This is a genomic window from Bradyrhizobium sp. USDA3516 (genome assembly GCF_057651995.1).
Genome location: NZ_JBYGYN010000010.1, coordinates 1 through 230,686, shown reverse-complemented (window position 1 = coordinate 230,686; position 230,686 = coordinate 1). Strand labels below are relative to the sequence as shown.

Genomic DNA, 230,686 nt, shown 5'->3' with positions numbered 1-230,686 from the left:
ATAGCCCTCCGCCCCCTGGGGGGCGCCCGCCGGCGGGCGGAAGAGGTCGGGATGGGCTGCGATGAGCTCTAGCCTCCAGTCCTGCACGCTGCTCGACATCACGACGCCACACCTCAACATGAGAACAAAACAAGAACATATTGATCAGGAAGGCCAGCTCGAGTCAAGCGGTTAGCGCGCCGTCTTATATAAGAAGTGTCGAGCTTCTTATATAAGATGAGCCGTCGTATCTGGCGCCCGGACCGCCCCGGCCTTATGGTTAACGGAGGCTTAATGCGCAGCGGGCGGATGGATGGTTGGAAAGAAGAGGGCGCCGAAAAGGGGCAAGAGGACGCCGATCGGCGATCGGGTTCAGTTTTTGATGATGATGCATCCCGATGTGATCGCGGACATCAAACAGGCCGCCATCGAGGAGCACTGTGCGGCGTGGGCCGTGATGGAGCAGGCGGCCAAGGAATACCTTAAGCGAAGGAAGGCCAAGAGAACGCCCTGAAAACCCTTCCTTTTTCCTTGCGGTTGCGTAGTCGCCGCGGTTCAATTCGCCGCCTGGGGACCGATGGATGAAGCTGTTTGGTTACCTTCCGGAGACTCTGTTCAAGCCGCTGTCGGGGCCGAAGAAGCACGTCTATGCGCGACTGCTGATGCGCCTCTACGAGAGGGTCTATTCGGCTCGCATCCTTGAGACGCCGCTCAAGGAAGAGGTGGTGAGACAGATCGAGATCGGGCTGTCGGAGTTCGGCATCGGCTCGATGGGCGATCTTTCGGAGGGCGATCCGGAAGAAGATCAGACGACGAGCCAGGCCCACTACCTCGCCTACTATCGATTGCGCGACACCGGCTGGCTGACGGAAGAGACCGAGAAGTGGCGCACCTACGTCGACATGAACCCCGACGCCTTCATGGTCCTGGGCGCGGTGGTCGATTTCGGTAGCAGCCGCGTGCGTGTCGCCGGTGCGGTTGTGGACGTGAAGAACAACCTGGAGGCTGCGTTCCGGGAGCCGGAGACCATGGCTCAGGGTCTCGCTAACGCCCACGAGACGGCGGCGCGGTTCGCCCGCAGCATGCGCCGCATCTTGGCCGGTATGCGCGAGATCGAAGACCGCATTCTGGGCAATCCCAACGCGGCGGCCATCCTTCGCACGTTCTTCCAGGACTTCGTCGATGGGCTGCTGATCGCCGACTACAAGCAGCTGAAGACGTCTAATAACCCCTACCGCCATCGTCGGACGATCGCGTCTCTCGCGGGAGACATGCTCGCTGACGCCGAGCGCCTGGGAAAAATCGCGCGCGCCTACATCGAGCAGGGCGTCATGCCCGCCGGCACCACGATTGCCACGGCCGAGGAACGTGTCATCGCGGAACTCGAGAAGATCAAGAGCGTGTTCGAGGACGTCGGTCCCTTCATGGACAAGATCGAGGACTTCAGGGACCGCCTCGAACGCCGCATCCGCACCACCGTCCACTACATGGACGTCATGGGGGAGGGCTCCGCCGAGAGAATCGTTCGGGTGATCGAGCAGCTTTCGAAAATCGACAGCGACGACGTCGATATCCGCTTGAGGTCGCCCGATGTCGGTCTGCCGATCACGGCGCTTGCGCTGTACACTCCGCCGCCGCCGAAGGCTCCGCCCGAGCGGACGCGCTTCAAGGTGCCGAAGCAGGATCCTTATCTGCGCGCCTATGTTCAGGCCACTACCGACTTCGATCGGATGGTGCGGGTTTCCGATCAGAAGCTGCTCGAGTTCGCACGTCAGCAGATGCAGGACCGCGATGTCGTGTCAGCCGCCGAGATCGAGATCCGGAACATTGCGGACCTCTTTGCCTACAGGGCTATCCCGAACCTGGCCTCGGTCGGTCGCACCGTGCGCTTGGGTGAATTCACGATCACGCTTGAGGAAGGACGTAGCGCGAACGACTGGATCGACGTGACCGCCTTCCGAATCGAGAGAACGAGGACCTCGGCTGATGTTGCGTGATCTCTCCAAGCTCATCGACGACGAGGATGGCGAGGGCGGTGACGGCGAGCGGCTGCAGAAGGAACTGCGCCAAGCTGCGCAGTCGCTCTGGCGTGCGCAGTTCATCTATGAGAACGACTGGGGCGCGAAGACCTCCTACGAGGTAATCCGCCGCTACCCAGGGTACTTCGAGAACCTGTTCGATGCGCTCGGATACCGGGTCGTGGGCAGGCCGAACGACGGATATGTCGGCCTCGTCGCCAATGAACTGCCTCCTCGTCAGAGCATGAAGCTGGACGAAAGCCTGCTCCTGCTGGTGCTGCGGCTCCATTACGAGGAGGCCTTTACGCGGTTCGAGGCGAAGGAATTCGGTGAGGTGGAGGTCGAGAGCGAGCAGATTCTGCAGATCTACGAAGATCGCACTCATCGGGAGCGGCCCAACTTCGGACGGGTGAAGGAAATCCTGGCCGGCTTCAGGCAGCGCGGGCTCGTCCGGATCGAGGACCGTGACGACAGGAACTTCACGCTGTTCCTGCGGCCCGCCTTGCCGATCGTGGTCTCCAAGGACACGCTCGGCTCCCTAGAGGAGTTCGTGTCGCGCGCCACCGCGGCGGCGGCAAAGGCCGACACCGCTAGCGAGGTGCGGGCGTGATCGAACTCCGTCGCATCATCCTGGTCGACTGGTATCTGTTCCGGGCTCAGCAGGTCGATATGCGCGGCATGACCGCGATCATCGGACCGAACGGCGCGGGAAAGTCGGCGATCATCGACGCCGTGCAGACCGTGCTCTCCGGTGCGAGCATGGCCAGCATCCGGTTCAATCCGAGCGCTCAAAGCAACGTCCGGAGCAAGCGGACCCTGCGGGACTACTGTCTCGGCGTCGTCTCGCTAGACGAGAAGGGCGAGCGGTCAGAGCCCACGCGCCAGCATGCCTACACCTACGTCATCCTGGTCTTCCAGGACCTGGCCGACGGCTCGGCCGTGAGCCTGGGCGTGGCCTTCTCGGCCTCGGCGACGAGAAGCGACGAGGCCTGCGAAGCGCGCTTCATCGCAAAAGCTGCGATGACGAAGGACGACATCCTGGCTCCGGTGGGCGACGACGAGGTCGAGACGCTGCAGTGGCATGCAGTCCGCAACGCCCTGCGCGCTCGCAACCTCGAGGTCGACGACGCGTTCTCGAGTGCGACCGACTTCGTGGCGGAAGCGCTCAGGGCGCTGTCGCCGGCGGGCTTCCCTCTCGATCCCCGGCGCTTTCAGAAGGCTTTTCGGAATGCCCTGCTGCTGAAGCCGGTGGACAATCCTACCGACTTCGTCCGGAACTACGTGCTCGACGTCCAGCCTCTCCAGGTTGATCGGCTTCGCCGCGGTATCGAACATTGGCGCACGTTGACCAGCCGCATCGAAGAATTGAAGGCGCAGAGCGCCAGCTTGGCCGGGATCCTCCGGATCGTGGCGCGTGCGGTCGAAAACGAAAGGGTCATTGCGGTAACGGGCTGGCAGATCGCGCGGCTCGAATGGGAGAGGTTTCGGCGGGAGGCTCGGAGGCAGGAAGAGGTCGTCGCGCAGCTCCGGAGTGCTGCGAGCAGAGCCGAGGTCGACGCGGTAGCGGCCGCAGCGAGACATGCCACCCTTGATGCCGAACACAAGACGGTCGAACTCTCGATCAGGACCAGCGACGGCGAGCAGCTTGCCCAGATGTACGAGTCCGACAAGACTGCGACCCTGAGCCAGCGCGCCAACGCGATGGCGCCTGTCAAGGAGATCGACGGTCTCACCGCTTTGATCAGAAAGGCCGTCGATCTAAATCTGTTGGTTCGCCGCGACGACTTCTTGCATGCTCTGCTGAGTGCAGTGGCCGTTGCGAGGGGAAGGGCTCCACTTTCCGAGTGGGACAAGCCGCTTCCGGAGAACTGGAAGGATAGCGCGTCCCACCTGGATGCGGCTCTTGCGGCTGTCGACCAGGATCGGCTCGAGGCGGCTCGAAAGACGTTTTCAGACGCGCATTTTCACGCGCGAGTGGCGACGAAGGCTCTGCAGGACCGCATCGAACTGATCGACAGCAACCTCAAGCGGATGGATCAAGGGTTGAGCCCGATCGAAGGCGGCACTCGGGACCTCATCAAGCAGCTGGACTCGCACGGTATCGAGGCGACACCGCTGTGCGAGTTGGTCGAGATTCGCGACGACAAATGGCGGATGGCGGCTGAGGCTTTTCTCGGTCGGTCCCGGGAAGCATTGATCGTCGAGCCCACGAGGGCGGTGCGTGCATTGGAGATATTCCGGCAAGGTGGAGAGCATTCCTTCAGGGATGCGGAAGTCATCAACACGACCAAGACCGAAAATACCAGGCCGGCTGAAAAGGGCTCTCTCGCGCAGATCATCAGTACGGACAACCCTCACGCCAGAGCTTTCCTCAACTATCGGATTGGCCGGCTGATGATGGTCGAGACCATGGATAGGATGGCCGCCGCCGAGAACGCCATCACGCCGGATCTCATGGTGCAGGGAGGTCGGACGGTCCGGCGATTGCAGAAGCCTCAGTACCTCAAGCTCGGGCGCGCCACGCAGGAGCAGATGCGCCAACAGCTTCAGGCCGAACGGCAGCAATTGCTCCAGCAACTTGCTGGATCGGCGGGAGATGTCCGACGCGCGGAGGATGAGGCACGGCTGTTCGAAGCCATGTTCGCGCAATTCCAGGCCATCCGCGGCTCTGGCCTGACCTGCTTTGGATGCGGCGAGGAATTGGCTGCTTTCGATCGCAAGCTGGCGGAAATCGGGAAAAACATCGAAGACGCCAAGCGGAATCGCGATCCCAAGCTCGTCGCCGATCTGGAGCGCCTCGCCGCCGAGGTCAAGACGGCAAACCGGCTCAAGACCGAGACACAGGATGCGTCGACCCGGGCCCACAGCGCGAAAGACCGGGCCGAGGGCGCATATGAAGACTACATGAAGAACAATCGTGAAGTCCTGGCGGGGGCACGTCGCGCCCGCGCGCGCCAGCTGCTGGACGGATTCCCGCAATCGAGGGAGATGAGCGACTACCGGTCGAAGGTGGCCGAAATGGCGACTGAGTCCTTGTCGGACCGCATCGCCGGGTTGACGGCGGACCGGGAGAACCGATCTACCAACCGGCGCTCCACCCTGATGAGGGAAATGACGGGCGCCGTGAACAAGCACGGACAGGACTTCCATCTCGTGCCACCGTTCACCGCCGAGGAGGCGACGCCGTCGGCCGTCGAGCAGTGGGCGACCGCCGAAAAGGACCGTTTGGATGGGCATGAATTGGTCCAGTACGCGGAGCAGTGTCGGAACGCTGAGACGGAGATGACCTCGGCGTTCCGGGACGACCTTCTCCATCGGCTCGACGATGCCTTCACCGGCATCAAGTCCACCCTGAACGAGCTCAACCGCCACCTGAAGGATCGCCAGTTCCACGGGCGCGACTACTACTACTTCAAGGCGCTCGAGGCCCCGACCCACGTCGACATGATCGAGCTTGTGGAGGAATCCAGAAAGCCCGAGTTCAATCTGCCGCTTTTCGGAGACCGTAGCGAGGATGCGAGCTCTCCGATGATGCGCGCCGTGCGTCAGATCGAGGAGATCCTGTCGAAGCCGGAGGCGCGGACCGAGGAGATCGAGGATCCGCGGAAGTATTTCAACTTCGAGCTCTTCATCCAGGATGCCGAGGGCAAGATCCGCTCGTCGCTGACGAGCCGCGCCGGTACGGGATCCGGCGGCGAAGGGCAGTTGCCGTTCTATATCGCGATCGGCGCCTCGTTGGCCGCGACGTACCAGAACCGGCGCACCGGCGAAAGCGGGCTGTCGCTCGCCATCTTTGACGAGGCCTTCAATCGCCTGGATACCAAGGCAATCGGCCAGTGCTCGGAATTCATGCGCGACCTGGGTCTGCAGGTCATGCTGGCTACCCCTGATGAAAAGCGGCACGTGTTCATGGAGGTCGTCGACACGGTCGTCAACGTGAATCGGCTGGGCAACCAGGTCATGATCGACACCGAATTTCCGACCGAGATGGCTCGCCAGGCGATCGTCGCAGCCGACCCGTATCGCAAGGGCTTTGACGTCTTCAAAGCCGAGTTGATTGCTGCCGAGAAGGCCGGCGCCGTCCCACAGGACCAGGCCGCGGAATGACCGACGTACGGACGACGGATGCCGGGGTCGAATTCCTCGAACGGCTGTTGGAGCGGAGCGAGCGCAATCCGGATCGTTCCCGGCCTGCGTCCGCGGCTCCGGACTACGACAGCCTCTCGACGGCGCAGCAGGTGAGCCGTTTTCACGAACAGATGGCGGCGGCGGAGCGGTTCGGTGCCGTCGAGGTGCAGCGGGGCAAGAGAGACCGGGGGCATCTGATCGAAAGGGTTCGCGTTCGTGACCCGGAACTTCTCGCTAGACATCTTGGTAGGTCGACTGCGCGGGCGACCGCGCAACGCGTCAGGGACGAGATACTTCCGATCGCAGGCACTGGAGAGTCCTGGGTTGCCGACCTGCTGCTGGAGATGACGGCGAGGTGGGGGCGCGGCGAGGCGGCCTACCGCCTGACCGCCGGCCAGGCCTACTCCGCCAAGGAGTTCTTCACGTTGCTGGCGTCCATCTCCCGGCAGGAAGCGCGCGGGCTGGACGCGCGGACATTTTCCCAAAAGGCGACGAACGATACGAAGGCCTTCGATCGGCATGCCTCGCGGCTCGCCGCCGTGCTCGGCGCGCGGATCGGACAGCCCGGTGCTGCAGCCGACGTGGTCTGGGCTCACATCGGGTTGGAGCGTTTCAGCCACCCTGTCCATCTGAAGGGGCCGGTGGCCGTGGAAGGGGCAAGGGGGCGCCTTGTCGACGGTAGCGCAAAGCCGTTCGCTTCGATCCACCCCGAGATGCTCTCGCAATTGGCTATTTTGGAGCCGCCCACGGCCATCCTGACCATCGAGAACTACGCGAGCTTCAATCGACAGGTTCGCGAGATCGAGGATGGCAGCCTGGTCGTGTACACCGGCGGCTTTCCTACGGCGGGCATTATCGAACTTCTGGCCAAGGTCCTGGCGATCGTGCCGGCCGACGTCCCGTTCCTCCACTGGGGTGACGTGGATGCGGGCGGGGTACGCATCTTCAGGTATCTGGAAGAGAGCCTGCCCAGGGGGCCACGACCGCACCTCATGACAAAGGAGCTCGCCGAGAAAGCGGGGTCGCCAGCGGAGGCGGATCCCAGCCTGGCTTCGATTGCGAGATCCGACAGCTTGATCGGCGACCTGGCGGAGTGGTTGGCGTTCGGGTCGGACGTGCGCCACCTCGAGCAGGAGGCGTTGGATCCGCAGCGGCCGTCGGTCGCAATCAGCGTCTCATGAATCGCTCGTATGTGTCTTCGAGCGGCTTCCCTTCGTTCCAGACTTTCGGCTCGGCATCTCTCAGGTGCAAGAGGGTGTATGCCGTGTCGTAATGCTCGCTTCTGAACGAATGCTCCCTAACGGCCTCGTTGAACCAAACGCCCGCGGCGTGATCGACGCCGCTGCGAACTTCTGGCGTGAATTGCTCCTGTCCAACGGCGGATCCGGCAGGAAGCTCGACGGGGCCGCGGCTGGTGCGGAAGAAGATCCCGCTCTTGAAAGCAACGTCACTCGACCAGGCCCACTTCATGTATCCATCGACGGAGGTCACGAACACGGCCCGTCTCTCGGTGTACCTGAGCCACCGTAATACCGCCGCGACCAACGACACCTCATACCGGTTGGCGCAGTTGCCGATGGTGTCGAAATCCGGCTTGTCCTTTGGCGAAATCTGCTTTCGGAAATCGTCCAGCGGCATAAGGAGCCACGCGGCGAACTCATTCGCTTCCCGCTCAACCTCGATCTTGGTTCGGCCGTCGACGTCGGCCTCGCTCGAGTGAATGCCGTTTGGATACTTTTTGCGGTGGAGGAGGTAATGGCCAAATTCGTGTGCCGTCGTAAATCGGCGGCGCCCAGGCGATTGCCCGCCGCCATATACGATGCCCCACTTAGTCCGGGAATCAGCTGGGACCAGCGCACCGGCGAAGCCTTCAAGGTCCTCTTCTTCGACCTTCGTGATCGGATCGCCCGGAAACATTTGGGCGCTCGTCTCCATGGCGAGGCGGCCGACGTCGAAGCGGTATCGATCAGGCGGGTTTGCGAGATTCAGCATCTGGTTGAAGTGGTTGGCCCACCTCTGAAGTCCCCACCCCTCGAAATTCATGTCAGTCGTCCAGAGCTTTAGCCAGCCGTCTCAACCGCGCCTTGGCCTCTGGCGTCATGGACTGGTACTCACGGAAGAAGGCCTTGTCTTCCGCCGAGCCCAGGTTCTCGACCGAATCGCCGCCAAGAAGGTAGTCGACAGTCACGTTGAATGCCCGTGCCAGCCCGGCAAGTTTCTCCGCAGATGGGCGGGGGAGATCCCGGTTTTCGAGCTCCCATAAGTAAGACTTGCTCAATCCCGCCTGCTCCGCCGCTTGGTCCAGAGTCAAGTTTGCCTTTTTCCTCAGTGTCTTAATACGATCTCGGATGGTTTCTGCCACGCGCTGCGTCCTCTTCGCGTCTTGTTCGGAGTAGCAGCATAAACCGTCATTGACCGGCGGCATAGAGTTTTGTATGTTCGGAATAGACATACTTAACATGACGCAAAAGAAGATGGTTGCATTTTACCATCATTTGCTCGCGAAAGTGGAAGACGAGATATGCCGTTTCCTGCCGATGTCGAGAACCAGCTCGACGTCTTTCTTCAGCGGTTCTGTCCCGACCCGAGGGTGATCCGGGACGCACTTGAGCGCACGGGCCTCGGCACAGTGCATGACGTGCTTCCCGGCGAGTTGATCTGCAGGCGCGGCGAGCGCGTTCAGGGTTGCTGGCTCGTCGTCAGCGGTCAGGTCGAGGTACGCGCCGACGACCAGATCGTCGTGTTCCGCGTCCCCGGCGAACTCTTCGGTGAGCAAGGGCTCGTCCATGTCCTATCCGGCAAGGACGGCAGCCGGACGGCCGACGTCAAGGCGGTCGGACCGGTCAAGTTGCTGTGCATTGATGCCTCTTTCCAAGAGCGGCTGCAGGATCAGGAGAAGGTCATCTGGACCCTGACGCTGGCGAGCGTCATTAACCACAAGCTCGAGCAGGCCACCGACATGCGCTCTGAATTGCGCGGTCTAGCTGCGCAGCACGAACTGCTGCTCCGCCGTTTTTCGGACGGGGATGCTCTCGGCCTCGTCAAGATGGCGACCCGCGGCGAGCGGCCTGCCATCCAGAACCGACGCGCGATCATCTTGTTTAGCGACATCGCCGGCTTCAGCGTCTGGTCGGCCTCCATGCCTTCGAGAGAGGTCGCCACCCATCTAAGCGAACTCGCCACCATCCAGATCAACGCGGTACGTGCCGCCGGTGGCCAGATCGACAAACTGATGGGCGACGGCGCGATGGCGTACTGGTTCGTCGACTCCTGCGACCGTGAGAAGTGCGAGCCGGCCGCCGTGCTCGCCTGCGTGCTCAAGGTGGCCTCCGACTGTAGGGCTTACTTCGAGAAGCACGGCCTGCCGCTGGGCGTGCGCATCGGCTTGCACGCCGGCGACGTCGCGTTCGGCGACTTCGGAGCCGAAAACAGGATCGCCGTCACGCTGCTCGGGGCGGCCGTCAATACGGCAGCCAGGTACGAACAGGCCAAATCGCTCGAACTCGGCGAAATCAGAATCAGCCCGACCTTGCGCGACCTGATGGTCGGGTCCGGCGCAGACCCCGACACCTTCCGGGGCCCGACGAAGGTGGAAGTGAAGCACGGCGTCGAACTCGACGTCTATTCCATCTGAGGAGAAGGTGATGTCCTGGAGTCAAGATCGCGCGAAATCGAGGATCCGCGAACATCTTAAGACAGTGCCGGCAGTCGATCGCCATGTGACGCTCGACAGCGCCATCGTGACCAAGCGCGGGCTCTTGAGCCGAATGCCGCTCCGCGAGGCCTTCGTGGTCGAAGGTGCCCATGTCTATGGACAGCTCTTGGATTTCGACGATTTGGTTGCCGATCGTGGCCACGAGACCGAAGCGGCACACCGACGGCTTCTGGGCTTCTTGCACATGCACTATCGGGTGTGGGACTCGATCGTCGACGGAGACGATGGCGATCGTGTCGACTACCACGGCGCGCGTCTGCATGCGGTGATCGCATCGCCGGTTGGCGATCCGGCCGCCCAAATCGAGCGGGCCGTGGCGCTTGCCCGCAAGCTCACGGAGGCCGCTCACCGGGTCGGTCAGGCGCACGGGTTCCCCTCGCGCATTCGCTTCGGTATCGATCATGGAAAGTGCCTTGCCATGACGACTGGCCGCGGAGCGCACGAGAAGGACACGCTCTTCCTGGGGCGGCCGGCGAACCACGCGGCAAAGCTGGTGGCCGCCGGTGCCGAGCAGGGTATCTTCTTGACTGAAACAGCCCAGAAGCGTGTGGCGGCAGGGGCCGTGCGCAAGTCCGCCGGCATCATGACGCTCGACGAGGCATATGTCCAAGGGGCAGTGAAGAAATACGGTTTCGATAGTCTCGACCGGACGGCTTCGGAAGTCGCTCTCGATGCCTCCCAGCCGGACTTCCGCTTCAAGCGCCCTACGCTGCCGCTGTCCACGGTCAAGTTCAGCGAGCTCTCGCCGGCCAACTCGATCCGCATGGGCATGGCTTCGATCTTCGCCGATATCGACGGTTTCACCAGCTTCGTCGACCAGGCGATCCATGGCGGGTCCGATGAGATCCGCGAGGCTGTGAAGATTGTGCACGTTATCCGCGAAGAGCTCAACGCGGTGCTGAAGGAAGACTTCGAAGGCAAGCGCGTGCGCTTCATCGGCGACTGCATCCACGGCTGCGTGGCCGAAGGCGAGCGCGATGACGATGCGACGAAGAGCGTGCGGCAGGCGGTCTTGTGCGCGACTGCGATGCGGTCGTCCTTTGACCTCTGCTTGGAAACGATCGGATCAAAAGCCGCCATCGATCTGGCGGTTGGCATCGAGTACGGCCAAACGCCCATGACGCGCTTGGGACAGCGCGGTGAAGACAGCATTCGCTGCGCGGCGAGCAAGGCGACGATCGAGGCGGAGCGGACACAGCAGGCCATCGAGCACGGCGGCATCCGGCTCGGTACGGTCGCTGCCGGTATCGCGGACCCCGCGGTCCGCAAGCACTTCTCGTCGGGCCGGCTGATGTCGTTCGATTCGGCCTCCGATCTGCTCTGGACCCCGCAAGCACCCGCAGTGCAGATTTTGCGGCATGAGCCGGCCGCGCGCCCGCATGCATCTCCGAAGAAGCCGTTTCGGAGCTAAGGGGCGCAAAACATGTCCGTTGCCGTGCTCGCGAGATGCTGTCCGACATGGGTGGATTTCCGCCCAGTCCATGCGTTTGAAGCGCGGGTTGACGCGGTCGCTAGGCGTAGTAGCGGTGCGCTCACAAGGGTGTTTGAGCTGAGAGTCGTTGAGGATGCAGGGCGGGTCTCGGTATTTGAGCGGCCGGTAGGTCGCACGCTGCCGGCCTGCTGCCCGGAGCGTCACATCAACCCAGACGGCTCCTTCTGCATCGGCCTGCGTGCGGGAGAGGGCATTACCGAGAAGAACGCACCAGCGTGGTGGGAAAAGCTCCATGTGTTCATCTTGTGTCAGGAAACAGCTGCGGAAACGGGATGCTGGCCTGGCGAGGCGCAGCTATCACATGGCGAAGCTGGAGAAATAGAGCTCGCCGCCGAGCGTGCTGCAGAACAGCTTGGGCTGCGGTCCGACTACCGTGAAGCAGTCGTATTCGGCACCGGCCGAATCGCGTCGGGTCTGGCGAAGGTCAACGAGAAGACTGGACTACTGCGTAACGGACGGAGCGCCTGTATTTGCGGACGTACCGATCGGCATCGGCGAGTTCTTCTTCGAAGAGAGTGTCACCGCAGTGGTTCTGGCTGTCCGGTCGTGCTCGAGCACCGGCGGCGCATAAAGGTCGAGGAATTTTGGCGTGGTCTCCGCGACCAGGCGTGTTGTGGCTCGATGCGAGAATGCCCGCTCAAGGCAGGCCCGCGGTAACGACAACGCAATCGCTTTGGCTGGGCATTCAGTTCTTTGAGAAGCACCGTGGGGTGGGAGTATCGAGATGAAGATTCTGCGGTTAATTGAGCGGCTTGCGCATTGGCTTGCCCTCTTCCTGGGCATCGTGACGATCGTCGCGATCGGGGTGATCATCGGCCGTCCGTCGGAAAAAAGCGGGAACCAACCCAACTTTGCGGGCTTCGAGCAGCAGAAGAAACGTCTCGCCCTTTTTCTGGACGGAACTTGGAACAGCGTCGACAGCAACACGAACGTCTGGCGCATGCGAGCTTTGTGTGCGGCCAAAGGCGCTGACGGCGTACCTCAGATTGTCTACTACTCGGTGGGGGTCAACGGATTTCTGGGCGGAGTTTTCGGACATGGTCTGGATGAGAACATTCGCTTGGCTTACGAGTGGCTCATCGAGAACTACAACGATGGCGACGAAATCTACATCTTTGGCTTCAGCCGCGGCGCCTATACGGCGAGATCTCTGGCCGGACTGATCGCCATCGACGGCATCCTGAAGGCAGGGTCGCCGATTGGTGTTGCCGAACTGTTCAAGCGCTACAAGAAGGGAGACGAGGAGACCATTTGGAAGCTGAAGGACATGGAAGCTTCAGGAGGTATCGGCAAGCTGACGGAGCAGGAGAGGTGGCTACTCAAATACTCGCGGCCCACGAACGTAAAGGTAATCGGCGTATGGGACACGGTCGGATCCGTTGGGTTGGCGGCCGGCGACATTCCGGGCATCAGCCGTTCTTCGTTTGATTACCTACAGACGGGATTGCGCATCCATATCCTCAACGGCTATCACGCGCTCGCAATCGATGAACACCGCAATGACTTCGCGCCAACGCTCTGGGACGTCCGCCATCCAAAGGATCCCCGGGCGGTCATTGCCCAGCCGCGGCCGCTTTCGGGTGTCGAACAGCGCTGGTTCGTAGGTGCTCATGCCAACGTCGGTGGCGGCTACGAGACAGATCTGCTGGCTCAGGCGCCTCTGCGCTGGATGATGAAGAAGGCAGAATCCCAAAGACTTTCATTCCGCTCGGAGGTCGAGCTGGATGGAGATGTCGTGACCGCGCCGATCGCCGACTCCTACGGATCATTCGGTTTCGGGTTATATCATATTGTTTCTCGCCCTCTCTTTCGCATCATCGGCCGAGAACCGGAGGTCCGCGATGACGGAAGCCACATCAATGTCAACGAAACGATCGACGCGAGCGTCTTCGCGCGATGGCGGCTCGACCCAAAGTACCGCCCTGCCAATCTCGTTGAATGGGCGAAACGTAAGAACGTTGATCCAGCCCAACTGCAAACATCAGTCAAGGCTGACGACCCTCATGCGCAGGTACCAGACCAATAAGGCCGTCGGCGGACCTTCAGGCTCATTGAGCTCGAATAGATCCCTTCATATTGAACAGCCGGGACCACTGTTTCTACGGTTAATAGCCGACGAGTTGATTGCTCACCGCCTGCTCACTATGAAACGTGCGAGGCTGATCGAGCCCCGAGCAGTCGGGTAGGTGACGGATTGTTATGCGATTAGAGCTTATTGAAATTTGGCCAGGCGAGAATGATGTTCCCATGGCAGGGCGTCCGTCGGCATGAAGAAATGCATCTTCTGCAACCACGCCATCGGGGCGAGAGACGGAGCTCGGCCGCGAGCCCGCGAGCACATCTTCGCTTCGTGGGTGCTGCGCGAATTTGGAATTCAGAAGGACGAGATCAGTTATTCCCGCTTCGAGTCGGAGGCGGGAGCGACCACCACCCTGCAGCTCACTGAGCAGACAAGGTTTCGCAGCCACTCCTTCGATAGCTTTCTTTTGGGAAGTGTTTGCAACGTCTGCAACAACGAACGCCTGAACGCGCTGGAGGGCGAAGTCGCGCCAGCACTGAAGGGCCTGATCCCGGGTGAGTCCGCGAGTATTCCCAGCAGCAAATCAACTGCGTTCGCGCTCTGGGGGCTCAAGACTGCCTTCGCTCTTACCTCGTTCTTGGACCCGCCGGTTGGGAAGGTGCCGCTGCGCCATGGGCGGCATGTAATTGGGCGGCAAGCGCAACTCCCTCGGGGCGTGGCGGTCTTCCACCGGCAGTCGGCGCATTGGCGGATGTTCTTTTCAGTCTCAAGCTCGTGGGTCATTGCAGCGCCCGAGCATGCGCGGCCGGATATCCGCCACTATCAGAGCGCGTACAAGTGCGTCTATCAGATTGGCCATGCTCAGTTCATGATCCAATTTTACCCCGCCGAAGATGCGTTGGTCCGCTACGATGCGGACTACTGCGAACTCGTCGGCGCAAATGTTGCGGTCGAGGCTGGTTTTCCGCCCGTTCCTGAAGAAATCATCGATAATGACCTGTTCCTGTTCGCTTTATCGAACGAGATCGCTTTGAGCAGCAAAGTGCCGCAGAAGGTTGGGCCCAATTCGCTGTGCCCTTGCGGTTCGAGTATCAAGTACAAGCGGTGTCACGGAGCACCAATAGGCAGGCGTCTGGTGCATGAACCGCAGGGGTGGCTGAACGAAAATACGACTACATTTTCGCCGGTCCCCAGAGCAAAGGAGTTGTGAGCGGTCCGGACGAGACAGTGCGGCGCGCCGCCGGCAGCTCGGATCTGGCTCGCACATCGCTCAGGCAGGGGCGATCAGCCCCAGAGCGTGTACGAACGATCCTTCGTTATTAAAAATTGAAACATGGCTATCAGACCTGCACGAAGCCCGTACGAATGCGATGCCAGCAGCGGCGGGAAAGCAAACGTGCCGAGTCTGCTGTGCGGATGAAACGTCTTGATGCGATCTTCATAGTAATCTTCGAAAAACTTTCTCCCAGGTAAGTGGTTCGGGAATGTCAAATACAGGAAGTCTCCAGCGTCAAGAGCCGTAGCGTCAGCCGTGCCCGAGTCCTTGAGGTGTCTCAACGTAAGCTGAAACGCCGCCTCCATTGCGATGTAGAGAATAGTATTTGCCTCTTCTGCGAACTCGGGATGGACCTGCAACATGTCGGCCTTCAAAACCGCGGATAGCCCCCGCATCATGAGATGATCGCGAATGGAAATGGAGGCGACGAGCTTTTTATACAGTTTAATGTCGATCCTCTGTTCCGACACCGAGTAAGTCCTACCTCCTGTGAGAGGGACTGCTCCGGCTGGGCGGAGGTCCCTCGCGAGATTCAACGCGAGCTGGTGCAGGTCTGCTTCATTTGAGACCACTTCGGTCAGATGTGCACCGCCGGGGTAGAGACGTAGGACGCCGTAATCAGGTCTCATGGATAGAAGAAGCGCAGAGAGAAATCGTATTTCTTCGAATGCGAATAGCGTGAGGTCTGACCAATATGCGTGAGCTCGCTGTTCGTCGGTCCGAACCGCAATAAACGCCAATTCATCATCCAGGTGATAGATGCCTTTGGCGCTTCTTATTGTGCCCTGTGGGTAGAGGCCAAGGCTCGAGAGAAGCCGGATGCGGAGCAACGCGCCCCGCGCTCGCCGGCGCTCAGGCTCGACGTCGCTACTGACAATCTGTCCAACCGCCACGGCCGCTCTCCACCTGCCTACCTAGGGCGCGCCTTAGCTGGCCCTGCCGCGAAAGACCCCCCTCGGTTTTTCTGCGGTCAAAAATCGGCGGAAAAATCTGGCGGAAATTCGCGAGGTGTTTCAGTCACATCTAAAATCGAGTCGTTCTTAAAACGAAATCGAGTCGCTCTAAAAGCCCAAATCGAGTCGTTCTAAAAGTGGCCTCATATTTAATCTCATTGGTGGGCCCGGCAGGACTCGAACCTGCAACCAGACCGTTATGAGCGGCCGGCTCTTACCATTGAGCTACGGGCCCCGCCGCGGGCGACCGCTGAAAGACGGCCCGAACGGTGCGCGGGCTCCTTTATATGGTGGCAGGCATTCTGGCAACGCCAAAGAAAGGGCTGATAGAGGCACGCGAACAGGCTGACTGACCCGGTGAGCTTCTCGTCGTCCTCGGGCACAAGCGCCGGCACCGCCTCACCATGCCATGCCGATCCGATATCCCATCCGTCCGGTATCGAACCTGACAAAAACACCGCGGTCGCTGTGCCGGCCTTCATCGCCGCTCGCTAGCCTTGCACGCCCGCACCACGATCTAGTTTTGCAGGCCAAAACTCGCGAGCTGCTGCCGATCTACAATCATGATCTCGCGTTGAGTATTGCCGATGAAATCGAGCACGCCGGCACTACGCAATTGCGCCACTGCACGTGAAACTGCTTCAATAGTCAGGCCAAAGGTAATCAGCGATGGCGGCAGTCTGATGATTTGCATGCGATACCTTGCTAACATACGCCTGCGGTAGCCGTGCCGAATCGAGGCGCTGTTCGTAGCCCCATCGCGCTTGTTTGCAAAATCACAGGCTCTGAACACAAAAGGATAGGAAGAGACGAGGAACAGGTGTAACTCCGGTCGATGAAAACATTTCGGGCGGTAGTCCTCACAGTCGAGGGCGAAATCATTCTGACGATTGGTTTAGTGTGTGCCACCGAGGACGAGGCCAAGGCACGTGCTGAGGACCTGCTCGAGGACGATCCTGTAGAGCTCTGGGATGGACCGCGCAGAATTGCGCGCTTCGAGCCCGAGTACTAGCCAGCCTCGCACGGGCGCGGCGTCTCTCATCGTCTCTTCGAACAAGATGCACGATCGGCGAAACCTGAAAACTCAGCTCAAATATGCTATCTGGTGTTTTTGGTCGCGCGCCGAAGGCATGGTCTGTAAGGCGCGCGGAACGTGGCATGCTTGAGATGGACTTCACGCGGGCCGAGCTCAGGGGATGCAGCGAGAGTTCCCCGCCGCAGCTGAAGTGCTAAAATCATCCAATGCGCAGACTCTTCTGCGGGCATCTGGTTGTCCTGAGCTCGAAGCCGATCCGGGTCCCCTCCGCACGAGCGGCGTAGCCGGCCTTCTCAACCGCCCTGGTGTGCACGAACAGGTCGACTCTACCATCATCAGGCTTGATGATAGCGTAGCCCTTCGCGTTAAAACCACTTTACCATGCATCAGCCACGTCAGTATCACCAGTTAAATGACCGCGATCTGGCCGTTGTTTGCGCAACGATCCATTTACCTGGTGGGTGCACGTGACAATCGCACTCCGCTTTGCAGGCTATGGCGACTGGCATTCGCGCCCGGACGGCCGATTGCGGCGGCGATGTCTTCGACTGGCATTGTGGCGTCCCGACGTTAGAGGAGACGCGGGAGTTACTTGCGAGAGGCGTCTCAATCGTGTCTTCGAGCGCTCGCTCCTGAGTGATCGTCACCGCCGCAGGTTCCAGTGAAGCAAGAAAGGCGCGTCCCCCTTCTGTTATGATCCAGTGCCCGGAGTCTCGCTCAACCAATTTCTGCCCGAATATATTGAGACCTGGTGCCCGCTCGGCCAGTCGCTTCATGCGAGCCGTCCACTCCGGGCCGCTGGTGTAGAACACTGTCAGGTAATTCTTCAGGACGGCGAGACTGGCGCGGCCCTCCGGTTGGCCGGCGAGAATCTTAAGTATCGAGAGCTGAAAACTCACATCCGTCAACCAAACGCCGCAACACGAACGCCGTATATATTAGCGGCACCCCTGCTGAGCCCCGCGCTCCGTTTCAAAACAAGAACATGAAGAGTAATGCTAACGCGCGGAACGTCGCACAGTGTGGGCGCAAGCTTAAACTGCCGTTTCGAATGCGGGAAGGGGCCTTTTGATGCTATTCATCGGCTACGCCGGAATATTGGGCTGCCAGGCATCCAAGCTGAGTGACGCTGGACAGCCCAGAGCTTTACGAAAGGCAAGCCTCAACGTCTCCCAGCGACCAGCCAAATTCGCGGGAGCGCCAATCGAAGGTCGCGACGTTGCAAGAACAGTGAGACTACCATACGCGCGTGAATGTATCCGCGCCCTTCAACTTGCTGGGCTTGCCGTTCTGGTCAACGTAAAACAGCGTCCATGACGTTGGCATTTTGGAGCCATTAAGTTTGCCAACCCAGCGGGTAAAGGAATTACACTGGGCAAAAGTAACAACAAAATACAACCCCCTGGGACTAACGGCTCCGGATGCGGGATAGGGGATGCCTTGGCACGCAAAACCGGGAGCGTGGTTTGTGAAAGTTCCTTGTATTGCCCCGCTGGTGGCGGAGAAAACGAACAGTTCTGAACCCCGTTCATTCTTCCAGGATGAAGGAGCGGGAAGACCCTGCGCGGTGGCCTCGCTCGATACCCCGAAGCATTGGGCAAGCAGCAAAAGTCCTAGAAGTCTCTTCATATTCAAACCTCGAAAGAAGTAAGTCGCGTAAGGGCAGCAACATAGATCGTGTAATTTGGTACAACTTGAGGTGACGTTCGCTGCCTTTATCTTGCATTCGGTAGTGGAATGCGGCGCATATACCCGAAGTCACGCCGGATCCCGGCGCCCTACGGCCTGAATCTCCCGAAGAGTGGTCGCGGCGTCCGCGCGGTAAGCCGATGCTCGGCTACTTTGATGTGAGGCGAGCGCTCCCGGTCGCCGAAATGGTCGGCGCGGTGCGAGAACCAGAGGACGAGAGCGACATCGGTTCTCGCGATCTTCGCCAATTGCGCATCGATTTGCTGGAAAGCAAGTTTGAAGGCCTCCCGGCGTCTCGCAAGCAACCGGCTGACTTCGACGACCTCGCATCAGTCCTCGCTGGGTGCTTAAGCCCCCGTATCCATCCGTTTTCGCCGCTGGATCGGCAAAGCCATAAGAAGGTCTGCGTTTACAATGGAGCACTCCTCGGGGAGAGATCGTGGGAGGTCCGAGGAAAATCATCCGTCATCTGGTGCGTCAGTGCTCACTCAACCCCGCCAATTCTTGGAGTTTCAACGGCAAGGAAGTGGCCGTAACAGCAGCAAGGTAGCGCTGGCTCGCGGAGCACGTCGTGAACTGAGCTTGAGCACTGGCAATATTGGGCAAAGAGGTGCTGTCGCCGACAGTACCACTTGACGGTTGGCCGGTATGGCGTCAACGAGAAAAGCCAATAGGAAGTGGACATGGATGTGATTGATCAAGCGAACGCCTCGGATTTGCCGCCCGACTTGCATAGGCCTTCAAGGCGCTTTTCTTGGATCCTCGTGCTTTTGGCCGTCTCCATTGGCCTGTGCGCTGGGGGTGCCTATTATTGGACTAGCGCCGAGACGCTTTCCGGGACGTCATCGGCGCGTGAAGCTGCTCAGATGACAGGCTTGTCACACGAAGAAAAGGAAGCTCTCTGGGAGATCCGATTGGGACAACAGAAGGCAAGTGATGAAATTGAGAAGGCAAGTGATGGAATTGCAGAGCTCAATCGTAACATGGGTGCGCAGCAAGCCGATTTGAAGCGGATGGCCGACCAGATCGAGGCATTGACGGCCAAGATCGAGTCTTTGCAGAATTCACCGGTCCCTACATCTGTGCCCGAGGCTCCTTCTCCACCAGCAGCGCGTCCTGTATCGAGGCCGGTGAAGAGAATGGTCCAGCCCTCTAAGTCAGAAGGCCCAATCTCGGTCGGGGGTGCGCCGCTAATTGCTGATCCCGGCTCCGACCAGCGTTGATACTACTCCATAGTGTTGTCGCGGGCGCTTCAGCCTTCCGGCCGGTCGGCCGAGCCTCAGTCGTTTCTGCGTCTCTTGAGTTCGAGAGATCAAATGGTCGAGGGCTGCTTCAACCAGCAGTCCGACGAACGGCGTTGCCGTCGGTACCGGCTGGATCATGTTTTCCTCAACGCGTCTGAAGCACCGACAGCGGACTCTGTGACCCTGCTCAACCGAGCTCAACACGCGTGTTGGACGCATCTATAAGCGACTGCGTGTCTCCACGGCCTCGTTAGAGCATTCCTTGCGGCTCGTATAGACCGAGAGCGACCTGCATCAATAATGGACTTCTGTCAGGGAGCCCGCTTTGATCAGGAAGTGATCCGCGATGGCGACAATTCTGCCGGCAAGCTTTCCGGCCGCCGAAGTGGATACCTTTGGCGGAAAGGTGATCGCGATTTCCGGGGGCACGCTGGCGCGACCTATGGCTGTCGTTCCCCCAATTGGTACGACACCGTTGCCTATGAGCACTCCAGAGAGAGCGCGAACGTGGGGTCGCATCAGCGCTCCCGGTGTGATCGACGGGCCGATCAAGGGCGAAGCGTCCTCGCCTATGTCGAATAGGTGTTGGTGCCATCCCCTCCTGCTCGGCGACACTGTCGTCGTCAAGAATCTCGGCAGCCACAAAGGAAAGATCGCGCGGCGCGCCATCCGACCGGAAGGCGCAAAGCTGTTCTTCCTGTCGCCCCACAGCCCGAGCTCATTCCAATCGAGCAAATCTCCGCCAAGCTCAAGACCCGGCTCCGAAAGGCCGTCGAACCGTAAACGCGGCGTAGACGCGCGCGGGTGTCTTGCTGGACTGTTTCACGCCTCCCGGGATGCGCCAACTACCTCGTCGACGCCGGATACGCCTCAACATGAGGCACTCACGCTCAAATCATCAGAATGGCAAAAGCGGGTAACGGTAAAAGAACGAGACCAACCTTTGTCGGGTTTGTTGGGTTCGTGACCTAGGTGTTGCAACGTGTTCGCAGAGCCGAACCGACGGAAACCCAATAACGAGGGCTTGGCTCAATCAGCGAAGTGGCACGAGTTTTGATGCTTTCCTCGCGGTTCGGCAGGCGTTGCCGGCTGGAATGATGTTCGGTTACCCTCTTGGGTCAACGGACGAGGGAAAGCGGCATGACGGGCCTCGGTCAAATCGCATGCTTCAAATTGCATGCTATTGGATGCCAGGGATGGCATAGCTCGCGACCTCGACGCTATGGGCCAGTCGACTTCGGGAAGAAGATTTTGAAGGCTGGCTCCAGCCGCTTTTTATCGACGGCGAGTGCTAGCCTAGCAGGCTCGAGAGTTTGTGCGGTGTCTTGGTTCCCTGACGTCAACAATGCAATCCGCATCGGCTTTTCCCTCAAGCCTTACAGGAGGTGCTTGCATGAGCTTGGATATTGAATGCGATGGTGCGCCGCATGTCAGCCCCGTCGCAGGTCAAGTGTTCCGCGAACTTGGCATTGAGCCGATCATTAACTGCACCGGCGTGCGTACTTCCTACGGCGGATGCAATCCAACCCGACCTGTAGTCGCCGCAATGGAAGCGTCGGGGCAGGGCTTTGTCGTTCTGGATGAACTAGCGGAAGCGATCGGACGGAAATTGGCTGCGCTCACCGGCGCCGAATGGGGGCTCGTGACCGCTGGAAGTGCCGCAGCAGTCACCCAGGCGGTCGCTGCTTGCGTAGCTGGTAATAACCCAGAAAAGATGCTGAAGCTCCCGTTACGAGGCGAGAAGATGGTGGTTGTCGCTGCTGATCAGCGAATGGCTTACGAACACGCAATTCGAGCAGTCGGTTGCATGGTGCTTCCGATCGGCCGTGCCTCAGACCTCGAACAGCTTCAAATTGAGAAGATCGCAGCAATATGCGTTGTTGCCTCGGATATTGCGAAGTCGGCGTTATCGTTCGAACAAATCGCTCTGCGCTCCAAAAAACTGGGAATTCCACTGATCGTAGACGCGGCCGGACAGGCGCCCAAATTTCCGAACGTTTGGCTTCAAAACGGTGCCGATCTGCTGATTCATTCAGGCGGGAAGTACATCAGCGGACCGCAATCCACCGGCTTCCTAATCGGCTCGGAAAGATTGTGCAGAGCGGCGTATCTAAATGGGCCTCCCGGCCAGTCGTTTGGTCGGTCAATGAAGGTTGGTAAAGACGAGATCATTGGCGCTTACGTCGCGTTGGAGCAATGGGTAAAGGGAGGGGCTGCTCGTGCGATGGAGAGATGGCGCGAGTGTATTTCGATCATGAAGCGGCAATTTTTGAGCGTGCCTGGCCTTTATGTCCAAGAAATGGAACCGGACTCTGCGTTCTGCAATCCACGACTAGCAGTTTCTTGGGACGTTAGGACGTTCTCAGTGAACGCCAACCTGATCGCCAAAAAGCTGGCCAGCGCTCGGCCGCGCATTGTGTTGCACGACTGTTGGCAAGGCCCCCAACGGATCGTAGTCGATCCGACCAATCTGACCAAAGTTGAAGCCGAGATCGTTGGCCGTTCAATCGTTCATGCCATTGCAGAACCGCCGTTAGCGCCAGCGGCGCCGCCAGAGGGTGCTTTCGAGGAGCTAGCGGGAGCATGGCAGGTCTTTATCGACTTTCTTCACGGCAGCGCTGTCCATGCGTTCACGCTACTACAGGATCGACAGAATATTGCGGGCACGCACATTGGCGCCGAGGTTTCGGGTAGCTGCCGAGGCAACATAATTGGATCGAAATTGAAGCTCCTTTCGCAATTGCCGGGAGATCCCTTGGGCTTAGACTACGAGTTCGAAGGAACGCTTCGCGATGGCAGCCTGACGGGCGTTGTTCACTTGGGTGCATCCGCACCCAAGTACAGCGGCATTACCTTTAGGCGGCAGTTCGGACAAGCGACTTGGCGCGCTGAGCGTACCCGAACAAATCACGCGATAGTGTAAGATGTGCAAGTTGGCGCTAGGCAGCGGCCTTTTTAAAGGTAGGTGCGAGCAAACTGCAGAGAATCACGGTGGACAGCAAGTCAGCCATGTCCATTCTCGCTTAGTCTTGACGCGCCTGGCCAAGCTGATTGAGCCGTATTTGGCCCCCTGGAAATGCAAGTGCATGCCGGCTGCTTGATAGGTGTGCTTAGTGTGGACGGTTACATCGAGGCCGGCTGAGGCGTCACAGTTAACCCGACCAAACGCCGTTGAAAGTCGGCTTGCCACACACTTCGTATCATCACCATGGCTGGACGTCGGACGAAAGTAGCTGCAAACAGAGCCTTTTGCTCAGCTGAGCCGCATTTAGGTCAGACACTCGGCATATGCTACAGGAACCGAGAAGATCACGACGCCTCTGGGAGGATGATTGGCTGATTGTTGTGGCATTGGGCGGTGCAGGAATTATCAGCTACGGCACGCTTTATTATTGCGTTGGTGCCATCGCAAAAGAGGCTTCCCGTGACCTCGCCGTCACAGAGGAGTGGATACTCGCTTGCTTCTCCTTAGCGTTGTTTGCCAGTGCGCTGATGTCGCTGATTGCCGGTCGGCTCATGGACCGATACGGGGCAGGCAAAACTATGAGAGTCGCCTCATTCGCTGGAGGTGCTAGTCTGGGAATTGCAGCAATATCTTGGAATGCGGTCGTTTTCGCGATCGCCCTATTCGGCATGCAGCTTGCGTCGGCCTTTCTCTTTTACGAGGCCGCATTCGTGTTTCTGGTTCAGCGAGATGCGGTTCATGCGAAAGGGCAAATTGCTCTATTGACATTGATCGTGGCTTTCTCGTCAACGCTATTTTGGCCGCTGACCTCGCTGTTGCTCGCTTCGATATCCTGGAGGCAAGTCTGTTGGATCTATGGAGGCTGCAATGTTCTTCTCGCCCTCCCTTTAATCCACTTCGTTCTCGGCGGGTCCTCCGTGACACTTGGACATCAGCACAAGGTAGATGGGCCGCAAGCCCGCTCCTTTTCCAAGCTGATCGATCTTGTCTTGGTATCGGTCGGCTTTTCGCTAACGACCTTTGTTTTCTCAGCACTTCTCGGCCGGATGATCCCAATCCTTTCGTCGACCGGTTTAGACATGGAGCGGGCAGCGTTGGTTTCGACGCTCTTCGGCCCGTCCCAGGTCGCGGTACGGCTATTTGCAGCCTCGTTTACCGAGAGGGTATCCCCAATTCAGCTCACCATGCTCTCATGTGTTATGCTCTCGGCTGCTACATTCGTCATTATGTCGGCGTCTCACACTCTCATCGGAATTGTAATCTTCATTGCCTTGTTTGGGTTTAGCTCTGGTCTAAACAGCATCTGTCGTGGAAGCTTGCCGCTCGCAGTCTTCGGGCCGGACGGGTATGGAACACGGGTCGGGTTGATCACGACGTTTCGATTGTCTACGGCGTCGTTTGCGCCATTCTTCTTCAGTTTCATCCAAAGCAACTACGGTGTCGTGCTCGCATTGGCGTCTCTAGCTCTCTGCGCAATAGGAAGCACGCTTTCATTCGCATTTGTGAGCGCTCGATCAAAACGAGAGCCGAGCCGTTGAAGAAGTGTGTTTCCACCTCAGAGTGAGGACGACCCTAGACTTGACCGGAAACAATTGTCGGGGGCATCTACGATGGAGGATCGCAGTTTAGGTCGCCAGGCTGAGGTCGGCGCGTAGCCGGCAGAGTTGTGCTGTGCAAGATCCGCGAGTCGCAATCAACTGCGCGAGCCGACTGGCGCGACGAACGTCGGCACACCGAGGCGCCGCAAGCCGCACTGGACTTGAAGCACAAGGCTGAGGGGGGCACGTTGATTTGGTCATCGCGATTGACGCCACCATCGGTGGGGCATTCTGAGGTGTGTTGCGGCTTTGCCTAGGACGAGTCAGGGAGTGCTCCTCGCGGTGACGGTGCTTTGGAGCCTTTGAATTTCAGCCTGTATAGGAGAAGGGCCAAGCTAGCCGATGCTCGGACTCGTCTCGTCTCAGCTTCGCGCGACGGGAAGAGCGGCCGTCTTAGCTCGAGGAGGCATTAAGCGCAACCTACTAGGACCGGTAGTTTGCGAACCTGGCGGACCTCTCCCAATTTAAGCGTAGTTGCGGTGCGCAAGCGGCCGCAAGGGCGTGATTTCGATCGTCCTCGGCGGAAACAGTAACATCGAGGTTCGATGATCGCATACCTATCTGACCGCGCGAACGCCGTTACTGCCCTGGGGATCCTTTGTTCTGGAGCAGCGATGGGGTTAGTAGTGAGAGGGCACCAGGAGGCAGGAATAGCGCTCGGACTCTGGGCCATTATCGCAGATGATGTGGACGGAGAAATTGCCCGGCGCACCAAGAATCGTACAGCGGCCACCAAAGCCATTGGTAAAGCTCTCGATGCGTTCTCGGACCTCATCTTTGGATCAGTCATCTCGGCAATTGTCATCGCATCTTTCATCGATTTGCCAGCATCCGCGGTATTCACAGCGTTCATGATATTGATCGGAGCTCTTCGCCTGGCATATTTCGACTATTTCGGATTGGACGATCGCGGTTATTCGACCGGTCTACCTCTCTCTTACGCTCTGCCCGTGCTCGCGGCGATCTTGCTAATTGACCACACGATCGCGCCGCTTGAGCTAGGCATCGTTCTTCCTGCTGTCTTTGTACCGCTATCGCTGCTCCACATCGCCCCGTTCAAGATCAAAGCCTCAGGCACTCTTGTGCATGTCATCACCATCTGCGTAGCGGTCACCGGGTCCGCCGGACTGCTGATTGCGAGTAGAACGGGCCCATAATCGGTGTGGCCTAGAACGCGATAAGGCTGAGAAATGTCGAGCTTAATTGATGGCGTGGTATTTGCCGGAACCAGGGGGCTTGCGACCCGCTGTCTTCTGTTTGTCATCGAGACCTGCGGCAAAGACCACATCGCGGGCATTCTCGGCGCTTCCCGGTACGAGAAAACATGGTGGCGGCATGAAATCAGTGAGGAGCTTTGGCAAGTCGCAGATCGCTTCGGCATACCGTTTTTCGAATCGATAGACGATGTTCCTCCTCTCGGAAAATTTCTCGTCAGTGTCATGTGGAACAAGATCTTCCCTGCCCGAATCCTCGCAGGCTTTGATCGAGGAGGCATCAATCTTCACCCAGGCCCGCTCCCTGAATATCGCGGCAGTTTTGCGCGGACGCATGCCATACTCAATGGCGAGAAGAGCTTCGCGGTGACTGTCCACGAGCTCTCGGAGCGAGTGGATAGGGGCGATATCGTTGGCGAGTTGCAGTTCCCCGTGCTGCCTTCAGAGACAGCTCTTTCTTTGGATACCAGAGCCCAACGTTATGGCTACGCGCTCTTCTGCCAGGTGTGGCTGCGTTTGTTGGACGGGTCCTTCATTCGGCGCTCCCAAGACGAGTTGATCACTCAAGATAAGCGCAAGCCCTGCTTCTATCCCATGCGCATGATGACCGCACTTTTGGATTCGTCGGACGTTCCACGCAGCGCCGAAGAACTCGATCGGCTCTACCGCGCGCTATATCTTCCACCACGGATTGAGCCTCCGAAGTGGCTCGTGGAACGAGTCCTGACCAATGAGGTTCGGACGCTCATCCGTGGTGTTTAGCCTCAAAGGGTAAGGTTTGACTTGGCGCGCAGCGCGGCAGGTAATCCGGAATACTTGAGATCGCGCTTTTCGAGGAGGTCAATGAAGGCCAGTTTGTTGCCAGCACACCGCAGCTCCGAAACCTGACCGTGATCTTAGCTCTGGAGGGCGTTTTTTGGAGCATCCAGCCTATCGAGAGGTGCCGGCGAGCCGGCGACCCGACCGCCTGGGCGTCGGCTTAGGACGCATGAGGAGGGCTAGCTGTGTGTGGAATTTGCGGATTCATTGGACGGATTACCGATAAGTCAGTGACCGAACGGAACCTCGCGCGTTGCGTTCAGAGGCTCGCCCACCGCGGGCCCGACGCGAGTGGCAGTTGCGTGACGTCCTCGTTTGCCTTCGCGCATCGGAGGCTCTCTATCATCGATCCGGACCCTCGGTCGAATCAACCGTTCCTCGATGATGAGCTCGGCCTGACAGTCACTTACAATGGGGAGATCTACAATTATCGAGACCTAAGGCGGGACTTGCTCAGGCTCGGATACCGCTTTCGGACAGAGTCGGATACGGAGGTACTTTGCAAGGCATTTGCTTGTTGGGGGATTGATAGCGTCAAACGTCTGCGAGGAATGTTTGCTTTCGCAATATACGACCAAAAGACCGGCACAGCGTTCCTCGTCAGAGATCGGCTCGGAATTAAGCCGTTGTACTACGCTTGCGCAGACAATGGAATTGTCTTTGCCTCACAGCCGTCAGCCATCCTGCATTGGCCGAGAGTCCGCTCAAAGCTCGATCCGGTCGGATTATCAAGCTTCCTCTCCTACCGTGCCGTCTTCGGCGGGAGGTCGCTGTTTGCAGATATTCGAAAGCTTCAACCTGGCACCTGGCTGAAGATCACAGCGCAATCGCACGAGCATACGCGTTGGTGGGATCCTGCGCGCATCGATGATATCGGTGATTGCAGTTCTCTCGAAACGTTGATCGGCAGCGCCGTGAAGGAACATTTGGCGGCCAACACCCCAGTCGCCGCGCTGCTTTCCGGAGGGCTCGATTCCAGTGTCTTGGCCTTCGAGCTTTCAAGGCAATCTTCACAAAAGCCGACATGCTTCACTGGCGTCGTATGCGATGATGAGTACGATGAAAGCCCCTATGCTGTCGAGGTCGCTAACTCCCTCAAGCTCGCCCACGTCTTGGTTCGGCTGCCTGGGGCAACGAGCCTGGATGTCGTTAAGCGCCTTACCGCATTACGTGGTCATCCAGTCGGCATGCATAACGAAGCGGCGATGTATTTGCTCGCGCTGGCGGTCAGCCACTCTCACAAGGTTCTCCTGACCGGGGAGGGTGCCGACGAGATATTCCTTGGATATAGCCGGATCTTCAGATTGTCCTTCGACCTTCGCCGACAGGCAGTGATAGCCGCTTTGCCTGACGCTATTGGCCGCCCGGCGCGACGTCATATTGGCCTTCCCAAGTTCAAGGCGAGCGAATTCGACCTCTTTCTTGCGCGGTACACCTACTTTCCCCAAGCCGAGAAGCTGGAGCTGGGGTCACCGGCATGGAGAAAGGACATTGTTCACGATGCGGACCTGATCGATTGGATGAATAATGCCTACCATTCAGGCGGCGCCACTCCGGTTGAGCGTATCAGGCAATTCTTTGTACGGCATCATCTGCCGGCGCTGCTGGAAATGGTCGACAACACCACAATGGCGGCCGGGGTGGAGTCTCGAGTGCCCTTCACAGACCACCGTATCGTTGCGTTGGCTCTGCGCATGCCGTCTTCCGAACATCTGCGTTGGAAGCATGCCTTCGCCCCGTTTCAGGCGGCCTTGACTTCGATTGAGAAATTTAGCGAGACGCTTGACGTTTCCAAGGCCGCTCTGCGCACTCTTTACAGAGATCGAATACCCGCAAGCGTGATCACGAGAAAGAAGCTCGGGTTTCCATTGCCGTTAGGTAAGTGGGCGACAGACCAGAGCTCGGCGCCGTTTCGAGATTTAATCTTCAAAGACTGTCCCGCGATCGCCGATTATCTCGATGTTGGCGCTCTCCGACGATGGTATGAACGCCACTCTCAAGCGCCCAACGATAGATTCGGAAAACAACTTTGGTTGATCTGCAATCTAGAAGTCTTCCTTCGTGAGCTATCTTCATAGATCTTTGTAGGATCGGATGCGGTGGGGCGAAGGCAATCCGGAACTCGGTAACCATCAGCGGTAAGCCTCGAGCGGATCGGCAAGGAGCGGGAGAATGCCAGAGGGCGAAACGGAGAATGTGTGGACGCGCGATCCTGCGATCCAGTGCGCATGATGCGTTCTGAGGGCAGCTGAAACTGCGGTGAACTAGACCTGATGCATTAAGAGACGAGTGAAGGTAGTCGATCATGATTGCGGCCCTAACCGTTCGTGCCCCCGGAAAACGCACGTCAGACTGACGCACTGTAGGGATGCAGGGCAGGCCATCCTGAGGGCTGGTTGTGTCGGACGCTCCATATACCGGCGCTGGCGACCGATGGCACCGATTGAATCAGCTGATGGTGGCTATGTTGGGCTTTTACCGGCTACCAAAATACATCAGCGTTCGGGACCAGAAGCGCTCGGCGTGTCAGGCCGAAGTTGAGGGCTAGCATGAATCCTGTGCAGCGGAAGCGCAACATTCGCCATTTTTGGAAGTCCAGCAAGAATGACCGCCCTTTCCCGGTCGGGACCGAACTCCGCCATGCTGGCAAAGCTCGCGTGGTCGACGCGCGTGGCAGCATCTCCCTCGGCGGGATCTTTGAGAGGATCATTGAACGATACGTAACCGACGTCGGCCCCGGTCACCACCACCCAATGAGTGATGGTTTTACCTTCGAACTCAATGCTGACCATCACGATGGGATACCACCCCACCGCCATCCATTTCGAGAGGTCGTCGGGGCTGTAAGTGCCAATATGGACAGGGATGCCGCGCTGGCATGCTTCGGCGAGATCTCGCTCCTGGAGAATCTGCATCACCTCCACCTCGCCGCCTTGTGAAGCGCGAGACTGAAGAAAAAGCCCATCATGGCTCACGACTACGAGGGTTGCGAAGCCGCGGCGTTTGAGAGCTAATGCCAGACCAACCGGTCCGCAGCCACCGTGAATGGTGGTTGCCTCGCGCCAGATCTCGAGCTCAGCTGTTTCATTCGGCTGATATCGCTGGTCCAGCGCGGACATGGCCATCATCAGGGAAGATGGTCCACAAGTGAACTTCCTCTTCTGCCGATACAGAGGAACGTTCCTGACCATTTGATTTGTTGAGCTTTCGAAGTCCGGACGCGACATGAGGGCACCTCAGATGGATGTGAAAGAAGCTTAGCGAGGTCTCATCTGGCGCAACGACTCGCTGATTGTCATGAGTGCGATCGCCATCGCTGCAATGACGAGGCCCGGCGCCAGCGCGATCCACCATGCGGTCATCAAATAGTCTCTGCCGAATCCCACCATATTACCCAAGCTGGACATCGGCGGTTGTATCCCCAGTCCCAGAAAGCTCAGGGTGCTTTCCAGGAGAACCGTCTCGGTGAGCCCAAGGGTCATGCCGACCACGATGGTAGGTGCACAGGCAGGCAGAATATGCCTTGCGTAGATATGGACCCGCGAAGCATTGTAGGTCCGCGCCGCCGTCACATGGAGCCGATTGCGGGCCGTCAAAGCCAGTCCTCTCGCGATGCGGGCGTGGCGCTCCCAACCGTGCAAGCCCACAAGGCACACAAAAAGCGCCAGGGAATTGCCAAATATTGTTATGACAAGGAGTGCGGTCATCATGAACGGCACAGCAGCCTGCATATCGACAAGCGCCATGACCCCTTCGTCGACCAGTCCGCCAAGCTCGGCAGCGAGAAAGCCCAATAAAACGCCGAGCAGCGTACTGATGAAGGTCCCGCCAGCCGCAACGAGCATGCTGATCTGGATCGAATATATCAAGCGAGCGAGCACGTCCCGGCCGAGCTCGTCGGTGCCCAACAAATGTTCCAGCGTGCCGCCGAAGAGCAGTGGTGGCGAAAGCCGTGCATCCAACGAGATCTGTGCTGGATGATAGGGGGAGATCACCTGGGCCAGTGCGGCAATCAACAGGCATCCGATAATCCATATGGAGGCACCATAGAGTCCCAGCTTGAGTGGCCTACGCGGATCGCGTCCGGCTTTCGGCGAACGAAAGAGGTGCCAAGTCCAATCATGCGTCCCGACGGTACTCATCTATGTCTCCGAGGAGTTCGACCGCGGATCAACCCAGGTGTAACCGAGATCGACGGCCAGGTTGGTCATGATCATCGCAGTGCCAGCAAGCAGGACAATTGCTTGCACCACTGGAATATCTCTGTTTCCGACGGATGTGACGAAGAGATTTCCGATACCGGGCCATGAGAAGACCGTCTCGACGACCGTCGAACCAGTTACGGCTCCGCCGATGAGCAGGCCAAGTATGGTCAGTATTGGCACCGCCGCATTGGGCAGTACGTGGTGGATCAATATCCGCGAGAACGGAATGCCGCGCGCAAACGCAGCCAACACATACCGGCTATCCAGCGATTCACGAACGGCCACGCGCGTGTAGCGGGCAAGCACGGCCGAGCTTGCGGCCCCCATGGTTACTGCCGGCAAGCCCAAGCTGCGCCAGCTGTCAGCGCCGCCGGTCGGCAACCAATTGAGCTGAATTGAGAACATCAGCATCAGGACGATTGCTAGAAAGAAGCTGGGAACGCACAATCCGACCAGGCTCGCGATCGTGCACGCACGGCCTATGAAGCTCGATGGAAACACCGCGGCAGCTATTCCTCCCGCAATGCCGGTGACCGCCGCGAAGGTAAGAGCAGAGCAGGTGAGCATCAGCGTCAACGGAAGATGGCTGAGAACGACACCGAGTGCATCCTGTCGGTAGACGTAAGAAACGCCTAAGCTGCCTCGGACGACGTTATGGAGATAGGCCAGGTATTGTACCAGGATCGGGCGGTCGAGCCCTAATTCGCCCGAGTATGCGGCGCGCATGTCCGCGGTCGCATCCGGCCCGAGTAAGACGGTTACGGGATCGCCCGCGCAGCGCATAAGAATGAATACGCTTGTTACCATCAAAACAAGCGTGACCAATGCGCGGCCAATTTTGCTCGCAAATACCTTCTGGGCTTTTCGCCTCATGCGGCTCTCACCTCTCCGCCGGCAAGTGCCGACGCCCTATTGGCTGCGAACATGGCTTTGAAGGTAATGCCATTTCAACGCCGAGTTCAGAATTGGGCACCGCCCTCAGTAGGGACTTCATGTAATCCGTCTTCGGGTCGAGCAGTACCTGATCGCGCGAGCCGCTCTCAACGATGGTTCCGCGCTTTAGGACGGCGATCTCTGAGCAGAGATAGGCGACCGATCTGATATCATGGCTGATGAATAAGAGGGAAAGGCCCCGGCTCTCACGCAGATCCGACAGAAGGTTCAGGATCTGAGCTTGAACGGTCATGTCGAGTGCGGAGACGGGCTCGTCACAGATCAGAACCTCGGGATCGAGCATAAGCGCCCGCGCTATATTGACCCGCTGCGCCTGTCCGCCGCTTATCTGATGTGGCAATTTGCCAAGGATCTCGCCCGATAGGCCAACGGCGGAAATTGCTGCAGCGAGCCGAGCCTGACAACCTGAAGACTTCATTTTGAAGTTCACAAGCAGGGGCGCGATAATTTGTTTCCCGATCGGGGTGGCTGGGTTCAGTGCGTCGATAGGGTTCTGAAAGACAGGTTGGACACGCAGGCGGAACGCAGCCAATCGAGCCCGCGTTAGCAGCTCGCCATCGAAAAAGATCTGGCCCGCTTGTGGCGCTGTCAGGCCAAGCAGAAGCTTCGCAATTGTGCTTTTGCCGCTGCCGGACTCCCCGATCAGCCCATGGGCTTTCCCGCGACGGATGCTCATGTTGATCTTGTTCAGCCTTGAGCCGCCTAGGACCTCCGCAGCGGAGCGGCGAGCAGCCGGGTAGCAAAAGTCGACATTGCGCAGCTCGAGAATGGGCTCGGAGGACGCGCGCGGTGTACGAACGCGAGGAGGCCTGATTGGCAACGTCATTCATGCCTCCAAGTTGTGGCATGCCACCACTTGTTGTGGAATGCCCTGCAAGGCGGGCCTTGTGTGCCGGCAAATGTCCATCGTTCCGGAGCACCGAGATGCGAAATTGCAGCCGGCCTGTCGCTGAGTAGGGTCAGGGAGGCTACCTGCAGGGCTGTGCAGACGCCGGGGCTGCGCTGAAAGCGGGGGGACGGCGGAGAATAGCGCGCGCGTATAGGGGTGCAGGGGTGTTCGAGCGACAAGATCGGCGCGCCCGATTTCGACCAACTGGCCAGCGTAGAGAACGCCAATGCGATCCGACCGCTGCAGGGCAACGCCCAGGTCATGGGTCACAAAGAGGATTGCCATGTCTGAGCGGAGCCGTTCAAGCAAGTCAAGGATCTGCTTTTGCGTGGTTACGTCGAGAGCCGAGGTCGGCTCGTCTGCGATGAGAAGCTTCGGCTTCATCGCGAGCGCCATTGCAATCATGACGCGCTGATTCATTCCGCCAGACATCTCGTGCGGATATTTTCTCATCGTCTCTCTGGAGTCATCGATCCCCACATCGCAGAGCAGATCTGCAGCTCTTTCGCTCGCCTCTCGCTTGCTCAAGCCGCCAATCATCTGGACGGTCTCGCGAAGCTGGAATCCAATGCTCCGGACCGGGTTAAGATATAGACTTGGCTGTTGGTAGATCATCGCGCGCAGGCGCCTATCGACATCGGTAAGAGGCCTGCCTTCGATGTGAATGTCGCCGAGACATCTCAGCTCGGAACTTGCTACTCCCATGATGGTCGAACACAGGACGCTTTTTCCGCTGCCGCTTTCGCCGACAAGCGCGAAAAACTCACCTTTCCGCACCTCGAACCGAACGGCATCCAGGAGGCGCGTCTCGGGCCGGTCTGCAAGAACAACAGTCAATCCATCAATGCTCAGGAGCGGCGGGTTCCCAGCCGCAATGGCTGGGCGCCCGGCATTCCCGTGCTCAAAGGTTTGGACATAAGACGCTTCAAGTGCATGCGAAGTGGTTTGGTCCATGATTCCACCTTCCGAGCAGACAATATTCTTCTGCGTCTGGCCCAAGGCGTTCTCGGCTAGACGTTGATTGCGCCTGGCCGAAAATCCATCAAACCCGTCGGGGTCGGTGTCCACTTGATGTTGGCGCGCTTTCCGAAGAACTCGCCAAGCGAATGTAGCACCGTTCCTGGTGGATCAGTCTCATCGAATATGTCGAGCATCTCTTGATAGGCGGCTCGTCTTTCGATCGCGTCCTGAGCCCTCAGCAAGGTCGTCTCCAGCACGTTGAATCTGTCGTTGCGCCAATACCCACCCCTCTGAAAATTGCTTTGAGACCCCCAGCGCGAGACGAACGAGGCGGTGGGGTCGGGATAGTATGTTCCATCGGATGAGTTGTTCACACCGCGGCCCAGACGGTCTTCCACCTGGGACCAGTTCTCTTTCATTTGGATGTCGACGTTCAGGCCGGCAGCCCTCCACATTGCTGCGATGGCTTGCGTTTCGATAAGCTCAGCCGTGTAATAATTGCCGACGGTTTTGAAAGGAATTGCTGCCCCGTTATAACCGGCTTCGGCAAGAAGTCGCTTCGCCTCTGCCGGATTGTACCGGGGGATTGGCCGGTCAGGATTGTAGAGAACGCCGTAAGCAGGATGTTGATGGGAGGGCGGCACACTTATGCGCTTGCGCCAAATGCTATCGACAATGGTCTGCCTATCGATCGCAAGATTCATGGCGCGCCGTATGCGCGGATCCCGCAGCACATCGTTCGTGGCCGAATCATAGACCAACGTGCGGAAGGACATCGTGTCGCCTCCAACCACGTCCAAACGGTTGTCAGCCGCGAGGATATCGAACTGATCCGGCGGTATGGTTGTGACGATATCGAAGTCGCCGGCGCGAAGGCCGGCGACGCGTGCCGCCGGCTCCCGCACCATTCGAAACTCGATCCCCTTCAGCGGCGGTTTTCCACCCCAGTACCCTTCGTGCGCCTCAAGGCGTATGTAGCGGTTTTCGACGGCCTCAACGACCCGGTAGGGCCCCGCCGCTATGGGAGCTCTGGCCCATTGATCAAACGTCGCCGCCTTCAGATAGGCCGATTTCGAGACGATGCCGGCTCCATAGGAGGTCAGGCGTTTGACAAAAACAGGATCGGGCGCCTTGGTGCTAAACTCGACAGTATGTCGACCGGTTGCCCGCACCGCGCTCATCGATGGAAAGCTGATCTGGCCAACGCCAAAACCCGGACTGTCCTTTGCCAGCATACGCTCTGCACCAAAAGTAAATGCGACGTCCTCTGCCGTTAGCTCTTCGCCATCGTGGAATCGAACGTCTTTTCGCAGAGACACGCGATATGTGGTGCTGTCGAGGGCTTCGATGCTTTCAGCCAACATCGGCCGAATCTGCCCGTTCTGCTGATAGTCGATTGCAAAGAGCTTGTCGTAAATACTCTCGAGTACCCGGAAGCTCACGAGCGCCGTAGCACGGGGATGGAGCGGATCGAGCTCGACGCGGAGATCCTGCATTGCAATCCGCAGTGCCGCTCGGCCAGCGCCTTGGGCGAAGACAGAGGTCGATGGAAGCAAGCACAGCCCGCCGACAAATCTGAGAATTTCGCGTCGGTTACAGGTATTCATTGCACATCCTCTTGCTGCATCAACTAAGATTGCGGAGCTTCTGAACCACGTGCTCACGCTTGGGCCAGGCGGACTCGCGCAATGTTTTTCTGCGGGGGCCGTCGAGTACTGCGAGATATAATTCACACCATGTGACACCATCATGACAAACCTAGGTGCCTAGGTAGCTCTGGACAAGCAGGCTGCTACTCCCGTAGGTTGAGGCTCCGGAATCGGAGCTGGAAGGTGGCCGAATGAAATTTGTAATTGTCGTGCTCGATGGCCTTCGTCCTGACCAGCTAGACGAAGCAGTCACGCCGAATCTCGCCGAGCTGTCCAAAACCGGCCTTCGACTTGCCCGCCATACCTCATCGTTTCCCAGTGAGACGCGGGTTTCATCGGCCGCGCTGGCCACGGGCGGACATAGCTCGGCCCATGGAATCATCGGCAACCGTTTTTTGGCAAACGGTCGGTCCATCGACGGATCTTCGCTCTCGGCGCTCCTGACGCTCGGCAGCGAACGCGGTGGCGTCCTCACCGCCACTACGATCGGCGAAGTCTTGGCGGCTCATGGTCGTGCGATGCTGACGATCGGATCTCAGTCGCAGGGCTCTTTTGGACTTTCGAGCTGGGGCAGCTGGCAGACAGGTGCGCCGGCGTTCTGGGTTCATGACCCATCAAAGTTCAGTAGCACTGCGGCCGTTCACCGCACTGCGTCATCGTTTCCACTGCTCCCTCCCGACGAGCGGCCGGCGCGTGCTACCATCGAACGTGTCGTCGATCTATTCTTTTCGTTTCTCAAGAAGGAAGCGCTTCCGGAGGTCAGTCTGCTGTGGCTTTCGGAGCCGGACATTACATATCACATGTTCGGACTTCAGCATCCTACCGCCCGTGAGGTGCTCCACGAGGTCGATCGGCAATTTGGACGCATTTTCGCTTGGTGGAGCGAGAAAGGAGAGCGTGAGGGAGTACAGCTTATTCTTGCATCCGATCACGGACACGCCATCATTGGAGAAAAGGTCTCCGTATTGAACCACCTGCAGCGGTCGGGATTCAAAGTCGGATACGAGCTCACGCCCGACGTAGACGCCGCAATAACCGCTCAAAGGGTTGTCAACATTTGGGTCCGGGACAAAGAAGGCCATCTTCTGACAGAGATGTATCACAGCCTTTCCGAGGAGCCATGGTTTGGCGTGGCTTTCTCACGTAAGGCCGCTGATGGGTCTCCACTTCTCGCCAACACCCTCCCGCTTTCGGCTGTCATGGCCGAACACCAACGAAGCGCGGATCTGTCGTTTGTTCTCGCCGATTGCAGCGCGGCCAATCGGAATGCTCCGCCCGACGCCGTGTACTACGATGGAGCCTATCCGATCGGCGTTGGCATGCACGGCGGGCTTTCGGCGAACGAGCTGTCTTCATTATGCATCCTTGCTGGCAATGGCTTTAAAACCGGAGTTGCTGCTGTCCCAACCAGCATCGTTGACCTGGTACCGACGATCCTTTCCAGCTTGAGACTGCCGCTACCCTCGACAGTGCAGGGCCGTATCATTGATGAAGCTTTGCAAGATCGCGAGGACTCAAGCCAGTATGATGTCGAAGATGCGAGCGTCTCAGTTGCCTCTTCAGCGCGCCGGGCAACTGTCTTCCGGGAGCGTTACGGACAGCGCCTTTATCTGAGGGGAGCGGCCGTAACGCGGCTGGCGCAACCGAAGAACGATAGACCTGACGCTAATCCGACGCAGTTGAACACCTGAACCACGGACTATTTGCCCTATGTATCAAGGAAAGCGCTGGGAATTTGTTCGATCGAACATCGAAGAAGCTATTGCGTCGAGCCGATTTCGGCCAGGCGAAAAGCTTCCGAACGACGTCGAGCTTGCTCTCAAATATGGTGTCAACCGGCACACCGTAAGATACGCCATTCGGAGACTTGAGCAGGAAGGATTGCTTCGTGTCGAGCAGGGGAGAGGCACCTTCGTTGTCGAACATCCAACAACCTATCTTCTCTCCCCTCAAACCCGGCTGACCGATAATCTCATCTCGCAAGGCCGCTTGGCACGTCGTAAGATCCTGTCTGCTGCAACGGTACCGGCAGACGAGCGGTTGGCCGGCTACCTCGACTTGCAGGCCGGTGACGATGTGCTGCGCATCGACACGCTGAGTTACCAAGACGAGATCCCAATCGTCATCGCGCATAGCTACTTTCCGGCGAAACGCACTCCAGGACTGCTGGATAAATTCTCTGGCACCAACTCGATCTCGACAGCTCTCAGGCGCATCGGAATTGACGACTACTCGCAGCAATGGGTGACGATAAGTGCGCGTCTGCCCTTCGCCCATGAGGCGCGCCTGCTTGAAATGTCCACTTCGGCGCCGGTCTTCGTCAAAGAGGGCCTTGATTGCTCCGGCCGTGTTCCGATCAAATTTGGCGAGAATGTACTTTGCGCACCAAGAATCAGCTTCAGATTCGACTTCAAAGAGATTAGTTCCGCGGAGCAGTCGCTTGCAGGAAAGTCTCGATCCGGAAAAGCGCAAGCGAGCAAATTGAAGTCATCTCCCTCCTTCAAGGTCTAGCTGTCGTCCCATTCCTGCGGTCAAAGCGGCCGCGGCTAAAATGACTGTTTCGCTGCCATCATCGCTTGGGATGTGTTTTTACATTGTATGCCGGGACGAGCGCTTGCGTTCTGCTAAGACAATGGGCGGCCGCTTTGATTGCGGCCTCCGTCAAGCTTACGGTTCTTGGCCGTTCTTACCCGCCCGGCCTCAGAGGCAGCCCCGAATGTCGTAGACGCGCAGCGACAAACTTTCCATGTCCGTCTTGAACTTCACCCCTGGGCGATAGGATCAAAAGTGGTCGGCTTCTGCGAAGATGCGCTCGGCGGTACGCAGATCCTCCGCGTCATCGATCTCGTACCACCTCAGGCCATCGCATCTCACCGCAGCAAGCAGCAGGCCTCGTGTTTCCACCAGATAGGAAAGAAGCTCCTCGGTGTAGGCTTGGGTAGCTCCGGCCCTGATCATATCGTCTAGGGCAGGAATGACCTCTGTCCGCAGAGTAGACGCGGACAGCCGTAACAGATTCATCGTCTTGTAGAGAGGGGGGCCACCCGCGATAAGATCTCGCGCTGTTTGCTTTAAGCGAAATTCTGAGATGAAGCCAACATCGGACAACAGGACCGCCGATCCCTGCATCAGCTCATGGAAGGGAGCGACAGCAGCCGCGTTGGGCGCTTCAGTGATGATCAGCTGCCGCAATACATTTTCCTCGAAGAAGACGTCGCCCTCAAGAACAAAGTAATCTCCGGAAAGGAGTGCGTTACGCGCCAGCCAGAGCGAATAGGCGCTCCCAGTACGGTCGTAAACGGAGGATTCGATGTAGTTAATCGTAACACTGCCAAAGCGGCTGCCGCAGGCCTCTTGGATCGCCTCTTTGCGATACCCCACAACGATCGTTACGTGTTCCACGCCAAGACACCCAAGATTATGTAGCGCGTTGTGTAGGATGGGGGTCCCATGGATTTGGACTAGAGGTTTTGGGCTTAGCTCCGTGAGCGGCCGTAGACGAGAGCCGACTCCAGCGGCAAGAATGAGAGCATCCTTGGGAACATTCACAGGCATTTCAATTCGCTTTCTTCATCCCGCCTATCGATCTGCAAGCATCCTGAGCGCCTCTGTTAAGTGTCAGGTGCCGCTGACTTGTGAGACCACCCCAGAGATTAAACGAGGCAGGCATGAATCGTGGTCGGCGTATACACTTGCATCAGCCGCTGTGTGTCCTTCCTTGAGCCGTAGGCAAAGCTGTTTTGCCATGTCGAGAGCCTCTCCAGGAGTTTTACGTCGCTGACAGTTCCGTGACACTGAGCGGGACCGACGAAAGGTGAGGGGACTCATCGGCAGATTTCGAACAAAGGAAGCTTCAGGTGACAAACCCTGCTGCCATGGACTAGCGGGGCTGCAGATATTGCTTTTCGGCCACGGCCAGTTCGTCATACCTCAGGAGCTCGAATATCTCGCTGAGCGGTGCGATCTGAGGCTCAATGCTCGCAACGCTCTCTTGAGCTGCGATACTATCGCAGACGCGCCGCATCGCAGCTGCCGCAGCTCGCATGGAGTGATTGGCCCAGACGACCGTGGAGATGCGCGCATCTCGATAGGCTGAGACTGGCGTTCGATAGTATGTGGTCGGAACGATCACAACAGGTAGCCGGTTCCGCCACTCGGTTACGAACGAAAGTATCTCGTCCGCCGTACTCTTTCGTGAATGAATCAAGATAGCATCGGCTCCCGCGTCGGCATAAGCGTGAGCCCGCAAGATAGCTTCGTTCAATCCGTGCCCGGCAATCAGCGCCTCGATCCTGGCCACGAGAACAAGACTTTCGGCGACTGCATCCTTTACAGCCCGCAGACGACCGGAGAATTCATCGATATTGGCGAGCGGATGCCGCTCACCAATGAGCGAGTTCAGCTTCGGGAAGCAGCTGTCCTCAAGCGAGACGCCTGCCGCGCCAGCCTGACGAAGTTTGCGTGCGAGCAGGCGAGCATTGTTGAAATTGCCGAAGCCGCCATCCCCATCAACGAGCACAGGTAGCTCTGTCGAGTCCACTATGCGCTCGACGCTCTGGACGAGCTGGCTCCATGAAGCTTCATTGGCATCACGAAAGCCCAGCGAGCTGGCAATCGACAGACCAGACGCCCAGAGCCCCTTGAACCCTGACCGCTGTGCGATTGTGGCGGATAGGCCATCATGCGCTTCCATCAGAAACGAGAGCTCATCATTCGAGCAGACCTGGACTCGAAGCACTTCGGCAGGCGACGGCCGCGCGCATTGATGACCTGCGGTGGGCCGAACGGCTTGTGGTTGATAGTGCATGCCTAAATCCTGGAAAACGAGCGATTGGCACCAATGTCACTGCTCATATCGTTTCGGCGTGATGCCGCTCAATGACCAGCATTGGTAGTTTATTGGGACGGCAAAGGCTTGCATGATCGCCATAGGAGGCGCGCAGAACGCAAAGCTTTCGGTATGGGTTGATTGGCCTCGCGCCTAAGGCTGGAAAGAAGGGCTTCGGACGCAAAATGAATGATCTGGGTTCGCGAGTTCGTGCTACGCCCCGAGAGAGAATTCCCACACTCCTTCGGGGGAGGGGTGCTTAGGGAAAGGGTGATATCCGGCTCACATAGATTTAGACGCAAATATCGACAGCCACAGTTGTCGTAATGCCGCCGTCGGATTGACGACAATGTCGAAAGCCCGTCGATAGGGCTACAGCAGGATGGCAGCCTCATGCGAATGCAACGGCAATCGCCGAAGAACTTGTCCTGATTCGCCGATACTTTGCGGGCGCCCCTGAGTGGTATGGCATTTGCTGATGCCATTCCTGTTCTCTCGACTCCAGGAGAAAATCATGGCGGATGTGAAAGAGGTTGTGCTGTCGGAACCGGAAAAACAGTGCTTGCGATGGATCGAGCAGGGGAAGTCATCCTGGGAGATCGCAGTCAGCCTGAACGTGAGCGAGAACACCGTCAACTTTCATGTCAAGAATGCGATGCGAAAGCTGGAAACGTCCAGCCGGACTTAGTGCGTCGTCAAAGCGCGACGTCAGGGTATTATCTAAGGTAAGGGCATCGGTTCCGTTGCCCCTAATGCAGATATGAAGTGTACGGCGCGACTTTGGGTTGCTCCGGCGGAATGCGAAGCAAATTACGCGCCCGCAGCTGTTTATGAAGGGTGTGCTTCTATTTCGTCGCCGATCGTCACGGGGCGCCGTGGACCACCAGGCGAGGTGAGATCGCGGCGCAAAACGCTCTTGAAAGCTCGAGGGTCTGTCGGATCCCTGTGTTAACGTTCTGATCGGTCCGTCCCCGCGCTGCGGACGCGGCGGTATGTCCCAAATTGGGAGGCGATCGTAGCGGTTTAGGTACTAAACTCGTTGTCATCGGAAAGGCGGTGTAGACGGCCTAGGCCGGGCACGAAGACGGCAAGGATAGTCCGTGAACCCATTTTCGAAAGCGTGCTGCTGTTAGACGTTGCCCCATACTCTAGCGCTCTGCGCGCTACCAAGTGCGGGCAATCCTCACGAAGCGCAGCTAGCTCTATGAGCGACCTCTTCGCTGACCTCCAATGCGAATGTTGGGTTCTTCCGGTGATGTAGGGGATTCAGGATAAGCTAAACATGTTCGCGGCGGAAGCCGCGATCCGGATGTTTCTGGAAAGGCAGGCGACTCCGAAGTCAAGCTGACTGAGTTGGACCACGACCAGAGGGCGCCATCAATGATGTGCAAAGTTGCAGTATCCACGGGCCTTGAGGAGGAGGCGAGGCGTGCAACGCGACTACCAATCGTTGCGCAATGTAGAGCTCATATGCATTCTCCGCGAGGTGGGTACGACAGGTGCGGAGCCAAAACGACGCACGCTCCTGCCAGACTGGTCAACCGTATTGTTTGTACCGCGGGCAGAGTATCAAGCCGACCACATCGGAGTATCCTGATCACGGTACAGGGGCATGTAGTCGAAGCGCATCGTGTAACCGCGCAGGGCCACACCTGATAGGGCCAAGGTTGCGGGCCGGGACAGCTTGAAGGAAGAATCTCTTAAGCTTTCTACTTGGTATTCGGATGCGTGAAGATGCGCGACGGACGGACCACGTCAGGAGCTCTATGATGCCCGTCTATATCGTGGGGTCGAGCGAGCAAGATCTTCTGCATCCAAAGGATTGACTACTCCATAGACTCGTCATTCCGCGCTTGCGCCATTTGTGCCGATCAGAACGGTCACCTCGCCACGGCGCCCGAGTCTTTCCAGCTGGAGGCCCATCGCGCGTCGCCGGCTACATGTGATGCCCGTCGACAAGTCTGCCAGGTGAGGCCACCCAGGAGAACCTCGGATGCGGAGGTAAGCCGCATCGCCGCGTCCCAGTCTTGCCACTGAAGATCGAAAAATGCTGGGGCTGTCTCACAGGCTGTCCGCCGACACACTGTGATGTCCGTTTGGCAACCAATGGCGGCAACGGAATATGCTCGTGCAGCCCCGAACGGCTGAAACTTGCGACTCCTTAGCCGGCACGCAGCTTGCAGTGAGCGGCGCATGACATAGCGCAAGCCGCGCTATGTCATGCGCTTGCACGGTTTCCGCCGCGTCTGCTTGACGCGCCAGGGCCGGCCAGCGTGCCCGCCGATCTTATCGGGAAGAAGTCCATGAACACGCCACCACTCTTGTCCGCGGTGTTGCCTTCGATTGCTAGCGCCACGTCCACCGCGCTTTCACAGGAGCAAACGGATGCGGCGGCGACTGACGACCCATTCCTTTGGCTCGAAGAGATGGAAGGACCAGGCGCGTTGGCTTGGGCTCGCGGCGAGAACGAGAAGACGCTCGGGGTGCTTCAGTCAGATCCTCGCTATCGGCGCTTCTACGAACAGGCGCTCTCCATCCTGCAGGCCAAAGATCGGATCGCAGATGTTCCATTCGAAGGGGGCGGTTTGGAGCAGTTCTGGCGAGACGAGAATCAGGTGCGCGGCGTCTGGCGGCGCACCACGCGTGAGAGCGATCGTAGCCAACACCCAAAGTGGGAAACCATCCTTGACGTGGACGCTTTGGCCGCCGCCGAAAACAGAAACTGGGTCTTTCAAGGTCACAGCTGCCTTCCGCCTGAAGACCGCCGTTGCCTGATTAGTCTTTCCGATGGCGGAAAGGATGCCGTGTCCATACGAGAGTTCGATCTCGCCGCCAAGACGTTCGTCGCGGACGGCTTTCATCTCCCCGAGGGCAAGCAGGACGTCAGCTGGGTCGATGGTGACACCATCCTTGTTGCACGGGACTGGGGCGAGGGGACTTTGACGCAAGCCGGCTACGCTTTTGTGGTGAAGGAGCTCAAACGTGCTCAGCCGCTCAGTGAGGCTCGCGAGATCTTTCGGGGCGAGCCCACCGACGTCGGGGCGTCCCCCTTCGTGCTTCGTGACAGCGAGGGTCATATTCATGCGACCGGCGCCGCCCGCGCAATCAGTTCTTTCGAGTCCGAGTATGTGGTCTTCCGCCCCGACGGGCCCATCAAGCTCAATCTGCCGAAGAAGGCCGAGATCGCCACGCTCGCGTGCGGCCGCCTGCTTGTGAAACTTGATGAGGACTGGACACCGTCCGAGGGCATCCGCTTCACGGCCGGCTCGATGATCTCGTATGACCTCGATGAATGGAAACAGGATCCTTTGCGCGCCAGACCATCGCTCGTCTTTCAGCCTGGGCCCCGGCAGGCACTGAGCGAGTTCACTCACACAAGGAACTTTTTGATTCTGACGATCCTTGAGAACGTTCAGAGTAAAGCCTTCCTCTACAAGTACGATCAGGGAGCTTGGTCGGCGACACCGATCCCGCTGCCAGAAGATACAAATGTCAGCCTGTCAGCCACATACGATGAAGCCGACCGGGTCATATTCACCGTCTCGAGCTATCTCAGACCAACCTCAGTTTGGTCTTTTGATGCCGAACGCAAAAGCTTGGAGGAATTGAAGAAGGCACCCTCTGCGTTCGATGCGTCGAACCATGTGGTGGAGCAGCTCGAGGCCATTTCGCGTGATGGCACGTCAGTTCCCTATTTTCTGGTGCGGCCCAAAAACGCAAGGTTTGACGGCACGATCCCGACGCTTCTCCATGGCTATGGCGGTTTCCAGGAGTCGCAACTGCCCTCTGATCTGGGATCGATGGGGCGGCTATGGCTCGAACAGGGCAATGCCTATGTCGTTGCGAACCTGCGCGGGGGCGGTGAGTTTGGTCCACAATGGCACCAAGCGGCCCAGGCGGCAACGAAGCAGACGACATGGGATGACTTCATTGCCGTTGCCGAGGACCTGATCCGTCGGAAGATCACGAGTCCGCGCCAGCTGGGCGCGATTGGCGGCAGCCAGGGCGGCCTGCTCGTTGGCGCCGCGATCACCCAGCGTCCCGAGCTCTTTAACGCGGCGATCATCCAGGTGCCGCTATTCGACATGCTTCGATACACCAAGCTGGGCGCGGGCGCCTCCTGGATCGGCGAGTACGGTGACCCCGCCATTGCCGAGCAGCGTGCGTGGATCGAAGGCTACTCGCCATACCAGAAGCTGGTGGCGGGCAAGACCTATCCCGCTCCCTTAATTATTACCTCAACCAAGGACGACCGCACGCATCCAGCGCACGGCCGCAAAGCTGCCGCGAAGCTCGCCACGCTGGGCCAGCCTTACTTCTATTACGAGAACATCGACGGCGGACATAGCGCCGCGGCCAATCTCATGGAAGATGCGCGTCAACTCGCCCTTGAATACACCTATGCATCGAGGCGGCTTTGTTCTGAGTAAGTTCGGCGGACGGGCTGATCGAAGCCGATAGACTAGAGACCATTGGTTATCTCAACTCCTCACGTTGCTCAGCTGAATTCATGGAACGCAAGGCGAGAGAGCTGATGAGGGTGGGCGGACTCGATGAAGCTCGTCAGATGCGCAAATTACCGGTCTGAACAGCCTCCACCGCTGTCGAGCGGATTTCCTGGCGTCCCAAGCACAACATGACGAGCTGGAAGTAAGTTGCTAGATGGGCTTCCTTGAGGATTGTCAATCCGCGCCATGCCTGCATTGAGCTACGTGACATGCCCTGATCAACCATCTATTTCTCGTACGGCGAAGTCGCTACGCAAGCGGTCACGGATGCGACCAATTGCTTATTCCTCCGCGCAGTCGCCATCAGAGGCCGCGGCGACGCAGGAACGGCAGATCCAATCGACGCACAGCGTGACGCAGCAGTCGCCTTGGCTGCCACCCCGGCTGCGAAGCGCGCGCGGCACTTAACTCAGGTAAAGTGCTATCGTTCTCACGCAGCATGATCCAAATCGACAGCGATTGTTGATGGGTCTGGAATGATTGTCTTTCCGCGGTGAGAAAGCGTTCGCGCAGGGTTACACAATATTGTCTGCCAACTGCACGAGCGGGCGGTATGACCCCGACACATTTATCGCGATCGTCAAAACCTCTATTAGGACGCTACCTCATTCGCCGAACGTGAGGAGGTCGCCACATCGAGTGGACGCCAAGGACCATGTTTCGCTCGACGGGATGAGCGGGGATTCCCTCGGGTCGTCATCGATTTCCAAAGAACCGAGTTGGTATTGGCAGCAGAGTTACCGAGCGGTATCTTTCTGGGTCGCCCCACCCCGGCTTGCGGTTAAAGTTCCCGTTCGGTAACCTTTTGCCCTCCTGTTGGAACTGCGTGAAAATTCCCGCTCGGTAACTTTTTGCTGGACAACCGCCGTTTCAGCTCATAAAGTTCCCGTTCAGTAACTTTACGACGAGAGAGCTATGAACACGCCTCCAAAGGGCACTCCCCCCTCAGGCGGAAACGACGCTCCTGGCGAGACCGGTGTCGCGCGCCAAGCCGCCGAGTTCGCTGCAGCATTCGGTCGCCTCATCCAGGCAGAACGCAAACGCCAGGGCCTCCGGCAGGACGAGCTGGCCATGGTGAGCGGGACAGGAAAGCGCTTCATCGTTGACCTCGAGGCCGGAAAAAGCACCTGTCAGCTCGGGCGCAGCCTGCACGTGGCAAACGTGCTCGGGCTGCGCATCCAGGATGTTCTCAAGGATGCCCAAGCCCGCCGCGCGAACACTTCCGAGACACCGGACATTCCCGACAGCGACGAGGAGGAGCCTCATGGACCGTCTTCCGGTCTACTTTGAGACGCGAGAGGTCGGCTGGATCACGACCGCCGACGAAGCGTCAGGCTTCACCTATGCCGAATCCTGGCGCGGGCTGACCGGCGCCTTCCCTGTATCGCTCACCATGCCGCTCTCGCGGGCGTCGCACGATGCCTCGGCAATTCTGCCATGGGCGGCAAATCTGCTGCCGGAGAACGCAACTCTCGGGATCGTAGGTCATATGCTGGGCAAGTCGCCGGCCGATGTCATCGGTCTTCTTGCCGAGATGGGCCGCGACATCGCCGGCGCGCTCTCCGTCGGACAGCCTGGCACCGGGCTGATCGCCGGAAAATGGCGAGAGATCCCCGACAAGGCCGCGCTCGAGCGCATCATCAATGAGCTACCCCACAAGCCCTTCCTCGTCGGCGAAGATGGCGTGTCGATGTCGCTTGCCGGTGTGCAGACGAAGCTCGCCGTCGCTCTGGATGGCGACACCCTGTACATACCGATCGACGGCGCGCCATCGACCCACATCATCAAGCCCGATGGCGAGCGCTTGCCTGGCGCCGTCCAGAACGAGGCATTCTGCCTGACGCTCGCGCGCATGATCGGAATCCCGACGCCGAAGGTGACGACCGGGACGGCAGGCGAACGTAGCTACCTGCTGGTTGAGCGCTATGACCGCCGTCATGACGGCAAGAGGTGGCGGCGGCTGCATCAGGAGGACTTCTGCCAAGCCCTGGGCCGACCGCCAGCTGCCAAGTACCAGAACAACGATAGAGGCCTAAAAGGACCATCATTGGCCGACATGGTCGGCGTGACCCAGCGCCACATGACAGCACAGGAAACCGCCCGCTTCGTCGACCTTGCCATCTTCAATCCAATGGTGTGGAACACGGATTCCCATGCCAAAAATTACTCGCTGATGCTATCGGCGCGCGGCGCCGTCATGGCGCCAGGCTACGACATCGTCTGTGCGGCGCCATATCCGAAGATCACACCCAACATGGCGCAGAAGATCGGCGGGCAGAAGCAGGCTGATCAGCTTGGACGCAACCACTGGGAGCGCTTCGCCATCGACTGCAAGCTCTCTCCAACACAGACGATCCGTCGCGTCTCCGAGATTGCTCAGGCCGTGACGCACCATGCAATGGTGGCCAAGGCCGAGGTCGAAGCCATGCCTGCCCGCGGCGATCCCGTCCTGGACACGGTCGTCGAGGCGGTGATTTCGCGCGCACGCGGCTACCTAGAACGCCTGAAGCAAACGGAGCCAGCGCCGAAAGGCGCAGCAGCCCTATCGCCCTAGCATTACAGTTTCTATTTTCGGTGAGTTCTGAATCCATGGGTGACGATGATTCGGGATCTGATGATTGGTGGTGCGTCGGTTGAAGATACGCTGACGCTGTGGGCTTCCTCGTTGCGAGACGCCAAGCAACGCCTCCGTCCGCTGTTTACGCAGGAGCGGGTGGCAGCCTCGGCGTGGCGGTTTCTCCACGGACTGTTGGGTAACGAGCCGCGCAAGACGCGTTGGATGCGGGCTGAAGCGGCCGGCGATCCAGGCCCGTGGCGCCAGCAGGCGATCCTGGGTCGGGGGCAGTGGGATGCCGACGCGCTGCGCGACATTGTTGCGTGAGTACGCGCTGGAAACGCTTGCCGATGAGGACGCGGTTCTGGTTATTGATGAGACCGGGTTTTTAAAACAGGGCAAGGCGTCGTGCGGCGTCGCACGCCAGTACACTGGCTCGGCGGGCAAGATCACCAATTGCCAGATCGCAGTGTTTGCCTCCTGTGGTGTCGCGGCATGGCCATGCCTTCATTGATCGCACGCTCTACCGGCCGAAGGAATGGACGGACGCCCCCCGCTCGCCTGAAAGCACCGCATGTACCGAGCGATGTGGGCTTTGCGACCAACCCAAGATCGCGCGTCGAATGATCGCTCGTGCGATCGCCGCAAAGGCGCCGTTCGCGTTCGTGGCGGCGGACAGCATGTATGGCACGGGCGAGATCGAAACCCTGCCTGCGCGAGGCGGGCAAAGGCTATGTTCTGGGTGTTGCTTCCAATCACGTGTTCCGTTCCTGGGGCAAGCCGCAGCCTGTCGCCGGCACCGCTCCGCGATAGCGCAGAACCTTCCCAAGAAGGCCTGGCGCCGCCTGTCGTCCGGCGGAGGGACCAAAGGTCCGCGCTGGCACGACTGGGCCTATCTCGAGTTGGGCCGATCTCGACGTCAGTGAATACAACGACGACCGTGCCGGGGAATGGACGCGGGGTCTTCTGATCCGCCGCAACATCGCCGACGGCAGCTTGGCCTTCTTCTCCAGTTGGTGCCCCAAGGGCACCTCCATGCAGAAGCTGGTGTCGGTAGAAGGCCATCGCTGGCCCATCGAGGACAGCTTCGAAACCGCCAAGAACGAGCTCGGCCTTGATCACAACGAAAGCCGCTCCTGGCATGGCTGGCATCGCCATGTCTCACTCGTCATGCTGGCCTTCGCCATGATGGCCGTCATCCGTCATCGGGCCAATGCTGAGCCAGCGTTCAAAAAAACGCGACGCCGGCGCACCAAACATCGTTCCTGATCCGCTGGTCGATCCAGGAAATCCGTCGCATCGCTATCAAGCTCGCTCAACGGCGCATCTCGATCGACCGTGTTCTCGCATGGTCGCTCTGGCGGCGAGCTCACCAGGCCGACGCTCGCCGCGCTCACCTCAGACGAAAAATGCAACTGTAATGCTAACTTAGATGAGCCCAGAGCCTCTCTTCGCGAAAAGCCTAATCAGTCTCAAATTATCTGACGTCGGACAGGTTGCTAACTGCGTTGTTCAACAAGGACCTACAGAATGCAGGCGTGAGCTTGCCGCGGTGGATCACGACGTTTTCGTGCCCCATCGCGGCTCGCGCGCTCTGCCAGTGCCGATTGTAGCCGCGCTGTTCATTGGATTTCACATGGCAAGCGGCGAAGTCGGCGTCAGCCGCCGTCGCCAACTGCCACGCATGTACCGGCCGCTTCGTATGAATGTGCACCCACATCGGATTCGCCGGCGCACCGTTGCGCAGTGCCTTGGGCCGCAGCTTAATCTCGAACAGCGTCCCCGGATCGCCGCTCAACGCGCGCGGTTGATCCGGAGGCTCCAACTCCGCGGCCGCCCGCAACCGGTCAAGGTATTTCTGCGAGGGAAAGCCGTAGCTCTTCATGCAATCGATCATGATCGCGGCTCTTTGCCTCTTCAATGAGTTTGCCTGTCCCTGCACCTCGGAATACATCGTCTTGAGCCGGACTATCTTGTCGTGCACTTCGGGCACTTGCGCGGGCGTGAGCAAGCCACTTCGACGAGGCTCCTCCAACGCGGCTACACAGGCTTCGATCTCGGCGGCCTGTCTGTGGAGGCGCTCGACGACGATATTTAGGACGTGGTCGGCGTCCTCGGGTTTCATCTGACGCGCTTGCGAGACGGCGCTTTGCTGAGCGGGCAGATCGAACTGCAAAAGCTCGTCCAATCGCTTGAGCAGTCCCGTCAGGGCTTCTCTGGAGGGCGGAGCCTGCCACATCGTCAGGTTTCCGCTCGCCGACAATGACGCCCGCGCGCGGGCCTCCTCCGCGCTCGTGAGTTTCTTTGTACCCAAATCCGAGAGTACGATAACCTTGCGTGTTGAGCCCGTGCCAGCGTCGGACCCGGCGAGCTGCGGCTCAGCGCCCCCAGCTGTCGAACTCCCCTCGCCTGCGGCCGCTGCGCGCCTGCCTTTGCCCTTCCTGCGCGCTGCAGTGCCTTCGGCCACCCCGGCAGTATGTTCCGGCAGCACAGCCCAAGCCGGCGGTTCAATCGTGGCTGGCGTCTTTGGCTGAAGTGCCAGCAGCCGCATGACTTCGTCCGCTGTAAGCCACGCACCTTCCACTATCTGATCCAGCAATTCTAACGGAAGATCGGCTCCCGCTCCGGCGTCCGTCAGGCTGGCAATCATGCCGCTCACTCCTGATGCAAATTCCGAAAGCCGCTCCATGACTCCTTCCAGAACGTCGCGGTGCTCAGCGTCAAGCGGCGCTCCGTTGCGGTTCATCACGGCCTCGGCCGTCGAGGCCAATGCCGGAACAACATCCTCGATGAAGGTCCCGAGCAGACGCACCCGCCCGTCTCCATCGATAAGGGCGTCTTTGACGGCTGGTCCCAACCTGCTCGCTAGGGAGAGCTGCGCGAGAGTGATCTGCGATTCCAGATACTTGTACTTCGTGTTGAGTGCATAGCCGGTATGCAGTCGTAGCGCGGCCTCTTCGGACTTCCGCAACTCGGGCGTGCTGCTTGGTAACTCGGCAGTAGCCGCGCAAACGGACTGCATCCGCTCCGAGCGCAATGCCCTCTTTCTCCACCACTCCATGCAGTGCTCATAGTAGGGCTCCACGCCTGAAAGCACGCGGTTCAGCTGGTCAGGCGAAGCGGTGCGGATGATCCTGCCGAGCAGGGCTGCTGCTTTATGTCTGCTCTTCTCCAGGTCATCGAAAATCGCAGCAGCCACGGCGTTACATTCGTCGGCCGCGCCCAGCGTCTCATCGCGGAGCTGGCGAGCCCGATTGTCGGGCAGAATGCGCCGCGCCAAACCTGGGGGCAGAGCAGCGTAGTAGTCCAGAACTGCTAAGCCTGCTTTAACGACTTGATCGATCAGCTCTTGCCTCTCGGACAAGGTCCGGCCGTGCGTGGCTGCCCTACGACAAGTATTGAGGTCCTCAAGCAGGCTGTCCAACGTTCGCTTTGCTGCCTTAACCTCATCTCGTGTTGGCGCCGCCACATCCGAAGTTGGTTGCCGGTTCACGAGCGGCGCGGTTCTATCTTGAGGCCCGGAGCGCATCCGCTCCACGACGGCCTCGAAAGATTGACTGCGTTCCCCACGGACGAGGCCGAACTCCAGGCTCGAACTGCTCGATACCCCAGTGCTGTCGGCTCCTGCAGCTCCAACGTACGATTTGCCAGCTCGGCCGATGCCCGTCATATTTTATCTCCGATAAAAGAGTCGAGAATGCGCAGCCTTCCTGGCTAAACCGCTTCGCTGACGAGTAGCTGACCAAGAGCGTTTTTCCCGATGCACAAGCCCATGTCGCCTCGGGTCCACTCCCATCGCAGCTGCTGTGCTGCTGAAGACAGTGATGCCGGGATAACCGCCTCAGCTGCGGGATCATCACCTGCGGTACATGACCGTAGCCTGAAGCGCGAAATTTTCGCGAGCGCGCTGGGGGCAGCACACCGCCACTCGACAGCCTTGCGTTGGGAGTTCATTTTCCTCTGGAAATTTGCCCGCGATCGGCGCAGCAATAGGCGCGCGGACGTTTCGGGCGAAAATCCGTACGCGGGACATCGCGCATAATCTAGTGTCCTAAACCAGAAGTTCATGGCCTTTTAGGCCTTCTGACACAGAAGCGTTCGATGGAGCTGAGAATGTCGTCAGCTGATTTGGTCCATCGGAATGGGCAGGGGACGGCGTTGTGCTGTTCGATGAAGGACGTGATCTCAGTACGTGGCTCCGCCACGCTGCGGTACGCGCCTGATTTTGCGCTCGGTGATGAGGGCAACGAAACGTTCGACCTGATTGAGCCAGGATGAGCTGGTTGGCGTCAGATGGACGTGCCAGCGCAGTCTTTTGGCCAGCCAGTTACGGATCAGCGGCGTCTTATGGGTTGCCTAATTGTCCTTGACGAGATGAACGTCCAGATCATCCGGCACGGCGACTTCGATCTCATCAGAAACTTGCGGAATTCTGTGGCCCGTGGTGTCCGTAACACTTGCCGATGACCCGGCCGGTTGCGATGTCGAGAGCGGCAAATAGCGATGTCGTGCCATGGCGCTTGTAGTCGTGACTGTGGCGTTCCACCTGACCAGGTCGCATGCGGAACGAGGGTTGGCTCCGATCCGGCGCCAACATCTGCGGCTTTTCGCCGACACACAGCACGATGGCTCGCTCGGGCGGGACTACGTAGAGGCCGACGACGTCGCGAACTTTGCGACGAAGCTAGGATGGTTTGAAAGCTTGTAGGTCTCCAACCGATGTGGCTGCAGGCCGAAGGTGCGCCATATCCGCTGTACCGTCGAGACCGACAGTCCACTGGCCCTCGCCATGCTGCGCGAGCTCCAGTGAGTGGTGTTGGGCGGTTTCGTCTCAAGGGTGCGGACGATTACTGCCTCGATCCGGGCTTCTTCGATCGTGAGCGGCGTCGCTGGTCGACCCAGGAAACCCGTCGCATCGCTATCAAGCTCGCTCAACGGCGCATCTCAATCGACCGTGTTCTCGCATGGTCGCTCTGGCGGCGAGCTCACCAGGCCGCCGACACACGGCGCGCTCACCTCAAACGAAAAATGCAACTGTAATGCTAGGAACAGACGCATGTCGCGACAAACCCGAGCCGCCTCACCGCCGGAAAACGTGGCTGCACATCTGCGCTCAAGGCTTGCGGGGGCCGTCGCCGATGATGGGCGAGAGGGCCTCGTCGACATGTCGAATTGGCATCACGGCGTTGGCGACGCCGTCGGATTCGCAATTGAAACGCGCGCCAGAAGACCTTCCTTGCCTCCCTTAAGCCCGTACTCCTCTGCCGGCTTGCCGCCGAGTTTGGCCGCTTCGGCGACGCCCTTCGCGAGCGTGTCGAAAGTATCATCCGAAAGATGCAGGGCGCCAACACCAAACCATCGTCGCCATCTGGCTCCGCGTTCCCACCCTTCCATCCACGTAAAGCCTAAGTCGCTACTACGTTTGACGGCATTGAATGTTGAATGAGCGCGCCAGCTTGGTTGATGTCCTTTTTGGCCTTATCCGCAAAGAACACATTCCGTTTGGTCGCGATGATCAGTTTGTGGACGGCATAGCGCTCCGGGGCCGGTACAAGGACCGGAACGCCGGTGTCATGCAAGACAACAGAGCGGATGGGGCTCATGGATCAGGTAGTCTAGGAGCCGCAACACCTGCGCTCCTACGGACGGCCCCAATGGAGGCATCTGCGTCAGTCTGGAGGAGTAGTCCTCGTCGCCACGGTTTTGTGTAAGGAATTCGACCTTGAAGCCGGTGGCATTGGCAAAACCGCTGAATAGCTTGGTTTCATCGGGCGAGAATGAGGGCGCACATGTCGGATCCACCTTTTTCAGGATCTCTTCGATGTCGGGCATGCTTTCATCGATCGAGATCGAGATGCCGTAGAATTTCGCGATGTCCATATCCTCGGTCGTCACGAGCTCGTCGGGCAGCTTGAGGCCGACTACGCCGCTGTATGTCCGATAGGCCATCGAACCGACGAGCGTGGCGCGAAGCCGGAAAAGTCCCGCGCGCGCGAGTTCGTTGACGACGAGACCTTCCATTTGGGGAGGGGCAGGGTAGCCGGCCCGCCTCAACTTCGCTGCCAGCTCGCGTCGCGCGCTATAGCCAATCATGGTGCGCTGGAAGGCAATCTCGGGATCATCGGTCGGACCGACATATTTGAGGGTCGTCTTCGCCGGTCCCTCGCCACCGAGGGCGCGTAGGTCTTCTAGTAATAGTGTTCGCGGTTGGCTCGCTTCTGTTTTGAGAAAGGTCCGTTTTCCGGAGCGGCTCGCGAGCCTCAATAAGGATCTCTCGCAGCGATTCGGCGGCTTGATCGTGCAAATCCGTCTTAACGGAGGCCGTCGAAAAACTGAGGCCCGAGATCATCGACCGCAAGCAGCGCGAAGCCGCAATCGCCGTCCGCGAGGCGCGCAATCAGGCCGACCAGTTCACTAAGAGCCTGCGGGCCATTCTGGCCGATCTGAAGCGCGTCCGACGGACCGTCATGGAGTCGAAAACAGTCGCTACCCGGCTGGAAGCCTTTTTCGAGGAGTTCGTCGACTCCTGCTGAAGGAATTCGAATCCATCCTCACCGGTAACCATCCGTCCCGCTTCCGCAGCGCCATCGTCGATCGCGCGCGGAGGATCTCCTACACCCCGGAAACCATGCAGGTCCTCGCCGAGGAGTACACAGCTTCCAGCATGGCAGCCGACCTCGACGACGGTCGAATGGCCGCTGCCGACGACCTGCTGGCCATCGAAAGCATCTTCGATCAGATCGGGGAGATGTTCGACAGGATCGAGGCCTTCCGCAGGCAGCTCGAAGCCCGGGTCCGCAACACCATTAATTACGCCGACCGGGGCGGGCAGGGACTCGTCGGCCGGGCGGCGGACCTGGTGCGACACCTGGATGCCCTACTGCGGGACGGCAGGTACCACAAGGCGACAATCGAATCGAGCATAACTTCGTTCAATCCGTGCCCGGCAATCAGCGCCGCGATCCTGGCCACGCGACTGCATCCTTTACAGCCTGCAGACGACCCACAGAATTCATCAATATCGGCGAGCGGAGGCCGCTCACCAATGAGCGAGTTCAGCTTCTGGAAGCAGCTGTCCTCAAGCAAGACGCGCGCCGCGCCAGCCTGACGAGGTTTGCGTGCGAGGAGGCGAGCATTGTTGAAATTGCCGAAGCTGCCATCCCCGTCGACGAGCACAGCTAGCTCTGTCGAGTCCACCATGCCTTCGACGCTCTGGACGAGCTGGCTCCATGAAGCTTCATTGGCATCACGATAGCCCAGCGAACTGGCAATCGACAGACCAGACGCCCAGAGCCCCGCAAATCCTGAGCGCTGGGCGATTGTGGCGGAAAGGCCATCATGGGCTTCGATCAAAACGAGAGCTCATCATTCGAGCAGACCTGGGCTTGAAGCATTTCGACAGGCGAGGGCCGCGCGCGTTATTGACCTGCGGTGGACCGAACGGCTCGTGCTTGATGCTGCATGTCTAAATCCTGTAAGCCGACCTAGATTGCCACCAACGTCGCTGCTCATATTTTTTTCGGCGTGATGCCGCTCAATGACCAGCATTGGTAGTTTATTGGGACCGCAAAGGCTTGCATGATCGCCATAGGATTGGCGCCGAACGCAGAGCTTTCGCTATGGGTTGATTGGCCTCGCGCCTAAGGCTGGAAAGAAGGGCTTCGGATGCAAAATGAATGACCTGGGTTCGCGAGCCCGTGCTACGTCCCGAGAGAGAATTCCCACACTCCTTCGGGGGAGGAGTGCTTAGGGAAAGGGTGATATCCGGCTCACATAGATTTAGAGCTCACATAGATTTAGACGCAACTATCGACAGTCACGGTTGTCGTAATGCCGCCGTCGGATTGGCGACAATGTCGAAAGCCCGTCGATAGGGCTACAGCAGGATGGCAGCCTCGTGCGAATGGAACGGCATTCGCCGAAGAACTTGTCCTGATCCGCCGATACTTTGCGGGCGCCACTGAGTGGTATGGCATTTGCTGATGCCATTCCTGTTCTCTCGAATCCAGGAGAAAATCATTGGCGGATGTGCAAGAGGTTGTGCTGTCGGAACGAGAAAAACAGTGCTTGCGATGGATCGAGCAGGGGAAGTCATCCTGGGAGATCGGAGTCATCCTGAACGTGAGCGAGAACACCGTCAACTTTCATGTCAAGAATGCGATGCGAAAGTTGGAAACCACCAGCCGGACGCAGTGCGTCGTCAAGGCGCGGCGTTTGGGTCTTCTTTAAGCCGCGGTTTCGGTGGCGCTGTTGCGAAATACAAGCAGACAGCGATGATAGAGGTGCTGATACTATGAACAGTGCGTGCTTCCATGTCATCGCTGATTGTTGCGGTGAGGCGCAACGCGGACAAGGTAATCAAGCTAACGGCGCACGCGCATCACACCCTTGAAACTGGACGGTCGGTGGGGTCCCAATGTTCGTCCTCCGTTTGCCAGCCTAGCGGCGTATACGTGTCGCAAGCTAAAGTGTGGTGGATCATAGCGGCTGGCGTGCTGAAACTGTGATCACCCAAACGCGGCTCGGACGGCGCGGGCCGGACCTTAAGTCGGCAATGATGGTCGGCAGACGCATTTCCAAAACACGTTGCTGGTAGACGTTGCACGAACTATGACTCTGCGCGCTTAACCAGTTCGGGTGATTCTCACGAAACGTTGCTGGCTTAGTGACCGATACTTCGCGGACCATCAATGCAGACGTCGTGTTTTTCTAATTATTGGGGCGTCTTCGATGCGTGCAACTCTCTTGTGAACCGTTCGCCGCGGCAACTGAAGCGAAGGTCAAATCGCCATCCGGATGCACAGGAATGGAAGCGAAGTGCGGTCGCGTCAGGGGCTTTCTAGCGTTTGCATATTGGGCGACAGCTAGGCGATCCGACAGAAAAATGAGACGAGACCTTCGCATCCATGGCGCGATGTCTTTTGCCGCTGCTCTTGATGGCCGGAAGACTCTTCGCTAGATCACAACGGTTCACTATGGAGGTGCCGACGTGGCAATGGGTATTGTGAAGTGGTTCAATCCGACCAAGGGTTATGGATTCATCAGGCCCGAGGATGGAGGCCCCGATGTCTTCGTGCACGTCAGTGCCGTGGAAAAGGCCGGTTACACCACTCTCGAAGAGGGGGCCCGCGTAAGTTATCAGCCCAAGGCCGGGCGTACGGGCAAGATCTCAGCTGAAGATCTCCGGGTTGGCTGATCCGAACGCCGAATGACGTCTTGGACGAGAGCGGGGTCTCTGTCTCGGGTTGATGAGGATAGTTGTCAGCTAATGGTGAGGTCTTGCTGACGTGACCACTCCCCTTCTCAGCTGAAGCAACATAGCCGAGGCGTGCGCCGTCCAGGCATTGGGATTGCGACACCGGTGAAGCGCTGTCGGCGCAGAGCCGTCGGTCCCGTGACAAATAGTTCTCGGTGCGGGCTGGTAGTGATTGTGGTTCGAGTGCGGTGATTGTTTCATCACGAGAGCCGAGCTAGAAAGGCGCGTCAGCATAGCGCCGCACCGTGCTCTGGCGAAGAGTCTGGCGCGTCTGCTTTGCCTGAACTGCCTGCTGAAGATGGTCCGGAACTTATTGCCTGGCATGCGCCGCTTGAGGCACGAACTCGTCCTGGACCTCCATCAACGGCTCGACGCGGAGGATTGTCCACGCTCTGCTCCTTCTGTCAAGGACAGCACCGCTACACCGGAGACTTTGCGAGAAGCTGACGGGCTTTGCCGCTGGCTACAAAAAAAGACGATGCCCCAGTTGCCGCATTCGGTCTTGCCGATCACGGGCTACCATAATCCTAAACGCAATTGTTCAGGACAACTGCCCGCCAGCTTACCAATGTTTTGTGTGAAGCCACTCCACCAATCCACAGAGCGCCTGTAAACCCTGTTTCGTGCAAGTGGTTTACGCGAATTCGACCCACATATACTTCGGCATGGTTGTCCGCCTCAATCCACGTGAGAGGCGTGCCAGATCGTACCAATTCTTGGACTCACAGATCTCACCGTTCAGTCACTGAAGCCCGGTCTGTATATGGACCGGAAGACGCCGGCCTTTGCCTTGCGTGTCCGCAAGAGTCGAAAGACCTGGGTCGTGGTCAAACAACCGCACCAATATTCGGCTGGGTCACTATCCTGACCTGAAACTTGCTGAAGCACTCCGCGGCGGCTTTGCCGCTCTCGGTACTCCCGTTGGGGAAAATGAAACGTCAATGATTTGGGGCAAAAACATGCTGCTTGATTTGAAGAAGCCGATTGATAACGCAAGCGCCAAGGAGGGCGGACAGACACCGAGAATGATGGGGGCTAAGTCCGTCCCATGAACTCATTTTCGTGCCTCGCGTTACGATTCGGATTTGCGCCTGCAGCATGATCATACGATACTCTAGCTTGCGAGTAATCAGCGGAATTCGGTTTATGCGCGCCGCGAATCGTCGCCCCTCTTGAGGCAGACACCCTGCAACCCTAAGGTCCATTACGGGTAAAAAATTCCACTGCTGAGCAACTGACGCTTTGAATTGGCAGAGCCAAGTAGGATTGCCATCTTTCGTGACGTGGCTTTGTTGTCGATGCACAGCTTATTGTCGGCGCTATTCAGAATAGTAATTCCCATCCCTGCTTGGGATCGGCAGGGTTGTAGACTGCAAGCGTCAGCGGTACCTCCGGAGCGATGCGATCGCCTTCCTGTGCGATTGCGAGCTTACCTGCCCTTGAGTTCAACGTTGATACGCGAATGTCGGGTTGCGAACATTTTGCGTCCTGATGGACATTGAGACAGAACAAAATAGGACAAACTCGACAAATATACACAACCAGGGAGGTGCGCCCTTTGGAAGAAAGGCACGTTGCTTGCTTGGGTGCAGTGAGCGTCACCGGTCTTGCAGGGGCTGGTGATGCTGGGGCGGGCCTGACATGTTTCAAGGCCATCTCGGGTCCGCCTCATTACTCCTCGCGAGGCAACATGGAGCAACGTATTCGAGCGGCTTCAGCGGCTATCGCGTTCGCTCATGCGCTCGGTCGCGAAGTCCTCAGCGTGTACGAACATGAAGGCCGCAGGTACAACAGAATCAGCGTCCGCGTAACCGGGAGCATAACAAACGGTTACGACTTTGAAAGTAAATGCCACATCGCCGGTGCGCTGCCGAGTATATATCACTTCGGTGCTGAGTCGCATTGGTTACTGAGGCCCAAGTGCCCACGACTCTACAGCGGCCTCGATTATTGCACCTCAACCCCCTTCTCCGTGAGAGTGACGGACAATGGTGTCCAGATAGTCGATTGGCGAAGGAATTCCTTCACATACCACGTCTGGTGGGTGGTCCGTGCGATAGAAGGAAGCCGACGAAAGAAACTGCGCTAGCAATTGGCGCTGTACTCGTTTTCACCGCAATCACGGTCGCTTGCCTGTGGGCGCTTGGAGCCTGGCATGGCTGAGTATCTTGGTGAATGAGCCCGATGGAGAAAGCGTTGTTACCATGCCGCTCCTTCTCGTTGAATTGCTGTGCGGTCCGGATTGGGCTGACGGACCCCCAAGCGGTCGTGCTGTTGTGGGTGTTGATTGTGTGCGAATGCCGCCGGAACAAACGGGTGCGGACTGCTCGAACGCTATACGGCTGCGTGGCCTAACTCGCGGCCCGCTCTCAGGGCCGCGCGTTTTGAGCGGATCACTCTGCAAGCTTAAGGTTCAGTTAATTCGGAGAGTAGGGCAGGTCAGCGCTTGGCGTGACAGCACCGAAACGCCCATCTTGAAGGCCATGATCTCACCGGCGCTTCCTCTAGAAAACAAGGCAGTCACCATAGCTCAATACGTGCGCTAGATTGCGTCTATTCAGTGGAAGCGGCGCGCCGCTGACTTGAATACGCCGATGGCTGTCTTCGCGATGCTTTGTGATGCGCGTGATCTGGCGAGGTGCCATCTGGCTGACTCCGGTTAACTTCTAAAATCTACAGTTCGTCAGAAAGACGCGACACTCCCAGCTTAAGTAGGCCATTTCCCAATGGACCGCGAACGCGTGCGTTATTCTCGCTTGCTGATCGTCCCATGGAAGAACGGCAGGCAGCCACGACGGGCGGTCTCGCCCCAGTGATCATCGTGCGATTGCTCTCTCGTCGGTTTTCCTCGGCTGCTGATCCGACCAACTCTCCCGCTCGTTTTGTCCATTCGAGCTAAGCCGCGGATAAAGGATTATGGATTCCGCTACCGGGTTCGCTGTCGGCTACAATTGCCTCCCTCAGTTCTTCGTCAGTGAAGAACTCGGGGACAGAAAATCGCGATCTGTCCTTTGACGGACGGTTGGCGTGCGCGACTTATTCCGCGAGACATGGATCTTCGGACGGCGGTCTCGCTCCCGCAATGAGCAGCTCCACCGTGCTCGCGAGTATCAATTGCGGGAGATTTCGGAGGTCTTGAGCCTCTCATCGGGCAAGCAAGCGAGAACGCGCGATGAAGAGTGAAACCGAAACGCTGTTGACATTCGAACATTGTCCGGGCTCCAGATCGGCTTGAGCTTGGCATATTCGGACGCGAGTGCTTGACTCACTGTAGGCTTGACCGTTCAATCTCCCACGCCATCCAAGATGCCCATGCTGACTGAAGGTGAGACAGTCCGTTCCGAGCGGCGCAGTTGCCTAGCATCGCGACGTAGGATGCAAGCGGGCCACGAACTGATCTTCGACCAGGCTGGGCCAAACGCGGCTTCGGAATTTAAGCGTGAGATCAGAATCGTGAACAGCCGTGGCATCAGATTGCGAGGAGCCTCCAACGCCCTTCTGCATTGCGGATCGACTGCCGATCAGCCGCACAGCACCGTCAGTCTGGCGTTAACGCCCGCCACTGCGGCTCACGCCACAACGTCCTCGCGAAAATGGTGGGAGCACTCTGGCCGACGGTTGCCGTAGCGAGCGCTGCTACAGACTCGTGGTTTCGGCTTTTGCTGTCTTGCTCAAGACATCGGTTGTTTCCTCGCGACAAATAGGGTCGCGGACAGCCAGATGGCGCGAGAAAACCTACATGATTCTGTCTATGAAAATGCTCGAGGGCATTGGCATGTCGGTTGCTTGAATGTGTGACGGCACCAATTTGGTCATGATATTCCTTCAGCACCCGATCCAGGTATTCAAATGAAACGTGCCCACTTCATCAATGGCAGAGGTCTCTTGATGCACTTTTCAAAACGCGTGCCAGCATCGCGAACTCTGCTACCTTCGGATTGCCGTTTGCTTTGCCAGCCAGAATCCGACGGTCCTAAAACGGGCTCGCGACCAATGGCGGTCCTCAACAAGATGGTGCACACCGGGGTTAAGACGTTACGCTTCTGGACGATCGTTTGTGCCACCTTTAACCCGTGGTTCAAGCGCCCGTATCGGCGAGATGCCAAGCCTGGGTTCTTGGAGCTAAGCGCCGGCCTTGCATCGGTGACCACACATGGTCAATGAGCTGTTGCAGGACGATTGGGATCCTGAGAAAATAGTCGGGCAGATGGACGAGCTCAAGGTCAAGCTGCTTCGTGCCCAATCGGTCGTCGCCGAATGTAAGGCAGGATTGGCGGATTTGGAGCTGAGGCTTGAGCGTCGAGCAATCTCATTGCCGATCGATGAACGGCACCGCAATTCTGCGCCAAACAATTCAATACGTGACGCTACCGCGCGAACCGCGAAGCATCGATGATCCTGCTCACCAGGAAGCTGCCGTGGCGTTTTCCAGGCGATCATGAGACCATTGAAAGCTGCCGTAACCCAAGTTAACGGCGAGAGTACCGACCGGCTTGCGAGGCGTCATTTTTACGGACCGGGCGGGCGAACTGGAGGCCTGCCGTTATGCCGAGCGGTTTGGTGGTCGCGGTGCGTTGGGCCGGCGGATGGGGCGCGGAGTAACACCACATGCGGGACGTCTCCCCGCGGTGTTGACTAAAGCCTCCTGTCTGGAGGGCTGCTCATGCACATGTCAGGATTGAACGTCAAGGGCTGTCTCCCTTACTCAGGGCCAGTTCGGTCGTTTTATCCGTCTTCCCGGCCGTAACCTCGTCAGCTTTTCGAAAGCTTCTCCAATACGGATAGACCCATCGATCCTGGACGGGAGGCGGGCGTGCACTCGCACAATTTCGACCTATCTAGTGCTGCCCCTCCACCATCGGTACAGCACGCCTGACTAAACGATCAGCAGCCGAGACTGGCGAAAGAAGATGCCTTTGAGCCGCAACTGAATACAGCGCGCGTGGCAGGCCTTGCCTCGATGCTGCGGTCGCAATCCGCCGTCGAATGTCTCGCGCGCGAATCATGATTACATTCACGAGATGGTGAGCGGTCCAATTACTCGTCGGAAACTCTCACCATCTACGGCTGAGAAGTATCTTCAGATGCTTTAAGGGGGCGGATTTCCCCGGTGAGGGCAGCCAGTCGCTCCAGGTCAGTGATGGCAGTACACTACACCAGCTCGCCAATACGGTGTTCAAGGAGAACAAGCACGCAGGTATGGCTTTCCGGACGCTTCAAGAACAGCGCGGAGGTTCAGCAGCAGCAGTCGGGGTCAGGCGCAGGTGAGTGCCGCGGCTTCGGCGGGTCCTGGGCGTACACCAATTGCTCCCAGTGAGGCTGATGCGCCGCTTATCGAAATCGTTATCAAGAGCAAGCACTGGGCACCGACGACTTTCAGATGCAAAAAAGCCGAATCCGGCGACCCGCTTGATTGGCGCGAGAAGGCCGACCATTGACGAAGCTGTCGGATTTTGAACCATCGCATGACGCTTCGTGTGTTTTGCGCATCTGCAAAGTGCTGCTGCGCAGGTACACGGCCCGGGCCTCTGCTGCGTCTCATAAATGTCATCTTGCGCGTGCCAGTGACGGGCGCGGCGGCTAGATCGAGCCAGCGGCTCCATACGGACCGGGCGTGGATGCCTGACAAAGCACGAGGAGGTCGATGACAAAGCGTTTTCGCAACTTGGCCCTATTGTTCATACACACCTCCATCGTTGTCTTCCCCGCCGCGAAAGCGCAAGACCGCCGGACTATCACCGAGCCTGTTGCACCTCATACTGTGTGCGAGCGCCTCGTGCCGTCTGGCAAGCAAGATACGACCACGTTGCAAAATGCCATCGACCAGTGTCCTTCCGGGGCCGCCGTGTATTTAGGGCGCGGCGAATTCCGGTCGGGCCCACTCGAGATGAAATCGGGTGTGACGTTATGGGTCGGACGCGGGGCGACGCTGATCGCCATCCCCGAACCTGCTGCTTACGACAAGGGCCTCGGACAATGTGGTCGTATTGCGGAAAAGGGCGGCGGATGCCGGCCATTCATCAGCTTTTCCAAAACGAGCGGCGGTGGCATCTACGGAGAAGGCATCATCGATGGTCAGGGGGGCGCAATAATTGGCGGCGGCGCGGAAACCTGGTGGCAGCTAGCGCGCCGCGCTCAAGCCCAGGGCGGCAACCAGAACGCCCCGCGCTTGATCCAGATCGATCATGCGCAGGACGTCACTTTCTCTGGTGTCACCTTGCGCAACGCTCCCAACTTTCATGTCGCGATGAACCGGGTCCAAGGTGCCACGTTTTGGGGCCTCATAATCGATTCACCGGCGGATGCGCGCAACACCGATGGCATCGATGTTGCCGCGAGTCAGGATGTGACCATTACCCGCAGCTTGATCCGTACGGGTGACGACAACGTCGCAATCAAGGCCGGCGACAATGGCTCAAGCAGCCATATCTCGATCATTGATAACTATTTCGGCTGGGGGCATGGCATGTCGATCGGCAGTGAGGTGAATTCCGGGGCCAGAGACATATTGGTGCGTAATCTGACGCTGGATGGTACGACGTCCGGCCTGCGCATCAAGAGCGATGTTAGCCGAGGCGGTCTGGTCGAGAGCGTGACTTATGAGTACGTGTGCCTGAGGGGCAACCGGTGGCCGCTAGCTTTCGATACAAAATATGATCCGCGCGCACAAGGCACGAGAATTCCGGTCTATCGGCGAATCGTTCTCCGTCATGTGCATGGCGACACCGGTGTGTTGCTGATCCGCGGCGTAGACGAGGAGCATGCCCTTGACGTGACACTCGAAGATGTCCGATTTGCCGACTCCGCCACTTGGCAAGTTGAACATGCGAACGTCACCGCAAAACACTCTGACGTATCACCGCCGCTGCCCGGACAAGCTGCAAAACCGCTGCTGCGCGGCTCGGAGGTATGTTCCAGGGCGTTCCGCAACAGCAATCGGTAAGCACTACATCCGGCGCCGAACTCGGGTGGTGAGTTCAGCATCTGGGCCAAGATTACTGGTGCCGACGAAGGTTGGCCTCATGTCCGGACTTGTTTGCAATTATCTGACGGTTTGCAGGGCCGGGAATGCGAAGGTGACGTGGAGGTTCTGATTTGGCGCGAAAAAATGTGTTGCCCCTGCGCTGCGGCTATCCCGCAGAGATAGGCTCTGTCGACTGCGTCGAGGTGCCGCTGACTCAACGAAGTGTAGGATCATGCGTATTTTCGTTCACCCTGCTGCACTTCTGACGGGATGTTTCTGCTTGTCGTCAGCATACGCTCAGCCACTGTTGGTGTCGCATGCCGAGAATGCAGCCTATCACTCCGTGCAGCAAGCTATCGACGCATTGCCGGCGGAAGGCGGAGATGTTCGGATCGCGCCCGGTATCTATCGTGAGAAGGTCAAAATCTCCAAATCCGGTGTTCATCTCTCAGGCACTGGTAGCAAGCCGGAGAATACCGTCATTGTGTATGGCGATGGCGCGATCAATGTAGGAGGAACCGCCCGGTCGGCGACGCTGGATGCCAATGGCGATGACTTCCGGCTCGAGAATTTGACCATCCAGAACGACTACGCTCTCAACCCGGCCAATCCACCCTCCCAGGCGGTTGCACTATCCCTTACCGGCGACAGGGACGTCGTTACGCGCGTCCGCCTGCTCGGCGCCCAGGACACGCTGCTTGCCGGCAAGGGTCCAAACGGCAGAATGTCACGTCAATACTTCTCGAACTGCTACATCGAAGGGCATGTCGATTTCGTATTTGGCAACGCCAAGGCCTGGTTCCGGAAATGTGAGTTGCACGGCATCGCCAATCAAGCGGTCGTCTTTACCGCTCAGAGCAAGGCAGCACCGGACGAGGACAGCGGCTATGTTTTTGATCATTGCACTCTAAGCGCCGACCCTGCCGCGCGCGATATCGCGCTTGGCCGCCCCTGGCGGCCGTATGCCACAGTGGTCTTTCTGTCGACAAAGATAGATGCACAGGTCATTCCGGAGGGCTGGCGCGAATGGGATAGGGGCAAGACCAACAACTTGAGCACGAGCTATTATGCCGAATATAGATCCTTCGGGGTCGGGGCTAACCCCTTAGGCCGCGAATCTTACTCCCATCAACTGACAGATGGGGAAGCCGCGAAATGGTCGCTGACCGCGTTCTTCGCGGGTGCCACAGATTGGCTGCCTGCGGAACCATATCGACGGAAGACAAAACAACGCTGACGGTGAGGGAACAACGGCGATCCTCGGATGAATGACGGAGAGAGCGGACATGATGGAGAGTGGTGTCCAGCAACCAAACTGCCGGGGGTGTGAGAGGGGCAGCGCTTCGGCTGTCACTCCACGCTTAGAGGAGCTCGTTAAGACGCTCCATCGCTCGCGGCGGGATGCGATCATCCGCTTATCCCACGCTTATTGGCAGCCTGTCCAACTACCCGTCGAAGATTGGCGAAATCGAATGCACAAGCGAGCGCAGAAGGTCATTCTTCAGGCTCAGATGCAGGCAAAGTCGGCTTAAATTACCTGTCAGGCGCCGGCGGTCGGCATTCAAGATACCACCGTCAATGGACTCCTTCTCATGTCAAGTGCCGCGCAACATTTCCAAGTGTGCCGATCAAGGAGAGCCCTGATGCAAGAGCATGCGTTAGGGTAGCAGACCTGCATGGCGCCGCCGGGGCGAGCCGCGGGTAACGGCTGCCGACAACAGGTACTCCATGGCGTCCAAAGCGCCACTTTGCGAGGAAAGGCAGCACTTGGATCGGGATGATGGTCGTTTTTCATCGTTCCCGAAGTCAAAACTAAATGGGAGAATGCAAAAGTGCGCGACAGCTCCGAACATTGATCGACGACATGCGCTTCTATGCGTCTGGTTTCAGTAGAGAGCTAGCAGCCAGTCTACTCCAAGCATCGACCTGACCTACATCAAGCGGCAGCATGATAGACAGCAGCAACGCCGGTTTCTCGATCGGCACTCCGCTGCACTCGCTGTGCATTACGCGCCTCTGGGCCACCAACCGGCGCACCAGAGGAACGGCAGCAAAATTAGCAGCCTCCTACGGCAAACGCGGCTTCAGAGCGCGAGGCCGTGCTCATTGAGCACCTTATCTCTTAGAGCGCCCTTGATCTCACGGGCGATCTCTTTGCGAACTGCGGGACCCAACACTCGCTTGGCATCTTCGACGAGGCCAGCTTCAGCTCCGGTCAGCCCTTGATCGGCGAGCTGTTGCTCCATTCGGCTGTCGAACTCCTTTCCCATTGCACCAATGAGCTGGTCCTGCGTCTTGGCATGCTCTTCAGGTGCGATGCGGCGAATCACATCGTCCCACGGCTGCCAATCCATTGCCAAATAGTCGGAAAATTCGGCCGCCTCCCTCTCCCGAACGGATGTCTCTGCCCTGTCAACGTCAGAGTTGTTAACGCCGGCGACCTCAAAGAAGCGCATGTTCGGCGCGACGTGTTGTAGTTCCAGCCGCTCGCGCAGCTTGTTCTGGTAGGCAAGAAAGACTTCAACGGCGTCGATGTCTTCTACGTTGTCAATCGAGGCGAGCGAGTGAGCCTTGTCGCGCGCGATCGCCTCGAGTGCGTCCATGCGGAACATGACGCGCCCCAATTCGACGAGCTTGGCAAGCCGTTCCTTGTTGTCATAGAGGCCGTTCTCGACTTCCGCGATGAGGCGCGCGGTCTGCATGCCGTTCCAGGTTAATGTTCTGCGATCCTCGCAGCTCTGGTTGGCGTCCCATGCCAATTGAAAGTACTGGGCACGCAATTGGGGGTTTTTTGCCGCCTGACGCAGATCATTGGCCACCGATTGCCGAAACCCTTCATTGCCGGAGTTGACGGACTCGAACAGCTTGCCGAGGAAAAGTCCGTATTCCCGAGCGCCCGGCTCTTCTGCAAAGTTCTGCCAAGCGGCAAGCACCTCCCGATCGCCCTCCTGTGGATTGCCCTTCAGCCATTCTGCAACTGTTTCAGCGAGAGCGTCCGCCTGCTCATCGTCTGTCCCGGACGATTCACTTTCGTCGTCGTGCGAAAGGTGGACAGTCGGGCCGACATAACCCTCCGCGCCGAGGATTGTACTCAGGTTCGCCAGCACCTGCTCAGATAGTGGATTTTCAGTGAGAACTAGGGTGCCATCGTCGCCCAAGGCCGTCAGCAGGTCCTCGGGCAGACTGGTCAAATGGTTTTGGCTTACGTCGAGAAACCGGAGCGAAGCTGGGAGAGCCGGCGGCAGATCCGTCAGTTGATTTTGGCTTACGTCGAGAAACTCGAGCATAGCAGGAAGCTCCACCGGTAGACTCGTCAGCTGATTGTGGCTGATGTGGAGAAATTGGAGCGAAGCAGGGAAGGCGTCGGGTAGGTTCAGCAGCCGATTGTAGTTGGCGGAAAGAAATTGGAGCCCGGCAGGTAGGACGGCAGGTAGGCTCTCCAGCCGGTTCGAGTTCACGTCGAGGCCTCTCAGCCCGGCTGGGAGCGGGGGCAGGCTGCTCAGCTGATTGCCGCTAACATCAAGACGCTGGAGCGAAGCCGGAAGTTCGTCAGGCAGATTGGTAAGCCGGTTGAAAGGCACATCGAGCACGATGATTTCGCTTGGAAGTCTGGGCAGGCTGGTAAGGGACAGCGACTGGAGATCCAGCATGGCGTCTTCACCGAGAGCATTGACCCGCCTTGCCGCTTCGTCCCGGTCCTCGAGGGGACCCACGTGCTGTTCAGAAGCCCAATTCTCAAGCGTCTCGTGTGCTTCGGTCGGCGTATGGGTTGAATGCCCGGAGTTTGCTGCGAAACCCGTCACGAATGCATCCCATTGTGCCGCCCCCCGCCCGTCTTCCGCTCCCTCTTGTTGGGAAGATGCAGAAGGAATGCCTCCGTCGGGCTGAATCTGTCCTGTCTCAAAAGGATCCATTTCACCTCCCTTACCACACCGGGCCAACTCAGCCCGTGACGACACCATCTAGGACCTAGGACACTTCTCTTTCGGCAAGCTGACGGCTCTATCGTAGTTACCGCAGCGATAGCATTGAAGCGGCATATTTTCGGTGCAACGATTTGGAACAGTGAATCCATGGCTGGCCCGTTATCTCCGCGCCTACACGTTTCCGCACCGACGCGGCCGCGGCTTAAACATCGAGCCCGCGGGGGGCGGCAACGGTTCGTTACCTTAATAGCAGGCAGGAATCCATTTTCGGCCGAGTCCGTGAAAAACGAAGAGCGGCAGGCGCTCGAACGCTCACCTCCGCGGCCGTCCTTTCACTTGCCAAGGCAATCGGTGCAACGCTGGTCTTTGCGAGTGATTGGGCGTTTTGCAGCGAGACTCGTCAGCTGATCGACAGGTGGCCGTGCTAGCGGCAGAACGCTTTCACGTTAGCGTCCTCCGGGTCTGTCGGCCAACGGAATGGCAGCAAACGTTGCAGCAGCAGCGATCCATTCGCCGCCTCCAAATCGTGTGAAGCTGAACCGCCTTCGACCAGGGCGGGCCGCGCGGGCACGTGCGCTCGCTCGAATGATTATTGCGCCAGCGCGCAAACTCCTGCTCCGCGGCTTTGCGCAGCGGCACGCGGATTTCTTAGTTTATGACGAGGGAGATAAGATAATGGACACAGGACAGGCACAGCGGAGCGCAGGTTCTGCCCCGGATACTTTTGAAGAAGGCGAGCGGGAAAGCTACCTCGGCGGCTTCAACCGTGCCTTGGCCAATTTGGTCGAAAGCTTGATAGGGTATCGGACCCCCAGCTCCGCGCGCGCGCGGATCCTGGACGAGTGGGTTGGCGAAGAGGGGCAGGGCTCAGCGGAAAACCGCGGACAGGGGCGCTCGCGAATCAGGGCTGCGGACAACATGCGCTCGCACTTGGTCGATTTGTCATCCCTGTCCTTAACCGCTTTGCCCGACGCCCTACCGCCGAGACTGCTGAACCTCCGCGCTATGCACAACGAGCTCGGCAGCCTGCCCGCTAGCCTCCCACCTGGTCTCCACGAACTTTTTATTAGCCACAACCGGTTGACCAGTTTGCCGGACGCTCTTCCGACGAGCCTCTATCGCTTAGAGGTCAGCGATAACAGGTTGACGAGTCTCCCAGATAGCCTTCCGGCGGAGCTGGGGATCCTGAACGCAAACAACAATCGACTGAGCAGGTTGCCCGACGCTCTTCCGAGCAGCCTCACCTCGCTCGCGGTCAGTGGCAATCAGCTGACCGAACTCCCCGAGTCCCTCCCATGGGGTCTCGTTGAACTCGATGTCAGCAGCAATCAATTGGCCAATCTCCCCGAAACCCTTCCGAGCTGGCTTGAATCGATCGATGTCAGCGGTAACCGGCTGACCAGCCTGCCTGAGGATCTGCTACCGGGGAGTTTGGGCCGTCCGCTGCAGAACGTCGAGTTCGGTGATAACCCATTCCCGGACGAAGTCCGCGCTCACCTCGCGGCACCTCATCTTGAGCAGCTGCCTCTGGACGAGGCTGCCGCGCACTGGCTCGGGGACGATCCGACGGCGCTAGCCGAGTGGCAGCACTTTGCGGATGAGCCTGGCGCCCAAGACTACGCCCGGTTCCTAGAAAGGCTACGTGGGACCGTCAATTATGGCAATCACGAGTTTCGGCAGGCCATGGCGGATGATCTGCGGCAGGCGGCGACCAATCCGAGATTGCGCGAACAGTTTTTCACACAGGCTTCTGAAGCCAACGCGAGTTGCGAGGATCGTGTCACTCTGCACTGGAACGGTATGCGGACCGCGCGCCTTAATTCTGACGTCGAGGAGGGGGTGTATGATAATAGGCTCGGCCAACTGATCCAGCGCGGCCGCGTTGCGTTCCGCCTGGACGCGCTGGAAGGGATCGCGCGCGACAGGGTCAACTCGCTCCTCACTCTCCACCCGAACTCAGACGACGTCGAAGTCTACTTGGCCTATCAAAATCTTCTTCGCGAGCCGCTGGAGCTGATTCACGTCGCCCCTGACATGCGCTTTCTGACGGTTTCTCACGTGACATCCGATGATGCGGCGCGCGCGCTGCAGTCGGTTCGCGAGCAAGAAGCGAACCAGTTTACTGACTACATGGCAACCCGCTGGCAACCGTGGGAGACGGTGCTGAGGCGAATCGCTCCTGATGAATATGAAGCGATGCAAGACCGGCTCGTCGAAGCCATGGGCGAGGAGTTTCAAACCCGCTTGGATCAGCGACTGGCCGAGCACGGTCTTCTAGGCGATCCGGATGCCGAGCGGGTGCTCGGAGCCCAAGTCCGAAACGAGCTCGCCGGTGAGATCAAACGCGATGTCATGCGCCGTGTGCTGGCCGAGCGTGGCGGCCTCGAACTCTGAGGTTTCATCACGCCGGAGATATATCTATCAATGCTCTATAGCGGGGCCAAAAATCGATTGTCAAAGCCTCGCCAATTGCCGCGAAGGTGCTTTTGCACTTCGGGAAAATGAGGGCCTTTCGGTCTTCCGATCGATGAAGGCGCGCAAGGCGAGGCATATCTTCGTCAGCTCAACAGCTCCTCGGGATCAGAGCTCCACTGGTCGAAAGTTGTTGAGCAGACCAGACAGGGCGCTGCCGCGGCTAACCAGCTGGTTTGACTTTGAGTTAACTGTTCGTCAGATCTAGTTGAGTTCGAGTCCTTCCAGCGAGATCATCTCGGCAAGCAAGTGTTGGAGTACCGTAGCGATGGCCAATCCGTCATGCGGGAGTCGTGCACGCACTTGATCGAGGCGTTCGAGGCTGCACGACAAGCCTTGCGGTTCCGCAGTCAAGGGCTGAGGCAGACTGAAGCGAACGAATGAAGTCTGCCGGATCTTCATTTGCCGAGCTCGCTTGCCAAGCTCATCCTCGAACTGCGCGCTGCCTGTCCGATCCCGAGCGCCGAGAGGCGCTCGGGATAACTACCGAGAACTCAGGACAACCTGCACATCTTTTTGAAAAAGCTGTCTGGGCGATTTCATGTCTGAACGCGCTGTTCCTCTCGTCTAGGCGACTACGCTCCCTCATGGGCAGCCCTATGTGATCCACGTTTTCCCGGAAACGGCGGATGCGCGGTAAGCCCTCAAAAGGGACGTTCTGCATCCGAGCGAATGCGCCGGACCTGGTAAACCGCAGTAGGCCAATTCGGTCCTTCATAAGCGTAGTCGAAACCAACAAATGGAAGCCCAGGTCACCAGAACGCCTCCCGGTCTGCGTCAAGGAGCGGTCGCTGTCCGTCATTGAAGCAGGATAAGCTGAGCGCCAAAGTTGCGTAGAAGATGCTCGTCACGCATGACCTTAGACATTGTTAGCGGCCGAGGAATTCCGGCCTGATGCTTGAATTCCTCGCACGATCGTCAGGACCATCCATTGGCATCATCGGTTTACGAATTCCTCGACTGGAACAGGCTAGGCGAAGAGGTGCGAAAAATTGGAGCGCCTGTCGCCAGGCGGCGGCCGATGCGAGGCCGTCAATCGCGCAGCAATGTCCTAATCTCGTCAGCTTTTCGAAAGGTTGCGGCTACAACAATCCACAATCTGTTTCTTGCTAGACGTACCGATTGCTGTCGGGCCTATACAAACATGAGGAGAGCAGGGTGGATCCGGTTGACCCATTCTTCGATTCAGGAGCCTGGATGCGGGAGTACGCTGCCCTGCAAGAGCGGACCGCGCAGCGAGGAGACAACCAAAGGGAGCACGGCGGTTTCGAACGGCAGCTGGAGGATTTGAGTCTCGATCCGTCAGATGAAAGCAACTCAAATTCGTCCAATCCGGCTCCCGCAGGACGTCGAGCAGTCCGGCGGGAGGATTTCGGCGGTTCGATGCGGGTGCCGCCGGACTCCACTTTTAGGGAGAGTGCGCTGGGCGGCACGCGGCGGAGCGTAGACATTCCCAGCTTCCAGCTTCCCGCTTCGGCGCAAGTGCCGCAGTCCAGCTTGCGAGATGATCTGTTCAGCAGCGCGCGCTACAGCTTTCCGGAGGCAGATTCTGCCGCGTCGGCCAAGAGCGGAAAAAGCGGCGGATTATGGTCACGCTTCAAGTCGGGAATCGGCAAGGCTTTTGGCGGGAGCAGCAGCGAAAAGTACTCGCGCAACGCGGGGCAGGGGGATGCCTTTTCCACGAATCTTCGCATTGACTATGCTCGGCAGCCGGGCCGGACGCGCGCTGTCCCAGAGGAGGACGAGGCGCTAATAAGAGATTTCAGAAACAAGGCGGCGGGTAACCTCACCGACGGCACGATCAAGAATGCCGCAGCCGATTTGCGCCATTTGAGCGCGCGCCTGAGCACCGCTGGCAGGCCCTCAATTGCCGATCGAATTCAACGGGAATCAGAAAACGCGCAGCAGGATAACCCGGAGGTGGAAAACCATCAGCTGGAAGCTGAGCTGGATGAGGATGTCGATACCTACGCACAGGACAGAAGCAGACGCATCAAGGCGGCGTTGAAGAAGCTCCGTGAGGTCAGTGCCGGAAACGCTCTGGCGGCTGATCTCCGCCGACTGGCCCCCCACCGCGCGGACGCAACCCTCATCGACATGTGGTCGGCGGCGGAAAAGGCAGTGCACAGGATCGAGCCGGAGACGATCGACAGGCAAGCTCGCCGCATGTATAGGCTCAGTGAGTGGCTGCAAACGCATGATCGCCCGCCAATGGCTGGCAGACTTTCCACCCCAGCCCTTGAGCAGGATGTCGAGAAGTACAGGCGGGAAACCAAGGACGGCAAGATCAAGGCTGATCTAGTCAAGCTTGGCCAATACCAGCAAATCCGGGAGGCGAACAGGGCGCTTGCATTGCTGCCTCCTGAGGATCCGGGCCAGCGTTCTTGGGAAGCCGCTCGACAGAGGCACTCACTGCAGGCGCCTCCTGCAACGCCAGCTACCCCGAGCGCGGGAGCCTGGGATTGGCTTGGCGAGCAGATCCACGGGCCCACAACATCGATGCGAGCGCCCAGCGATTGGCAGGCCGGTTCGTCGCAACAGCTTCCCGAAACCCCGGCAACGCCGAGCGCGGCAGCCCGGGATTGGCTTGGCGAGCAAATCCACGAACCCGCCTCACCAGTGCCAGCGCCGCACTGGGCCGCGCAAGCTCATTCGCCGCTCGAGCTTCCTGCTACTCCGGCCACCCCCAGCCAGGGAGCCTGGGCCTGGCTTGGGCAGCAAATGCAAGAACCCGCATCGCCGTCATCGGTGAGGCCCCGATCGTCAAACATCTATGGCGGTCTCGACTCCTTCGTTGATCTGGATCCACCCACGCCGCACGACTTGCGTGACGATGCGCGCTCTGCGCCAGCACCTGAATTTGCAGCCACCTCGTGGTTCGCAGGACCGCCGGGGCTGGCTCCGGAGCTGCGGGATATCGGACCGATCGTTGGCGCCGACTGGCGCCACGGCTCCAAGGCGGCTTCAGACGTGTTGATCGACGTATTGAGCAACATCAATCTGCTGCCAAACCAGTTCGGGCCAAGTCAGTTCGCGATCAATGGGGAGCACTATTCCGCGACTGTCGGGCCGGAAGGCCCCATGGATGTTCGCCTGATCCATCACCCGCGCGCTGGCGGGACAAACGAAGCTGGCCCATCGCAGCCCCTCTATCGTCCCCCGCAGATCGTCAGGGCCGCGCGACCCGACCAAGGTACAGTCGATCTTGGGTACTTGATTCGGGGCGGATGGGAGCACCGGGAGCGATTCTTGCCCGATTACCTTGTCCGCGTCCTTGAAGGCCAGCGCATCATGCCCGAAGTCGGGCGCCCGACCTATTTCGAGATCCGTGGAGTGCCTTATAGGGGCGAGTTGGTGGAAAGCGAGGGACGCCGCCGCGTTCGCGTCTATCCCGAACGTGGCTGAAGAACCAAACTTGACTGCTTCCAAATGCTCGTCGGGCAGTTCGCGCGCGGCCTTCGCTCACGTCGCGCTTGATGGGCCATGGATCCAGTCGATGTAGATTTCAGAGGTGAGGCGTGACGTCGGCGATGGTGCTGGCGGTCGGTTTATCGTGCTACAACTCCAGTGCTCCTACTCAGACACGAGGTTGGTTTCGAAGACGACTGTCTCTCGACAACGCCGTGTGTACCCCGATCGATAGGGTCCCCTGCAACACTTACCCGAGGGTTCCTCCCGAGAGCTCTGCTCTGCGTCGAGCTCCCCTCGAGAACTGCTCCTCGTCAACAATAAACCCGGATCAACGAAAAATGAGAGCCAGGGGATTCTCCCATTGCCGTTGAACCTCGTCACGTAAGTCCTTTCGAGCTGCTGAAGCTCCTTTGAAGGGACGCCACATGGCAAGGGTATGGATTGTTGGTCCAGATGATCCAGTAGGCAGCGAAGCTGCTCTTAAGAAGCTGCTCTGGACCGACAAGGACCTGTCCTTCGTGGAGAGCCGACGGTGCGGGCGTATTATCCTGCCCACCCTGATGCTCCTCCAGCCGATTAGCCTCGTGCGGCGCGTGGTCCTGCACAGGGGAGCCATCGATGCGTGTCCGTCGGTATGGCGTCTTCGGGATTGAGTCCGGTTCTGTGGGGGAAGGATTGAGATTAGCGCGAGTGCGCCTTGGACGCACGATGGGCACGACGATCCCCCCGTCGAGCGAAAGGTCCGTAGATACTCTAATGCTTTAACGAGTCTGTTGCTATTGGCGTCCCCGCTGAACTCGCGCACGTCACCGTGGGGTCAGCGACTTCCCGTCTAGCCGAGCAACAATGCTTGGCTAGCGCAGATGCGGCGGATCCTTTCAAAGAGCTCAAGTTCCTCGGGTCACGAGGAGGTCGTAGCAGAATGGCGGTTGCGACGATCAGAAGAATATCAACGTAGATAGCAACAGATTGAGCGCGTCTTTAGTCTGCGGAGTGTGCGTGATGCTTGTCGGGTTATGAATGTATGACAGTCCCACCCCTGCATATATTCCGGGAGCGAGATGGGCGGTATATGTTGCGGTGATTGCTGTTGTGTCGCGATGCGCAAGCTGCCCTTTGGCGAGGGCAGCATCCACCGCAAATTTGCTCCAGCTCGTGTTGCTAGCAACGAGTGCAATCAGATCGCTGGGCCGATTGTTAAATGCTCCCCTCGCGTAAAGACGAAGCTCACAATACCGGCTGATCCTGTTCAGGTCCGGCGGAGCTTCCATAATGGAGAAGCCGCCATAGATGCCGCGAGATGGGGTCCCATCGGGGTCGTTCTGCCAGAACTGCCTGTCCGCAGCGATGTAGTGAAAGCTATTCCCGCTTTCCCTCCGTCGCTTGGGATCCGTCAAACTCGTGTACCGGCTGGTGTTGAAACCAACGCCCGCCCGCAGCCAGGTATCGGGTACGCCGGGAGCTGCCTTGCTCTTGTAGCCGGCTTCATCAATGAGAAGAATGCCTGCATGGGGCGTGCTCCAGTTCAAGCCCGTGGGATTCTCCGTTATCTGGACATAGGGACCATCTGGACTAATTGAGCGCTGGACCGAGGCCTTGTTGTACAAGCCACGATCAAAATTGTACTTCAGGTTGACCGCAGGCGTCGGTGCGGCATTGGTGCTCATACCCCCCTGGAACAAAGCAGACATGTTCGATCCTGTAATCCCTCCGAACAATGTGCCGGTGAATTCATTTTGGTTTCTGAGATAGCCGAGTTTAAGCTCTAGTGTCTTGTCGAAGAAAGTCTGGTAGTAGGCGAGCGTATTGAGCCCCACTCGATCTGGTCCCGGGCGATCCCACGTCCAGTGTTGCTGCTCGGCCCCTAGGACAATTTGTCCGTCGGAAATGCCAAGCCGGCTGAGATCGTAGGTGACGATCATGAAGTTTGCCGACGCGAAGGTCGGATTCTGGCCCATATAGAGCTGGTTTGCGATAGTACTTCTGGCGGCATTCGGCAGCAGGTTGTTTGCAAAGCTGTTGTGTGTCCAGCCGATGTAGCCGATGCCGACATCTGCAAGCGCCGATCTAACGCCGCCCTTGTCCTGATCGATCGTGTCCACAGCGCCAGGTATGTTGAACCACACTCCTTTTTCACGCAGATTGTCGTACCGTGCGAAGGGATCGACCGTCTTTTGCGTTCTAGTCTGAGTAGCTCTGTCCGCACGAGCGCGCTTTTCGAAAGGCGCAGCGGGACTTGGTGCTGGCGCCATGGCACGAGGGCTGATTGCCAGGTCCATCCGGAGCTTGTCGGCCCGATCAGAAGCCTTTCGTCTTTTGCTGGCCTGATCCACAGGGTGGCTACTAGGATCAAGCCCGCTGGCGCTTTGTGCCAGTACGGAATTGTCGACCAGATAAGCTGCTAGCGAAACTGCGATAACAAGCCAACGTTGCTTTCCCCTCGGCTTTAAATGGAAGGAAAGTGCTTTGTCCGCCGGGTATCCCCACGGAAAACTCGTCTCAAGAAAGCAATCACGCACGGCGCACCTTGCTTCCATCTCTGCCGGCCATGAATAGAATGCGGTGCGGCCTGATTGACCAAGAGTAAGCTCTCAGGGTTTCCGCGTTCGAGGGCGAGGGCGGCGAGCGGGATCTCGATTGTTCCGACAAGAACCACCCACGCCTTGTAAGGCTGCTAGCTCGCGACGCGATGATCCGCTTCGCAACCACGGCTATGAACGAGGGCGGTGCGCCGAGAGCCAGCCCCGAGCGTTGGTTCATCAAGATGCTAGTCACGAGCGCGCAGCGCCTCGCTGCAATGGCCACGAAAGCGTTGCGAATGTCCACTTTGCTCACCGTGAGTCAGCCGATTTGGCGGTGAGGTCAGGCTTCATGAAGCGCTTCATTGGCATCGTTGTCACGGAAACACGAGACAATCGCCAAGCTCGCCGAGGCGCCCTTGAATTTGCGCGTCCGGCAATCACACCACAAGGTCTAACCTGATGGCACAGGAGGCCGGAGGAAACAGCCATACAGCGGCTTTGGTGCCTATCTGCGAGCAAGTCGCTGGCGCTGCTACCGCGGTTGTCAGTGCAAAATCTGTGTTGCATCGGAGTCCATGACGTGCGCGGCGTTCGTTGGTCACGCTTGCCATCTATCCGTCATCTCAAGCAACCCGCCGGAATTGGGAGTTGAACAGCTTGCAATGATAGCTAGTCCGATCGGCCATCGCGGCAGGGTCTTTCAGCCGTTGTGCCTATGTGGCGTGTCCCGGATGAAGTTTGTGAGTCGTCAAGGCCCTGAGGCGAGGCTGCTCGATCCAACACAATGCAGGAAGCCGCGGACGATTTGCATTCGTGCGACGCTCGAGAAAATCTGCAAGATTCTGCTGAATGAGGAAAAAAATGCTGCGCCATCGCCATGGCCAAATGACGACAACCATTGCTCGCTGCGGGACTCTACCATGGAGACCGAGCGCAAATTGTCGAGTTGCCGAAGGGGATAGCATCGAAGTAGGAGCAGCCGATCGGGAACGTGGCCGAGATTGCTTATTGTGGAAGCTGGTAGCCCTTAGAAGCGCGTCAGCATCGTAGGCTCTCGCGTCGACAAAGAAACCTGCTGGAAGGATGTTGAGGGAGGAGCAATGGAGTCGATTGCTCAAGCGGCCGGTTCAGACGTGCGGCCGCTCCTGCACAGGCCGCCAAGACGGATTCTCGCGGTTTTGGTGCTGCCGCTTGTCCTCGTCGGCTCGCTTCTGGCGCGTGGCTTTGGGCCATTTTGAACAATTTGTCGAGTCGCCAGAAGTGCAGGACGTCGCTTCAAACCGTCACCAGGGGAGACAGGTTCAGTCCGGGATAAGGGAGGCGCAACAGAAAGCTGACGATGAGATCGCGGAACTCAAGCGCCGGGCCGTTGCCCAGCGTGATGACCTGAAAGGGATCCTGGATCAGATCACGATCCTGACCTCGCGAATCGACTCGCTGCAGAGTTTAACTCCTCTCCCATCTGCTGCTCCCGCGACTGCTTTGTCGGGAGCCCGGGCTGTTCAAGCAGCGCCAGGAAACCCTTCGGCCGGTCCAAACGAGAAGGGCCTGTTTCTCTCGGAGGCGCACCAGTGATCGCAGGACCGAAGAAAGCGGAGCCTTGAGGTTGAGACTGTTGCAGGTCTACTCGAGTCTCCAACTCCGCTGGAGGCGTGGCTTAGCTAATGGGGGTACGGTCGAGATAAGAGTCGAATGCGGCAGCAACCGCACGAACGACGAACCGATGCTCCTGCTTGACCCGAATTAAGCCCTTTGCAATGTCCACTATCCCGTCTTTGGCAAGCATTCCCAGCCGGCCTGCAGACTTGAGAAGTGGAATCGAATCAAATCCGTGAGCAGCGCAGATCGCTGGTATGTCGGCGTGCAAATCGCACATTAGACGCTCGATGATTGCGGCGCGGAGGCGATCTTCGGCCGACAGACAATAGCCTTTTGAGGTTGCCAGGCGGCCGGCTCGAACGTGTTCGTAATAGGAAGTGGTCGCGATCTCGTTCTGCACATAACCCTCACGCAAACGGCCGATGGCGTACGGACCTAAGCCGATTACGGTTTTGGTGGTATCAGCCGAATAACCGAGGGAGTTGCGCCGCAGTCGACCAGCTTTCTGCGCCAGGGCGAGCTCGTCGTTGGGCAGGGCGAAATGGTCGAGCCCGACCTGGCGGTAGCCGGCCGAGACCAGGGTATTTGCAATGGCCGCGGCTTGCTCAGCGCGGGCAATATTGTCCGGCAGCGCCGTCTCATCGAGCTGGCGTTGACGTTTCATATAGGAGGGGACGTGAGCATAGCCGAAAACTGCAAGCCGGTCTGGCCGCATGGCCAGAGCTGTCCGAGCGGTGTCCACGCAGGACCGCACCGTTTGATGCGGTAGTCCGAAGAGAAGGTCGAAATTGATGCGGTTTATCCCATGCTGGCGTAGAGTTTCGACGACAGAAGCCGTCAGCACCTCGCTCTGCACGCGGTTGACCGACCTTTGAACCACCGGATCGAAGCTTTGCACGCCGATGCTCGCGCGGCTGACCCCGGCCGCTTGTAACGTTTCGACCATCTCGGGCGTGACCCCACGCGGATCGATTTCTATGGCGATGGTAGCTGATTTTTTGAACGCAAAGCAGTGGCGCAGGAGTTCCATCAAGGCCAGAAAATCGCGCGGTGCAATGGTCGTCGGCGTCCCGCCGCCGAAATGCACGTCGCTCACCGGCAGAGCGCTCGGCACTTGCTTTGCGACCAAGCCGATCTCCTCTCGCAATGCTGCCAAGTAATTGCGGACCGGTCGCTCGCTGCGAGTGAGGCTTGTAGGGAAGCCGCAATACCAACAGATAGAGCGACAGAACGGAACGTGGATGTAGAGCGATACGGGCTCGTCGGGCGGCAGTCGCCTCAGCCATGTCTCACACGTCTTGGCACCGACCATCGCGGAGAAATCCCGTACGGTTGGATAGATGGTGTACCAAGGCAGGCGAGCATCGCAATACTTGTTCAGAAGGGAGGTCTGCAAGTCCTAACTTTCCAATGCTCAGGCCAGCATAAAGCTGACGGATACCCTCTCTAATGTCTTTGCGATATGTCAAACCCGCGTAGTGGTTTCTGAGATCTGGTCCCGTTTTCGATGTTACTGCGAACGCGACTCAGGGACAGGGCGAGGGAGTGAGAGTCGCTCGTTGGCGGCTATCCTGAACGTTTAGGATATGAATTTCTCATGCGAGCATTGTCGAAGCGACTAGACGTGCCCGACGAGCCTGCGCAACGTTTAATCGCTCATGCGAGCACACGTCGTTTCCGCATTCGCTGAGGGCTAGTGAGTTTTGCGACGAAAACAGGGATTGCAGGTCTCACCAGAAGCGGCTGAGCTTGCCGCAGAGTTTCAAACCGGTTTTTTCAGGCAAAAGCCGATTTGGTTGCTCACAGGGTTCAACGGATGCCTCCCGTCAGAAGCCGGCGTGCCACGGAAGACAAGTTGCTTCCTGGATGAGAGCGAGAGGAGCGCAATAGTACAACGTGACGCGACGTGCGATTCAAGTCCGTCGGCGCAGCCGACGAAAACTCGCTTTGATCTCTAGTAATCGAATGCATAAGCCTCAATTCCGCCACGCTGCTTGTCTCATTGCCAGAAGCATCATCACGGATGTACTGATGATGTTGGGGCGAACCCGGCGCACTTTCAGCCCCCCGGCCGAGTGCGTCGGGACGCCTTGGTTCGGCGGCGTCTCTCACCAACTCACAACGCTTGTGGACGTTCTGCCGATAGCAAGGCGAAGTCTGGCCAGATACATCAGACGTAACGCTATCTGGATGGTCTATTCTGCCTGACCAGCTTGGTTGTTTTCTTTCGAACATAGCCTTTGCAGTTATCGATCGGTGCCAGATCGCGTATATCTACTCCGTTAGCCTTCATTCGCGTCGCGTCGATGTGATGCACCTGCAGCTCTCAGTGTCACATAGCCCGCCTGGTCAGGCGTCGACCATCCAGTCACTATGTTCTCGATGCTGCGAGCTCGAGCCGTCTATGCAGGATCGGGGTGGGAGATCTTGCGCCTTTTCATTGCATGAATGCGTTCCCATCCTGGCTTTCCAGTCCATTCACAAAGGATCGAGGAAGTTTGTGGCTCAGTAGACATTCGAGCCTGCAGATGCTCTTGCGCGAATGCGAGCTGAGCCTACCCAGGCGTCGAGGAGATTGCCGCAACCGCTTGATCAGCCGAAAGCGGGTGCCCCACCCGGCCTCTGTTCTATAATGCGGTGGCATACCAATGAAAGTTATTAGCAACAGAAATGCAGTACCCCTCGCCACGCGTAGAGCAGCGAGATGATCGCGAAGAGCGGAGAAGTCATGCCTCAACGATCTTGGCGAAGATCTTCGCCGTTTTCCACCGAGCCCTTCATAAGTTGTGCATCAGGTGCGGCCTAGTTGTGTTTCCGCAAGGGAGCCTAAGTGGGGATGGCGCGGCCGGAGCTGCAGTCAGGTTAAGGTCCTTAGCGAGTGTCGTGTGTATACCGTCCCATCAACCGCCGAACTTGGTACTTGACTGGGCTGGAATAGAGGTGCGCTTTTCGCCCTGAGAGGGCCGGACCGCCGAGGTAAGCTGCATCTCTTGCTGTAAGTCACCTCGTGTCCCGGCTTCGCAAATGGTGCTGTCGCCTTCCCTACCAATGTCATGATTGCCGTTTTTGTGGGATCAACTCGCGAAAGAACCCCGACCGCAGGCCGGGGTTCCGATTCACGCAACCGCGTGGAGGTCTCTATCTAGCAAAGGGCGAGCCAAACTTGTAATTGAGCCGTGCCGTGATGAGATCGACATCCTGGTGGACGCGATCCGTACCAAGAGCCGCTGGGAAGCTGATGTTGCTGCGCTGCATGAAGAAGTGGTTATACTCGACGCCAGCTGACCAGTTTGGCGTGAGGCTGACTTCGGCACCGGCGCCCAGCACGCCACCCCAACGCACATCGCTGGTTTTGCCAATCTCGGTGCCAGTCGCCACCGAGTTGATCTGATAGGTGTTGCTGGTCACCGCAGCACCACCCTTGCCGTACAGGAGCACGGCATTGAAGGCGTAGCCGATATGGCCCGTGAGTAGACCGAATGCATCCGTTGTGGTGCCAACGGTGTTTGCCGGAAAGGCGGTGCTGATATTGGAGCCGTTGAAGTCGGCCCAGTTGCCCTGACCTTCGATGCCGTAAACCATGTTGAAGATGTGCCAACGATAGCCAATCTGGCCGCCAATGGTCCCGCCGGTCGAATTATGGCAGCCCTCGGAAGTGGCGCCATTAAAATCCCAGCAATTGTGGCTCGTTCCCCAGCCGCCATTTGCACCGATATAGTAGCCGGACCAATCGGTAATCGGGGCCGCGGCCGGCAGCGGTGCCGCTTTTACCTTGACAGGCTGCCCGGCCAAGTCCGTGCCGAAGGAGGGAGTGGCCGCAACGAGTGCGCCGATGCTTGCAGTCAGAATCAGAATGTTTTTCATTCGAGTGTCGTTTCCTTTCGGTGCCCCCCGGCGCCGTGCGTTTATCAATATGAACGCGAATTGCTGTAACTGCCGCACAACATGTCTTGGAAAGAAAGGTGTCCAATCGTACGCGGCGTCAGATTGCTGAGCGCGCAAAATGCCGCTGCTCCACAGTCATCGAGGCGCCGCGGCCCGGCAGTGGCGCCTCGCGGGCGCCTTCTTTGGACACGAGCCGTTCATCATGGCGTGCGATGCGACCGCAAACTTGGGAGGTGCTTGGCTCCTTCTGTTGCAAACGGCAGAACGAGGCCGCGCTTACACACTTCGTGCATGCTGACGGCTCAGACGGATCGGTAATGAAGGCCTTGATTACGGGCGCGCCGGGCAGAGCATGAGTAGAGGAAAGTCTGCTCGACCACGCTCTGACCCGATTTGTCTATCGCGTAGACCCGTTAATTGCGTTTACCCAGCCAGACGCTCCCAGCGGTACGGCTGCAAGCGCTCATTGCTCGGTCGACGGCGCGAGTTCAGCACGCAAGTTGCGTATCGCCTCGTTTGCCAGAGTCAGAGTATTCCGTTCGCCTTTTCTTATCGAACACTCAAGGTAAGTGCGCAATCGTCTATGAAGGACGGCCTTGAGATTATGTGCCAGCAAGGGATCCTTCTCGATGAAGCCCCAAGCCTTGTCAAATGCGACGCTCACGACAGCATCTGGCACCTGCACTTGGTCGGAAGAAAACTGATCCATCTAAAACACTCCTCGACATCCTGACACAAGGGAGTACCCTCCCAAAAGCTAACCGAGATTTCGTGACGTGTAGCAAGCACACATCAGCGTGCAGACCCCCGAGCGAGCTGCTCTCGGTGCTTCAGGGAAGTTTATAGATCGTTGTTGAAGGTCGGATGACCGAATGTCGTATTGCCAGGCGCGGTCGAATAATTCCGAAAGGAGTGAAAGAGCAGGGATTCTAGCGCTCTTCTCTACCGTAGTGGGCAGTTGATTGGCATTCGACAATAAATCGTGGATATTCTTCCTGCAATCGGAAGATCCGCGCCAGACCGGTCACGACTAACCGGACGTGAGCGGCCCAACCCCAATATTGGAATATCGGAAAGCTATGTGAGGTTCTCGGATACGGACAGGTGGTGCGCGCCGCGTCTCAGCGCCACCAGTGCGCGGCGGACAATTCGGGGTGCCTCGCGGAAAGAATTGCTAACCTGCGGAGTGGCTGATCGCCCTGTTCCGAGCATTAGCTTTGAAGGGTGCCACACTCCAACATGTCGTAGCTGCCGTATTTGGTAGATCGTGTTCGAAGGTCGGCGCAGGCAGCGGTCGGAAGCGGCGATAGCGGTCCGGTGTCTCGAACGTATGTGTGAGGCTGCGCTTCCGCGCTATCAGCTCTTTGTGGCCACGGGCGACGAGGGACAGCAAGGTCTTGCCAGATCGAACGTAACTGTGTCGTCCGCGGCGCGAGATAAAGCGAGCCTGCTCTCGAACGTCGTCGCGAGCAGTTGCGATATAGAAAGCCAGCGGACGCGACCCGCTTATGGACGGGGAGCCCATAAGCCGCATACCCTCGATCTGGTGCGGACGACTTTTGGCACGATTGTCGGTCCAGCGATAAACGTTCGGTCAGCGCCGTCGACGTCCAGAAAAAAGCAAAATGAAAGTTCAGTCCGCCGCCGCACGTGAAAAAATCAGCTTGGCGATCGTAAGTCGATTGACGGAAGTTCGTAGCGCTGCCGGTAATGCCGCCACAGTCTGATCGAAGAGGCGTCCCAAAAACTGAAGGTCCTCGGGCTGGTAAACGCCACGGTCTCGCGACAGTCGCATTCGTCCGTCGCCGGTGCTCGTATCACCACGCTGGCCGAGCTCCAGCTCCGCCGTAATCATTTGGCCTATGAGTGCATTGAGCAGTCGGATCGCTTCGAGCTCGTTGCCTTCTTCGCGCATGAGCGCGGCCACGATGTCGAGTTGCAGGTCGATGCGATCCTCGAGGTTCTGTATGCGAGAATTGGAAGGGTCAAGTTCCACGGTATTTCTCCAAAGTGGTGAAATGCAAGATAGGCGGAATAAGCCTAGTCATTTCCCGTTCGCCAGACGGCGGATGCGTGGCCGGACGAATCGCTGCTGCACAGGAGGTGCGCACGGTCCCCAAACAGGGCGGCACACATGTCCCGCGAAAGCATCGCAAAGGGGAAATGAGTGTATATGGAAAAGCCGACAAGCGTTGTAGAGGGTCCGGAAGTCTATTGATACCGTGATCGAGCCGTCCCGCGCGTCGGATAACTGCAGTGACTCCAGTTGGGGTCACACAGGTGGTTGTACTGCCTTGCTTGGAGCCGCGGCGACACGGCTGGATTGTTGGTGCTATCGGCCTGGTCAGAGCGAAAAGTCCGGCCCGCACCGGTGCAAAGGACAGTTCACCTGCCCGAGTTCTATGCTGCGGACGCATTTACCTTCGCCGAACAGTGCGCGTGAAAGCTGTCTTCTTAGAGCCGCCAAGTATCATCGCAAAGGCGAGAGACGACAACGTGATAGGCTGCGCGCCGGCCTGCGATTGCTCATCGCACTGCATTGGTGCCCCACGTGTTTCGTTGTCAAACATTGCGTGATGCAGCCACGAGAGACGCGGCTGCGACCAAGCTGCAAGGTATCGTTGTCACGAGACATTCGTGGACTGTTCTTTCCGTAATCCGGCGTCGATTTATGCGGTGTTTGGCTTGAATTAGTAAAATCGAAAGTGTTGATGGGATGCATCCAGTTCGTTGATAGCGCCCGCGAGCAATCTAACCGCCTTCATCGGAGCCGGCTAATTGCTGTTTCCCGCGGTCTGGGCTCAGAGCCACGTCTAAGGGATGTCGGGCAGGGTCGCTGATCCGTTGATCACCGATCATGATTGACAAAGAAAAAGTCGCAGGGCTGCACGTTTGCGAATAGCTCTGAAATGGCGCCGAAGAAGCTCTGCAGTAGTCCCGAGCCGAAGAGACAGATGAAATCTCGGCGCCGACGATCCACCAGCTGCGGTTACCCGCAATACCCGGCTATAGCCTATGTAATAGGTCCTGATTGCTTCATGCCGTCCGCGCTCTCTCTTCAATGCGTGGACCCGAGCTTGCGCGATACGATCGGTAGGAGAATGCGTCAATGGCGATCCGGCTATCAGTTTGATCGAAGTAGCGAGCGCGGCCCCCATCTGGAGCCATTGCGCGACTGTCCGTTGGCTTCGCGTTGCTCGTCCTGAACCTTCAATCACTTGGCGGCAGAAAGTCATGCCTTCAGACCCGCCAGAACTGTAGTCGACCGCTCAGCCTGTGCTGCCGGACGGATCAGGACAACGGGGCTGCTATTTGTCTATCATCGGACGTAGCGCCTCCGTCAGATCGACGCTGGCTAGCTCTGCGAGCGCCGCAGCCAACGCTAAAAACGCTCCGAAAGCAGCAAGTATAAAAGAGCTGGCGAGTATCGCTGCGACAACGTTCTGGGGAGGTCTCATCATTCGTGATGCATTGCGTTTGCGGGAGCCGGCGGTGCGTGCAAATCAGTACTTCTTGACACGTTCAACACGGCCGTCGCGCCAGCGGTAAACCAAAAATCCAGAAGCCGAGTTGTCTCCCTTTTTGTCGAACCGGACCGGGCCAATCACGGTATCCACCGGCCATGAACGAAGTGCGCTGGCGACCCGCGTAGCATGGAAGGAGCCGCTCCGGTTCACCGCCTCTGCCCAGGCTTGCACAGCCGCATAGGCGTATAGCGTGTAGCCTTCAGCGGACAGGCCGGAAGCTTTGAGTCCGGCGACAGCGCCGGCCGCCTTGGCATTCCCGGCGGGATTGGGCATGAAGGTAAACAATGTGCCATTCCCAGCGCTGCCGGTAATCGCCCAGAATTCAGAGGTCATCAGCGGATCGTTTGCCATGACTATGAAGTCTGCTTTTGCATCTGATGCCTGGCGCACAAACAATCCGATTTCGGTATGATAGCCGCCGATATAGGCGACGCGCACTTGATCCTTTTTCATTCTTGAGACCAGCGCTCTGAAGTCCCGTTCACCTGCAACATAGCTTTGCCGACTGACTTGTCGTCCGAATCGATGAAGCTCGGCTTCGACCACATCTGCAATGCCCTTTCCAGCAGTGCTCTTGTCGTCGATCACCGCGATGTTCTCGTTGGGATGGTTCACGTGAATGTACTCGGCGGCAACGGTTCCCTGCTGGTCATCGCGGCCGCAGATCCGAAAGACAGTCTTAAGGCCGCGCTCTGTTAGCTGAGGAGTTGACGAGCCTGGTGACACCTGAACGATGCCTGCTTCAGCGTAGATGTCGGAGGCCGGGATCGACGAAGAGGAACAGAAATGGCCAACTACCAACAGGACGCGCTCTGTCGCGAGCTTATTCGCAACTGCGACAGCTTGCCTTGGGTCGCAGGCGTCGTCAGCAACCCTCAATATAACTTTGGCATTATCCGGAAGTAGGCCCGAAGCGTTCAATTCCTCAACCGCCGCAGCTGCACCATCGCGCATTTGCGCGCCGAACGCGGCGCTGCTTCCAGTCATTGGACCAGCCACGGCGATCTTTACTTCAGAACCGCGCGCAAGCGGGGCGGCGAGAGCGCAGAAGAGAATCGCCGCACTTGCAACAGAAGCGCGCTGCGTATTTGCAATTGTATAGCCTTCAATGCTCACTGAAGTGATCCCAAGTGGTTGTGATCAGACACCCCTGCAGGTCAAGGCTGCTCCAAGCCAAACGTGCGTTGGCTCGACCAGCTTTCAATTTCCGTAGAGTCTACAATTTGACGTTACGTTCGGATCAAGCGCTTTTGAGGGGCGTGGGTGCGTCAGGGGCGCGCATCGGCGGGCCATGACCGTCTGTCCGCTTGAGCTCATAAAGCTTTCAGCCCGCATCAGAGCGCGGCAGATCAACCTAGCATTGTCAGGTGCCTTCAACCGACGTGTGGAAAGGGCCATGAACGGGTCAGTACGGCTAATCCTCCAACCCGCCAAGGGCGAGATCGAGATATTGCATCAGGCAGGGATCCCAACCAGCCAGAGCGCGGGGGGCGCTCAGTCGTGCAAGTACCTTCAGGATCATCGAAGCGCGTGAATCGGCGCCGGCGATTTCGCTGATCAGCAAGCGTGCTGCAACTGCGACAGCCTTTGCGCGCTCACCGCAAGGGGGCTCGCTCCGATCCATGCAATCGCGAAGGTCGTCACGGATTCGCCGCCACCGGTCCTCGCGCTCTGAAGCTGAATTGCAGATGCATGCGGTCGTTTGACTACGCGTCTCGACTCGCGACATGGCATTCAGAGTGGCAGGCAGCTCATCCACACTTACTTGCGCCTCGCCGTCGATTGTCATGTTGCGCAAACGGTCGCGCAACAGAGTTGCTCGAGCGACTTGAAGTTCTATGCGCTCTAAATGTTTGTGCAGCAGGTCCGTGAGAGAAGTCGTGCCCTCCATGGCTTTACGGATCTCGACAAGTGAGAAGCCAAGCTCACGCAGCGCGCGAATCTGCTGAACCCGCTGCAGGCTTTCGCGGTCATACATCCGGTGGCCGCCGTCAGTACGCTCTGTGGCTGCTAGGAGTCCTGTGTGCTCATAATGGTGCAGCGTGCGTACCGTTACTCCGGTCGCCTCTGCAAGTTCGCCAATGCGCCATCGACGCCTTCTTGGTGTAGGTTTGTTCATGTTGTTCAATTTTGAAGCCTACAACCTGACGTCACGTATGATTCAAGCTGCTTTCTAAGCGTCAGCCTGAATCGTCTTCCATTCTCCAGCGCGAGAGTGGTGACTATCCTTAGAATGGCGGCGGATCAACCCTGAGGGGTAAGGGTGATCAACAACTTCGCCAGGCATGCCAGTTGAGCCTCGCCAGCCGCTGTACGCTCCAGGATGAGCTTGGCGATTGCCGTGCGATTTTCTGGACTCCGCATCGATGGGGGTAGCGCGTCGACGGCGCTGTCATAAAGTCGTCCGAGGGCAGAAAGCTCTTCTGGATCGAACACGCTGCTGCATAGCTTCAACCTTCAGCTCCTTGTTTGAATTGCGTCCAGGGCAGCGCACGTCGTCAAGACGTTTGGCTGCGGTAGGGCCAAAAGAAGTCATACCTGCGGCGCAGAGCGACGGAGGTGCGGTGTACTGTAGAGTGATGCCATAGGGCCACACGCGAGCGCGGATGCTTGCTTCGACAGCGCGGCAGAACCGGGCGATATGTATGATCGACGCCCTCTATGCTCACGATGCATTTTGTTGCGGCTCCAAAAAGGCCGATCGCCTCCATTCATGGGGAGCAACTACTAACTTGGAGAGTTGACGACAGGAGCCCCGTGCCGGCCTTCTCGAAAGACGCGCTTGGCGGCCGCGGTTGCAACGTAAACGCCTGGCCTAAGCGCGAACGTGCTGCTCCGTCCCCGTCTCTAAAGCCAGACACACTGCGGTTGTGATATCGCGCCTAACGCCGACGCGCGAAAGAAATCAAGAGCGTCTCACGAACCGCGCGCCCGGAGGGTCTTTATCCCGCGACAAGGAGAGCAAGCCAGGCAGGTGGAATTGTGTGTGTTGAGACAAGTGTTGGAATGTGAAGTTCGTAGACTTCACGAACGTCGTTACGGCAACGGCGAGACGGGTGCGAAGTTTCAGGCACTGCCCGTTCCTTCCGGAGTGTTGGTTACGGGGTGCTCTTATGCAGTTGCCATGCGCGTGGCCTCCTCGAACAATATTTCCCGCATCCACAGGCTTTCCGGGTCATTGTTGTGAATTGCGGGCCATTGGACCGCTTCGGTGAAGACGGGGAATGGATCCGGAAGCTCGACAATCTGAAGAGGCATGGTCTTCTGGAAATGCCTCACCAGCCCTAATGGCATCGTGCCTATGCGGTTCGTCCCAACAAGGAGGGGCGGGACCATGCTGAAGCTCTGCACGAGAATGTCGATGCGCCGAGTAGGACCGAGATCGATTAAAAATGATTGCTCAATTGGCGTGTGGGGCGCACCTCCGTGCTTAACTGCAACGTGCCCCATCGACATATATCGATCGAATGTAAGTCCGCGATGTAATTCCCTGTTCGTGCAGCAACCTACGCAGACCAGTCTCTCCTCGAATAGGGCCGCCCTGGGGTGCGCGCTGGACAGGAGAGAATCTGGCAGGATAACAAAATCGACTTCGCCGCGGCGGAGGAGCTCGTCGTGCTCAACGGTCGGCGCCGCCAGTTCGAAGCTGACGGTGGGGGCCTCTCGCGTGACGCGCTCCACGACATTTCTTAAGAATACAACTGTTATGAAATCAGAAAGGGCGATCCTGAATCGCCGGCTCGATCGAGCTGGATCGAACACGTCACGCGCCATAATTGAGAGTTCAATGTGCACCAGAGCCTGGCGTACCGGAGCTGCGAGCGCTTCTGCGCGCGAGGTCAAGACAAGCTCGCGCCCCCTCATCCCAAACAGTTCATCGCCAAAATATGAGCGCAACCGGGCAACGGCTGCGCTCATGGCCGGCTGACTGAGATTGATCCTGCGTGCCGCTGAGGTGAGATTGCGCTCAGTTATCAGAGCATCCAGCGCGACGAGAAGATTTAGATCCAGACCTTTGAAACGCATCTCTTCTTATCCGGCGCAAACGTCCTTGCTGCGAAAAAGCGTGCGGTGGCGGCTGCGTCTGGAGCAATCGTCCTGGCTCGCCCGAATGGACATCGGCTCAACCCTGCCATCAAGACAAGAAGCTCGCGAAACGACAACAAGAATGGACAGCAAGCGGTAAGCCGATCGGCGGCGGGGGGAAAGCGTCAGGACCCTCCAAGCTGATTCGTCTCGCCGGTTTCGGCCGACCACGTAGCTGGTCCGTTCAGCTCGCCGATCGCAATCACCCCAGCGTCCGTGAGCGCCCTGAGCACACCAGAGCGCCCCCTCGACGGCTGCGTCGTGCAGCGCTAGTCGCGAGGGTCAACCTACAACCTGACGCAATGTGCGATTCAAGCGATTTTATCCGCCAAGCTAAACATTTGTAATGGAGGCGTGTTTTATCCGCGATAGTGCCAGGGTAGCCCTGAACGCAGCGCAAGCCCATCAAACCACACCTGGGAAGTCACCTCGCTTACAACAGGAAAAGTCTTCGCAACGGATCGCTGCATTGTGAGGTCGTGGCAGTGCCTCCCCAGGAGACGCGGAAGCGAGGAAGCGGACCGAGCACGTCGAAGGGCCTGTAGCGTGCTTGGATTATTCGGAGCGGCAGCTTGCGGTGAGCCTAACAGCGCCTGCGAGTTGGAGGCTTTTGCTCATCAGATGCCATGTTGGATGCCTCCTCAAGCAATATCCTCCGCATCCAGATGCTCGCGGGGTCGGTATTGTGAAACGAGGGCCACTGCACGGCCTCTGTGAATATGGGCAGGGGGAGAGGCGGTTCGATGATCCGCAGTGGCATCCGCTTTTCGAAGTGTCTGGCCAGCCGCAAGGGCATCGTGCCGATACGACTCGTGTCTAACAATATGGGCGGAATCAGGCTAAAGCCTTGCACGACGACCTCAATTCGTCTCCTCAGACCGTGCTCAAGCAAAAACCATTCTTCGAGGTTCGGTCTCAGTGCCCGTCCGAACTTGGCAGTAACGTGCCCCATCGAGGTGTATTTCTCGAACGTAAGCTGTCGGGATAGCTGCTTGTTCGTGCGGCATCCCACGCACACGAGGGTCTCGTCGAACAGCGTCGCTTTAGGGTGCGCACTCGACATGAACAGTTCCGGCAGAATGAGAAAGTCGACCTCGCCCCGACGAAGCAGCTCATCGGGTTCATCGGAAAATGGCAGCAATTCGAACCGCACGGCGGGAGCTTCTTGTGCCATGCGGTCCACAATTCTGCGGAAGTAAACGATCGTCATGAAATCTGAAAGAATGACCCTGAAGCGTCGACTCGACTGAGTCGGGTCGAACGCGTCGCGCGATATGATCGAGAGTTGGATGTGCAGCAGGGCCTCGCGAACTGGACCTGCAAGCGCCTCCGCGCCAGGTGTAGGGACGAGCTCGCGACCTCTCATAGTAAATAGTTCATCGCGAAAATAGGCGCGTAGCCGTGCGACCGCAGCGCTCATAGCGGGCTGGCTCAAATTAATTTTGCGAGCCGCCGCTGTGAGGTTGCGTTCCGTCATCACGGCATCGAGCGCAACGAGAAGATTTAGATCAAGTCCCTTGAACCGCATGTTGTGAGTCTATCCATCGTGTGGATGTGTTCTATCGAAACAATCGATTTTACCAAATTGCGGGATGTTGGATAGCAAACTGAAGTTTGAAAAACGGACCAGGCAGACCACAATGGTTTATGGTCGTTCAAGTGAGCTCAAAGAAAAGCTCCTGGGCGTGCGAGCGCACCGCCGCGTCCGTGTCCTGGGCGTCTACAGGCGTGGCGTGCGAGCCGTGTTGCGTCTTCGTGCGATGTGCGCTCGTTTGAGCGCCGAGCGGGGCCCGATAAACCTTCGTATGGGGCTGTCATCCGTTTCAATACGCGAGGTTTACCCGCGTACACTTGAGAGCGCTTTCAGCATCAATCTAGTGTCAGGGAATGGCGGCAGGCGCAGATTGCGGTTGCCAAACATTTCAGGCGCCATTCCGAACGGCTCGCCTGTCCAGCGTATTTTGGGGTCTGTTGAAGATGTATAGGAGCCAGTGTGATCTGATGCCGCTCAGATGCGTCGTCGACGACGAATCGCGTGTCGGTGGCTTGCCCGCAGCCGTCAATTCTCCTGACGGCGATGCAACGGAGGGCGCGCGCGCTCCCTGGTGCAGATCGGTTCTGGCTAATCCAATTGCCTCGCCGGGGTCTTCCGCATGGGCATGGCACATCAGCAGGATGACGAGCGCGAACCAAGCGTTAGCGCGAGCAGAGGCGAGGGGCGCGGGTGCAGGCCAGCGGTGCGGAGCTCCGACAAAGCACAGCCGCGCATTTCAGTCTTGATCGGCAGCCCTGCAGGTAGAGATCACGTGACCACCTCCCGTTCAATTCAACAGGCGCAAGGACGCTCGCCATGAACATTGCCGTATCCCCGACTGCGGAACGTGCTTCTGCGCGCGCTCAAGTGCAGTGGAGCCTTCGTTGGGAGAGCGAGCTGCGGCTCGCCGATCATGCCGAGCTCGCGGAGTTCTTCCGCAAGAGTTATGGGCCCACGGGTGCGTTCAATGCGCAGCCTTTCGAGGGGAGCCGAAGTTGGGCCGGCGCAAGACCGGAGCTTCGTGCAATTGGTTCCGACGCGCGCGGGGTAGCGGCTCACATTGGGCTGCTACGTCGCTTCATCAAAGTGTGCGAAGTCGATCTCCTTGTGGCGGAACTGGGGTTGTATGCGGTGCGCCCGGATCTCGAAGGGCTCGGAATAAGTCACGCGATGCGCGTGATGTATCCCGTACTGCAGGAGCTTGGTGTTCCATTCGGCTTTGGCACGGTTCGGTCGGCGCTTGAGAAACATATGAAGCGACTGGTCGAAAGGCAGGGACTCGCCACCCTGATGCATGGCATTCGCGTCCGCTCCACGCAGCCGGATGTCTATCCCAATTTATCGCCGACCCGCCTCGAGGACGCGATAGTGGTGGTGTTTCCGCTGGGACGCTCGATAAGCGAATGGCCGGCCGGGACTGTCATCGATCGGAACGGGCCTGAGTTGTGACAGAGCGCTCCACACCATTCACTGTCCGCTGCGACTACGCTGACATGAGCGGACGTCCAGCTGTCTATTTGACCTTTGATGACGGGCCGAACCCATTTTGTACGCCAGAGGTGCTCGATGTGCTGGCGCAACATCGAGTTCCCGCTACATTCTTCGTCATCGGTACGTACGCGATCGAGCATCCGGACCTCATCCGACGAGTGATTGCGGAAGGTCATGAGGTTGCGAACCATACGATGACCCATCCTGATCTATCCAGATGCGGACCTGCAGAGCTACAGGATGAAGTGCTGACCGCGAGCGAGGCGATCCGTCTGGCGTGCCCGAAGGCCTCGCCCAGGCATATGCGAGCGCCTTACGGCATATGGACGCAACAGGTGCTTGCAATGACGGCGAGCGCTGGTCTCACGGCTCTGCACTGGTCGGTCGACCCGAGAGATTGGTCCCGCCCTGGAGTTGATACAATTGTGAATTCGGTGATGGCGAACGTTCGCCCGGGTGCAATTGTGCTCCTGCACGACGGGTATCCTCCCGATGAGGAGAGACTGGGCACCGATGCAACGCTGCGCGATCAGACCACCACGGCGCTCGCATATCTGATTCCGGCACTGCAACGGCGCGGGTTTGCAATCCGTCCACTTCCTCAACTTCACTGAACAAGAACTGACACCCAATGGACCTGCTCGCGACAACCAGTGCTGCCGCTGTTTCAAGTTATGCGGTACTCTCGACTATCTATAAGAGCGTGCAAGCGCTTTATGCCCGACCGGCGATCAACTCATCATTACAGGACAGCCTGGAAAAAGCGGAGGTGGTCCTTCCCACTGTGGACGTCATCGTGCCGTGCTTCAATGAGGATCCAAACACGCTCGCCGAATGTCTGGAGTCGATTTGCAGTCAAGACTACGCCGGCAAGATACAGGTCTATGTGGTCGATGACGGATCTGCAAACCGCGACGTGGTCGCGCCTGTACACCAGATATATGCCAACGATCCGAGAGTCAGCATCATCTTGCTGGCAAACAACGTCGGAAAGCGCAAAGCGCAGATCGCTGCAATACGCAGCTCATCCGGTGATCTGGTGCTCAATGTCGATTCCGACACGGTTCTTGCTGCCGATGTCGTCACGAAGCTTGTATTGAAGATGCGTGACCGGGAAGTCGGTGCGGCGATGGGTCAACTGATAGCAAGTAATCGTAACCAGACCTGGTTGACCAGGCTGATCGACATGGAATATTGGCTCGCGTGCAACGAAGAGCGCGCGGCACAGGCGCGCTTCGGTGCCGTCATGTGTTGTTGCGGCCCTTGTGCCATGTATCGACGTTCCGCGCTGACCTTGCTTCTCGATCAATACGAGGCGCAGTTCTTCCGTGGGAGGCCGAGTGATTTCGGCGAGGACCGCCATCTAACGATACTCATGCTCAAGGCGGGGTTTCGAACCGAATACGTCCCGGACGCGATAGCAGCCACAGTCGTCCCGCACCGTCTTGGGCCATATCTGCGTCAGCAGCTTCGTTGGGCGCGCAGTACCTTTCGAGATACGTTTCTTGCATTGCGCCTGCTCCCAGAGCTCGATGGTTATTTGACGCTAGATGTTATCGGGCAAAATCTCGGCCCATTTCTCCTCGCGATTTCAACACTTGCTGCGCTTGCAGAGCTCGTGTTCGGTGGCTCTATACCCTGGTGGACGGGATTGACGATTGCAGCAATGACTATGGTCCGGTGCAGTGTGGCAGCGGTTCGCGCTCGCGATTTGCGGTTTATCGGCTTCTCGCTCCACACACCGATCAATATCCTTCTTTTGCTACCATTGAAGGCTTATGCGCTTTGTACATTGAGCAATAGCGATTGGCTATCGCGAAAAGTCACCAATGTGCCGGCGGAAGAGGAGAAACAGCGTGTCATCCTGCGTCCCAATGCCGGACGAGGTGCGTCTAGCGTAGGGGTGGGAACGACTCCCATTCATAAGACGGGGTTATCGCACCGTCCGTCGAGCCTGGCGACCACGGAGAGTGTTTCCGGTCGCGATCGCTCGACTGTCTACAAATAAGTGGTCGTCTCATGACTTTGGATCTGAACCATCAGCTATTAGAGCGAGAGTTGGCTGCCGACGATCCATGGCACCTTGATAATAGTTCGTTCGAGCAGGAGCGATACGCGCAAATGCTCCGGATGTCGCGTTGCAACGGAGATGCTGCGTCTGCCCTCGAGGTAGGATGTGCAGCCGGTGCATTCACGGAGTTGCTTGCGCCGTTATGCGAGCGGCTTACCGTGGTGGATGTCATGCCGCAGGCAATCGAGCGAGCGCGACTGCGGACCAGTAAGTGGTCACATATTACTTTTGTGACCTGCGACATTCAGCGGTTCTCGACCACTGAGCAGTTCGATTTAATTGTCGTGGCCGAGGTTCTTTATTACCTCAAAGACGTGGGCGAGATGCATGCGGCTATCCGCAACCTGGTGAGTATGCTTGCGCCAAGTGGCACTCTGATTTTCGGGTCCGCGCGTGATGAAATATGTCAACGCTGGGGGCATGCTGCTGGTGCCGAAACGGTGATCGCTCTCTTTAAGGAGAGCCTATCGGAGGTCGAGCGTCGGCACTGCTCCAGCGGATCGGCAAACGAAGACTGCTTGATCGTCCAGTTTCGAAGGCCGGACGCCACGTCAGAACAATCAAACGTCGGTCATTAGACCAGGAGTACGTATGCGCATCTGCGGAATAAAGTTGACACATGACGGAGCAATTGCTGTCGTCGAGGACGGTCGGCTTCTTTTTTGCGTGGAGCAAGAGAAGCGCGGCAATAGTCCACGCTATCAGTCCGTTGACAATCTCGATGCAGTCGTGCGCGCCTTGGCGGAGCATGGCCTGGAGCCGCGGGATATCGATCAGTTCGTCGTTGACGGATGGGACGGGGAGAATGAATCGCAGTTCCTGCTCCTAAGCGGAGCGGTGCAGGTTGCGCTAAAAGGCGCGCCATATGTCGAGCGTCATGCTGAGGGCCTCCTTGATCCCGTCGACGGCGTCGGCCTCCTCCTCGGCGGCAAGGAGTTTCCATATAAGAGCTACCCGCATGTCACGGGCCATGTCGCGTCAGCATATGGCACCAGTCCCTTTGCAGCCGCGGGAAAGGCTTCGTTCTGTCTGGTGTGGGATGGCTGCATCTTTCCACGTCTTTACTATGTCGAACCGCGCGGGGGTCGGTTCATTGGATCGCTGTTTCCTATGATCGGCCACGCCTATGCTGCCGCGGGCCTTCACTTCGGGCCGTACCGTAAGCCGAACCGCTCCAGTTGGGATCTGGGCATCGCCGGCAAGCTGATGGCTTACATCGCGCTTGGCTCCGTTGATGAAAGCATCGTGGAAGTGTTTCAGGAGCTTTATGAAACACGGCTGGCGGCCGACACGGAGCAGGCTCGCCGCTACCGTGAAGACATTAACAATGCGGAATCGTCTCTTGCAGCTATGCACGCGTTCTTCGAGGAAAGCGCGTTGCGCCTGGCTGCCAAGCGAGCGGAGGACGTCCTCGCCTCCTTCCATGTGTTTCTGGAACGTCTTCTTGTTAAGGAAATCGCGCTGCTTCTGCTAAGATATTCGTCGCTTCCGGGCGCGCGAAATCTATGTGTCGCCGGAGGTTGCGGTCTCAATATCAAATGGAACAGCGCGCTTCGCGCGACGGGATTGTTCGATGATGTCTGGGTGCCGCCGTTTCCGAATGACAGCGGCTCGGCAATCGGCGCGGCGTGCGGTGCTATGGCAGCGCAGAATGGCTTCGGGCCTTTGGAGTGGTCAGTTTACAGTGGTCCTGCCCTGCAGGAGAGCGAGGTTCCACCGGACTGGGAGGCCGCTCCTTGCAGTTTGAGTGAACTTGCGGCGATTCTTGCCGACAACAAGCCCGTCATCTTTCTTTCCGGATGTGCCGAGCTTGGGCCCCGGGCGTTGGGCGGTAGAAGCATTCTTGCAGCCCCAACTAGCCGGGCAATGAAGGATCATCTCAACGACATCAAACGTCGCGAGCACTTCCGACCGGTGGCGCCGATTTGTCTGGAGGATCGGGCACCTGAGATCTTCAGCCCGGGCACGCCAGATCCTTACATGCTGTTCGATCACCAGACCCGGGCGGATTGGCGCGACAAGGTCCCCGCAGTGGTCCATCTTGACGGTTCGGCGCGGCTGCAGACAATTTCCCGCAACTCTCCTCACAAAATTGCCGCGCTTCTCGTCGAATTTGAGCAACTCACGGGTATTCCGCTGCTCTGCAACACGAGCGCCAACCTCCACGGACGGGGATTCTTTCCGGACGCTGCGGCAGCTTGCCAATGGGGCCGTGTCGAGCACGTTTGGTGCGAGGGCAAGCTCTGGAGCAAAACCGTCGTCGAGAAGCCATCGTCCACGGAACGACTTCTGTCAGCCTAAGATGAACATGTCCACTGTGGCGATCGACCTTGCCGGTGTAAAAAAGTCATTTGGCGACAAGCTTATCGTCAACGATCTGTCGTTCTCGGTCGCACGCGGAGAGTGCTTCGGACTGCTTGGGCCGAATGGAGCTGGCAAGAGTACGATTGCGCGCATGCTCCTCGGCATGATCTCGCCCGACGGCGGCAAGATTACAGTCCTCGATGAGCCTGTGCCTTCCCGCGCTCGTGCGGCGCGTGTACGCGTCGGGGTGGTGCCACAGTTCGACAACCTTGAGCTCGAGTTCACAGTGCGAGAGAATCTGCTTGTGTTTGGCCGCTATTTCGGCATGAGCGCTCGCAGGATCGCGGCGGTTGCACCCTCGCTGCTTGAGTTTGCGCGGCTTGAAAGCAAGGCGGACGTGCGTGTCTCTGAGTTATCCGGTGGCATGAAGCGGCGGCTGACGCTGGCGCGTGCCCTGATTAATGATCCACATCTACTCGTGATGGACGAGCCGACCACTGGTTTGGATCCGCATGCACGCCACCTGATTTGGGAACGCCTGCGCGCCCTGCTTGCGCGTGGCAAGACGATCCTCTTGACCACTCACTTCATGGAAGAGGCCGAACGCCTGTGCGATCGGCTATGCGTGCTTGAGAGTGGATGCAAAATCGCCGAAGGCAAGCCAGACGCCTTGATCGACGAGCATATCGGCTGCAACGTGATCGAGATCTATGGTGGTGATCCCAATCATATCCGAGAGCTGATTAGACCTTATGCGCGGCATATTGAAGTGAGTGGAGAGACGGTTTTTTGTTACGCGCGATATCCGGAGCAAGTTCGCGTACACCTGCGCGGGCAAGCGAACCTTCGCGTACTGCAGCGGCCGCCGAATCTCGAAGACGTGTTTTTGCGGTTGACCGGGCGCGAGATGGAGAAATGAGCGATGAATGATGGTTATGCGTCGGTGATGCCGGCCAACGCGTACAACTGGGTCGCGGTATGGCGACGAAACTTCCTTGCATGGAGGAAAGTCGCGCTTGCATCGCTTCTCGGCAATCTCGCAGATCCCATAACCAATCTGTTGGGCCTTGGCTTTGGTCTCGGACTCATCGTGGGACGGGTTGAGGGGACTTCGTACATTGCTTTTTTGGCGGCCGGTATGGTCGCAATCAGTGCGATGACATCCGCGACCTTTGAAACCCTATATGCGGCCTTCGCTAGAATGGGTGTCAAGCGCACCTGGGAGGGAATTCTGTTCACACAGCTCACGCTCGGCGATATTGTTCTAGGTGAGTTGGTGTGGGCGGCCAGTAAGTCCGTTCTAGCGGGGACAGCAATCGGGATTGTCGCTGCAGCGTTGGGTTATGCATCCTGGACGTCCATTCTTTGTGCGATACCAACAGTCGCCCTTACGGGTCTTGTCTTCGCCAGCCTGGCAATGGTCGTCATATCTCTTGCGCCAACTTACGATTACTTCGTGTTTTACCAGTCGCTCGTCCTTACGCCCATGGTGTTTCTCTGTGGCGCGATCTTTCCGACGAGCCAACTGCCTGACTCATTTCAGCACTTTGCCGGCTTGTTGCCGCTCGCACATTCGGTTGACCTTATTCGTCCAACGATGCTTGCGCGCGGAGCGGACAGTGCCGCCCTGCACGTAGGTGCGCTCTGTGCTTACGCGGTCTTGCCCTTTTTCGCGTCGACAGCACTATTTCGGCGCCGCCTGCTGCGCTGACGTGAGTTGAGGGAAACGGAGAAAGTGCAATCGATGCGGTGTCATGATGCGCTCTGCAGTAGCTCGGGAGTGACCTGGTCTGTTGCAGCAGCTTCTGAAATGACCTTGAGAGTCCGTGATCGAACCAGCTCTACCGACCGCCTGTTCGGTCGATCGGTGTCGAATGGCAACACTCCTTAGTTTTTAGTGGCCTGTCGCTAGGCGCCGAGACTGACCTTGCAAGGTCGCGTTGTGCTGTGTCGCCTGCGCAGCGGTGGAGCGTCACTGTATAAAGTGGATCGGTGTGACGGCAGTTGGCCTGCCCGTCATGACGGATTGGAGAACGGGATGTTGTGCCTGGGACTGAGTGGCGGCCTTGACAGAATCTATGAAAGCTCTCCGGAGCTGCCGAATACATTTCTTCACGATGGCGCTGCAGTCCTTGTGCAGGATGGCCGCGTAATTGCTGCTGTCGAAGAGGAGCGCCTCAACCGCGTCAAGCACTCCAACAAGTTCCCCAGCAATTCGATCCGATACTGCCTTTCTACCGCAGGAGTCGAGCTGGACGAGATCGACCGTATCGCGTTCTACGCGACTGAAGCCTACTGCAAGACCATGCTCGAGCGTCTTTCTGTTTCTCAGCCTGTTCCGTTGGAGGCCAAACTGTTGCTGCGGCAGTTGCTTGCACGGGAGTTCGGGACCGAGCTCGATCCGTCCCGGCTTTCCTTCGTGAATCACCACGAAGCGCACGCCGTGAGCGCGTTTGCCATGTCCGGGTTCGAGCAAAGTCTCGTCTTTGCGATCGACGGCGGCGGCGATTTTCTCTCAGGCTTATTGGCGGTAGGATCTGGCACCGGAATTGCGCAGCTTGCAAGTTTCCCGGAACATAATTCCCTGGGGCTGTTCTATCTCGAGACGATTCGATATCTCGGCTACGGGATGTTCGACGAGTACAAAGTGATGGGGCTTGCACCGTATGGTGATCCCGATCGCTATCGCGAGCTCTTCGCGCAGTTCTACGAGTTGTTGGACAGCGGTGACTATCGCGTTCACCTGGATCGAATTGGACCGGCCCTGGTCCGCAACATTCAAGTTCGGCGAAAGGGACAGCCATTCACCCAACAGCATCGAGATGTCAGCGCGTCGCTGCAGGAAGCGCTGGAGCGGATCGTGTTTCACACTCTGCGGCACCATCGCGAAGCGACGGGCCTGACCCGCTTGTGCCTTGCTGGCGGGGTGGCCCATAATTGCACGCTGAACGGAAAGCTGCTTTATTCCGGTCTATTTGAAGACATCTTTGTTCAACCCGCGGCGCACGACGCTGGTTGCGCACTCGGCGCTGCATTGATGGCATCAAGCGAGCTAGGCAGGCCAGCGCCGCGCGAGCGACTGTCGGACGTTTATTGGGGCCCTGATCTCGGGAACGAGCAAGCCATAGAGCATGAGCTCAACGCATGGTCAGGCCACCTCGACATTCAACGAAGTGATGACATTGCATCCAGTGCGGCAGACTGGATAGCAAATGGCGCTGTAATCGGCTGGGTTCAGGGCCGCTCTGAGTTTGGCCCACGTGCGCTTGGTAACCGCAGCATTCTCGCGGACCCGCGGCCTGCGGAAAACAAGGACCGGATCAACGCGATGGTCAAGAAGCGCGAGGGCTATCGTCCCTTTGCGCCATCCGTACTAGAGGAGGATGCGAGCAAGTTCTTTGAGCTCCCGAACGGTACGCGGCAGCTCCCCTTCATGAACTTCGTGGTTCGTGTGCGTGAAGCCAAATGCAACATGCTCGGTGCGATCACGCACGTTGATGGGACCGCTCGGCTGCAGACCGTATCGCGTGAGACAAACCCCATCTACTGGGATGTGATTAATGCATTCAAGAAGCGAACCGGCATTCCGGTTCTTCTGAATACCTCATTTAACAATAACGCCGAGCCGATTGTGCAGTCCGTGTCAGATGCGATCACCGCGTTCTTAACGACTGACCTGGATGGACTTGTTGTCGGGCCGTTCCTCGTGAGGAAGCGGCTAGCATCACTGCAGGATTGGAGTGCACTGGGCGTGTCATTGCCGCCGTATGCATCCCTTCATCGTGTTCGCTCTTACACAGCGCCAGATCGACAGGAAACGCTCTGCGAGATACGCACGGGACATTCTAGTATGCGGATCTCAACTGAGCTTTTCGAGATCTTGATGCGGATCGAAGGCGATATTTCACTCGGGTGGCTTTTCGACGCAGCCATGCTGGACCAGGCCAGGCGTGAAGATCTTGTGAAGGAATTGCGGCTCGTATGGGAGCTGCGGGGCGTTCGCCTTCATCCGCTTCGTCCGGCGTCGGGCCACAATAAAGTGCAAAGCGAAACATAGCCGTAAGTATGACCATGACCAGGCCTATGCCCGCATGTGAGCGGGCCAGTCCATCCGACGCACAGGGGGCGTCGGGCATCGGACTTCGGGCAGGTCGATGCAAGACCGCTGAAGAAAGGACAGAAAGTGTTGAGAGAACGCGGCCATCACGGATAGGCATGCTATGAAGTTCTACCGACGCAGCTCGCCGGCACCGCGATTTCAGACCGTGACGCCGGGCGAGAAGAAACCCGAGATGTCTGTATCGATGTCTTTTGTCCAACCAGGAGCGCGCGAAAAGGCAATCGAGATGGTTAGTGGTGCGATGAATGATAGGTTCGTAGTGTCCCGGCGACGTACGGGTTTTGGTGACTGTCTGTGGTCGCTGGCGGCGGCTTGGCGTTTCGCAAAGCAGACAGGGCGGACGCTAGCCATCGATTGGCGGGGGTCTTGCTATCTTGATGAACCATTCACCAATGCCTTCCCGGTCTTCTTCGAACCGGTTCAAGACATTGCCGGCGTGCCGGTGATTTGCGGCGACGACATCAACAAACGTTCGTTTCCGGGACCATTCTTTCCGGCATGGTGGAACAAGCCGTCTATCGATTGCGTCTATCGGCCGGACGAGCAGATCTTCCGGGAACGCGACCAACTCGATCAACTGTTCCAAAGTCAGAGAGATAGTGACGCTAGCACAGTTGTATGTGATGCCTGCCTGATGTGGCGCTGCGATCAGGAGGCGGAGCGAGAGATCTTTCGGAGGATCAAGCCGCGAGCTGCAATTCAGGCTCGGATTGATGCCATCTACCGCGAGCACTTTGAGCCGTACAGCGTGATCGGCATTCATGTCCGGCATGGAAACGGTGAGGACATTATGGGGCATGCTCCCTACTGGGCGGACGCGGAGCGCGCCTTTCGACAGATCTGTAATGCCGTTGACAAGGCGAGGGCGTTACCACATGCGAAGCCTGTGAGGGCGTTCCTGTGCACGGACAGCGCGCTCATCCTTGAGCAGGTTTCGGCAATATTTCCTGATGTTTTTGCGATTCCAAAACAGTTCCAGGCGCCTCACGCCGGCCCGTTGCACAACGCCGCCATCGGAGCCGAGGGAGGCTTTTCTGCCCTCATTGAGATGTATCTCCTTGCGCGCTGCAACACGGTGATCCGGTTTCCCCCAACGAGTGCCTTCACGCGCTATGCGCGTCTCTTTGCTCCACGCGTGATAGAATTTGAGTTGAACGATCCGAGCAGGTTGATTTTGGTCGAAGACAACTCGCAAGAGCTCGTGGCTTCATGAAAGTTGTAACCCGATTGATCGACCTGATTGCCGCTCTTTACATCCAAGAGTACTGCCAGTTCTTGTACGGCCGACAATCGTCTGCCGAACGTGATGCTGTTGGCAAGAACTTACACCGAAGAACAGAACGAAGCGACGGCCAAGTGCCTTCGCTTGAGCCATGACGGCGATAACAACCGCCCTAAGTGCTGCGCAGCGTTAAGGGAACACGCTGCCGCCATCCGTCAGACACAAATCGGAGCTGATCAGTGCTCGAGCGTGGATGAACATATCAGTTCGCCAGCTCGTGCCTGGAGCCAACCCGTCCAGCGATATCCCAGTTCTGCTCAGAGCAGGGTGCGACAAACAAAATCGATGATTGACGAATCTGACGTGCGGGGCTGGTACGTCAGTTTTGGAGTTAGCGCGGCAAAATGTCCGTGGTCGCTCCCGAGCGATCGTTGACTTCGGCGAGGCGCCGACAAGCAGCAGGCTCATTCGGTTGCGCGATCAAGAAAGCGATCGCGGCTCGTCCCCTGTGATGAAGCAGGCGACTGTGTTAGAGAGCTTACGTACCTGATTTGCCATCGTTGTCACAATGCACACCCACGACTGTCCGAAATCCGCCAAATGTTCGGCCTGCGCGACGTTAGGACGCAAAACGGAAGTGATTTACCTGCACCGCAGTGGCGCAAATCCTGCTACGCGTGCGCCGGCGCAACAGTAAGGAGGCGGCCTTGGGTCTCGATCTGCCGAATGACGATCTGATTAGAGAGCCGCGGGCCGAAACACATTTTGATTGCCTCGTTCACGCTGATAAAGCGCGTGATGATCGTAGAGAACGGAAGACGATGTTGCTCACCGGGGCATCACGCGGAATTGGTCATGCCACTGCCAAGCTCTTCTCGGAGGCGGGCTGGCGCGTCATTTCTTGCGCACGCCAACCTTTCGACAGCGAGCGATGCCCCTGGGAGCCAGGGAATGACGATCATTTCCAGATCGACCTCAGCAATCATCGAATGCTGCCGCGTGCGATCACCGAGGTCAAGAAGCGCTTGGCTGGTGCGCCCTTGCACGCGCTGGTGAATAACGCCGGTGTGTCACCGAAAACGCCCACTGGGAATCGGATGACGTCATTGACCACGTCAACCGAGACCTGGATGGGGGTATTTCATCTTAATCTGGTGGCGCCGATCCTGCTGGCGCAGGGTTTGTTTGACGAGCTAAGAGCCGCGTCAGGATCAATCGTAAATGTGACTTCAATCGCAGGCTCGCGGGTGCATCCGTTCGCCGGTAGCGCGTATGCGACCTCGAAGGCGGCGCTTGCGAGCCTCACACGCGAACTGGCCTATGATTATGCGCCGCATGGCATTCGTGTGAATGCGATCGCGCCGGGCGAAATCAAGACCGACATGCTGTCGCCAGACACGGAAGCCCGTCTCGTGCCTAGTATCCCGCTGCGCCGAGTGGGGACCCCGGATGAAGTGGCCAAGGTCATCTTCTTCCTATGCTCGGATTCGGCGAGTTACGTCACGGGAGCCGAGGTGCCGATCAATGGTGGGCAGCATTTGTAAAGTCGCCGCTCTGGCGATCCAGCTGACTTGCCTTGCAGCGGCGCGTATGTTCTCCGCTGACGACGCGCACACGATCCGCAAAAAGTGAAATGAGGGCACATTGCAAGTGCGGTGTCGTGCCATAATCAGGTGTCACGGTTCTATGTCATCTCGTCAACACTTGAGGCTAGATCGAGAGTGACATGCAGAACGAAGCTCGCCAATCCCAACATGGCTCAAGGGAGGATAATCAAGACAACGGAGATAGGCTCATGCTGCATATCCCACCCTCGGAACGACCTGCCTCGCAACCGGAGCCGGAGTGTAATCCCTCGGGGCAGCCGTCGTATGAGAGTGCGCTGGCCGGCATCTGCGAAATATCGAAAATAGTCAGCGCTCCTGGCCGGCTCGAAGTCACGTTGGCCAAGGTCCTTGGCCTGCTGCAATCGTTTGTGCAGATGCGACACTGCATCGTCTCACTACTGGACGATGACGGCATCCCGGAAATTACAGTTGGCTCCGGTTGGAGTGAAGGCAGCGACGAACGTTACCGCACGTGCCTGCCGCAGAGTGCAATCGCCCAGATCGTGGCAACAGACAGGCCTTTTGTTGTCGAGAGCGTAGCCGACGAGCCGGCCTTCAGCGCTGCGGACCGGGAGCTTCTCGGCGCCTCCGACAGCATGCCCGTATCGTTCATTGGGATTCCTATTCGTATTGATCCGAGGGTGGTCGGTACGCTGACGGTAGACCGTATCAAGGACGATAGTTCCAGTCTGCGGCTCGAGCACGATGCGCGGCTGCTCGTTATGGTCGCCAACTTGGTGGGGCAAACAGTGAAGCTACATCGCTTGTTGGCCTGCGATCGCGAACGATTGCTAGTGGACAAAGACCAACCACAGAAGATCGTTGAGCTTGGGGTGGCCGCTCGCGAGCGCAAGAAGCTTCACGCCCACGGGATCATCGGCGACAGCCCCGCGCTGAGCGGGCTGCTCGAGAAGATTGCGGTTGTAGCCAAATCGAGCAGCACGGTTCTGCTGCGCGGCGAATCCGGCACCGGCAAGGAGCTCGTAGCCAAGGCCATTCACGAGTCCTCGTCCCGTGCTAAACGACCGTTCGTTAAACTGAATTGCGCGGCTCTGCCTGAGACGGTCCTGGAATCGGAATTATTTGGCCATGAGAAAGGTGCCTTCACCGGTGCGGTAAGTTCGCGCAAGGGGCGCTTCGAGCTTGCTGACAAAGGGACGCTATTTCTGGATGAGATCGGAGAGATCTCAGCTCCGTTCCAAGCGAAGTTGCTGCGAGTTCTGCAAGAGCAGGAGTTTGAGCGCGTCGGCAGCAATCACACGCTTAAAGTCGATGTTCGAGTCATAGCTGCGACCAACAAGAACCTTGAAGAGGCCGTCGCAAGGAGCGAGTTCCGCGCGGACCTCTACTATCGTATTAGCGTAGTTCCCTTGTTATTGCCGCCGCTGCGCGAAAGACGCAGTGATATTCCGCTGCTAGCCCGAGAGTTCCTCAGAAAGTTCAATAGCGAGAACGGCCGTACGCTCACCCTGGAGGCCAGTGCGATCGAGGTACTGATGAACTGCGGGTTTCCGGGAAATATTCGCGAACTCGAAAACTGCATCGAGCGAACAGCGACGCTGTGTACCGGGCCGTCGATTGTGAGAAGTGACTTTGCATGCTGCCAAGGCCAGTGCCTTTCCATGATGCTCTGGAAAACCACATCGAACGACAAGACCGACCTGGCGGTACCCATGCAACCTGCGCCTGCAAAGTCCATCACTCCGCTAGCTCAAACGGCGTTGCCGCCGCCGTCTGTCTACGAACCGGCCCCACTGCGACCTGCCGGCACAGCTCTCGTTGGTGGTGCGAGCATGACCGATCGGGAGCGGGTCATTGCGGCCATGGAGAAATCTGGCTGGGTGCAGGCCAAGGCAGCGCGCCTACTTGGACTAACCCCGCGCCAAATTGGCTATGCGCTCCGGAAATACGGAATTGAGATAAAGCGGTTCTGAACGACCACATCCGCCGGAGCCGCTAGTGCCAAACAGATACGTGAAGAATGATCCCGAAGAAGCAATCTACGCAACCGCAAGGGAAACGGCCGGCCTGAGGCAACGACGTGGCGCGCAACCTCGATTTGAGCGCCATGAGTTAAAAGAGCCTCACCTGCTGGACATACAATCGCGAACCATCCGTGGCTCGAACAGGTAACAGCCTATCATCCCTATTCTGCGGACGAGTGAGTGACGATGCTTAACCGTCGACCAGCCCGATGCCGGCAGTGTTTGCGCGGCATTCATCGTGCGAGCACTCCTTGGTCTCTCGGCTGGCGTGCCGAGCGGAACGGGTTGTCGGTGCCCTGACCTGTGTCGGCATTCGTTCGTCAGGAAAGCTGGCTGGAGCGCGTTATCGCCCCGTTTAAGCCTTTGTGACAGCGAGCCGATTCCAGAACGGCGGCGGTGGTACAACACTTGCTGTTCTCTTCGTAGCTATCGCAACTTTAGGAGCATCATCGTGCACAATGTCGTCTGCATCAAACAGGTTCCGGACTCGGCGCAAATTCGTGTTCATCCCGTGACCAATACAATCATGCGTCAGGGAGTGCCGACCATCATCAACCCATATGACCTCTTCGCGCTCGAGGCCGCGCTTGAACTGCGTGATCGGTTCGGCGGCGAAATTACCGTGCTTACCATGGGACCGCCATCGGCAGAAGAGTCCTTGCGAAAGGCGTTGGCTTACGGTGCCGATCGCGCCGTCCTACTCACGGATCGCTGCTTTGCTGGCTCCGACACGCTGGCCACAACGTATGCACTTGCAACCGCCATCCGGAAAATCGGTAAGGACTATGGCTCGACAAATCTCATTTTCACGGGAAAGCAGACCATCGATGGCGATACTGCGCAGGTTGGGCCCGGCGTCGCAAAGCGAATGGGCGTAGTGCAGCTAACTTACGTTGCGAAGATCAGATCCTTGGACCTCGCCGCTCAAACGATTGAAGTGGAACGACGCTGCGAAGGTGGTGTGCAGGTGTTGCAAACCAAATTACCATGCCTCATCACCATGCTTGAGGCGACGAATCGAATCCGGCGCGGCGCGATGGCGGATGCCCTGCGTGCCGCGCGTGCCCAAATCGTGAAATGGAGCGCGCAAGAAGCCGGTGTCGAAGACACCTCCAACTGCGGGCTCAAGGGCTCGCCGACGGTCGTTAAGCGTGTGTTCGCTCCCTCTGCACGGGCCGAGAGGGCGGCGCTGGTTGAGGCCGCCGAGCAACCGGCGCAGGCGTTGATAGACGCAATTTTCTCACTTCAACCGAAGCTCGAAACCGATCTTGCGGCACTTGCTCGTGACGCTCGATCGGGAGAGGCTAGGCCATCATAGTAGATACGCTCCAGGAATGTATCATCGCCGCACCCGTGGGGGTCTGCCTATCTTACCCGTCGAACTCGCGAGCAGCTGGGGCCGCATGCTCGGTAGATCACACGATCGACTCTCGGAGTCGCGCGGGATTGTCGGGGCAGAGGCAAAGGCGCCTGCGCATGTTCCAGGGGCGCCGTTCGGTCGTATTCGACGACTTGGAAGGCCATTGCATCTTCCCGTAACGGTCACGAGCGAACACGGAATAGCCAGCGACCCGGGTCACCGTATTGGCGGTGCCGTCTGCACGCCCAAAGCGCTGTCGCAGGCTGCGGGGCGCAAAGTCAAGGTATACGTCACTGTTGAAGCCAATCTCAGCGGTTGAGCAGACCTGTACGCATGTGAGCGGCCGCCGGTTCTCCGCTGTTTGCTTTCTGACAGCGGCGCGTAACCTCTGACACTCGCAATGAGGAAGCGTCACGGCCGTTGTATCATCTTGGTCAGATCTTACGGAGCGAATTCAAGAGTTGGCATGATGATTGCTGCGAGTCACCAAGAATTTAGAGGTGGTAAGAACAGGCGAGGGTCGCTTTCAAAGGCTTTGTGCCGCCCCGAGCGGTATGACATCAGGGACCAAAGGCCTAAGAGCATCATACGTACAAACTGGAGTCTACAATGCTGTCCCAGGCTGACGGTGGTTCGGCGAAATGGCGCGATCGGCAACCGCCAGGGCTTGATCCGTTCGCTCAAGATCGTGAAAGCTGCACGCGTGCCGAGCGGCAAGGCACGCCGCTCGCGCACGCGACATTAGCTTCAAAATGGCGCAGGGGGCGCAGTATCCGTTTGAGTCTCCGCGTGAATGCTAGTCGTGGCGGGCATTGCGGCGCCGGACTGCTGGTGGACAGGAATCCGACCGGATTCCCGGCGCTCCAATAATGATCGCATTCCTTCGATGCTCATGAGCTGCACTGAGCATGCCGCTGTCTGCGTTCGCGGAGCAAACGACAAATAGTCGCCTAGAAGGCGAACGCGATCATTGGTCCTTCAAAGCCAATGAACCTGGGACGGTTAAAAGTTGGCCGGGGCACGAAGTTGCTTCGTCAAGGACCGTCCGCTTCTCATCTGCAGGGGTCAAATGACATCTCAAACGTCTCGATTTGCCGCGGATCAGCCTCCGAAGCTTTGCTACGAGTACTTGACCGAGCAAGCGCGAGCCTTGTTCGGCACGCATCCGTTCGCCTCGCAGTTGTCCGAAGATCAGGCCGCCAGCCTGCTGCCCGAATACCTGGCGATGTCACAGGCGTTCCCGTATCTGCAGGCGGGCTCACAAAGGGACCTCATATTCGATGCAATGTATCACAATCGGGATATTGCGAGAGACATTGAGGTGACCAGCGTAGTCGCGAACTTTATCTGTTGGGATGAGACCGGTGGCCATGGCCGAATTCTCCAGGGAGGCAATGCCGCGCTACCGGATATTCTGTTGACAGAAAACTTTCACTCCAACCTGTTGAAGAAAGATGCCTCCCGACTACTCGGCCGAGCAATACTGCCCAACTATAGCTCTAGGACTAAGCAGTATATGCATTCTCTCTACGCCGGATTGTCATCGAAAGACTCCCTCGTCCGTTGCGCTTACATGGTAGCTTTTGAGCTACATGCTGCGGACATGATCCAGTCGCTGTGGACCGCCCTGGTCAAAACGTTTAAGGCGAAGTCGGAAGATCTGGAGTATTTTCGCAGCCATGTGGGCGGAGAAGATCCCGCTGAGAAGTACCACGGAGAAATGACAGGTCGGCTGATTGGCGAACTTGTGCAGCCTGACCGTAGTGATCGGTTTTTGAATGAATTCCTCCGGGCCTATGGGCTCAGCGTCCAATGGTGCCGCGATCTCACTTCAACTGCGGCACGCGCGGTGGATGATCACTCTGAGATCGAGCATCATGGCAGTTGCCATTGTGGCTCTGTCAAGTTCTACGTCAGCGCGCCGCGAGAGCTCTCTGGAGTTCGTTGCAATTGCTCGATTTGTCAAATGTCTGGGTTTCTTCACTTGCTAGTAACTGGCGATAAGTTACGCATCGAGCGCGGTGAAGAAGTCCTCACGACATATCAGTTCAACAAGAACATTGCCCGGCACACGTTTTGCCGGGTTTGTGGGGTAAAGCCATTCTATAGGCCGAGGTCGAACCCCTCCGGGTTCAGCGTAAATATTCGATGCCTGGATAGAAGGACGGTCGCACTCGCAAGAATAACCGAGTTCGATGGCGAGCATTGGGAGAAAGCATTCGTCTCAATGCACAAGGACCCGGAGTCCTGCTTCGAAGATCAAAGGAGTGAGTTCGAATGGCGCGCACAATGAGTGATAAATCCCGCCAGCTTTCACAGGAAATGCTGACAAAGTACCGCATAGAGCTGCTAGTAAAGGGGACGGCCGTTATCGCCCCCCAGATACTGTTCACTCAAGCCGACTTGACCAAGATCGATCAGCTGCAGGCTGAGATTCCCGAAGAAGAAGTCCGGGAGGGAGATGCCGGCGACTTGCACAGCGTCTTTGTCAAGCGCATAAGGGTAGATCCACCAGGTCGCGCGCCTAGCAACGTGGATGGTGCAGCTTCAGGGCAGATTATGGAGCTACTTGAAAGTAAAGACCGCAGCTTCGCGCTAAGACAGATCTTCGGAGCATCCTCAGATTACGTGGTTCGCCGGTGCCAAATGCATCGTATGCCGCCTGGGTCCTTTGTGGGCATCCATTTGGATGCGAAGAGTGATCCGGATTTTGAGTACGCGGTGATTGTGCAGCTAGCGCGAGACTTCGAGGGGGGTGAGTTCGTGGTATATCCTACCGGGTACGAACAGCACGTATTCCGACCACCATTTGGTGCAGTGCTTGTCACAACATGTAAGGTACGGCATGAAGTAAAGCCGGTGTCGAGCGGGGAACGCCGATCTCTCGTCTACTTCTGTTCAAAAAGGGGCGGCGCCAACCGCCGGATCGTCGAAAGTTCTACCGCTCGGCTATGAGGTGGCGCGCCTGGTATGATTCGCTGAGAACCGAGTGGCGGGTGAGCTCTCCGGGAAATTTAGACGCTTTCACATCTTGTGGTCAGTGTTTCTCGTAAGGTGCGACAGTTCTGGTAGGAAGCCATGGTTAACATTGGTCCATGTACAGGCCACCACGTGCCATCCGAGCGAAAGTTGCATCTTTGTCGCTGGGTGAAACCAGGGAGGCGCGTCGGCGCTGCGCGATGCTGTATTCCGGGTAGCGCGGGGTTTCGCAGACTGTTGTGGCGAGCCTCTCGGTTCCCAAGATGGGCCGCTTGTTAAGGTGGTAAGGTCGGGCACGCATCAGGCTAGGTCCAAGGAGCGTCGTGCTAAGGATCATGTGGACGCTCTTCTGAGATTGGGATGATGGCTCGACTACAACGAGAAGCTGGGCATAGCCGAGCTTCTTTACGAAACGAGTTAGAATGGCCGGCGAGCGTGGCGTCCTTGCCGGACTCGATCGTCTGCGCGCCCCGCGCGCTACGGGCGGAGTCAGCATCGTTCGCAAAGCCAGGCCAATTCCGTCCGCCGCTGAAGCTGAGGTCTTGAGAGTGTACAGGTCGACTATCATCAAGGAGAACGAGCGGGAGAGCTCAGCTGCCTACAAGTATGCTCTTGCTGTTGGTAGCTTGGATGAGCATCTGCGTAACAACTCTAGCCAGGGATCGCTGCTCAACGTTCCGATCGGTCGCTCGACGAAGATCTTTTCACTATAAGCTCAGCCCTCGTCCTCGCCCGAAGATTGGTGCCGCACTCGTGCAGTTGCGCAAGTCGCCGGTTGCAAACGCAGCCGCTTGGGCATGACTCAAATCTCCGCCGAGAGAATGTCGGGTTGATGGACGCAATGCTCGCTTGGCGATGCCGTTGCGCAGGACTCGCCTGTTGCAGCGATCGATCAGCTGGGTAAGAATATTCCTCGTGCAAGGTCACGATCATGATCCGACGTTTAGCATTAGGGATAAACCTAGCTTCTCTCCCTGTCCGGCGCTGCAGTTACTGCAGTCAGCCGCAGCGCCGAACCTATTTGCTCAAACTGTGCCCTCTTTTATGTTTGGGGCTGGGGAGAACGCTGCTTTTGCGCGGGGCGGTGAATTGAGCGTGTGAAGATGTGTTCGCTAGGACCTCAACAATCGGTATTGCTGATCGTGGGCCGCGGCCCTGTCGGCCGCAATCACAACGCACTCCACGGTACCAGCCTTTTCGTCGGCGGCAAGTGGGATCACGCCTGTCTTACGTGTGCGGTCGAATAGCAATCCCTCTTTGAAGAAGCGATCATGCGCCGCACGAAAAGATGGTGATCGTACATTTCTTACAGATAAAATAACGTTGCGACTGGAATAGTCGGGGCCTAGTAGCCGAATCGCAATGTTGTGTAACACCGAGCCGCCACCCCAGCGGCCGTTTGCTTCATTGAACAGCAACCGTCCGTCTTTGGCGAAAATCGCGTCGATGTTGATCATTCCGCGATAGCCAAGGTCTCTCGCTAGCGCCACAAATCGGTAGGCATGCTCCTGGGCAGTCAACCACTGCTCGTTCTCCAGATCGCTGGGAAGCTCAAGCCCTGTCCAGATGAGAGCCCTTTCGGCCCGATCTGTGCTTTTATGCAGGCGTATGTTTCCACTATTGATGAAAGCGATTGATGCATCATCCTGGATTGCATACTCGAGATAAAACAAAGACCGGGCCAAGTGGTATGATTCGACGACCAGCGTCTTACACGATGCTGTTGTGATCTCGGAGTAAAGCGCGTCAGGATCAAGCGAACGCCAGGAAATCCACCGAGTATCTCTGGCGCCAGGTAGGGGATCGCTTTTGCTGCTCGTTAAGATGACATTTCCAACCCCTCCAGCTCCATTATCCAACTTCACGATGACCCTGCCGGTCTCGGATTTGAGGGAAGTGACTGCTTTTAACAGTCCATTTGGATCTGTCGCGACACATCCGTGAGGCAGCGGAAGTGCTACGCTTGTTGCCAACTGACGGAAGTGACTCTTGCGATTCAGTAAATCAGGCCCGCGCTGCAGGGCGAAGTCGTCGCCAATGTTCGGTATGCTTAGTTTGGCCGCCAGGTGTGCGACGCCTTCAGTAAAGTAGCAGGGGTACAATCGCCAGGTGGATTGTTGACGAATATGTCTTTTAATTCGTGCGACAACAGTCTCGGACAACAACGCGTAATCATCCAGGATGGTCGGTTGGCGGCTCGTTGGTACAAGCAGGCGAAGACTCGATGCATCGAAATCCAGCGTCGCGCCAATGTAGGATAGCAGATCTGCCGGGATCACTACCGGGGAGACGATCAGGTCGCCCTCCTGAGCAAACCACGCTGAACGGAATGCCGAGCTGGCGGCCAGCGAGAGTTGAGCCTTTGTTAGATGGGCGCCCGACATCTGAGGCGTACCGGCATTCATAATTAGAATCCGCGGCATTCGCGAACCTCCGGGCATCTGGACTTGATCAGGATGAATGGCCATGGCAACCACGGTCGAAGGGCTTTGCGGTGGTCCCGATTGCGGCGATGGTCATCGGAGATAGGGAGCATGACCAGCGATCGGTCCGCCGATCTGACCGGCTGAGGCACCCGAAGTCCTTCACACCCATGTAGGTAACACCCCACGAGCCTACGATTTAACGTTACGTCAGGTTCAAGCCCCTTTTTGCGGGCGGCTCATGCCCGAAGAGGGCCCCGGAAGAGCTGGTGTTGCAAGCATCAGCGGTGCCCTGAGGGGCAAGCCTTTGGCTGAGGCCTTTGAGGAGCGATCCCGCGAATGCGCCGGAGGCGTGTCCAACGAATGACCCCAGTCGCCGAGTTTCGACAAAATCTAGAATTGGTCAGGGTGCGTATGCGGGCCATCACCATCGATGGCCAGTCCGACAAGGCGAGATGAAGTGGCCCGGAGAAATCGCCATCCGAGCCACCGCTGAACGAGCGAGCAGCTCGAATCCAGGCTTGGCCGCAAGCATTTTGAAGCCTGGCGTAGAGCGCAACGCCGGCCTGCTAGTGTCTCTCCATGTGTAGACGGCATCCGGACCTAATTTTCTCTCAGGAGAACACGCCGCTTTGCTTCCAAAAGATGCCCATCCAGCGTCTCGTGCAGCGCACGCCGCAGCTCGGGCGGGATCGAGCTATCTGTATCGATCAATTCTCGAAACTTCCGAATGATGTGTTCTATCGTTGCGATGGTTCCAAGTGTTTCAATCCTCTGCCACGGCATTTTCGATTGTCTCCTTTGGCGCGTTGCGCACGCTTCGTCGAGGGTCCTCACCTCACAACCGGGCCTCGAACAGCCTCTGGTGCACCAAACGTTGGCTGTCGGGCTGAGTGTTCAGCGCGAGCTCTTTTGACCAGAACTTGCGCAAGCGGCGCTCCCTGAGAAATCGGCGGAAGTAACGCGCATTCCCGGCTGCAACAATTTTCCAGCGCGTAAGCTGCACTATTGATCGCAAGGATGCGGCACCAACGAGCTCGGCTGTCAGGCGTTCGAAACCATGATCAACCGATTCAGTCGAGCGGCTGCAGCGCCCCGATCAAGTGATTCTTGTCCGAGCGCCACGCCTTCCTCTAGGTTCGAGGCCCGCCCGGCCACCACCAGTGCGGCCGCCGCATTCAGAAGGGCGGCATCACGGAAACGACCTGGCACGCCATCGAGCACGTTTTGTATCGCAAACGCATGAGCCTCGACATCACTGCACTCCAGCGCATCGGCGCGGTAGCGGGGGAGCCCGGCTTCTTCCGGCGTGACTTCGAACGTGCGGACTGTACCCGCCTCAACCGCAGCAACAAAGCTTGTGTCGGTGAGGGATAATTCATCGAGCCCGTCCGAGCCATGAACCACCCATACCGCATCGGCGCCAAGGTTCTTCAAGACTTGCGCCAGAGGCTGGACCCATTCGGGAGTGGACACTCCAAGGATATGCCGCTTGACCCCGGCTGGATTCGATAGAGCCTCGATTAGATTGAACATCGTGTGGGTTCCAAGTACGCCCCGGATCTGCCTGATGCGCTGCATCGGCGGGAAGTCGGGTGACGCAAACACGAAGCCAATGTCGGCTTCGCGCACACAACGTGCAATTGACTCTGGCTTGAGATCGACCTTTACGCCGAGGTGCGCCAACACGGCTGCCGTGCTGGAGCGCAAAGATGCAGCGCGGTTAACATTCTTGGCGACGGGAACGCCGACGCCGGCGACGATGAACGAAACGCACGTCGATACGTTCAGCGAACACATAACGGTATCGCTCGTACCAGCGATATCGATGGGATCACATCGCGTCTCGACCTTTGGCACTATATTTCGCATTGCGGATGCGGCGCCGGTGATTTCCTCGACCGTCTCGCCGCGGACCCTCATCCCAATCAACAAGCCCCCGATTTGCGAGGGAGTTGCGTCGCCGGACATCATGCTGTCGAAGGCTGACGCGGCCTCCTCGCGGGTCAGAGTGGCGCCGGTGGCAACTTTACCGATGATCGATTTAAGCGGTTCCATCGAACTTTACACGTTCCTTCCAAACTAGGGTCCGTCCGTTCAGCCAGCCCTCTTCACAACGCGTGCGCTGCTGCGGCTGCCGGTCTCTCGCTCTGCCGCACGATTCCTTGAGGCGGGACGTCGGATGAACGTGGGGTCTGTGGCCACGCTACAACCTGACGCTACGTGAGGGTCAAGCTCTCTCCACTTCGATGCGGCTCTCGAGTGGACATCGGCGGCTAGTCAGACCACTGAGTTGCTTGATGCGAGGATAATAGCTCTGTCTCGCGCCCGCTTTCTGTCGATGTTCCGGCCGGATCACAAGGCGCCGATTTCCGGTGCCGCCGTGGCGGAACCGCAGAGCGGCTTCCGCACGTGCTATGAATATATTGATGCCAATTGCAGACTGAGCTTAGTTAGCTCTACGAAATGACTCCACACCACTATAATGAACCTGCGCATGACTGCCTCCAGGAAGCGATCGACGCGTCCGTTGACCGGCGCCGCATCAAGTGGTGAGCCGTTCGGCGAACCCACGTGTACGTGTTGTACGTCAAGCTGGGACGACTTCTGGAGAGGAGTCGGAGGGACAGGTCGCAGCATCTTCACTTCGACCCGCCGCTCTTATTGCCGATATCCCGCCCGGAGATCACGTAGCGACATTGCTGACTGAGACGGTCTTGCTTGGACCTGAGGCAGGCAGTAATAGCGGTACGATCTGGTATGTGACTGCTACAAAGTCGGAATACGTCTCCCATGCAGGCCTCTTTCTCGTCTGCGGTCGGTGTTCGATCACTCGCCTTGACCGGCGCAAGCATTACAGTTGCCATTGCTACGCCTAGAGCGATATCGCGGTAGTAGAGTCTGAGGTGCGGAGCCAACTGAATTCGTTGTTTTTGCATCATGACATTCCTTCTGTTCGGCGGAGCTAGTTATTGTTCTTTCTGCCCGGAACGCATCACGTGCAAAACGGGAAACAGGCGGATCTGCTTAGCTGTCTGCAAGCTCGTTGCTCTACTGTTGCCGTTCTCACCGTAGGGGACTCGCCACGATGCCGCTCGAACCGCCCCCTGGCCAGCTCTGCCGAAGCATAGAGATCAGAAAGAGCGGATGTGCTTTGTCGTTGTTGATGATGCGCTCGGCCTTGCAAGAGCGACCATGATGACCGGCTGACACAATGTTTGGTGTCATCGCGCTTCTGTTCCACTTTGTTTGAAGAGGTTGGGCGGGGTTATCTGTGAGTTAGGCTGCGTCTTGCGTCGGGTCAGGGGAGGCTGCGGTGCTCGGACCATGGCCGCGCAGACGTCGTAACCCGCGATTCGTTCAGCAGAAGCAGGAATAGAATTCGAGAAATCGGAGGCAGGCTCGCGCCTGGATGACGTGAGGCTCTCTGTTCGGTCGTTCCGGGCGATTGTAAATACTTGAAGCATTCCAATGATCGTGAACTGTCACGCGACTGATTGTCAGAGCTGATCCCCACTTGTCCAGAACCCTACAATCTAACGCTGCGTGCGATTCAAGTCTTTCGGTGGGAGCAATGGTCTGAAGCCGTCGGTTGCTGTGCATTCTTCGTATGAGCATCGACTGCAATGCGAATTCGGCCGTTTCTGAATGGTTGCTTTGGACTGGGGGCTGACTGCTTCGGCAGCCGGTGCCACGAGCGTCGCTCCTACGTGATGATACGGAGGGTCGCTGTCGCAATTCGTTGATCTACGGATTGCATGCTCTCGGCATGAATCCGAAAAGTAAACTGTACCAGCCCGATCACTGGCGAGGCCGCGCGGAAGCAACGCGAAAGAAAGCGGAAGCGCTCATCGACGGAAAAGCCAAAGACAGGCTGCTTAAAATCGCATTGGAGTACGACAAGTTAGCGCGGCGTGCCCACTTCTGGCAGATGCGCAAGAATGAGGACGATACGTGGCCTGAGCAAGAGCTGTAACGTCGCTACCGTCATCTCTAGCCGACCCAATGGCTAGATATCGATCAGAAAGAAAGTTAACTGCCGCCTGTACGGAGCATTGAGTGAGCCAGAAGGCAAGGCGCCTGACCGTCCTATGCCACACCCGTGAGTGCCCAGCCGGCCGCTTGGCCAACCTTCCTCCAGGTCGCCTGGTTTCGTCAGCTTCTCGAAAGCTAACCGTCACATAAGGTGGATACGGGCACTAGTCCTCCCTTGCAGTCGATCCGTCGCGCCTCACTTGGAAGACCGGATGCCACTCGCCGCGGACGCGTTGAGCTGTTAAAGGTCAATTTCGCGTTTCCTCACGCTGCAGCGGCACATCAGTGTGCCAAATTCCAGACATCTGGGTAACTCGAAATGCCGTTTGCGTCCGCCGGAGCAGCGCACTCAATGTCCAGGTAGCAGCGGAAGCGCCCTGGCACCAGTTTGTTCGCAGCGGTGGCAGCCCAGGATCGCGATTGGCGCCATAAGTCCATCGGGGCGTGGGCCATGCGCGAGAGTGTTTCAGAAGAACGCCGCGATGACTAAGTAGATCCCGGCCCAAAGCAGCGCATTTATGAGGAGTGCGGCCAGAAGCCACAAGTTCCACCTTTTCTTGGGTCGCCGGGAGGGACGATCGGCGCCGACATGCATGATCGCTCGGTGCTTTGTTGCGCGCCAATGTGTCGTTTCATTAGGCTGAGCGCCGGTCAACAGAAAAATGCCAAGCTTTGCATGCCTCCCATCACTCATAAGTTAGCAATCCTCTTTTCATTGGGCATCAGAACCGATGTTCGTTGCGGCGGCCGTCCGGCCGATTCATTGCTCGTGCATTTTCGCTACAGCGAGGTCGCGTTCTGTCAGCACAGCAAGCGACATGCCACGAGGTAGAACTGTCTGCAGCGCTTTTGATGCGGTGGATTGGTGACACGGAGCCATTGCGCGACGTCGGAGTCGCGACATTCATGTCGCAAGCAACACCCGACTTAGCGGTAAAAGGTGAGCGATTCGCGAGCGCCATGCCGTGGACAACGCGTTAGGGACTGCATCTTAGTGGCGCAGGGAAAGCGGCGACATTCGCAGTTGCAGCGATGAGATCGACTAACCATTGTTCCTGACCGTTAGCTTACGACCAAGATCGCAGGCGATCCACCGAAGGGTTCAGTTCAAAGAAAGTGCTGCCTGCGTCCGCGGCTATGTGCGTGCAGATTTGGACGCCATAGAACTGAACATTCTTCACATAAATGGCGCATTGGGACTGTTCAGCCTTGGCGAGGAGGCCGTCGAGTGATGAGTCGTCGCCAACACGGGAGCGTGCCATGAGGAAGACCAATTCATTGAAGACGAGGTGACGCGTCAAGATTCGCCGACGCGAAGATAGTGGTACCGCTCATGCTCAGGCAACCGGCGGTCCTAGGGCGCAATACGTCTTAGAGCAATAATCAGAGGAGAGTGAGTGATGATACACATCTACGGCTTTGGCGGATGGCGCGCTGTAGAGTGGTTTAGGAGCGCTGGGTCGAGGACCGAGCAGGTTAACTTGTCACGAGACAACGTCATCTACCTAGACGTCAGGGCTATCCGAAAGGCAAAGGAGCGGGCGTGCGAGCGCAGATGATAGACAAGCTGGAGGCCGGCCGCGTGCAACACGGCCGGTTCGCTACCGCTCCAGGGTCAGGCCCTCGCGGTCTGTTCCTTGTGCAGGGGCCTTGTGGGTGTGAACTCAAGATAAGTGCATTTGTCCGTCCTGGCTGGGAGCACGTCGCTGTTTCGACCCCGCGGCGCTGTCCGAACTGGGACGAGATGTGCTTTGTGAAAGACCTGTTCTGGGATCAAGAAGAGTGCGTCATGCAACTGCATCCGCCGCATTCGAGGTACGTGAATAACAGCCGATATTGCCTCCACTTGTGGAGGCCCACCTATCGAGACATTCCGATGCCGTCCCCAAGCTTCGTAGGTGTCGTCGGATTAAGTCCCTCAGATGCGGCAACGTTGTTCGCGCGAATGAGCGCGACAGCATGACAGCCTGAGCTGACAGAAGTCGAGCAGAAGGTGAGGTCGAGCAGGTGCACAAGCACCGGCTCGGCTTCCCGAAATGACGTGTCACATGCGGGTGTATGTCGGGTTCGCTCGGCTGTTGCAGTGTTCAGGCGGGCTTAACCTGAAATGCCGCCGTCAAACACGAGCGGCTAACGGCACACTGAGTCGCCGAGAGAAATGTCTACGCCAGTTATTGTAGAGTGAACAAGATCGTAACTTATGTTCAAACCGTGTTTCGGATCTGTGCTGAAGGTAAATCAGCGGCAACAACAGCATCTCACTCGCCGATGGCCGATCCCTGGGACGCGAATTGCGCACTGTTGGAGGCGAAGTTGTGCCGACCGAGCGGCGCAACACGATAAGATCGACCACCAAACCGACGGTCGCGCAGTCCAGCGTCGCCATCATCCTGACTGCATCTGCAATTCCAAGCTCGCCCTCCGTAAGTGTGCAAGAGTAACGAGCCGTTCGGCCACTGCCTCACACCTGCAGCCCCGCTCGTGAGTGGCACTGTCGTTCAACCAATTGGCCGTCGCGGCGGTAGCTTCCCCAGGCTTGTTGGTGGTCAGCTCTTCGTCAGTTTGCTGCGATATCATCCGCAGAAAGATGTAAGCAGCGCGATCTCCCTGGGGACGCGTGCGCCGAAGAAGCAGGTGAACCAGCATGTATAATCGACTCGATGGCCAATACACACGCGCTGATCAAGTTGACGGATCGATCAGGGCCGCAGACAGTAGCGAATTTGCGCAAACACTCACTCAAGTCGCGCGACGAGAGAGCCTGCCGTCCGGCGAATTGATCGACAGGATGGGGCTCTGCTTCAGCAAGCCACATACCTCAGATTCAATCGTTTATAGTCCAAGCAACTCGCGCCACAGCTCCTCTCTGTCCTCCAGCTCGGAGTTATCCTCTGCCGATAGCCCTGTCCGCGCTCTATTCGATTACAGGACTGCTGAATTGCCCGAAGCCAATGTCAACGGAATCTGTGTTGGATTGGTAGCGGAGTGGCTCCTTAACCTCCCAAGCAGCCCGTCATCCCGAATGAGGGCTCTGCTCCCAGACACTGAAAAGCACCGCTCAGCGGCAAGTCGGCAAGAACAGTACGAAGAGCTCAAGGCTCAATTGAAAAACGATGGCGCGGAAGGGTCTCGCAACCTCCAGGCAAAAAGCACAACGTTACGCGACGCTGGCTTAGAGCCGTCTGCTGAAGAGACGCAGTATAGGTTTGATACATCTTCGGGCATTGACCAGATCGTGAAGGAGCTCACCAAGGATGCGTCCATGTACTTGGTCAGCTTGCGTTTCGCCGCAGGTGGCGCCCACATGATTGCGACAGTGACGTCGAATGGAACGACGACCCTCTTTGATCCTAACTATGGGGAATTTTCTGTTTCGTCAGATGAGGTCGGAGAATTATTCAAGAGTCTTGCGGAGCGCTACAGGAGCCCCCCGAACAAAATGCACATATCGACTGTCGTCACACAAAGGGTGACGTGAGGACTTCCTAGGTTGCGACGGACCTTACCCGATGCCCCCGCACGGAACCTCATCGGTCGGTGCCGGACGGCCGCGTCGCCTAGATGATGCACTCGACGCGGTTCTTCGGGTGTTGGATCGGTGCTCTCGACGGAAGCTCTCTGGAAGTAGTGCAGAGACGGGAGAGTGTTCAGGCGATATAGATCGTCAGATCACTCAGGTTCGTGAGCCCGCGCCCTCGCCGCCTCAAGGCCTACGCCAGCGCTTGCACTCGAGCAGGATCGATAGCCGTCAGGCTAACTTGCTCGTGTGGGTTCCGATGCCCGCCCCCCAATCGCGCTCAGGGCTAAGGTCGGTGACTAGGCATCCACAGAGCCGGCACAAGCTGTAGTTCGACTGCTTCGGAATCCTCGCCAGCCCCTTCTGTACTGATTCGCCAACCAAAAAGCTGCAGCTGACGACAACTGCATGCAGTCGCACCGGCGCCGAAAACCGAGTCCTCACTCGCCACGAGCTCCGCAACAATCCGCGCCTTTGTCATCGTCGCTGCACTTCCCCTAACGTCCGGGCTTTGGTGAAAACCTCAGCCATGATCTAGCTCAGTGACAACACTATGCACTGCGTCCTTCCAAGCCTGACGGTCGAAAGTTTCCGCCGAGCTGGACTACAAAGCGTTTGAGAAGTTACTTGCCGAATAATGCGAGGTGAGATCCTTCTCCTCGACGGAGCTAGCGCATGCGGGCATTGAGCTTGATCTGGAAGACGGCCGCCCGGTAGTGTGGATCTGATCCCAGTCTCACGTCGGAAGCAGCCTGGGCGCGACTCGGCGCTGGTCGGACTGGATGTATCAGATGTTCTCTCTGCCACGCCCGCACCACTGGTTGAAGTTAGCAGAAACGTGACTCGGCGCCAAATCCCCACGCATACTCGGGGCAAGCGCTGTCCCTACCACGTGCTGCTAACTTCAACATCGATGTAGACGGGCGAGCTTTCCGAAACCTGACGAACCCGACGCCATACATCAAGCGAAAGCGGCCTGTGCGGGGGAGGCCCTCCCGTCTTGAACCCCGTCACCGGCCTAGCGGAAGTTTGACTTAAAAGCATTGTTGAGTACAGCCGCAGGCTCCTCCTTTAAGAGGTCGTGAAAACTCGGATATGCCATGTGCCAGCGAAAGGTGGCAGCAGGACGCTTAAACCACACGACGCCTATCGATGTTTGCAGCGCGCGGGGAACCGAGGCGGCCCAGCCCTCTCGAGCGCCAGCCCCGATCGGGGAGTGATATCGGGGGCTCTTGAACGGGAAAGCCTTCCGCTGCCGCGGCGTGCCGCCAGGAATAAGGTTAGGCCTTCATAGCAGCGCGTGCCGCATGTAGACGTGGCAGTTTTCACGGGCGTTTCCGCTTGCGGAAGTTGCGCCCCCGCGCGGAACCACCGCGTGGAAGGTCGTCGGACATGCGGGAGACGTCAGACATACTGCGCCAATTTAAGGTAGTCGTCTGAGAGGACAGGTGAGCGAATAGAGCAAACCGCGTCGTGAAGAAAGGTGGCGAGTGTCCGATTAGCCCGACGGCGAGTTAGGACAGATTGTCGTGCCGGCAAAGCATCGCCTTCACTACTTCCGGCCGCAGCACCATCTGTCCAAATAGCTGCTCAATGTAACTGTTCTCGATCATGCGCAGTTTACCAAGCCGACGATGGCTTGCGTAAGAGGCCGCGACCTGGATAGTGCGCTCAAGGGCTCCAAGACCCTAGCAGCCACACCGATGCGGCCGCGGTTCATTACCAGATGCCGCCGCACCCCAGCCGTCTTGAGCGCGAGAGAGCACGTAAGACGGGGCATCTCGACGTCCTGGACCTCCAGGGTTATTCTGAATGATGCCAAGTAGGCCGAGCGTACGATGCTCGTGCGTACATTTAGGCCTGGAGCCTGTCTGTCAACGAGTACACCAACCAGCCGACCTTTCGCATCGGGTCCTGACGCGCGCGCAAAGCAAACGATCCAGCGAGCCCAGTCAGCAAGGCCGATCCAGATTTTGCGGCCAGAGATACGCACTTTTCTTCGTGCAGGAAAGCCGCAGCCTTTATATGTCTCGGGGCAGAACCAGCTCCAGGCTCCGTCAAAAGCGAAAGCGCAGAGAGCGCCGCTTGTTGCACCCCGAATGATATGGGCTTGTGCGGGTATGTGCCGTGCCGCTTCGATGCAGGGCAAAGCTAGGAAGTTACGAATAACGACGGTCGACGCAGCGGAGACATCGAATGATGCGGTGGCGGAGATGAGGTTGATGGCCTCTTGCAAAGAAAGAGCTAATCTGCCGTGCTCTCCTGGTGCGGTGAGCCCGAACAGTCCATGCCTTGCCAAGATGCTGTGGAGGGTCGGAGGGAAGGCTCGGCGGTCATCCGCGTCTGCGAAATTCAGCTGACTGAGCTCAGCGATGAAACTGGAATCGTGCAGTTGCATGCCCTTCAGCTAAGCGTTCCTGCGTCTCCCCGAATTGAGCGTAAACTTGGGTGTACATGGCCATAAGACCACAAAGATCCTGACCGCGTTTCGTGCCAGTTCATCCGAGAGGCTACCTTGGCCAGACATTGGTATAGTGTGGATGCAGGCGCAGTATAGGCACACTGCCGAGGGCCGGAGTGTCTTGCGGCCGCCCCGCCGGCGAGTTCTTTTGCAAAGCACCCACCGTTCCCATCAGATACCCTAGAGATCGGACGCGAAGCAAGCCTTCCGACTTTAGTTTTCGATCGTACTAAAGCATGCCCTGCCCCGAGCTCCGCAGCAGGGGAGTTGAGGGGAGGCCCGTCCGCGAGGACCAAATGAGGCGTAGAATAACCATCGCACTTTCCGCAAAATACCTTGTCATTTTTGAGAATGTTTTCCGGGTTCAAACGAGCCCTTAGGTCACAAGATGTAAGTGCGAAACGTCACGGAGGCATTTCGTCGCTTCCAGCTACGCGACAGGAAAAAGAAAGTGGGCAAGGAGGTCGAAAGCGGGCAGGCGGCGCCGGGTCTAGCGCACCCCCAAGGGTTCGAATATTTGGATGAGCAGAGGCAGCTTCGTCAGTCAAAATAGCCGGGCTCCATGGTCGTAACGGACGCGGTACTGTCGTCGCGAACCACATGAAATTTGAGTCGGGGTCCTGCCGCTGCGCACATTGGATAGGATGGACCGGACCTTCGGGGGCTGGCAACCGGCGACCGGCCGCTCCATGCAAAAAACCCTGACATTATTGCCAGGGTTTCGCATGTCATCGAGAACTTGAGAAGGTGGATCAGAAGTCCATGCCGCCCATGCCGCCGCCCGGAGGCATCGCGGGGCCAGCGCCGCCCTTCTTGGTCAGCTCGGCAACCATCGCTTCCGTTGTGATCAGCAGCCCGGCCACCGAGGAGGCGTTCTGGACCGCGATGCGCACGACCTTGGCCGGGTCAATGATGCCTTTGGAGAGGAGGTTGCTGTACTCGCCTGTCTGCGCATCGAAGCCAAAAGAGTACTGCTCGTTATCGAGCACCTTGCCGACCACGATCGAACCGTCTTCGCCGGCATTAATCGCGATCTGGCGGGCCGGCCAGGACAGTGCTTTGCGCACGATCTCGACGCCGGTCTTCTGGTCGTCGTTCTTGGTGCGCAGGCCCTTGAGCTGCTCGGAGGCACGGAGCAGGGCGACGCCGCCGCCCGGAACGATGCCTTCTTCCACGGCCGCGCGGGTCGCATGCATCGCGTCATCAACGCGATCCTTGCGCTCCTTCACCTCGACCTCGGTCGCGCCGCCGACGCGGATTACCGCGACGCCGCCCGCGAGCTTGGCGAGACGCTCCTGGAGCTTCTCACGGTCGTAGTCCGAGGTGGTCTCCTCGATCTGCGCCTTGATCTGGGCCACGCGCGCCTCGATGTCGGCCTTCTTGCCGGCGCCGTTGACGATCGTGGTGTTCTCCTTGTCGATCATCACCTTCTTGGCGCGACCGAGCATGTTGAGTGTGACGTTCTCGAGCTTGATGCCGAGGTCTTCCGAGATCGCCTGGCCGCCGGTCAGGATCGCGATGTCCTGCAGCATGGCCTTGCGGCGATCGCCGAAGCCCGGAGCCTTCACGGCGGCGACCTTCAGACCACCGCGCAGACGGTTCACGACGAGCGTGGCCAAGGCCTCGCCTTCGACGTCCTCGGCGACGATGACCAGCGGCTTGCCGGTCTGCACCACGGCCTCGAGCAGCGGCAGCAGCTCGTTCAGCGAGGAGAGCTTCTTCTCGTTGATGAGGATGTAGGCGTCGTCCATCTCAACGCGCATCTTGTCGGCGTTGGTGACGAAGTAGGGCGAGATGTAGCCGCGGTCGAACTGCATGCCCTCGACCACGTCGAGCTCGGTCTCGAGCGACTTGGCTTCCTCGACGGTGATGACGCCCTCGTTGCCGACCTTCTTCATGGCGTCGGCGAGGAACTTGCCGATCTCGGCATCGCCGTTGGCCGAGATGGTGCCGACCTGGGCGATCTCGTCGTTCGAGGTGACCTTCTTCGAGTTCTTCTCGAGGTCGGCCACGACGGCTTCCACCGCGAGGTCGATACCGCGCTTGAGGTCCATCGGGTTCATGCCGGCGGCGACCGACTTGGCGCCTTCACGCACGATTGCGGCGGCGAGGACGGTCGCGGTGGTGGTGCCGTCGCCGGCAGCATCCGCAGCTTTCGAAGCCACTTCGCGCACCATCTGGGCGCCCATGTTCTCGAACTTGTCGTCGAGTTCGATGTCCTTGGCAACGGCAACGCCGTCCTTGGTAATACGTGGCGCGCCGAACGACTTGTCGAGCACGACGTTGCGGCCCTTTGGACCAAGCGTAACCTGTACGGCGTTGGCGAGAATGTCGACGCCGCGCAGCATACGATCTCTCGCATCTACTCCGAACTTCACGTCTTTGACTGACATAGAGAATTCCCTCAGTTCCGTTTCTTCATCCCTCAGCGACCCGGTGGGCTCTCCTCAGGAGGTGAGCTGTGCGAGCCCAGGATTAGGCGACTTTCTTCTTGGAGAACACATCGGTGAGAACGCCCATAATGTCGCTCTCCTTCATGATCAACAGGTCTTGCCCATCGATCTTGACCTCGGTGCCGGACCATTTGCCAAACAGCACCCGCTCACCGACTTCGATGTCGATCGGAATTAGCTTGCCGGCCTCATCGCGGCCGCCCGGCCCAACTGCAATGACTTCGCCCTGGGAGGGCTTTTCTTTGGCAGTGTCGGGAATGATGATGCCGCCAGCGGTCTTCTCTTCTGCGTCGATGCGCTTGACCACGACGCGGTCGTGAAGCGGACGGAAAGTCATAGAGGTCTCCTGAGCGTTTGAACAGTTGAAGTTAGGCACAATGTGACAAGTAGACTGTAGCAAGAGTCAGGCCAGAAATGCGCTGAGCGATCTATCCTTCTAGTTCTGCAAAAGCATTGCCCGGCAGCGTGTGTGTTTGTCCGGAAGCAAACGCGCTGAGGTGCACAGCCCGCCCGGCTGTTGTGAAAATGACATTGCGCTTCTTCGAAACGCCGCAGAGAGACCCGGGACACTTCAACGTTGCTCAGCCGGCGGTTGCACTTATCGAGAGGCCTCGGGTTTCGACGACGTCGGGATTTCACATGATGTACCTGACGGTACAATCTAGCAGTGTGGCCGGCGAAGCGTGCGGTCTACAAGCTTTATCGAAGAGCGGCTCGTCAAATCTACCGTACTCGTGCATGCGAATATGTATGCAACGATCTCGAAAAATCAGGTGCTGTTTCTTATAAGAGGTGGCGTGCTCCAAGGCAGGTCAGCATCGAATTGTATCGGAATGCCCGCGTCCAACCGTGGCAGGGCGCTCAAAGCCTACCGAATTGACTCTGGTCATTCATCCGCCGACAGAACTTGAAGAAAGTTGCACGCGCCACGAAAGCTTGATTACGCCGAGCGATGCGTGCGTGGGGGCTTTCGCCGACTTCGTTCCTCGCCCACGAGCGCGAGGGAAAGACCGCCGGGAGCTACTGGCAGCGAATCTGAGATGGCGGCCATCAGTCGGCAGAGCACATTCTGCGCAATTGGCATCCATATCTGACAGGTGACGCCCAAACGAAGGCGTTCTTTCGGCAACTCGAAAGAGCTAAGACGACGATCTGGCTCACTGAGGCCGCACTTTCCGACGATAGGTTCGAGATTTGCATCGCGAGGGATAGCCTCTCCGGTTGATCTCGATGGCATCCAAACAGCTGTCGTGGATCAAGAGCACTGGCGGATAAATGAATCTTATACCTTGATATACGTTGTGCAGCGGCTTCCGGCGTGTGATGGCGGCTTCGAAAGCGAAATTCACCAGATCTCCGCGCACCATGGAAAAGCAGCTGTGTCATCCGTAGAAGTACATCAGCACATCGTCTCACTTCTTCAGAAGCCGAATCCAGTCATCCTGGATATCGGCTGCAATGACGGGACTGATACGCAAAAGTTCCTAGAACTGTGCCCGCAACCCCAGCTCTACTGCTTTGAGCCGGACCCCCGAGCGATCGCGCGCTTCAAGAAAAAGCTCGGCCCATCCCTCAATAGGGTGAAGCTGTTTGAAATCGCCATCAGTGATCGAAACGGAATGATCGACTTCCATCCAAGCAATGCAGATGGCGACGCGATAGATTGGGACCTATCGGGTTCAATACGCCGTCCAAAGAACCATCTTACCGAGTACGATTGGGTCCGGTTTGATCACCCTGTCTCGGTTGCGACACGGCGGCTGGACGACTGGTGCAGCGAAGCCAAGCTGGACGGAGTCGATTTTATCTGGATGGACGTTCAGGGAGCTGAGGCCGACGTTATCGCCGGCGGTATGCGGACCTTGAGCAACACGCGCTTCATCTACACCGAATACAGTGACCGCGAGCTCTATGAAGGGCAGTTGTCCCTGCAAGCCATTCTTAACTTGTTGCCATCATTTGAAGTGGCGGCTCACTATCCGCGCGCAGTGGAAGGTGATGTATTGCTCAAAAATACGCGTGCCTAGCGGCTACTCATATCGAGCGTCTCATTCATGGCCTAGCCAGCGGCCTCTACGCTGGCCGCAGCTGCACAACGTTGATCATCAAGGCGAGCGGTTATCGCGAGCCGGACAGGCAGTGCGGCTGCGGTTGCCGTTGGGCCGGCGTGCACGTTGGCCGGTCCATCGGGAGCGGCCACCGCCATCGCAGTCCTCGGGTCCACGCGGTCCTGAGGGAGGCAGGGCCGTGGGGCTACCGTGGCAATCGAACGGCTGATGTAGCAGCACGGCGCTCGCGCGCCCTTTTGCGCCGCTACGTCGGTTCGGCTCCACCGACACTCGCCAGCATCTAACGCCGATCACGCCGAACTGATCGCACGGCTTCATCGGGGCAGCCAAAACCAGTCCGGCTTGCCGATATCACTCCATCCAAACGGCATAGGGCTGGCTGTATCTGCGGCGCCATGGATCTCTTCAGTCGCAAGATAGCCGGCCGGGCGAAGCGCGCCCTCATGCGAGCCGAAGCGTCTCTTCTGCTCCGTCAGTGCCGAGTCACCAGCAGCGGGCAAGAGCGGATTGATCGAATTTCCAATCGAGGGTGTAAAGTACGCTTTAGATTAGGGTCGCACGGCCGTTGCCAGTGCTGGCGTGCCGCATCGATGAGCCGCAAGGGTGAGTGCTAGGATAGTGCGCCGTGGAGAGCTTCTTCCGCACCGTGCGCCCCAAGCGGCAAGTAGGCAACCGGTGCGAGAGCCGAGCCCGCTTGCGCGGTGGTTTGGAGAGTTCGTGAGTTGAGCCGCGAGCCGTTGCGCTGAAGTTCAGGTGTATTCTGCGCGGCCACGTCAATGATCGGGGCAGGGGCCAAGAGATTATAAGGGCTCGTATGTTTGGACAACGAACGGGTAGTCCAGGATATGGAGCGGGCTCAAAGGGGGGAAGCCCAGCGGTGTCTTTGTTCACATTGAAACAAGGGGCCATGTCCTCAGCGGCAGACCACATCATCACGCAAGTGTGGTAATCCGTTGGCGTGGCGTGTGGCTTGCCCGTGCGTGCCCCGCTTTATGGAAAGCCCGGCTGTATTGCACTTCCCAGCAGGGCGCGGCCAGCGCTCTGGAGCGTTCCCTCGTTTAAAGCTGCGTGCTGGGCAACCACGAAGCTGTCGCACATGGCCCGAGGTAGATTGCTGTTGCTATAGAGCGCCTCAGTTCCAGCAAGACCGCTCGCAATCCTGCAGACCTCAGCCCCCTGCCGCGCGGCGTTCGTCGCGGCGAGCCGCATTAGCGTCGTGGTGCCAAGATTTACCTCACCCTTGAGCGCTTCCTTCCACAGCTCTTCCGTGGCTTCGTAAAAGAAGGAACGAGCGGAACGTAGCATGGCTTCGGCTTTGGCGATTTCAAGCTGGACATAGCCGCGCTCAGCCATCACGGGCGCTCCAGTGATCGAGGCACGGGTTTCGGCCATGGCGATTACGTCGTCTATTGCGGAGCGCGCAATCCCGATGCCGACAATCGCATGCGCCTGCGCGGCGAAGGCGACGGCCGGATAACGATAGATCGGCCCATCAAGTGTCGGCGGACCGCCGCGGATCAAGGTCCATTCCTCTGGCACAATGACGTCGCTGACCACGACATCGTGGCTTCCGGTGCCTTGCAGTCCGATGGCGTCCCAATTGGGCCGAATTGTCACCTTCTCGGCCGGCATCACCGCTACACGCGGGAGGTCACCGCTCGGATCGTCTTCCAATCTGATACCAACTCCTATCAAATCCGCCTCGGGTGAGCCGCTAGCGAATGGCCACACGCCGTTCACGATAAATCCATCGGCGCATCGCTTAGAGGGTTGGAGCGGGAAAAGCGCACCCGCCAACACCACGTCAGGTCCATTGGCGTACACTTTGCGAAGGGTGTCGTCCGGAAGAGCAGCGAGGTAGCGAGCTCCATCCCCGAAGCTGGCGACCCAACCGGCGGAGCCGTCGGCCTCGGAAATGCGCTCGATCAGCCGACAAAAATCGGCCGGCGTTCGCTCCTCACCGCCGAATCGCTTGGCAGCCATAGCCCGATAGACGCCGACGCGTCTGAAGCCGTCGACGATGTCTTTTGGAATCTTCTGCGCGCGGCTAAACTCGTTGCGACGCGCACGGATCTCGACGAGTAGCGGCGACAGATCAGCCCAGGTCGCAGCCGCGGCGTGGGTCCCGGAAGTTATCTCTTCTGGGGGAGCGTTCATAGATCATCCTCCGTATCTTGAGCGGATCATCGCCGCCCGTCATTCATATGGACTGCGCGTATGGCGAGGCCAGGTGATTTGGCACCCGCTGGACGGCATTCTCAAAGCTGTCGCAGTTGATATCGAATGCATGAGATTGCATAGGGTAGCTTCCCAAGTTAAGCGGCCGGAGGCCTGACCGAGATATAGCTATTGTTCTGGCATTGAGGCTGGCCGGCAAAGCAGCCGATACGCTGCGGCGGCACGATTCTCCCTTACCGCACTGGGTCTCTGGCGGTCGATCGGGGAATGCGGTGCATGTCTTCTCCACATGAACGTGTGGTCACACTTGGGACAGGCCGGGTCGAACCAAGTGTGAAATTCCTGAGTGTTGCTTGGGAGTGCGCCCAAGCCTGCGGCCTCCCAGCAATTGACGTGCCATGAAGCATGGCTGCCGGCTTTGTCTGAATCGCGCGAGATCACTTTGCCGTGCCATGCCAGCACAATGCTCGTGTCTCCGTGCTTGCTTTCAGGCACAAGATGTCACTAACTCAACAAGCCGCAAAGAAAACCACAGGGGCGGACCTCGACCGCCACCGACCGGGTTCAACGTTCCTGCTTAAGCTTAAGTCCTGCTCCGGTCTCCTGACGCTACCATCAGCCAAAATTCGCTGCTCGTGCGAGTGCTGGTGAGCGCTTGCTTAGAAGCGGATCTCCAGACCACAGGTGTTCAAGAAACGCACGGCGGCTCCAGACGCCGAAATTGCACGATCAACTCTGGTTCGAGGTGACTGCAAGAGTGCACCGCTCATGCAAGCGAAGACGAAGCTTTTTGGACGGGTTTCGGAGGCGTTCCGGGTTTGCCAGCAACAGAGGAGCCTGTCCACGTTCTGTCGTACCGAACGCAAGCAATTCGTGCACATTCCTGGCTGGCCGACCCTCTTGCGGCCGCTGGCGCCTTCTTCTTCGGCGATCTACCAATGCTTCCGATCTTGGCAGAGCTTGCCAAATTCGTGCGACAACTATGCGCGCACCACGAGCGTTGCGACAGACCAGGCACCACACGATCTGAAGCTGGTGCTCTGTTCCCACTCAGCGACTCCGTGCAAGAGCCTGATTTCGGAAGCGGTTGCCAGCTGATTTCCGGCCTATAGATGCGATGCGCGCCATTGAAACATGGCTGGCGCACCGACGTCACCTGTGCAGATAGAACTCGAAACATTCGCTAAGTCTCGCCGCGGCTTAACACCGGCGTCCGTGTACAGGCGACGCCACTTTGTAAGCTTCGAGTGTCTTCTCGTGTCGAGCTCGTCATGGAGGACGGCGAACGAGACGATCTAACGTATGATTGATGCGAGGCTGGCTTTCCGACGGTCGCGGTCTCCCAAATGGCTGATGCAGGACCGTGGATGCCTTGCCCGCTCAGAGCTGAGAAGCTCTCGGGATCGTCGCGTGCTCTGGAGTGCAGAGCTTGCAATTCTTCGCGTTGCGATCTGCTGCCTGAACCACCTCCATTGGGTTGGCGGCTCAACCAGGAGGCATAAATGCTGCCGGACGCGCTATGTGGGTTTCTGGATGGTGGCCACGCGTTGCCAACATGAGTGCGTATAACAACAGAAGAATTAAGAGACCGCGCATATCTAAGGAGTCCTGAAGCGATGACAATTGTGGAGCGGATAGTATCCGGCGTCTTCGTTGTAGACGGTGGACTAACAAAACTGCTCGGAACAGATGCGCTGTATCAGGCGGCAGACGATTTGCCGGAGTGTGAAGGTACTGACATCAGCTCACAATATCGACCTTGCCGGTGCCGATCCGGTACACGCCCCCGACGACTTTCAGTCGGTTCTGCTCGACTGCGGCGTTCAGAATCGGGCCCGTCGATTTGAATTTGTTGACGTTATCGATCACATTTTGTCGGGTTGCTTGGGCGAACGCGTCGCCGCCTTGGTCGCCAGTTGCTTTCACTGCAGGAGAAAGTGCAGCGACCAGGGATGAAATGTGCCCCGGCGGCCGCTTATCTTCATGGAGCGACTTGATCGTGGCGTCTATCGCACCGCAATGATCGTGGCCAAGTACGAGGATCAACGGCGTGTTGAGTATGGCAACCGCGTATTCCATACTGGCGAGCGTATCATCGTTAGCGAAGTTGCCGGCGACGCGGCAGACAAACAGATCACCTAGTCCGCTGTCGAAGACAAGTTCGGGGACCACACGGGAGTCGGCGCAGCTCAGAACCGCCGCATATGGATTTTGTCCCTCAACCAAGACCGGCCGCTCGCGCCTGAAATCGTCGATTCGTGGTGCGCCCTGGACATAACGATCGTTCCCGTTCAGCAGCCGATTCAGGGCAGCATCTGGCGAGAGTACGTTGTTTGGCTTGGGCGGGCCTTTTGCTTCCTTCGCGTCGACAATCTTATTGCCGAACCGCAGGAAAACCGTCGAAGCAGCAAACAGCAACAGTGACCGCCGCGAACGCGCGTGCTTGGTTAAATGGTATATGTCTTGAGAATGGGCTGCTTGCATGTGTCGCCTCATGGCACGGCCTTACGCCACCCAGTGGCTTCGGCTTCCGCTTCGCTGCAGAGCCAGCGTTGGCCGCGCTTCTTCGTCATGTCGATTTGTTCGTAACCGGGTTGCCCTGGCAGGTAATAAATGCGCTCGCCTCTGCTCTCGACTGTGCCTTTTATCGGGCACTCGGGGGACGGCGGTTCCAATAACAAGACGGATCCAAGCAGGACTTCCTGAGCGTCGACCGGAACCGACGTCGCGCCCACGATAATCGTGCTCCTATTGCGGCGACGCCAGTCCCAGGGCGCGATGAACGCGCCGGACCACAGCCCCGCATGGGCTGTGCTGGCCACCAACTCATAAACAACGTAGGTATGGTGAGATGCAAAGGCCGATAGCGCCAAGCCCGAGCGTACCATCCAGGCGTTTATATCCTCGCCTTCGATGAAGCAGCTGCCGAGGGCTCGCCGATACTCATCGACTCTTCCGGTATGACAATCCCACGTTCGCCCATTCGAATGCTTGATGAGCTCGTCGCGAACAACTACGCCGCAGGCCCATTTTTGGCCCTGGCCGTCGAGGCAAATCTGATCGGTCTCAGGAGCTTCGATGCCTGAGAGCCGAACGGTGGTTTTCTCGATTTGGATCGTATTTCCGTCGAGGATGCGCGGAGCACCGCTGAGTGTCGCGGCGGAAACCGGAGATGTGATGAGAGCGATCAATGCGAACATAATTCCGCGGTGCTTCATCCCGACATTAGCCTTTCGCTCCTGATCCATGTTACGCACGATACGGTCCAGAGCGCTTGACCGCAGCTGTCCATTCCGCCGGCCTCGATGTGTGCGTTATGAGAGCTTGGCGTGAGTGCGAACTTACGACCTGACGCTGCGTAAGGATCAAGAGAATTCTTGCCGTTTGCGGCGGTATCCTTCGAGCGTCGGCGGTTCTCTCACCGCGAGAGTGCTGTACCCTCTGGACGTGAGGAGGAGATCCTCGTCGCGTGGCGCCGAACTCGGGATGCTGAACACCCGAGCTTGGAACGCTGTGCTCGCTCCTTGCAAAATAATGAGGATTATGAAGCGTCGGTGCGTGCGGTGGAGTCAGGCTTGGAGGAGCTACCTTGCCATGGTTGGTGACGACTTCCATCGGCAAACTGGGCGGTTCCGATGAGGGCGATGAATTCGCCCCAAAGTCTTGTCACGAAAAAGATGTCCAAAAAGGATCTGGTCTGGCTCGCTCTGACCGGTTTAGACAAAGACGCGATGGAGTTCAGACTCAACGCTCGCCGCGTAAATGAAGCGTTCTTGTTCGAGCAAACCGCGCAAGTCCGTGCCTTGTTACACCAGACGAGCTGATCTTTGATACCAATCGCATTATGGCATTTGGCTCCTCCGCGCGGCACCATAGTCGTTAGTGCTACTGCCCAGACGTGTGTACAAGAATTGAACTGTTTATGGCTCAGGCGGCGCTACGGGCCGCCGCTCTTGGGTAGTGACGGTTCCCCGCGATCTCAAGTGGCTTACCCGACGCTGGCATCAGCGTCCGTTTTCTCCAGGAATTGGAAACGCTGCGATATTGAGCCGCGGGCTTTGCCTGCCTACGTGTTCGGACAGTCGCGAGTGCCTCCTGATGCAATTCAGTGTGAGGTTTCGGTCCACAATACGCGTTTGCCCATCGCGTACTCGGGGCGAATGGCTCTGGTGCGGTTTAGCCGACTCAAGCTACACATCATCCTGAAGCACCTCACTACATAATGGGAATGACATGGTTGCAGTCGTTCGGGAAGTACCGGTCTCATCTTACGCGCTTGAAGTAGATGGCCAACTCAGAGCCGAATTCGCAACCAAAGACGGTGCCACGGCAGGTGGAGCAGAATTAAAGAAGCGGTTTCCCATGCTTAAAATCCGGGTCTATGACGTGCAGACGAATGAGTGCGAGGAAATTTAGGACCGAGTCAATCTGGACGCTCGACGTTGTTTGCGTACAGCTGCGGAGCGTCCTGCCCTGCGCACTCGGAGATGGGCAGGCGCTCAGCGGGTATGCCGGGGGGTGCTACCAGTGTAACTTCCTCGCCCGTTTCGTCTCAGCATCGGTCCCTAGTGCCGGCTCAAAGTCGCTAGGCTCACGCTCCTGCGTGTGCCGCGCAATAACACGATGCGCGGCGCGCACCCGAATCGGCTTGGCCGGAGGCATCTCAAGCGCTCTCGTGAAGAATGCATGAGAGCTGGTTCCCCCGCCGTTGGTGTACTCGAACAGGGTGGAGTGCAGGCGGGCAAACCACATCTCGCAAACTAGTACGCGCCACTGAGCTCGACACCTGGCGGAAAAAAGCAATCGTGCTGCTCGACCTTCCGTACGACGGGCCGAACTGCTGCGAGAAAGGCAGGCGGACTGTTGCGGAGCCGTTAAACAACGCAGCTGCAGAGCGCGTGTCTCTTGCAGTTAGTACGAGGCATTCGACCGTGCGGCAGCTGCGGTGCGGTGTTGCTCTGCGAGACCGTCTGCTAAGGCCTTCGCTCTCCTGAGTCTTCCTCTTCCTTTGGCTCGGTCCGTTGGAACCAGGAGCCCGGAGGAAATTTCGCGATGCGCTTGGCAAAAGAGGATTGTGGCTCCCAATCTTGGCCTTCGCTCTTCTCGAAAGTGATGACCCCGTTGTGTGTAAAATAACGTGGTCCTTGGATATCGCAATTCACCAAGAGCAGAATGCGCCATAGATCGCCTTTCTCGTTCGGCTTGTCATTCTGCTTGGGTAAGTAGTCTACCCCAACAGGTTCAATGATAGTGCATCGGCCTTGCCGCAGAAGGACGCCGAGCGGGCCTTGCGGCGTAGTCACAAAGTTGAAGTTACTTGGATCATGCAGAAAGCTAAGGTTTGCGTCCCTTTCACCATCTGCGACTTCTTTGGCGATCAACGAGAGCGCTAGGGCACGCCAGCCCAATTCCATCGGCTTCGCATAGGTTGACGCAAGCTCAATCGTACCGTCGAGCGCGACTTTCCAGGTGATCGCGTACTGTTCGTCTGATTTGTTGTCTCGGTGCCTGGTCCACGAAACGAAAACATGGTCGCTTTCGCCAAGTTCGACGACCCCCCACATCTGAGGGACGAACTGTGCCACTTTCGAGACATTGGAGATGATTTGTTCTATTGTCTCACCATCTTGCGCTCGCCACGTTGACTTGAGTCTGTCGACAAGTGGGTTGTCGCTGGCGCGAATAGTGTTGCTCATGGCAGCCGGCCAGGCTAGGCAGATTAGAAGTCCGCCCACGGCAAGCCATAGCGCGGGTCTTCCCGACATTCTCTTCATAGCCCTTGGCCTATCGCGTTTCATCCGTACATCTTCCAAAACGGGCAACCTTGAACCTACTATGAGCGAGCGCAAGAAGTTTACGGAGACGCGACGGGGCACCCGCGGCTGTCCCGCGCAGGCAGGCGCTCCCCTCTATGTCACGCGCCGCTAACTTCTCTAGCCAGCGACAGCGTCAATTGGCTGTGCTGGACGTCCCCAGCAGAAAAGACTGGGTATGTCGAGGGGCTTGCATTCTTCGTGCCAGGCAGCAGGCGGAGATTTGCACGGGTTTTATGTCCCTCTTGTCGACTTTCCGACCTGCGCACGTTTCGATGTTTTCATTCAGTGTATCGGCCGTAGTTTGTGCATCCTTGTCCCGCACAGGATAGTGTGCGGAAGAGGTGAACGCCTCTATGCCAGGTGCCTGATGAGAATCGGGAATGGGTTTGCCGTCATTGAACAGTGTGGTTCGCTATAGTTGCCGTCGGCGTTCGGCCTACATGATGACTGGCATACGAAGCCGACTTAATCGACGAACTTTGAAGTCTGGCTGGCACGAAAATTCAACCGTGCTCGCCGCGTATGTTGCTAGATTGCGCCGCCTGCCTTGACGTGTTCAATAGGGATCTTCTAGTCGAGAGAATAGCTGCCAGCGGATGTGCTGGGCGAACCGCTGGAAATCGGAAGCCGCCTCGAATGCATTCTGCTCGACACGGCGGTAATCGCCGCCGCGCGGGCTGCGTTTGTCCCTTTCATTGATGGGGTTGGCGGCTCGCCTCAAGGCAGCTCCGAGTCTCACTCCAACATCAAGGACATCTCTGATTGCGTCAGCTCTGTTTAGAGAATCATAGAGATGCACGGTCATTCGCCTAGTAGATGTCCAAGATTAGCGTGGCACATAATCTGAGAGGTTGACGGAAGAATCCTCCTGCCGATAATTCAAGTCGTCGAGGTTCTCCGAATCCCACTTGATCCGGAGCTAAGAGGGAAGCCGGTCCAAATGCCGGCGCTGCCCCCGCAACTGTGAGCGGCGAGCTACTGTCCAACGATGTCACTGAAGCCGGGAGGGCTTTGGGAAGGCCGGACAGCAGCGATGACCAGCGAGCCAGGAGACCTGCCCCGACGAAAGATTGGTCCACGGGCGGGGTGTCTCGGTGGTGCGCCAAGCAGCCGTCGCGCGCGCGCGACTTCTTCTGCCTGCGTCCGCCATGGCCTCTGTCCCCAACAGGGGTTAACACTATGTCTCTTCTCTCTCTTCCGGTTGCTACGCTCGGTACGCCACGCATCGGTCCAAGGCGTGAGCTCAAATTTGCTCTTGAAAGCTACTGGGCCGGAAAGATCAGCGAACAGCAATTGCTCGAGGACGCATCCGGCCTGCGCGCAGCGAACTGGGCCCGTCAGAAGTCTCTCGGCGTGACGATCATTCCGTCGAATGACTTCTCGCTGTATGATCAGGTGCTCGATACAAGTGTCATGGTTGGTGCTATCCCGGAGATCTACGCCTCGAAACGAGAATACGTTTCCCTCAAGACGTACTTCGCCATGGCTCGCGGATCACAATGCGACGACCAGGATGCGAGTTGCGGTCTGGGGCCGCGGGGGGCTGGCGCACCCGCGCAGGAAATGACTAAGTGGTTTGACACCAACTACCACTACATGGTTCCCGAGTTTTACAAGGGACAGGCGTTCAGACTTTGCTCTCGCAAACCCATTGAAGAGTATGAGGAGGCAAAGGCTCTTGGCTTTCAGACTCGCCCGGTCCTGATCGGGCCGATCACATTCCTAAAGCTCGGCAAGAGTGCCGATGGCGCGTTCCAGCCCCTATCCCTACTAGATGATTTGATACCGATCTATATTGAGGTTCTGCATGAATTGGCCGAACGAGGGGCAAGTTGGGTTCAGTTTGACGAGCCCTGCCTGGCCCTTGATCTGGACGAAGCGGTGCGAAAATCACTGCTACATGCTTATAACCGGTTCGCGAAAGAGGGACCGGCTATCAAGATCATGGTTGCCAGCTATTTCGGCGACCTAGGCGACAATTTGGATACCGCCTTGAGCCTCCCAGTCTCGGGTCTGCACGTTGACCTGGTTCGAGCGCCAGAGTTGTTGGATCAGATCATTGCTGTCGGTCGAAGAGATCTCGTCACGTCGCTCGGTGTCATCGACGGCCGGAATGTGTGGCGATCGAACCTGTCATCGCTCCGTCGGCGGTTGGCGCCCGCGATTGCGAAGCTCGGCAAGCACCGTGTACAGCTCGCTCCATCCTGCTCGCTGCTTCATGTGCCGGTCGATGTTGAACTCGAGACCGGGCTCACGTCCGACGTCAAGAGCTGGCTTGCTTTCTCTGTTCAGAAGATGCGTGAGCTTGCGATCCTGGCGCGAGCACTCGCTGGCGACCAAAATGTCGGGCTCGCTCTTGCCGATTCGGAATGCGCTGCGACTGCCCGCCGGACTTCGCCGAAGATCCATGATGCCAATGTCGCTGCCCGGATGAGCGCAATCGACCAGACGATGCGCCGGCGCGCAAGTCCGTTTGCACGTCGTTCCGAGATCCAAAGGGCACGCTTTGGACTACCAGCTTTTCCCACCACGACGATCGGATCGTTTCCTCAGACCACAGAGGTCAGAAATGCTCGGGCGGCGCATGCGCGAGGCGCGCTGAGCGACGAGCAATACGATAGGTTCATCAAGGAGGAGATAGCCCGCGCCGTACGTTGGCAGGAGGACATCGGTCTTGACGTCCTCGTGCACGGCGAATTTGAGCGCAACGACATGGTGCAGTACTTTGGCGAGCAACTCGCCGGCTTCCTATTTACCAGGAAGGGTTGGGTACAGTCTTATGGTTCGCGCTGCGTCCGGCCCCCGATCCTGTTTGGCGATGTAGTGCGGTCGAAGCCGATCACTGTGGACTGGTGGCGTTACGCGCAATCACTAACTAGCAAGCCAATGAAGGCGATGTTGACCGGACCGGTGACGATCCTGAACTGGTCGTTTGTTCGCGATGATATTCCTAGGAGCGAGGTCTGCCGTCAGCTTGCGCTTGCGATCCGCGACGAAGTGCGCGACCTCGAGAATGCCGGTGCGGGCATGATACAGATCGACGAAGCTGCACTTCGCGAAGGATTGCCCTTGCGCCGATCGGAGTGGAAGGCCTATCTCGATTGGGCCGGAGAGTGCTTCCGCATCTGCTCATCAGGCGTTACCGATCATACGCAAATCCATACACATATGTGCTACTCCGAGTTCAACGACATCATCGGTGCGATCGCTGCAATGGATGCGGATGTCATTTCGATCGAGACGTCGCGATCGAAAATGGAACTACTGGGCGCATTCAGCAAGTACGAATACCCAAATCAAATCGGACCTGGCGTGTACGACATCCACTCTCCACGCGTTCCCGAGGTGAGCGAAATGAAGGAGCTGATGGTGCTGGCTCGGACGCGTTTGCAAGAATCACAGCTCTGGGTCAATCCGGATTGCGGCTTAAAAACGCGCAAATGGGAGGAGGTGCGGCCTGCGATCACCAACATGGTCGCTGCCGCCCGCGAACTGCGCGCTGCATCGTCTCCGCAAAATCATTGATCCGGCGCTCGGTCTGTTCTCGACCAAGCTACTCGCTTGTGGTCAATACCGCGCTCCATAATCTAGCGGCAAGACTTGGGGCCAACAAAAAGTGCTTGGCCCCAGTTGATGGTTGGAACGGATGTGCACCCGGAGAAACGACGCTGACGGCTCGCGTTATTGGCCAAAACAGAATAGCCGACGGTTCACCAAGGCGAGAACATTGGCCGAGAATATGGACTCCTATCGATACGTTTATCGTAGCTCCTTATGCCGTGCTAAGCGATCGTTTGGTCTGACAGACAAAATCTACACCGTGGTGTCGCTCATAAGAAGAGTGGGAACGATTGCGACAACAATGAGAGGGGTGATGCCGGACCTCACCGCAAGGGGCTTCTCATCGGTCCGCTCGGATATGTTTCCCCGTCAGGCGCTCTCATTCGATCAACCCCACATAGTGTCCGACGAGAGGACGCCGAAGCCAGTTCCTGCTTCAACTCACACCAATCTTATGTGCAGGATCGCCGCCGCTATCCGAGCCAGATACGCCAATGCGTCGGCTGCACGGCGACGTGCTCTCCGGTATTCGCGTTGATCCATCCGGCGAACGCCCGGCGGCAGGGAAAGACCACCCGGTGAATTGAATTCCCCTCGATCACGGCAATCTCCAGATCCTGATCGAAGGGCGGCATGATTTCGAGCCGCTCCCAGATCAAATCGCCATTTGATCCTGAACAAGGTTCATCGCTGCGAGCTGACAAATTCAGACAACCTTGTGAACATTACGAACATCGCTTGGCGTCCGCGCGAGCAGGCTCCGCGCAAGGGGCGGCGCGCGGTCTTGATGGCGTGAGCCGCGGCAGAGGGCAGTCGGTGGCATCGTTGGTCCGGAACACTGTCCGCTCGCGAATATTTGGATTTTCCCCGGGAAACAAGGCCTGAGCTTCCGTCGAATGGATCTGGGGCAGCTCAAGGCCTCGGCTGTTGCTATTTGTAACTGTTCTGCACGAACTAAACTGGTCTGCAGCTCCAGCAATCTGGCCTGTGGCGGGGTAAATGGCCCGGTTTTCTGTCATGTCACGTCCCTTGTTGGTGACACAACTCCGTGTTCTGCGGCGTCATCCCGTGGAGTGCGGGCGACTTCAGCCGCGCTCTCGCGCGCGTAGCACGTGCTCCAGCGAGAGCGCGAAGACGCCGGATTCGGTTGACACCAATAGGAGGGACGTAGCGCTGCTCGGAGCCCATAATCGGGCCTGTCCGCAGGTCGATAAAGTAGACGCCATCGCAAGCGGCGCAACTTACCATGTGTAGGTCATCAACCCGGGGCTCGGCTGCGCCCGAAAGGATTCCTAAAAAGTGATGGCTGGTGCTTGGACATGAGAGCATCATGGGCTCAAGTCGTTCTTTCTGCCATGCGTCTGAGCTTACTAGAAGATCACCTCTATCAGGACACAGCCGTCGTAGCATTGATGCGGGTCAAAAGCCTCGTTCGTCCGGGAGTGGTTGAGCTCGAGCGGCCGCCACGTGCCGCAAACCCCGCGCGTGGCAGTGTACATGTCCGAACTCGGGCATGCGCGAATCCATCGCATTCTCTGCAGCACGCCAGCGTGTTGATTTGAGGCGCAACTCACGCTCCATGGGCTACGGCAGCATTGTTCCTCATTGGCTCCGTGCACACGGATGGTCAAATGATTTGTTCGCCTTCATCGTCGGTAGCCTTGTCGGGGCTGATCCCACCTTTAGGTCTCGGCACTGGAGTCCTGGACCTGGGCTCATCGAAACGTGGGCTGCGACTAATCCTTATGATCGGCTTACCGTGGGGGCGGCTGGTGAACCGTCGGATGGAAGACGGGGTTCCTGGCCTGATTGCCGCACGATCGCCTGCGCGCATAGTCCCTCGCCGGCGTATATAAGAAATCTGCGCGCGCAAGCGGCTCGTGCCGCGCCGTTACATCTGATCGATCTTTGGATGGGCGGACAGACCTCTTGGTGGGGGGCTACTTGAGGCAGATCAAATACTCGCGATGCGAATGGCAGAATAGTCGATAAGCGAACCACGGGAAGCGAGGGGCATGCCTTCATTTAATGTTCGGTTTATTAAGACCGTTTGTGACGATACCGGCGGCGAGCATCGTGCGTGCCAGGCAGCATTCAAGGTCGATGCCGTCTCCCTGAGTGCTGCTGCACAGCAGGCGGAGACTGAATTTTGCAAGCAAAAGAGTGTCCGCGATTGGACAATTTTCGCCGATGTATTGGAGCTTCGAACCCCACCTGCCTTAGCTAATCCGTCCACATCAGCCTTTCGAGCATCCCGCAAGGACGCCTGAGTAAGCAAGGGTTTCGCACTTCCTCAGTTTTCCACGGAAGCGCGACATCTTCAGCACCGACCAAGGCTATTCACGGCTGCGACGTTCACCGGCGTGCTCGCCAGTCATGGCATCGCCATTAGCATGGAGGGCTTGCTTGCCCGCGATAACGTATTCGGCGAGCAGGCCTATGAGACTGTGTCCTACGCTCGCGTCTTGATCGGACTCGGCAGTCGGTCTATGAAACCTGAAGGCACGGCCGATACGGGTAAGCGTGCTTTAGATTCGTACGACGAGTGGTCGAGATTGAAGGAGGTTGTGGTGGGTACGGCCGCTAATCATGCGGCTCATGATCGCGAACTCTCTTGCGATTTATTCCTTTATATCAATCTTGAGCTTCGCTCGGACTGGTATTACCCGCGTTCTCTCGTCGGCGGCAGCAGGTGCTTAAGCTCGCGCATCGGCCCGCCACTGGATTGAGGACCGCTATGCCGACGAACTGAATGAGCATGTCGAAGCAATTGTGGACACGTTGCGGGAGCTTAACGTGATCGTGCATCGACCGATGAGCCTTCTGTTGGTGCGGTCTCGAGCGATGACCGACTATTTGCCAGAAGCAATGCGCAAGTGATAGTCGCGCCCGAACCATTCAAAACTAATTCCCCAGCTTACGACGATGACGACCTGCTGTTGTCCGGCCTCTACATAGATATCAATGTCCTTTCGGTCCCTCCTGACGTTCGTTTGTCAAAGACGCCGGCCCCGAACTGGCCAGGATCCTTGAACACAATCGCTTTCCGGTCATCCCGGCTCGGCAGCGCCATGGGTGGATCTTTGCCGGGGGGATTGCTTTACTGTCGATGCGGTCCGCTAAGACGGCTCGGAGGATTACTTCGACTAGTACCGGAGGCGGCCGCTCGTAAAGCCATTGCTTTGGGAGCCTGATAGCTGGCGAAGGTGTGCTCGTTAGAACTTGTCAAAGTTATGCTGCATCAACTAGTTGCCAGAACCAAAAACTGTAGCGTAAGCTCCGCAGAGCCGCAAAGTAGCTGAGTAAGATTAGATGTACTCTCGCCACGTTTCAGGTCGACGCTCGTCGAGCGCGCCTCGCAGCGGACGTAAGTTGGGACGTGAACACGCTCAGATCTTGGCACCATCGTGCCCGTGACGGTCTTGACGTATCAGGATGGAGCTTTCGAATGTCATTTGATCGTCCAGTGACTTTAAGGGAGACTGTTGCTTCAATGTCACCAGACCGATGAACGGCCGATCTACGCTCGCGCGACAAGAGATACACATGTTCGATATCTATTTGAACCGAAGACACGATCTTTTGGTCGTCCCGACAGGCTTTGGGATCCCGCCGGGATTGGACGGCAAGTGGAAGAGAAAGAAGCGAGCGGTTCGTTCCGTGAGCGACGTCATTCGTCAAGATGTACAACAGCGTGGTTACCACCGACGTCGTTTGATCTCGTACTGGTCAAAGGCGGTTGAGATCTCGTCACACTCCTAGTCGACGCCGCTATCTTATGCTGAACCGTTCTTCGGAAGCTTCGGGCAGGATGTGGCCGATGCGTCGAAAAAGTTGCTTAAAGCGACCAGACCAGGCGGGCATCGCGTATTGTGCTTAGCGAGCAAGCTTTTCTTTTGAAAGCGGGGCGCGCCTCTGGAGCTTACCTCAAAATAGGCGTTATGAGGCTTTTTCTTGGGTCAATGGCGTGCGCGTGAGTTTTCACGTCTATACTGAAGATACCTACCCGCTAGCCGCACGGGTCGGTCGAGCATCGAAGGCGTTAAGCAGCATTGGCTACTTGTATAGCAGCGGCCCGGAGTGGCCGGCTCATATGAAGCGCATCGCAGGCCGCGCGCCCCAACTGTGCATTTTCGACCAAAGCTGATGCGGGAGGCCGGGTGCGGGATCCTCGCCGAGGAGGGAAGGGAATATCTCGAGAGGCTCGAACACTTAGATCAGTGAACTATGCAGATCGCGCAACAGCCGAAAGCTGAGCAACTGCGCCTTTGACTTCGCAGCTGGGAAGGAACGCGGGCAGAAAGCGCCCCACGGCAAGCGATTGAGCCCACGTAAACCGCTACCGGGGTGACCGCCAGCCGCGCAACCCCTTGCTGATCGTGATGTACTCAACTAGATCTCGAAGTCACATCTTGAAGCAGTGGCGTTGTAATTGATATTAGGAAGTTGTTCAGCGCGGCTAGGGATATTGTGATTTAAACCTGAGGGGATGAGGCTTCTGGCCTCTTCATGCACATCAGCGTGGTCGAGACGGTCGGCTAAACTGATCTCGCGTTGGCTTACTCATTCTAGCGCGTGTCGGTTGCTTCGCTGCAAATAGAAGGGCGTCGATGGGGAACGTTCTCAGAGGGCGAGGTGTATATGAGGTTTGCAGTTCCACAGCTGTACTAGCCCAGACGTCTCGCGTTTGGAACGCATGACCAAGTTATACCTGACGCCACTCTTATTATTATATCGTCTGCTTTTTGCGGTCGTCGTGCCGTGAAAACTATGCTACAAGCCGCTCCTCTAAAAAGGAGCATTCATCGTGAAGAAAGCAACCAAGAAACGCGTTACGCGGCGCGAATGGACGAGGGCAGATATCAAGGAGCTCAAAGTCCATTCGAAGGCCCGAACCCCGGTCATAAAAATAGCAAAGATGACCAAACGCAGCGTGGGTGCGCTCCGCCAGAAGGCCTTGCATCTTGGAATCGGACTCGGACATCAGCGGTAGTTTTCAGCAGCGCTGGCACTGGCGCGATAGGGCGACTCGCTGGGTCGCCCTCAGTACCCATAGAAATTCTGTCGGAAATTTAGCTTTACGGATCCGCGCTGAGAGAGTGTTTGGACCGGTGGGAGCTCCAGCATCCTCTCATTATTGACGGACTATCTTAGACGTGGTCTCAACGGGTGTGACCAATCGGCAGTGAAGACATTGTCTTGCTGATGGCGCCGTCAAGGATCTCTCACATGAAGGGCCGATCCAGTGTGTTGACCGACCAACGGCGGCCTCACTGGAGGTAGCGTCTGGATCGCTCCCGCGCTGAGAAGATTTCTGCGTCCTGCCAAGTGCGATGTCCGTGATATGGTCTGCTTCTTTGCAGCGCTCCGCTCATATGCCGAAATTGTTTGTGTCTGCCGAGCCTCAGCAAGGTGCATGTCGCAGTACCTCTTCAATGCCCAGCGCACCCATCTTCTATACGTAGCAACCTTCCATGTGCCGCGCGCGGTCTTGGCAAACGTCCGTATAGTTCTTTTCAACCTTGCCATATTCGCAGTCAATCTTCGTGCAATTGAGCTGTTGCTTGATTTCGTTTTATCGATCGAGCAATCGGGGAAGCGATTTCAGTTATCGTTCTGTGATCCCGCCTGATCGGACTGAACGGGACTCAAGCAATGAGTGGCAGACAAAATCCTTGTCCTTTCGACTCCTTGTACGCAAGCGGTTGCCCCCATGTGATCCGGCGGCCGGCTTTGTTTCGCCCAATCGAGCTAGCGTCGACAGATGGCGCTTGCCAAGCACGAGTGTCTAAATGATGAGCGGACGTGTTGGTCGTTCACCTGAGGTGTGCTTTCTCCTTGGTCTTCCACGATCCGGGACCACACTCCTTGCACATTTGCTGCAGCTCCATCCAGACATTGTGGCTCCGCCTGAACCCTGGTTAATGCTGGCGCTTGAAGCAATTGGCAAGGTGGATCGGCGTCATCCGGCCGGCAGCTCTCTAATTGAGGCCGCCACCTCCGAATTCTTGGGGCGGATAGATCGCACGATCGTTAGCCGCGCTTTTGCAGATGCAGCATACGATCAATATCTGGCAAAAGCGGGCAAGCGCATCATCATAGATAAGACACCACGCTATTGGACGACACTTGAATTTGTTGAATCCGTCTATCCGGAAGCGCCACACATCCTTCTGATGCGCAATCCTTACGCGATCGCCGCTTCACTGAAATCGACGTGGGGCATCCCACTGCGGGCAGAAAGCGCGGAGCCGGTCAGCGTATCCAGTCTCGCTGACCTCATGCTTCGACTGCCCGATGGCATAATATCTTCACTGGCCGATTTGGTTTTGGGTCTTCCTAGGCTCGCCGCGCAACGTATTCGCCCGCAGACTCATTTGGTGCAATACGAACTGCTCGTGGCGCAACCGGACGAGGAAATCCAGCGTCTACTAACAGCGCTCGGCTGTGATCCAGGAGGCGTGGCATCGGTGAGCATGGGACGAGCAGATTATCTTCAGTCCAGCAGCTTTGGAGACCGAAAAATCCTGGAACGAAACACCATCGACGAAAGCTCTGTCAAGTCATGGCAATCTCAATTGAGCGTCGAAGAGATGCAAACCGTGACTGATCTGGTCGGTGCCGAGCTTTTGGTAGAACTCGGATATGAGCAGGAACTGTTGCATGCCCAGAAGGCCGGAGTTCTGGACAGGGGACGGGAAGTAACCGAGCTCTATGGTCGGGTATTCCGAAGCTGGTGGGATCTGCGAAGTGCCAAGGCGGGAGGACAGTCCAGCTTATCTCACGCCGGAGAGTCGGTCCACAATGCTTGGAACATTTCGGAGAACCGGGACGTGGCTATCGAGATGTTGCGAGGCGAGGTCGCGCGGCTTGAGCAGATCCTCAGGATCTCCTAAGCACTCTGAATGCTTGTGATCAAGCCACGCTGGTTGATTTAGCCCAGATTCTTAAACCGCACGCTGATCTCCCGATCAGGTGTGCCGCACGCGCCGGCGTAAGAGCGAGCACAATGCGATATGCTGCTGCGTTCGAAGTCTGCTGTCGAACGGGGCTTGGCTTCATTGACGAGCCATGCGCCATGACCGGACCTTTATGCCGCGGAAATCCCCCGCTCTAGGCTGGAGCCATAGAGCGACGAAGAACAGAGATCCTGCACCGAAAACAAGATATATGCTGCCAAAACACCTGCACCGTCTCGAATCTGAATCGATTGAAATCATGCGTGATGTGGTCGCCGAGTTCAAAAGGCCCGTCATGCTTTACTCGATCGGAAAAGATTCAAGCGTTTTGCTACACCTTGCGATCAAGGCGTTCTATCCGGCAAAACTACCTTTCCCCCTGCTTCACGTCGATACGACCTGGAAGTTCCGCGAGATGATCAGCTTCCGAGACGCGACAGCCAGGCGGCTCGGCCTCGACCTGATTGTCCATGTCAACAAGGACGGCAGCTTGCGTGGGATCAATCCGATCGATTCCGGCTCCGCCCTCCATACCCAGGTCATGAAAACGGACGCGCTGAAACAGGCGCTCGACCTCCACGGATTCGATGCCGCCTTTGGCGGAGCCCGGCGCGATGAGGAAAGGAGTCGCGCGAAAGAACGGATACTCTCCTTCCGTTCGGCTGGACATGTATGGGACCCCCGTAACCAACGGCCGGAGCTCTGGAGCCTGTTCAACACACGGATTCGCCAGGGCGAAACCATGCGCGTGTTTGCGATGTCAAACTGGACCGAGCTCGATGTGTGGGAATACATCATGATCGAGAAAATTCCGGTCGTTCCGCTCTACTTCGCAAAACGAAGACCGACAGTGCATCGAAATGGTGCGATGATCATGGTTGACGACGAGCGATTGCCGCTTAACTGCGATGAGACGCCGGAAATGCGGATGATCCGCTTTCGCACCCTTGGATGTTATCCCTTGAGCGGGGCTATCGAATCCGATGCGACGACGATCGAAGGAATCGTCGCAGAAATGCAGACCGCGACCATGTCTGAGCGCCAGGGGCGCCTAATTGACACCGATGAAGCCGCTTCAATGGAGAAGAAGAAGCGAGAAGGCTACTTTTGATGTTTACAAAGCAGACAACGGAGCCGGTTTCGGTCCGGACGAAGGATCAGCTGCGATTCATCACATGTGGCTCGGTGGACGACGGCAAATCGACGCTGATCGGCCGATTACTGCACGACAGCAAGATGATCTACCACGATCAGTTCACGGCGCTGGAACGCGACAGCATCAAGTACGGTAGCACCGGGGATAACATCGACTTCGCTCTGCTTGTGGACGGACTCGAGGCCGAACGGGAGCAGGGCATTACGATCGATGTTGCCTACCGTTTCTTCACTACGCCGCGGCGCTCCTTCATGGTGGCCGACACTCCCGGCCATGAGCAGTATACCCGCAATATGGCTACCGGCGCCTCGCAGGCTCAGCTCGCCATTATCCTGATCGATGCCCGCAAAGGCGTGATGGTTCAGACGCGCCGCCACTCCTTTATCTGTGCGCTGCTCGGTATTCGTCATATCGTGCTGGCAGTGAACAAGATCGATCTTGTCGCATACGACAAGGAGTGCTTCGATCGGATCGCGCGCGACTATATGGCCTTTGCCGCCGGTCTCGGCTTCACCTCGATCGTTCCCATCCCGATCTCGGCCCGCTACGGCGATAACGTCGTAGACCGCTCCGCGCGTGCCAACTGGTATCGTGGTCCCTGCCTGCTTGAATATTTGGAGAGCATTGACATCCAGTCCGGCACCGCAAGCCAGGCTTTCCGCTTTCCGGTACAATGGGTGAACCGGCCAAATCCGGATTTTCGGGGCTATGCCGGGACGGTGGCTTCCGGGACGATCTCGGCGGGGGATGAGATCATTGTCGCCACGTCGGGACGGACCACGCGCGTCAAGCGGATCGTGACCCACGGTGGCGACCTTGTCGGCGCCAAAGCCGGGGATGCGGTGACCATTACACTGGAAGACGAAATTGATATCGGCCGTGGCGACATTTTGTCCCGACCGGACGACCAACCAAAGGTCGCCGACCAATTCGCTGCTTATGTGATTTGGATGGACGAGGAGCCGCTCACTCCCGGACGCAATTACATCCTGCGGATCGGATCGCAGACGATTTCCGGCAGCATTACCGAAATTCAGCATCGGATCGACGTCAACACTTGTGAGCATCTGGCCGCCGGGATTGTTTCGTTGAACGAGATCGCCTTCTGTAATGTTGCGACCACAATACCCGCAGTATTCGATGCTTATGACGTCAATCGGAAGACCGGATCATTCATCTTAATCGATCGTTACACCAATCGTACGGCGGGGGCAGGCATGATTGCCGTTCCGCTACGGCAGACCGCCAATATTTCTAGGCAAGCCCTATCCGTGGATAGGAAGGAGCGTGCCGCGCTCAAGAATCAGAAGCCTTGCGTCATTTGGTTCACCGGCCTGTCTGGCGCGGGAAAGTCGGCGATTGCGAATCTGGTTGATCAAAAGCTGTTTGCGATGTCGCGGCATACAATGCTGCTGGATGGCGACAACCTCCGACACGGATTAAGCGCCGATCTGGGCTTCTCCGAGGCGGACCGCGTGGAGAACATTCGGCGTGTCGGTGAAGTTGCCAAGTTGATGGTGGACAGCGGCTTGATCGTGATCTGCTCGTTTATCTCGCCCACGAGAGCGGAACGGGACAGGGTGCGCATCCTGGTTGGCAACGAAGAGTTCATAGAAGTATTTGTCGATACGCCGATCGAGGAATGCGCGCGGCGAGACCCGAAAGGGCTGTACTCAAAGGCGAAATCAGGCAACATCAGGAACTTCACCGGCCTCGACGCGTGCTACGAAGCACCAGAAACACCGGATATTCATCTCAGGACCATGGAGCAGAACCTAGAGCAGTCAGCGAAAGCGGTAGTGGATGTCTTGATAGCGCGCTCAATTCTTGATGGCTAGATGTGCTCGCGTCACGTCATCAATTCGCGTAATATCCTGCCGGCGCGGCTCAGGCGATCTGGCTCAGGCGGGGCCAGCGGTCAAACGTTTCGCTCGAAAGGAACAGACTGGTCGCACCCACTCGTGTACTGCCAGCTTCCGGATAAGTGCTCGAAATGGATGGTCAGTTCAAAACCGAGTACGCGAGCAAAGATGGAGCATGGTCAGGAGCGGTGGAGCTCAAGAGAGGCCGTCCCATGCTGCAGATCAGAATCTACCATGCGGCGAAAAAGGCCAGAGAGGAAGTCCTACTTCCACTAGGTTGAGGGGGGGCTTGGCGCTTCTTGCTGCGCGTGCGGCCAAGGACACGCCGATCTGCCTTTAAAGCCGCGCCGGGGCCGCGGACTCGGCCGGCTTTACTTCCCCACACAGTACGAAGCGCGGGCCGCGGTTTTCCGGGGTGGCTATCCGGCCAGCCTGGGCCTACTCCAGGTATATGGACCAATCTGAAGCGAGCAATCGGTCGCGATCCATCCTGTCGTGGCCTATGGTAACGTCCGGCAAGCTTGCTTCATTGTGGCCGCCGTTCGTAGGCGAACACCGTCGGCCTCCGCCCGGCACCTTCGCATGTCGAGGCAACGCTGCCGCGAACATTAGCCATCCTGCGCTACGGAGCTCCGTTGCGTGTTCGCGTCATGCTCCAGTCCGCCTTCCATCGTTCCTTGCCATGAAGGCGGCCATTGACGCGGCCGAAAAGGAAAGGGAGCTCATCGCTGGCCAAGCGACAAAGAATGATCTCTCGATGAGCCGCTCTGGTCAGCCATCGACGTGCTCGACCGCACTGCAGACCGCGTAGAACGCTAGTTCACATCAACGAGCGGGCCTGCGGAGGAATCAAAAGCGAGCAGAACGGCTCGGAAGTGACTATCGTCGAACCAGAGTGCCTCATGGGCGAGGTACTTGCGCACCCCGATTGCTGGTGATGCGTGGCTCGCCGGCTCAGGCGTTTTAACCGCCGTAAATCACCGTACCTTGACCGCCGGACGATCGCCCGGTGAGATGTCTCGCAACGAGCGGCGTGTGTAGCGAACAATGGATGCTGCCGATCTACCGATCAATTTAAAAGATGAACCCGCCACTCATCCGGACTCGGCTCGGCGCACTCCTACCAAATCAGGACAACGTGCTCTGTCGTACGGCCGCTCGCCGAAAACCGCGCTATGAATCCTCTGTCCTCTGCTGCTTACGTCAGCTTGTCGCAGCCAAATGAGAGCACGTCGGGAAAGTTTACGTGAGAAAATCCCCGGAGAGGGTTGAACCGCCCGTAACGTCAAGTTGTACGATCTCCGAAATGGACAGTCATCGGCGTCCTAGATCCTCTAACCAGCGACGGAGTGCAAATGTATCAAGTCCAAAGGAACGCATTAGACTCCCGCTGCGAACCACGATCATCGAGTATGCCAGGCATTGATAATCCGGGCACGTCGAGTCCTGGCTGCAGCTCCTTGCTAGCGTAAAGCGTGCCTGACCGGACAGGCTCACACGTAAATTGTTCGCAGACTGGCGCTTCATAGCTGCAAGAGGGCGATCGCGCTCAAGCTTGCCATGCATGACAGTGGATGAGAGCGTACGTTGGCGCCGGTTGCGCCCGCGTTCTTCGCGCCAAAGGGTATTTTGGGAGGTCTGAAGGGCATCAATGAGGAGCTTTGTGAAGCATCGCTCTCCGTCCGCGACGAGATATGGAGGTTGTCATCCGACAGCCTTTTTGGGCGTCGACGCGAAACGCGTCCACGGTACATGTCGCTTCATTCGAAGCTGTTGATGAGGAATGGGACGCGCGCCACGGCGCTCCCTACTGTGCGTACTCAAGGTCATCGACCAATACAATGTTAGGAGGAAATGGTTTGACAAGACAGCGGTCGTTGCTGACGCCTGGTCCATTATCGTTATCGCCGGCGGTCAGGAGCCAGATGCAGCTTGATCTCGCGTCTCGCGATGACGAGTTCAAGGAGGTGACCGCCTGCATGAGGCGGCTGATGCTCAACTTGCTGGGAAACAGTGAGGAATATTCGGTGGTGCCTATTCAAGGAGGCGGCTCCTTTGCAATGGAGGCGGCTCTCTCCTCATTTGTGTCCCGAGCCCACAGGCCGCTCGTTTGCGTGAACGGCATCTATGGCGAGCGCATTCTTCAAATTTTGCGGCTGTGGGGTATCGAAGCACTGAAGCTTGTTAAGCGCGCGACGGATCCGTTGGATCCGGAAGAGATCAGCGAGTATCTGAGCCGAAATCCCGGCGTTACGCACCTGTGTTTCGTGCATTGTGAGACGACAACCGGAATCGTCAATCCGCTGCACGAGATCGTGGAGGTGGCGAGGCAACGTGGCGTAAAGACTATCATCGATGGGATGAGTTCGTTCGGCGCCCTCAATATCGATTTGACCCAGCGTGGACCTGACGTACTGGTCACGTCGAGCAACAAGTGCATAGAAGGGCCGCCGGGAGTAGCGTTCGTCATCGCCTCGCGCGAGCTACTGGAGAATGCGACTCAAGAACCGAGATCGTTTGTGCTCGATGTGAGAGATCAATGGCGCTCGCTCGAGCGCACGGGTGAGTGGCGGTCGACCCCTCCAACCCACGTCGTTCAGGCAACGACAATGGCTTTGAAGATTCTGCACGAGGAAGGCATCGATGCCAGGCGCTTCAGGTACGAGAAGGTCAGAAACGACCTCATCAAGGAACTCGAAGGGATAGTGGCTCCGTTGTTGTCCCCCGAGTTGCAGTCCCCGGTCTGTGTTGCGTTCAGTGCGCCGCCCGGAATAGTGGACCAGCCAGGATTCGATGGGCTGTATCGCCACTTGGCGGCCCATAATCTTTACGTCTACTCGAAGCTGCATCTTGCGACGCGGAGCTTTCGGGTCGGTTGCATTGGGGAAATCCAATCCAGCTGGATTGAGCAGTTGGGATGCGCCTTTCGTACATATTTCCGCTCCGGTCAGGCTCGGTCAGGAAGGCCGGCGTCGGGTCAAGAGGCATATGAGGCGCGCGTAAAGATGCCGGCTCAAGCAGCTGGGGACCGGCAGCTGCGGCATTCCGCCGAGACCGCTGTTCTGCATGCGGGCTATCGACGGGACCCGGTGACAAAAGCCGTCGCAGTGCCGATTTACCAGAACACAGCTTATGAACTCGATGGCGATCTAAATCACATCGCTGACGTCTACAACGTCAAAGCGGATGGGTTCACCTACACGAGGATTATCAATCCGACGACTCGCGCGCTGGAGAAGCGCTACGCCGCCGTCGATATGGGCAGCGACTCGCTCGCCGTTGCGTCAGGTCAAGCGGCAACGTTCCTTGCAATCGTCAACCTTTCAAGTGGCGAAGTAGGGGACAATATCGTTGCCTCTCCTTATCTATATGGCAATACCTGGAACCTGCTCCACAATACCTTAAAGCGTTTGGGAATCAGCGTGAGGACAGCAGATCCTCGAAGGCCCGAGACGTTCGAACGTGCCATTGATGATCGCACGATTTGCCTGTTCGGAGAGGTAATTTCGAATCCCTGTCTGATTCCGCTCCCCGTCAAACAGCTGGCGGAAATCGGCCGAAGGTACGGCGTGCCTCTGGTCGTAGACAATACGACCACGCCATTGGTATGTCGGCCATCAGACCTGGGCGCTGCAGTTACGACGTACTCTGCAACAAAATACATATCCGGTCATGGCACGACCCTCGGCGGACTAATCGTTGACAGCGGCAAGTTCAGCTATCGGGGAGCCTCTCGCTTTCCCTTGTTCAACGGTCCCGACGAAGCGCATGGCGGAATTGTCTGGCACAACGCCGTGCGCGAAGTCGATGATCTAGGAAAGAGCGAGTTTCTCCTCAAGGCTCGCATGACCTGGTTGCGCGATACCGGTGCGGCCATCGCCCCTTTTGCGAGCTTTCAACTGATCCAAGGGCTTGAAACGCTGCCGCTTCGCATGAAGCAGCACTGCGCGAATGCCAGGATCGTCGCCGGCGTTCTGAAAGAGCATCCTAAAGTGCGTCGCGTCTTCTACCCGGGGCTCTTTGAGGGCGCCGATCGGGAAATCGTCGATCAGACACTCAACACCACATACGGACATGGAGCGATGGTCATGTTCGAAGTGGAAGACGAACTGGCCGGGCGCAAGTTCATCCAGAACGTTGACTTGATGTATCACGTTTCCAATGTGGGAGATGCCCGCACGCTCGTGACTCATCCTGTCTCGACGACCCACACCACTGTCCCGCGGGAAAAGCGCGAAGCCGCCGGCATATTTGGTGGCTCAATCAGGCTTTGTGTCGGCATCGAAGATGTCAACGACATCTTGCGCGATCTGGACAAGGCGCTTTCGGCAATCTGACAACCTGCAAGGCGATCAGGAAGAGGTTCTCATGAATCAGGCAGACGCTTGGAAACTGAGGTCATCACGCTATGAGGCCGTTCAATTCAGTCGGGAGATCAATAAGCAGCTTTCGGAGCTAAGGCCGGACAACATCACGGGGGCCGCCTACATTGCGAAAGATTACGCTGTCATCACAGCGTGCACGCTTGCGACCGTGTCTGTCTCGTGGTGGCTCTACCCGCTGGCCGTTCTCCTGATCGGTGCCTATCAACGCGGATTGACAACCATCGCTCACGATGCGGCTCACCGCACGCTCGCGAAGAATACGACCTGGAATTATGTACTGGGCATTCTGTTCGCTTCCTATCCCTTGTTCCAACGCCACTGGGCCTACCGGATCTCACATGTCTACTTGCATCATCCCTATCTCGGCGACCCGGACAAGGATCCCGACCTGAAGTTTTTCCTGGCCAGCGGCGTCTACGATGTGCAGCCTCCAGAGAGATATGCTTTCAACCTCATTTGGAAGCCGATCTTGGGCGGCGCGACAGTAGCGTATCTGAAGTATCTTTGGACTAATCGTTTTTCGATCGAAGAGACCGAAGATCAGAGCCGCTCAGGCATACTTGTCGACAGGTATGGCTTCTATCTGTTCTGGTTCAGCATCCTGGCCGGGTCATATGCTCTTGGTCTGCTCCATATCGTCGTCCTGTTTTGGATCGTGCCCTATCTCACCACATTTCAGGTTCTCGGCTGGTTTATCGAACTCGCTGAGCACTCACCTATGTGCGAAACAGAGACGCAGAACGTCTATCTCACCAGGAATCGAAAAGGAAGCTTCCTCGAACGAGCCATCCTGGGACAGAATCTGGATGAATACCACCTTGAGCATCACCTTTCACCCGGTATCCCATTTTGGCTGTTGCGCAAGGCTCAGAAAATCCGAATGCAGGATCCGAACTACGCGAAGGTCGCCGCCACCTGGGGTGGGCTCTTTGTCAAGGGACCTCAAGGTCAGCCTAGCGTCATAACTCAGTTGAAAGAGCGAAATCGACGGCTGTATGAGCAGTCCGTTTCCGGGGTTCGCACGCGAGGCACGCTGGCGTGAGGTTGCAACAGCCCGAGCGCACCCAAGCCGTTGTCGCCGTCACTTCGAACCGTCTTCTGGTCGATGGTGTGCATCGCGACTGGTTACGGCGCAAGTACGTGCAGGCACTCCATCGCCATGCGGGCGTGGCTTGTGTCATATTGCCGACCGTCGACGCGGAAGATGCTTTGGAGGAGGTCGCCCCAGCCATCATGCGCCGGCTCGACGGTCTGGTCTTGACAGGCGATGAATCGAACGTGGACCCCGCAGTCCTGTCAGCGCCCGCGTCCTTGGATCTTGATCGGCAGGATGTTGAGCCTGGGATCCTTGACCGTCCCCGGGACAGGCTCTCTGCCGTGGCCATAGAGAGCGCCATCGCCCTCGGAATGCCCATTCTGGGCATCTGCCGTGGGCTTCAGGAACTCAACGTCTATCTCGGCGGAACACTCCGCCCATCGCTTGCGGAGTGGAGCCGAGAAAGCGGCGCCATGCATGCTGAGAAGCCAGACCGTCCCAGGGACCGTCAATACGATGCCGCGCACCGCGTCAGGATATCATCCGATGGCGCACTGTTTCCAATCGCGCGGATGATCGAGGCGCAAGTCAACTCGCTGCACAATCAAGGCATCGAGGCGCTTGCCCCAGCGCTGAGGCGCGAGGCGTGGGCGCCCGACGGTCTGGTCGAGGCAGCTTCAGTGATTGGCGCTCCGACGCTGCAAATCGGTGTGCAATGGCACCCCGAATGGCACGTCTCAACCGACCTCCTCAGCAAGCAACTGTTCAAGGCATTTGGAGAGGCGTGTGTTGGGTACTGCCGGACTAAGAAGGGCTAGAGGCAGGTCGTGATATTGCAAACGAAACGTGGCTCGCGCGAGCCGAAAGGGCAGTCCTGCGAAAACGACTCGCGCGCGTGGGCTTCCGAGAGCTCCGCCCGGTGTCGCGGGCACAAAAGGGGCGGACGATCTACGAGTGGCTTCGCTCTAGGAGTGCTTTTTGTGGCGCTTTATGTCGTTCTGAGCGCGGCAGGGGAGGTTTATGCGGCATCGTATTTTCAGAAAGCGGATGTGTTCGTGGCGCTGCTGCTGTCTTTCGCAGTGGTTTGTATAGCGTTCAACTTCTTGGCTCGCCACGAGGGAGGCGAAGCAAGAGCCGGAAAATGGTCGCTCCTGGTCTTCGTCGCACTCAACGTCGTGACGGCGATCAGCTGGATCGGCCTATTTATAGGACTGAAATACGCTGAACCTGCGATCGTGGCCGCTTTCATGGTGGCGTTGGGGCCCGCCGCAACAGTGTGGTTAAACGCCCTGATCAGGCGCAGCGGCGCCCCGCCAACATCCGATATTGTCGTGAGCGCCGCGATTGCGACGATCGGGACTTACATGATTTGGATCTCGGCCAGCGGCAATGCGGGTGTGGAGTGGGGGGCTCGATCGTCCTTTGGCATCGTCTTGGCCATCGTGGCCGGCCTATCGCTTGCCCTCACAAATATCCTTGTCAAGGTGCTGTTCGACCGTGGGTTTTCCGGCCGACAGGTCCTGGCGCATCGCTTTTATGGAACCATTGTCTTGCTGCTGGGGCTGGTCGACCATTCATCTATCGTGCCCGAGATCTCGCAGCATTGGTTTGCGATCGCAGCAATTGGACTGTCGACGATCGTTTTGCCTTTGCTCTTGATTCAGCAGGGCATTCGCCGCGTAGAGCCCTTCACCGTCAACATGGTCCTGTCCACCGCCCCCATCGTCACCTTCCTGTTCCAGTACTTCGATTCACGCATCGTGCCTTCGCCACATACGTTCGTTGGAAATGTCCTCATTACGGCTATCGCTGTCAGCAACATCTACTTGCAGTATCGGAGATCCGCATGAAAGAACGGAAATGTGTGGTCGTGGATGCATACTCTACCGGCCGCTACCTACCCGAAGAATTCAAGCGCTATGGAATTGGGACGGTACATGTGATGTCGGCCGCACAGATTCCACCCATATTCCAAGCGCATTTCAATGCGGATCTGTACGATGAACTCATTCGCCCCGGCGAGCGCATGGGGTATGATGACATCGTTGAATATCATCTTCAGGCGCTCCAGGGCAGAGAATTTGAGTTCGTTATCGCGGGTTGCGAGTCTGGAGTCGAACTCGCCGATTCGTTGTCCGAGCGGCTGGGCTTACCTTCAAACGGGACCGCTTTATCGGCTGCTCGGCGTGACAAAGCACGATTGTCTTGCGCGCTGACCTATGCCGGTGTGCGATCGATCAGACAAGTCGTGTCTGACAATGCTGTAGAGATCGCAAGCTGGAGGCGCGAAGCGAAGTTCGATGAGATCGTGATCAAACCTCTGAACAGTACGGGCACCGAGGATGTATTCTTTTGCTCGACAGATTCCGATATTCAGCGTGCTCTAACCGCGATTGTTGGGAAGACGAACCGTGTCGGAGCATTGAATCGTTTTGCTCTCGGGCAGGAAAAAATAAACGGTCAACAATACACAGTAAACGCCGTCTCGATCCACGGAGATGCCTTCGTTACGGAGGCCTGGACCTATGACACCGTTCCTATCGAGGGGGCATCATCCGTCTGCTCACTCGAAAGATTGTTGGACGGCAGCGAACCAATCGTTCAGGAGCTCTCCGACTACCTGAAACGTGCGTTGCAGGCACTTCAGATCCTCGAGGGACCGGCTCATGCCGAGATCATTGTCGATCATCGGGGGCCCGTTCTGGTGGACTTCGGGGCGAGGCTTCAAGGGACTATGTCGGCAAAAGCACGAACGATGGCGTTGGGGCATAACCATGTCACGCTGACCGCTTGGCGCTACGCAGATCCCGAGGGTTTTGGTGAGTACATGAGGATGCGCGGGCCGTACAAGCGGAACGCGCACGCACTCTGTGTCTCCCTGATCTCCGACAGGGGCGGTGTCGTTGCCGGCTACCCGGGACTCCAAGCAATCCGCAAACTCCCGAGCTTTGCGGATGCCATTGCATTCGTTCCAATTGGTGAAGAGCTGGTTCCGACTATCGATTTGGCGTCGACACCGGGCATCGTCTATCTCGTGAATAGCGGCATGAATCAGCTTAATGATGACTATCACAAGTTGCGAGAAATGCGGATGGATCAGGTGTTCGAATTGGTGGCGCGGGATAGCCAGTGATGGCAACTGAAGCAACTTTGACCGGAGCCACTCCAGCCCGCGTAGCGATGATTGGCGTAAGCGACTTCGACGGTGTGCTGCGAGGCAAGCATGTCTTAGGTGAAGATCTCTCGGGTCAAGATAAAGTCATCAAGTTCTCTGAAGCGGTGCTGGCGTGGGATTGTTCGGATCGGATCATCCCAATCAGTTTCACGCAGCAGCCGTTATCAGCATTTGGCGATGCTGACCTGCGTATTCTGTCTGCCACCGGCCGTTCGGTGTCTGATCTCGGCAATCAACATCTCTACCTCGCCGAGTTCACGGGCGCACATGAGAACATCTGCCCGCGGGGTGTTCTGCGTAAGGTCCTGAGAAGGGCTGCTGACCTCGGATACAGATGCGCTGTTGGGTTCGAGTTTGAATTTATGTTGTTCAAGGAGAGCGCCGATACAATTGAGGATAAGCCGTTCAGCGAATGGGCTCCTTTAACACGCGGCCCGTTCGGCTACTCGATTATGCGCTCCGTTGCTCAACATGAGCTGTTCGATGAGATATTAGCGCTTTGTGAGAAAGCTAGAATACCTCTCAGCGGACTGCACTTCGAAACGGGACCGGGCGTGGTCGAAGCGTCACTTCGTCATTGTGATGCGTTGGAAGCTGCCGATCGAGCAACCATATTCAAGTCGATGATAAAAGCATGGGCGCAAAGGCGAGGCATGATGGCTACATTCATGGCCAAGGTTTCCGAGGATTGGCCGGGCCAGTCCGGCCATATTCACATTTCGATGTCCTCGGATGGTCAGAATGCGTTTCACGACAGCAATGCGGTCGGCAACCTCTCAAAACTTATGAGGCAATTCATCGCCGGACAATTGAACTACATGAACGAGTTTTGTGTGCTCGCTGCGCCGAACTTCAATAGCTACAAGAGGTTGGTGCCTGGCTACTGGGCACCAATCTGTCCAAGCTGGGGAGTTGACAACCGCTCCTGCGCGGTTCGCGCTATCTTGGGGGAGCCATCCGTCCATCGTCTGGAATATCGGCTGGCTGGCGCAGACGTGAACCCATATCTTGCGCTCGCATGTGCCATTGGTTCCGGAATATTGGGAGTCGAGACAGGTGTGGCACTACCCGCGTCGATCGCCGGTGATGCAAGTGTGGAAATGACTGCGAGACTACCTCAAAGCCTATCAGAGGCAACTTCTCGTTTCGCACAGTCAGCAGCGGCGAACGAGATTTTCGGAGAAAGGTTTGTTGAAGCGTTTTCTTGCTCGCGCCGTTGGGAATGGGACGCCGTTCAAAATCGAGTGACCGACTTTGAACGTCGGAGATACTTCGAGATCATCTAGCTTGTCTTGACAGTTCTGTGCCTCATTCCTCTCGCAGCCATGTGAAGGGCGCGTCTCTCGTTAAGGAGAGCCGTGGGGAGCTGATGAGGTCTGCTGCCAACTGCTCTGTGGCCGCAATTGCGGTTGCTTCGGTGCAATGCAGATAAGCTGTGCTCGACTTTTTCAAGAAGGAAGGCAAAAGGGGAATATTCGTCCAGTGGGGCGAAGCCGAAGAACAGGACGCGCGACGCTGTAGCCGAACCGCGGAGCCCCGCGCCCGAGACGAGGTTGGCGTAGATCGGTGCTGGCCAGGACGCGCCCCGCGCGGCGCTCTGAGTTCCCTGCCGGCGAAGAGGGCCAATCACTTTTGGCCCTGGATTCATGAGAGCGAGAAATGGTGCGCAGTCTATTTCGCGAAGATGCGTAAAGGATTGTCCCTCAAGCGCCGCACGAGGGTATCGCGCAGAACCGCCCCAGCAAATCGTGGGACGCGCGCGTACAAAGGCTGCAACAATGATCTTGCCTTTATCGGCTTCGAACGGGTGAGCGCATCACGCGAAAGGCCAAAGAACTTTAGGGAAGGCCGTAACAAAGTACTCCCCCGGTGAGGGCCCCCGGTGAGGCCGCGTTCGCTGGATAGCCGATTTGCGATCAAGCAGCGTGAGTGACGCACGCGCGCTAGAACCGGACCGTCGTAGGACGCGATCTCTCGGTGTGAGGAAAATCGTGCCAAGGTAGCCAAGCCTTAAAGGCATGGCAGAGCGTGCTCTTGGCGGTGCAGTTGAGTCCAGATGAGCGGGTCGCCACTAAAAGTAGCCGAGTTGGGATCAACAGCGCGCTACATTGCTGCGGCCGATAAAGATGTGACAGTCCCATCGTCAGGCAGTGCCCCAAGACTAGTGGTTCGACTACACCGTCAAAGTCGATCAGTGCCGTCTTCGGTTTTGACCGGCTATACAGGAGAGTACGCTTTGATAGACAAATAAGAAAAGATCGGCCGCTGAAGTACACCCCCGATGGGACGTAGATGAGTGCGGCTGAGACATCGTCTCATCCTACTAAATCTCGCCGTCGACCGAGCAGACTCCGCTGGTCAGACGCTGCATCCGGGTAATGCAGTGTAGGAGTGTGGTCTTGCCGCACCCTGGAGGACGGACAAATTCCCGTGAGTCCCTTGGCGTGAACGCTGAATTGCAACCAGCGAAGAGTTGCGGGAGATCAGCTGAACGGCGACTGCGATATAGCCCAGCTCTGCTCGCTCACGTGCCCGCACCTGGGCCGTTTACTTCTACAACAATAACGACAAGAACAGTCAGAAAGGCGACAATCAGAACTCCGAGGAGGATAGCTGTATTGCTTGAGCGCGGCGTCTCTGCAGCTAGGAGATTAAAAGGCGGGGCGGCAGGATTGCACATCCCGTACGTCACAAGGGGGATGTTAAGCCTATCAGCGCCATCGAGGATATTGACTGTCAGGCGTTGGGGCGTGCGGATCATACATATAAGGCTGGGTTCCAGCGCCGCGGAACTGCCAGGCAGCTTGACCGGCCGGAAGTTGTCCGCCGGTTGACCGAGTGCGGCTAGCGTCGTTTGGCTGTCGTAGGGGCCGCGACTGCTGAAGCTTAGTAGCACCTCTCGGCGACTATTCTGCTTGAATGTCGCCACAGCTTTGACGCTCGAAGGACTTGCGCCAGCGGCAGCACTCGTTGCGTCTGAAAGTTCAGGTGCAAGCAGCATCAAAGTCAGGTGGAACAAGATGGATCGGATCAGCCTCATTAGAATTCCGAGATAGTCGCTGCGGCCCGCGTTCTTTGCGCCAGCTCCTGCTCGTTATCCAGCAATTTACGTGCCTTCAAAAATGCGGTCCGGGCGGCCTAGGCCAGACCGTGCATTGCGATCACATGGCCTTCTCCCGTCGCACGCTGGCCGCATGCAAGGCCTTGAAAGGCCGAGCCGAGATCAACTCTTTCGCCCGCGAACTCATGGCCCACCACCATGGGCACAGGCACGGTTTTGCGAGCCCACTCATCCCAGCGGAAAATATGAATCCGTAGCGCAAATCCCGGGTCTTCTTGAGCCTGATCAATTGATCAGTCGGTCCGATCATGGGCACGGGTTCGTCGCGTAAACAGAGTCCGGGCTCAGACTTAGCCTTGACGAGCGGCTTCATGTTAGAAACCTTACGCTTTGATTGATGCAGAGCACTGCGATCGCGCGCGTTGCGTAGGCATCAGTGGCGATGGCGCAATTGCGCGCGGCTGCGCGAGCGGAGACATCAAATTCCATACCAACGTCGGGTGAAATCGCTAAGCGCCCTCTGCAATCGCCCGCGAGGTGGCTTCACGTCTTCGGTAATCGCTTGCCGTAAGATTTTTGACACGGTATGGGCCGAGCGTTCCTGTGGGCCGCGAAGGCTCGGAGAGATTCGTAGGGATCGCCGGCTTCGGCGGCTGTTCTGCCCGGCCAGCGATCCGCCCAGCTCAACAGGATCACTCCGCGGAGCGGCTCCCGCACCTCACCGGCAGTTCGCGGGGCTCCGCGGCGGCAGGAGAGCGAAGGAACGTTGAAACCCTCGTGGGGTAAATGCCGGGCGTCTGAAGAGTGAATCATCTCACTCAACGTTGTGCGGATATTTACCTTCGGGTGGCTGTTGCGCATCAGCCAGCCCAGGCTAGCGCTTTCGCAAGCGCTAGCTCCCCGACGGCAACCGCGTCCCCGTCCCTCGAAGACGACATTCCACTCCAAGAAGCAAGACGAGCCGCACAATTCTTTGGCCTGGCTTTTGCTAGCGCAGTTTTTTGGCGACGCGGTCGGTGCATTCAAAGCGCTAGAACGGTAGGGCCACAGTTCGGCACTGGCAGCGCAAGGAGGCACTATGCAATCCGCCAATGGGGACGCACTATCGATCAAGGCTATCGATCTTCAGGACTACTCGAGAGTCCTTGCGTTGGGCGTGAGGCTTACAACAACGGGGGGCGAAGGCGGCAACCGGAGAGGGCGGCTAATAGAACTTCAACCAGCCTTGCGGACGAGGCGCCTGGCGGGATCATCGCTTCAGTCGCCCGTTTAAGTCCACGACAGAAGGCTAGAGCGTGAGGACGAGCCAGCCGGCTCAGCCCAATCGAGGCGGCCTCATTCGGTTCACCTGATGGTACCGACACCGTCTTTCACCGTGAGTGTGCCGTGGCAAGCAATATGGTACTTGCGCCCAACAACAGGCATCTCGTCTGCCTGGGAGAATGACGGCACGTTGATCGAGAGCTCTTTTACGAGAACTTCCTCATAACCGCCATCTCTCTCCATGATCACGCGCCATCTCCATTCGCCGCCCGGGCTTTCATCGGCCATTGTGTTGTAGCGGAGGCGAATCAAAGTACTCATTGAAGTGCCCATCGAGATCATCTCCGACCCGAGAGGTCGAAGGAAGCCATTGCCTTGTCCCAAACGAGGGCGAACAAGTCGTCAAGCCCAGGAAGCCTCTCCGCTGCCAGCGCCCTCTTTCGGCGTTTCAACTTAGCTCCTCGAAGCGCCTGTCCAATACATACAAACGTTTGTGCGGACCGATTTCGGTAGATGGCTCCAAAAGAAGCGCGCACGCCTGCAATCTCGCAGTTCTCATCGTGGCCTGCACGCGGGGGTGCCAGCGTAGCGAACTTTGCGGCCGCGTCCAGAAACCACGAATGCGATGCGTCATGATCGCGTCCTGGGACTCGCCGCGCCTGATATGGCCCTCACATTCCGGACACGCACGGGAGCTGCCACAGGTCCGGGCGCCAGGCCCTGGGAACACCTTTCATTCTCGCCGACAAAACCTGGCTCGTCCGGGTCAATTTGCGTCAAGTCCGGCAGACGCTCTCGATGTTCCCAGTTGGGCTGTGACGATTTGGCTCGCGTCGACCATGCGCTGTCGCTGATCCGATCCCTCGGGCCCGATCTCGTGTTTGCGCTTCCTCATGGACGGTCCCTAACTTGCTTTCCGCTGGCCAGGTTCTTACGCTGCGAGCCTCACGGATGACCCCAGCTCGTCGGTGTTGACGACCTGCGCAGCGCTCATTGACCGCTCGAACGCCTCCCGGAAAGCTGCGGGTTTGAAGCGGGGCCGCGGAGCATCGCGCTCTGGCGTCATCACCTCCGCATGGGAAGTGCTGCGCCTCCCAATCAAGGAACGCACCAGGTCACGTTGCTGCCGAATCAGCAAGCCCTGGTGCTCCAGCTCGACAGCAAGCCCGCTCCGGAAACGACGATCGACGGCCGCGCCAATTCCGACACCACGGCTTGGTATCATCTGAGCGAGGAAGCTATCGCGATTCCTCGGCAAAGAAATAAAACGGGAAGGCTGGAACTGGATCGTCGACGGCGTGAAGTAAGGGGTTAGCTGCACGGCATATATCGGCCGACCAGGACCAGGATCCATGAGCCTGAGTATTGCTCGACTGTCGCGCGGGCGAAAGGTTGGTCTCGAGAACTTACCGCCACCGACCTGGAGATGATGAACCTGACCGGCGACGGCAACACATTCTCCGAAGCCCTCGACCCGAAGCGAAGCACATCTTGGCGGAGGCTGCTGCCGAAGAGCCGTCGCGCCGACCGAGCGATGGTCCCGCCTCGGTTAGTTGAAGGGAATAACGGACAGCAAAGTCCTGCTGATTTCCGCGTTCTTGTTCTTCGTTGTCTTCGAAATATCCGGAACGGTCTTCTGGCTTCCTCAGACCATTGCCTCATACCTGACTGCGCTGGAGTCGGCCTCCCTTCGTGATGCCTTATGCGCTAGCTGGAATAGTCATGGTCGTGGCGCCATTCCGGCGGAAAGCGAGAACGGGCCAGGGACGGCCGGCTTCGGACGGCTGAGCGGCACCGCGGCGGAGCCGCCGAGAGCACCATCCGCCTGAAAGCAGACGTTTTGTTGAGTGTGAACCGCACGCTAACACGGTAACTTCGAACAAAGCCTGGTTGCAATACGTCAAAGCCACGGCCGTGAGCCATATGTAACACGGATTAAGGGCTTGCCGCTTTTTCCCGATCCGTTGTAGAATCTTCTTCGTGTGAGGATTTAGAGGGAATAGCTTCCGTTCAGCTCCGATTAAGCAAATTCATTTGAAAGATTCTGTGGGGGACATTGCGATGGCTAAGCCTTCCGTTTCCCGTGACGCTTTTCGTGGCTTGTTCGCCTTTTATGCGGCCAAGGCCCACCATGATCATAACGGTGTCGCCGAAGCCCGGCTCCTGAAGCTATTTGGATCGAGCGACCACATCCCGGACGGGCTGCTGGAGTTGTGGTCGTCACGGACCGAGCTGATTGGCCCTGAGGCCGTTGGCAACATAATGTCACCACTGGCTCATCAGATCCTGGACGGCGGCGTACAATACAACCACGCCAGCGACTTCCTGCATCGATTGTTGCGAGAGTTGGACCGAGACGTCCATTAACCGGAATTGCGAGATTGGTTGGCCGCGCAATCAGTACACGCGCAAACTCGGCGGCGTGGCGAGCGCTCTAATCAGTAGCGGTCGCTTCGATCTTCATTCGACGTTTCACTTGGGAAAACGGCAACGAGCCGATCCCCTTCCCAAAGCTCAACGTCGTGCTCGCCATACATTTGCTCGGCCCGACATCTCGCAGCCTCCTCGTCGACGCAGTCGAGCTTCGCGGCGCATATCACTCGCCTGCTGCTGTCCACCACGAGCACTCTGTACCGCATGATGACAGTCCCATCCCAAAGGAGCTTGTCATCCTAGTCGAATGTGCGTGTAAAGCAGCGCCAAAGTAAGTGCAGGCGCGCGGAACCTTTGCACGTGTGGCCACTCGGCTATACCGTCGCCTTGACGCTTCCGTCACACCGGCGCGTCAGGTATCCTGCCAGTGTAGCGCGCTTCAGCATCGCAATCTCACCGCGTCCCGAAGCGAGCGGCTGGAGCTTAAGATGGAAAGCATCCCCAGCATCATCAGCAGTGCGCTAAACCAAGTTAACGTCCTGCTCGCCGCCTCGTTATCAGCCTCCGCCAGCGTAAGCCGATCGGCATGCTCGGAGGTTCGGACGACGTTGTCACATCGTTTGCCGGCGCGGCCGCGAGAAGTTGCTCAACGTCGACTTGGCTGGGCGTGAGGCGCGCCCGCATCAAGGATTCGACTCTGCCTGGCCCCGCGGTCCCGCTCTCGTTTAAACTGGCGGTGCCATCTTTGGCCACGTGCCGCCGAACGGTCTTGTTCACCTTCGCGGTCCCCTCGGATAGGAACCGACACTTGCGGTGCCTCTCCACCGATGGGCCCAATGCTGGCCGGCGGGAGGAGGTGCCCCGGGTCCCACTCATTCCGCCAGTCAAGAGAAAAAAGCTAATAATTTCAAGGTCTGGAGAATCTCGCTCACCAAATGACTAACCAGTCCCTGCGAGCTACGGAGCCCTTCTCATGGTAAACCGCCACGCTGGCGCGCTCCAGCATCGTATCAATGGCAGCCAGGGCGACTTTCTTGCTTGCCTGACGTTCGATGCGCTGACGCGCCTGATACTCTCGAAAGCATTTGTTCCGGTTCTCGGACATGGGCCGTCTCCTTGGTGTTAGCTCACGGTGACAGCAGCAATGCTTTGATCCGGCCCCCCCGTCCAATCCGCGCTGCGATCAAGAGCAATCAGGAACGGTCGGGTGATCGAACTAGAGTTGTGGAAAATTGGGTTCGGCGGAGTAACTGTCCGTCAGTTTCATTAAACATACTCCGAAATTCCCGCCGCTCACCACAATCGCTAACCAAACGCCTCAGCGCTGCTAAAGCAAAAGCCCGGCGCGAATGGCCGGGCTCTCTTTTGACTGGCTGGTGAGGGCAGCAGCTCGCTAGGCTGGCTTTCGATCGTCGTTCAGGTCTTTCAACCACTGTTCAACACTATCGTACGTTTGCATGCCTTGCCGGATCACGTTGCCCTTCGGATCTAGGATGACCCCGGGACTGAGACTTCGCTCAATTCCGCTTGCGGTGATAGGTGTTGGTTCATCCTTGCCGTTGCAGCGCCATGCGATGACTGGTTCTCGTCCTAGTTCAACCATCGCGCCGTTGTGGTCGGTTGCGTAGATGTACTCAAATCCCGGAAACGCTGGAATGATTTGAGCGAACTCATCAGCAACTTCAAAGATGTCGCCGGTAACGGTTTGGGCGGTGCCGTCAATCAGATGCACCGTCGATTGTTCGGCCCCGTGTTCGTTTTTGTTGGCACGCCTAACTCTAATGACGTGGCGCGGATTAATATAGGTATCCAAATTCTTGCCGAACATTCTCTTTTCCTTCAGCCTTCAGTGAACTGATGGTGCCTAGAGTAGGGGCATCTGATTCGCGGCAATGATACAATGTCGATGGCTGCTAAGACATCATCCGAATTGCGGTTGGCCATAATTACACCGGAATTGGCTCTTTCATCGTTTCGATATAGTTTTCGATTTCGATAGCGACGTAGGCAACGCGGCGCGGCCCAAGTTTCACCTCCGCGGAAAATTCGGATTGTTCTTCGCGTAGCGTCGCAGGGTTGCATCGCCGATCGAGAGCCGTTCACAGACTTGGGCGGGCGTGCGGCACCGTGTTGGCGTAAGCAGCCAGGACAAACGGACGCGCTGGCACGGCGGCGCGCAGGAAGGGAAGGGGCATAGCTCTTGATCCTTAATGGCGGTTTCTGATGCGCAACACCGTTCACCTCATTGCGCGCGCAAGGCCTTGAAAACGGGCGCTGCACAAATCTGCACGTTTCTGCACGGAAGTATCCAGAGCTTTCCACAAGTGATTTGTAGCGCACGCGCGGTCGCGTCCAATCGGCGGAACGCTCACCTACAAATGGAAAGCCCCGCGCGATGGCCAGGCTCAGAATGCTGATGATGGTTGCAGTGATCAGGCGATCAAACGCGCCCATGTTCCCGATAGGCCTGCGGGTCGCTCAACAAATAGTCGCACCATTGCGGCATAAGATCGCGGCGGCGATCGAAAGCGTCACCGCGTCGGTATGCTCGCTTGGTCTTGCTCTTGATGGTGTGCGCAAGTGCCATATCAGTGATCACGTCCGGATGCACAGTCGTATCTTCCGCCCAATCTTGGAACGATGATCTAAAGCCGTGTACTGTGAAGCCTTCGCGCATTCCGTGTAGCATCTCCAACATGCTCATGTCGCTTAGCGGCTGGCCAGGCTTCATACCGGGAAATACGAAGGGGTTTTCATCGATCGTTGGCAGCGCCCGCAATAGCTGAACAGGCATCCGACAAGGGATGCGATGTTCAACGCCCGCTTTCATGCGTTCCGCAGGGATGGTCCACATGGCGTTGTCTAGATCGAATTCGGTCCGTTGCGCGTTTAGCGTTTCGTTCGTGCGCGTCGCGCAGAGAATTGTCAGCATCAATGCCTTTGCGCTGTAGTCGGTCTTCTCGCGCAATTCGATCATGAATGCGGGGATGTCCTTCCAGTCCATCGCGGTGAAATGTCCTCTCGATTGTTTCCCGTTCAGCCAATGTTCAAGATGGTCCTTCCATTGTGCCGGGTTGTGATGGTTGATCCAAATCTCTCACGTTTCGGGGGTTGGTTATCCCTTTCGCCTTCGCGGCGCCGATCACGGCTTCATTCTCATACGCACTCGCGATGCTGTTTCGCGCGCGCCTATCCAAAGCGTGCCTTTCTTTCCTGCGCGCTCATGATCCTGTCGCAAGACATTCAACACGTCATCGGTCGTGATTTCGTGCGGGAGTAACTTGCCGATGATCGGATATGCATAGGCGTCAGCGTGTTTTCCCACTGCTGGCGGTGCTTTGCTTCTTCCAACCATTCTTGTGATGCGCGATGTAATCGCGCGCCACTTGTACAAATGTTTCGGCGGCTACGCGATTGGCCGTGGCAGTCGCTTTTCCTGTGCTGGCGTCCCGTTCGGCCAATGGATCACGTCCAGCCTTAATTTGCTGTTGTAGGTCCGCCGCCCGCGCTTCGATACCCTTCAACATGGCCGTGTCGATCGGCTCGTATGTCTTCAACGTCATCAATCGGCGTTGCCCGGCCTTCGTGGAGTATCGGAGCGCTCAAAAGGCCGATCCGCTCTTGGCGATTACAAGATATAAGCCGCGCTCGTGCGTCCACATCCCCGGCTTGGCGGCTTTGACGAGACTTTCGATTGTGCGAAGGGAAAGCCCCCGCCGCCCGGATTGATGGCGGCAGGGGTTTTGGCGACTTTTATGATAGCAGTCGTGGTGGTGTGCATTCGCTGGCGTCCTAAAAATGGTTAGTGAGCGGCAGACATCATGTCATTGGGGAGCCGATGTACCGCTTCAGGTATAAGGGCGTGGTCGGTCGGTTTCCGTAGTTTCGTTTGAGGCCCGCAACGTCGCGCCCGTTGGCACTGTGCGTCGGTAGCGCCGCGATTATGAGCGTACATCTACCACCGGTGCCGAATATTTCGCGACGTAATATCTGACCTCGCTGCAAGATATGCGAGTTGTGGGCCTGTGGTGACGCGAAGTGAAGGCTTCGGACCCCAGCGGCATCAGCAGCAACGCAACAATGGCCGCCGCGCGTACAATCCCCCGCTCCATTCTCTCTTCTTCGTACAGAGAGCAGGTCTGAGTAGCCCACACGGCGCAAATTAAGTATCGCGCACTGGTGCCAAAGTGCCGGGAAACTGTTGCTACAATGCTTCGGTATTCCGGCTAATGGCTGCAGACGGCCGCTGCTCGTGAAGGGACCTGACCCGGCTTCGTATCAATGTCGAAGCGGGGACGGGCGATCGTTGCATTGAACGGGAGCTGTTACCGCCGAACAACTCTTCTTCTCCGCGCGGCGTTCTGGATACGCCGACCAATCCTTCTCGCGTTAGCGGCTCGCAGCCGTCGCCGGAGCGCCTGCAGTTCCCCAAATAGTGCGATAAGCCCCTCGACCCGTTGACGCAGAATAGCCGAATAGTTGTAAACCTGACCTCGATTACTCATTACTGCCTCGAACAATGACTATTGAAACAATATCGCGCGAAAGCGGGAAGAGTATGCAACCGGAGGTAGGATCATACAAGCTAAAAAAAGGCAGGGTAAAGCGTGGAAGGACCCATTGACACCAGAGGAGTTTCGTTGCGGGTCACTTTCGCTTTGGTTTTGGGGTCAGCTTCGTTCGAAAGTCGGTCGACTTGGGCCAGGTTTCGGGTCTGATGCCGCAGCACAAGGATGGACATTTTTTGTCGGTTCAGGTGGGGTGCTTACTTCCTTTCTGATTGGCCGGGCGCCCGCTCAAGAGGCGGCCGAGCCTTGCCCAGCCCCGTGGTCATGGAGAGAGCCTCGCCACCAGCTGTGGTGCTCCCAACCCGCTCAAACGTCGTGGCGAATGCCGCGAAGGCGGCGAATATCACGGCCATCACGAACAACAGGATCACAGGGTCGGGATTTCGCTCAGTACTCATGAGCAACTCCACTCGGGCGGCCTGGCAGCTGAACAGCCCCGAACTAAGTTCCGCATCGCGGCGTATCAGCTTTCATTTGAGAGCTTCGGGCCGAGCGCTCTCCAAATATCGACGTGAGCTTGCAAACGCAGAGTTTATTACAGGTTCAACATATTTGTTGGTCAATCCGGGGCGTTGGTTCAGATCTGTCTCTGGTCTTGGGTTAGCGCCTCAACGCGGGTGCTCCCCGCGAAGAATCATCCGATGCTTAGCGGCTCTTCAACTGAATGTCCTTGGCGCCGTCGGCAACGAGGAGTTTGCTGTCAAAACCCCGCCGGCTAACTGCTGCTTCGACGTTGTTGAAGTCAACTGCGGTTGCGAGATCGGAGGCGGTACCATCCACCGGCTGCGAGCACCACCGCGTGCGCGATTGAGGAAGGCCGCCGATCCGAGCGGAAAGCCAAATCGAAGAAGGCGTGTCGCCGATTTTAGAGAGGGAACATCCAGCGATGGATGCGAGTAGACTGCTCCTAACCACAATCAGCCCCTGCGGCTGGGGGCTTTACCCCGCTGGTGCAGGCCGTCGCCTACTTGGCTCAACACGACGTCGCAGCACGCGGCTCGAGCTTAAGACAACTCCCAAGACCATCAGAAGCAGGCCACAGGTCGGCGTCCAGCCATTGCGAGGAGGTCAGCGCCGGGAAAAGAAGACAACCGGCAAGATCTGATCGAAGAGCTTGACGCGGCGATCGGAAGGCTCCGCGGTACCGCAAAGTCGCTGGAGAACCTTTCCCTGTAGGTAGGCCGGTCCGTTCGTCAACGCGCACCAAAGTTGGCGGAGATCTTCAAAACGGGTAGAGTCCATCAGTGTAGCGTCGCGTTGGCATCTACTAGATACGGCGATCCCAACGATTGAGAGGAATCCCACCTGTCACGGTCGCGCCGATGGCGAGCTTGGTGAAGCTGGGTACGCTGCCATAGGATGACGTGCCACCGATGGCGCCTTGGGGGTGTAGGTGTAATTGCTGGCATTATAAGACCAGGCCGTTTGACTCGTTCGCGCTCGCCATGACGAGGGCGGTGAGGCAGGCGGCACCAGCCAGTACGTGAACAAGCCCACCGAGACCCTAGACCGACGCTCGACGCCAAACCTTCGCCCCTGCAGCCAGCAAGCGTTCGCGCGACGATATAGAAGATGCCCGGTCCCGGCGTGACGGCCACGAGCATCGCCGCTGCCGAAAAATGAAGAACTGGTACCCGAACGCGGCTTGGGCTGGCGTTGCGGTCTGAAGCGTCCTGGCTCAGGCCAGCGTTGGGACCAGAATGCTGACTTCCTGATCGCGCGGTTCTTGGCTCGCAGCAAGGCCGGTGACGACGCCGATACGGTCGGCAAGAGGACGGTTCTGGCTCATCTTGCGCTTGCCTTCGAACTTGGTGACAGGAATGCGGATGCCGACAATCCCACGCAGGTGGGCGCCGATGAAGTCTGCCGGAGCGTCGCCGACAGACCAAGGTGTCACCCGTGAGCCCTCATGGATGTTCGTCAATCGGGTAACTACATCAAGCAGACGTTCGTTATCTTCGAAGAACTCAACCGGACCGTAAGCATGGACGGCGATGTAGTTCCACGTCGGCACTACCTTTTCGGTTTCCTGCTTGGTGGCGTACCATGAGGGGGTCACGTAAGCTTCCGGACCCATGAAAATGGCCAGCGCTTCGCCGATCGGAGCCGCGCGCCATTGCGGATTGGCCTTGGCGAGGTGGCCGTACAGGACTCCCCGTTCGCCTTCCATCGCGTCGAGGAATAGCGGCAGTGGTGTTGCGAGCGGCCCTTCTGCCGTGGCTGTGATTAGGTTCGCCAAGCGTGCGGAGCTGATGGTCGCTCGGATGTTCTCGATGTCATCATCCCGGAAGGCGGGGGGCACGTACATAGCGCTTCTCCGTTCTCCGCTCCGGAATAGCCCAGGCCTGGTAGTTTAGAAAGACCACTTCGTCACGATTTCGCTGGTCCAGTTGTTTCGCAGCTATCACCGTGAACGAAACTGGTCCCTCGCTTGCGCCAGGAGCTGGCAGCCACGCTCAATCTGATGAGCCTCCAGCGCGGCATAACCTAAGATGAGCCCGACGAGGTTTGGTCCGCGCCGGCGGTCCGGCTGACGTTGATCGTACAGGGGCGAGATGGGGTAGATGCCAACCCCCTTTGAGCGGGCTGCTTCGATCAATGCTGCTTCGGACTTCTTGGGCAGATCGTCGAACCAAACGACCAGATGCAAGCCGGCAGCGTCACCTTCGATTCGGACTCGGTCGTCAAATCTCCGCCGCAATGCCTCGATCAGGGCTCGTCGGCGCTCGTCGTTGCGCCGCCGCATGCGCCTGACATGGCTGTCGTAGGCGCCCGCATCGAGCATCGTCGCTAGTGCCTCTTGCTCGATGAGAGATGTGTGCCGGTCCATGATCTGCTTGCCGGCGCTGAACGCGAACTGCAGTTCAGGAGGCACCACGACATAGCCGATCCTCAAGGTAGGCGAGAGTGTCTTGGAGACGGTCCCAAGATAGATGACGTGCTCGCTTTCTTCGAGAGCGTGCAGCGGGAGCACAGGTTTCGTGTCGTACCGGTACTCGCTATCGTAGTCGTCTTCGATCACGTAGGCTCCAACCTTCTTGGTCCAGGCGAGCAACTGATGCCGCCGCCCGATCGGCATGACACCGCCAAGTGGAAATTGGTGGGAGGGCGTTACGTAGGCGAGACGAGCTTCGGCCATTGCAAGCCTCGCCGTGTCTAGTCCGTTAGCGTCGACCGGAATTGGCACCGCAATAGCTCCGGTCGCCGAGAGGATGTGCCGCGCCATAGGGTAGCCGGGATCTTCCATGACGAACCGATCGCCAGCGTCAAGCAGCAGCCGAGCACACAAATCGAGCCCTTGCTGCGAACCGTTGACGACGATGATCTGATCAATCTCGCATCGTACAGTCCGCGAACGCCAGAGATAGCCTTGTAGTGCCGTCCGCAGGCGCAGCGAGCCACGTGGATCATCGTAAGTCAATGTTCGGGGTCGCTGCGTGATCGCAGCGGTTACGGCTCTCTTCCATGCTAGTACGGGAAAGTCCAAAGGTGAGAGATCACCATAGCGAAAGTCGGCAACGAGATTACGAGGTTGCTCGTTTGAGCGTGCGACGACCTGTCGCAAACGTTCACCATACCGCGAGACTCGTGCCTTGCGTGTAGACGACCGTGCTTTCGTGCCTGTGCGCCCGGTCTCGACGAGAGCCTTTGCGACCCGTGGGCGGGCGCCATGGCGGGTCTCGATGAATCCCTCAGCCGCCAATTGTTCGTATGCGACCGTCACCGTACCGCGCGATACTCCCAGCTCTTGGGCAAGAGCGCGGGACGAGGGCAGCGAGCCATTCGAGCCGTATACGCGCCCCAGGATCTGATCCCTGAGCACTTCATAGATCCGACGCGCTCCCATCTGCCCGACGCGGTGTGACGGCACCTTAATCTGGACCATATGAACCTAACCAAAGAACGCTACTGGCTAGACCAGTCTGCGCCCGTTCGGCTCCAAAACCAAGCTGGTTCAATCGAGGTGGCCGCGCAATCTCAAAAAAGCTCCGCGAACTCCTGACCGTCTGTATTCCGGCGTGCCCCAATATCGGTTTCGATGAAGTCTATCGTCGACTGAATTGCAAAGAGCCTTGGCAGCAAAATGAGATACCGCGACACGCTCCTCGGTACGCTCGGACATTTTCCGAACCGGCGCCGGCCGCGGGGTGCGGAACCGCTCGCAAGCGAACGGGAATCGAGCCGACCTCAGCCGCCGCGATAGCCAAGCGCCAGAACGAGCCTACAAGGGGTTCCGAGTACTGCGCAGACGGTTGCGGGCGCTTTGGAACGGGCTCGAACAGCCTAGTTGGTGCCCCTGGCCAGCGTCGAACCAGCACCCTAATGCCCTGAACAGTCGTGCTAATCTCAGTTCGGTCCCGCAAAGTTACCCAGACTGTTACCCGATAACGATGTCAGGCCTGCGAGCTTCAGGACCGCGTCCCCTTCCTTCTTTTTCTCCAAAGAGCACGTACGGTGTGAAAGCGGGTTTGCGGGATGACGAGCGCGATCGCGGCCCATGAGACTGCACCGCCCGCGCCGCTCTCAATAACTGCGGAGGAGTCGTTTAGCATGTTCGTGTACACCGTCAGACCGTCAGATTTAGTTGCCACTCGCCGCCAGAGAAATGGATGATCGCCAGCGAGCAATTCCGACGATCACCCTTCTTTTTGTTGTTTGCTCCGTCGCCTGCGCTTTGACGCTGTCGGAAACCCGTCTTGCGGAGTTGCACAAACAGTCCCATAGCAAGCCTCCTCACCCTTGTAGTTGGCCAGCGCTTCGACCAAGGGCGACATGACGTGCTGTTTCAGTTCGTCGGGGATAGGCTCAGGACCGCCCAGCGAGTTCAACGCCACCTCGACCAATTCGATTGCGCGATCCTTGTTGCCGCTCTCATAATAATACTGAGCGACCGCCCCATAGGACAGGTACTTGAAGTCACCGTCCCCTTGCGGAGGATTCAGCGCAAGAATGTGTTCGGACAACTCTTTGCCCATCGCAAGGCGCTCGGCAGACGGGAAGTGGGAGTTGTCATTCGCCGGATCAAAGAGTTGGCGCAGCGCCCCTTCCATCCACCGCTCATCGTTTTTGTCGATCGCGTCGCGAGCGAATTGCCTCAGAACCGGCAAGCCGGTCTGCAAGTTACGCAATTTGTGAAGCAACATATCCGCATGGAGCGCGCGGAAGTAGAGATCGTCTGGCACCACCGCGACGGCCTCTTCGACCGCCGAAACCGCCTTTGCCCAATCCTCCGCCTCCATCGCCGGATAAAGCTTGGCGAGCATCGGCTCAGTCAGCTTCCTTTCGCGCATTTCGCGTCGTCCGCTGTCGATCCGCTCTGTATCGGCGGCTTTAGCTTCATCGCTGGTTCGCCAGCTGCCGTTAAGAATTTTCGGCAAGACGTCGTCGAGCTGCATCGGATGACCGATAAAGGCGATGTGGCCGTCACGGTCAACGACGAACGAGGTGGGGATCCCGACAGAAAAGCTGGGATCCATCCAAAGCTTGTTCATTTCGCCTGTGGAGTCGAACCCGATCCGATAGTTCAGGTTCGAGAACTTGTCGGTCAACCACGCGTCCAACCTTGTTCGGGCCTCGCCGGCCGTTTGAGCTCGTTCGGAAGCTGCGATGCCGAGCAGCTCAAGTCCGCTGTCTTTGTATTTCTCTTGCAGCTGTACTAGATGAGGCATCACTGCCACACATGGCCCGCACCAAGTGGCCCAGAATTCGACGATGTACACCTTCCCGGGCCGGAAGCTCGTGAGGGGCTCTCCGCGCAGCCAGTTCTCCACCTTGATCGGAGGAGCTGGGGACTCCATGCACAGCACCATGTTGCTCTCCAAAACGATTGCCACTCGTTGCGCGACTTTGTCTCTCAGAAACGGAACACACGGGTTCAAGAGAAGGAGAGCATCACTCGTTTTTTCTGGTGTGCGCTCAGCCCTCACTCCGTGTTTCTGATCCCAATAGCAACAGGCGTGCCATCTCGGTCAGCACGCATCAAGCGCCTGACTACGCTTTGAAAACTCCAAGGCGCCCAAACGCAGCCGGTGTTTTGAACCTAGCGGATTTGTCCCGTGTCAGACGTTGGACACGGAATCCAAGCGGAGTGAGCGCTTGGTCATGCGAGCCGATCCGGCAAGATCTCGTGACTAGGACCGCCGCCGCCCTAACGGATCATGTAGCAATGGCAGTTAGGATCGACTTCGCAAGGGAGGCGCGCTCCCGTTGCAGGATGACCAGCAAAAGCATTTGAATAGGTCTTCCCACCGCCTTCGGCGATACGATTGAGTCATCGGCTTCGATGATGCCCTCAGAGCGGAGCCTCTTCAGTCGTCGTTGACAGGGCGGTAGCAGAAAGCCCGGCCATTTGGCCGGGCACCTCGGTTAGGCGGTTGTTCTTTCGCACAATCTCGAGGATGTTGGCGTCTACTCGATCGTATCGCATGATCAGCTCCCGCCTGAGGTGAACTCCGCCGTGAAATTGCTGTGCGATGCGGGAAATCGTCCAAACCTCAGGAAAGTGCGCCGCAAATAGGTTCAGGACAATGCACGCAGACGACACGGCACAGACCTTGCTAACAGACCTTGCTACTGGAGTGCGGCAATAGCGAACGAGTGCTGTGCACACAAATGCGCGCCACCCGAAGCTCTGCTTCCTTGAACGGATGTAACCCCTCATGAGGGAAAACCTTCCTGCTTGTGACTTGGATCGTCGTCGCGCTTAGCGGCGGCACCGACATTCGCCGCGGATCTCGCTGGGAAGCCCCCATGCGGCAAGCCGGTCGCGCCTGCGACCAGAGATCAGCTACACAAAAAGTCGCCCAAGGTCGGGCACTAAGTTTTGGAGAGTAACGTGGTGCTCGGATTAGAATCTCCAGCTCCTCTGATAAAAGTGGAGAACTGGCTCCGTGGCGAGCCCCTCCCGAGCTTCCAGCCTGGGAAGGTGTACATCGTCGAACTTTGGGCCACTTGGTGCGGACCGTGTGTCGCGGCGGTCCCGGAACTGGTGCAGTTGCAAGAGAAATACAAAACCAGCGGCATTGAGGTCATCGGAGTGGCGGCTCTTGAACGCGCTCAAACAGCGGACGAGGCCCGAGACAAGTTGGACGCCTGGTTGACTGAAAAGGTACCGAATCTCAATTACCGGATCGGGTTCGACTACACAGGCGAAATGGAAAAGCTCTGGCTGGATGCCAGCTTGTCTGTCGGGATTCCCACCTCCTTCGTGGTCGACCGTGACGGACGCATCGCCTTTGTCGGTTTGCCGACACAGCTCGGTGACGTTTTGCCGAAAATTCTTAACGGCAGCTGGCGCACCAGCGATGAAGCTAAAGCCGCCGAAACAGAGCGGATTGCCGAAAACGAGCGTATAATGCGCGAAATGGAGCAAGAAGCCTGACTGAGCCGCTTTTCGTCAAACTTAGGCTAGCGATGGAGAGATTGGGCGAAGCCGCGTTCTGCCCTCGAAGAGGCGTCGCTCTAAGGCCGGATGAGCTCAGCGTCCGTCTCCTCCATGCGGATCCGTTGCTTCGAACGGACCGGTTTCCAGCTGCGAGTCAATTTGTTCGCGGCGCGATCGACAAATACTGTGGGCTGTGGATGGAAGGGGCGGGACGAGTGCCTTCGGCACCTTTAGCTAAACGGTGTGCGGTGCCATTGGCGACAAAGTATGCCTGTGCGAGTCATCAAGAGGGCCTACAAAAAAGTGGTTCATTCAGCGGTGGCGCCTAACGCTAGCTGTCCCCACGACTGGACTGCACCCCTGCAGTGAGACACGATAATTACAGTGAGAGTGGGTTGTCGTGAATCGTTACCGCGCGTTGTTTTGCGCGAACGCGGCTTCGAACCCAATAGGTTTGCGGGCGGGGCATCGGCACCCGTAATCTTGCACCCGTTTCTAGTTCGATCGTATTTTCCACAAAGGCTAACATGCCCGAATCCACACGCCGGCAAAACCGGGCTAAGATTGGATTTTCCCTTCTGGGGGCACCTCATGTTCGATACGGCAACCATCGCGCTTTTGCGCGCGGTCCTTGATGAAGTGTGCGAAAGCGTTTCAGGCCGACAGATCGGCGCACTTACGCACGTTGCTTCGAAGATCCTCGAAACGGGGGGCGAAGTCTCTCGCGAGAGGCTTAGGCAGATTGGGCAAGATGCCCTTTCGCACGCGCCCACGATATGGCGTTGATCGGGAGGGCGGACGTGAACTTCCAAGTCACGGTCCTCAAGATCCTGGTGGCATATCCGGATGGGTTTGCCGTGATGGAGGACCTCAAGAGGGACATGGCCATCCTGGCGACCAGCGGACGCGATTGGGCGGAGCGGACCAGACGCCTCGCGGCGCGGGTGCCGGATCTTAACATCTGGTCACAAGGGCTCGTCGAACGCACAAGGGGTGGTTGGAGGCTGACTTCCAAAGGACGCGAAGTGCTTGAATTTATGGAAGCCCGACCGATGCCGGAGCCAATCCAAGCGGCGGCGGCCAGCGAGACGATCCCGCCGGTAGCCGAAATAGCGGCGGTTCCTCCGCTCCCGCAGCTCGCCGACCGTGCGAAGCTGCGGCGCGAACGCCGTGAACGCCGCCGCAAGGCCCGCGAACGAGCCAGGGCGAACACCTCCTAGTCAAAGAAAAAAGCCGCCAGCGGAGCTCGGCGGCTTTGTTAGTTCTGGACTGTCGATTGCCTCCCCAGCCCTAAAGCGTACCGCCGTACCTTGTTTGCGGCCAAGCCGGCCGATCTACCGACCGCTTTTCGATTCGGCCATCAGGCGGCCGAGTTGTGCACCGGGCTCTTACAGGCCCGGTAGGGCCTGAAACGAGGTGGGCGGGCGGCGCACCCGCAAGATATCGCCGGCCACGACCGCCCCTCCGCCCCGCACCATGCCCAGCACCCCACATCTCAATGCAGGGCCCGTTTCCGCCGAGGAGAGCACGCGCCGCTTAAGGCCCGCCCGGAAGCGGTCGATCAGGACATAGGGCGTGCGGAGGCCGGTCAACTCGACGATGGCTGTGGGCCCGAGCTCGTCCCGAGCGGCATCCGTTCGAGGTCCAGGCCCGCAGTGGTGATGTTCTCGCCGAGCTCTCCGGCTCGCACCAGGAAACCAGCCTCCTAGAGAGATGCGAAGAGCTCGAATGGGATCAGGTGGACCTGCCGCAGGTTGGGAAGCCGGCGTCGGCGCCGGGCGAGATAGCGATGCCGGACGAACGCACGGGCGTGGGCGTCGCCTTCGACGCCGTGGCCTTCCACCAGGACTATGCGGCCCTGGATCGGCTTGCTGAAGTGGTGCCCGCAATCGGCGGCGACCGCCACCACCCTTCCCTCGATCGAGAGATCGTCGCCATTCGACATCAGGCGGCGCGAGCAAGCGAGCGGCGCTTCTGGCGGAGGTAGCGCGTGATCTCGGGAAGAGTCATCGCGTTCAGGACCCGGTCGGCAGGGACACCGCCCTTGCGGGCCATCTCGACGCCCCAGTGCATGTGGTCGAGCTCGGGAATCGAGTGCGCGTCCGGATTGATGCTCATCATGCAGCCGAAATCGAGCGCAGCCTGGTGCCAGCGCCAATCCAGGTCTAGCCGCCACGGATGAGCGTTGATCTCGACGACCACGTCATGCTTTGCGCAAGCCCGAAGCACCTTCTCGATATCGATTTCGTAGCCAGGCCGGCGCTGCAGTTCTCGCCCGGTCATGTGGCCTATGATGGTGGTGTGGGGATGGGAGATCGCCCGAAGCAGGCGCTGCGTCTGTTCCTTGCGGTCCAGTTTGAACCGGCCGTGGATGCTGGCGACGATGAAGTCGAAGCGTTCAAGCACCTCGTCGTCATAGTCGAGCGACCCGTCCGCCAGAATGTCGGACTCGATGCCTTTCAGGATCCGGAAATCCTTGCCGAAGCGCTTGTTCAGCCGGTCGGCTTCCCCGTGCTGCTGCGCGATCTCCTCCACGGAGAGACCGCCGGCATAGTGGGCGGACTTCGAATGGTCGGCAACCCCGAAATACTCGAACCCGCGCTGGCGGGTGGCCTTCGCCATCGTCTCCAGGGTCTCTGTCCCGTCAGAAGCATCGGTGTGGCAGTGAAGGATTCCGCGCAGATCCTGGTCGGTGATGAGCTTCGGCAACTTGCCCTTCAGAGCCAGCTCGACCTCGTTGCGCCCCTCCCGGAGCTCGGCATCGATGAAGGGCAGCCCGAGAGCGTGGTAGATGTCGGCTTCGTCGCTGGCAACCACCGTGCGGCCCTTGTGCAAACCGTCGGCCTCCAACCGCAATCCCTTCTTAGCGGCTATCGCTTGGAGCTGCTCGATGTGAGCGGCGGAGCCGGTGGCGAAGAGAAGGGCGGCGCCGAAGTGTTTGCGGTCGGACAAACGGATCCGCAGCCTATCGGTCTGAGCAGGCTCCGATGTCTTGCCGCCCTTGGGAGCTTCTGCAACGATCGTTAGTTCGCGGACGAGCTCGCAGCCGCGCCGGAAGTCGCCTGCGAGCGTCACGCGCTTCAGCTCGGGATGGGCCTTTCGGATCGAATCCTTCGCCTGCGCAAGCAGAGCGGCGGCACGGTGCAGATGGAGGCGGCCTTCTCCACTTTTGGCGATCGCCAGATTCTGCAGGATCTTGGTCTGCAGCGCGGCTCCGAGCCCCTTGGCCTTCTTGATGCGGTGCTCCTTGGCGGCAGCCTCCAGCTCGGCGAGCGAGCCGATGCCGAGATCCTTGTAGAGGCGCAGCACTTCTCCGGACGCAGACCCGGAACGGCAAGCATCTGGAGCACCCCCTCAGGAATCTCCTTCCGCAGCTTTTCGAGGCTCGGATGAGTGCCCGTCTGGTGAAGTTTAGTGATAATGTCGGCGATAGCATCGCCGACGCCCGGGATTTCCGTGAGACGATCTTCGGCGATGACCGCGTCCAGCGGGACGACAAGGGCGCCCAAGCTATCGGCGGCCCGAGAATAGGCTTTTGCACGGTAGGGGTTGCCGCCACGCAACGCGGTGCGCTGCGCATATTCTCGCAGGAGTCCTGCTACGGTGCGAGCGTCGAGGGAAGTCACTCAACGAACCTCCTGCCCGGCCCGATGAGGACTCGTTGCGGCAAAGCGAGTTCGAGGGGCCATGTCGTCGTTGGGCCGACTCTCCAGAGATCTGTCGAGCTTCTGCGCTGCCCGGAAGTCTTCCAGGTGTTGCGTGTTCGGGCCATAAGCCGCCTCCTTCTTGAGAAGGTTATAGATCCGGCCGACCACAAGCTGCAGGTGCTTCATCCGGCCCTTCGGCATCGATCGGGCCTTGCAAAAAGCTCGGACGGCGTAGGCGCGGAAGTAGTCGAATGCGTCTGACATGATCGGTAAACGCCTGTTCCCGCCGATAGTTCTGCAGCCAAGGCTATCACACGCGCCCTATCAAAGGTCCTGGGATGGTCCTTGAAAGGCGGGTGCCGCAGCTCCACCGGGTTTGCCCGATACTCGATCTCGGCGAGCGATTTCGCTGTTCTGCTCATCCGGCTCCACGGCTCGCGCTCAATTCGTCCTAATCGTGACGGTTTGCTCGTTTGCTTGCGCCGCGCGGCCCGTGACGGGTCATAAGCGATCCATAAGGCCGCTCTTCGGTGGGGCCCGATTGTGTGTTCACTAGCTGACCGTAATCCAGGAAAATCACAGGAACCTAGGCCGGTCGATCGCCATCCCACCGAACCTGTTGTAATCGACACAAAGTCCCAGCCGATCAGCTTCGGGTAGGGGTCGTAGACGGGTGATAGAGCGGGCCAATGACAGGTGAAGCTAACATTGGTGCGGCCATGACAGCTGCACGGCAGCACGCAATCGATCGGTTGAGAACCCTGCACTACTCCGCCCGAGACCGTAAATCGATGTTCGGTCGAGCCTCGACCAAGCTGAGGCGACGGTCAGGGACGTCAGACAAAGCCACTGGACCGTCTTCGTGCTGATGATGCAGAGCGACCGAAGGTGTCTCGTTGGCGATTAGGTCAATTAGGAACGAGGGCTCGGATTCTACATTGCTTGTGAGGTGCAAATCGGGAGACCTCAGCATGGCAATGCAAATCGTGATGGATCACAGCGGCGATAGCCGGCACTTCTTCGACAGCTCCAATGCAGAAGCTTTGGAAGAGGCGGAGAGGCTTTTTCTGCAATTTACGAGCAAAGGTTATACCGCGGCGGTACGGAAGGGGCCTGGTGAGGCAACAAGGATCACCACGTTCGATCCGACTGCCGAAGAGACATTGTTTTTCCCGCGGCTCGTCGGCGGGTGAGCACCAGTGAAGAAGAGGTTCGGTCGCGTCGGCCCGTGGACCCTTCGGAGCCTGGCTGTTGGTAGGCTTTATCAAGCAGCAAAGGAGGAGAAAACGGTCCAGGCTCGAGCGCTGCGACTGCTGCATTCCTGGCTTTCGCCCCAGCAAAGGGTCGAATTCGATAGGAAAGGATATTTCGACGTCATTGGGTGCGATACCGGAAAGCGGTACCGCATCCGGCTGGGAACGTCCGGCAACGTCAACGAAATCGACGAATACGGGCGGCTCGGGAAAGGGTGGTGCTTCGTTCCGGTGGGTGGCTTGGTCCTGGGCGATGTCATGCTCGCCCAAAAAATAGCTCTTGAAACGGATGAGGCACGGGTCTTGAGCATCGCCAATAGCTTCCCGGGGCCGATCCGTTGGCGCCGTCCCGGTACTCGTCCGCCCGAGGGGAGATTTCCGCTCGGACGTGTCGGGTAGAGGCAGACCGGCGTCGCCGACCGGCCGGCCTTCTGTGCGGCCGGTAGCATGGTGCGCGAGGCCCGCAGCGTCGCGGCGCCCGAGAAGCTGGCGCGCGAGCGCGGCCACAGCGGCATGGCGATCGTGCTCGCAAAGCGGTTTTGCAGGTAGAGATCTGCGCCGGCCGGCCTCCCCGCCATCACCACTAGAGAAGGAAGGACACCATGCAAGGGCGCCGATGCCGTCTGTGCGACCGCTTGCAAGTGCGCCGATCTATTCAGAGGAGAGAGAGCAACTCAGCGGCACAACGTGTAGCGAAGCGTGTAGCAAGCGTTTTGGCGCGCACCCGAACGCTGATTGTCGGGGCTCTCGGCGTCGTGGCGCTCCCTAGGGGCCCCCATTGAACCCGCCGGGGTACCGGGGTTCGAGGTCGCCGAATTTTGTCAGACAGTGCAGAATTGCATCGCATCCGAACAACCGTTCCCAGCGGGCATTCAGTTTCGTTCCCGCGGTGATCGTCGTCTCGATGTTTTCCAGCATTTCGCCGAGCCGTTCCGCAAGGCGTTCGCACAGAACCCGGGACTGCCTGTCCTGGGCGGCCCTCGCTAATCGAGCACATTCAGCTTCATGTTGGCGAATCTTCTCAAGCTGAGCAACGAGTTCTTCCATATCCTATGTGGACAGTCACACCCGGTACTTCACACCTGCGACGACGTTTAGCGGCCACACCTGAGATCTGGCAAATTTCCAAGGTGGGTGTCGCGGTATGGCCGAACCCATTAGAAGGCCGCTAACGCGCTTTGAGGGCGCGCGCGACGGTTCTTAAGGGCGGCCTCGACAAACCTGGGAAGAGACCTGCTTGCCCGCAGTCGTCAAGCAGAGCTTACGCGACGCATGAACGAACTAGGCGTGCACGCGCCATTCAACCAATCGGAAACCCAAGATCGTAGCCCGGCGACCGCGAAGCCGAAAGTACAGGTCGACGAAACCATTTCATGGCGGAAGGAAAAGAACCTGAAACGCACGCTATCTACACTCCAAGATCGCAATGGAGGGGAATGGAGCCCCCACTGCAGTTGCAAAGGAGGAGCGATCATGCGTGTACATTCCACTCTGAGCCTCGTCGCAGTTCTCCTGGTCGGTGTCGCCGCAAAGCTTGCTTTCTTCGATCCTCATCTTGCACGGGCGGTCCCGTCAAGCGCTAGCGTGGATATCCAAACGATGCAGCGAAGCATCACGAATCTGCCGCTGCAGAAATTCCAGGATATGACGTTCGTTTTTGCCGATTGATCGGCGGCTCCCATCTCGCGCGGCGTGCTGCCGTGAGCTTCATTGCGCCGCAGCCTTGCGATCGACTAGGCGCGCCAAGTCCTTCCATGCCAGTGCGACCCGCAGCCATCGGTCGCGCTCTGCTTGACAAGTCGCGGCGATCGCTTTTCTCATTGCGGCAAGAGCTTCTGCTTGATGGTCAAGCTCTCGAATCATGGATGGTATCGTTCGCCAGGATTATTAAAGCAGACGAAAATCGACACTCCGGAAAATTACCGGCTCTCGGGCCGCTGACTTTGTGGTCGAAATTGCGAATCTGCTAGCGTCCGCTCGCGACGGAATTCGGTGAGGCTGGACATTTGCAAGCAGTGCCGTGCGGCATAGATGCCGCGTGGCCCTTCGCCCGTGGCGAGTTGATGGGCCGCTCTGCAACCTCACGTGCCGCTTGAGGGCTTGTTCGCCTGAGTACGTTGGGCGTGGCATTCTGCCCGGGCTCATTTTTGGGAACAAGGGGCAGGCAAACAGTTGTCGCTATACTTTGATGCCCATTCCCAGCCCCGGGGTATAGCAGCATGCTAATGGCCCAGCTGCCCCGCTGGGACCGCTGAATTTGGTGTCCCGTTTAGGCGATCATTTGATAGCTTGTGATCGGATGGCTGCTGATACGGTTGCCTTCAACCTGGGGGGCGACCATGAATCGACTGAAGGACGCATTGGGGCACTTCGAAGTTCCAAGTTGCCCGAATTGCCACCTCTCCATGAGGTGGTTTCGATCTGAGTTGGTGCGAGACAATCCCGAACCGATGATCGCCCACCTTTTCATCTGCCCAAACTGCAAGTGCACTGCGCGGCGGGATACCAAGGCTAAGCCGATTGCCCTGCCGCCTGACAAGCAGGCTCTTTCCCGCTTTCGCGTGATCACAGGAGCACGGTAAAGCTCTCAAGCCACCACTTTGGCACTCGCTCCTAGTTGACTGATGTCTAACGGCTGAAGCTACTGACATCATGTCCGGCTCGCGGCTTCTATCGATCACTGGGAGACCAGTCGCGCTCCTGCGCCCTGAAAGGAGCAGCAGCGATGATGGCGATCTCGCGCCGCATCTCCACCATTAATCTCACGCGCGGATAAGAACACGTCCTCAACCTCTTTCAAGAGGGCAAGGCTAAGATCATACATGGTTCGACGTCTCGGCCACCCGCTTTAAGGGCCCAAGGTCTTCACCGAGAGTTAGGCAACCAAGCCGCAGCGTCTCCGGCGACGAGAAGCTGCCTTCGACAAGACTTTGGACTGCACCCCTGAAGTGAGACACGATAATTACAGTGACAGGCATTTCGAGGATGACCTGTGGCAGGACGAGGAAAGAAGCGTCAGTTTCGGACGGCTTACAAATTGAAGGCGATCAAGCGGCTTGAGCGCGGCGAAGGCGCCTTTCCTGTGGCCCGCGAGCTTGGGATCTCCCGCAAGATTCTTCATGACTGGATCAAAGCCTGAAACGCCGATGGGCCGGACGGTTTGAACCGGAAGCCCGGACCCAAACCTGGTCCCCGCAAGCTCAAGCCGCTAGCGACATACGACGACAAGCGCTCCGCCCTCGCGCTTGCCAATGCCCGCATCGCCGAACTCGAGCGGCTGGTGGGCCGCCAGCAGATGGACCTCGATTTTTTTCGTGACGGGTAACAGCCACCCTCAGACGCCAAGGCATGGTCGTAAACGCCAAGAAAGTTCAGCGACTTATGCGCGAAGATAACCTGCTGGCGCAGCGCAAGACGCCGTTCCTGAAGCCGCCCACGGAGCGGCCATCGGGCTTTCTCGTCGTCCCGCGGCCTGGTGCCGTCCGCACCCGACCAGATCTGGGTCGCGGACATCACCTATGTGCATTTGGCCAAAACCTTCGCCAATCTCGCCGTCATTCTCGACGCGTTCTCGCGCAAGCCTGTTGGCTGGGCCTTCGAAGAGACACTCGATGCTTCGCTTGCCATCGCCGCGCCGGAAAAAGCCATCGCGGGTCGGGGACCGGCACCGGGCAGCCTGATCCATCACTCCGACCGCGGCGTGCAAGGCGGATTCAAGCGGCCGTCGCAACACCAATTGTTTTGCACTCATGACAGTAGTTCGTCAGGCGCTTCTGCCGGCGTTCTCCAGCGTCTTTGTCGGTCGGGCATTGAGGGCCGCTGCTACAGCGAATATCTCGTCGGCACTGTGGATGCTCAGGTCTGTGCCTTTCGGGAAGCGCGCAGCCCATTGGTGTTCTCGTTAGTGCCGCGCTGCCAAGGGCTTTGCGGGTCGCAGAAGTAGACCTGGATGCCTGCGTCGATCTTGAGGCGGTCGTGCTGAGCCATTTCGGCGCCTTGATCCCAAGTCAGCGTTCGACGTAGTTCTTCGGGCAAGGTGATGATTGTGCGCGAGATTGCGTCACGCACCGCTTCCGCCCGTGTCCCGCAAGCGCAGGTCCGTTCTTCTTGCGAGGAGCTTCGCCATGCCCCGCCAACCGGGGAAGCTGCAATAGCATTGTGAAGCGCGTCATGCGCTCAACCAACGTGACGATCGCCGAGCTGCCGAGACCGAGGATCAGGTCCCCCTCCCGATGTCCCGGCACTGCTCGATCGGCCGCTTCAGCGGGGCGTTCACTGATCAGGATCTCCGGTGAAACAAAGCGCTTGCCCCGCCTGCGTACGCGCGCCCTGGGCACGCTCGACACGCGTCCGCTTCGTAAGCAGGCCGTCAGCTCGGCGCGTATTGCGCCGCGGCCCTGAACGAAGAGAGCCTGATAGATGGCTTCGTGGCTGATGCGCATCGTCTTGTCGTCCGGCAAGTCGATCGGCAAGCGTCGGGCAATCTGCGCAGGGCTCCATGCCTTGGCCCATGGTCGATCCTTTCGCCGGCCATGCCGGCGGCCGTTCCACCGAACGGCAGGAGCTACAACGCCGCCGGCAAGTCTCCACTCCACATAAGTGCGCAAGGCTCGTTGATCGCAAGCTTGGTCGGGCTTGGGCCGGCGGGCAGATCGGTCTGCACGCCATTGGGCAGTTGTTGTCCGATCGCCGCAGTTCACGGGAGACCGTCGAAGCATCCCGCCCCAAGCGGCGCCCGATCTCCGTATAGAATGGCCTTGCACCTTTAGAAGGGCGATTTCCTCACGTTCAGGCAATGAAAGGTGGCGCCCCGGAGCGAGGCTTGCCCGAAGATCTAACATCGCTGGTGACATGCCGCCTGCCTTTCGGAACAATCTGCTTCCGACAGGTTGCGATACAATCAAGACCCGGAGCGGACGCAGGCCGGCTCTCCGGCGCGATCCTGCTCCTACCGTTTTTGCTCGCTAGGCTGAGGAAGCGACCTAACTGTTCCCTGGGTAGCAGCGCGAACACTTGGACTGAATGTACATTAATCAGCATGAACGACCAATTCAGGAAATTTGGCGTCATGGGTATCGAGCGTATGCACTCGCCTCACTACTGGGAGATGCGAGCGGAGGAGTTTCGGGCGAAGGCAGACAACTGCGAGCATCCTGAGACAAGGAAAAGCTTGCGTAACGTCGCTAAGACCTATGAGGAGCTCGCGCGCCGGGCGGAGCAGGTCCGCACCCTCCGAGACGTAGCAGAGCAGCCCGTTAGGAACTCCGGCAACTAGTGCGGCACTGCTTGTCTCGCCGCGCTGGTGCGCAGAGGGGCCGACTCGCCGGATTGGCTATCTTGATGGTGCGACCCTGTAGTTGCCGCTGTTCAAAGGTGTCGCAGGGAAGCTTGCGGCGATTATGGCCGGATTGAAGGGAAGAACCTGATCATTGACTGCCGATCGCATGTCGCGATTAGACATACTCTCCGAGCGTCAGTGCAAGACGCAGGCAAGGTTCGCCCATGCACACTACCTGTTAGACCCCTGGCGCTCTTCGGTGGCGAGTTCCACCTTGGTAGCGAGCCCCAATAGGTGCGAGGAGAGATCAGCAAACAACTCCCTCTTCGATTGGTCGGCTGCGTGGCGTCTGCTGATATGCGCGCACTCCTCCGCTTCCGTGAGGAGTTTCTCTAGGTGGGTTTGCATGTCGTACATGGCTGTACCCTTGCGGCACTAACGTGCTGGCACGCCAGCGCGTCGCGGAACTGACGTTCCTCATCTTCAATGGGCCGCCGGGTTGGTCGTTCCTAAAGCGAATTGGCTGTCAGGGGCAAATCGGACGCCGATCTAACTTGGCGTCCACCGCTGCCTTTGACCCAATGCCGGCATTCGCTAACAGGATCTCGTGCACGCGCCGATCAGGGGCACGTGGCTCTAGCCGGTATCCCTGCGAATCCCACGCGGCGAATCGCCGAAGCGAGCTCGGAACAGGCGATTGAAATGCGAAACATCCGAAAAGCCTACCTCCAGCGCGATGTCGGAAATCAGCTGCGTGCTGGCGCGCGCCTCGGTTAACAGTTTGAACGCAAGTTGGAGACGTAGCTCATTCACGTGCCCGTGAACGATGATCCTGATAATGCCATCAGGCGCTGCAGATAGCGAGGTGAAATGCCTTGGCGATGAGCAACCTACTCGACGCTAAGCCCGGGCTTCTGAAAGTGTGCCGCGATGTAGTCGAGTACGGCGCTGTGGCGCGCGGCCACGACCGCACTCGCATCACTCTCGCCCAAGGGAGCGCACTCGCTGACCGCGAGCGCAACAAGATCACAGGTGTGGGCTACGATCGCATCACGCAGCTTGGGGGCGGCCAGAGCCCCCTCCTTAAATGCTGACTTCAGGTAGGCCATGAGGAGGCGGAGTGGTTCATTTCTCTGCGGAATCGGCCGCATGGCGAGGCTCTCGATATCTGCCACGCGCTGCGCAAGGGCCTCGCGGGGCACCGCCAGACCAAATAGCATTCCGTCGATAAGTGACGGTAGCGGGTTCCGAATGCAGAATCGAGGTTGCGTCGCCGGCGCAAAGCTCGATGTCCCGGCCGCGCTGCGATAAGCGAGTTTTGCCGGGTAAGCAGACAATTAGGCCGATTGAGTCGTCGCCGTCAGCAACGCTCGCCCCCAAACGCTTGAAGCACATGGGAGAGCCTTTCAGTGCGAGCGCGCGCAGACCCCGGAGCGCTTGCAATGTTGCGTCGGCTTGAAACGGAACGTTCGTTAGAGGTTCGATATCGACGTGAACTATTCCCCGCACAAACCTCTCGCGCCATAGTGGAAGTCGCATTCGCTCCGGATGCTCGCGCGACGAGAATCGATGCGACACGAAATTGGCTGCGTCCGTAGACATGGGGACCTCCAGCCTTGATAAGCCACTGGGCGAAAATGCTGCGGCAGGACAGCTACCGGTATCCGTATTTTGCAATTCGCGCACCGACCGTCCCCTCAGGTACGCAGGATTCCAAGAAGCTAGTTCATTTGTCTGCTAGTCTCATTCACCTGTGATTGATGCTGATGTGAACTGGCTCACGTGGCGGCCAGAAAATTAGGACAATTATTGATTGCAAATGCCACGTGCAAATATCTCCTTTAAGAGGAGATGATTGTAACTACTCTATTTCAAATTGCTGCCATCGGATCCAGTTTGAACACCCCTGGCTGCAAGACCAGATTCAACTTTATCGGACTGCTCGCGACTAATCGGCCTCATCGGCCCGCGGGCGGAAGTTCTGCAGAACAACACTGTCCTCTGATCCGGTCTCCTATCGTGCCTTGATCGCCGCATTACCTTTAAGGTTCGTCGGACCCAAATCACTCCCCGGCACTGTTCCTTCTTAGCTGCCGGATGAAATGGTCGAAATCTGTCACATGGGACGTCAATCGTGGTGATCAGGAAGAGGTTCGATCATGTCCACCATACTCAACATGCTTTATCGCGAGTACTGCCGGGCCCGCCTCACCGAAATGCGAAAGCAACTTTTGATACGGGGCATTGGCGACAAAATCCTGGAAGCGCCTTGGGAGGACGATGATCCTCCCTACCCTGGCGCTCGGAGGAGTAGCTGGGCGACGAAGGAGCCTCCATCATCCATCGGATAGCTGGAGCGCGTTATCGACCCTATGAGGCGCGAGCGCGGGCCAACAGATGGATGATCGAAGTCAAACCTCGACGCGATTGTTCGGCGAAACTCCGCCGGAGTTCAGAGCGGACGGCCGTGATCTGCGTATCGATGTCTGCCGCGGGATCGCGTTATGGTGGATCTTTCTCGATCATGTTCCTAATAACATTGGAAGCTGGCTGACACCGCGCAACTACTGTTCTGCGATGCCGCCGAGATCTTCATGTTCCTCTCGGGCGTGACCTGTGCGCTGGCCTACGGCAGGGCGCGTGAGCGCGAGGGCTGGAGCGGCATGATCGGCCGCTCGCTGCGCCGGGGATGGGACATCTATTCGGCGTTTCTACTGCTTACACTCGCCTGCGCCATCCTGGTCTACCTTGCGGGCAGCGATGACCTCGCCGACGGGAGCAATACGCGAATTCTGCTCGAACGTCCGGGCGTGACGCTTGCGCACGCCGCAATCCTGCAATACCGGCCTGTCAACACTGACGTCCTACCGGTTTTCATGATTTTCCACGTGCTGTTCGCGCCGCTGCTGTGGTTGCTGCTGCGAGCGCCGAACCTCACCCTTGGCATGTCCTTGTTGCTCTACGCGCTCGTGCACATCGTGGAGAGTGTCCGCCTGGCCCAACGGCGTCTGGTTCTTCAATCCGGTGGCTTGGCAGCTTCTGATCGTGCTGGGCGCATGGTGCGTCATTGAGGGAGAGAAATTCCGGCCCTGGATGATGTCACGCTTGGCGCTTGTTCCGGCCGTTCTCTATCTAGCTTTCGGCCTGGTGCTTGCGCGGAGTTGGAGCATCGAGCCGCTGGTATCGCAAAGTTTGACGGACCTGTCATTTCCACTGGATAAATCGAATCTCAGTCCGATACGGCTGCTGCACTTTGTGGCTTATGCAATTGTGGCGTTACGGTTCATTTCGCGGGATTGGGAGGGGCTATCGACGCCGGTGCTGCGCTGCGCGAAGTGCTGTGGCGAGAATTCGCTGCCGATCTATTGTCTCGGCGTCCTTCTGGCGCTCGCCAGCCAGCTTGCACTGCTCGACCTCTCGGAGGGGCTTGCGATGCAGATCGTGGTTAGTGTTGCCGGAGTGCTGATGATGATCGGCGTCGCGCGGTTACTGAACGCGATCGGCATCCAGCGCGACCGGAAGTCAGCAGCGACGCAGTCGATCGGGAAAGTTCCGTCGGTTCGCTAAACTGGTAGATCGCGGGTGGAGGACGGAGAGCAGCTCTTGGCCGATCTGCGAAGTCGCGCCTCGGGGGGTGGAAGTCTTGTTGAGCCAGATCGGACCAGATTTGCTCAACCTGAGTTCTTCGCCTTTTGACGCTGGCTGTGTGAATCCGCGAAGGATCGAAACACGACTAAATTACATTCTTCAGTTCGCCATCAAAGTTGAAGGCGCTGCGAGCTTGAGCCCAGAACGGGCTCGGACGAATAACTTCATCTATCGCGCTCAAGCGTCTTCGCGTTCTCACACGGCCAACACCCGTTGCCGACATCCGCCAATCTCGTCGATGCAGTCCCTGAGGAAGCGGATAGTTATCTCGGTTGAATGCGTCCGTCGGACTTATCGGCTACGATGAATCATAAGCCGCAGACCAATCGAAATCAGTTCCGGTACCTTCCTTTTACCCACCGTGCTGCTGCTGTTGGCAACGCTCCTGGTTCCGCGGGAGCGCGGGAACTCCTGAGGAGAATCTGCCGAGTGGCTATTCTGCATTTCTTCGCGGGCTCGGCGGCTCTTTTGGTCGCGGCCGCAATGCTGATCAATGCCGCGCACATCCGTTGGCACCCTTAAGAGAAGTGGACGGACGCCGCGGAACAAATCCGATCCAGGTTAAATAAAGCCGCGGTATTCAATAGGAGGGTTAGGAACGCCGATTGCGGTCTTTGATGCCGATCATGAAAAGTTCTAGTTCGATCATCACGAAAGCTGCTCCATTCACGAAGACGGTGAAGGGACCGAGCTCCGGGATATTGCCCAAGCCGAACACGAAGCTTGCCTATCGCTCGGCGAGGCTGCGCGAGAGTTCCTCGCTCGGCGCCGGAAAGGTCGACTTTCAGTCAGGGTCCGAGATAACGGCGGGTCGATCTTTGAGACCATCGTCCTGATCGACAGCAAATCACTGCCCTGAGAGGAGTGAAGGCGAGTAAACCCGGCCATTAGCCGAACAAGGCTGAGACCATCGTACTATCGGCGGCAGCCGGACGCGAAGCCGTGCTCCCTTCGACCGCTGCTTGTGACCCGCATCTCGCCGTGGTGTCTGCGCGGGCTCTGCAATGGGTGTCGCGCCTGCATTTGGTGGTGCGGATAGGGGCCGCTTTGACCCGAAGCGGTCGTTGCCTTGCTCCTGACTTGCATTGAGACGACACGCGTTCTCTACGTTGGGAGTTCAGGCTACGGCTTTAGATGCGTGCCTCGACCCATTGATGCAAATAGTCAGTAATATTCATTTCGAATATGGGGACACCGATAGGTGCAAGTGCAGCCAAAATCCTCCTCTTATGAGGTCGTGCAATGCGAGAACCCAGATATAATTCGGACACAAGTCTTTCGCCGGCTATTTCAAGACGGCCGCGCGGACCCAACAACCGCCATTCGCGCTCGTATGCCAATTGAAGTTTTTGTGAGAGAAAATCTTTCGTCGCGCATTGGCAGTAAATCAATTTGTCACGGTTCGAGTCAGCCCCCCAATTCAGGTAGTTTGATGCGGCACGAGGCGGCATTCTAAATCTCCCCATCGGAAATGGGAGAGTCCTGCAATGACCGGCGGAAGCATCGCCTCGCGAACCGCGCCGGCGAGTGACACGCTTGCAAAGCCTGTTCGCCCGTCGGAGCGACTCGACGCGATTGACGCCCTGCGGGGCTTGGCCCTGCTCGGCGTGCTGGCCATGAACATCGTGACCATATTTCGGGTCTCCATCTTCGCGTCGTTCTTGCCGAACGCGGAGCCGGCGGGGCCGCTCGACCGGGCGGTGGCGGCCGTGCTGACGGTCGCCGTCGACTCCAAGGCGATTGCGCTGTTGTCGCTGCTGTTCGGCGTCGGCCTCGCCATCCAATTCGAGCGGCTTGCCGGCAATCCACGGCGCATGATCTTGCTCGCGCGCAGGCTGGTGGTGTTGCTGGGGATTGGCTTCGTGCATCTCCATCTGATCTGGAGCGGCGACATTCTCGTCCATTATGCGCTGGCGGGCTTCGTGGTGCTGCCCTTCCTTGGCGGCGCGCGGTGGCTCATGGCGGGTGGAGCCCTGCTGCTCCTGGGGCTCTACGTGACCATGCCGGTGCTACCGCCGATCGTGCCGCTGCCGGATGCGGCCGGGATGGCCGCTCTTGCCGCGGACGCAACGCGTGCCTACGGCACGGGCGGATTTTTCGATGTGCTCGCGTTCCGGATCCGCGAGGTGACGGTGATTCTTCCGCTGCAGGTCATGGCCTTGCCGCGCACTGTCGCGCTGTTCCTGGTCGGCGCCTTCGCGTGGCGCAGCGGGGTTTTGCGTTGGGCTTCGGCGAGCCGGCGACTGCTGTTCGTCGTCGCAACCTTTGGCATTCTTCTCGGCGCCGGATTGAGTCTCGCGGCAGCAGGACAGGAGCTCTTCGATTGGCCGTCGCTCGGGCGCGCGCATTTTTCGGTAGAACAGCTGGGGGCGGTCGTGTTGGCCCTGGGTTATGCGGCCGCAGTCATCGCCGCTGTGAACCTCTGGGGCGGGTGGAGGATGCTGGGCTGGGCCGCGCCGCTTGGCCGCATGGCGCTCACCAACTATCTCGCGCAATCTGTGATCTGCGGCTGGATCTTCTACGGCTATGGTCTAGGCCAATTTGGCCGCCTCGACGTGGCCGCGACACTGGCGATCGGCATTTTCGTGTATGTCGCGCAGGTGGTGTTCAGCGCGTGGTGGCTGGGCCGCTATCGGTTCGGTCCTGTCGAGTGGCTCTGGCGCTCTTGCATGTATGGGGTACCGCAGCCTATGCGGGCAAAGGTCAATCTACCCATCCTGCGCGCGACCACACCGGATTGATGCGGCCCCCAGATACCAAAGCTCGTTCTGCTTCAAGCGGAAGCCGCGCCAGCGCGTGAGGCTAGTTTTGGCCCCAAGCTGAGCAAGAAACGAGGCGTCGCGATATCGGCTGTCGACGGGAAACCGGACATTGCACCATGGTTCCGGTGACGAATCTCGGCCGGCGAGATCGCGCCGGCTCCTCTCCTGCTCTTTAGGCGCTTTGCCGCCTCTCCAGCGTCCTCGAAGCGATCGGACCGGACGAGAATGGCGCGGGGACGAGCAACGGGGTGCAAGTCTCAATACGACAGAACGCAAATTCCCGGGATTTCGAGGCCTGAGAGTGTCGCCTCGAATTGCTGAAGTACGTCGCACCCACGTTCCTAAACGCACACGCTGCCGAGGCCCGGCAACTCGTTTTGATCTTGATGGCTTGCCCCTCGCCCTACGCATGGCTGGGCCATTGGTGGAAGAGGAGATCCGCCTTAACTGGAGCGGGGTACAAGATCTATTGTCCGAACTCACGGACACAACAAGGCTGCTTTCGGAGCTTGCTCCAGAAGACCGTTATGATTCGAACACCGGCACGTTTCCCACGGTCTCCCTATTGGAGAGCGGAGCACGGAGCGTCCCGATGCTGAAACGCGGCGGCGATTTGCGAGCCTGGAAGGCTAACTTGTGCGACGAGCCAACAGCAACGTCGCTCCCAGGCCGCACATGACAGCACCCGACGCCTGTCGCGTTTTGACAATGAACGACGGTCGCTTTGCAAATCCAGCTCTCGCTTTCGCGGCCCAATAGGTGACAATTAGATCTACGCCCGTATTAAGTGCGACGGAGATGAGGCCCAAAGTGATGAATTGAGTGGCAACGTTCGCCGATGGGTCGACGAACTGCGGGATGAATGCGAGAAAGAAAGCGGCTGTCTTGGGGTTGAGCGCCTCAACGACGATGCCCTCACGGAAGGCTCGACGCGCTCCGGTTGTGTGGACGTCGGTCGGTTCGACGATACGCGCTTCGCGCCATGTTTTGATTCCCAGCCAGACGAGATACAGGCCTCCCGCGATCTTCAGCAAAGTGAAAGCCTCCGCGCTCGCCATGACGAGGGCGGAGAGGCCGACCGCGCCAGCCAGTACGTGCACAAGCCCACCGAGACCCAGACCGACGCTGGACGCCAAACCTTCGCCCCTGCCGCCGGCAAGTGTTCGCGCGACGATATAGAAAATACCCGGTCCTGGCGTGATCGCCACAAGCAGCGCCGCTGCCAAGAATAGGAGGAAAGTCTGGTATCCGAACATGGCTGCCTCTTGTTTCGGTCCGGAGCACCCCGCCTCAGGCCTGGGTGGGACAAAGAAGGCCCACGTCTAAATTCCTGGGCCTCCTTGCTCCTGCAAGCCCGGCGGGCTCTTGGATGCGGTTAGCCTGTCGTGCGCTAGCTCTCAACTTGACTACAGATACACACGTCCACATCCACGCGCAACCGATTGCCGAAGCCGCCGTTGTTGCTCTTGCGTCGTCATCTGCTGCCGCTGGTTCGCGGAATTTTGGTGTTGATTTGATATGGCACGACCTCTTTCGATTGTACTGACGTCAAGCGGGTGTCCAATCGGCGGTAGCGCCTAGTGATGACAAATCGAGCGTTCGCAGGCTCTCCGGCGTGGCGGCCAACTGGACCAGGATGCGAAAACGATCGGTGCACGTTCCAGACGGCGCAGGGGCCTCCGAAACGGCGAACCGAAAGCGCGTGGCGCTGCTACGGTTCAGCACATTTCCGGCGATGTCGGTCTTAAAAAAAATACAACGGAAATTCCCGGAGAGTTCCGACGTTGAAGTGTGCTCAAGCGGTGGAAGACCTGTTCGTTCCGAAGCGTCGTTGAAGTCGTTCGAGTCGTACCGCGCCCAGCGCGCGGTGGTGAAGAAGGCTTCGTACGGCATGAGCAGTGCGCCGGCGTAGCAGTTGGCGAGAGCGAACGTGCTAGCGGTGCGGCTTCCTCGTTGCTTAAGCGTGCCTGTCTGATCTGCCGCTCGATGCTCTCTCGCCGTTCCAGGAGGCCGATGACGTGAGCGATCCAGAACAGCCGGTTTCTACCCGGGCATCTCCGGATAGAAAAACTGTCTTGGCGTTGTTATCAACGCGCCAGATCATGCCCTTGTCAAGATCCTCTGGAGCTTGCGCCTTGCGGATCCCATACGCGTCGCGCAGAAACTTGATGAAGTCTCCACTGTGGTTCTCGGGATGGAAGTTTCGTCTCTCAGCGAGTCTTTGGGCAGCATGATCAAGCGCATCGAAATAATTCGCTTCCATCCAACCCAATTCCGGACCTCATCATAGGGAAGCGGCTCGCGGCACCCGAAGCATTCTGTGCCACGCGCGTTTGCTCGCGAGACGCAACTCATCGTCAGCCGCGATATAATTCGATCAAATACCGAGCAGACGGCTGAGCCGCATTAGTAGCTTGCGCGTGATCGGCCTTTGATCTCCTTCCATTTGGCTCAGATAGCCAGCCGAAATTCCAAGAGCGTCCGCGAGTTCGGCTTGGGTGTCCCGCGTAGTTCACGCCGCCGCGGCGGTCGGTCGCCAGCAAAGATCTTCTGAATTCTGGTCACTTTACAGACTTTACACGGTGTGCCGCAGAGTCGACTGGCACTGACTGCGCCCGGCTTCGCGTTGCATGCCCGAGACAAGGTCATGATTGCGCATGAATCATCCCCTATGCAGCATCGGTCTGTTAGGTTTTGAGATCTCAAAATGAGCTTGAGCACCCGCATGTCCTTTCGCGGAACTGATGGGCGTTTCAGGCCTTCAGGGTGATTCAGGTCGGAGGCGCTACGTGAGCTATTTCACAATGCCGGCAACGTGCCGCCAACATGATCGAAAACGCTTGGGCGAAGACCGGGACTTGAGAGACAAAGCGGGTTTTAGCGCAATTGCAGCGCCTGAGGTGGGAGAGGCTGAGCGCCGGACGGCAAGCATATCTGGACGGCGTTCGCGACGAACTCTAAGCGCGCGGTGAGCTTGTCAGATTGCTTAAGACATAAGGTCTGTTGACCTGTATTTGGTCCGGTCAGTTTCGGCCGCCACTTGCGCTGGGGGCGCACCAACCAGCTCCTCGTAGAGGCTGGGATCGGTCGCGCCCTCGGTATTAACTAAGAATACCCGTGCATCTTGTCCAAGGCCAATCCTGCCACGCAATGTGCGGTCAGAAGCAACCCTCAGCAACCCTGCAAGACCAACACCGCCACTTTCTCCTGCAACAATAGCGGGGTCTCCATCTCTGGGGTTTGCAAGGCGCTTCATAACATTTATTGCGTCCTCCTCGTCGACAGTCATGAAGGCGTCCGCTGCACGCGACAGGATGCGCCAAGCGACGAGCGAAGGTTCATAGCACTCGAGCATCGCCATCACCGTCGGCCGCTCATGAGGCACCTTGACCAGACGGCCAGCTCGAGCGCTCTCGAAGAGGCACGCTGCACGCGAGGGATCGACAACCGTAAAGAACGGACGGTTGTTGCCGAATAGAACCGAAAGATGTCCCGCTACCGCTGCGGCGATTCCGCCAACCCCGGCCTGGACGAAGACATGGGTCGGGATTTTGGCGAGCTGTCGCAGTGCTTCACTCAAGAGTGCGGTATATCCCTGCATTACAAATCCGGGGATACGCTCATAGCCCTGCCAGGACGTATCAGAGACCGTGATCCAACCCTTTTCTGCGCCAACTCGGGATGCTTCTACGACCGAGTCGTCATAGTTGCCGTTGACCCGGATCATCTGCGCACCAAAACGGGCGATTGCGTCGATACGTTCATCGCTGACCCCGGAGTGAACGAATATGGCACATTTCGCGCCAACGAGTCGGGCGCCTTGCGCGACGGACCTGCCATGATTTCCATCGGTGGCGCAGGATACCGTCATCTCCCGAGCCACGGCCATCACGTCAGGTGTCTGAAGCTCAGAGACGTCAACAGCTCGGCCGAGCCGCCGAGTTGCTTCCTCCAAGACCAGCCGGATCACGGCATAGGATCCACCCAAGGCTTTGAAACTGCCAAGCCCGAGCCGATGGCCCTCGTCTTTTATGTGGATCGAGGCCACGCCGATCTCACGAGCAAGGCCCGGCAGAGAGACGAGTGGAGTCTCTTTGTGGCCAGCGCGATGGCGTAGAAACCGCTCCACTTCGCGAGCGGCTTCGACGCTCAATATTTCTGCATCCGATGAAGCCAGGGAGGTGCCGTGTTCATTGTGCTGATTGAGAAGCAACATGGTTCGACTTTCTTGCTTGCTCGCACCATATCTGCCTTCAGGTCGTCCACTCGGAAATGCCGATGCCCGGCAGCATGATGCGCTGCTGCTACCGGGTCTGGCCGTAGTGCCGATACTCGCACTAGCCCTGGAGAGCTTCGACGTACGGGCTCAGCAGGTCAACTGTCTCCTGCAGCTCCGCGGCTTCCTGTGCTCGCAAGTGCAGGCGGCCAAGTGCAGTAAATCGATTTGCAAACAAGCTCTACATGTTCTCGGCGTCCAGTTCGGCGAGGTCGGAAAGAGCCTTGCTGCGTTTCTTGTCCCGCACGCGTTTATAGGCAAACAGGTCTTCTGCCCTGATCCTGCGATGACGGCCCACCATTCTGTAATTCATGTCACCTCGTTCCAGAAGTGAGATCAGGAACGGACGCGAAACATTCAGGTTATCCGCTGCCTGCTGCGTCGTCAGCATCTCATGCACGGGCACAAGCGACACCGCATCGCCACGCACGATTTGCCGCAACAATTCCATCAGCAGGCACGATAGGCTTGGGGGGCAGGGTGATCTCAGTAGGCTTCTTGTGCTCGTCCTGGAGCAAACGCAGCTTTACGCCGCCATGAGCATGGGACCCCAGCATCTGACGAAGCTGGTTGGCGGCCACCTTCTCGCTGGCGGAGGCAGCCGGTCAACCCCTAGCTCCTGGGCATAGGCTGGCACGGTGATTCTCGATGGGCGGTATGAAAGCACCATTCGAACCAGACGCAATAAGCGCATAAACGAAAGAAATCTCTGTCTCCCAAGGGGCCGACGGGTTGCTGTTTCAACACCTGGCCTGAACTTTCGATTGAACTGTTGAAACTATTGATATTTAAGGATAAATACAGTTTCAACAGTGGGGTCTAAAATTAGTTAGGGTCGTCGAAACCACGGATTTTCAAGAGCTTAACAATGACCAGCGCCGAGAGGTGATCAATAGTCAGCAACGGTTCCAGGCCCTACGGGACGCAAAGGAGGCCTACAATGCTCATCGGGGTTCCCTGACTTGGGCGGAGTCGAAAGGCCGCCAGTACCTCGTCCGCAGCTACTACAACAACGCAGGCGTCCGGAAGCAGGCCTCGCTGGGCGCGCGTTCCCCCGAAACTGAAAAGATGAAGGCGGACTTCGAAGCGAAACGTGCTGCTGCAGAAGACAGGGTGAAGAATTTGCGCGATACCCTGGAACGGCAAGCCGCGGTCAATCGTGCGCTCGGCTTGGGCCGCGTGCCGTTGCTGGGAGCGCGGATCATGCGCGCGCTCGACGGCTTCGGAATTCTGGGTTCCGGCATTCGGATTCTTGGGACGAACGCGATCTACGGTTACGAGGCCTCTTCCGGCGTCAGACTCGATCCAGGCTTGGCTACGACGGAAGACCTCGATCTGCTGTTCGACGCACGCGGCGGCCTTACGTTCGTCGCGGACGACGACGTCTCTGAATCATCGCTCATGAAGATACTCAAGCGAGTGGATACCAGCTTCGAACGTGCCAAGCAGACGTTCCGTGCCGTAAACCGGGATGGCTATCTCGTCGATGTGATCAAGCCAATGCGGAGCCCACCTTGGAAGAAGGCTCCAGACAAGATCGGCCTAGACCCGGAAGATCTAGCCGCTGTGCAGATCGAAGGCCTCGATTGGCTGCAGAATGCCCCCGCGTTCGAGGCGGTGGCCATCGACGAAAAAGGCGAACCGGTGCGTATCGTGGCTCCCGACCCGCGGGTTTGGGCCGCCCGTAAACTATGGCTGTCCCGTCGGCCGGACAGGGAGGCGCTAAAACGCCAACGAGATGCAGCGCAGGCTGGAGCCGTAGGCGCTCTGGTGGCGAACTATCTCACTCACCTCCCGTTCGACGCAGAGCAATTGAGGATGCTTCCGAAAGAGGTGCTCGACAGCGCGGCGCCTCTGTTCGCCAAGAAAGATAATTTTGCGCGAGCCTAGCAGCCAGTTCGGCAGCAATGGTACCGGTATATCCCGCCCATCATCAGCAGCACCATGATGCTCAGCATGCTGCTGCTCATTGCATGCCCGTGATGATGATGCCGGCAGATTTTTGGTGGGCAGGCCCCGGAAGTGGGCCGCATCCGATCTGCGAACGTACGAGCGAGCTTCAAGCACGTGGGACCGGCCGGTGCGGGCACAAGATAGATCTGCGCATCCGCTGCGTTGAGGTGGCGGAAAGTTAAACGAAGACGAAATGCAGCGCGGCAGTTCTTGGGTTGCCGTTCGGGTCAACCTCTGCCATATGATAACCGTTCCGGCCGGGCCTATAGCATCGGTTCGAACTGGCAGTGCACGAGCATCTCGGAGACCGACGCATTGTTCGGCATCATGAGCGCAGTTTCCACCAAGCGTGCGATGTCGCCCGGCTGGCTCATCTCGTGGCGCGGGATCTCGTCGTCGTTCAGCGTCATGTCCGTCGCAACGTAACCCGGGCAGACGACCGTCGCCCGAATTCCCGCCGCGCGTCCTTCGCGGCGAATGCCGTGGGTGAGTGCAACGACGGCGAACTTGGTCATCGCGTAACCAACGTTGCTTCCGACGCGCTTGCCAGCTAGCGATCCCAGATTGACGACCCGGCCATGACCGCACACGGCCAGATGGGGGAGGGTGGCTCTCACGAGGCGCAAGGGACCCTTGACGTTCACGCGCCACATCTCATCCAGCTCGTTCTCGCCCTCATCAGAGACACGGACCTTCGGATTGATGCCGGCCGCGTTGACCATAGCATCGACGCCGCCCCACCGCGCGACCGTTGCGTTGACCCAGGAGATCGGGCTCTTGACGTCTTCGGCGTCATAGTAGTGCGTCATGAGCCTCTCGCTCTCGACGAGGCGGCTCGGATCGCGAAGCCCCGCCGATACGCGAAAGCCCGACTCTAGCAGCCGGTCGACGACGGCGCGTCCGATGCCGCGCGAAGCCCCGGAGACCATGACGATCCGATTGCCGACTTCCAACACTAGTCCGTCTCCCATGGGTGAGCGAAGCGCATCGCAAAATGTAGGCGGATGCGCGCGGTGACGAGTAAGAGAAATTCACTCTGCCTGCATCGGTTGTGCTTATGGCTCGCACGCCGGACGACTTTCGGCTGGGGGATATTGGATGTCCTTATGAGGGCAGAACAAATCCGCTGTATGCGGGTGCCAATCCCTGCACGTAGCTTTCCGCCGCTCTGGCTGACGGCAAGCGAGCCTTGCGAATGGGATTTTCGGACTACCGAACGGCGTTGGTGACGGGCGCGTCCTCCGGTATCGGGGCTGCAACGGTTCGTCGCCTCCGCGCCGAGGGGCTTGAGGTTCACGCACTGGCGCGCGACGTTCGCAGGCTGGCCAGCCTATCAGCTGAGACCGGATGTCACGCAAGCGCGGTTGACGTGAACGATCTCGACGCTTTGAAGCGCCTTGCGAGTTCGGCTGAATTCGATGTTCTCGTGAACAATGCCGGCCAGTCGCGGCGCGGCACCATCTTGGATACCGCGCCTGACGATGTCGACACGCTGGTCGACGTCAATCTGCGCGCGGTTTTGCACCTGACGCGGCTGATCGCACCCAGTATGGCGCGGCGCAACCGCGGCCACGTTGTCAATGTCTCGTCGATCGCCGGCCACTATGCATTCGGCGAGAACGCCACGACATTCAACTCATCTGTGGCCTATCACGCGACGAAGGCCGGCGTTCATTCGCTGTCGCAGCAATTGCGCGTCGATCTCTACGGCACCAGCGTTCGTGTTACCGAAGTCTCACCCGGGCGTGTGGCGACGAGCATCTTCCAGAACCAGAACGCTGCCGACAATCCGGATGCCCGCTTCGTCGGGGCGTTCGAAACACTTCAATCCGAAGACATCGCCGATGCCATTGCGTTCGCGGTCGGATCGCCGGCGCGGATGAACGTCGCGACGATCGAGGTCGTACCCACGTTCCAGGTCGTCGGCGAATTGCGATTTGCGAGCCGATCCGAGGCCGCACGTTTGAAAGAGATGAGAAGTGGAGCAGACAATGCCTGAACTCGCAACCCGCCTCAAGACTGTGAAGGTGTCGGCCTCGGCGGCGATGACGGACAAGGCGCGCGAGCTCCGGGACGCCGGCGTCAAGATCGTTGGTCTGTCATCCGGCGAGCCCGATTTTCCGACGCCGCCGCACGCGATCGAGGCCGCACATCGGGCCGCCCTCGCAGGCGATACCAAGTATCCGGCGCAGCCGGGAACCGTCGCGCTGCGTACCGCGGTCCAGCGCAAGTTCAAACGCGAGAACAATCTCGACTACGGCCTCGACGAGATCCTGATCGCCAATGGCGGCAAGCAGATCATCTTCAACGCGCTGTTTGCGACCTGCAATCCCGGCGACGAGGTCGTCATTCCCGCACCGGGCTGGATCACCTATGCCGACATCGTTCTCCTTGCGGAGGGGACGCCCATCGCGGTGCCTTGCCCGGAGAACAACCAGTTCAAGCTCCGCCCCGCGGATCTGGAGACAGCCATCACGCCTAAAACGAAGTGGTTGATCCTGAATTTTCCCAACAACCCGACCGGGGCTGCCTGCACGCGCCAAGAGATGCGCGCGATCGCCGACGTCATGCTGAAGCACCCCGATGTCTGGATTCTCACCGACGACATCTATGAGCATCTCACCTATGATGGTTTCGAGTTCTGCACCATCGCAGAGGTCGAGCCGAAGCTGAAGAATCGCGTCGTGACAGTGAACGGCGCGTCCAAGGCCTACGCCATGACCGGCTGGCGGGTCGGCTATTGTGGCGGTCCCAAGGACCTGATTGAGGCGATGAACAACGTCCACGGTCAGGCGACCGGTGGAATCTGCACGGTGAGCCAGGCGGCGGCCGTCGCGGTCCTGGACGGACCGCAGGACTACCTGAAGGAGCGCGCTGACATCTATCGCGACCGGCGCGATCTGGTGGTCAAGCTGCTCAATCAGATTTCGGGTATCACCTGCCACAAGCCGCAAGGCGCCTTCTACGTGTTTCCGAACATCGCGGGCTGCATCGGCAAGACCACGAAGGCCGGCCGACGGCTGGATACCGATGCCGACTTCATTGCGGCTCTGCTGGAAGAACATCATGTCGCGGCTGTCCCGGGCAGCGCCTATGGCATGAGCCCGTACTTCCGGATTTCGTACGCGACCGATACCGAATCACTCAAGGAGGGCTGCCGACGCATCGCCAGTTTTTGCGAAGGCCTGCGCTGACCGCGCATCGGGATGGCGGCTCGCCTGGTGCAGTGCGAAAGATGCATCACGCGGCATTCATCGGCCAAGATCGGAGCAGTATGCCGAACCAATTGTCATAATCCATCCTGATGCCCCTAAACGAAGATGTTCTTGGTCCTGTAGGATGCCGACGCATAAGCTTTGTGCAGCAGAGGGGTATGCCTTGGTATCGCGCAGTCGAGGACGGCCAGCGATGACCACCAGCAACGATGCGGTGGCAGTCTTAGGTGTTCAAGCTCCACCGGCAACCCGGCGGGCATCGCGGTGGCGTCTCGCTCTCCCGGTCGGGCTTCTCGCCATCCCGATGCTGGCGTTCCTCACGTACTTCTTCTTCTATCCGGCGCTAGGGCTGCTGCTCTCAAGCATTCAGACCCAGGACAGCCGCGGTATCATTGGCCGTCCGTTCACGCTCGCGCACTACGCCCGTCTGGTCAACGTCGAGCTCTACGCGCGCGTCCTCTGGACGACGCTGCGTATCAGCATCATCACCTCGTTGCTTGCGACGGTGCTCGCCTATCCCGTCGCCCTCGTGATGGTCAAGAGCCGTCCGATGGTCACCCGCATCATCACCCTGATCGTCATCGCGCCCCTGATCGTCAGCGTCGTCGTGCGCGGATACGGCTGGCAATTGGTGCTTCAGAACGGTCCGAAGGGCATGTTGAACTGGATCCTGATGACGCTGCACGTCGTCGACGCACCGATATCGGTCCTCTACACCGAGGCCGCCGTCGTCATCGGATCCCTGCACGTGTTCTTCCCGATGATGGTTCTGCCGCTGGCCTCGGCGCTCGGCAAGATCGATCCCAACCTCGAAGATGCTGCCCGGATGCTGGGCGCGCCATGGTGGAAGGTGTTCCTCCGCGTGACGCTGCCGCTGAGCATGCCCGGTTTCGTCGCGGGCTTTACCCTGGTCTTTTCACTCACCGCCGGCTCCTTCGTCATTCCGGCGATCCTGGGCGGCGCCTCGGCGGTCATGCTCGGCAATCTGATCGAGCAGCAGATCTTCGTCGTTTACGACTGGCCGTTCGGGGCTGCGATCGCCGTCGTTCTCGTCGGCCTGGTCCTCGCGGTGAACGGCGTCTCGATGTGGCTTCTGGAAGGCCGGCGTCTCAGGAGGGCCGAGTGATGGACGAGCGGTTTTCCGGCTTCGGCGCCTTTATTCTCTACACCATCACCGCCGGCATGATGCTGTTCATCCTGGCGCCGCTGCTCCTCGTCATGGCGGTGTCAGTCTCTGATTCCTATTTCGTGACGTTCCCGCCGCAGGGCTTCACGCTGAAATGGTATGCCAAGGTTCTCCAGGACCGCGACTTCCTCGAGGCGATGAGGCTGAGCATCCTCCTTGCGCTCGGCACGACCGCGGGCTCGCTGCTGCTGGGCGTGCCGGCGTCCTTCGCGCTGGTGCGCGGCAAGTTCTTTGGTCTGGCCGCGATCAAGGGGTTCTTGCTGTCGCCGCTGATCTTCCCGGCCTTGGTCACCGGCCTGGCGCTGCTTCAGGTCCTCACCAGGCTCGGCTCGCAGGATGCGCGCCTCAACCTCCTGATCGGCCATGTGGTCGTGACGTCGCCCTATGTCATCCGTACCGTGGTCACCAGCCTCCAGCTCGTGGATGAGAACCTGGAGGACGCCGCGCGCACCCTCGGCGCGAACCGGCTGACCACCTTCTGGCGCGTGACGCTGCCGCAGATCGCCTCGGGCGTCGCCGCCGGCGGGCTGTTCGCCTTCATGGTGTCCTTCGACAATTACCCGGTCACGATGTGGCTGGCGAACTCCGAATACTCGCCCGTGCCGCTCGTCCTGATGCGGCAACTGGTCAACGTCTTTGACCCTTCCGTGCCGGCGATGTCGACGATCATCATCCTGATGGCGATCGTCGGCGTGCTGCTGCTGGAGAAACTGGTCGGCCTTCGCCGCGCGCTGGCTGCCTGATGTGCATTGGTTAGATGGAGATTGGACCCATGAAGCTGACACGTAGGACTCTCATTAAGGCCGGTGCATCCGCGGTTGCTTTCCCGACGATCATCAGCCGGTCGTGGGCGCAGGACGCCAAGCAACTGCACGTCGGCGTCTACAACTCCGCGCTGGGCAAGCTTATCCAGAAGGAGGTCATTCCCAAGTTCGAGGCCGAGTTCAAGTGCCGCGTCTTCACGATCGAAGGCGCGACGCTCTCCAACATCGCCGCTCTGCGCGCGACCCGCGACACGCCGCGCTTCAGCATGATGATGATGGACGATGTCGGCATCCCCCAGGCCAAGCAGGAAGGGTTGATCGACAAGCTCGACGCCGGGAAAATTCCCAACGTCGAGAAGGTTTATAAGCGGTACCTGTTCGAGGATGGCTACGGCGTCGGATTCTCGATCTCGAGCGCGGCCATGTTCATCAATCCGCAGGTGACGAAGCCGCTCGAGAGCTATGAGCAGATCTTCGACGCGAAATACCGCAAGCAGATCCTCTTGAACACGCCCAAGAACACCCAGAGCGTCTTGATGCTCATCGTGGCCACGGCGCTCACGACCGGCAAGCCGCTGCAGGAGGCGCAATATCTGGTCGATAGCGGCTGGGACAAGCTCGCCGCTCTCAAGCCCAATGTCCTGACGATCTACGACAGCGAGGCACAGGTGCTCCAGGTGGCCCAGGGCCAGGCGACGATCGGCGGCATCGAATACTCGAAGGCGATCTATCCGCACACGGCGAGGGGCATGCCGATTGACATGACCTTCCCGAAGGAAGGCGCCTTCACCGGCATCAACAGCATGACTCTGGTCAAGAATGCGCCTGAGCCCGAGCTCGCCTGTGCCCTGATCAACCGCATTCTGGAGCCCTCGGTCGCCAAGATGCTGTCCGAGCAGACGCTCAGCGCGCCCTCGGTCGGCGGCATCGACTTCAAGCCGGAGACGGCCAAGTTCCTGGCCTATCCCGACACCAAGGCGACCGATCTCGGACTGTTCACGCCGGATTGGAAGTTCATCGTTCCCCGCCGCGGCCCGTGGCTGGAGCGCTATAATCAGGTGTTTACGAGCTAGGACAGGTGCCATGAGGTCTTCCGAAGTCAGGCTTGACCGCCTCAGCAAGGAATATAACCGCACCGTTGCGGTCGACGACGTCTCGCTCATGATCGAGCCCGGCCATATGGTCGCGCTGCTCGGTCCGAGCGGGTGCGGCAAGACGACCTGCCTCCGCATGATCGCGGGGCTGATCCGCCCGACATCCGGCGACGTCTTCGTGAATGACAAGAGGATGACGGATGTTCCCGTGCATCGACGCAACGTCGGGATGCTGTTCCAGAACTACGCGCTGTTTCCTCATCTGACCGTCGAGGAGAACATCGCCTTCGGCCTCGAGATGCGCGGCATATCCAAGGCCGATGCCGCAAGGAAGGTGGGCGAGGCGCTCAGCCTCGTGCAGCTCTCCAGCTTCGGCAAGCGCTATCCGGCGCAGCTCTCCGGCGGCCAGCAGCAGCGCGTCGCATTGGGGCGGGCCCTCGTGATCGAGCCGGCCATGCTGCTGCTCGACGAGCCGCTCGGGGCGCTCGACAAGGGGCTTCGCGAGAGCATGCAGGTCGAGCTGCGCGCGCTTCAGCGCAGGCTCGGCCTGACCACAATCATGGTGACCCACGACCAGGACGAGGCCCTGACGATGGCCGACAAGATCGTGGTCATGCGCGACGGCAAGCTCGAGCAGGTCGGTTCGGCGACGGAAATCTACCAGCGTCCGGCCTCGAAATTCGTCGCGCAGTTCATCGGCGCGTCAAATCTGTTTCAGGGGCCCGTCGAGCAGCGCAACGGAAGCGGAGCGGTCATTCGTGTCTCGCCCGAACTCAGCCTTCAGGTTGATCAGATCCCGTCGTCGGCCAGCGACGTGATGGTTTCGATCAGGCCCGAGGCGATCGTGGTCGAGCGTGTTGGCCAGAGCCCGGCAGCGCAGAGTGCCAACAGCGTGACGGCGCGCGTCGACCAGGCCATCTATCGGGGATTCGTCAGTCATTACTATCTCAAGACACCGAGTGGCGGCCAGATCATTGTGTTCGAGCAGAACCAGTCGCAGCAGGCCGGGCTCCGATACGCGGTGGGCGAGGAAGTCGTGGCGCGGTGGGAGTCGCCGAGCAATCACGTCATTGCGCGTCACTGAAACCGGAGGCGAGTGCAGCGTCTTGCGGGCAATCGACATCCCTTATACCCGCAGACGAACATCGTCTTGGATCGGCTTGCGCTGCTTGGCTAGATCTAAAGCATGATCCGGAAAAGTGCGAAGCGGTTTTCCGAAAAGATCATGCGTAACAACAACCTGGAGCGCGATGGCGATTCATCCAAATCTCATCGCGCTTTAGGGGTGGCAGCGCCACGGGCGTTCGACCAGCGAGGCCCTTTTGTCGATTAATCAGCCCAACGCTCCTTTTGTCGGCACGATCGAGAAAAGCCCGAAGATCAGCCTGATCGGCACGCTTGCGATGCTGGTCGAGGCACCGGGTGATTTCGACCTGGTGCAGCAGGGCCGCATCTGGGCCCTTGCGGATGCGGTTTCCACCTGGCCCAACGTCCAGGAGGCTGTCATTGGCGTCACCAATGTGATGCTCGTATTCGAGCAGCCGCCGGCGGATATCGGCATGCTCAGTGCTTCGATCGTCGAGCTGTGGCATCGTGTGCCCGGCCGCAAGGCCGACGGGAAGCTCATCGAGATTCCCGTGGTCTATGGCGGCGAGCTCGGCTTCGATTTGCCGGCAGTCGCAAGCCGCGCCGGACTGCCGGAGCGCGACGTCATCAGGATTCACAGCGAAGGCGAATACACCGTCTGTGCGGTCGCGAGCTCGCCGGGGTTCGGCTATCTTCACGGCCTCGATCCGCGCATCACCATGCCGCGCAAATCCGTGCCGTCGCTCAACATGCGCGCAGGCTCGGTGACCATCGGTGGGATGCAGACGGGCGTCGCGGTGCTGACAAGTCCGAATGGATGGAATGCCATCGGTTGGGCCTCGATCGTGATGTTCGATCCGAATTCCGAGCAGCCCTCGCTCATGCTTCCGGGCGACCGTGTCAAATTCAGGATCGATCGGATCGAGCTGTGATCGAGATCCTGGCCAGCCCCGCCTTCAACACGATCCAGGACCTGGGCCGTCACGGCGCGCGCCGTTTCGGCGTGAGCACCTCGGGCGCCATGGATCCCGTCGCGCTCGCCGCCGGCAATGCGCTGCTCGGCAACGACGACAATGCGGCCGGCATCGAGATCCAGACCTTTCCGTTCCGCCTGCGCTTTTCGGCCGAGACGGCATTTGCGCTCACCGGCGCGGATCACGACGCGACACTGGCGGGATTGCCCGTTCGGCCGTGGTGGTGCACGCGCGCGAAGGCGGGCGACGTTCTCGCGATCACCGCGCCGCGGCGTGGTGCGCGGGTCTACACGACGTTCGGCGGCGGTGTCGATGTTCCGCGCGTGCTGGGTTCGCGCAGTACGCATGTACGCGGCGGCTTCGGCGGGCTCGAGGGCCGTACCTTGCAGGCGGGCGACGTCGTGCCGATCGGGAGTTCGTCGCACAGCGGCGAGGGCCGCTTCGACTTCGGCGTCGCGCCGCCGGATGTCGCGATCGAAGGCGCCGCTCCAGCGGATGATCGCGTGCTGCGGATACGCGTGATGCGGGCAGGCGAGTACGACCTGTTTTCCGAGGCGATGCAGGCGACGTTCTGGTCGACGCGATGGAAGATCAGCGCTCAGAGCGATCGAGGCGGCTACCGCCTCGCCGGCGGCAAGCTGACATTGGACGCGCCGGTCGAGATGCGCTCACACGGTGTGGTGGCCGGCGTCGTGCAGGTGCCGCCGGCCGGCGAGCCGATCATCCAGATGAGCGATGCCAATACGGCCGGTGGCTATCCTAAGATGGCGGCCGTGATCCAGGCCGACCTCTGGCGCCTCGGCCAGGCGGCACCGGGATCGGTCATCGCCTTCAGTGAGGTGAGCTATCAGGACGCGGTCGCGGCCATGGCTCCCGTCAACGACTATCTCGCGAAGCTACGCGCGACCGCGGATCTCTATCGAGCGCTTTGAGTGGACGTCAACAATAACAAGAGCAGGGTACGAACATGAAAATCGGCATCAATTCGGACATGGGCGAAGGTTTTGGCAACTATCGCATCTGCGACGACGAGGCGCTGATGGGTATAATCTCGTCGGCCAACGTCGCGTGCGGTTTCCACGCCGGCGATCCCATCATCATGGATCGCATGGTTCGCCTGGCAAAGCAGAAGGGGGTCGAGGTCGGCGCCCATCCCGGCCTGCCTGACTTGCTCGGATTTGGCCGCCGCGTGATCCAGATGGATGCCGCCGAGCTCGAGAAGCACATGGTCTATCAGATCGGCGCCTTGCAGGCGATCGCGGCCAATGCGGGCCATCGCGTGACCCATGTCAGCTTCCACGCCGCGATGGGCAACATGGTCAATGCCGACCCTGACATGGCCGATGTCGTTGCCCGTGCGATTGCGACCATCAATCGCGATTTCATCGTGTTCTCGCAGCCTGACGCCGAGATCGTGCGCGCCGCGCGCAAGGTGGGCCTGCGCATCCTCACTCTGTTCCTGGCTGATCGCGCCTATGACGAGCACGGCCACCTGGTGTCCCGCAAGCTTCCGAACTCGGTCATCACCTCGACCGAGGCGGTGGCCGAGCGGGTCAAGCGCTTCCTCGACAGCGGCACCGTGGGGACCATAGAGGGCAAGTCGATCAAGGTCGAGGCGCGCTCGATCCTGATCCACAGCGACACGCCCGGATCGGTCAACCTTGCCGGCACGGTGCGCCGCGTGATCGAGCAGGGCGGCGGCGAAGTCACGCCGGCAACCGTGCTGCTCAACTGAGCGGGCGGATGCGCACAATCGGTGTGCCGTAGCCGACCGTTGCACCGGTCTGCGCGATCACGGCATCGACGGTGCCGGCGGCCGGCGCCACGATAGGCGCATACAAGAGCCCGATCTTGACGAGGCCGACGATCGCGCCGGCCTCGATGCGCTGGCCCTGTGCGACGAACGGCTTGTCCCGCCAGGGATGAGCCGCAAGGAAATGCCCTGCGACGTCGGCTTTGGCGATGACGGAATGGTCGGCGGCGGAGGCGGCAAGCGTCGGCGATACGGCCATTCGCGGTCCCGTGTCGACGACGAGCTTCAGGGACTGGCCGGGCTCCTCGATCTCGATCGTGTCGACCCCGGACCTTTCGAGGATCTGCGCCAGACGCGCGATGTCGGTCAGCTCGATCCGCATGTTCGGGTCTCCTCGACAAGGCGCACATTGGTCCTGAGCCGATCGAGATAGGTCGACATCTCGGCTTCGGCTGCCAGCGCATCGGCGTAAGCAGCTTGCTCGAACCGCATACTGCTGCCGAGCCGGGCCTGCCCGACGCGCCACAGATCGGCGCCGATCACGGTTGCGATCTTCGGGTAGCCGCCGGACGTCTGCGCGTCGCGCATCTGGATGATCGGCTGTCCGTTCGGCGGAATCTGGATGACGCCGGGGACGATTCCGTGCGAGCGCTTCTCGATCGGTGCCTTCGGCTTCACGGCGGGGCCTTGCAGGCGGTAGCCGTAACGGTTGCTCTGCGGCGTGATCTTCCAGCTGCTGGACCAGAACAGCGCCTGCGTGGCGGCGTCGAACCCGTGATACTCGCCGGCAATCACGACCCTGACGATGGTCTCATCCGCGGCGGTGTTCGGCCGCGCCAGCGTGATCTCGGCCGGCTCGACCCCGAGCTCGTCGATGGTAGCGGTGGATGCCGCAGAGGGCAGGATGTCGCCCACCTGGAGCGGCCGTCCGTGCCAACCGCCGAACTCGCCGCGAAACTGGGTGCTGCGCGAGCCCAGCACCATGGGCACGTCGATGCCGCCGCCGATGGTCAGATAGAGCCGTGCGCCGCGGGGCATCGCCTTGATTGTCAGAATATCTCCGGCACGGGCGTGCGACCGCCACCATGGCGGGATCACGCGTCCTGCGATCTCGGCCTCGACACCGGCGCCCGTGAGAGCAAAGGCCATGTCCCGGCCGAAACGAAGCTTGAACGGCAGCATCGGAATTTCGATGCCGGCGGCGTTCTCGTCGTTGTCGAGAAGGATGTTGCCGGCACGCAGGGCGACATCGTCCATCGCACCCGACGTGCCGACCCCGAAGCGATACTGGTCGAAGCGGCCAAGATCCTGGACGCTGGCTGGCCCTGTGACTGACAGGATCTCGATCACCGGATCACCCGTTCGATCTCGAACCGGATCGTATCACCCGGCGCGAGCGCAGCCGGCGTCGGCCAGGACGGATCGAAGAAGGTCCAGCTCGTATGCCCGATGGCGTGCCAGCCGCTGGGGCCGGGCGATGCGGAGACACCGGTCTGCGATCCGCCGATCGACACCGAGCCGCCCGCGGAGCGTTGCAGCGGCGTCTGCCGCCGCGGCATGGTGATGCGCGGGTCCATGCCGCCGAGATAGCAATAGCCGGGATGGCTGCCGAGCGCGAACACCGTGTAGAGCGGGGCGGCATGGATCGAGACCACGTCGTCGACAGACAGGCCGCAATTATCGGCGACGGACTGAAGCTGCGATCCGATCTCGCCGCCATAGGTGACAGGCAGCCTGATCTCGCGGCCGCCGATCGCGAGGCCTTCCGCCGCGTCCCAGCCGTCGTTGAGCGCGGCGACCAGGGTGTCGAGCTCGCGCGGAGGCGTCTCGAAAGTCAGCATCATGTTGGTGATGCCAGGAATGGCCTCGCGGATTCCGGGCCATTTCGATGCAGTGGCCGCCAGCGCCCAGATGCGCCGCTGGTGCGGCAGGTCGAACGCGCCGGGTGCCTCGAATAGGAGCGCCGATGTCCCGAGCAGGCTGATCCGCGGCCGGTCGGACGCCGTCATTGCGCGGCCACCTTCGCATTCATCCAGTGCTCGAGATGGTGGATGTCGTAGCCGCCCCGGCAGAAGGTCGGATCGGTGAGGATCGCCTGGTGGAGCGGCACATTGGTTCGGATGCCTTCGGCGCGCAGCTCGGACAAGGCGACGCGCGCACGCGCCATAGCTTCGTCGCGGGTGCCGCCGTGGGCAATCAGCTTGCCGATCAGTGAGTCGTAGTGCCGTGGAACGGTGGCGCCGGCGGTGATATGCGAATCGACGCGGATGCCGATGCCGCCGGGAACATCCCAGCGCGTTATCGTGCCCGGCGAGGGCGCGAAGGTCATGGGGTCTTCGGCATTGATGCGGAATTCAATGGCATGGCCGATACGTGCGATGTCGCCTTGCACGATGCCCAACGGCTCGCCTTGCGCGATCTGGATCTGCGCCTTGACGATGTCGATGCCCGTCGTCATCTCGGTGACGGGATGCTCCACCTGGACGCGCGTGTTCATCTCGATGAAGAAGAACTGTCCGTCCTCGTAAAGGAATTCGAAGGTGCCGGCACCGCGATAGCCAATCCCCCGGCAGGCCTCGACGCAGCTCGCGCCTACCTGCTCGATCAGCGCGCGGTCGATACCTGGCGCGGGAGCTTCCTCGACTACTTTTTGGTTCCTGCGCTGGAGCGAGCAGTCGCGGTCGCCGAGCCAGAGATGGTTGTCATGTTGATCGCACAGCACCTGGATCTCGATATGGCGCGGCTTTTCAAGGAATTTCTCGATATAGACCGCAGCGTTTTTGAAGGCCTTGCTGGCTTCCGCGCGGGTCAGCGCCAACGCCTCGTCCAGCGCGGCCTCGCTGCGCACGATCCGCATGCCGCGTCCGCCGCCGCCGCCGGCGGCCTTGATGATGACGGGGTATCCGATGTCGCGCGCGATCGCGCGCACCTCGGCCGGATCATCCGGTAGGGCGCTGTCCGGCCCGGGCACGCAAGGCACGCCCGCCAGCCGCATCGCGCGCTTGGCCGCGACCTTGTCGCCCATGATCCGGATACAATCGGCCGGCGGACCGATGAAGGTGAGGCCGGCGCGCACGACCCGATCGGCGAACTCTGCACTCTCCGAGAGGAAGCCGTAACCCGGGTGAATGGCCTGCGCGCCGCTGACCTCTGCTGCGAGCAGGATCGCCGCAACGTTGAGATAGGTGTTGCTCGCCGGTGCGGGCCCGATGCAAAGTGCCTCATCGGCGAGCGCGACATAGCGCGCGCCGCGATCAGCTTCAGAGTGAATGACGACCGTCTTGAGACCCATCGCCCGACAGGCGCGTTGGATGCGAAACGCGATCTCGCCGCGATTGGCGATCAGGACCTTGTCGAACATCAGGATGAATCCGCAGGACCGATCCGGAACAGGGCTTGCCCCGCTGCGATCTCCTCACCGTTCTCCGCGAGGACCGCAAGCACGACGCCGGGCGCCTCGGCGGCGATATCGATGAAGGTCTTCATCGCTTCGATGATGCAGATCTTCTGCCCAGCCTCGATCCGCGCGCCGACCTCGACCAGCGGCGGCTCGTCCGGCGCCGCAGCCCGGAAGAAGATGCCATGCATCGGTGCTGGCACGACGATGTCGGCGTTGGCCTCGGGAGCTGGGCTTTCCCTGTGATGGAGAGCAGGGGCCTCAACCTCGACCCCGTTTGCAGGCTGCGCCGGGGCCGCAGGAGCTCCTGCAGACGCTCGCTTGAGGATGCGGATGCGGGTGCCGTCCTGCGTGAGGTCCAGCTCCGCGATGGAGGAGCGCGTAACGAGGTCGACGAGTTGTTCGATTTTGGCGAGGTCCACAGTCACGTTCCGCGTTGACGGCCTGTTGGGTTCGGAGCGTTCATGCCTCACTCCGCAGGCGGCCGGCTCTTCTGTGCAAAATTGAGGCCGCCGACAACCTGCTGGGTCGGTAGGACTTCCATGAAGGCGACGTTCATGCGCGCCGGCGATCCAACCGCGAACGCGATCGAATTGGCGATGTCCTCGGGCTGCAGCGAATCATAGTCGTCGAAGAAGCGGCGCTTGGCTTCGGCGAGATCACCCAGCAGCCGGCCGAACACCTCAGTCTCGACCCGGGCCGGCGATATCTCGGTGACGCGAACCCTGGTGCCGTAGAGATCGACGCGCAGTTGCTGCGACAGTGAGTGAATGCCAGCCTTCGTGGCGTGATACACGGTGTTGCCGCCACCAAACGCGTAGTGGCCGGCTATCGAGGAGATGTTGACGACATGGCCGCGGTCGCGGTGCGCCATGCCCGGCACGACCAGCCGCGTCAGATGCAGGACCGCCCGCAGATTGACATCGATCAGGGCGTCGACGTCCTCGGGTGTGGTGTCCAGGATATTGCCGCGCCGGGACTGGCCGGCGTTGTTGACCAGGACGTCGAACTCGGCCGACTTTGCCAATGTGGCAAGCGCGTCGAGGTCGCTGATGTCGACGACGCAGGGGCGGCATCCGGTCTCAGCGGACAGGGCGCTCAGGCGAGTGGCGTCGCGGGCCACGGCGTAGACTTCGAGCCCCTCCGCGCTCAGGCGGCGAACCGTCGCAGCCCCTATTCCGGAGGATGCGCCCGTGACCAGGGCCGTCCGATAGTCTGAAAATCCCATCCGCGAGGGGCTCCTCTGCTACCGTCCGACCCGCTGATGGCGTCGGCTGCAGCGCGGCCGCGGACGAGTTCAGCACTAGCTATAGGCCCCTCAGGTTCCCAGTGGTAAGAATAATTCCTTCTGATCCCATAGCTTCAGCCTATTGCTGCATTGCTCCCCGACTGGATATCCGGAGACGCCGTATTGGATACGAAACGTTTGGAGGCCTTCATCAAGGTTGTGGATCTCGGCAGCATGACGAGCGCGGCGAAGGTGCTAAATGTCGCCCAGCCGGCCCTGAGTCAGCACATTGCGAGCCTGGAGGCGGATTTCAAGTGCAAGCTGCTCGACCGCAGCGCCCGCGGGGTCAAGCCAACCGAGGCCGGACGAATCCTGTACCGCTACGCCAAATCGATCCAGCGGCAGATCGAAGAAGCCAGGCGCACCATTCTGGATAACAAGCCGGAGCTGACCGGTAACGTCACGATCGGTCTGGCCCCGCTCAGCTCAGCGGCATTGCTGGCGACCCCGCTGCTTACGCAGATACGCGAACGCTATCCCGGCATCGTGCCGCACATCTACGACAGCTCCGGGGTCATGCTCAGCGAGATGATGCTGAAGGGGAGCATGGATATGGCCGTCCTCTACGGCGAACGCCCGGTGACCGGTCTCGATTACAAGCCGCTGATGCGCGAGTACTTCTATCTGGTCGCGCCACGCAGCATGTATTCGGAGAAGACGCCTTCGGAGGACGTTTCGGCGGCGGAGGTCGCGCAATTCGACCTGCTTCTGCCATACCGGGAATCCTTCCTGCGGCAGACAGTGGAGCGGGTCTGTGCCGAGGTCGGGCTCCGCCCGCGCATCGTCGCCGAGATCCATTCCCAATCGACCCTTTCTTCCGCGATTGCCGCCGGAGTGGGGGCGGCAGTGCTGCCCATGCCGATCGCACAGGAGTTGCCGAACCTCGACGAACTCTGCATCCGGCGGATCAACACGCCGTCGGCCTCGCAGCAGATGTCGCTCTGCATCTCCGACAGCGCCCCGCTCTCCGACGCCGCATTCGCCGTCTACAAGATCCTGCTCGAGATCATCGTCAAGACCTGGGGGCCGTTCGATGCCCAGCCCGGCTCGGCTGCCATTGCCACGGGTGGCCCGACGTCGCCTCTGGACGGGCCGAAGCACGAGCCATAACGAAACACGATGCGGCAATCCCAAATTCTGAATTTGCCGCCTCAAGGCCGTTGGTTATGGAGGTGTAACGGAGATCGCGCTCGTAAGGAGGTTTTCATGGTGCATGTGATCAGGACATTCAATCGGCCTGCCGCCGAGCTTGTCGAGCGCATCAAGAAGTTTCCTCCGTCCACCCTGCACGAGGCTCAGGGGCGATCGGGCGCGCTGACCTCCCGCATCAAGCCGATCTATTCCGGCATGCGCGCCTGCGGACCGGCGCTGACGGTGAGCTGCCACCCCGGCGACAACATGATGCTGATCACAGCGATCTCGCTGGCCGAGCCAGGCGACGTGCTCGTGGTCAGCGCGGGCGATCATCCCGAGCAGGGTGGCTTCGGCGAGGTGCTGGCGACGGCCTGCGTCGCCAAGGGCATCGTCGGCCTGGTCACGGATGCCGGCGTTCGCGACGGCCTTGCGGTACGTGACACCGGCTTCAACGTCTTCTCCTACGGCCTCTGCATGAAGGGCACCGTCAAGGAGACCCTCGGCACCATCAATCAGCCGATCGTCATCGGCGGCATCGCCGTCCGCCCCGGCGACATCGTCAACGCCGATGATGACGGCGTCGTGATCGTGCCGAAGGAGAACATCGCCGATGTCTGCGTCAAGTCGGCGGCGCGCGAGGACAAGGAAGCCGGCGTGATGAAGGCCCTCAAGGCCGGTGGCGATATCCTCGAGCTCTCTGGCATCGGAAAGGTGCTCGAATCCAAGGGCTGCACCTTCGCCTGAGCGCGCAAGCGCCGCAGCACGCAGTTATGGGAAATCAGGTGTCAGCCATTCTCGGCTCGGGCGAGCATCGCTATCGCGTCATCGACAATTGGGCGAAGCTGCCGGGCGGCTGGCAGCTCACCGATGTCGCCTCTGTCGCGGTTGACAGCAAGGATCGCATCTACGTCTTCAACCGCGGTGCCCATCCGATGGTGGTGTTCGACCGCGACGGCAATTTCCTGCGCGGCTGGGGCGAGGGGCTTTTCTCCCGCGCCCACGGCCTGCATATCGATGCCGACGACAACCTCTATTGCACCGACGAAGCGACCACACCGTGCGCAAATGCAACACCGATGGCAAGGTGTTGCTGACGATCGGCATCCCAGCAAAGCCGGCGCCGTTCATGAGTGGCGAGCCCCTCCATCGCTGCACCCACACCGCGCTGTCGCCGAAGGGCGAGATCTACGTCTCCGACGGCTACGGCAACGCCCGCATCCACAAATTCACGCCTGACGGCAAGCTGATCAAGAGCTGGGGCGCGCCCGGCACCGATCCCGGCCAGTTCAACATCGTGCACAATATCGTCGCTGATACCGATGGCTGGGTCTATGTCGCCGATCGCGAGAACCATCGCGTGCAGGTGTTCGACGGCAACGGAAAATACGAGGCGCAGTGGAATAACCTCCACCGGCCGTGCGCGCTGTGCCGCTGCGGCGGCGCTAAGAACCCGACCTTCGTCATCGGCGAACTCGGTCCCGCCATGCCGGTCAACCGCAAAGTGCCCAATCTCGGCCCGCGGCTGTCGATCGTGGACGCCAAGGGCAAGCGCATCGCGCGGCTCGGCGGCGAGGATGGCCCCGATCTTGCGAGCGGCAAGTTCCTCGCGCCGCATGGGATCGCGCTAGACTCCAGAGGCGACATGTACGTTGGCGAGGTCGGCGTCACCTACTGGAAGACGAACTTCCCTGACGAGGAGATGCCGGCCGTGGTCCGCAGTTCGCGTTGCCTGCAGAAGCTGGAGAAGGTGGCCGACGTTCCGCGCTAGACCGTTTCACAATCCCGTATAGCGCGCTGAATTTCAACGAGCCTCAGATCGATCGTTGCTCCACTTGGGTAACGGTTCGGACCATATCCTGCCTCCTGCCGGAAATCGTGCCACGACTCGCGCGCCGGTACGCACCTCTGCCGAGCCAACCCTGCAATTCGTAATCTTGAGCAATCGATGCGGAACTCGCGATCAGAATGAACGAATCCGACCCGCTGACTTTCGTCGATACTGGTTCGGCCTTCATGGCGGTTCAACAGAACGAGGCCGTCGGAATACCATTACCAAGCTCGTGAACCAGTCCAAGGAGGCCGGGCAGCCGCTAAAGATGATCGAGGAGCCCATGGTGCTGCAGCCGATCGGCGTTGGCATGAAGAAGGACGAGCCGGCGCTGCTCGCGAAGATCAACGAGACCCTACTCGCGATGGACCAGGCGGGCGAGATCAACCAACTCTGGGACAAGTGGCTCGGTTCGAGCACCGAGTTTAAGAACACGCACCGATAAGGTCGCACCGCTCAGCCGGTTGAAGTTCACGCCGCTCCCATGACTAAGTTGGCGCCATTCACATCCATTGGAGCAAGCTCTATGCTTAGCCCGCTGGCTGCTCTTTCGCCGCGCGTGTGTACTATCGAACGTGGTGCGAAGAACTTCAGCGGGGGGGAATGGCATTTTCGCTATCGAGTTGCGCCATGAGCCAATCTGCAAAGGCTCGTACCGCCGATCTCTGTCGGCTGGCCCGCGGGTAGATCAGGCGATGGCCGACGTAGCGGATATCGTTGGCGCGTCCTGCCAGTGGCGCAACCAATCGCCCGCTCGCCAGTTCGCGTTCGGCCAGAAGCGTTGATTCCAACGCTACTCCCAACCCTTCCGCGGCTGTCGCGATCGCGAGAAAGCTACGATCGAATCTCATGCCGTGGAGCGCAGGGGCCTCCAATCCGTTCGCCGTGAACCATTGGTGCCACTGAACCTGCTTCACGTCGGAACGGATCAGCGTCTGATCGAGGAGATCGGCAGGCTTCCTGATCGATTTTGCGAGGGCAGGCGAGCAGAGAGGGGTGACCGTCTCCTCCGGGAGAGGAAGAACCTCAACCCCCTCCGCGCGCGGCGGACCGTAAACAATGTCGATATCAAAATCATCATTGCTGAAGCGCGCGTACTCCGTGTTTGCAGCCAGTCGAACCTCGAGCTTCGGATAAGCGGCGAGAAACTGCGCAAGCCGTGGTGCAAGCCACTGCGCGGCAAAACTGGGTGCCGAATGGACGCGCACCAATTGTGGTCCGCGCGCGGCAACTTCCTCGAGACCACGGCGGAGCTGATCGAAGGCCGCTCCCGTGTGTCGCATCAGATTTTCGCCGGCCGGCGTGAGCCGCACCGATCGCGCACTGCGCTCGAACAGAGCGGTGCGAAGCGTGTCCTCCAGCTTGCGGATGGCATGGCTGACGGCACTCGGCGTTAGGTGAAGCTCATTCGCCGCATCGCGAAACGATCCCGTGCGGGCGGCGGCCTCAAAGGCGCGAATTGCCGATATCGGGACGTTCGACAGCATCCCATAAGTGAACCAGATTCATCGATCCGTGACAACTGTGCGTTTGTCTGTTGGGCGTCCGCGGTTCATTCCTAACCTTGCCAAGGAAAAACAATTTGCGGGAGGAACTGATGCTGCTCAGCGGCAAGACAGCGATCATCTCGGGTGCGGCCTCGCCGCGCGGCATCGGGCTGGCCACGGCACGGCGGTTTGCCGCCGAAGGCGCTCGGGTCGCCATTCTCGACATTGACGCGAGTGCGGCGGCGGACGCCGCGGCATCGCTTGGCAAGTCCCACATTGGCCTGCAATGCGACGTCGCCAACAAATCATCCTGCGAGCAGGCCGTCGCTCGCGTGATCGAATCCTTCGCAAGCATCGACATTCTCATCAACAACGCCGGCATCACCCAACCGGTCAGGTTCCTCGATATCTCGCCGGCTGATTGGGATCGCATTCAGGACGTCAATTTGAAGGGCATTCTGTTCCTTTCCCAGGCCGTGATCCCGCATATGCGCGCACGGAAGTCCGGATCGATCGCCTGCATGTCCTCGGTCTCTGCCCAGCGCGGCGGCGGAATTTTTGGCGGCCCGCACTATTCGGCCGCGAAGGCTGGTGTGCTTGGTCTCGCCAAGGCGATGGCCCGTGAATTCGGCCCGGACGGCATCCGCGTCAATTGCGTGACGCCCGGCCTGATCGGCACCGATATCACGGCGGGCAAGCTGACCGACGAGATGACGACGAAGATCCTGGAAGGCATTCCGCTCAATCGCCTCGGCACGGCAGATGACGTCGCCGGCATTTACACTTTCCTGGCCTCGGATCTCTCCGCCTACGTGACCGGTGCCGTGATCGACGTCAACGGCGGCATGCTCATCCACTGAGCGCAAGACAAGGTCCAGATCGATGGAAACGCTGACCAACACGCCCAAGCTTGCGGACCGCGCCTATAACATTCGCCGCAATGCGCTGCGCATGGGCGAGGTCCAGGGTCAGGGCTATATCGCCCAGGCGTTGGACATCTCGGACGTCCTCGCCGTGGCCTATTTTCATGCAATGCGCTACCGCCCGGAAGATCCGTCATGGGAGGAGCGCGACCGCTTCCTGCTCTCCAATGGCCACTATGCCATCGCGCTCTACGCGGCTTTGATCGAGGCGGGGATCGTCCCCGAGGAAGAACTCGAAACCTATGGCAGCGACGAGAGCCGCTTACCGATGTCGGGGATGGCCTCCTATACGCCGGGAATGGAAATGTCGGGCGGCTCGCTCGGGCTTGGGCTCAGCATCGCCGTCGGCATGGGCCTCGGGCTCAAGCGCAAGAAATCCGACGCGCGGGTGTACACGTTGTTCTCGGATGGCGAGCTCGACGAGGGCTCGGTCTGGGAGGCCATCCAGTCGGCGGGCCATTACAAGCTCGACAATCTGATCGGCATCGTCGACGTTAACAATCAGCAGGCGGACGGTCCTTCGACGCAGGTCATGGCGTTCGAACCGCTGGTCGAGAAGCTTCAGGCCTTTGGCTGGTTTGTGCAGCGCATCGACGGCAACGATCTCGACGTCGTGGTTGCCGCGTTCGATGTCGCCAAGTCTCATCCCGAGCCAAAACCCCGGATGATCGTCGCCGATACGCTGATGGGCAAGGGCGTTCCCTTCCTGGAGCAGCGCGAGAAGAACCATTTCATCCGCGTCGAGCAGCACGAATGGCAGCTTGCGCTGGCAGCGCTGGAAGCCGGGAGGCAGGCATGAAGACCGTCAGATCAGCACCCCCGCCCGGCAAACCGCGCCTGACCACCTCGGCCATGATCGCCTCGATCGCGGCTGAAGGGCAAAAGACGAAACCGGCGCCGTTTGGACACGCGCTCGTCGATCTCGCGCGCAGCCGTCCCGATGTGGTCGGCATGACGGCCGATCTCGGCAAATACACCGACCTGCACATCTTTGCGAAGGAATTCCCGGACCGCTATTACCAGATGGGCATGGCCGAGCAGCTTCTGTTCGGCGCGGCCTCAGGCCTTGCCGCCGAAGGCTTTATGCCATTCGCAACCACCTACGCTGTGTTCGCTTCGCGCCGTGCCTACGACTTCATCCATCAGACAATCGCGGAGGAAGACCGCAACGTGAAGATCGTCTGCGCATTGCCCGGTCTGACCTCGGGCTATGGCCCGAGCCATCAGGCCGCAGAGGACATCGCCCTGTTTCGCGCCATGCCGAACATGACGGTCATCGACCCCTGCGATGCGCATGAAATCGAGCAGGTGGTGCCCGCCGTTGCGGCGCATCACGGACCGGTCTACATGCGCCTGCTGCGGGGCCAGGTGCCGGTCGTGCTGGACGAATACGACTACAAGTTCGAGCTCGGCAAGGCCAAGCTGATCCGTGACGGAAAGGACGTCCTGATCATCTCATCGGGCATCATGACCATGCGTGCGCTCGAGGCGGTGCAAACTCTGACGAACGACCGCGTCGATGCCGCGGTGCTCCACGTTCCGACCATCAAGCCGCTCGACGCCGAGACGATCCTGCGTGAAGCCGGCAAATCAGGCCGCCTGGTCGTCGTTGCCGAAAACCACACGACGATCGGCGGGCTTGGCGAGGCGATTGCCGCACTCCTGATGCGTTCCGGCGTTCATCCGCCGTTCCGCCAGATTGCGTTGCCTGACGAATTTCTTGACGCCGGCGCACTTCCGACGCTGCACGACCGCTACGGCATTTCCACCGCCGAGGTCGCAAGGCAGATCAAGCAGTGGCTTTAGCGCACCGGCACTAAGCGCCAGCCAGGCCAAATACGAGTGAAGTGTTCCGCCCGCTGCATATTGCGGGGGGCGAGCGATGGCTGTTGCCCGAATGGGGCCGGCGAAGAGCCCGGAGAGCTGAAAACAGCGCAGGCTCATGCAGCCGGCACAACGTCAATACAGGACCAGGAGGAAAACATGACTGTCTCGAAACCCGGACGCATCAGCCGCCGTTCGCTATTAATCGCGGCGAGCGCGGCACCTCTCTGCGGGATTCTGACCCGTCCGGCGTCTGCCGCCGAGTTCGTCTACAAGTTCGCAACCGGACAGGACCCGACCCATCCGGTGAACATCCGCGCGCAAGAGGCGATCGACCGCATTCGCGAAGCGACCAGCGGACGGCTGGAGATCAGGCTGTTCCCGGCCAATCAGCTCGGCTCCGACACCGAGCTCCTGACCCAGGTGCGCAGCGGCGGCGTTGAGTTCTTCAACCAATCGTCTTCGATCCTTGCCACGCTGGTGCCGAGCTCCGGCATCGTGAACACCGGCTTCGCATTCACCGACTACGACAGCGTATGGAAGGCGATGGATGGCGACCTAGGCAGCTACATCCGGGCGCAGATCGCCAAGACGCCGATCATGGCGGTGTCGAAGGCCTGGGACAACGGCTTCCGCCAGGTGACCTCGTCTGGCCGCGAGATCCGCACCCCGGATGATCTGAAGAATTTCCAGATCCGGGTTCCGCCCGCGCCGCTGCTGACCTCGCTCTTCAAGGCGCTCGGCGCCGGGCCGACGCCGATCAACTTCAACGAGGTTTATTCCGCGCTGCAGACCAAGGTCGTCGACGGCCAGGAGAATCCGTTGCCTATCATCGCGACCGCTCGCCTCAATGAGGTGCAGAGCACGTGCAGCCTAACGGGGCACGTCTGGGACGGCTACTGGATCCTCGGCAACAAGCGCGCCTTCGAGCGCCTGCCCAAGGACGTGCAGGAGATCGTGACGCGCGAGCTCGACCGCTCCGCCGGCGATCAGCGCGCCGACATCGCGAAGCTCAGCCAGTCGCTTCGCGCCGATCTCTCGGCCAAGGGCCTCAAATTCATCGACGTCGATCGTGCCGCCTTCCGGCAGGCCCTGTCCAAGACCAGCTTCTACGCGGACTGGAAGGGCAAGTTCGGCGAGGAAGCATGGTCGCAGCTCGAAAAAGCCGCGGGCCAGCTATCATGACCAGCGTGAGCCATAAGCCCCACGTCGAGGCCGGTGTGGCGGCCAGCGCCCAGCACGCAGGCCGGCGCAGTTGGGTGATAACGGCGAACACGGTGCTTGGTCACGTCGTGGCGGTCCCGGCAGCACTGCTCGTTCTGGCGGAGATTGCGGTGCTGTCTTCCGGCATCGTCGGTCGATACGTGTTCCGCTCGCCGATTGTCTGGTCTGACGAACTTGCCGGAATTCTCTTCCTCTGGCTGGCAATGCTCGGCTCCGTGATCGCATTCCAGCGCGGCGAGCACATGCGGATGACTGCGATCGTCGGTATTCTCAGTGCTCCGATTCGGGCGTTTCTGGATGTCGTCGCTGCCGCCGCGTCGCTCGCGTTTCTCGGGCTCGTGGTCTGGCCGGCCTATGAATTCGCCGCAGACGAGGTATTCGTCACGACGCCCGCACTCGAGATCGTCAACACCTGGCGTGCGGCTGCGTTGCCGATCGGAATGGGATTGATGCTGATTGCAGCGATGCTCCGGCTGATCCGCATCGCGAGCCCGCGCAGCCTGCTGGCGGCCCTGGCGATCGTCGCAGGTATCATCGGAACGTTTGTTCTGCTCGCGCCCGTCTTGAAGCCGCTCGGCAACCTAAATCTCCTGATCTTCTTCGTTTTCGCCGTCGGCGCCATGGTATTTGCTGCCGTGCCCATCGCGTTTGCATTCGGTCTCGCCACGGTCGGCTATCTCGCACTGACAACGAGCACGCCCGACGTAGTGATGATCGGACGAATGGACGAGGGCATGAGCCATCTGATCCTGCTCGCCGTGCCTCTCTTCGTCTTCCTCGGCCTTCTGATCGAGATGACCGGGATGGCGCGCGCCATGGTGAGCTTCCTGGCGAGCCTGCTGGGCCACGTGCGCGGCGGATTGCACTACGTGCTGGTCGGAGCGATGTATCTGGTCTCGGGCATTTCCGGCTCCAAGGCAGCGGACATGGCTGCGGTGGCTCCGGTCCTGTTTCCCGAGATGCGGCAGCGAGGGGCCAAACCGGGCGACCTCGTTGCGCTTCTGGCGGCAACCGGCGCGCAGACCGAAACGATCCCGCCCTCGCTGGTCCTGATCACGATCGGCTCGGTGACCGGCGTGTCGATCTCGGCGCTCTTCACCGGCGGGCTGCTTCCGGGTGTGGTGCTCGCGGTCATGCTCGCTGCCGTAGTCTGGTGGCAATACCGCCGCGAAGACCTGTCTCGCGTCAAACGGGCTACCGGCCGGCAAATCGGCCGCGCCTTCGTGGTTGCGATACCCGCCATCGCGCTGCCATTCGTGATCCGGACTGCCGTCGTCGAAGGGGTTGCGACGGCAACGGAAGTCTCGACGATCGGCATCCTGTACTCGGTCTGCGCGGGTCTGTTCATCTACCGCCAGTTCGACTGGCGTCGCATCTATCCGATGCTGGTCGAGACAGCCTCCCTATCCGGGGCGATTCTGCTTATCATCGGCGCGGCGACGGGCATGGCCTGGGCGCTGACCCAGTCGGGATTTTCTGCTTCTCTCGCCAAGTTCATGACCAGCCTGCCGGGCGGGGTACCGGTCTTCCTAGCGGTGACAATCGTGACTTTCGTGATCCTCGGCAGTGTGCTGGAAGGGATTCCCGCGATCGTCCTGTTCGGTCCGCTGCTGTTCCCGATCGCGCGGCAGGTTGGGGTCAACGATGTCCACTACGCGATGGTGGTCGTTCTCGCCATGGGCATCGGCCTGTTCGCGCCGCCGTTCGGCGTCGGCTATTACGCGGCCTGCGCCATCAGCCGCATAAATCCGGACGAGGGCATGAAGCCGATCGTGGGCTATATGATCGCGCTCCTGATCGGCACGCTGATCGTTGCCGCCGTGCCCTGGCTCTCGATCGGCTTCCTTTGATAACGTGAGGCGCTCTCGCGGGAAACAACGCGCGGCCATCTCATCAGGCGAATTTCGGCAGATGCAGCGGCAGGCCCTCACAAGGCATGTCGATCTCCTCGACTTGGCCCTTGCCGACCTCAGTGACGCGTAGCTTCCTGCCTTCGAGCGCAAAGGCACAATTAGTCGGTTGGGGTCCGTCCAGGACCAGCCGATCGGCGACCTCACCCCGCCGGTCTAGCACCGTAACGTTCTTCTGATTGTAGACCGTGCAATAGAGCCGGCCGTCCGTTCCGAAGGCCATCCCGTCCGGCCCTTTGAAGTCCGGATTGGAATCCGGCTGCAGCACGTTTCCGAAGACGACGCGTTTCGGCACTGTCTCGCCAAGCACGTCATATCGGTAGATCTCGCCGGTGAATGATGCGTTGGCGTAGAGGTGGCTGTCCGGGCCGAAGGCAATACCGTTGGTGAAGCGGATCTTGCGATCGAGCACGCGGAGCACCTTCATGGCTGCCGGATCGATCTCATACACACGGCCGTCCCAGTCGAGATCCATATAACCGTCGACGAAGGCCTGGCCGTTGATGAAATCCTCGGCGGCCATTCCGGAGTCGGTCATGTACAGCAGTCCGTTCGGGCCGAAGCAGAGGTCGTTCGGAAACAGAAAGCGATCCGCGCCTTCGCCCTGCATGCGTCGGATCTCGTTTCCGCTTTCGTCGATGCAGATCAGCGCCTGCAAACCAGCTTCCGCGATCCAGATCCGGCCGTGGCCATCGGTCGTCAGTCCATTCGGACGGCCACCCGTCGTCCGGATCACGCGGCGATTGCCGCGAGGATCGAGCCGCGTCACGCAAAGGGTCGACGCGGACATCTCCGTGACATACATCGAGCCGTCGGGCAGGCACACCGGACCCTCCGGCGCGCCAATTCCGCTTGAAAACAGTCTCGACGCCATTCATCCCTCCCGTTTTCGAATGTTGCTCTCGCTTATGCGATGACCAGGCCGCTGGCCGGATCAATCAGCACCACGCGATTGAGGTCGATGGCGAGATCGATTAGCTCGCCATAGCTGCTGACGTCATGGGCCTGCAGTTCGGCAACGGCATCTACGCCACCGATCTTGATGGTGGTGAAGGTGCGTGTCCCCGTCGGCTGAATGAGATCGGCAGTGGCCGAATAGGAGACCACGCCGTCGCGCAACGGCCCGCTGGCCCGACTGAAGTGCTGGGGCCGAATGCCGACGAGAATCTCTCGTCCATCCATACTGGCCAGCGGCCTCGTCTTCGCGCTCGGAAGCGTCAGTCCACCGCCGGACTGAAACACCACTGCTGCGTCGGGACCGTTTGTCTTAAGGGTTGCCGGGATGAGGTTGATCGACGGGGAGCCGAGAAAGCCGGCGACGAACCCCGTACGGGGCCGCTCGAATAGGTCCAGCGGAGCACCCTGTTGCTCGATGTTTCCGTCACGCAGCAGCACGATGCGGTCGGCCAGTGTCATCGCCTCGACCTGATCATGGGTGACGTAGATCATGGTCGTCGTGATCTCGTGATGCAGGCGCTTGATCTCGGTGCGCATCTCGTCACGCAACTGAGCGTCGAGGTTCGAGAGCGGCTCGTCGAACAGGAACAGGTCGGCCTTGCGGACGATGGCGCGGCCGATGGCGACGCGCTGACGCTGTCCACCGGACAGCTGCCTCGGATAGCGCTGCAGGAAATTGCCGATGCCGAGCATCTCGGCGGCTTCACTGACCCGCTTCCTGATCTCGATCTCGGGAGTCTTGCGGGCGCGCAGACCGAAGGCGATGTTCTCGCTGACGGTCAGATAAGGGTAGAGCGCATAGTTCTGAAACACCATCGCGATATTGCGCTCGCGCGGACGCAGATCGTTGACCACCGCGCCCCCGATGGTGATCGTTCCCCCATCCGGATCTTCGAGACCGGCGATGGTTCGCAAGAGAGTGCTCTTGCCGCAGCCGGACGGCCCCACGAGAACCGCGAATTCGCCATCGGCGATGGTGAGATCCACCCCCCGGACCGCATGCACGTTGCCGTAATATTTGTGTACTCCGGACAGCTTGACGTCAGCCACTCCGCTCTCCCTAACCCTTGACTGCGCCCAGCGAGATGCCGCGCACGAGATAGCGCTGCATCACCGAGACCGCGACGAAGATCGGCAACGTCCCCAGGACCGACATCGCCGCGATCTTTGCCCAGAAATTCGATTGGCCGCCGAAATAGTGCGTCAGCATGACCGGAAACGTGATGACCTCGGTGCGCGTGAGCACGAGTGCGAACAGAAAGTCGTTCCAGGCGAAAACGAAGGTGAAGACCGACGTCGCCATGAGGCCGGGGCGAACCATCGGGAAAACGACTTTCCAGATCACCTCCCATCGATTGAGGCCATCGACCAGCGCGCTTTCCTCGAGCTCCAGCGGAACGTCGACGATGTAGCCGCGCATCATCCAGATCACGTAGGGGAGATTGAATGCGGTGTAGAGGAGGATCAGCCCGAAATAGCCGTCGACGAGGCCGAAATAGACGTAGATCAGGAAAATCGGGAAGACGACTGCGATCGGCGGGATCATGCGCTGGGAGATAATCCACATCGCCAGGTTCTCGCCGCCGGTGCCGAACCGGGCGAGACTGTAGGCGCAGAGCGTCCCGAGAACGATTGCGATGCCGGAGCTGACGCCGGCGACAATCAGACTGTTCAGGATCGCCAGGACGTCGCCATCTCTAAACAGGACGTAATAGTTCGAGAACTGGATCTGCCCGGGAATCCACAAGGGCGGAACATGATAGATCTCGTCCGGTGTCTTGAACGAAATCATGAACAGCCAGTAGACCGGAAACAGGAACAGCAAGGTCACGATGCCGGCGCCGAGATAGCGGACAGCGAGAATGCGGGCTTTTCTGGCCGGAAGCCTGCCGATCCTCATCGCGCAAGCTCCATGCGCTTGAGGACCAGGGTCGTGATCAGCGTCAGTAGCGCAATCACCAAGAAGGAGATCGCGGCTGTGTAACTGGTCTCGAATTGCGAGAAACCCTGCACATAGGTGTAGAGCGAGATGGTCTCGGTCATCGAGCCCGGCCCGCCTTCGGTTAGGGCCCAAATGATGTCGAACATGCGAACGAGATCGAGGCCGCGGATAAGGCAGGCCACGGCGATCACGGGCGCGATCGCCGGCAGAACGATTGCGCGAAGCACGCGCAGATACGACGCTCCATCGATCTCCGCGGCTTCGAGCTGCGACTGGTCAACATTCGACAGCGCAGCAAGCAGCAGCAGGAACATGAATGGCGACCACTGCCAAACTTCGCAGATGATGATCGCCGGATAGACGTAGGCGGGATTGACGGTCCATAGGATCCGCACTGGCTCGCCGGCGAAGAAACTCAGAATCTGGCCAATCGGGCCGAAGCGTACGTCGAACATCAGGCGCCACGTCGCGCCCGCGACGATAGGAGAGATAACCGTCGGAAGCACCAGCAGTGCGACGAAGATCTGTCGGCCCGGCATGCGATCGATGAAGAGCTGCGCCATCAGGAACCCGATCAGCAGCTCCAGGGGGAGGGCGATCGCGGTGATGATGGCGGTGTGGCCGAGCGAAGCCCAGAGGCGGGCATCCCTGAACAGCTCCGCATAGTTCAAAAAGCCAACAAAGGAGGTGTCGTTCTCGGTCATCGTGATGCGCTGAAAGCTCACGATCAGCGAGTAGATCAGAGGGAACAGGCCGACCAGGAGGAGAATCAGAATGGCCGGGGCGACGATGAGATAGGGCAGGCGGTCCTCGAGCATGCGCCCGAAGCGGCTGGGGCGGCGCTGCTCGGCGCCATTGAGGCTCACAGAAACTGTCATCATCAGTCCGGAAAACGGCACCGCACGGGAGGGCGACGCCTCCCGTGCGATATCCAGCCAATTATTGCGGGTAGGCGCCGGGCTTTGCGGCCCAGACCTTGTAGACGGCTTTCTGGTTCTCGATGCCGACCTTCTCGGTGATCGCGTCGAATTGTTGCGCCATGCGACCGAGAATGGCCTTGGGATCTTCGCCGGCCCAGAGGCTCGAGATCGCCTTGGTCATCGCCTCGTCGTACTTGTCCTGTTGCAGTAGCGAGAGATCGAGCAGGCCCTTCTCACCGGATGACTTGATCGTATCGAGATAGGCTGGAGCATCGGGCCACAGCGCACGATATTTCTCGCTGGCGTAGTGCGACAGGCGGAACGGATCGCGCAGCGTATAGGGGAGCTGGACCCGCTCGAGGCTTGTCTTCTTGCTGTTCAGCCACTGAATGAAGAGATACGCTGCCTCCTTGTTCTTGCTGGTGGCCGAGACCGACAGGTCGAAGCCGACCCCGAGCTCGGGACGGCCGAGAGGCGTGAGCGCGTAGCCGACCTTGCCGGCGACCTGCGATTTCGGTACCCACTTCAGTGCTTCCTCGCCCGAGCCATAGCCCGCGGCCCAGCGGCCGTAGGGCGGCCAGGAGATCGTCATCGCGGTCGTGCCCTGAAGGAACGCGGCGAGGTTGTCCACGAAATTCCACTGCTCCACGCCCGGCGGCATAAACTTGTTCTCCGCCAGCATCTGCTTGAACACCTTGAGACCGACCTCGCCATTCACCGTCGCCTTCATGGTGTCGGCATTGAAGAACTTGCCGCCCTCCATGCGGAAGCGTTCCTGGAACATGTATTGCGGATAGGGCGCGGTGCGGAAGAATCCGGCGCCGTAGACCTTCGGCGCCATCTTGTCGGTGATGAACTGGCCGATCTCGTCGAACTGTTTCCAGTCCTTTGGCGGGGCCAGCTCGTAGCCGAACTTGGCCTTGAACGCGTCCTTCATCTTCGGATCGTCGAAGATGTCCTTCCGGTAGTAGAGCAGCATCACGTCGCCATCGTCCGGGAAGCCGTAGATCTTCCCGTCATACTGCATCTGGTTGTCGCGATAGGCGGCCGCGATGTCCTGCAACTCGTCGCGGTAGCCAAACTTGTCGACATACTTGTCGAGAGGCTCGAGCGCGCCTGCACGCGCAAGGTCGGGCATCCAGGACGGAATGACGTTCAGCGCGTCATAGGCTCCGGCGCCTGATTTGAAATCCTGCATGATCTTGGTGAACATCTGATCGGTGGGCACTTCGACCACCTTCACCTTGATGCCGGTGAGCTTCTCCCATTGCGGGCCCGAATAGTTCAGCGGGTCGAGCGACTGCAGGCCGGCCTCCCAGACGATACTGATGGTCGTGCCAGCATACTTCTTCGCTGCTTCCACCGCTGTGTCGGCGGCATCCTTGTCGGCAGCCGGCGCTGGACCTGCAGCCAGCGCTAGCACTGCGGCCGCGGCGAAAAACGTCCTGAACTTCATCCCTTCCTCCTCCTCCTGGGCGTCCGGAGTCCGGGAGAGCCGGCTTCGGAGCGCTTCTCACGTGATCCCCGCCTGGTTAGCCAGCCGCAGGCGAACGGACCCTGTCGGCGGCGACCTGGCCGAAAGAAACAAATTCATCTATGTCGAGGATTTGCAGCGCAGGCGCATCGCAGGTCCGGGCTTGTCGCCCGCAACCTGAATGGACGCCAGTTGGCGTTGTAGAAGCACGCATCCTCCCCAAAACGCTCGAGAGCGTTGACTTTGGGGCTAGTCTGCGTCGAGGCGGAACTTTCCGACAAATGAGAACTTTGCAAGCATCGGTGAACCGCAGTCACCTATCTGCTGGCGGCTCCAAGAAGTACAACGGTCGATTATGCAGTTGCCCGGATCGGGCTGGAGAACAAGCTTGCTGGACGATCCAAACCGTAATGTTCGCGCAGGGTGGTGCCGGCGTAATCGTGGCGGAACAGGCCGCGCTTGCGCAGGACCGGCACGACCTGCTCGGCGAACAGGTCGAAGCCACCTGGCAGCCATGGCGGCATGACGTTGAAGCCGTCAGCAGCACCATTCTCAAACCAGGTCTGGATGTGATCGGCGATCTTTTCCGGTGGGCCGGCGATCACGCAATGGCCGCGCGCGCCGGCGAGCCGCTGTACGAGTTGACGGATCGTCGGTTTCTCGCGATCGACAATGTCGACCACGAGCTTGAACCGGCTGGCAACGCCATGCGCGCCGTCGGTGTCGATTAGATGGCGCGGGAAGGGACCGTCAAGATCGAAGCCGGTGAGGTCGAGCCCGGTCATCTGGCGGAGCTGGGTCAGTGAGAACTCCGGCTGGATCAGGGCGTTGAACTCCTCCTGGAGCCGGTCCGCTTCAACTTGCGTGCTCGCGATGAACGGGGAAATGCCGGGCAGAATCTTGATTTGGTCGGAGCTACGGTCGAAAGCAAGCGCCTGGCGCTTGATGTCGGCATAGAACTCCTGCGCGCTTGCCAAGGTCTGATGCGCGGTGAAGATGGCTTCGGCAAAGCGGGCGGCAAAGGCACGCCCATCCTCGGACGAGCCGGCCTGGACATAGACCGGGCGGCCCTGCGGTGTCCGCGACACGTTGAGCGGACCGCGCACACGAAAGTGCTTTCCAATGTGGTCGATGGTGTGGATCTTGTTCGTGTCGGCGAAGATGCCCGACACGGGATCGTTGACCAGCGCGTCGTCTTCCCAACTGTCCCATAGCCTCGTGATGACATCGAGATATTCCCGCGCCCGCTCGTAACGCTCGTGATGCGGAGGATGCTCGGGCAGCCCGAAATTCTGCGCCGCCTGGGGCGAGCTCGTCGTCACGATGTTCCAGCCTGCGCGGCCGCTGCTAATATGATCGAGCGAGGCGAACAGCCGAGCGAGATTGTATGGTTCCGTGTAGGTCGTCGACGCGGTCGCGATCAGGCCGATGCGCTTTGTCGCGGACGCGATTGCGGTGAGCAGCGTGATCGGCTCAAGGCGGAAGCGCTGTGCGTAGCGGACATTGTCAGCTAGCACGGGACCATCGGCGAAGAACACGGCGTCGAATTTGTGTGCTTCGGCGCGTTGCGCCAGCTCCTGATAGTAGGTGACGTCGAGGATGCGGTCCGTTGTCGAGAGCTTGTGGCGCCAGGCCGCCTCGTGATGGCCGTCCGGGTAGATGAAGAAGTTCAGGGAAAGTTGCCGCTGGCGCATCGCGTGACTCGCAAATGTTTGGTCATTGTGGGGGGGCGGTTGGCGATCGAGACGTGGCTCGACTGTATGTCGGGCATCGCGAAGCTGTCGATGAAATGAATTTGCGTTGTTGCAGGGGATGCGAGCATGAAACTCGTGAGCGCATCATCTAACAGAGACGAGTGCGTTTGTTGTCAGCAACGATCGCGGTGTTTCAGGCCGCTTCGAGCGCCGATTGACTCGATTTGACCTGCCTTCTGGCGCGCAAGGCCATCAGATAATCCGTGACCATTGCAAATGTTTCCGTGGCCGATTGACCGACGAAGCGATCGTCGCGCGCTACGGAAAACAAAGCTGGTTTCGTTTCATTGACTGGATCGCGATCGCTTTTACGATCTGCGAGGTACAAGCGAGGTCGTTTACTATGCGGCAATCCGATCTACTCGTCGTTTGTGACGCTGCCCGGTTGAGCTCGGCTCGGAGCGCGTGCGGTGCCACCGCTATGGCGGAAAGCTGTACCGCCGGGATCCGTGCACGGCTGAAAGCCTAGCACCCGCAGGGGCACACGGGTCCCCGACGACCAACCCATGAAAATCCATCAGTTCCAGCCGCCGGCGCGATCGGCGCACGGCGGAGCCTTGCCCAGACAATCACAGGAAACCATGATCATGAGCAATCGAAATACCATCGACAACGTCATTCCGCGCGCCGATATCGTCAAACGCGCGGCGAGACTTGGTGCCGAGATCCGGAACGTCAAGCTGTCCGGCGATCTGTCCGATGATATCATTTCCGCCATCAACCAGGTGCTGCTCGAGCACAAAGTGATCTTCTTGCGCGACCAGGGCCATCTCGACGATGCCGAGCAGGAGTGCTTTGCCGTCCGCCTCGGAACGCTCGTGCCGCACCCCACGGTCGGTGCGATCAAGGGCACATCGTCGATCCTCGAACTGGACTCCGATCGCGGTGGCGGCAGAGCAGACCAGTGGCACACGGATGTCACCTTCGTGGACGCCTACCCGAAGATCTCCGTGCTGCGCGGCGTGGTGATCCCACCCTATGGCGGC

At 58.8% G+C, this 230,686-nt stretch carries 166 protein-coding genes, 1 tRNA gene, 14 pseudogenes and 1 riboswitch (1 of these 182 cut by a window edge); of the genes and pseudogenes, 101 read left to right on the top strand and 80 right to left on the bottom strand.

From position 1 onward, the window contains the following. Positions 1–99: the 5' portion of a hypothetical protein gene (locus AC24YW_RS28485; RefSeq protein WP_487485819.1), read on the bottom strand. 447 nt of this gene lie to the left of the window's left edge; 99 of the gene's 546 nt are visible here — the first part of the coding sequence; its start codon is at positions 97–99; its stop codon lies beyond the left edge, outside the window. Positions 100–292: 193 nt separating this feature from the next. Between AC24YW_RS28485 and AC24YW_RS28480 the strand changes: the two genes are divergently transcribed. From AC24YW_RS28480 to AC24YW_RS28460, 5 genes are all read left to right on the top strand, one after another. Continuing rightward, positions 293–493: a hypothetical protein gene (locus AC24YW_RS28480; RefSeq protein WP_487485818.1), complete on the top strand. Its 201-nt coding sequence runs from the start codon at positions 293–295 to the stop codon at positions 491–493. Between the two features lie 67 nt (positions 494–560). Further along, entirely contained in the window at positions 561–1,976 is a 1,416-nt protein-coding gene (locus AC24YW_RS28475) for a Wadjet anti-phage system protein JetA family protein (RefSeq protein WP_487485817.1), read from the top strand. Next, a complete protein-coding gene (locus AC24YW_RS28470) occupies positions 1,966–2,607 on the top strand; it encodes a DUF4194 domain-containing protein (RefSeq protein WP_487485816.1) in 642 nt (213 codons plus the stop codon). Before AC24YW_RS28475 ends, AC24YW_RS28470 begins: the two co-directional genes overlap by 11 nt. Beyond that, on the top strand, positions 2,604–6,104 hold the full coding sequence (locus tag AC24YW_RS28465; protein WP_487485815.1) for an SbcC/MukB-like Walker B domain-containing protein: 3,501 nt from the start codon (positions 2,604–2,606) through the stop codon (positions 6,102–6,104). The genes AC24YW_RS28470 and AC24YW_RS28465 overlap by 4 nt, the downstream gene beginning before the upstream one ends. Further along, entirely contained in the window at positions 6,101–7,306 is a 1,206-nt protein-coding gene (locus AC24YW_RS28460) for a Wadjet anti-phage system protein JetD domain-containing protein (RefSeq protein ID WP_487485814.1), read from the top strand. Before AC24YW_RS28465 ends, AC24YW_RS28460 begins: the two co-directional genes overlap by 4 nt. On the opposite strand, the gene AC24YW_RS28455 is transcribed toward AC24YW_RS28460, so the two are convergent. After that, on the bottom strand, positions 7,293–8,168 hold the full coding sequence (locus AC24YW_RS28455) for an ImmA/IrrE family metallo-endopeptidase (protein ID WP_487485813.1): 876 nt from the start codon (positions 8,166–8,168) through the stop codon (positions 7,293–7,295). The two genes, AC24YW_RS28460 and AC24YW_RS28455, sit on opposite strands and share 14 nt — an antisense overlap. Before the next feature lies 1 nt (position 8,169). Continuing rightward, complete coding sequence (locus AC24YW_RS28450) at positions 8,170–8,550, bottom strand: helix-turn-helix domain-containing protein (protein ID WP_487485938.1); 381 nt, start codon at positions 8,548–8,550, stop codon at positions 8,170–8,172. A 96-nt stretch (positions 8,551–8,646) separates the two neighbouring features. Between AC24YW_RS28450 and AC24YW_RS28445 the strand changes: the two genes are divergently transcribed. The 5 genes from AC24YW_RS28445 to AC24YW_RS28425 all read left to right on the top strand — a co-directional run bounded on the left by AC24YW_RS28445 (position 8,647) and on the right by AC24YW_RS28425 (position 14,562). Then, positions 8,647–9,759 (top strand): adenylate/guanylate cyclase domain-containing protein, encoded by a 1,113-nt coding sequence (locus tag AC24YW_RS28445; RefSeq protein ID WP_487485812.1) that lies wholly within the window; start codon positions 8,647–8,649, stop codon positions 9,757–9,759. A gap of 85 nt (positions 9,760–9,844) precedes the next feature. Continuing rightward, positions 9,845–11,251, top strand: a complete 1,407-nt coding sequence (locus tag AC24YW_RS28440) for an adenylate/guanylate cyclase domain-containing protein (RefSeq protein ID WP_487485811.1) — start codon at positions 9,845–9,847, stop codon at positions 11,249–11,251. Positions 11,252–11,263: 12 nt separating this feature from the next. Beyond that, positions 11,264–11,989 carry an E2 domain-containing protein gene (locus tag AC24YW_RS28435; protein WP_487485810.1) on the top strand — a complete coding sequence of 242 codons (726 nt, stop codon included), beginning with the start codon at positions 11,264–11,266 and terminating at the stop codon, positions 11,987–11,989. A 67-nt stretch (positions 11,990–12,056) separates the two neighbouring features. Next, on the top strand, positions 12,057–13,358 hold the full coding sequence (locus AC24YW_RS28430) for a T6SS phospholipase effector Tle1-like catalytic domain-containing protein (RefSeq protein WP_487485809.1): 1,302 nt from the start codon (positions 12,057–12,059) through the stop codon (positions 13,356–13,358). Between the two features lie 241 nt (positions 13,359–13,599). Further along, positions 13,600–14,562, top strand: coding sequence for a YecA family protein (locus AC24YW_RS28425; protein WP_487485808.1), 963 nt, complete (start codon positions 13,600–13,602; stop codon positions 14,560–14,562). 74 nt (positions 14,563–14,636) lie between these two features. Here the strand turns inward: AC24YW_RS28425 and AC24YW_RS28420 are convergent, their stop codons facing one another. From AC24YW_RS28420 to AC24YW_RS28400, 5 genes and pseudogenes are all read right to left on the bottom strand, one after another. Beyond that, positions 14,637–15,521, bottom strand: coding sequence for a hypothetical protein (locus AC24YW_RS28420; RefSeq protein WP_487485807.1), 885 nt, complete (start codon positions 15,519–15,521; stop codon positions 14,637–14,639). 219 nt (positions 15,522–15,740) lie between these two features. Further along, positions 15,741–15,816 (bottom strand) — tRNA-Ile (locus AC24YW_RS28415). A 282-nt stretch (positions 15,817–16,098) separates the two neighbouring features. Beyond that, positions 16,099–16,275, bottom strand: a complete 177-nt coding sequence (locus tag AC24YW_RS28410; protein ID WP_487485806.1) for a helix-turn-helix domain-containing protein — start codon at positions 16,273–16,275, stop codon at positions 16,099–16,101. Between the two features lie 541 nt (positions 16,276–16,816). Then, positions 16,817–16,975: pseudogene (locus AC24YW_RS28405) on the bottom strand (S1 domain-containing protein); the annotation flags it as partial. An 878-nt stretch (positions 16,976–17,853) separates the two neighbouring features. Then, positions 17,854–18,246 (bottom strand): avidin/streptavidin family protein, encoded by a 393-nt coding sequence (locus tag AC24YW_RS28400; RefSeq protein ID WP_487485805.1) that lies wholly within the window; start codon positions 18,244–18,246, stop codon positions 17,854–17,856. Between the two features lie 743 nt (positions 18,247–18,989). Here AC24YW_RS28400 and AC24YW_RS28395 point away from each other — a divergent pair. The 7 genes from AC24YW_RS28395 to asnB all read left to right on the top strand — a co-directional run bounded on the left by AC24YW_RS28395 (position 18,990) and on the right by asnB (position 28,224). Then, the gene (locus AC24YW_RS28395; RefSeq protein WP_487485804.1) at positions 18,990–19,529 is read left to right on the top strand and encodes a hypothetical protein; all 540 of its coding nucleotides are present in this window, start codon (positions 18,990–18,992) and stop codon (positions 19,527–19,529) included. 367 nt (positions 19,530–19,896) lie between these two features. Then, the gene (locus AC24YW_RS28390; protein ID WP_487485803.1) at positions 19,897–20,517 is read left to right on the top strand and encodes a hypothetical protein; all 621 of its coding nucleotides are present in this window, start codon (positions 19,897–19,899) and stop codon (positions 20,515–20,517) included. A gap of 426 nt (positions 20,518–20,943) precedes the next feature. After that, on the top strand, positions 20,944–22,473 hold the full coding sequence (locus tag AC24YW_RS28385; RefSeq protein ID WP_487485802.1) for a hypothetical protein: 1,530 nt from the start codon (positions 20,944–20,946) through the stop codon (positions 22,471–22,473). A gap of 365 nt (positions 22,474–22,838) precedes the next feature. Beyond that, the gene (locus AC24YW_RS28380) at positions 22,839–24,053 is read left to right on the top strand and encodes an MFS transporter (RefSeq protein WP_487485801.1); all 1,215 of its coding nucleotides are present in this window, start codon (positions 22,839–22,841) and stop codon (positions 24,051–24,053) included. 605 nt (positions 24,054–24,658) lie between these two features. Then, positions 24,659–25,270 carry a CDP-alcohol phosphatidyltransferase family protein gene (locus AC24YW_RS28375; RefSeq protein ID WP_487485800.1) on the top strand — a complete coding sequence of 204 codons (612 nt, stop codon included), beginning with the start codon at positions 24,659–24,661 and terminating at the stop codon, positions 25,268–25,270. 33 nt (positions 25,271–25,303) lie between these two features. Beyond that, positions 25,304–26,089 (top strand): formyltransferase family protein, encoded by a 786-nt coding sequence (locus AC24YW_RS28370; protein WP_487485799.1) that lies wholly within the window; start codon positions 25,304–25,306, stop codon positions 26,087–26,089. A gap of 242 nt (positions 26,090–26,331) precedes the next feature. After that, the gene (gene asnB / locus AC24YW_RS28365) at positions 26,332–28,224 is read left to right on the top strand and encodes an asparagine synthase (glutamine-hydrolyzing) (RefSeq protein WP_487485798.1); all 1,893 of its coding nucleotides are present in this window, start codon (positions 26,332–26,334) and stop codon (positions 28,222–28,224) included. A 417-nt stretch (positions 28,225–28,641) separates the two neighbouring features. Here asnB and AC24YW_RS28360 read toward each other — a convergent pair whose 3' ends face one another. The 6 genes from AC24YW_RS28360 to AC24YW_RS28335 form a co-directional block, all read right to left on the bottom strand. Further along, a complete protein-coding gene (locus AC24YW_RS28360) occupies positions 28,642–29,337 on the bottom strand; it encodes a peptidase C39 family protein (protein WP_487485937.1) in 696 nt (231 codons plus the stop codon). A 66-nt stretch (positions 29,338–29,403) separates the two neighbouring features. Continuing rightward, entirely contained in the window at positions 29,404–30,288 is an 885-nt protein-coding gene (locus AC24YW_RS28355) for an ABC transporter permease (RefSeq protein WP_487485797.1), read from the bottom strand. After that, positions 30,289–31,224 (bottom strand): ABC transporter permease, encoded by a 936-nt coding sequence (locus AC24YW_RS28350; RefSeq protein ID WP_487485796.1) that lies wholly within the window; start codon positions 31,222–31,224, stop codon positions 30,289–30,291. 7 nt (positions 31,225–31,231) lie between these two features. Then, the gene (locus AC24YW_RS28345) at positions 31,232–32,131 is read right to left on the bottom strand and encodes an ABC transporter ATP-binding protein (protein ID WP_487485795.1); all 900 of its coding nucleotides are present in this window, start codon (positions 32,129–32,131) and stop codon (positions 31,232–31,234) included. After that, on the bottom strand, positions 32,132–33,193 hold the full coding sequence (locus tag AC24YW_RS28340) for an ABC transporter ATP-binding protein (RefSeq protein ID WP_487485794.1): 1,062 nt from the start codon (positions 33,191–33,193) through the stop codon (positions 32,132–32,134). Positions 33,194–33,204: 11 nt separating this feature from the next. Further along, positions 33,205–34,761 carry an ABC transporter substrate-binding protein gene (locus AC24YW_RS28335; RefSeq protein WP_487485793.1) on the bottom strand — a complete coding sequence of 519 codons (1,557 nt, stop codon included), beginning with the start codon at positions 34,759–34,761 and terminating at the stop codon, positions 33,205–33,207. Between the two features lie 233 nt (positions 34,762–34,994). On the opposite strand from AC24YW_RS28335, the gene AC24YW_RS28330 reads away from it, so the two are divergent. Together AC24YW_RS28330 and phnF are read left to right on the top strand one after the other, a co-directional pair. Next, positions 34,995–36,494, top strand: coding sequence for an alkaline phosphatase family protein (locus AC24YW_RS28330; protein ID WP_487485792.1), 1,500 nt, complete (start codon positions 34,995–34,997; stop codon positions 36,492–36,494). A 19-nt stretch (positions 36,495–36,513) separates the two neighbouring features. After that, positions 36,514–37,314 carry a phosphonate metabolism transcriptional regulator PhnF gene (gene phnF / locus AC24YW_RS28325; RefSeq protein WP_487485791.1) on the top strand — a complete coding sequence of 267 codons (801 nt, stop codon included), beginning with the start codon at positions 36,514–36,516 and terminating at the stop codon, positions 37,312–37,314. 270 nt (positions 37,315–37,584) lie between these two features. On the opposite strand, the gene AC24YW_RS28320 is transcribed toward phnF, so the two are convergent. Together AC24YW_RS28320 and aepX are read right to left on the bottom strand one after the other, a co-directional pair. Beyond that, entirely contained in the window at positions 37,585–38,358 is a 774-nt protein-coding gene (locus tag AC24YW_RS28320) for a phosphocholine cytidylyltransferase family protein (RefSeq protein WP_487485790.1), read from the bottom strand. A gap of 325 nt (positions 38,359–38,683) precedes the next feature. Then, positions 38,684–39,610: a phosphoenolpyruvate mutase gene (gene aepX, locus AC24YW_RS28315; RefSeq protein WP_487485789.1), complete on the bottom strand. Its 927-nt coding sequence runs from the start codon at positions 39,608–39,610 to the stop codon at positions 38,684–38,686. Positions 39,611–40,145: 535 nt separating this feature from the next. Between aepX and AC24YW_RS28310 the strand changes: the two genes are divergently transcribed. Together AC24YW_RS28310 and AC24YW_RS28305 are read left to right on the top strand one after the other, a co-directional pair. Further along, positions 40,146–40,319, top strand: coding sequence for a helix-turn-helix domain-containing protein (locus tag AC24YW_RS28310; protein WP_487485788.1), 174 nt, complete (start codon positions 40,146–40,148; stop codon positions 40,317–40,319). Between the two features lie 1,615 nt (positions 40,320–41,934). Further along, positions 41,935–44,061: a prolyl oligopeptidase family serine peptidase gene (locus tag AC24YW_RS28305; protein WP_487485787.1), complete on the top strand. Its 2,127-nt coding sequence runs from the start codon at positions 41,935–41,937 to the stop codon at positions 44,059–44,061. 133 nt (positions 44,062–44,194) lie between these two features. On the opposite strand, the gene AC24YW_RS28300 is transcribed toward AC24YW_RS28305, so the two are convergent. Beyond that, positions 44,195–44,365 carry a hypothetical protein gene (locus tag AC24YW_RS28300; RefSeq protein ID WP_225174337.1) on the bottom strand — a complete coding sequence of 57 codons (171 nt, stop codon included), beginning with the start codon at positions 44,363–44,365 and terminating at the stop codon, positions 44,195–44,197. Positions 44,366–45,054: 689 nt separating this feature from the next. Between AC24YW_RS28300 and AC24YW_RS28295 the strand changes: the two genes are divergently transcribed. From AC24YW_RS28295 to AC24YW_RS28270, 6 genes are read left to right on the top strand one after another with little or no spacing between them, the layout of a single operon-like run. Further along, entirely contained in the window at positions 45,055–45,429 is a 375-nt protein-coding gene (locus AC24YW_RS28295; protein WP_487485786.1) for a helix-turn-helix domain-containing protein, read from the top strand. Continuing rightward, the gene (locus AC24YW_RS28290) at positions 45,404–46,693 is read left to right on the top strand and encodes a HipA domain-containing protein (protein WP_487485785.1); all 1,290 of its coding nucleotides are present in this window, start codon (positions 45,404–45,406) and stop codon (positions 46,691–46,693) included. The genes AC24YW_RS28295 and AC24YW_RS28290 overlap by 26 nt, the downstream gene beginning before the upstream one ends. A 39-nt stretch (positions 46,694–46,732) precedes the next feature. Beyond that, positions 46,733–47,020: a hypothetical protein gene (locus AC24YW_RS28285; RefSeq protein ID WP_487485784.1), complete on the top strand. Its 288-nt coding sequence runs from the start codon at positions 46,733–46,735 to the stop codon at positions 47,018–47,020. After that, complete coding sequence (locus tag AC24YW_RS28280; protein WP_487485783.1) at positions 47,013–47,207, top strand: transposase; 195 nt, start codon at positions 47,013–47,015, stop codon at positions 47,205–47,207. The genes AC24YW_RS28285 and AC24YW_RS28280 overlap by 8 nt, the downstream gene beginning before the upstream one ends. Beyond that, positions 47,176–47,619, top strand: coding sequence for a transposase (locus AC24YW_RS28275; protein ID WP_487485936.1), 444 nt, complete (start codon positions 47,176–47,178; stop codon positions 47,617–47,619). Before AC24YW_RS28280 ends, AC24YW_RS28275 begins: the two co-directional genes overlap by 32 nt. Beyond that, positions 47,588–47,962, top strand: a complete 375-nt coding sequence (locus AC24YW_RS28270; RefSeq protein WP_487485935.1) for a transposase — start codon at positions 47,588–47,590, stop codon at positions 47,960–47,962. The genes AC24YW_RS28275 and AC24YW_RS28270 overlap by 32 nt, the downstream gene beginning before the upstream one ends. A 208-nt stretch (positions 47,963–48,170) precedes the next feature. On the opposite strand, the gene AC24YW_RS28265 is transcribed toward AC24YW_RS28270, so the two are convergent. Further along, positions 48,171–50,363 carry a hypothetical protein gene (locus AC24YW_RS28265; RefSeq protein ID WP_487485782.1) on the bottom strand — a complete coding sequence of 731 codons (2,193 nt, stop codon included), beginning with the start codon at positions 50,361–50,363 and terminating at the stop codon, positions 48,171–48,173. 443 nt (positions 50,364–50,806) lie between these two features. Here AC24YW_RS28265 and AC24YW_RS28260 point away from each other — a divergent pair, with 443 nt between their 5' ends. Next, positions 50,807–50,971, top strand: a complete 165-nt coding sequence (locus AC24YW_RS28260) for a hypothetical protein (RefSeq protein ID WP_487485781.1) — start codon at positions 50,807–50,809, stop codon at positions 50,969–50,971. A gap of 1,127 nt (positions 50,972–52,098) precedes the next feature. Here the strand turns inward: AC24YW_RS28260 and AC24YW_RS28255 are convergent. Together AC24YW_RS28255 and AC24YW_RS28250 are read right to left on the bottom strand one after the other, a co-directional pair. Next, positions 52,099–52,296 carry a GSU2403 family nucleotidyltransferase fold protein gene (locus AC24YW_RS28255; protein ID WP_487485780.1) on the bottom strand — a complete coding sequence of 66 codons (198 nt, stop codon included), beginning with the start codon at positions 52,294–52,296 and terminating at the stop codon, positions 52,099–52,101. Continuing rightward, positions 52,265–52,957, bottom strand: coding sequence for a GSU2403 family nucleotidyltransferase fold protein (locus AC24YW_RS28250; RefSeq protein WP_487485779.1), 693 nt, complete (start codon positions 52,955–52,957; stop codon positions 52,265–52,267). The genes AC24YW_RS28255 and AC24YW_RS28250 overlap by 32 nt, the downstream gene beginning before the upstream one ends. A 68-nt stretch (positions 52,958–53,025) precedes the next feature. Here AC24YW_RS28250 and AC24YW_RS28245 point away from each other — a divergent pair. Then, positions 53,026–53,594: pseudogene (locus tag AC24YW_RS28245) on the top strand (Wadjet anti-phage system protein JetA family protein); the annotation flags it as partial. Here AC24YW_RS28245 and AC24YW_RS28240 read toward each other — a convergent pair. Beyond that, positions 53,504–54,046, bottom strand: coding sequence for an isocitrate lyase/phosphoenolpyruvate mutase family protein (locus AC24YW_RS28240; protein ID WP_487485778.1), 543 nt, complete (start codon positions 54,044–54,046; stop codon positions 53,504–53,506). The pseudogene AC24YW_RS28245 and the gene AC24YW_RS28240 sit on opposite strands and share 91 nt — an antisense overlap. A 675-nt stretch (positions 54,047–54,721) precedes the next feature. On the opposite strand from AC24YW_RS28240, the gene AC24YW_RS28235 reads away from it, so the two are divergent. The 5 genes from AC24YW_RS28235 (at position 54,722) to AC24YW_RS28215 (ending at position 64,150) form a co-directional block, all read left to right on the top strand. Beyond that, positions 54,722–54,922, top strand: coding sequence for a response regulator transcription factor (locus AC24YW_RS28235; protein WP_271595994.1), 201 nt, complete (start codon positions 54,722–54,724; stop codon positions 54,920–54,922). Positions 54,923–55,682: 760 nt separating this feature from the next. Continuing rightward, positions 55,683–55,889, top strand: coding sequence for a cold-shock protein (locus AC24YW_RS28230; RefSeq protein ID WP_036030656.1), 207 nt, complete (start codon positions 55,683–55,685; stop codon positions 55,887–55,889). 4,213 nt (positions 55,890–60,102) lie between these two features. Then, positions 60,103–60,345, top strand: coding sequence for a hypothetical protein (locus AC24YW_RS28225; RefSeq protein WP_487485777.1), 243 nt, complete (start codon positions 60,103–60,105; stop codon positions 60,343–60,345). Between the two features lie 1,248 nt (positions 60,346–61,593). Continuing rightward, positions 61,594–62,892: a glycoside hydrolase family 28 protein gene (locus tag AC24YW_RS28220; RefSeq protein WP_487485776.1), complete on the top strand. Its 1,299-nt coding sequence runs from the start codon at positions 61,594–61,596 to the stop codon at positions 62,890–62,892. Positions 62,893–63,145: 253 nt separating this feature from the next. Next, the gene (locus AC24YW_RS28215) at positions 63,146–64,150 is read left to right on the top strand and encodes a pectinesterase family protein (protein ID WP_487485775.1); all 1,005 of its coding nucleotides are present in this window, start codon (positions 63,146–63,148) and stop codon (positions 64,148–64,150) included. 847 nt (positions 64,151–64,997) lie between these two features. Here the strand turns inward: AC24YW_RS28215 and AC24YW_RS28210 are convergent. Further along, the gene (locus AC24YW_RS28210; protein WP_487485774.1) at positions 64,998–66,827 is read right to left on the bottom strand and encodes an NEL-type E3 ubiquitin ligase domain-containing protein; all 1,830 of its coding nucleotides are present in this window, start codon (positions 66,825–66,827) and stop codon (positions 64,998–65,000) included. A 687-nt stretch (positions 66,828–67,514) separates the two neighbouring features. On the opposite strand from AC24YW_RS28210, the gene AC24YW_RS28205 reads away from it, so the two are divergent. Together AC24YW_RS28205 and AC24YW_RS28200 are read left to right on the top strand one after the other, a co-directional pair. Continuing rightward, positions 67,515–69,233 carry an NEL-type E3 ubiquitin ligase domain-containing protein gene (locus AC24YW_RS28205; protein ID WP_487485773.1) on the top strand — a complete coding sequence of 573 codons (1,719 nt, stop codon included), beginning with the start codon at positions 67,515–67,517 and terminating at the stop codon, positions 69,231–69,233. Between the two features lie 1,236 nt (positions 69,234–70,469). Further along, on the top strand, positions 70,470–72,716 hold the full coding sequence (locus AC24YW_RS28200) for a hypothetical protein (RefSeq protein ID WP_487485772.1): 2,247 nt from the start codon (positions 70,470–70,472) through the stop codon (positions 72,714–72,716). A gap of 944 nt (positions 72,717–73,660) precedes the next feature. On the opposite strand, the gene AC24YW_RS28195 is transcribed toward AC24YW_RS28200, so the two are convergent. Continuing rightward, a complete protein-coding gene (locus AC24YW_RS28195) occupies positions 73,661–75,241 on the bottom strand; it encodes a carbohydrate porin (RefSeq protein WP_487485771.1) in 1,581 nt (526 codons plus the stop codon). A gap of 1,194 nt (positions 75,242–76,435) precedes the next feature. On the opposite strand from AC24YW_RS28195, the gene AC24YW_RS28190 reads away from it, so the two are divergent. Beyond that, the gene (locus AC24YW_RS28190; protein WP_487485770.1) at positions 76,436–76,819 is read left to right on the top strand and encodes a hypothetical protein; all 384 of its coding nucleotides are present in this window, start codon (positions 76,436–76,438) and stop codon (positions 76,817–76,819) included. Between the two features lie 82 nt (positions 76,820–76,901). Here the strand turns inward: AC24YW_RS28190 and hemN are convergent, their stop codons facing one another. From hemN to nodD1, 8 genes are all read right to left on the bottom strand, one after another. After that, complete coding sequence (gene hemN / locus AC24YW_RS28185; RefSeq protein ID WP_487485769.1) at positions 76,902–78,239, bottom strand: oxygen-independent coproporphyrinogen III oxidase; 1,338 nt, start codon at positions 78,237–78,239, stop codon at positions 76,902–76,904. A gap of 1,742 nt (positions 78,240–79,981) precedes the next feature. Then, positions 79,982–80,707 (bottom strand): outer membrane protein, encoded by a 726-nt coding sequence (locus AC24YW_RS28180; RefSeq protein WP_370157801.1) that lies wholly within the window; start codon positions 80,705–80,707, stop codon positions 79,982–79,984. A gap of 484 nt (positions 80,708–81,191) precedes the next feature. After that, positions 81,192–81,437 carry a hypothetical protein gene (locus tag AC24YW_RS28175; protein WP_271595831.1) on the bottom strand — a complete coding sequence of 82 codons (246 nt, stop codon included), beginning with the start codon at positions 81,435–81,437 and terminating at the stop codon, positions 81,192–81,194. Between the two features lie 924 nt (positions 81,438–82,361). Next, positions 82,362–82,724 (bottom strand): NolY, encoded by a 363-nt coding sequence (locus AC24YW_RS28170; protein WP_271595830.1) that lies wholly within the window; start codon positions 82,722–82,724, stop codon positions 82,362–82,364. Positions 82,725–84,231: 1,507 nt separating this feature from the next. Further along, a complete protein-coding gene (locus AC24YW_RS28165) occupies positions 84,232–85,371 on the bottom strand; it encodes a branched-chain amino acid ABC transporter substrate-binding protein (RefSeq protein ID WP_271595829.1) in 1,140 nt (379 codons plus the stop codon). Between the two features lie 298 nt (positions 85,372–85,669). Then, complete coding sequence (locus AC24YW_RS28160; RefSeq protein WP_172789354.1) at positions 85,670–86,374, bottom strand: MerR family transcriptional regulator; 705 nt, start codon at positions 86,372–86,374, stop codon at positions 85,670–85,672. A gap of 992 nt (positions 86,375–87,366) precedes the next feature. After that, entirely contained in the window at positions 87,367–88,281 is a 915-nt protein-coding gene (gene nodD2, locus AC24YW_RS28155; RefSeq protein WP_271595828.1) for a transcriptional regulator NodD2, read from the bottom strand. Between the two features lie 643 nt (positions 88,282–88,924). After that, on the bottom strand, positions 88,925–89,869 hold the full coding sequence (nodD1, locus tag AC24YW_RS28150) for a transcriptional regulator NodD1 (protein WP_487485768.1): 945 nt from the start codon (positions 89,867–89,869) through the stop codon (positions 88,925–88,927). Between the two features lie 822 nt (positions 89,870–90,691). On the opposite strand from nodD1, the gene AC24YW_RS28145 reads away from it, so the two are divergent. The 14 genes from AC24YW_RS28145 to AC24YW_RS28080 all read left to right on the top strand — a co-directional run bounded on the left by AC24YW_RS28145 (position 90,692) and on the right by AC24YW_RS28080 (position 108,990). Further along, positions 90,692–91,324 (top strand): NodA family N-acyltransferase, encoded by a 633-nt coding sequence (locus AC24YW_RS28145; RefSeq protein ID WP_172789344.1) that lies wholly within the window; start codon positions 90,692–90,694, stop codon positions 91,322–91,324. Positions 91,325–91,368: 44 nt separating this feature from the next. Then, entirely contained in the window at positions 91,369–91,980 is a 612-nt protein-coding gene (gene nodB, locus AC24YW_RS28140) for a chitooligosaccharide deacetylase NodB (RefSeq protein ID WP_487485767.1), read from the top strand. Positions 91,981–91,997: 17 nt separating this feature from the next. Beyond that, on the top strand, positions 91,998–93,374 hold the full coding sequence (nodC, locus tag AC24YW_RS28135) for a chitooligosaccharide synthase NodC (protein WP_271595825.1): 1,377 nt from the start codon (positions 91,998–92,000) through the stop codon (positions 93,372–93,374). An 11-nt stretch (positions 93,375–93,385) separates the two neighbouring features. After that, positions 93,386–94,015: a nodulation methyltransferase NodS gene (gene nodS, locus AC24YW_RS28130; RefSeq protein WP_487485766.1), complete on the top strand. Its 630-nt coding sequence runs from the start codon at positions 93,386–93,388 to the stop codon at positions 94,013–94,015. Between the two features lie 13 nt (positions 94,016–94,028). After that, positions 94,029–95,738 carry a nodulation protein NodU gene (nodU, locus tag AC24YW_RS28125; protein WP_487485765.1) on the top strand — a complete coding sequence of 570 codons (1,710 nt, stop codon included), beginning with the start codon at positions 94,029–94,031 and terminating at the stop codon, positions 95,736–95,738. A gap of 1 nt (position 95,739) precedes the next feature. Continuing rightward, the gene (gene nodI / locus AC24YW_RS28120) at positions 95,740–96,660 is read left to right on the top strand and encodes a nodulation factor ABC transporter ATP-binding protein NodI (RefSeq protein ID WP_370156424.1); all 921 of its coding nucleotides are present in this window, start codon (positions 95,740–95,742) and stop codon (positions 96,658–96,660) included. Positions 96,661–96,663: 3 nt separating this feature from the next. After that, complete coding sequence (locus tag AC24YW_RS28115; RefSeq protein ID WP_487485764.1) at positions 96,664–97,452, top strand: ABC transporter permease; 789 nt, start codon at positions 96,664–96,666, stop codon at positions 97,450–97,452. Positions 97,453–97,779: 327 nt separating this feature from the next. Beyond that, positions 97,780–99,798 carry a carbamoyltransferase family protein gene (locus AC24YW_RS28110; protein WP_487485763.1) on the top strand — a complete coding sequence of 673 codons (2,019 nt, stop codon included), beginning with the start codon at positions 97,780–97,782 and terminating at the stop codon, positions 99,796–99,798. A gap of 163 nt (positions 99,799–99,961) precedes the next feature. After that, the gene (locus tag AC24YW_RS28105) at positions 99,962–101,074 is read left to right on the top strand and encodes a nodulation protein NodZ (RefSeq protein ID WP_487485762.1); all 1,113 of its coding nucleotides are present in this window, start codon (positions 99,962–99,964) and stop codon (positions 101,072–101,074) included. Positions 101,075–101,790: 716 nt separating this feature from the next. Continuing rightward, a complete protein-coding gene (locus tag AC24YW_RS28100; protein WP_487485761.1) occupies positions 101,791–102,627 on the top strand; it encodes an SDR family NAD(P)-dependent oxidoreductase in 837 nt (278 codons plus the stop codon). Positions 102,628–102,809: 182 nt separating this feature from the next. Next, positions 102,810–104,624, top strand: a complete 1,815-nt coding sequence (nifA, locus tag AC24YW_RS28095) for a nif-specific transcriptional activator NifA (protein WP_487485760.1) — start codon at positions 102,810–102,812, stop codon at positions 104,622–104,624. A 502-nt stretch (positions 104,625–105,126) separates the two neighbouring features. Then, positions 105,127–105,993 (top strand): electron transfer flavoprotein subunit beta/FixA family protein, encoded by an 867-nt coding sequence (locus AC24YW_RS28090; RefSeq protein WP_487485759.1) that lies wholly within the window; start codon positions 105,127–105,129, stop codon positions 105,991–105,993. Positions 105,994–107,164: 1,171 nt separating this feature from the next. Further along, positions 107,165–108,328 (top strand): GFA family protein, encoded by a 1,164-nt coding sequence (locus AC24YW_RS28085; protein WP_487485758.1) that lies wholly within the window; start codon positions 107,165–107,167, stop codon positions 108,326–108,328. Further along, positions 108,313–108,990: a 2OG-Fe(II) oxygenase gene (locus tag AC24YW_RS28080; protein ID WP_487485757.1), complete on the top strand. Its 678-nt coding sequence runs from the start codon at positions 108,313–108,315 to the stop codon at positions 108,988–108,990. Before AC24YW_RS28085 ends, AC24YW_RS28080 begins: the two co-directional genes overlap by 16 nt. A gap of 1,136 nt (positions 108,991–110,126) precedes the next feature. Here the strand turns inward: AC24YW_RS28080 and AC24YW_RS28075 are convergent. The 3 genes from AC24YW_RS28075 to trpD all read right to left on the bottom strand — a co-directional run bounded on the left by AC24YW_RS28075 (position 110,127) and on the right by trpD (position 113,495). Then, positions 110,127–111,419, bottom strand: a complete 1,293-nt coding sequence (locus AC24YW_RS28075) for a preATP grasp domain-containing protein (protein WP_487485756.1) — start codon at positions 111,417–111,419, stop codon at positions 110,127–110,129. 621 nt (positions 111,420–112,040) lie between these two features. Then, positions 112,041–112,223: a hypothetical protein gene (locus tag AC24YW_RS28070; RefSeq protein ID WP_172789331.1), complete on the bottom strand. Its 183-nt coding sequence runs from the start codon at positions 112,221–112,223 to the stop codon at positions 112,041–112,043. Between the two features lie 258 nt (positions 112,224–112,481). Beyond that, positions 112,482–113,495, bottom strand: a complete 1,014-nt coding sequence (gene trpD / locus AC24YW_RS28065; RefSeq protein WP_487485755.1) for an anthranilate phosphoribosyltransferase — start codon at positions 113,493–113,495, stop codon at positions 112,482–112,484. Between the two features lie 1,684 nt (positions 113,496–115,179). On the opposite strand from trpD, the gene AC24YW_RS28060 reads away from it, so the two are divergent. The 3 genes from AC24YW_RS28060 (at position 115,180) to AC24YW_RS28050 (ending at position 118,950) form a co-directional block, all read left to right on the top strand. Next, a complete protein-coding gene (locus tag AC24YW_RS28060) occupies positions 115,180–115,413 on the top strand; it encodes a hypothetical protein (RefSeq protein WP_487485754.1) in 234 nt (77 codons plus the stop codon). 1,614 nt (positions 115,414–117,027) lie between these two features. Next, entirely contained in the window at positions 117,028–117,435 is a 408-nt protein-coding gene (locus AC24YW_RS28055) for a DUF7694 domain-containing protein (protein ID WP_443110876.1), read from the top strand. Positions 117,436–118,116: 681 nt separating this feature from the next. Continuing rightward, on the top strand, positions 118,117–118,950 hold the full coding sequence (locus AC24YW_RS28050) for a YopT-type cysteine protease domain-containing protein (protein ID WP_487485753.1): 834 nt from the start codon (positions 118,117–118,119) through the stop codon (positions 118,948–118,950). 1,648 nt (positions 118,951–120,598) lie between these two features. Here the strand turns inward: AC24YW_RS28050 and AC24YW_RS28045 are convergent. From AC24YW_RS28045 to AC24YW_RS28035, 3 genes are all read right to left on the bottom strand, one after another. After that, complete coding sequence (locus AC24YW_RS28045; protein WP_487485752.1) at positions 120,599–121,387, bottom strand: acyl-CoA dehydrogenase family protein; 789 nt, start codon at positions 121,385–121,387, stop codon at positions 120,599–120,601. Between the two features lie 815 nt (positions 121,388–122,202). After that, entirely contained in the window at positions 122,203–123,843 is a 1,641-nt protein-coding gene (groL, locus tag AC24YW_RS28040; protein ID WP_487485751.1) for a chaperonin GroEL, read from the bottom strand. Positions 123,844–123,925: 82 nt separating this feature from the next. Beyond that, positions 123,926–124,240, bottom strand: a complete 315-nt coding sequence (locus AC24YW_RS28035) for a co-chaperone GroES (protein WP_074448393.1) — start codon at positions 124,238–124,240, stop codon at positions 123,926–123,928. A 1,042-nt stretch (positions 124,241–125,282) separates the two neighbouring features. On the opposite strand from AC24YW_RS28035, the gene AC24YW_RS28030 reads away from it, so the two are divergent. After that, positions 125,283–125,930, top strand: a complete 648-nt coding sequence (locus AC24YW_RS28030; RefSeq protein ID WP_487485934.1) for an FkbM family methyltransferase — start codon at positions 125,283–125,285, stop codon at positions 125,928–125,930. Positions 125,931–126,962: 1,032 nt separating this feature from the next. Here the strand turns inward: AC24YW_RS28030 and AC24YW_RS28025 are convergent. The 4 genes from AC24YW_RS28025 to AC24YW_RS28010 all read right to left on the bottom strand — a co-directional run bounded on the left by AC24YW_RS28025 (position 126,963) and on the right by AC24YW_RS28010 (position 133,846). Beyond that, entirely contained in the window at positions 126,963–128,129 is a 1,167-nt protein-coding gene (locus AC24YW_RS28025; protein WP_487485750.1) for an acyl-CoA dehydrogenase family protein, read from the bottom strand. Between the two features lie 1,761 nt (positions 128,130–129,890). After that, positions 129,891–130,634 carry a carbonic anhydrase gene (locus AC24YW_RS28020; RefSeq protein WP_487485749.1) on the bottom strand — a complete coding sequence of 248 codons (744 nt, stop codon included), beginning with the start codon at positions 130,632–130,634 and terminating at the stop codon, positions 129,891–129,893. A gap of 8 nt (positions 130,635–130,642) precedes the next feature. After that, entirely contained in the window at positions 130,643–131,398 is a 756-nt protein-coding gene (locus tag AC24YW_RS28015) for a thermonuclease family protein (RefSeq protein ID WP_487485933.1), read from the bottom strand. Between the two features lie 1,725 nt (positions 131,399–133,123). Then, entirely contained in the window at positions 133,124–133,846 is a 723-nt protein-coding gene (locus tag AC24YW_RS28010) for a nodulate formation efficiency C protein (protein WP_487485748.1), read from the bottom strand. Positions 133,847–134,839: 993 nt separating this feature from the next. Next, positions 134,840–135,042: riboswitch (cobalamin riboswitch) on the top strand. Positions 135,043–135,145: 103 nt separating this feature from the next. On the opposite strand from AC24YW_RS28010, the gene metE reads away from it, so the two are divergent. After that, complete coding sequence (gene metE / locus AC24YW_RS28005) at positions 135,146–137,491, top strand: 5-methyltetrahydropteroyltriglutamate--homocysteine S-methyltransferase (RefSeq protein WP_487485747.1); 2,346 nt, start codon at positions 135,146–135,148, stop codon at positions 137,489–137,491. Positions 137,492–138,000: 509 nt separating this feature from the next. Here metE and AC24YW_RS28000 read toward each other — a convergent pair. Continuing rightward, positions 138,001–138,162: a hypothetical protein gene (locus AC24YW_RS28000; protein ID WP_487485746.1), complete on the bottom strand. Its 162-nt coding sequence runs from the start codon at positions 138,160–138,162 to the stop codon at positions 138,001–138,003. Between the two features lie 1,380 nt (positions 138,163–139,542). On the opposite strand from AC24YW_RS28000, the gene AC24YW_RS27995 reads away from it, so the two are divergent. The 11 genes and pseudogenes from AC24YW_RS27995 (at position 139,543) to AC24YW_RS27945 (ending at position 157,386) form a co-directional block, all read left to right on the top strand. After that, positions 139,543–139,797, top strand: a complete 255-nt coding sequence (locus tag AC24YW_RS27995) for an LYR motif-containing protein (protein ID WP_271595803.1) — start codon at positions 139,543–139,545, stop codon at positions 139,795–139,797. 37 nt (positions 139,798–139,834) lie between these two features. Beyond that, positions 139,835–139,998, top strand: a pseudogene (locus AC24YW_RS27990) (IS3 family transposase); the annotation flags it as partial. Positions 139,999–143,319: 3,321 nt separating this feature from the next. Next, positions 143,320–144,423, top strand: coding sequence for a nodulation protein NoeE (noeE, locus tag AC24YW_RS27985; protein ID WP_487485745.1), 1,104 nt, complete (start codon positions 143,320–143,322; stop codon positions 144,421–144,423). A gap of 196 nt (positions 144,424–144,619) precedes the next feature. Then, positions 144,620–145,597, top strand: coding sequence for a sulfate adenylyltransferase subunit CysD (gene cysD, locus AC24YW_RS27980; RefSeq protein ID WP_487485932.1), 978 nt, complete (start codon positions 144,620–144,622; stop codon positions 145,595–145,597). Next, a complete protein-coding gene (gene cysN / locus AC24YW_RS27975; RefSeq protein WP_487485744.1) occupies positions 145,597–147,480 on the top strand; it encodes a sulfate adenylyltransferase subunit CysN in 1,884 nt (627 codons plus the stop codon). Before cysD ends, cysN begins: the two co-directional genes overlap by 1 nt. Before the next feature lie 1,949 nt (positions 147,481–149,429). Continuing rightward, the gene (locus AC24YW_RS27970) at positions 149,430–151,841 is read left to right on the top strand and encodes a 2-aminoethylphosphonate--pyruvate transaminase (protein WP_487485743.1); all 2,412 of its coding nucleotides are present in this window, start codon (positions 149,430–149,432) and stop codon (positions 151,839–151,841) included. Between the two features lie 31 nt (positions 151,842–151,872). Then, positions 151,873–152,931 (top strand): dhydrorhizobitoxine desaturase, encoded by a 1,059-nt coding sequence (rtxC, locus tag AC24YW_RS27965; protein ID WP_487485742.1) that lies wholly within the window; start codon positions 151,873–151,875, stop codon positions 152,929–152,931. Next, positions 152,928–153,743: a gamma-glutamyl-gamma-aminobutyrate hydrolase family protein gene (locus AC24YW_RS27960; protein WP_487485741.1), complete on the top strand. Its 816-nt coding sequence runs from the start codon at positions 152,928–152,930 to the stop codon at positions 153,741–153,743. The genes rtxC and AC24YW_RS27960 overlap by 4 nt, the downstream gene beginning before the upstream one ends. Positions 153,744–153,905: 162 nt before the next feature. Continuing rightward, positions 153,906–154,775, top strand: a complete 870-nt coding sequence (locus AC24YW_RS27955) for an EamA family transporter (RefSeq protein ID WP_487485740.1) — start codon at positions 153,906–153,908, stop codon at positions 154,773–154,775. Next, complete coding sequence (locus tag AC24YW_RS27950; protein ID WP_487485739.1) at positions 154,772–156,058, top strand: ATP-grasp domain-containing protein; 1,287 nt, start codon at positions 154,772–154,774, stop codon at positions 156,056–156,058. The genes AC24YW_RS27955 and AC24YW_RS27950 overlap by 4 nt, the downstream gene beginning before the upstream one ends. Beyond that, positions 156,058–157,386: a glutamine synthetase family protein gene (locus AC24YW_RS27945; RefSeq protein ID WP_487485738.1), complete on the top strand. Its 1,329-nt coding sequence runs from the start codon at positions 156,058–156,060 to the stop codon at positions 157,384–157,386. The genes AC24YW_RS27950 and AC24YW_RS27945 overlap by 1 nt, the downstream gene beginning before the upstream one ends. Positions 157,387–159,250: 1,864 nt before the next feature. Here the strand turns inward: AC24YW_RS27945 and AC24YW_RS27940 are convergent. Together AC24YW_RS27940 and AC24YW_RS27935 are read right to left on the bottom strand one after the other, a co-directional pair. Then, positions 159,251–159,534, bottom strand: a pseudogene (locus tag AC24YW_RS27940) (alcohol dehydrogenase catalytic domain-containing protein); the annotation flags it as partial. A 971-nt stretch (positions 159,535–160,505) separates the two neighbouring features. Next, positions 160,506–160,757, bottom strand: coding sequence for a hypothetical protein (locus AC24YW_RS27935; RefSeq protein ID WP_172789611.1), 252 nt, complete (start codon positions 160,755–160,757; stop codon positions 160,506–160,508). A gap of 742 nt (positions 160,758–161,499) precedes the next feature. On the opposite strand from AC24YW_RS27935, the gene AC24YW_RS27930 reads away from it, so the two are divergent. Beyond that, positions 161,500–161,739 carry a hypothetical protein gene (locus tag AC24YW_RS27930; protein WP_487485737.1) on the top strand — a complete coding sequence of 80 codons (240 nt, stop codon included), beginning with the start codon at positions 161,500–161,502 and terminating at the stop codon, positions 161,737–161,739. Between the two features lie 746 nt (positions 161,740–162,485). Further along, entirely contained in the window at positions 162,486–162,791 is a 306-nt protein-coding gene (locus AC24YW_RS27925; RefSeq protein ID WP_487485736.1) for a hypothetical protein, read from the top strand. Positions 162,792–163,725: 934 nt separating this feature from the next. Here AC24YW_RS27925 and AC24YW_RS27920 read toward each other — a convergent pair. The 9 genes and pseudogenes from AC24YW_RS27920 to AC24YW_RS27880 form a co-directional block, all read right to left on the bottom strand. Then, positions 163,726–163,902: a hypothetical protein gene (locus AC24YW_RS27920; RefSeq protein WP_487485735.1), complete on the bottom strand. Its 177-nt coding sequence runs from the start codon at positions 163,900–163,902 to the stop codon at positions 163,726–163,728. Between the two features lie 288 nt (positions 163,903–164,190). Next, positions 164,191–164,625, bottom strand: coding sequence for a hypothetical protein (locus tag AC24YW_RS27915; RefSeq protein WP_487485734.1), 435 nt, complete (start codon positions 164,623–164,625; stop codon positions 164,191–164,193). A gap of 612 nt (positions 164,626–165,237) precedes the next feature. Then, positions 165,238–165,801 (bottom strand): tyrosine-type recombinase/integrase, encoded by a 564-nt coding sequence (locus tag AC24YW_RS27910; protein ID WP_487485733.1) that lies wholly within the window; start codon positions 165,799–165,801, stop codon positions 165,238–165,240. A gap of 138 nt (positions 165,802–165,939) precedes the next feature. Beyond that, entirely contained in the window at positions 165,940–166,152 is a 213-nt protein-coding gene (locus AC24YW_RS27905; RefSeq protein ID WP_487485732.1) for a phage integrase central domain-containing protein, read from the bottom strand. Then, positions 166,106–166,360: a hypothetical protein gene (locus AC24YW_RS27900; protein ID WP_487485945.1), complete on the bottom strand. Its 255-nt coding sequence runs from the start codon at positions 166,358–166,360 to the stop codon at positions 166,106–166,108. The genes AC24YW_RS27905 and AC24YW_RS27900 overlap by 47 nt, the downstream gene beginning before the upstream one ends. A gap of 2,683 nt (positions 166,361–169,043) precedes the next feature. Beyond that, positions 169,044–169,673 (bottom strand): FMN-binding negative transcriptional regulator, encoded by a 630-nt coding sequence (locus AC24YW_RS27895; RefSeq protein ID WP_487485731.1) that lies wholly within the window; start codon positions 169,671–169,673, stop codon positions 169,044–169,046. Between the two features lie 96 nt (positions 169,674–169,769). Beyond that, positions 169,770–171,251 carry a MocR-like pyridoxine biosynthesis transcription factor PdxR gene (pdxR, locus tag AC24YW_RS27890; protein ID WP_487485730.1) on the bottom strand — a complete coding sequence of 494 codons (1,482 nt, stop codon included), beginning with the start codon at positions 171,249–171,251 and terminating at the stop codon, positions 169,770–169,772. 751 nt (positions 171,252–172,002) lie between these two features. Beyond that, a complete protein-coding gene (locus AC24YW_RS27885; protein ID WP_487485729.1) occupies positions 172,003–173,175 on the bottom strand; it encodes a TlpA disulfide reductase family protein in 1,173 nt (390 codons plus the stop codon). Between the two features lie 355 nt (positions 173,176–173,530). Beyond that, positions 173,531–173,792 (bottom strand): annotated as a pseudogene (locus AC24YW_RS27880) (winged helix-turn-helix transcriptional regulator); the annotation flags it as partial. A 408-nt stretch (positions 173,793–174,200) separates the two neighbouring features. Here AC24YW_RS27880 and AC24YW_RS27875 point away from each other — a divergent pair. The 3 genes from AC24YW_RS27875 (at position 174,201) to AC24YW_RS27865 (ending at position 175,969) form a co-directional block, all read left to right on the top strand. Beyond that, positions 174,201–174,746 (top strand): TlpA disulfide reductase family protein, encoded by a 546-nt coding sequence (locus AC24YW_RS27875; RefSeq protein WP_487485728.1) that lies wholly within the window; start codon positions 174,201–174,203, stop codon positions 174,744–174,746. A 594-nt stretch (positions 174,747–175,340) separates the two neighbouring features. Next, a complete protein-coding gene (locus AC24YW_RS27870) occupies positions 175,341–175,535 on the top strand; it encodes a hypothetical protein (RefSeq protein WP_487485727.1) in 195 nt (64 codons plus the stop codon). Between the two features lie 14 nt (positions 175,536–175,549). Next, entirely contained in the window at positions 175,550–175,969 is a 420-nt protein-coding gene (locus tag AC24YW_RS27865) for a hypothetical protein (protein WP_487485726.1), read from the top strand. Positions 175,970–176,454: 485 nt separating this feature from the next. On the opposite strand, the gene AC24YW_RS27860 is transcribed toward AC24YW_RS27865, so the two are convergent. The 3 genes and pseudogenes from AC24YW_RS27860 to AC24YW_RS27850 form a co-directional block, all read right to left on the bottom strand. After that, a complete protein-coding gene (locus tag AC24YW_RS27860; protein ID WP_487485725.1) occupies positions 176,455–176,694 on the bottom strand; it encodes a hypothetical protein in 240 nt (79 codons plus the stop codon). Continuing rightward, positions 176,694–178,375, bottom strand: a pseudogene (locus tag AC24YW_RS27855) (DNA polymerase/3'-5' exonuclease PolX). Before AC24YW_RS27855 ends, AC24YW_RS27860 begins: the two are co-directional and overlap by 1 nt. Further along, complete coding sequence (locus tag AC24YW_RS27850; RefSeq protein WP_271595783.1) at positions 178,376–178,660, bottom strand: hypothetical protein; 285 nt, start codon at positions 178,658–178,660, stop codon at positions 178,376–178,378. It abuts the pseudogene before it with no gap. Between the two features lie 707 nt (positions 178,661–179,367). Here AC24YW_RS27850 and AC24YW_RS27845 point away from each other — a divergent pair. Both AC24YW_RS27845 and AC24YW_RS27840 read left to right on the top strand, forming a co-directional pair. After that, positions 179,368–179,589: a hypothetical protein gene (locus AC24YW_RS27845; protein ID WP_487485724.1), complete on the top strand. Its 222-nt coding sequence runs from the start codon at positions 179,368–179,370 to the stop codon at positions 179,587–179,589. 6 nt (positions 179,590–179,595) lie between these two features. Next, positions 179,596–180,048 (top strand): hypothetical protein, encoded by a 453-nt coding sequence (locus AC24YW_RS27840; RefSeq protein WP_487485723.1) that lies wholly within the window; start codon positions 179,596–179,598, stop codon positions 180,046–180,048. A 366-nt stretch (positions 180,049–180,414) separates the two neighbouring features. On the opposite strand, the gene AC24YW_RS27835 is transcribed toward AC24YW_RS27840, so the two are convergent. Next, the gene (locus AC24YW_RS27835) at positions 180,415–180,696 is read right to left on the bottom strand and encodes a hypothetical protein (protein WP_487485722.1); all 282 of its coding nucleotides are present in this window, start codon (positions 180,694–180,696) and stop codon (positions 180,415–180,417) included. Between the two features lie 225 nt (positions 180,697–180,921). Here AC24YW_RS27835 and AC24YW_RS27830 point away from each other — a divergent pair, with 225 nt between their 5' ends. The 4 genes and pseudogenes from AC24YW_RS27830 to AC24YW_RS27815 form a co-directional block, all read left to right on the top strand. After that, a complete protein-coding gene (locus tag AC24YW_RS27830; RefSeq protein ID WP_487485721.1) occupies positions 180,922–181,317 on the top strand; it encodes a hypothetical protein in 396 nt (131 codons plus the stop codon). A gap of 1,324 nt (positions 181,318–182,641) precedes the next feature. Beyond that, on the top strand, positions 182,642–182,788 hold the full coding sequence (locus AC24YW_RS27825; RefSeq protein WP_487485720.1) for a transposase: 147 nt from the start codon (positions 182,642–182,644) through the stop codon (positions 182,786–182,788). 191 nt (positions 182,789–182,979) lie between these two features. After that, a pseudogene (locus AC24YW_RS27820) lies at positions 182,980–183,054 on the top strand (IS3 family transposase); the annotation flags it as partial. Positions 183,055–183,124: 70 nt separating this feature from the next. Next, positions 183,125–183,382: pseudogene (locus AC24YW_RS27815) on the top strand (transposase); the annotation flags it as partial. 14 nt (positions 183,383–183,396) lie between these two features. Here the strand turns inward: AC24YW_RS27815 and AC24YW_RS27810 are convergent. Both AC24YW_RS27810 and AC24YW_RS27805 read right to left on the bottom strand, forming a co-directional pair. Continuing rightward, positions 183,397–184,547: pseudogene (locus AC24YW_RS27810) on the bottom strand (IS30 family transposase); the annotation flags it as partial. Positions 184,548–185,563: 1,016 nt separating this feature from the next. Continuing rightward, entirely contained in the window at positions 185,564–185,740 is a 177-nt protein-coding gene (locus tag AC24YW_RS27805) for a helix-turn-helix domain-containing protein (protein WP_487485719.1), read from the bottom strand. Between the two features lie 1,584 nt (positions 185,741–187,324). On the opposite strand from AC24YW_RS27805, the pseudogene AC24YW_RS27800 reads away from it, so the two are divergent. The 3 genes and pseudogenes from AC24YW_RS27800 to AC24YW_RS27790 all read left to right on the top strand — a co-directional run bounded on the left by AC24YW_RS27800 (position 187,325) and on the right by AC24YW_RS27790 (position 191,316). After that, positions 187,325–188,494, top strand: a pseudogene (locus AC24YW_RS27800) (OpgC family protein). A gap of 733 nt (positions 188,495–189,227) precedes the next feature. Beyond that, positions 189,228–189,434 (top strand): annotated as a pseudogene (locus AC24YW_RS27795) (DUF6894 family protein); the annotation flags it as partial. Positions 189,435–190,062: 628 nt separating this feature from the next. Further along, positions 190,063–191,316 (top strand): DUF418 domain-containing protein, encoded by a 1,254-nt coding sequence (locus tag AC24YW_RS27790; protein WP_487485718.1) that lies wholly within the window; start codon positions 190,063–190,065, stop codon positions 191,314–191,316. A 650-nt stretch (positions 191,317–191,966) separates the two neighbouring features. On the opposite strand, the gene AC24YW_RS27785 is transcribed toward AC24YW_RS27790, so the two are convergent. From AC24YW_RS27785 to AC24YW_RS27760, 6 genes and pseudogenes are all read right to left on the bottom strand, one after another. After that, a complete protein-coding gene (locus AC24YW_RS27785; RefSeq protein WP_487485717.1) occupies positions 191,967–192,593 on the bottom strand; it encodes a LysE family translocator in 627 nt (208 codons plus the stop codon). Between the two features lie 218 nt (positions 192,594–192,811). Further along, entirely contained in the window at positions 192,812–192,994 is a 183-nt protein-coding gene (locus AC24YW_RS27780) for a hypothetical protein (protein WP_487485716.1), read from the bottom strand. Between the two features lie 300 nt (positions 192,995–193,294). After that, complete coding sequence (locus AC24YW_RS27775) at positions 193,295–193,600, bottom strand: hypothetical protein (RefSeq protein ID WP_487485715.1); 306 nt, start codon at positions 193,598–193,600, stop codon at positions 193,295–193,297. A gap of 114 nt (positions 193,601–193,714) precedes the next feature. Beyond that, positions 193,715–193,825 (bottom strand): annotated as a pseudogene (locus AC24YW_RS27770) (helix-turn-helix domain-containing protein); the annotation flags it as partial. Between the two features lie 498 nt (positions 193,826–194,323). After that, a complete protein-coding gene (locus AC24YW_RS27765) occupies positions 194,324–195,553 on the bottom strand; it encodes a diaminopropionate ammonia-lyase (protein ID WP_271623838.1) in 1,230 nt (409 codons plus the stop codon). Positions 195,554–195,794: 241 nt separating this feature from the next. Next, a pseudogene (locus AC24YW_RS27760) lies at positions 195,795–196,256 on the bottom strand (excisionase family DNA-binding protein). A gap of 242 nt (positions 196,257–196,498) precedes the next feature. On the opposite strand from AC24YW_RS27760, the gene AC24YW_RS27755 reads away from it, so the two are divergent. After that, positions 196,499–197,503: a GSU2403 family nucleotidyltransferase fold protein gene (locus AC24YW_RS27755; RefSeq protein ID WP_487485714.1), complete on the top strand. Its 1,005-nt coding sequence runs from the start codon at positions 196,499–196,501 to the stop codon at positions 197,501–197,503. A 326-nt stretch (positions 197,504–197,829) separates the two neighbouring features. Here AC24YW_RS27755 and AC24YW_RS27750 read toward each other — a convergent pair whose 3' ends face one another. After that, positions 197,830–198,522: an SDR family NAD(P)-dependent oxidoreductase gene (locus tag AC24YW_RS27750; RefSeq protein ID WP_271595771.1), complete on the bottom strand. Its 693-nt coding sequence runs from the start codon at positions 198,520–198,522 to the stop codon at positions 197,830–197,832. A gap of 239 nt (positions 198,523–198,761) precedes the next feature. On the opposite strand from AC24YW_RS27750, the gene AC24YW_RS27745 reads away from it, so the two are divergent. The 9 genes from AC24YW_RS27745 to AC24YW_RS27705 all read left to right on the top strand — a co-directional run bounded on the left by AC24YW_RS27745 (position 198,762) and on the right by AC24YW_RS27705 (position 207,620). Next, positions 198,762–199,565, top strand: coding sequence for an SDR family oxidoreductase (locus AC24YW_RS27745; protein WP_487485713.1), 804 nt, complete (start codon positions 198,762–198,764; stop codon positions 199,563–199,565). Continuing rightward, the gene (locus AC24YW_RS27740) at positions 199,558–200,760 is read left to right on the top strand and encodes a pyridoxal phosphate-dependent aminotransferase (protein WP_271595769.1); all 1,203 of its coding nucleotides are present in this window, start codon (positions 199,558–199,560) and stop codon (positions 200,758–200,760) included. The genes AC24YW_RS27745 and AC24YW_RS27740 overlap by 8 nt, the downstream gene beginning before the upstream one ends. 214 nt (positions 200,761–200,974) lie before the next feature. After that, positions 200,975–201,907 carry an ABC transporter permease gene (locus AC24YW_RS27735; protein WP_271595768.1) on the top strand — a complete coding sequence of 311 codons (933 nt, stop codon included), beginning with the start codon at positions 200,975–200,977 and terminating at the stop codon, positions 201,905–201,907. Continuing rightward, complete coding sequence (locus AC24YW_RS27730; protein ID WP_192893110.1) at positions 201,907–202,710, top strand: ABC transporter permease; 804 nt, start codon at positions 201,907–201,909, stop codon at positions 202,708–202,710. Before AC24YW_RS27735 ends, AC24YW_RS27730 begins: the two co-directional genes overlap by 1 nt. 29 nt (positions 202,711–202,739) lie before the next feature. Next, complete coding sequence (locus AC24YW_RS27725) at positions 202,740–203,804, top strand: extracellular solute-binding protein (RefSeq protein WP_487485712.1); 1,065 nt, start codon at positions 202,740–202,742, stop codon at positions 203,802–203,804. A 10-nt stretch (positions 203,805–203,814) separates the two neighbouring features. Next, positions 203,815–204,909, top strand: coding sequence for an ABC transporter ATP-binding protein (locus AC24YW_RS27720; protein ID WP_271595767.1), 1,095 nt, complete (start codon positions 203,815–203,817; stop codon positions 204,907–204,909). Between the two features lie 238 nt (positions 204,910–205,147). Next, complete coding sequence (gene pxpB / locus AC24YW_RS27715; RefSeq protein ID WP_271595766.1) at positions 205,148–205,843, top strand: 5-oxoprolinase subunit PxpB; 696 nt, start codon at positions 205,148–205,150, stop codon at positions 205,841–205,843. Then, positions 205,840–206,817 carry a 5-oxoprolinase subunit C family protein gene (locus tag AC24YW_RS27710; protein ID WP_271595765.1) on the top strand — a complete coding sequence of 326 codons (978 nt, stop codon included), beginning with the start codon at positions 205,840–205,842 and terminating at the stop codon, positions 206,815–206,817. The genes pxpB (AC24YW_RS27715) and AC24YW_RS27710 overlap by 4 nt, the downstream gene beginning before the upstream one ends. A gap of 35 nt (positions 206,818–206,852) precedes the next feature. After that, entirely contained in the window at positions 206,853–207,620 is a 768-nt protein-coding gene (locus tag AC24YW_RS27705) for a LamB/YcsF family protein (RefSeq protein WP_271595764.1), read from the top strand. Here AC24YW_RS27705 and AC24YW_RS27700 read toward each other — a convergent pair. The 6 genes from AC24YW_RS27700 to AC24YW_RS27675 are packed head-to-tail and all read right to left on the bottom strand — an operon-like array spanning position 207,613 to position 212,263. Beyond that, positions 207,613–208,020: an acetyl-CoA carboxylase biotin carboxyl carrier protein gene (locus tag AC24YW_RS27700; RefSeq protein WP_271595763.1), complete on the bottom strand. Its 408-nt coding sequence runs from the start codon at positions 208,018–208,020 to the stop codon at positions 207,613–207,615. The genes AC24YW_RS27705 and AC24YW_RS27700 overlap by 8 nt on opposite strands. Next, entirely contained in the window at positions 208,005–208,988 is a 984-nt protein-coding gene (locus AC24YW_RS27695) for a 5-oxoprolinase subunit C family protein (protein WP_271623842.1), read from the bottom strand. Before AC24YW_RS27695 ends, AC24YW_RS27700 begins: the two co-directional genes overlap by 16 nt. After that, positions 208,985–209,647, bottom strand: coding sequence for a 5-oxoprolinase subunit PxpB (pxpB, locus tag AC24YW_RS27690; protein WP_271595761.1), 663 nt, complete (start codon positions 209,645–209,647; stop codon positions 208,985–208,987). The genes AC24YW_RS27695 and pxpB (AC24YW_RS27690) overlap by 4 nt, the downstream gene beginning before the upstream one ends. Next, a complete protein-coding gene (gene accC / locus AC24YW_RS27685; protein WP_487485711.1) occupies positions 209,644–210,999 on the bottom strand; it encodes an acetyl-CoA carboxylase biotin carboxylase subunit in 1,356 nt (451 codons plus the stop codon). The genes pxpB (AC24YW_RS27690) and accC overlap by 4 nt, the downstream gene beginning before the upstream one ends. Continuing rightward, positions 210,999–211,457, bottom strand: a complete 459-nt coding sequence (locus AC24YW_RS27680) for an acetyl-CoA carboxylase biotin carboxyl carrier protein (protein WP_487485710.1) — start codon at positions 211,455–211,457, stop codon at positions 210,999–211,001. Before AC24YW_RS27680 ends, accC begins: the two co-directional genes overlap by 1 nt. Positions 211,458–211,504: 47 nt before the next feature. Continuing rightward, complete coding sequence (locus tag AC24YW_RS27675; protein WP_487485709.1) at positions 211,505–212,263, bottom strand: SDR family oxidoreductase; 759 nt, start codon at positions 212,261–212,263, stop codon at positions 211,505–211,507. Between the two features lie 183 nt (positions 212,264–212,446). Between AC24YW_RS27675 and AC24YW_RS27670 the strand changes: the two genes are divergently transcribed. The 4 genes and pseudogenes from AC24YW_RS27670 (at position 212,447) to AC24YW_RS27655 (ending at position 215,730) form a co-directional block, all read left to right on the top strand. After that, positions 212,447–213,433 carry a LysR substrate-binding domain-containing protein gene (locus tag AC24YW_RS27670; RefSeq protein ID WP_487485708.1) on the top strand — a complete coding sequence of 329 codons (987 nt, stop codon included), beginning with the start codon at positions 212,447–212,449 and terminating at the stop codon, positions 213,431–213,433. A 96-nt stretch (positions 213,434–213,529) separates the two neighbouring features. After that, positions 213,530–214,201 (top strand): 4-carboxy-4-hydroxy-2-oxoadipate aldolase/oxaloacetate decarboxylase, encoded by a 672-nt coding sequence (locus tag AC24YW_RS27665; protein ID WP_487485707.1) that lies wholly within the window; start codon positions 213,530–213,532, stop codon positions 214,199–214,201. A 38-nt stretch (positions 214,202–214,239) separates the two neighbouring features. After that, positions 214,240–215,225 (top strand): annotated as a pseudogene (locus AC24YW_RS27660) (peptidyl-alpha-hydroxyglycine alpha-amidating lyase family protein). A gap of 55 nt (positions 215,226–215,280) precedes the next feature. Continuing rightward, complete coding sequence (locus tag AC24YW_RS27655) at positions 215,281–215,730, top strand: transporter substrate-binding domain-containing protein (RefSeq protein ID WP_487485706.1); 450 nt, start codon at positions 215,281–215,283, stop codon at positions 215,728–215,730. A gap of 145 nt (positions 215,731–215,875) precedes the next feature. Here AC24YW_RS27655 and AC24YW_RS27650 read toward each other — a convergent pair whose 3' ends face one another. Continuing rightward, positions 215,876–216,772 carry a LysR substrate-binding domain-containing protein gene (locus tag AC24YW_RS27650; RefSeq protein ID WP_487485705.1) on the bottom strand — a complete coding sequence of 299 codons (897 nt, stop codon included), beginning with the start codon at positions 216,770–216,772 and terminating at the stop codon, positions 215,876–215,878. A gap of 110 nt (positions 216,773–216,882) precedes the next feature. On the opposite strand from AC24YW_RS27650, the gene AC24YW_RS27645 reads away from it, so the two are divergent. From AC24YW_RS27645 to AC24YW_RS27625, 5 genes are all read left to right on the top strand, one after another. Beyond that, the gene (locus AC24YW_RS27645; RefSeq protein ID WP_487485704.1) at positions 216,883–217,632 is read left to right on the top strand and encodes an SDR family NAD(P)-dependent oxidoreductase; all 750 of its coding nucleotides are present in this window, start codon (positions 216,883–216,885) and stop codon (positions 217,630–217,632) included. A 22-nt stretch (positions 217,633–217,654) separates the two neighbouring features. Further along, positions 217,655–218,494: a transketolase gene (locus AC24YW_RS27640; RefSeq protein ID WP_487485703.1), complete on the top strand. Its 840-nt coding sequence runs from the start codon at positions 217,655–217,657 to the stop codon at positions 218,492–218,494. Beyond that, positions 218,491–219,501, top strand: a complete 1,011-nt coding sequence (locus AC24YW_RS27635) for a transketolase family protein (RefSeq protein WP_271595751.1) — start codon at positions 218,491–218,493, stop codon at positions 219,499–219,501. The genes AC24YW_RS27640 and AC24YW_RS27635 overlap by 4 nt, the downstream gene beginning before the upstream one ends. A 177-nt stretch (positions 219,502–219,678) precedes the next feature. Continuing rightward, the gene (locus AC24YW_RS27630) at positions 219,679–220,704 is read left to right on the top strand and encodes a TRAP transporter substrate-binding protein (protein WP_487485702.1); all 1,026 of its coding nucleotides are present in this window, start codon (positions 219,679–219,681) and stop codon (positions 220,702–220,704) included. Then, on the top strand, positions 220,701–222,593 hold the full coding sequence (locus AC24YW_RS27625) for a TRAP transporter large permease (protein ID WP_487485701.1): 1,893 nt from the start codon (positions 220,701–220,703) through the stop codon (positions 222,591–222,593). The genes AC24YW_RS27630 and AC24YW_RS27625 overlap by 4 nt, the downstream gene beginning before the upstream one ends. A 43-nt stretch (positions 222,594–222,636) precedes the next feature. Here AC24YW_RS27625 and AC24YW_RS27620 read toward each other — a convergent pair whose 3' ends face one another. The 7 genes from AC24YW_RS27620 to AC24YW_RS27590 all read right to left on the bottom strand — a co-directional run bounded on the left by AC24YW_RS27620 (position 222,637) and on the right by AC24YW_RS27590 (position 230,028). Then, positions 222,637–223,527: an SMP-30/gluconolactonase/LRE family protein gene (locus AC24YW_RS27620; RefSeq protein WP_487485700.1), complete on the bottom strand. Its 891-nt coding sequence runs from the start codon at positions 223,525–223,527 to the stop codon at positions 222,637–222,639. Between the two features lie 32 nt (positions 223,528–223,559). Beyond that, positions 223,560–224,660, bottom strand: coding sequence for an ABC transporter ATP-binding protein (locus AC24YW_RS27615; protein WP_487485699.1), 1,101 nt, complete (start codon positions 224,658–224,660; stop codon positions 223,560–223,562). 10 nt (positions 224,661–224,670) lie between these two features. Continuing rightward, on the bottom strand, positions 224,671–225,510 hold the full coding sequence (locus AC24YW_RS27610) for a carbohydrate ABC transporter permease (RefSeq protein ID WP_271595746.1): 840 nt from the start codon (positions 225,508–225,510) through the stop codon (positions 224,671–224,673). Further along, complete coding sequence (locus AC24YW_RS27605) at positions 225,507–226,430, bottom strand: carbohydrate ABC transporter permease (protein ID WP_487485698.1); 924 nt, start codon at positions 226,428–226,430, stop codon at positions 225,507–225,509. Before AC24YW_RS27605 ends, AC24YW_RS27610 begins: the two co-directional genes overlap by 4 nt. A 61-nt stretch (positions 226,431–226,491) precedes the next feature. Beyond that, positions 226,492–227,928 carry an ABC transporter substrate-binding protein gene (locus AC24YW_RS27600; RefSeq protein WP_271595744.1) on the bottom strand — a complete coding sequence of 479 codons (1,437 nt, stop codon included), beginning with the start codon at positions 227,926–227,928 and terminating at the stop codon, positions 226,492–226,494. Positions 227,929–228,299: 371 nt separating this feature from the next. Next, a complete protein-coding gene (locus AC24YW_RS27595) occupies positions 228,300–229,640 on the bottom strand; it encodes an LLM class flavin-dependent oxidoreductase (RefSeq protein WP_487485697.1) in 1,341 nt (446 codons plus the stop codon). A 193-nt stretch (positions 229,641–229,833) separates the two neighbouring features. Then, positions 229,834–230,028 (bottom strand): hypothetical protein, encoded by a 195-nt coding sequence (locus tag AC24YW_RS27590; RefSeq protein ID WP_487485696.1) that lies wholly within the window; start codon positions 230,026–230,028, stop codon positions 229,834–229,836. Between the two features lie 259 nt (positions 230,029–230,287). Here AC24YW_RS27590 and AC24YW_RS27585 point away from each other — a divergent pair. After that, the coding region (locus tag AC24YW_RS27585; protein WP_487485695.1) for a TauD/TfdA dioxygenase family protein at positions 230,288–230,686 on the top strand (399 nt) is incomplete at its 3' end.

What these genes read in the sequence shown, in the direction of transcription:
- AC24YW_RS28480 (WP_487485818.1), top strand. Translation starts at nt 293, where the DNA reads ATGGTTGGAAAGAAGAGGGCGCCGAAAAGGGGCAAGAGGACGCCGATC.
- AC24YW_RS28475 (WP_487485817.1), top strand. Translation starts at nt 561, where the DNA reads ATGAAGCTGTTTGGTTACCTTCCGGAGACTCTGTTCAAGCCGCTGTCG.
- AC24YW_RS28470 (WP_487485816.1), top strand. Translation starts at nt 1,966, where the DNA reads ATGTTGCGTGATCTCTCCAAGCTCATCGACGACGAGGATGGCGAGGGC.
- AC24YW_RS28460 (WP_487485814.1), top strand. Translation starts at nt 6,101, where the DNA reads ATGACCGACGTACGGACGACGGATGCCGGGGTCGAATTCCTCGAACGG.
- AC24YW_RS28455 (WP_487485813.1), bottom strand. Translation starts at nt 8,168, where the DNA reads ATGAATTTCGAGGGGTGGGGACTTCAGAGGTGGGCCAACCACTTCAAC.
- AC24YW_RS28450 (WP_487485938.1), bottom strand. Translation starts at nt 8,550, where the DNA reads ATGCCGCCGGTCAATGACGGTTTATGCTGCTACTCCGAACAAGACGCG.
- AC24YW_RS28445 (WP_487485812.1), top strand. Translation starts at nt 8,647, where the DNA reads ATGCCGTTTCCTGCCGATGTCGAGAACCAGCTCGACGTCTTTCTTCAG.
- AC24YW_RS28435 (WP_487485810.1), top strand. Translation starts at nt 11,264, where the DNA reads ATGTCCGTTGCCGTGCTCGCGAGATGCTGTCCGACATGGGTGGATTTC.
- AC24YW_RS28430 (WP_487485809.1), top strand. Translation starts at nt 12,057, where the DNA reads ATGAAGATTCTGCGGTTAATTGAGCGGCTTGCGCATTGGCTTGCCCTC.
- AC24YW_RS28425 (WP_487485808.1), top strand. Translation starts at nt 13,600, where the DNA reads ATGAAGAAATGCATCTTCTGCAACCACGCCATCGGGGCGAGAGACGGA.
- AC24YW_RS28410 (WP_487485806.1), bottom strand. Translation starts at nt 16,275, where the DNA reads ATGCAAATCATCAGACTGCCGCCATCGCTGATTACCTTTGGCCTGACT.
- AC24YW_RS28400 (WP_487485805.1), bottom strand. Translation starts at nt 18,246, where the DNA reads ATGAAGAGACTTCTAGGACTTTTGCTGCTTGCCCAATGCTTCGGGGTA.
- AC24YW_RS28395 (WP_487485804.1), top strand. Translation starts at nt 18,990, where the DNA reads ATGGATGTGATTGATCAAGCGAACGCCTCGGATTTGCCGCCCGACTTG.
- AC24YW_RS28390 (WP_487485803.1), top strand. Translation starts at nt 19,897, where the DNA reads ATGGCGACAATTCTGCCGGCAAGCTTTCCGGCCGCCGAAGTGGATACC.
- AC24YW_RS28385 (WP_487485802.1), top strand. Translation starts at nt 20,944, where the DNA reads ATGAGCTTGGATATTGAATGCGATGGTGCGCCGCATGTCAGCCCCGTC.
- AC24YW_RS28380 (WP_487485801.1), top strand. Translation starts at nt 22,839, where the DNA reads ATGCTACAGGAACCGAGAAGATCACGACGCCTCTGGGAGGATGATTGG.
- AC24YW_RS28375 (WP_487485800.1), top strand. Translation starts at nt 24,659, where the DNA reads ATGATCGCATACCTATCTGACCGCGCGAACGCCGTTACTGCCCTGGGG.
- AC24YW_RS28370 (WP_487485799.1), top strand. Translation starts at nt 25,304, where the DNA reads ATGTCGAGCTTAATTGATGGCGTGGTATTTGCCGGAACCAGGGGGCTT.
- AC24YW_RS28360 (WP_487485937.1), bottom strand. Translation starts at nt 29,337, where the DNA reads ATGGTCAGGAACGTTCCTCTGTATCGGCAGAAGAGGAAGTTCACTTGT.
- AC24YW_RS28355 (WP_487485797.1), bottom strand. Translation starts at nt 30,288, where the DNA reads ATGAGTACCGTCGGGACGCATGATTGGACTTGGCACCTCTTTCGTTCG.
- AC24YW_RS28350 (WP_487485796.1), bottom strand. Translation starts at nt 31,224, where the DNA reads ATGAGGCGAAAAGCCCAGAAGGTATTTGCGAGCAAAATTGGCCGCGCA.
- AC24YW_RS28345 (WP_487485795.1), bottom strand. Translation starts at nt 32,131, where the DNA reads ATGACGTTGCCAATCAGGCCTCCTCGCGTTCGTACACCGCGCGCGTCC.
- AC24YW_RS28335 (WP_487485793.1), bottom strand. Translation starts at nt 34,761, where the DNA reads ATGAATACCTGTAACCGACGCGAAATTCTCAGATTTGTCGGCGGGCTG.
- AC24YW_RS28330 (WP_487485792.1), top strand. Translation starts at nt 34,995, where the DNA reads ATGAAATTTGTAATTGTCGTGCTCGATGGCCTTCGTCCTGACCAGCTA.
- phnF (WP_487485791.1), top strand. Translation starts at nt 36,514, where the DNA reads ATGTATCAAGGAAAGCGCTGGGAATTTGTTCGATCGAACATCGAAGAA.
- AC24YW_RS28320 (WP_487485790.1), bottom strand. Translation starts at nt 38,358, where the DNA reads ATGCCTGTGAATGTTCCCAAGGATGCTCTCATTCTTGCCGCTGGAGTC.
- aepX (WP_487485789.1), bottom strand. Translation starts at nt 39,610, where the DNA reads ATGCACTATCAACCACAAGCCGTTCGGCCCACCGCAGGTCATCAATGC.
- AC24YW_RS28310 (WP_487485788.1), top strand. Translation starts at nt 40,146, where the DNA reads ATGGCGGATGTGAAAGAGGTTGTGCTGTCGGAACCGGAAAAACAGTGC.
- AC24YW_RS28305 (WP_487485787.1), top strand. Translation starts at nt 41,935, where the DNA reads ATGAACACGCCACCACTCTTGTCCGCGGTGTTGCCTTCGATTGCTAGC.
- AC24YW_RS28300 (WP_225174337.1), bottom strand. Translation starts at nt 44,365, where the DNA reads ATGGTTGATCAGGGCATGTCACGTAGCTCAATGCAGGCATGGCGCGGA.
- AC24YW_RS28295 (WP_487485786.1), top strand. Translation starts at nt 45,055, where the DNA reads ATGAACACGCCTCCAAAGGGCACTCCCCCCTCAGGCGGAAACGACGCT.
- AC24YW_RS28290 (WP_487485785.1), top strand. Translation starts at nt 45,404, where the DNA reads ATGGACCGTCTTCCGGTCTACTTTGAGACGCGAGAGGTCGGCTGGATC.
- AC24YW_RS28265 (WP_487485782.1), bottom strand. Translation starts at nt 50,363, where the DNA reads ATGACGGGCATCGGCCGAGCTGGCAAATCGTACGTTGGAGCTGCAGGA.
- AC24YW_RS28260 (WP_487485781.1), top strand. Translation starts at nt 50,807, where the DNA reads ATGTCGTCAGCTGATTTGGTCCATCGGAATGGGCAGGGGACGGCGTTG.
- AC24YW_RS28255 (WP_487485780.1), bottom strand. Translation starts at nt 52,296, where the DNA reads ATGAGCCCCATCCGCTCTGTTGTCTTGCATGACACCGGCGTTCCGGTC.
- AC24YW_RS28225 (WP_487485777.1), top strand. Translation starts at nt 60,103, where the DNA reads ATGGTCAATGAGCTGTTGCAGGACGATTGGGATCCTGAGAAAATAGTC.
- AC24YW_RS28220 (WP_487485776.1), top strand. Translation starts at nt 61,594, where the DNA reads ATGACAAAGCGTTTTCGCAACTTGGCCCTATTGTTCATACACACCTCC.
- AC24YW_RS28215 (WP_487485775.1), top strand. Translation starts at nt 63,146, where the DNA reads ATGCGTATTTTCGTTCACCCTGCTGCACTTCTGACGGGATGTTTCTGC.
- AC24YW_RS28210 (WP_487485774.1), bottom strand. Translation starts at nt 66,827, where the DNA reads ATGGATCCTTTTGAGACAGGACAGATTCAGCCCGACGGAGGCATTCCT.
- AC24YW_RS28205 (WP_487485773.1), top strand. Translation starts at nt 67,515, where the DNA reads ATGGACACAGGACAGGCACAGCGGAGCGCAGGTTCTGCCCCGGATACT.
- AC24YW_RS28180 (WP_370157801.1), bottom strand. Translation starts at nt 80,707, where the DNA reads ATGAAAAACATTCTGATTCTGACTGCAAGCATCGGCGCACTCGTTGCG.
- AC24YW_RS28175 (WP_271595831.1), bottom strand. Translation starts at nt 81,437, where the DNA reads ATGGATCAGTTTTCTTCCGACCAAGTGCAGGTGCCAGATGCTGTCGTG.
- AC24YW_RS28160 (WP_172789354.1), bottom strand. Translation starts at nt 86,374, where the DNA reads ATGAACAAACCTACACCAAGAAGGCGTCGATGGCGCATTGGCGAACTT.
- nodD2 (WP_271595828.1), bottom strand. Translation starts at nt 88,281, where the DNA reads ATGCGTTTCAAAGGTCTGGATCTAAATCTTCTCGTCGCGCTGGATGCT.
- nodD1 (WP_487485768.1), bottom strand. Translation starts at nt 89,869, where the DNA reads ATGCGGTTCAAGGGACTTGATCTAAATCTTCTCGTTGCGCTCGATGCC.
- AC24YW_RS28145 (WP_172789344.1), top strand. Translation starts at nt 90,692, where the DNA reads ATGAACATTGCCGTATCCCCGACTGCGGAACGTGCTTCTGCGCGCGCT.
- nodB (WP_487485767.1), top strand. Translation starts at nt 91,369, where the DNA reads ATGAGCGGACGTCCAGCTGTCTATTTGACCTTTGATGACGGGCCGAAC.
- nodC (WP_271595825.1), top strand. Translation starts at nt 91,998, where the DNA reads ATGGACCTGCTCGCGACAACCAGTGCTGCCGCTGTTTCAAGTTATGCG.
- nodS (WP_487485766.1), top strand. Translation starts at nt 93,386, where the DNA reads ATGACTTTGGATCTGAACCATCAGCTATTAGAGCGAGAGTTGGCTGCC.
- nodU (WP_487485765.1), top strand. Translation starts at nt 94,029, where the DNA reads ATGCGCATCTGCGGAATAAAGTTGACACATGACGGAGCAATTGCTGTC.
- nodI (WP_370156424.1), top strand. Translation starts at nt 95,740, where the DNA reads ATGAACATGTCCACTGTGGCGATCGACCTTGCCGGTGTAAAAAAGTCA.
- AC24YW_RS28115 (WP_487485764.1), top strand. Translation starts at nt 96,664, where the DNA reads ATGAATGATGGTTATGCGTCGGTGATGCCGGCCAACGCGTACAACTGG.
- AC24YW_RS28110 (WP_487485763.1), top strand. Translation starts at nt 97,780, where the DNA reads ATGTTGTGCCTGGGACTGAGTGGCGGCCTTGACAGAATCTATGAAAGC.
- AC24YW_RS28105 (WP_487485762.1), top strand. Translation starts at nt 99,962, where the DNA reads ATGAAGTTCTACCGACGCAGCTCGCCGGCACCGCGATTTCAGACCGTG.
- nifA (WP_487485760.1), top strand. Translation starts at nt 102,810, where the DNA reads ATGCAGAACGAAGCTCGCCAATCCCAACATGGCTCAAGGGAGGATAAT.
- AC24YW_RS28080 (WP_487485757.1), top strand. Translation starts at nt 108,313, where the DNA reads ATGGCGCGCACAATGAGTGATAAATCCCGCCAGCTTTCACAGGAAATG.
- AC24YW_RS28075 (WP_487485756.1), bottom strand. Translation starts at nt 111,419, where the DNA reads ATGAATGCCGGTACGCCTCAGATGTCGGGCGCCCATCTAACAAAGGCT.
- AC24YW_RS28070 (WP_172789331.1), bottom strand. Translation starts at nt 112,223, where the DNA reads ATGCCGTGGCAGAGGATTGAAACACTTGGAACCATCGCAACGATAGAA.
- trpD (WP_487485755.1), bottom strand. Translation starts at nt 113,495, where the DNA reads ATGGAACCGCTTAAATCGATCATCGGTAAAGTTGCCACCGGCGCCACT.
- AC24YW_RS28055 (WP_443110876.1), top strand. Translation starts at nt 117,028, where the DNA reads ATGATAGACAAGCTGGAGGCCGGCCGCGTGCAACACGGCCGGTTCGCT.
- AC24YW_RS28050 (WP_487485753.1), top strand. Translation starts at nt 118,117, where the DNA reads ATGTATAATCGACTCGATGGCCAATACACACGCGCTGATCAAGTTGAC.
- AC24YW_RS28045 (WP_487485752.1), bottom strand. Translation starts at nt 121,387, where the DNA reads ATGCAACTGCACGATTCCAGTTTCATCGCTGAGCTCAGTCAGCTGAAT.
- groL (WP_487485751.1), bottom strand. Translation starts at nt 123,843, where the DNA reads ATGTCAGTCAAAGACGTGAAGTTCGGAGTAGATGCGAGAGATCGTATG.
- AC24YW_RS28035 (WP_074448393.1), bottom strand. Translation starts at nt 124,240, where the DNA reads ATGACTTTCCGTCCGCTTCACGACCGCGTCGTGGTCAAGCGCATCGAC.
- AC24YW_RS28025 (WP_487485750.1), bottom strand. Translation starts at nt 128,129, where the DNA reads ATGAACGCTCCCCCAGAAGAGATAACTTCCGGGACCCACGCCGCGGCT.
- AC24YW_RS28020 (WP_487485749.1), bottom strand. Translation starts at nt 130,634, where the DNA reads ATGCAAGCAGCCCATTCTCAAGACATATACCATTTAACCAAGCACGCG.
- AC24YW_RS28015 (WP_487485933.1), bottom strand. Translation starts at nt 131,398, where the DNA reads ATGGATCAGGAGCGAAAGGCTAATGTCGGGATGAAGCACCGCGGAATT.
- AC24YW_RS28010 (WP_487485748.1), bottom strand. Translation starts at nt 133,846, where the DNA reads ATGAGCAACACTATTCGCGCCAGCGACAACCCACTTGTCGACAGACTC.
- metE (WP_487485747.1), top strand. Translation starts at nt 135,146, where the DNA reads ATGTCTCTTCTCTCTCTTCCGGTTGCTACGCTCGGTACGCCACGCATC.
- AC24YW_RS28000 (WP_487485746.1), bottom strand. Translation starts at nt 138,162, where the DNA reads ATGCCGCCCTTCGATCAGGATCTGGAGATTGCCGTGATCGAGGGGAAT.
- AC24YW_RS27995 (WP_271595803.1), top strand. Translation starts at nt 139,543, where the DNA reads ATGCCTTCATTTAATGTTCGGTTTATTAAGACCGTTTGTGACGATACC.
- noeE (WP_487485745.1), top strand. Translation starts at nt 143,320, where the DNA reads ATGATGAGCGGACGTGTTGGTCGTTCACCTGAGGTGTGCTTTCTCCTT.
- cysD (WP_487485932.1), top strand. Translation starts at nt 144,620, where the DNA reads ATGCCGCGGAAATCCCCCGCTCTAGGCTGGAGCCATAGAGCGACGAAG.
- cysN (WP_487485744.1), top strand. Translation starts at nt 145,597, where the DNA reads ATGTTTACAAAGCAGACAACGGAGCCGGTTTCGGTCCGGACGAAGGAT.
- AC24YW_RS27970 (WP_487485743.1), top strand. Translation starts at nt 149,430, where the DNA reads ATGCAGCTTGATCTCGCGTCTCGCGATGACGAGTTCAAGGAGGTGACC.
- rtxC (WP_487485742.1), top strand. Translation starts at nt 151,873, where the DNA reads ATGAATCAGGCAGACGCTTGGAAACTGAGGTCATCACGCTATGAGGCC.
- AC24YW_RS27950 (WP_487485739.1), top strand. Translation starts at nt 154,772, where the DNA reads ATGAAAGAACGGAAATGTGTGGTCGTGGATGCATACTCTACCGGCCGC.
- AC24YW_RS27945 (WP_487485738.1), top strand. Translation starts at nt 156,058, where the DNA reads ATGGCAACTGAAGCAACTTTGACCGGAGCCACTCCAGCCCGCGTAGCG.
- AC24YW_RS27935 (WP_172789611.1), bottom strand. Translation starts at nt 160,757, where the DNA reads ATGGGCACTTCAATGAGTACTTTGATTCGCCTCCGCTACAACACAATG.
- AC24YW_RS27930 (WP_487485737.1), top strand. Translation starts at nt 161,500, where the DNA reads ATGGGAAGTGCTGCGCCTCCCAATCAAGGAACGCACCAGGTCACGTTG.
- AC24YW_RS27925 (WP_487485736.1), top strand. Translation starts at nt 162,486, where the DNA reads ATGGCTAAGCCTTCCGTTTCCCGTGACGCTTTTCGTGGCTTGTTCGCC.
- AC24YW_RS27920 (WP_487485735.1), bottom strand. Translation starts at nt 163,902, where the DNA reads ATGTCCGAGAACCGGAACAAATGCTTTCGAGAGTATCAGGCGCGTCAG.
- AC24YW_RS27915 (WP_487485734.1), bottom strand. Translation starts at nt 164,625, where the DNA reads ATGTTCGGCAAGAATTTGGATACCTATATTAATCCGCGCCACGTCATT.
- AC24YW_RS27910 (WP_487485733.1), bottom strand. Translation starts at nt 165,801, where the DNA reads ATGGACTGGAAGGACATCCCCGCATTCATGATCGAATTGCGCGAGAAG.
- AC24YW_RS27905 (WP_487485732.1), bottom strand. Translation starts at nt 166,152, where the DNA reads ATGGTTGGAAGAAGCAAAGCACCGCCAGCAGTGGGAAAACACGCTGAC.
- AC24YW_RS27900 (WP_487485945.1), bottom strand. Translation starts at nt 166,360, where the DNA reads ATGACGTTGAAGACATACGAGCCGATCGACACGGCCATGTTGAAGGGT.
- AC24YW_RS27895 (WP_487485731.1), bottom strand. Translation starts at nt 169,673, where the DNA reads ATGTACGTGCCCCCCGCCTTCCGGGATGATGACATCGAGAACATCCGA.
- pdxR (WP_487485730.1), bottom strand. Translation starts at nt 171,251, where the DNA reads ATGGTCCAGATTAAGGTGCCGTCACACCGCGTCGGGCAGATGGGAGCG.
- AC24YW_RS27885 (WP_487485729.1), bottom strand. Translation starts at nt 173,175, where the DNA reads ATGGTGCTGTGCATGGAGTCCCCAGCTCCTCCGATCAAGGTGGAGAAC.
- AC24YW_RS27870 (WP_487485727.1), top strand. Translation starts at nt 175,341, where the DNA reads ATGTTCGATACGGCAACCATCGCGCTTTTGCGCGCGGTCCTTGATGAA.
- AC24YW_RS27860 (WP_487485725.1), bottom strand. Translation starts at nt 176,694, where the DNA reads ATGTCGAATGGCGACGATCTCTCGATCGAGGGAAGGGTGGTGGCGGTC.
- AC24YW_RS27850 (WP_271595783.1), bottom strand. Translation starts at nt 178,660, where the DNA reads ATGTCAGACGCATTCGACTACTTCCGCGCCTACGCCGTCCGAGCTTTT.
- AC24YW_RS27845 (WP_487485724.1), top strand. Translation starts at nt 179,368, where the DNA reads ATGGCAATGCAAATCGTGATGGATCACAGCGGCGATAGCCGGCACTTC.
- AC24YW_RS27835 (WP_487485722.1), bottom strand. Translation starts at nt 180,696, where the DNA reads ATGGAAGAACTCGTTGCTCAGCTTGAGAAGATTCGCCAACATGAAGCT.
- AC24YW_RS27830 (WP_487485721.1), top strand. Translation starts at nt 180,922, where the DNA reads ATGAACGAACTAGGCGTGCACGCGCCATTCAACCAATCGGAAACCCAA.
- AC24YW_RS27790 (WP_487485718.1), top strand. Translation starts at nt 190,063, where the DNA reads ATGACCGGCGGAAGCATCGCCTCGCGAACCGCGCCGGCGAGTGACACG.
- AC24YW_RS27785 (WP_487485717.1), bottom strand. Translation starts at nt 192,593, where the DNA reads ATGTTCGGATACCAGACTTTCCTCCTATTCTTGGCAGCGGCGCTGCTT.
- AC24YW_RS27775 (WP_487485715.1), bottom strand. Translation starts at nt 193,600, where the DNA reads ATGGAAGCGAATTATTTCGATGCGCTTGATCATGCTGCCCAAAGACTC.
- AC24YW_RS27765 (WP_271623838.1), bottom strand. Translation starts at nt 195,553, where the DNA reads ATGTTGCTTCTCAATCAGCACAATGAACACGGCACCTCCCTGGCTTCA.
- AC24YW_RS27745 (WP_487485713.1), top strand. Translation starts at nt 198,762, where the DNA reads ATGGGATTTTCGGACTACCGAACGGCGTTGGTGACGGGCGCGTCCTCC.
- AC24YW_RS27740 (WP_271595769.1), top strand. Translation starts at nt 199,558, where the DNA reads ATGCCTGAACTCGCAACCCGCCTCAAGACTGTGAAGGTGTCGGCCTCG.
- AC24YW_RS27735 (WP_271595768.1), top strand. Translation starts at nt 200,975, where the DNA reads ATGACCACCAGCAACGATGCGGTGGCAGTCTTAGGTGTTCAAGCTCCA.
- AC24YW_RS27730 (WP_192893110.1), top strand. Translation starts at nt 201,907, where the DNA reads ATGGACGAGCGGTTTTCCGGCTTCGGCGCCTTTATTCTCTACACCATC.
- AC24YW_RS27725 (WP_487485712.1), top strand. Translation starts at nt 202,740, where the DNA reads ATGAAGCTGACACGTAGGACTCTCATTAAGGCCGGTGCATCCGCGGTT.
- AC24YW_RS27720 (WP_271595767.1), top strand. Translation starts at nt 203,815, where the DNA reads ATGAGGTCTTCCGAAGTCAGGCTTGACCGCCTCAGCAAGGAATATAAC.
- AC24YW_RS27705 (WP_271595764.1), top strand. Translation starts at nt 206,853, where the DNA reads ATGAAAATCGGCATCAATTCGGACATGGGCGAAGGTTTTGGCAACTAT.
- AC24YW_RS27700 (WP_271595763.1), bottom strand. Translation starts at nt 208,020, where the DNA reads ATGCGGATCGAGCTGACCGACATCGCGCGTCTGGCGCAGATCCTCGAA.
- pxpB (WP_271595761.1), bottom strand. Translation starts at nt 209,647, where the DNA reads ATGACGGCGTCCGACCGGCCGCGGATCAGCCTGCTCGGGACATCGGCG.
- accC (WP_487485711.1), bottom strand. Translation starts at nt 210,999, where the DNA reads ATGTTCGACAAGGTCCTGATCGCCAATCGCGGCGAGATCGCGTTTCGC.
- AC24YW_RS27675 (WP_487485709.1), bottom strand. Translation starts at nt 212,263, where the DNA reads ATGGGATTTTCAGACTATCGGACGGCCCTGGTCACGGGCGCATCCTCC.
- AC24YW_RS27665 (WP_487485707.1), top strand. Translation starts at nt 213,530, where the DNA reads ATGGTGCATGTGATCAGGACATTCAATCGGCCTGCCGCCGAGCTTGTC.
- AC24YW_RS27650 (WP_487485705.1), bottom strand. Translation starts at nt 216,772, where the DNA reads ATGCTGTCGAACGTCCCGATATCGGCAATTCGCGCCTTTGAGGCCGCC.
- AC24YW_RS27645 (WP_487485704.1), top strand. Translation starts at nt 216,883, where the DNA reads ATGCTGCTCAGCGGCAAGACAGCGATCATCTCGGGTGCGGCCTCGCCG.
- AC24YW_RS27640 (WP_487485703.1), top strand. Translation starts at nt 217,655, where the DNA reads ATGGAAACGCTGACCAACACGCCCAAGCTTGCGGACCGCGCCTATAAC.
- AC24YW_RS27635 (WP_271595751.1), top strand. Translation starts at nt 218,491, where the DNA reads ATGAAGACCGTCAGATCAGCACCCCCGCCCGGCAAACCGCGCCTGACC.
- AC24YW_RS27630 (WP_487485702.1), top strand. Translation starts at nt 219,679, where the DNA reads ATGACTGTCTCGAAACCCGGACGCATCAGCCGCCGTTCGCTATTAATC.
- AC24YW_RS27625 (WP_487485701.1), top strand. Translation starts at nt 220,701, where the DNA reads ATGACCAGCGTGAGCCATAAGCCCCACGTCGAGGCCGGTGTGGCGGCC.
- AC24YW_RS27620 (WP_487485700.1), bottom strand. Translation starts at nt 223,527, where the DNA reads ATGGCGTCGAGACTGTTTTCAAGCGGAATTGGCGCGCCGGAGGGTCCG.
- AC24YW_RS27610 (WP_271595746.1), bottom strand. Translation starts at nt 225,510, where the DNA reads ATGAGGATCGGCAGGCTTCCGGCCAGAAAAGCCCGCATTCTCGCTGTC.
- AC24YW_RS27605 (WP_487485698.1), bottom strand. Translation starts at nt 226,430, where the DNA reads ATGACAGTTTCTGTGAGCCTCAATGGCGCCGAGCAGCGCCGCCCCAGC.
- AC24YW_RS27600 (WP_271595744.1), bottom strand. Translation starts at nt 227,928, where the DNA reads ATGAAGTTCAGGACGTTTTTCGCCGCGGCCGCAGTGCTAGCGCTGGCT.
- AC24YW_RS27595 (WP_487485697.1), bottom strand. Translation starts at nt 229,640, where the DNA reads ATGCGCCAGCGGCAACTTTCCCTGAACTTCTTCATCTACCCGGACGGC.